This window comes from Flavobacterium zubiriense (assembly GCF_041729725.1).
Classification (GTDB): domain Bacteria; phylum Bacteroidota; class Bacteroidia; order Flavobacteriales; family Flavobacteriaceae; genus Flavobacterium; species Flavobacterium zubiriense.
The window spans coordinates 57672-288357 of the sequence record NZ_JBCFQL010000001.1 but is presented as its reverse complement, the minus strand read 5'-3'; the positions used below and the strand labels follow the sequence as shown (position 1 = coordinate 288357).

Here is a 230686-nt window from a genome sequence, read left to right as displayed (position 1 = left end):
AATTAAACCACTGGTTTGTGCCACACTGTAACTCCAAATACCAAAGGCCAAGGCTCCACTAATGACAACTATCCACTTTAATTTTCTTTTCCCAGAAGAATTACTAAATAAATAAGTGGCTAATAGTAGAAAAACAATCATCACAACCCCTGTAATTACTCCTCCTCTGGAAAAGGTAACAATAGCTCGATAGCTGGTTAAAACAAAGAGGAAACCGTTTATGGCCATCATCATTTTTGATTTTGATATGAAAACCAATTGACAAAAAAAGACAAACATTCCTAATCCTAAAACGGTAGATACCTGATTAGGACCAAAGCCTCCTGAGGTAGCAAAATTAGATTGGGTTCCCGTTATTACGTCTTTTACACTTGGATTGTATAAAATCAAATAAACTAAAATAGTAATTATTGGTAAACCAAAAAAGACTAGAATGTTTTGCAACTGGCTCAAAGTAACTTGCCTTTTATAACAATACAAGGCACACAACCCCAAACATACGGGGCCCGAAATATTAAAAACAACGGCTTTCTTGATTTCTAGGCTCATATCCTGATTACTCATCGTAATTAGCACAGCGGGGAGTAAGAATAAAAAATACACCCAATATACTATACTACTTTTCGAAAAACCACTGAACACAAACCCTATCAACATCAACATCGAAACTACAGTTTTGACATACTCGTTGTTCAAATTGCCTCCAGTCATTCTCAAAAAAACCTCAAATCCTACAAGATAAGCCGAGACATACAAGACTTCGTTATTCTTATTTTTCTTGTTGATAATATAAGCAACACCAAAAACAACAATTAATAAGGCGTAAATTTTAGACAAAAAAGGAATATAAAAAACTGTAAGCGCTACACCAACATGAATTAGCGCTAAGTTGATATAATTGATTTCAGATTTATTCATTTATAATTGTTGTTCGTATCCAATGAATGTATTTTTCTATAATTGAAGTCGCCAAAAAATGAGTAACCACCTTTTGATGCAATTTTTTTGCAAAATTTTCCTGTAGCAATTTATTATCAATTAATTCGACTAATCGATTGTAAAATACATCTCTATTATTTGACGGCACTAAAAAACCATTCTCATTATTCTCAATAACAGAACTTACCTGACCTACATCCGTTAATACTACTGCTATTTTATGTAAGCCGTATTCTAATAACGATACAGGTAAACCCTCTGAATTAGAAGTCAAAATTCCAATTTCGACTTGTGACAGAACCCCAGAAACATCCGAACAAGAATCATATAAAAAAACATGATTTTCTAATTGTTGTTTTTTAAGTTTCCTTTTTAATTCTTGCGAATAACTGTCCTGAAAATCTTTGCCTAGCAAATGAAAACTCCAATCTGGATGGGATTCTTTTAGTTTTGATGCTACGTCTAGCAATAAAAAATGACTCTTTTGCACTCTTAAATTTGCTAAACATACAATTCGTTTCCCCATCTTCCCTTTTAGATATGTATGCGGGATTACTTCATTTTCAACTGTTGCAAAATTAGACAAATAAATTCCATTTTTATGATGTAAAATTGCTAATGACCAAGTTCTCAGCTTTTCATTAACAGCAATTATTCCGCTGAAAAAAAAACTTACTATTTGCAATAAATATTTTGGTCTTTTTTCTAAAAAATTACTATTTCCGTAATGATCGTGCCAAATTATTTTAACACTCGGTAAAGTCACTTTGACTAAAACCGCTAAAAAGAAAGAGGAACTGTGTGCCTGAATAATTTGTACTTGGTTGATAACAAGGTGTTTTCGGAGTTTCAAAACGGCTTTAATATCCAACCTAGTCTTCTTATCTAAAAATAAATAGTTGACTTTCTCACCTATTTGTTTTTTTAAAGCTCCCTCTTTACGCGTAGCCACTAATCCTGAAAATTCAATTTCGTCCACAAGCGCATTGGCATAATTTACTGCCATTCGCTCCGCTCCACCTGCATCTAAAGAATCTATGATTTGGACAATTCTCATACTTGTACTAATTTTTGAATTTCAGTTTCAAAACATTCTACAGTATAATTTCTCGACCAATTCAGTGCTGCAGTACTTTTCAATTCAAAATCCGCTGAATTATTAATTAACTTATGGATTCTAGTGGCGTCTTTTTCTAAATCCATTTGTAACAAAATTCCTCGATTGCCTTGGTCTAACATATCAGGTAAGCAGGAAACGGCAGTTACTAATGGAACACAACCCCAAAACATGCCCTCGGCAATGGCTTTTGGCCAGCCTTCACTTTTAGAAGGCAAAACTACAAAATGGCTGTCTTGATAGGCTTTTTTTAATACTTGCTGATTTTGATTCCCGTGCAAAATTACAAATGCTTCCAAATGATTAGTTTCTATATACTTTTCTAAAGAGGCTCTCAATATCCCCTCTCCAAAGATATCTAAAACGACATTTTCATTTGTTAGCCGTAATTGTTCGAATAGTTGAATAGCATACATTGGATTTTTTCCCTCCACCAAATTCCCCACAAAAATTAGTTTTATTGTTATGCTTGCGTTTATCGTCTTTTGCATGGGAACTTTTTCTGCTTCTGAATAAGTCGCTGTGAAAAATGGTTTTATGTTTTTGGATTGGTTTTCCCAACTGCCATATACCAAAACCTGCATGTTCCGAGTCAAAAAAGTATTACTCAAAATCCATTTTTGTAACCGATAAGTCCAAGGCTGCTTCGCTTTTGGATCCCAATTCCCTGCGTACTTAGCTGTTTTGGGTTTAAAGGGAAAAAATATTTGTGCAACACAAGCCAGTAAACCCATGTTCCCTGGACAACGCAGATGAATGTGATCGGCTTGTTGCATGGCTACAACTATTTGCAAAAGAATTTTAGGTACTTTAAAAATGGACGAACCGGTGTGTTTAAAAGTAGTTAAATTAAAGGGAGAAACTCTTCTAAAATTAATGGTTTTGTGTTCATAAAAATCATCAATTGCTGTTGGTTTTTTATTTTCTAATGGTGCAACTACAATTAACTCATCGAGCTGTTTTATCCAAATGTTCATTTCCCGAACATAAGGAGCATAGCCATAGTATTGGTTTTGCTCAACTGTGTGAGGCACATGAGTAACAATTAAAAATTTCATCCACTTAGTTTATTTACTAGTCTTTTTCTAGCCTAGCAAATATAGTTATAAAATGGTTATGAGTTTTGGCTTATCTCAGGGCAAACGCAGCAGTTCCAAAAATAAAAAAAGTAGCCACAAATTACACGAAATAACACTAATTTGGATGTTATAATATTCCACAAATCTGGCAAAGGCAGATAAAAATTTGTGTAATTTATTTTAGAATCAACTCGTTGGGTGAAATTGTTTTTGGATATTAAATTTTCGTCAGTTCGAGTGAATTTTCAGAAAACGCGACAGCTTTTTCGAAAAATTTGTATCGAGAACAAGAAAATATTGAATGAAAAACGGTTCTCGATACATCTTTCGCTTCATTTCATTAAGCAAAAAACACTACCATTGACGTTTTTGATAATTTCACCCAACGGGTTTAGAATCAATACTATTTGTGCTAATTCGTGTACTTCGTGGCAAAAATATAACTCGTGCGTTTGTCCTGTGGCTTATCTGTAATGAAACATACTTTCAAAAACACCCTAAGATTTACTAAGTTTCTCTTATTAGAGCCCACGGATTTTACTGATGTAACGGATTTTTTACTTCGGTTTATTAAAAATCAAACTCCACCAACCTATAAAACGACCTATGGATTCGGTGAAAGCTGCTTTTTTATTTGTAGTTGTAAAGGTATTTGAAAATTTAATAATTGTTAACAGTATCGTTATCAAATGCCATTTTAATTTGTCTTTCAAATCAGGTTTTGGGTTTTTAACTCTCCAAACATACCAACCATTACGCACAACCATTTTCCCGTATTGGTACTGATTGGGTCTGCCAGAATCGGCATGATGATGACTCAATTTTGCTGCAGTATTCAGATACAATTGTCCCACTTTGGAAACTCTCAAACAAAAATCGGCATCTTCATACAAGCCGTAGCCTTCAAAATAAGTTGAAAATTGAATGGAATCAAATACTTCTTTTCTAAAAGAAGAAACACCTCCCATAATCATTTCTACTTTATACACCTTCCCAGTTGGAGGTAAAAAGCCCACACTGCGACCGTGAGAAAACAACGAAGCATACCCCGGAGGGCAATCACTATCTAATCCTGATTTTTTCCTTAGTACAAAACGGCTTCCGTCTTTGCGCTTCCAGCCATCAAAATAAAATTCACTTAATTTTGGTTCAAAATGATCTCCAACATACTTCCATTGGGTTTCATTCACAATGTAGCCCCCAACTCCCAATGCTTGTGGATAAATGCTATAGGTTTTGAGCAATTTTTCAAAATAATCTATTTCTAAAACCGTATCATCGTCTAGGAAACATACTACTTCTGAAGTCATATCAACTTTTGAAATCCCAAAATTTCTTTGCCTCGTCAGTCCGCGATTCGTATTATCAACCAAAAAGTATTTTAGATTTTGGAACTGATTTTGAGTTAAAACTTTTGCTGTTTCATTATTAGTAGAACCATCAATTATTAGAATCTCATCAGGATATAGCGATTGTTTTTGAACCGATTGCAATAATTTAAGCAAAGGTTCAGGGCGCATGTAAGTGCAGATGATTAGGGTAAATTTCATGATTGCTTTTTTAATTGATTAGCCCAATACAGACTCTGATTCCATTGTTTCTTATAAGAAATCAAATACTTCAATGGATTTTTAATTGTTTGCTTGCTGTAAAATTTAAAGAACAAAGTCGTTTTATAGGCAGAACGTTGTTCTTGCGTTTGATGTAGCAACCGATACAACATTACAGTAGGTGAAGGTTTGGGTTGAATTGTCTCTTTTTGCCATTGCAGAACGGGTTTGGTCCTAAAACCTCCCATTGGCGCTTTGAGATGTAAAATTTGAGGCTCGGGTATATATAAAACATCAATGCCTTGATTTCGTAATTGCATTCCAAAATCACTGTCTTCGCCATAACCAAATTCATACCCCCTATTAAATGAGCATTTTTCAATAGCCTTTCGCGCAACAAAACTACAACCAGAACCAAAACTCCCCCATTGAAAAATTGTTTTGAATCTTGGTTTCTCCCCTTTTTGAATACAACATATAGAAACTGCTTCAGCTCCCATTCTATTTATTGTTTCTAATATTTTAAAATTAAAATCTTTTTCAATTCTAATATCATCATCTGCTAAAAACACCCATTCACTTGTTACTTCGTCTATTGCCAAATTTCTAGCATTACAGGCTCCTGCCTGATGTGTAAAGATTGCTTTGATTTCGAAAGGCCAAGACTCCGTTGTTAGATAATCCAATTCAGATGCACTTTCTAGAATCGGATTTTGTTCGACGATAATTACTTTTTTAGGCAAATGAGTTTGAATGCGTAAATCACACAACACATCATATAAATACTGTTTACGACCTATAGTAGGAATAATGACATCTATAGTAGCCTTATCAACAACTTGCTTCGAAGACTGAACTGATCTTAAATTGAAGGGAAAAGCAGTCGTTTTTCTTCTTTTAAAAAATAACGCATAAAAGTAAGGTAAAATCATCCATTGACTTTCATATAATGCCAAATTCAACCCCAATAAAAACACCCATCGGGTTTTATAATGTTGTTTGACAAACTTGAAAAGAGTAAAACTATTGGCTTTTGGAGAAATCCAATCCATTGATCCAGACAATAATCGAGGTTCCGAATAACAAAACAAACCCAATGGCATAGCCAATTTAGCAACGGAATTCAAATAATAATCAAAATCAACATCTAAGGGAATTTGATCTTTTAAAGCTATTACTACCGAAGCATGAATCACTCCTACCGCACTACTCATTTGCCAGGTAGGATAGCTAACTTTTTTATTGACTGAAACACAAAGCGATTCTTCGACATAGCCAATCTTTCTTCCCAGAAAAGAATGAACACCAGGGTTAAAAGAAAGCATTAATTGATTATGGTGAAAAAGAGAGATAATTGCTTCTAAATTCAAATTTGCTTTGCAATCCCAATGGCACCAAACTATTTTTTCATTCGGAAAACGCTGTGCTATATTATGCAAAAATTTTGCAAGACTTGACTGAGAATCAAAATCAATTTTTTGATTTCCTTCTTTTAGTACTTCTCTAATTTTAGCAAAGGAATGATAGATTACAATCACAATTTATTTTTGTATTTGTTTATAAAAAACTAAACTTTGTTCTGCCACTGTGGCTATAGAAAACTTCTCCATCACTTTTTTCCGGGCTGCTTTACCCATTTCTTGTCTTAAACTTTCATTGGCAAGCAACTTCAAAATAGCATCGGCATATTCTTTATGCTTTTCTGGATGGACTAAAAAACCATTGATACCATCATCGATAACATCCGTTGCCCAACCAATGTTTGAAGCGACAACAGCTTTTTGCATTGCCATTGCCTCAATCCAGGAAACAGGTAAGGCTTCGGCAAAAGAAGGAAACACGCAAACTGTTGCTTCTTTTATATAATTTTGAATCTCAGTGTAGGGCACACTGCCTAAATATTTCACATTCGACAATGCCTGTTCAGAAAACAAAGGTTTCATCATTTCCCAAGTTGAACTTGAACCCGAGACAATATCAGCTACATCCTTACCTACCAATAACAATTGTGCCAATGGATTTTCTTTTACCACTTGATTAAAGACAAAAGGCAACTCAAGTAGTCCTTTCTTACGAATTAAACTTCCAAAATACAAAATTGTATTTAACTGAGGAATCGTATTATTCGTTACAAAGGTAGTTGTGTCTATAGAATTAGGAATAATGGTAAATTTTTTATTTAATCGAAAAACTTCGTTGGTTTTGTCGGCAGTAAATTGACTAACAGCCAATAATCCGTCTGCTTTTTGTAACGCTCGTTTTTCATGAAATTTGTTTTTCCATTTCACTGGGCGTTGGTCTAAATGACAAAAGTAGGTATCCGAACCGTTGAGTCTAATTACTACAGGGCATTTTTCAGGTTGTATAAAAGATGTAATACCCGTCCAATCTGGAGCTTCTACCAAATCAATTTCTTTCTCGCGATACAATCGATTAATCATTCGTTCTATTTTCTTTCGAGTAAAAAACCAGGATAATCCTTTTATTTTCACATTCTTAATTTGCTGAACAGTAATACCCTCATCGTCAAAAAAACAATCTTCTTGTTGACCGTAAACCAAAATCCGCACGGAACATCCCGTTTCCAAAAGTCCTTTGGCCAGGTTTTTTATACTTGTTCCAATTCCTCCTGAATTCCCTGTTTTGGCATGAGGATATTCTGGTGTAAGGAAAGCTATTTTCCACACCCTAACACTCTCCAAAGTTGCTTCATTCTTCGCAATGACAGAGGGAGCAGAAACTGAATCTATAATTATCATACTTTACTACTATTTGTGTTTTTATCATATCCTCTGCTTACTTAGAGCCTGTTTAAAATTCATCAAAATTACACCCTTTAGGGTCTGGGGAAATTAATTTTGATGAATTTTAAACAGGCTCTTACTGCAACAATTTACTTTTATTTATTTATTAAAAAAATCGTTAATAATTCTAGCTGTAAACATTTTTGCCCCAGCATCATTCATGTGACCGCAGGAAGAAAAATATTTGTCCTCAAGTACTGCGTTTTCATAATTATAAATTTCGGGATAAACTTTTTTTACTTTGTCGAAGTAATCAATTCCTTTTGTATTTGCACACATCGGAGTCATTATTGAAATCATCTTGATATTATTAGCTATACACAACTGTTTGATTTCTTCGTAATATTTATTTCTCTTCAAGGGCTTTAAATAAGTTAGATCATTTTTCATCTTTCCTTTCTTATTCATTTTTAAAGCATGGAAGCCTCCTTTATCTAAAACTTTTGTCTTTTGTTGACTTACTGTTTTATAAAATTCTCGAAAGCCTATTAATCCGTCAAAATTAATGTAACGGTAAAATGGAATATAATAGATGTATTTAAAATCGGCTTGATTTGAAAAATGATTTTTTATGATTTCAGAATCGTGAATGTATGGCAAGAATTTAGCCGCTACGGTTTCAGAACGGTTCTCGCTAGACAAATTCAAGTCTGCTTCGAGAATTACATTCTTGATTTTATAATTGCGCTCTAACATTAACTTGAGTAATAATGAAGATTCAAACAAATGACCGCCACTTATACCATAATTGAACGTTTTTAATCCTTTTTGTTCAAACATTTCAGTTACAAAATGGTTATTGGCTCGGGAAGAACCTAAAATAACCACATCGTAATTCCTAGCTTGGGAATTATAGACGTATTCTATTTTGTTCCGATTATTATTTTTTAGATAAAAGGCGGTATAGCCGTAATCTAATAGAACAGCCAATACTGCTATTGTAATTATTGTTTTTATAGTGAAAAGTAAAAATTGTTTCATTGTGTTTTTATTACTACAAACTTAAAATTTATATTTTCTTGTCCTGTTTCTAAAGGAAAAGAAATGGTACGTTCTTTTTATTTCTTTTTCTTACCCCTGCCCCTAAAGGGGAAAAAGAAATAGGACTTCATTCCTTATTTTTTCAGCCCTAACCCTGATAATTTCTTTTTTCTTTCCCCTCCCTAAAGGGTGGAAAAAAGAAATTAGAACGTTTTGATTAATCATAAACTTCCCGATTTTCGGCTCCCTTTAGGGCTGGGGTAAACGAAAATTCACGATATATTTTTAATAAAAGCTTTTATTTTATCTATAACTTCTGGTAATCTATACATTACTTCTTCATTGGTGAATCGGATTACATTTAATCCTTGGAATTCAAGATCAGCAGTTCTTTTTTTATCTAAAAGTTGTTGCTCTTCGTCCAAATGATATCCACCATCTATTTCGATTACTAATTTAAGAGCATGGCAATAAAAATCAGCGACATAAATACTGAGAGGATGTTGTCTTCTAAATTTATATCCTTCTATCTGATTGTCTTTTACAGCTAACCAAAACTTTTCTTCTGCTTCTGTTTGATTTTCTCTTAACTTTTTAGCATTTAAAAAAATATGTGGAGACGCTCCTTTCCACATATTCTCAGAATGATTTTTGTTTTTGTCCATAATTCTAAAAGTTTTGATTGGATAAAAAATGAACTACTGGTTTTCTTTTTTACTTTTTAATCCTAAAATTTCTTTTTCTTGCCCCTGCCACTAAAAGTAGAACTTGTATTTCTTTTTCCTTTCCCCAACCCTAAAGGGGAAAAAGAAATTAGAACGTTTTGATTAATCATAAACTTCCCGATTTTCGGCTCCCTTTAGGGCTGGGGTAAAACGAAAATTTATATTCTTTTTTCTTTCCCCTCCCTAAAGGGTGGAAAAAAGAAATTAGAACGTTTTGATTAATCATAAACTTCCCGGTTTTCGGCTCCCTTTAGGGCTGGGGTAAAACGAAAATTTATATTCTGTTTCTTGCCCCGCCCTAAAGGGTGGATTTCTTTTTTTACCCCTAACCCTAAAGGGGAAAAAGAAATCAGGACGTTATTGTTAATTCTGTACTTTTAAATTTTCGTCTTCCTTTAGGCCTGGGGTAAAACGAAAATTTATATTCTTTTTTCTTTCCCCTCCCTAAAGGGAAAAAAGAAATTAGAACGTTTTGATTAATCATAAACTTCCCGGTTTTCGGCTCCCTTTACGGCTGGGGTAAAACGAAAATTTATATGCTGTTTCTTGCCCCTCCCTAAAGGGTGGATTTCTTTTTTTACCCCTGCCCCTAAAGGGGAAAAGAAATCAGGACGTTATTGTTAATTCTGTACTTTTAAATTTTCGTCTTCCTTTAGGGCTTGGAAAAACGAAAATTCAGTACTAAAACTGAAAATAAATAAATTCTTTATAATCTGAATAAGTGCCTAATGCCAATATTGCTGCTAAACACAAAGCTAGTTTAATGGTTTGGTATTTACCTGAAATGGGTTCGACTTTAGTGCGATTGTTCCATTCGACAAAAACAAATAAAAATAATAGAATAACCAACTCATAATTATACCTCTCATTGCTTAAATATTGCGATGTAAAATGTCCGTTGCTAAACATATTCCTGAGGTACAAAATGGCATCTGTAATCGATTTTGCTCTAAAAAACACCCAAGCCAAACACGTTAATGCAAACGTAAGCAGAATATTTGCTAACACTTTTATAGAATCCCAACTCTTGTCTACTACAATATCATCTAAATTATTTCTGTTTGATTTTCTTAAAAGCAATGGTAAAAAGTACAAAGCATTGATGAATCCCCAAGCGACATAAGTCCAATTGGCTCCGTGCCAAAAACCACTGACTAAAAAGATAATAAAAGTGTTTCGGATTTTCATCCAAAGTCCGCCTTTGCTTCCTCCTAAAGGAATGTACAAATAATCACGAAACCAAGAAGATAAAGAAATATGCCAGCGACGCCAAAACTCAGCAATATCTCTAGAGAAATAAGGATAGTTGAAATTCTTTAGCAAATCGATTCCGAAGAGTTTTGACATTCCCAAAGCCATATCCGAATAGCCTGAGAAATCGCCATAAATTTGGAACGCAAAATAAATCGCTCCTAGAATTAACGACAAGGAATTCATTGTAGAGTAATTATCGAAAATAGCATTGGCATAAGTGGCACAAGTATCAGCTATAACTACTTTCTTGAATAATCCCCAAAGCATTTGATGGATTCCTTCTTTGGCTTTTTGAAAATCGAACTCTCGTTTTACTTTGACTTGAGGTAATAAATGGGTGGCTCTCTCAATTGGTCCTGCTACCAAAAGCGGAAAATAACTCACAAACAACGAATAATCGACAAAATTGTATTCGGCTTTGATTCTTTTGTAATAAATATCAATAACATAGGATAAACCATGAAACGTATAGAACGAAATTCCCACAGGCAAAACCACATCCAAAAGAAACGGAGAGGTCTTTAAACCAAAGCCTTGCATCATTTCGGCAAAAGAACTGGCGAAAAAGTTATAGTATTTGAACATAGCCAGAAAACCCAAATTGATTCCGATACTCAACCAAAACCAAAATTTCCGACTACTTTCTTTTTTGCTTTTTTCAATTCGGATACCTGTATAATAATCCAGAAAAGTGGAGAAAACCAACAAAAATAAAAAACGCCAATCCCAACAAGAATAAAAATAATAACTGGCTAGGATTAATAGGGTATTTTGTGTGGTTTTGTTTTTATTAAACACAAACCAATACAATACAAATACAAGGGGTAAAAAAATCGCAAAGGCGAAGGAATTGAAAAACATATTGGAGTTAGAGGTTAGAAGTTAGAAATTAGAGGTTATCCCCCGAGATTTCGGAATGAATTTCCCTCACATTTTAAACTTTAGAAAAGCTATTCTCTTTTTAGAACTGATAATGTCCAATAAGATAATTTTATCCGAATAAAATCATTAATACTAAATAGATTTGATGAGTAACAGCTTAACTAAAAAATTTATAACTATCTTATTTTTTCACAAAGGTAGATTCTGAATTATACAAATTTACTTGTAAAGGTTTTGAATTTTTAATATCCTTAAGAACCTGATAAGGTACATTTACACACCAAGAATAAAAAGCAATACTAACTAAGATAATTTTAAATATTTTAAAATATCGAGGCAACAAATTATTTTCAAAATAATTAATTAATGCTATAAAAATTAAAAAGCTACCAGGCGCTAATAATCTGTAATTTAACTCTTCTACATAAGCAGCACAACTTAATAAAGCGATTGAAATCAAATACAAAAGCCCAATTATAAAGAATACAAATGAAAAAAAAAGCTTACTGTTATCACCATCATTTTTTAAAATTTTTTTTCTGTATTTAACAACTAAAATAAATATAATTAAAACTTGAAATAAAGGAAATGCAACATCCTTCCATATAACATGATTTGAATATACTATAATAATTGAAACAATAGATTTAACCAACATTATAAATAATTCCATACTTGAATGACTTTGAAAGTTTCTAGCTATTCCTGTATAATACCCAGTTTCTAAATAATTATTATACAAATAAGCAAACATAAACAAGGTATTAAAAACTGCTATCATTAACAAAAAAAATGACTTTTCTCTTTCTTTTTTAAAAAACAGATAATACAATCCTAATAAACCAATTATACCAAAACTAAAACTTCCAATATATCTAAATAGAAACATCAAGAGTGAAGAAAACAAAATACTAATGTAAATCCTGACACCAGAATGAAAATTTATTATTATTGAATATATTGATTTAGTAAACCAAAAAATACAAAATATAAAAAATGATTCACTCCAACTATATGAATATATTTGAATAAATGACGCAAAGAAAAAAACCAAAACATACAAGTAAGTATTCTCTTTAAACTCCTTTTTAAAAAGGTTTATAAACAAAAAGATTACAGCTATATTAATAAATTTGGACGCTAAAAACACAGAAAATCCTGTTAGTTTAGCAATTAAAAAAATCAACACAGAATATCCAATTGGCCATATTGTAAAAGGTTTAATTTTAACATCAGGATTCGAAATATAAAAACTATTATTGTCCAAAAGATTTTGTGCTAATAAAAGATAATTCGTAGAATCAGGAGATAAATAACCACTAGAATTAAAATAAAATTTCACACTTATTGAAATTAATAGTAAAATAAACATTAAAATTAAGTAATAATCTGCTTTAGTTATTTTATTAAACAAATTTTCAAACCCCATTTTTATAATTTTTTAATTTAATCTCTATCTATATATCATTTCAGATTGATATGAAAAATTAAGATGCTTCTTTATTTACTTTTTTCTATTTAACGAACAATAGCATCGATAGCTTCCCAAATTTTCTCTGAAGCTTTGGTTGGTGTTTTACCAGCTACAATGCTATACCATTTTTTTCCTTCGCTAACGTTGGATAAATTGCCTTTGAATATGACTTCAAGCTGGTTTTCAAGCTGGTTTTTAGCGGTACAAAAAATAGCTGCTTTAAGACTTGGCATGCTTCTAAAATGAACGTAGTTGTAATTTTGTCCAATGTCTCGAATGCCTTTTTTCAATTGGGGCTGTTCGTAATTGTAATATAGACATGGCTTGTTGTGTGCTACAAAGTCAAAAACAGTTGAAGAACAAACATTAGTTACCAACTCAGAATGCGCGCACACATTGTGCAGTAATTGTAAGTCGGCTTTTGTTGGAAAAACTTCATTCCAATTCTTTCCTATTGCTTGCCACAAAGGATCAATTATTGCAATGATATCTTTATTAGTTTCAATCACCGCATCGTATCTTGAGGTAGTATCTACTGGACATTTTCGATATATAATTCCGAGATTATAGCCTTTAGTATTCAAGCTTCTAACCGCATTGGCTAAATCCTCCAGATAATATTGGTCTAAGGGTGAAGTGGTTTCATCATCCCCAGAAAAACAAATGTATTTTTTAGCTGAATCCAAATTGTATTGCGCAAAAAAATCTTCTCGTGTATGCAATAAAGAAGTATCATAATGTGGCTCAAATTGAGGGGTTCCAGTTACAAAAATTTGTGATGCATTTACAAAAGGGTAGTATTGCAGTACTTCTTTTTTCATCAAATCACTCCACACACAATAATAATCGGTTTCTACTACCTGCATGGCTTTAGGTACATTATCCCATGAATACACAAATGCCACTGTTTTAATTCCTAAATCCTGCGCTGCTAACAAAGCACTGATGGATTGGGTAGCGCGCTGGGTGGTACAGAAAACCAAATCGGGTTTGATTTCCTGTAATTGGGCTTTGCAATAGTTGTATTTTTCAGTTGAGCGTTCCAGACTATTGATACGTTTTCGGATACGAAGAATTCCTTTTTCGGATGAATTTAAAGCTATTAACATTCTGACAAAAAGTGTAATCAAAGTGTTTTTTATACCGCTATAATTAAACGGGAACTTATAGGTTTGATATACGGAATCAGAAAACTTTTTGGTTGCTACATTCAGCTCAATGTGTTTCCTGATTCGGCAATAAAATGGGGTTAAAGGGTGAATCTTTTGAGTTTTAATTTTAACCTCCTCATATCCTAATTCTTCTTGTAACGGAAAGGCCGTATTATTCCAATAGATAATTTGGTTGCCTCTTTGTTCACCAATTTCCTTGAATTGGGTAAAGGCAAAATTGCGTAATCCTACACCGTCAGGAAAAAAAATAAGGATTTTTTTGTTCATCGATTTGATTTCTTATGCGAGTACAAACCTACTGCTTTTTTTTATTTTTCCCCAAGTTAATAGTATTGTAAAAACTCTCTAAATTAGATAATTTGATTCATTCTCTCATACCCTTCGACAGACCCAGGGTGACAATGGTGGAATTATTCTTTCTTAAGACCTCGGTTGTCAGTCTGAGCCTGTCGAAGACCTTAGTCCCAATGTTTCTTCTATAAACTTAATTTGATTTTGTCTTATTAATTTAGCCCTTCTTGTTCTTCAACTTCTCTCTCTGGACTTGTTCGATGGGTAAAATATCTGTCGATTTGAATGTTAAAGCCGAATAAACGGCGTTCAAATCACGGCCTAATTTACGTAAGCCCATCGGTTCTAAAGAAGCGGCATGATCAGTTCCTTTCCAAGTTCGGTCTAGAGTGTAATGTCTTTCGATGATATTTGCTCCCAAAGTGTAGGCTGCAACATCAACTGCAATCCCTAAATGATGTCCTGAAAAACCAATGTGTTTTACTTTATCCCCGTATTTTTGTTTTAATAGATTAATATCCAGCAAACAAACATCTTCAAAAGGAACCGGATAGCCCGAAGTACAGTTATACAATACCAAATCTTGGTTTCTTCTTTTTTCAACAAAAAAATTCACTAAATCTTCTGTTTCATCTTTAGTGGTCATTCCTGTTGAAATGTGGATTTCTCCATGATAATTATCACATAACCAAGACAACATCGTATAATTATTATTACAAGCCGAAGGAATTTTAATAAATTTAGGATTTAGTGAAGTTATTTCTTTGGCAGATGTAGTATCCCAAACTGAGGTTGAATACACTATATCAATTGATTCACAATAGTTTTTTAATTCGGCGTGTTGGTGAACGTCAAATTCTAAATACTCTCTGTGAGCGCCATAGGTTATACCATAAGCATTGGAACTATTGGGATGGGGCGCATTGTATTGTGCTTCGGTTAATAGTTCTTTGTTGTTTCTTTTCTGGAATTTAACGGCATCAGCATTGCAAAATATTTTAGCAATCTTGATGAGTTCTTTGGCAATTTCCATTTCTCCTTTGTGATTGCAACCAATTTCGGCAATGACATAAGGCTTTCTATAGTGGTTCATTTTTTTTCTTTTCGTAAAACAAATAAAATTAAATTTATTTAACCCGTTGGGTGAAATTATCAAAAACGTCAGTTCGAGTGTTTTTTGCGTAATGAAATGAAGCGAAAAATGTATCGAGAACCGTTTTCTATTCAATATTTTCTTGTTCTCGATACAAATTTTCCGAAAAAGCTGTCGCGTTTTCTGAAAATTCACTCGAACTGACGAAAATTTAATATCCAAAAACAATTTCACCCAACGAGTTAAATATATTTAATAATTCTGCACTAACTTATATTTATTCTCGATTTATCTTACTGTTAGTCTAAGCTTTTTAGAATACTAGTAGCACACTTGTTTTATAAACTAAGACTTCGACAGGAATTCGACAAGCTAAGTCTGACAAGAGTAGAATCTCAACTCGAAAATCATTAGTAATCTTTTTTTAACTACACTTGAACTGGACTTCGACAGGAGTTCGACAGGACTTCGACAGGACTTCGACAGGACTTCGACAGGACTTCGACAGGACTTCGACAGGACTTCGACAGGACTTCGACAGGACTTCGACAGGACTTCGACAGGACTTCGACAGGCTCAGTCTGACCATAGTGGAATTATGTTTCTTTCAACTGTCAGTCTGAGCCTGTCGAAGACTCCTCTTTTCCGTACTCTGTATGATTTTTTGAATACCGTACTAGTTTATCCCAATCTTCATCTATTAATGCTTGTTTTTTTCTTCTACTCCATCCCTTTATTTTCTTTTCAATGATAATAGCTTGAGTAGGCTCGGTAAATATTTCAAACCAGACTAATTCTACTGGTCTTCTTTTAAAAGTATATGACTCTTTATCAATACCTACATTGTGTTCGAATAATCTCCGCTCTAAATTGTTTGTCATTCCTGTATAAAAGGAATCATCAGTACATTTTAAAATATAGACAAAATAGGTTTTCATTCACAAATCTATAAAAATTATTTTAAAAAGTTTTAGATAGGACTTCGACAGGCTCAGTCTGACAAGAGTAGAATCTCAACTCGAAGGCCATTAGTAATCTTTTTTAACTGCACTTGAACTGGACTTCGACAGGACTTCGACAAGCTCAGTCTGACAAGAATAAAATCTCAACTCGAAAATCATTAATAATCTTTTTTTTTACTGCACTTGAACTGGACTTCGACAGGACTTCGAAAAGCTCAGTCTGACCATAGTGGAATTATGTTTCTTTCAACTGTCAGTCACAGCTTTTCGAAGTCCTATCAAAGTCTTGCCGAGCCCCTTAATATCGTTTATTATACTTTAATATCGTTTCACAAGCTTCTCTAATAGCACCCTCTGACGATGCATTAGTTAACAAATAATCGGCGTTTTGTTTTACTATTTCAGTGGCATTGGCTGGTGCAAAAGACCAACCTACACTACATATATTTGTCAGATCGTTTACATCATCGCCAATATATGCCAGAGCCGAAAAACTAGTATCTCTTGTCTTAACAAAATGTTGTAAAAAAGCGTATTTGTCTTTTACCCCTAAAAAGGTATTATCTATTTGGAGTTTTTTCATCCGTTGGGCTACTAAAGGTGAATTTTCTGAAGTTATAACAACTACTTCCACTTGATGTTGACGAAGAATTTCCAATCCCATACCATCACGCATATCAAAAGCTTTGGCTAGCTCTCCGTCTGCGGAATAGAATACTTGCCCATTGGTAAACACACCATCGACATCTAGAACTAAAAAATCGATGCGTTGGTGTTTTTTGGATTTTTTCATACGGCTTGCTAATAGTTCTTCTACAATTTTCCAATCGGTCATCGAGTCAATTTCAACCAAGTTGGTTTCATCCATTTGAATCAACCCAACTGTTCCGCTCAGGCGATTTTTAGAAACTTCAAAAGCAGTCTTTGTTGTAGCATAGACGGCACCATTTTCAATCAATAATCCTTCAAAATCCTGTCGTCTTGGACGATGAAACACATCGTAATTTTGTGGTGTCCCGTCCGTATTCCATGTGAAACGATGGGTATTGACTACGGTAAGTGCCGAATCGTATTTCTCCTTTTCTATTTTAGCTAACACCACATTGATATCCACAGCCGTGGTCATCGGCGAAGTAGCTTGAAGCAAACACAAAACATCGAAATCATACTTTATTTTCTCCGAAAACTCCAGTAAAACACTTTCGGTAGAAGCGGTATCAGTAGCATTTTCACTTGAACGCAATAGTGCTTTAACCTTTGATGACCAATGGTACTCTTTTTCTACAAATTGAATTATTTCTATATCATCAGTAAAGACCACTACCTCATCTAAATTAGAGAAAATAGCTTCAGTCAATACCCAAGAAAAAAGGGGACGTCCCAACATTTTCTTTTTATTCTTAGCTGGTATTCCTTTGGAGCCTTTCCGTAGAGGTATTATTGCCGTTTTTTTCATATTTAAATTGCACTAACCAAGGTGATTTTTCTTACTGAAACAACCTTTTGTTTAAAAAGTTCATTAGTTTATACATTCCGATATCTTTTTTATTATTAAGTTTTAATTTATAAATTATTGCATACACTTTAAACAAAAAATTTTCTTTGGACGAAATATAATTATAAGTTTTGAGATAGTTTAACAATTTTTTCTTTTCCATAGATGTTTTATTACTTTTAATAATAATTAAATAAATTATCTTCACAAAACGTCTAAATTTTTTTTCTAAAAAGCTATCTTCACTTATCTGTTCATTGTAGTTTTTTAGCAAAAAACTTACGCTATCAAATATTTTACTAACACCTTCTGAATTATTATTCTTTCCCCAATTAGAAATTCTATAATAATTATCGATCTCATCTATTCTCTTGAATTTTATATCAGTATTAAATAAAATTTCAATATGAAAAATCACATCTTCTAACAAATATAACTCATTTCTGAATTTATATTTCAACAATATACTTCTTTTCCAAATTGGACTCATCGTTTGCCAAGAGAATTCATGATTTAAAAATAATGACAAATAATTTTCTCTATTTTTAACAGGTGGATCAATATTGAACACCCCTAGCTTGTTAGAAATCTTACCCTCAAAATATTGAGTAGTAAAAACCAGAAAATCATTATTAGGAAATTGTTTAAAATGTTTTATTCTACTAGACAATGCATAACTAGCTAATACATCATCTGAATCTAAAAAAATAATAAAATCTCCTTTGGAAACAGTTATACCGTAATTTCTACAAGAACTAACCCCTTTTATTAAATTAGATGGTCTTTTAAAATATTTAAAACGATCCGTCGTAACAATATAATTTTTAATTAAACCAAATGTATCATCATTCCCCCCATCATCTATTATTACACACTCCCAATTAGTATAAGTTTGATCTAAAACACTATTTAATGTTTCCTTAATTATATAGCCTCTATTATAAGTTGGAATTATAATAGATATGAGTGAATCGTCTTGCATTTGAAATTTTATAATTTTAGTTCTTTTAATAAATATATCATACAAATTTATTATCAATATTTTATAGCCGTAAAATGTTTCATCTCATCAATAATAAATTTATCTATCGGTCTTCTATATTTTAAAAGTCTAGGGATATCCAAAAAAACTTCCAAAATAACTTTAAAAAATAGCTTAAAATAGCGCATATCTTTCAAGGCATATTTTCTAAAGTTATGCCAATACAATTTCATAATTTTAAATATCGGACTTTGATAATATACAATATAATAAGCTGTCGAATTCTTTAATTGCTTTTCAAATCTGAAATAGTTTCTCCTTGAATATTTTCTGGCTTCTTTATCTACACGATGATTCACTTTAATCGCATTTGAGTACAGAATATCATAACCTTTGGAGATAACTTCTATTGCAACACAAGATTCTTCACCATAAATATCCATCCAAACTGGAAAACCATTAGTTTTCTCATAGGCTTCTTTTCTAATAGCAAAACCACAACCAATAAAATCATTAGTTATATATTCTTCTTTTTTATCATCAACACTATTCAAAGCAATTTCATCAGATACAAAAACTCCTTTTATCTCCTGAAAAGTAAGGATTCCTACATTCGGAAAATCCTTAAAAAGTCGTTCAACAACTATAACAAAATCTGAACTCAAAGGATGGGCATCATCATCTAAGCCAATTAACATTGTTCCCATTGCATTGGGATAAAGTATTGCTCTAGCTCGAGAAGCTCCTATAGATTTATCCGAAGTAAACCATTTTACCCATTTGAATTCTTCTTTTAAAAATTCAGAATCGTCTGTACAGCCATCTAAAAAAACTAAAACTTCCTGACTAGAAAAAATCAACATTTTTTCCAGTATAAGTAAAGTTTTTTTAAGCTCTGATTTTCTATCTTTAGAAACAATTAAAACGGAAGCCTGCATCAAATATTTATTTTATTAGTTAACTTATATTTTTCAAAAGTTTATTCTACGCTATCAAATACTTGATTATAAATTTGACTGATCCTTTTTTTTAACTCTTCTCTATTACATCTCGTCCTAGCTTTACTAACGGATGAATAAAAGCTCTTTTCGATTAAATTATGATCAGTTAACGCTAAATTAATCCAATTATTTATCTCATTTGAATCTAAAGGATTATTAATCAAAAATCCGTTCTCACCATGTTCAATAATTTCTGCCATTACATTTCCAGGGTTTGATTGAATTGGAAAGCACCCCATTCCTATAGCTTCTAATAGAGCATTAGGCATACCATCGGATAAACTATTTGCTATATATAAATAACCATTATTCATTATCTGCAATAATTCATTATTAGGAATTGAATTTTCTTTAGTAAAAACAGCTATACTAAGCTTTTCAAATTGATTATTTTTTTTAATAAAGTCAATAACTTCTTGATTTGCACCAAATAAAACAATCTTAAACTTCATTAATAACTCAATCAGCTCTCCATTTAAAGACTTTAATATTTCAATTCCTTTTCCAACTCCGTCATTGTATGCTTTTATTACTATTGTGTCCCTCATTTCAGGCTTCAATAACTTTGATTGTTCAACAGGAAAATCAATTCCTCCATTCCCAGGTAAAACTCCCAAAAAATGATTATTGAAACCATTTTTTTTTGCTATTTCAAAATCTCTAGAACAATCAGAAATCAAGAAATCGATACGTTGCATAATTTCTCTAAATATTTTTTCTTTAATATTTAAATTTTTAAAGTAATACACATCACTTCCCCATGATGAATAAATCCATTTTATATTTTTATACTTACTCATAACAGAGAATATAGGTATACAGGAAATTTTAAGCTCAAAACTATGAACTATATCTGGCTGTATTTCTAATATTTTTTGTTCAAAAACCTTTGCACAGTCTCTTTCATTAAATTTTTGGATAAATGTATATAATTTAGGTATTGTTTTTTTTAAAAAATACCTCCATGGATAATCCAATCTATGTTTCCATCCTACCGTTTGTTTAACCCAATGAATTCTATCTACATATTGACCTCCATCTGTAACATCAAACCAATAAACTTCATGTCCAATACCTTCAAGCTGTTCGACCCATCTAAAAAAATGCAAACAAGGCATAGAAACCATTAAAATCTTCATAATTATTTAATTTATTAAACATTTCTCAACATTCTAACTAGGTTTTTTTTATAAACTAAATTATGGTTATTCAATTAAAAAATATTAAAACTTTTTTCTAAAGACTATGCTTTTAGCTTAATAAATATTTCTCTTAAATAATCAGATGATAGATATTGCATCAAATCATTCCTATCCATAATTATATTTTTATTCACTAACCAACTATTATACAAGCTAGTAATCTGTTCAGCTATTTTTTCCAGATTATTTAATTCACTCCAGTAAGGATAATTTTCCCCTAATAATCTTTTAGATTCACTATAATTGGGTCCCAATAAAAGTATCGGTCGTTTAGCATAAATACAATGAGGGAATTTTCCAGGTAAAAATGGACTGATTGGACCACCTGCTTCCAAAATAACATTCACCATTACTACTTTTTGCATGACTTTTACGTTCTGGAAAGGTAAATATTCTTCACTTATATAAATTTGAGGAATCGTCAATTGCTTCTCTTTAATAAATACATCAAAACAAGATTTTTTACCTATAAACAATAGTTTTGAATGATTTTTAGCTTCAGGATTTTGATGCAAAAAAACTTCATACGCTTCAATTAGTGTTTTGGGATTTCTAGCTTCCATCATACTTCCGGCATGTAAAACATTAAAAAAATCAGGATTAATAAAATCAGGTAATAAAGTTATATCTTCTTTTTTTATATTCTTTTCAAAAATTTGGTGAGGAATTATGATTGAATCATTCTTTTGTCCATGATAATAACTTTTCATCCAATCATCTAATAGCTGACTAGGATATAATAAATATTGTGATTTATTGACTATTTTCAAAAAGAAATCTCTCTTAAATTGATACCCCGGCTCTACCCAATCATAAGGTCTGGGATAGCAATGCATAGGATAAGGATCATGAACATAGGCTAGCCATTTGTTATGCAAGCGAGGCAAAGCTAAAAGAGCTCTATGCGGGCGAAAACTAGAACCATAACTAAGTGTAAGTACCCAATCGGGCTGAAAATTAGTGTTTTTTTTCAATGCTTTTTTAATACTATTCACATCATTAAAAAAAGTAAATGAAAATCCTATTAACCTTTCAACTATTGGATTGATATTTATTTTAAAAAACTTAGATATTTTACGCTGGGATCTACTTAAAAAATAAGCGGCTGAAAGTTTAATTTCTTTGATAGACTCACATTTTATTCCCTCTAAGTGTATTTCTTTTCTAGAATAATGATATACTAACACATCAAAACCGGATTTCCAAAGATTTTGGATTAATGCCACATTGGCTTTAGCACCACTGTTATCATCTTCATTAATCGAATCAACAACTATTAATATTTTCATTTATATTTTACTTGCTAAAAAATTAACAATCTGTTTTGAAGCATCACCCGTTCCATAAGGATTTTTAATATCTTCAAAAGCTGAAAAATTATCTAAAACAGAATGAATTGTCTCTATAATTTTATTTTTATCTGTGCCAACCAAAGTAGAAAAACCAGCTACAATTCCTTCTAGTCTTTCCGAAATTGTCCGAGTTACCAAAACAGGCTTCCCTAAAGAAGGTGCTTCTTCCTGTATTCCTCCTGAATCGGTGAGAATCAGAAAAGAGTGTTGCATCAACCAGACAAAGGCAGGATAAGATACCGGTGCAATAAGATAAATATTTTCCTGATGAGCTAATTTTTGATATACAACGTCTTGTACATTCGGATTCAAATGAACAGGATAAACGATACTTACATCATCTCGCTTTGCAATTGATGATAGGGCATTACATACATTTTCAAAGCCATCCCCATAATTTTCCCTGCGATGCCCTGTAACCAAAACTATTTTTTTACCTAATGGAATCGTCTTTTTTAAGATTTCAATTTCTGGAAGCTCATATCCCTCTTTTGAAATTTTAGTCAGTGTCCACAACAAAGCATCAACAACCGTATTGCCTGTTTGTACAATATTTTCCTGAAGAACCCCCTCATTTAATAAATTTTGAGTGGCTACGGCTGTGGGACTAAAATGGATATCGGCTAACTTAGTTGTCAATTGCCTGTTGATTTCTTCCGGAAAAGGGGCTTGTTTATTAAAACTACGTAATCCTGCTTCGACATGTCCTACTTTTATCCCTAAATGAAAGGCTGCAAGAGCAACTATAGATGAGGTTGTAGTATCGCCATGTACTAAAACCAAATCAGGTTTTACTTCTTTAAATACTATATCAATATTAGACAAAATAAGAGCACTGAGACTATTTAAGGTTTGATTTGGTTGCATTACATCCAGATCATAATCGGGAACGATATTAAAAAAATCCAATACCTGATCTAACATTTCCCTGTGTTGGGCGGTTACACAAAGCTTTACCTCAACATTAACTTGTTTTTTTAATTGATGGTAAACAGGAGCCATTTTAATTGCTTCCGGACGGGTACCAAAACACAACAGTATTTTCATTAAATTTTTATTATTTGTTTTTTAAAACGATAAATTAATAACCGTAGTGGTAGGACATTGTAAAAAAAAATCCATCTTTTTTTTTCAAAAAAAGACAATTGCATTACATCTATAATTTGATTAAACATATTATACTCTTTAAAACCTAATGATAGACATACAAAATATCTTTTAATAGAATAATTTAGTAATTTTTTATTTGCTAAATTTTGTACAATTAACAAAGCTGCTTCTTTCTTTGCCTCAACTCTTATTCTACTGTTACAATTAAACTCATACGTTTGTGAATCAGGATGTTTCCTTGCATATAAAAAAATTTTATTTATAGAAATTCCTTTTAAACCAATAGAAATTAATCTAGTAAAATACTCCCATTCTTCTGCATATAGTAATCGATCATTAAATTTTTCTCCCTTTAAAGACTCTTTTTTCCAAATAACACTACAAGTATTTATTGGTAATTCATTATTTATAATTTTTTCAATTTTATATTGGTCAATAAAAAAAGACTCATCGTTTATATAGAATTCGTCAAATAATTTCAAATCAAAATCATCATAAAAAACAGTTCTTTCAAATTTACAAAAATCAATAGACCTCGTAAAAAATTTACTAATACAGGTTTCAAAAGTCAAAGGATGTATAATATCATCACTATCAAACCAATAGACATAATCTCCTGTACTAATCTCTAATCCATAATTACGACTTGCATTTGCACCTTTTAAGTAGCCTTCTGGTTTGGTAGTAAATACAAATCGTTTATCTTCTAAAAAAGGTTTTATTACTTCAATAGTATTATCTGTTGATTCATCATCAACAATAATGCATTCCCATGATTTAAAAGTCTGATTTAAAACCGATTCTAATGTTTCGCTAATTAAATGAGCACGATTATACGTTGGCATTATAATCGATATTTTTGGACTTTTCATAAAATTAAATTAAACTCGTCATAGATTCTTTTTTAATACTCACTAGTAATTTCAAACAATATTTACTACTTAAAAAAAGAATATCCTTTATTAAAAAAAAGAAAAAATATATAACCAATACTTGCTTTAAACATTCCGATAAAATCATATAGTTTTATTTGTTTAATTAAAAGCTTTTTAAAAAAAAAGAACTTTGATTCATTATTCTGAACTAAAGCTTCTCTTAGGAGAAACTTACATCTGTTTTTATAAAATGTATTCAAAATTAATAAATTAGCACTCTTATTCTTCTTAATTAATTTTAAATGTTTCTCAATAGCATAAAATTTAGACTTAACTTCTTCTAAATTAAATTTATATATTTCCCTAGATAAAGAGCCTTCATGTAATCGATATTTGATTAAGGGCTTATCTATGTAGATTATTTTAGGATATTGGTATAACATCGATAAATTAAAATCCCAATCATCTAAATTTCTAATATTCTCATCAAATAACTTTGGTTGTTGCTCCAAAAAACTACGACTCCATAAAGGTCCACAAACATAAAAAGATATTTTTTCTGTAAAATAATCTTCAATAGTATTTTGAGAAATAATATTACTTTCATTTCGTTTGATTCCTGTTTTAAAATCAATTTTTTCTAACTTAGCAACTACAGCATCAATATTTTTTGAAATATGATTGATATAAATTTGTAAAGAATCAAAAATATATAAATCATCACTATCAAACCATTGTATATAATCACCTTTACTTTTTTCAAATCCAAAATTCCTACAAGATGAAGGTCCACTTAATCTATCTTTAGGCCGATTATAATACTTAAATCTATAATCTGTTTTACAATAACTATAAATTATATCTTTAGTGTTATCTGTACTATCATCATCTACAATAATACATTCCCAATTACTATATGTTTGTACTAAAATACTATCAAGCGTTTCATTAATTAAATGTGCTCTATTATATGTTGGGATTATGATGGAAACCAATGGTCTTTGAAATGTTAAATTTTCTACATTCATTTTCTAGCATAATTTAAAAATCTATAACCTTTACCTAAAAATCTAACACTGACTAGAGAAAAAAGAAACGAACATCCTTTGAAAAAGGAAAAATAATAACAAATTAATCTAAAAGACGGTTTTAAAAAAGGAACTAGAGTTTTTTTATCAGCCAATGTATGCATATAACCAAATAAAAACCATTTTATAAGTTTTGAATTATCATATTTTACTAAGTCATTGACAGCATGAAATTTTATTACTGCTTTAATTAAATATTGCATTTCATTTTGCCTATTCAGCATAATATCATCCCTATCAAACCATTTAACATATTTTCCTTTTATCTTAGAAAAATCATAATTCCGACAAGTATTAGCTCCTTTTTTAAATTCTTTTAGTCTTAAGATTTAAATCTTGAATCTTTTTTTGATATTCTTGCATTAAAAAAAAAGTCCCATCAGTGCTACAATCATCTACAAGAATACACTCCTACATTATTATAAGTTTAATCAATTATACTTTGCACATCCGTATTTATTTCTAAATAATTAGCTTTACTTTCTCTATTCAATTTTACACTATGAGAAATTTTATCAATATCTATTCTTTTGAATTTTTCAACATAAACTTTCGATTTCACCCAATCAAAAACCAACAAACTTTGAATACTTCTTTTAAGTAGATACATTTTAAATTTTAATAGTTGTTTATAATCATCTGTGTTAACATTTCCATATTTCACATAAATATTATTAATAAACTGTCTAAAATATTTCTCAGTTCCTACAGTTCCTAATTGACTATTATTATTATTACTATCATGATACACTGTAGAATTAGGAGTTATACCTATTTTAAAACCGTGAAATAAAATTCTTTGACAATAGTTGTCATCTTCCCCATATAGAAAAAAAATAGGATCAAAACCTCCAACTTTATAAAAAACTTTTTTAGGAATAAACCAAGCAGCAGCATTTATAAATTTGGTAAAATATATTTCATCTAAAGATTTAGAAACTATTAAATCAGAAATTAAAATAGACGCATTTGCATGTGTAAAAGCTAAAAAGCTCCTATCAACTTTACTTCCGTCACCATTTAAATGGATTGGGGATATAATACCATAATCAGGATTCTTTTGGTATGCTGTAATTAAATTTTTCATACAGGCTGCTTGTGCAAATGCATCTTGATTTAATAAAAAAACGGCATCAGCACCGTTTTGTAAAGCATAACTTATACCAATATTATTAGCAATACCAAAACCACGATTAACGGATTGCACTAGAACTTTTACACATGAAAAATTTGTTTTTATATATCCGACAGTTTCATCCGAAGAATTGTTATCAACCACCACCACTTCACATTGATTAATAATGCTATTTAAGCATTTATCAATCCATTTCATTCCATTATAAGTAATTATTATCGTAAATACTTTCATCTCTTTTAATCAAGTACATTTAAAATATCTTTAAAATTCTCAGTTGCCCTGTTAAATCAATCCAAAGCCTTGTATCACCATTTTGGCAGATTACCAAAATTGAATATATAAGTATCAAACCTATTGTCTTTTGACTGTCTAACGATTGTAGAGTTGCTTCAAAAAAGTCATTTCATAATATGGCGTAAACTACGACCAACATTATCTCAAAACTTCTTTTGTAACTTCTAAATAAGCTGTCCCCCATTTTTGGCATGGCTCCAAATGATTTCCCTCTGCCCATTCGTTCCATGCATTTATGAATAAAAATTTCTCTGGAATGGCATACCACGGATAACTCTCTTTGATATGATTTAACCAGCTTTTATACTTCTCAGGAGTCGAATTATGTAATACAAAAGGATTTTCTTTCCGTCTAGCCGAATTATCCCACATTGGGGTAATTCCCGGATAAACATCCTTTTTAAAACCTAAGCTTATTTGAACATTACTATAATTACTATAATCCTGATAACTTTCAAATCTGTTAAGCTTAATACCTAATCTTTTTTTTATCCTATATCCTAATAATACTTTAAGCCTATGTTTTATTCTTTCCATTCTAGTGACACCATAAGATATTTTTTCAGATTGAGCTCCAAAATTGGGCTGAAACTCAAAAGCAAAATCGAACCCCATACCTTCTGGAGGAAATTGATTTTCTACATTTTGAGAATAACCTAAATACAAGTCTGGAAAACCAGCATTTTGTACTGCTTTTCTCCAAATTTTAATTGTTTTTTGTACATCAGGAAAAAGATTAGGTCTGTAAATTATAAAAACAGGCTTACCTTGAACCTTTATGTACCTATCATCCTTAAAAAAAGAAATTAAATATCGTATATGATTATAATCATCATCAAAACTATACTCTTGCTTAAGCAATATTTCTTTATCTAAACCATCCCAAGTTCTTGTCCAATTTTCATTTGCCCAGCACATCATAAATGGCAAATCTTCTTTTGGATTTTGCATCTTCCTATCTAATGGTTCATGCAGTAATCTTTTACTATTAAACCAATAGTGATAATAACAAAAACCGTGTATACCATACTCTTTGGCCATGGCTTCCTGAGCCAAACGTGTTTCCTCCAAGCGTAAATCATAGAACCCTAAATCAGTTGGTAAATGTGGTTGATAATGTCCCTCAAAACGCGGTTTTGCTTTAGTTACATTAGTCCACTCTGTAAATCCCTTTCCCCACCACAAATCATTTTCAGGAATAGGGTGAAATTGAGGAAGGTATATTGCGATAGGTTTAATTTTCTGATTCATTACTTATAAATTAAAATATCTCTTAACTTTTAATAAAACGATCTTAAATCCATTTTTTTTCATTTGGTAAGGAATGTATTTTTTTAAATGAGGATACATTATTCTCAATTTAAGAAAATACTTTTGTTTATCTATAAATTTTTTATTTGCATTAAGTATAATCTTTTCTAAACCTACATTTGAAATTCCAACTTGTTGGTCAATGTGTAATCTATATTTAATTAAAGATTTTTCTATAAAAAACAACCCTTGTTGCGCAGCTGCATTTGTTCCTAGCCAACTGTCATGCCAATAACCTAAAGGCAATTCTATTGGAAAAATTGTATTTTTTAAACTCTTTTTAAAACAAACCGTTGCACCAGTAATTTTATTATCTCCTTTTATCAAACTATTAAAAGCTAAAGTATTATTGTTCCAAATCGATTTCGTTTGATCATCAAACTTCCATTTATCCCAAAGTGTTTCATTAATAAATCTTTCATTATCATCAATTAAATCTCCATTAGAAAATACTAAAATACAATTTTGATTTTTTTCAAAAAATTGACAATTTATTTCTACTTTTTTAGGATACCAAATATCATCTTGATCTGAAAGGAAAATTAAATCTCCAGTTGTTAATGAAATTGCTCTTTCAAAATTTTTAATTGTACCTAAGTTTTGGCTATTCTGAAACAAACTGATTAATTCTGGATAGTTATTTTTATAAGAATTTATAATTTTGATAGTTTCATCAGAAGAATTATCATCGCAAATTATAATTTCGTCAACAGCAATAGTTTGCTCCAAAATACTATTGAGTTGTTTTTCTAAAAAACGACTCCCATTATATGTACACAAAGCTACTGATAATTTCATTATAATAATTTAAGTTCTTTTTTAAATTACATCATCTTTAAAAAAGACAAAACCTAAAAACATGTTAGTAAAAAGGTTAATTACAATCTTTTTACTTTTTAGTTTTTTACGAAAATATTCTTCATTTTTCTGGATGAGCAAGATAGCTTTACAATATTGTAAATGATATTCTAAATTATACTTCTTAACAATATATTCCTGATTTGACATAAGCATATTTTCAGAAAAAGATCTAATCATAGAAGAACTAGAAACATAATATTTAAATGTAATTTTTTTTAAATGATAAAATTTAACTCCATGAATGCCTAAAGCGATCCAAAAGTCCCAGTCTTCGTGACCTTGATGTGGCATATTTTGATCATAACCACCTACTTTTTTCCATAACTCTTTTTTATAAATTGCACAAGCATCAATATAATTATGAACTAAGATTTTTTCTAGTTGATAATCATCGACTTTCCAAATACCGGTTTGTTCTCCAAAATACTCGGCATGACCATGTACAACCCCAATTTCTGGATTATTTTCAAAAACGTTTATCGCATCCTGAATAAAATCCCTTTCAATGAGATTGTCTGAATCTAAGGGTAATATATAAGTTCCTGTTGCTTTATTGATTCCAAAATTCCGGGTTTTACCTAGTCCTTCATTCTGTTTAGAGAAGTATTTAAATCTATTATCTTTATTTACCCATTCTAAAGCAATTTTCTCGGTATCATCTGTTGAGCCGTCATTAATTATTAATGCTTCCCAGTTCTGAAACTCTTGTTCTATGACTGAATTAAAAGTTTTATTCAAAGTTGCTTCAGAATTGTAACACGGAATAATTATACTTATTATTGGATTCATGGATACAATTTTTAAAATCTATACAACTTTTTATTTATTGCAATTGTTAATTCACCTGATTCAATTAATAGGAAATTATTATTTTTTAAAACTTGGTAAATATCTTGCCTAATGTTAAATTCATCATGTATTTCAACAACAATTACTTTTGTTTTATCAAGAAAAGCCAAATTTTCTGATTCATCAAAAATAAATCGTTCCGCTCCCTCAATATCGATTTTTAACAACGTGATTTCCTCTAACTGATGTTTTTTTATAATTTCATTTATTGTTATCCCTTTAACTTCTCCATTTTCTCTTTGAGTTGTTGTTAATGACCAGTCTTTTCCGTCTCTAAAATGATTTTCGATATAAAAACTTTCATTTTCCTTAGCCGAAAGTGCATTTTCTAGAAGTGTCAAATTTATTGTAGTGTCTAATGAGGAAACGTTTTTCTTTAAAATCTCAAAATTAGATTTTGAAGGTTCTATACAGAAAATCTTATCGAATATTTTTTTTTGAGATAGATAAATAGTCGCAAATCCAACATTTGCACCAGCATCAATTAAAACGCTTTCTTTGAAATCGAACTCTTTATTTAAATTTAAAACAGAAGAAACTGTCGAATATTCTTCGAAACTAAACACTTGATTAAAAACCGAATAATCACTATGATTTTGATCCCTGCAATAGATTTTTTGATTATTTTGTAAAATAAAAGTATAAAGCTTTCCTTCTTTTTCGAAACTTTTAATATGATTATTGACCTTTAGATTATTTATAAAAATTTGACACGGAGAAAACTTTATTGGAAATAAAACACGATAAATTTTTCTAAGTTTTTTTAATTTCATTTTATGATGATTGAAATCTATCTTTTATTTTTTTTGCAGGAACTCCTCCAACAATTGTATTTGGTTCTACATCTTTTGAAACTACAGCTCCAGCCGCAACAATTGCACCAGAACCAATAGTTACTCCATCCAGAATTTTGACTCCCGAACCAAGCCATACATTATCTTTTATAACAATTCCTTTTCGAGTTTCGCCTTGTTGGTTAATTGGTATATCTGGATTGCTAAACTTATGATTTGCAGGAATTATTAAACATTGACCGGCAATCAATACATTATCGCCAATAGTTAAACCGCCATGACCATATAAAATAGTGTAAGGATTAATGGAACAATTTTTACCTATTTTAATAAATCCCCCATATGTCATAAGAATAACACCATATAGAATTTCCGTTTTCTCATCAACTTCAATATTTCCACCATAAATTGTATCAAAAATTACATTCGGATACACTTTAGTTGAGTTATGTAAAAAAACATTTTTCTTTATGTCTTTTTTTAAATGAAAAAATTTGAGAAATCTATCTTTCAACTTCATTCCATTCACATTTAATTTTTAAATCTCCAATTTTACCGTTATAAATTTTGTAGTCATTTATTAAATCGACAATTTGAAATGGACATACATCTTCGATATAATCATAAACTACATTATCACTAAAAGTCGCAACATCTAAACTATAAGTGCCTTTAAGCAGTAAAAATCCGGGGATTTTACAACCTATTTCTTTATTCTGTTTATTAATTTTACATACATCTGTAAAAACTTTAGTTTTATCTGCATTTAATAATGCAATACCAACTCTACAATCGGTATTAATTTCAGAAAAAGTTATGTTTATTAAAATATCATCTTCGTGTCTGTGAATACCGTCAATTCCCTGAATTTGGATTTTTTTAATTCCATTTGACCCCTTTTTAATGTTAGTGAAGATTCTGGAGTCTTCCGATTTATTTTCACTCATTAAATAATATTGAACACTATCATCAATCCCCCCCTCAAAAACCACCTTCCCATGCTCCAAAACAATCCCTCTAGTGCACAAACTCTTCACCGCCGCCATATTATGACTCACAAACAAAACCGTCCTGCCTTCGCCTTTAGAAATATCCTGCATTTTGCCAATGGCTTTTTTCTGGAATTCGGCATCGCCTACCGCGAGAACCTCATCAATTACTAAAATTTCTGGTTCAAGAAATGCGGCAACTGCAAAAGCCAAACGAACCGTCATCCCGGAACTATATCTTTTAACAGGAGTATCAATATAACGCTCGCAACCCGAGAAATCAATAATTTCGTCCAGTTTAGCAGTAATTTCTTTTTTAGTCATTCCGAGGATAGCGCCATTAAGGTACACATTTTCTCGACCTGTTAATTCGCCATTAAATCCTGTTCCTACTTCTAATAAAGATGCTATACGCCCCCGTGACTTTATGGTTCCTGTAGTAGGTGCAGTAACTTTAGATAAAATCTTCAAAAGAGTAGATTTTCCTGCTCCATTTTTTCCTATAATGCCTAAAACCTCTCCACGTTCTACCTCAAAATTAATATCCTGCAAAGCCCAAACATAGTCAGATGTTCCTTTAGTAGCACGATCATTAGTTTCTCCAATTTTTAAATACGGATCTTCTTTCCCTCGGATGCGATGCCACCAGCGGTTTAAGTCGTGAGATAAGGTACCGGTTCCTACCACACCCAATCGGTATTGTTTAGAAATATTTTCGGCTTTTAAGATGACGTCTTTCATAGTGGGTTTAGGTTATAAAATAAATTTCAGATTTCTTTTTACTCCCTGCCCTTAAAAGTAAACAGAAATAAGAACGTTTTTATTATTTCTTTTTTATTTCGCCAGCCCTAAAGGGTGGAAAAAAGAAATGGAATGTCTTTATCTATCAAAAATATAGTAATTTCTTGAAATTTTCGGCTCCCTTTAGGGCTGGGGAAAAACGAAAATTTACGAAATCTTACACCGTATCTATAAAATTCTTTTCCGTCTTATTGAAAATTAAAAGTCCCATAAAAAATACTGCTACTGTGACTAACAAGGTATAACTTAATCCTAAAACTGAAACTTGACCCATATCTAATAATAAATATCGAGTAGTTTCGACAATATAAGCTAAAGGATTGTAGTGTATCAACCAGGCATATTGGGGCATTTTCTCTTGAATCAATGCCATTGGATACACCACGGCTGACAGATACATTAGCAACTGAACTCCAAAACTAATTAAATAACTAAAATCACGGTATTTTGTCACTAAAGAGGATATAATCATCCCTAAACCCAAGCCTAAAATCCCCATCATAACTACTAAAACTGGAAAGAAAACCACATAAGGATTTAGACTTACAACTGCTCCACTACAATAAAAATAAAGGTAAAAAGCAAGAAATATAAAAAACTGGATTCCAAACTTCAACAAATTAGAAATCACAACCGAGAGCGGCATAATGAGTCTTGGAAAATACACTTTGCCAAAAATTCCAGCATTAGACGCAAAGGTATTAGATGTCCCGTTTAGACAAGCCGTGAAATAATTCCACACTGTAATTCCTGCCAAATTAAACAAAAAAGGAGGAACAGTTCCTGTTGCTATACCCGCCACAGTATTAAAAATAATGGTAAAAGTAATTGAAGTAAACAAAGGCTGAATTAAATACCAAAGTGGCCCTAAAACTGTTTGCTTATAGACTGTTACTACGTCTCGTTTCACGAAAAGCAGCAACAAATCACGGTACTGCCAGACTTCCTTAAGGTTGAAAGAAAAAAATTTGTTTTTAGGTGTTATTTCAAACAACCAATTTTCATCCTGTTTATCTGTTTGCTTCATTTTTTATTATACAAGCCTTTATCTAATTTTAAAGGTAAATATACTACCCAATTTTTAGTCTCACCAAAAAAACTGACTACTGTTATAAAAAAAGGTTAAAAAAACGGTTTCAATAGTAAAATTCTGCTTTATTAAATGTTGTGGGTTAGGAGTTGTGGGTTATGGGTTATGAGTTGTCAGTTCTAACTTCTTCACTCTTCCATCTTCCAACTTCCATCTTCCAACTTCCATCTTCACACTTCCATCTTCACATTTCACATTTCACTCTTTACTCTTTACTCTTTACTCTTTACTCTTTACTCTTTACTCTTTACTCTTTACTCTTTACTCTTTACTCTTTACTCTTTACTCTTCCATCTCCCATCTTCCAACTTCTTTCCCTATCTTTGCAGCATGTTTACAATTTTCAAATCCAAACCGATTCTTAAGGATCTCATTCCCGACAATCATATTGATATACACTCTCATCTACTACCTGCAATTGATGATGGGGCAAAAACCTTTGAAGATGCTTTGCGTTTAACCCGGGCGTTGCAAAATATTGGAATCTCACAGATAATTACCACTCCGCACATTATTCAGCATGTATGGGAAAATACGCATGAACAGATTATTGCCAATAAAAACAATACTGTTGAGAAACTCCATGAAAACAACATTAGAATTCCGTTTCAGGCTGCTGCCGAATACTTGATGGATGACCAATTTGTTCGTTTATTTCAATCGAACCATTTATTGACCTTGAAGGATAATTATGTATTGGTGGAGATGTCGTACATCAATGCTCCTATCCAACTGTATTCTATTTTATTTGATTTACAAGTTGCAGGCTACATCCCGGTTTTAGCACATCCCGAACGTTATTTGTTTTATCATGAAAATCTAAATGAATACGAGAAGCTCAAAAAAGCAGGTTGTTTGTTTCAACTTAATTTGCTGGCTGTAACCGGTTATTATGGCGAGAGTATTGCTAAAATTGCAGAACAATTACTTCAAAAAGGAATGTATAATTATGTGGGCTCTGATGTGCATCATGATAATCATATTGCTGCCTTTGATCAAAAAATAAAATTAAAGGATAGTACTCCGCTTAAAGAAATCATTGTAAATAATCAGTTTTTTAAGTTTTAGTCTTTTTATCAAAACTTACACAAATTATTTTTTACAATCTTTGCGTTGCCTTGCGGTTGAATGTTTTTACCACATAAGTCATATACGTTTTTGACTTAGTATTTACTAACATTCTTTAAATTATTTCCTTCAAGTTCATATAAGATAGAGAACTATTCTTTTTACTCCTTTTTAGAAGCACAGACTACTTTCTAATAAAAAGACTTAGTGAAACTTTCCGAAAAAACTTAGTGGACTTTGTGTTGAAAAAATACCGCAGATTCGCAGATTATTTTATAATTCTATGGGCAAAACTGCATCAGCTTTACGTTTAAAATTTAACACATAAATCATCTCCGCTTTTTTTATGTGCTGATGGATAATGAATTTAATTCTTAATTCTTAATTCTTAATTCTTTTAAACTTATTTATCTAATACTTCATAAGTGGAATTCATGCTTTTAAACTCAGGAACTATTTTTTTCATCTTACTAACAATTACATCTTTTTTATGGAAATTAGCAACGCTTATCAATTCTTCAATTTCATGATGTAGAACTTCAAACTCTTCTTGAATTTCTTCGGCAATCATGATTTTATGATGGTGAGTTGCAATTGTTTTTGCAGTATCATTCAATAATTCTTCATATAACTTTTCCCCAGGTCGTAAACCTACAATCTTTATTTTAATATCTTGATCAGGAATAAAACCAGCTAGCTTAATCATTTTTCGAGCCAAATCAATAATTTTTACGGGTTTACCCATATCAAAAATATAAATCTCGCCTCCTTTGCCCATAGCTCCCGCTTCTAAAACGAGCTGGCAAGCCTCGGGAATAGTCATAAAATACCTAATGATATCAGGATGGGTAATGGTTATTGGGCCTCCAGCGGCAATTTGTTTGGTAAACAATGGCACTACTGAACCATTTGAACCTAAAACATTTCCAAAACGGGTTGTTATAAACTTCGTGCTTTTACTATTTTTATCTGCATTGGATTTTAATTGTAAAGATTGTACGTATTTCTCCGCAATACGCTTACTTGCCCCCATTACATTGCTGGGATTAACCGCTTTATCTGTAGAAACCATCACAAAGTTCTTTACTTTAAATAAAGAGGCTAAATCGGCTATATTTTTAGTCCCTTCCACATTGGTCAAAATGGCTTGCGAAGGATTCTCTTCCATTAAAGGCACATGTTTATAAGCAGCAGCATGATAGACTACTTCAGGTTTAAAATCACTAAAAAGAATACGCATAGCATCTTTATTTCTAATATCGGCAACAATGGTTGTAATATCAACTGAAGATTGAAGAGCCCCTAATTCCAAACATAAGTTATGCAAAGGGGTTTCGGCCTGATCTACGGCTATAATTTTTTTAGGCTTAAAAAGCATAACCTGCCGTACTATTTCACTACCGATAGAACCCGCAGCTCCAGTTATCAAAATGGTTTTGTCTTTTAACTGTTTCGAAATTGCCTTTCCGTCTAAGACAATAGGTTTTCTATCTAATAAATCTTCAATTTGTAAACTCTTAACTTTTTGAGAAATCTCTTTTTGATTTTCCCAATCCGAAATTAAAGGAACTATATATACTTTGAAATTGAATTCTAAACATTGTTCCACAATAACTAATCGCTCTTCTTTAGACAAGCTTTTATCGGCAATAATTACCCCTTCGGCACCTATTGAGCGCATTAAGGTAGGTAGTTTTTTCTTTTGTGTTAAAATAGGGAGATCCATCATTCTCTTAGAAGAATTTTGGCTGTTTTTATCAACAAATCCTACAATTTTAAATCGGGTAGGCATTTCTAATTTTAAAGCATTGGCAACAGCAAGAGCATTGGCATCAGTTCCATAAATTATGGTACGAGGTAGTTTGATATCGTTCCTTTCCGAAAAAAAGTGTTCAAAAACTTGTTTAACTACTACCCGATATAAAAACAAACTACAAAAAGACAGCACCATATTGATAAAAAGTGCCGTATTTAAGTAAATTTTGCTTCCATAAAAAAACTGAAATACCGAATTTAAAACAACAAAAAAAACTAAAACGGAAACTTGAGAAAACAACAACTTAATGGCATCGGTATACGAAGAATGCCTAATAATCCCAGCATAAGTTCTGAAAATCCAAAATGAAATAACATTAACTCCTAGTAAAAGAAAAATAAAAGGTGTTTTATTTTCATTGATGATATAATATAAACCTACACCATCAGTAATCAATTTTGTAAAGAAAAAACTAACAATTAAAACCATTAAATCTATACCTACCACAATCCATCTAGGCAAATACCTTAAGTTGCGAATAGTAAGCGCCCAATCTTTCCTTGAAAGAAAACTGGCAAGCATTCCTAAACTATTTATTTTTCTATTCGTACTCAAAATATTCTTGTATAATTTTAAACATCAAAAATATAACATATAAATGTTAAAAAAAAATATCCAATAATATTACAACTTATGCTTCAACAATCCCAATAAATATTCTCCATAACCTGACTTCCTCAATGGTTCAGCAAGATTTTTCAATTGTTGATTTGTGATAAAACCCTGTCTCCAAGCCACTTCTTCAATACAGCCTACTTTTAATCCCTGACGCTCTTCAAGTACCTGAACAAATTGCCCTGCTTGCATTAAACTATTAAAAGTTCCAGTATCTAACCAGGCTGTACCTCGGCTCAAAATCCCAACTTTCAAATTTCCTTTTTCTAAATAGACTTTATTCACGTCGGTAATTTCATACTCCCCTCTAGTACTCGGTTTGATATTCTTAGCGATTTCTACAACCGAATTATCATAAAAATACAAACCTGGCACTGCATAATTGGACTTAGGTTCCAGAGGTTTTTCCTCTATTGAAAGTGCTTTGAAATTAGCATCAAAATCGACTACACCATAGCGTTCTGGATCGGATACATGATACGCAAATACCACGCCACCCTCTGGATTCGTATTGGATTGCAACAATTCATCCATATTAGAACCAAAGAAAATATTATCTCCTAAAACCAAGGCAACGCTATCGGTTCCAATAAATTTTTCGCCAATAACAAAAGCCTGAGCCAATCCATTAGGAATAGCCTGCTCAGCATAACTAAACTGGCAACCTAAATTAGAACCGTCTCCTAATAATTTTTTAAAATGAGGCAAATCGTGAGGAGTAGAAATAATTAATATCTCATTGATTCCTGCCGTCATTAAAGTTGATAAAGGATAATAAATCATCGGTTTATCATACACAGGCATCATTTGTTTACTCATGGCTAAGGTCAGGGGATGCAAACGAGTACCGGAACCTCCGGCTAATATAATTCCTTTCATATTTTTACAGTTGTGAATTGTGAGTTGTGAGTTGTGAGTTAAAAAACACAAACAAATAACTTACAACATTATTACAAAGCTATTGTTTTATACAAATCACGAATATTGTTTCTCATAATAAGAAGCATAAGCACCCGAAGTAACATGGTCTAACCATGTTTGATTTTGCATATACCAATGTACGGTTTTCTCTAATCCTTCTTCAAAAGTTACCGAAGGTTTCCATCCTAACTCTTGACTAATTTTGGTGGCATCAATGGCGTAGCGCAAATCATGTCCAGGACGATCTTTTACATAGGCAATTAATTGCTCAGATGTTCCGATAGCTCTTCCCAGTTTTTCATCCATGATTTTGCAAAGTAGTTTTACCAAATCAATATTCTGCCATTCATTAAAACCTCCAATATTATAAGTATCATGATTTTTACCTTCGTGAAAAACCAAATCAATCGCCACGGCATGATCTTCTACAAACAACCAATCGCGGGTGTATTTCCCATCACCATAGACAGGTAAAGGTTTATTTTGGATAATGTTATTGATAAATAATGGAATTAATTTTTCAGGAAAATGAAACGGACCGTAATTATTAGAACAATTGGTCAAAACATAAGGCAAATTATAGGTCTCCCCATAAGCCCGTACAAAATGATCGGAGCTGGCTTTGGATGCCGAATAAGGAGAATTTGGATCGTAAGCGGTGGTTTCGGTAAACAATCCCTCAGCCCCTAAACTTCCATAAACCTCATCGGTGCTAATATGATAAAAACGCTTTCCTTCTGAATTATCCTTCCAAATGGTTTTAGCTGCATGTAATAAATTAACCGTTCCTATTACATTTGTTTTTACAAATGCCATAGGATCAGTAATAGAACGATCAACATGCGATTCGGCCGCTAGATGCAACACTCCATCAAATTGATGTTCTTGAAACAGATTATGAATAAAATCAGCATCAACAATATCACCTTTTACAAAAGTATAATTGGGTTGTTTTTCGATATCGGCAATATTCTCTAAATTACCTGCATAGGTCAACGCATCCAAATTAAAAATTTGATACTCTGGATATTTATTTACAAAACGCCTCACCACATGCGAACCTATGAATCCAGCACCTCCAGTAATTAGTATTTTTTTCATTTTTTTTATTAGTCCTTAGTTGTTAGTTGTTAGTCCTTAGTAATTAGTCCTTAGTAATTAGTGATTAGTACTAAGTGTTTAATGATTAGTCTTTTCTCTTTTCTCTTTTCTCTTTTCTCTTTTCTCTTTTCTCCTTAGTACCTAGTCATTAGTAAAAAGCAATTGCATACAGAGCCTAAGACTTTCTTTGTAATGAGGAACGACAACCCCAAAAGTAGCCTTAATTTTATTTTTATCCAACAAAGAAAAAGCAGGGCGTTTGGCGGGTGTAGGATAGGCTGAGGATGGGATTCCACTAATTTCGCAATCAAAGCCCCCAATTTCTTGAATCGCTAAGGCAAATTCAAACCAACTGATCTCGCCTTCATTCGAAAAATTATAAATCCCAGCTTGCCAGGTATTGTGTGTCAATATCGTTATAATGGCTTGCGCCAAATCTGCTGCATAAGTGGGACTTCCTATTTGATCGTTGACCACATTCAAACTATCGCGTTCTTGCATTAATCGGGACATGGTTTTCACAAAATTATTCCCAAAACTTGAATACACCCATGAAGTTCTGATGATAATGGCATCGGGGTTATTTTGCATACAGGCTTTTTCTCCTGCTAATTTAGTAATTCCATACACATTTATCGGATTTGTTGGAGCATCTTCAGTCAAAGCAACAGCCGAATTTCCGTCAAATACATAATCCGTCGAAACATGAACCAATTGACAATCGTTCGCTTGACTCCATTGAGCCATAATCGCCACCGACTGATGATTCAACACATCCGAAAGTTCAAATTCAGATTCTGCCTTATCCACTCCGGTATGTGCTGCACAGTTAATTATGATTTGGGGATGAATTGCTGCAATTGAAGCCTCTAAATTTTTCAAATCACACAAGTCTAATTCTTGGTAGTCTGTAAATACCCATTCGAAATTAGAACCTTTAGATAAGACTCTTAATTCTGAACCTAATTGCCCATTAGCGCCTGTTACAAGTATTTTTTTCATTTATTTCTTCTCTAATAAATTTTTAGAATTAAAACGAATTAATCCAAATTATAAACTTTCTTTAAGCATTCATAACTCATTTCAAAAACCTTCTCTATCAAAAACTTACAACTTCATCATCAGCTCGATCGTGTCATCCTGAACTGAGCCTGTCCTGAGCTTTTGTCGAAGGGTAGAAGGACTTTGCAAACTTTGCGATTAAAATAAGCGAAGCGCCTTTGTGCTCTCTGCGGTTAGACCATTTTTCAATATCATAACTCATAACTCATGACAGATAACTCACAACAGTAAACCGTAAACTGACAACACACAACTCACAACCAACAAACCAACAAACCAACAAACCAACAAACCCACAACCAACAACCAACAACTCACAACTCACAACTCCCAATCCATAGCCGCAAAACCTGGCAATACCAAATCCTTTTCCGAGACAATCACCTCATCTGAACTCAGTTGCCAATCAATATTTAAAGTAGGATCATCATAACGAATGCCTCTTTCGCTTTCTTTATGATACAACTGATCCACCTTATACAAAACCGAAGCCGTTTCACTCAATACTGAAAATCCATGAGCAAAACCATGCGGAATCATCAATTGTTTTTTATTTTCGGCACTTAAAACTACAGAAAAATGTTGACCAAAAGTGGGCGAATTTTTCCTTACATCCACTGCTACATCGAGAATTTCTCCTTCTAAAACCCGAACCAATTTAGCTTGAGCAAAAGGATTATTTTGTAAATGCAAACCACGTATTACACCTCTTTTAGAAAAGGATTGATTATCTTGAATGAAATTATAATTTATTCCATTTTCTTTAAACTTAGCCTGGTTGTAGGCTTCAAAAAAATACCCTCGTTCATCAATAAAAATGGAGGGATTAATAATGATTAAATCTTGAATAGGTGTTTTTTCTATTGTCATTTATAAGATTGTATAAATTGTAAAGCACCAAAAACTTATAAAACATAGCTTTATAAACTTTTGATGCTTTATTACGTGTTTGATAATAAAATTATGAATTAAATATTTTCTTGTACCAAGGTTCTTTTTCAACCTTTACACCATAACCATAACCGTAGCCGTAGCCTTTAGTAGTATCCGTATCATTCAATAAAATACACATGTTAGGTAGTTTTTGATCTTTATACAGTCCGTTAGGAATATCCAGCATGCGTTTTTCTAAGAAATTAGCACGAGCTACATAAATAAAAGTATCTGCATGTTTAGCTATCAACAAGGTATCTGTAACTAAACTAACAGGAGCGGTATCAACTATAATATAATCGTATTGTTTTTTTATAGTTTCAAAAAAAGTATCGACTTTTTTACTCATCAATAGTTCGGCAGGATTGGGTGGAATGACTCCAGCTGGTAATACATGGAAATCTTCAAAGCCTTGTTGTTTTATAATTAAATCCTCTAAAACTAATTCTTTTGAAGACAAATAATTGGTAAAACCTCTATCAGGCAGTGTTAAGTAATCATCCAACCTAGGATTACGAATATCCATACCAATCAACAAAACTTTTTTTCCAGACAACGCAAAGGTGGCCGCTAAATTCACCGATACGAAAGTTTTTCCTTCCTTTGGAAAAGTCGAAGTTAAGAAAATAGTTTTGGCCAATCCTTCTGGTACCTTGCTGACCATGAACTCTAGATTGGTTCGAATAATACGCAAGGCCTCGGCAGAACTCGTCCTACTTTCGGCTTGCATAATTGTTGACGCATCTTCAGAAGTAGGCACATCGCCAATAAAAGGGATTAGTGTTCGTCCTTCTAAGTCTAAACGGCTTTTTATTTTTGTATCTAAGAAATCCATCAAAAATATAACCCCAATAGGAAGTAACAAACCTAACAATAATGCTCCTAAATAGATTATTCTAGGATTGGTCGAGACCGCACCCGTTGACAATGCTGCATCAATAACTTTAGCATTGGGTTCAGTGGAAGACAATGCCAGAGCAGTTTCTTCTCTTTTTTGCAACAAATACAAATACAATTCTTCCTTCACTTTTTGTTGGCGTTCAATTGCTCGAAACTGCCGCTCCTGAGAAGGTATTTTTTGGATTTTGCTATTGTATAGATTTTCGTTTTGTTCTATATTCCTTTTTTGGATTTCCAGTATTGACTTACTTTTTGCTAAACTGGATAATAAGGTCGATTTTAAACTGACTAGCTGCTGGTCTAAACTAACTAAAGTAGGATTAGAAACCGTAGCCGTTTTTAGCATTCTATTTCTGTCTAATATCAATTCATTGTAAGACGAAATTAAAGACGAAGCCCCACCATCTAAATCAGAAAAAAGATTGGCTGGTAACAAATTGTCATTAGTGCTTTTTTTAACATATTCAAGTACGGAGCCTAATACATTCAATTGCACCTGTACATCAATAGCTTTCTTATTAAACTCCTTAGAACCAGCTGCATAAAGTTCTGATTCCGATTCTAAATCAGTAAGTTTATTACTGACCTTAAAACTTTCTACATCTTGTTCTACCCCTTCTAGCTCCTTACTAATTAAAGCCAATCTATTCGCTACAAATACAGAGGTATTCTTTGAGATAAACTCTTTATCAGCCACTGCATTTTCATTGTATGTTTTTACAAGAGTATTCAAAAATAGCTCTGCTTTTTCCTCAACACCATCAACAATACTTAATACAACAACATTACTCCCTTTTACTAATGGTTCAATAGACAAACGGCTTCTATAACTTGCTGCAACATTTTTCAAAGGGCTTACTACAATGGATAATGGAGTGCTAGTAAGCTGCTTTATGCTATTTACTTTAGTAATAATCAAATCGCCATATTGAGTCTTTATAGGTTGTCCATACGTAAATTGTTGCTTTCCGTTTATTAAATTACCATCGCTTGACAAACTAAAAGTTCCCGACTCATTCTCGACAAAATCAAATAGCATGTATTTTTCATAAAAATCGGGACTTTGATTCATGAAATGAATTGCTATAGGAGCTTCATCAAAAAGTTCGATATCCAATACATTACCATGAGAAATAATTGAGATATTGTAATTTAATTTCTTAACAACAGCTTCTGACAATGTTCTTGATTTCATAATCTCAATCTCATCATCTACATTTCTAGACCCATTATTAATTCCTAAATCAGAAAAGGCGGCTGCTTCTGAAAGCCTACCTCCTTTTTTAGTGTCTTTCATTAAAATTTTAGTCGAAGCATTATAAACGGGCTGTGTGTATCTTATTTTAAAAAAAGCGATACACAGGAGTATAGCAACACTAACTACAAGCCATTTCCAATGAATTAAATACTTATTAAGCTCTGCTTTTAGATCAAAATCTTGTCCGAAATCTTCATTTGATATATTATTCTCCATTAAATTATCTTGTAAGTATTAAAGCAACTGAAATTAAACTAAACACAAAAGACGTTAAGGTTGTCACTAAAGCCACATCTGGACTTAATGTTCGGTATCTTGGTTCGACATAAATAACATCATTCTGTGCCAAGTAATAATGTGGTGAATTGATAAAATCAGACTGTGTAACATCCACTCTGAAATACGATTTCACACCATCGATTTCTCTTATTACCAAAATATTTTTTCTGTTTGCTGTTGGTTTTAAATCTCCTGCTATCGTCAAGGCCTCTATTAATGTTAGCCTATCGGTAGCAGAAGGAATTATACCTGGGCCATTTACCTCTCCATGAACGGCTACTTTAAAATTTTCAATTCGAATAGTAATAATTGGATTTTTAATGTATGTGGCTAGTTTACTTTTAAAAACGTGCAAAGCTTCAGATCTAGTTAATCCAGCTAATTTTATTTTGCCTAACTCCGGAAAATCCACAAACCCATTGGCATCAACTAGATAATTACTGACAATCGATTTACTTCCGCCTGCTTGTCCACCACCACCGATAACATTGATAGGATTCAAATTAAAGGGTGCTGTAATGGTAGGATCTGCTGCCGAAATATTAATCGTTAGTAAGTCATCTGGTTGAATTCGTATCTCATACGAATTCAATTTGGCAGTTGCCATATCATCAATATTTTGATAATATAAGATACTTTTTTTAGGAGTACAAGAAAAAAATAGGATCATCAAAAAGAAGAAAACTGTACCTTTTGAAAAACAAAAATATTTCATAGAATTATAATTTGGATGCAAATATAAGAAATTAGCCGTCTAAGCTTTATAATACGCTAACAATTCTTTTGTAGAATTATATCTACAACTGCATAAGCTCTAAAAACACCTTTTTAATTCTCGCTCTGTCTTCGTTCACCAAATTAGATCCAGAAGGCAAACACAAGCCGTTTACAAAAAGAGTTTCAGCTACTTGAGTTCCATAATAGGCATACTTTTCAAAAATAGGCTGTAAGTGCATCGGTTTCCACAAAGGCCTGCATTCTATATTTTCTTGTTCTAAAACCAATCGGATTTGCTCCGCAGTTATTCCATTCGTTTTATCCGAATCAACCACAATAGCGGTCAACCAATGATTGGAGACATAATCAGCATTTGGACTTTCAAAAACCGTGATTCCTGCAACATTCTGAAACAATTCTTGATAAAAATCATGCATCTTTCTACGCAAAGAAACATGCTTATCCAGTACTTCCATTTGTCCACGACCAATTCCTGCACAAATATTACTCATGCGGTAATTGTATCCTATTTGGGAATGTTGGTAATGAGGTGCATTATCTCTAGCTTGTGTCGCTAAAAAAATAGCCTTCTCTTTTACCTCTTTATTAGTACTAACAATGGCACCACCTCCAGAGGTAGTAATGATTTTATTTCCATTAAAAGATAAGATTCCAATAGCTCCAAAAGTGCCGCATTTTTGTCCTTTATATAAACTACCTAAAGCCTCTGCACTATCTTCTAAAATAGGGATTTGATATTTATCTGCTACCGTTTTTATTTCGGTAACTTTAAAAGGCATTCCGTATAAATGCACCGCTATTATAGCTTTGGGCTTTTTGCCTTTAGCAATACTATCCACAATAGCTGCTTCCATGGCAATAGGACATAAATTCCAGGTTTCTCTTTCGCTATCCACAAAAACCGGAGTAGCGCCAAGGTACAAAATAGGATTCGCTGAAGCGGAAAAAGTCATACTCTGACAAATTACAACATCACCAGCCTGAACTCCTAACAAAATTAATCCCAAATGAATGGCAGCTGTACCTGAACTCAATGCTCCTACATGAGAATCATTTCCTAAATAATTTTCTAAATCTTTCTCAAATCCATTTACATTTGGTCCCAATGGAGCAACCCAGTTGGTATCAAAAGCTTCTTGTACAAAGTTGCGCTCATTTCCTCCCATGTGGGGAGATGAAAGCCATATTTTTGAATTATTCATATATTATGTATTATATCTATTTTAACTAAAATCAAATTTTATTTTAATTGATTCCCACCGTAGAAACCATTCCTCTCGACAACACTACCGTCAGTTCGAGTTGAGAACTAATTTGCGATAGAAAATGAGTTCGAAGTATCGAGAACCATAGTGCAATCTAAACTTCTCGATTATCTTCGCTCCGTTCAGCTTCGCCTCGGGTCATTTTGGCTTATTCAAAACACCAATCAAATAAAATCTATCAAGCCAAAACACTCGAAGTGACGAAACGAAAACCGTCAGTTCGAGGTAGAATTTTTTACCAAAAAAAGCAATATAAAATGACGTTGATACTTTGTTAATTCTCGATTAAATTATTTTTTTTGGTTGTCCTTAGCTTTCGCAGTCGAGTGTCAAATGTTTGAAGAATGCGTAAAAAGAAAAGTTGTTTGATCCGCCGCGGCGGAGAGTTCTTTTCTTTTAGCATTCGAAAACTAATTTGACCGACGAGAAAGCGCAAGACTTGATTTTTTTGTTTCTTTTTTGATCAAGCAAAAAAGAAAATTAATAAATCTAATTTTTCTCTTTTAATAAAAACGTAAATGGTAGTTGAGAACTAATTTGCGATAGAAAATTAGTTCGAAGTATCGAGAACCATCGTACAATCTAAACTTCTCGACAACACCACCGTCAGTTCGAGTTGAGAACTAATTTACGACAGAAAATGAGTTCGAAATATCGAGAACCATTGTGTATCCAAACTTCTCGATACATTTTGGCTTATTCAAAACACCACTCCAATCAAATCTATCAAGCCAAAACACTCGAAGTGACGAACCAGAATTCGTCAGTTCGAGTGAATTTTTAGAAAACGCGAATAGCTTTTGCTGAAAATTAGTATCGAGAACCATCGTACAACTTATACTTCTCGATACATTATAACTAGCAAAATTATTTTTTGCTTTTTATAATCCTACCCGGATTACCTACTACAACAGCATAATCAGGAACGTCTTTTAGGATTACCGAACCCGCTCCAATAGTTACCCACTTCCCTAGGCTAACACCTTGAATTACACAAGCACCGATACCCACATGAGTACCTTCACCCACTTTAACTCCACCCGCTAATGACACATGAGGCGAAAGGTGTACATAATCTTCAAGCACACAATCATGTTCCACTACAGCAGCTGTATTAATAATACAATGTGCTCCTACTATAGCATCGGGATTTACAATGGCACCCGCCATTAACACTGTTCCTATTCCAATTGTAGAGAAGCTCGAAACAATGGCTTGGGGATGAATCGCCCGATAAAAATTCCCTCCCACTCTTTGAACGATTTTTTTTCGAATAGCATTATCGCCAATGGAAACAATTACCCTCTGTTCTCCATCCTGAAGAAAGCCATCCGAATGTAGCACCGGAATCCCTAACAATGTTGTAGTTTTGGGATTATCATCAACGACAGTGCTAATATTTATATGGTTGCATTTTAAAATATCAATAACCACTTTGCAATGACCACTTGCTCCAAATAAAATGATTTTATTTTCCATCGAATGGCTCTATTGTTGCAACATCAGCTGCATTAATACCTTCACTTTGTACCACTTTCAAAATAGTTTTGAATAGAATTTTAACATCTAAAACAAAGGAAATATGATCGACATAACAAACATCTAGTTCAAATTTTTTTTTCCAGGAAATGGCATTGCGACCATTCACCTGCGCCCAACCTGTAATACCCGGCTTTACTTCATGCCGTCTATTCTGAAACTCAGAATACAAATCCAAATAATGAACCAACAAAGGTCTTGGTCCTATCAAACTCATATCCCCTTTAAGCACATTCAACAATTGTGGAATCTCATCCAAAGAAGTTTTACGAACAAAACTGCCTATTTTAGTCAATCTTTGAGCATCGGATAATAAATTCCCATCAGCATCTTTTTTATCGTTCATCGTTTTGAATTTGATAATCTTAAAAATCACACCGTGCTGCCCCGGACGCAATTGAAAAAAAAATGGCTTTCCAGCATTAGCAAAATACAATCCAACAGTAACAATTATAAATATAGGACTCAAAATGATGAATCCTATTAAAGCGGTTACAAAATCAAATATTCTTTTAAAAAAAAACTTATACATTAGAATTAGTCGAATGAATTATTGAGAACTTGGACTTTAATCTCAAAAAACGATTTTCAAAATAAAAATAACTGAAATGGGATATTACTACTGTAAATGTTATAATTAGACTAAAAACTAAAATAGTATATATCAATTCATTGAAATAGTTTTTATTTATGAAGAAATGTGACACTAACAATATCAATAAAGGATGATATACATAAATCCCAAAAGACAATCTTCCAAGATATGACATAATTGTATTTTCTAAATTCACAACTCTATTTTTAACATTTATCTGACCAATAATAATACAAAGAGTCACAAAAGCAATTAAAAAAATCTCGATAATTGAATTAAAAAAATTAAGTTGATTTGTAATTAATAATAACATAATAAACCAAGAAAAATATTGAACAAATTTTAGATTTAAAAAATCTATTATTTTACTTTTTTCAAGATATAAAATTGCACCAAGAGCCCCAAGTAACATACAGTCAAATCTATTCACAACTGAATACAATGCTATCAAACTAAAGGGCATTTTATACCAAATAAAGATTCTAAACAAAGCCAAAACTGTAATTAAAAATAGAATTACTTTTTTTAACTTTAAATTACAAAAAACAAATAAAAAAGGCCAAAATAAATAAAATTGTTCTTCAACTCCAATTGACCAAAAATGATCCAAAGCTGGTAATGCCTTCTCCGTTACAAATGGTACATTTGCTAAAAAAAAAGAATAATAAAGAAAAGTTGAAATTGACGGTAAATTTCCATACAAAACAAATAGTGTTATAATAACAATAAAAAAATAAAGATAATATAACGGCCAAATCCTTAATATTCGCCGAATATAAAAAGCCTTAATATTTACATTTCCTGTTTTTTCAAACTCTTTGTGCAATAAAAATGTTATAAGAAATCCACTTAAAACAAAAAACATGGTTACTCCATGTTCTCCTAAAAGCCAACCTCCTGGTTTATGTTCCTCATTAAAACCAAACAAGGAGGTACAAGTAATATTAAATTTATTTAAAGCTAAATTTATATGAGACATCATAACACCAATAGCTGCAATAGTTCTGATACCATTTAAACCTGGTAAAAATATTGGTTTATCTTCCATCAATCATTTATTTAAATCTGTATATTCTTCCAAAATTGCCTCCCAAACCACTTTCTGCTCATATCGGGAAACAATCATTTTACGAGCATTTTGCTGCAATTCATTATAAAACGCTTTTTCTATCATCATTTTCAACATAGCTTCCCGAAGTGCTATTGTGTTTTGAGATGGAATAATAATTCCGTTTTTTCCATGCACAATTATCTCATTAGAACCATTAATATCCGTTACAATTGCAGGCAATCCCATAGCTCCAGCCTGTAAAACTACATTAGGAAAACCTTCACGATAAGATGGAAAAACCAAGCAATCCGAAATACCATAATACAAACGTACATCATTTTTAAATCCAACTGAAATGATATTTGTGTTGTTCTTGATTTCTTTTAAGGTTTCGGAATGTAAGGGGTCGAGATCCGATTCTAAAGGGCCTACCAAAAGTAGTTGTGAGTTGTGAGTTGTGAGTTGTGAAAAGGCTACTACCAATTCATTAATCCCTTTGTCTCCAACTAAGCGACCAACGAAAACAAATACAAAATCATTTTCGCCAATACCCAACTCTTTTTTTAAACATGCCTGTTCTTGAAAAGCTACTTTCTCTTTAGCAAAATAAGTGGTATCAATTCCGTTTACATTACCATTAGCAATCACTTTCAAAGGTTTTGATGTAATTTTATAGTGTAACAAATCTTTCTTAACTCCTTGTCCTTCGGGGTAGATATGCGTGGCACAAGCACATAACAAGCGATCCATGAAAATTAAAAGCTGCTGCAAAAACCCTGTTTTACTCGGGAAAATTAATCCTGTAAAGGTATGGATTCGAATAGGTACCCCCGCTAGTTTACCCGCTAACATAGACAACAATCCTGCTTTGGGCGTAATCGAATGTACAATTTCAGGTTTTTCTCTTTTAAACAACCAATACAATCTCCATAAAGAAACCAAATCTTTTAGCGGACTGATATTTCTTTGCATTGGAACGGATGCTGTTTTTACTTTTTCTCTTTTGGCAACAGTCTTAAGATGTTTATCCTCACCAGAAACAGCAATTACCTCAAAATATTGATTTAAAAACTCCAACTGTCCTTTGAGTAAAAAATCCAAAGACATCGCTACGGTGGAAGTGCGGATTATTTTATATTGACGCATATACTTCTTGGTATAAATCAATATGTTTTTGAATCATATTCTCTATATTGTATTGAGTGGCTCTAAGTTGACAAGCCTGAGCTATACGATTATATAAGCTTTCATCTCCCAGAAGTTCCTGAATGCGTTCAGCTAATTCCTTAGCATTCCCTAATTCAAATAAAACACCTGCTCCTTTCACTACTTCAGATAATCCAGGAACATCTGATGCAATGACAGGTTTTTTTGCTGCCATACCTTCTACAGCTGCTAAACCAAACCCCTCTTGATGTGATGATACAATTACAACATCAATATTTTTTAAAATTGAAAAAACATCTTTTCTAACCCCCATAAAATGTACTCTATCCTCTAGTTTGAGTTGTATAACTAAATTTTTTAATTGCTTTTCTCTTTCTCCTACTCCTACTAATAATAAATGAAAATTAGAGGGCAAATATTGTAGAGAACGAATAGTTGTATCCTGATCTTTTTGTTTTCTAAATCCCCCCACCTGAATTAATAACTTATTATTATGATGAAAAAACAAAGAATCTTTTGTTAATTTTTTTTTTGCAAGATTTACCTTAATCAAATTGATGCCGTTAAGAATAACGATATTTTTTTTACCACTTCTTAAATGCTTTATCAATGAGTCATTTACTCCTTCTGAAATAGTAATTATTTTTCTATAACTACTATAAAAAACACGATCCAATATAGAGAATAGAGGTAATTCCATTCTTCTGTTTGAAGTACTATGCTCAGTAAAAAAAAGTTTGATTTTTGAAAAAGATATTGTTTTTGCCAAAACCACCCAATATTGGGCTGGAAACAAATGTACATGAGCTATATCATATTCATATAAATAACGAATTAGCTTAAATATATTAACTGGATTATAAACAGAATGAGAACCTAGTGAATAAATTTTACAACAATTTAACGCTTTCAATTCCTCCATAAATGGATAATTTGTGCCATTTAAAACTAACAAATCAACTATAATCCCTTTTTCTTTGTATAGAGGTAAAGTCTCTAATAATAACTTTTCAGCTCCTCCTGTTCCTAAAGAATTGATAATTTGAAGAACTTTCATGATTTAGTTTTATATCGAATATACACATTTAATAAAATTCCAAAAGGTACAGCCGTAAAAACCAACAATGGTTTATCTGATTTAAACAACCACGAAAGTTTATTGGCAAAAAATGATGAGGACACTAAATGAATAGCATTTTTAAAACGCTCCTCAAAAGTTTTTGCATATTTAATCCGGCTAACACGGGAAAATGCAAATCCATTAGGATGATTGCGGTATTGTTTGAAAATATTCATGGAAGAACCATCTGCCTGATATTCTACAATACATAATATTTTATTGACTGGTTTTAGATGATAATCCTGATCAATTAATAAATAGAGGTAGTCCAAAGGGACAAATCGCTCTTTTTCATAAAGAGGATATTTAGGATACTTTTTTACAATTTCGGTGCGATATACTATTTTTTTGTCTCCTTTTATCTTATGCAAAGAATATAATTCATTCAATTTAACCGCAGTTAAACTCTCTGGAATTCCAGTACCTATAATCTCTCCATTTTTATTAGCATCAAGTCCTAAAATTCCAGCATATTTTTCATCAAGATTTTCACATTCTCTTAAAATAATTTCAACTGCATTATCCGGCATAAAATCATCTGAGTCAATACATACATTAAACTCGGATTTAATATTTGCGTACGCTGCATTATGAGCTCCATGCATCCCCTGATTCTCCTGATAAACATACTGAATCTGTATTTTATCTTCAGTCATCCATCCCTTTATCAATTCCTGAGAATTATCGGTTGAACCATCATCTACAATCAACCATATAAAATCCTGACTGGACTGATTACATAGACTACTATATAATTGAGGCAACAGATAGGCTCTATTATAAGATGGGGTAAAAACAGTTAAACTTTTCATTTATACAAGTATGACATTCATTAAAAAAGTAAATCCAAAATAAGCTAACAGAACCAATCCTAAAACCTGATGCTGCTTTTTGATTTGAATTTTAGTTAAAAAAGGATACACAATAACAATCCCCATCATAAACCAAGATAAATAGGCAAAACGATTCGAAAAATTAGCCCGGATAACCAATACCCAAAAAGCGTTGGCTGCTAAATACACACAAACTAATCGATTATATCTTTGATCAGTAAAATTCTTTTTAAAGATAAAAAAGTAGGCTGTATATACTGCCGAAGCACTGTATAACAAAAAATCCCATCGAAACCCACTGCTGCTAAAAGAGTCATTATTAATATTTCCATCTGTTAAATAACTACTTCTCTCATCGGCCATAAAACCAGCAAACAAACCTTCCCAAAAACCACCAGAGACTAAGGATAATGGAATACACAGCAACCAACCATAAAAATATTTTTTGGGATTAGAATAAAAATAAGTAAGTATTAAAGCAGCTACCGGTATAGCTATAGATTTATGAAAACCAAAAGCAATAATTATAAATAAAATTTTAATACTTAATTTATCTCTGGATAAGGCATATAAAAAAATAGAAGTCGCAATACCATTTCTAATCCCATTAGTACCAAAAGACCAAAATGAAAAAGAAGTTATCAATGCGAGAAAAGCATAAAAAGCATAGTCCTTAAACCACTTTTTACAGGCCACCCATAAAGGTAATACATACAATATTGCGCAAAGTAGGAAAAATACCTCTACGCTCATCGTCTGAGCACAAGTTCTTATAAAGAATTCAAATAGATAATCTTCTTTAAAATAAGAATTATCAATCCCTAATTGATATTTATTAAATATTTCCGCATATGTCCCCATATCACCAAAAACAAAACTCAACGGTCTAAAACCAATATAAAAAATTGTAAAAATCACTAAAAAAGTTGTCAAATTTCGGTTCGATTTAATATTTTTGGAATCTGTTATTGGTACCGACTTAGATCTAAAAAAAAATACTAACATTACGACTAACAAAAAGTAATAATAGATTTTGGTATAAAAAAATACAGGAATAAAATCAAACATAATTTAAGAATTCAATACATCAATCCAATGTTGCATCACAACTGGAGTCGAAAATTTAAAACTATTTCTTTTGGCTTGTATTCCAAAAGCAACTCTGTTGTTTTCATTTTCTATTAAAAATAAAATTTTTTCAGTCAAATCTTCTATACTTTGATTTTCGACCAACACCCCATCTTCATTGTTTGTGATAATATTGCGAGGACCGTGAGGACAGTCAAAAGAAACAACAGGTAAACCAACCGACAAAGCTTCTAATAAAACCATAGGAAAACATTCGGTTACGGAACTCATGACATACAAACTATAATCTGTAAAAGTTTGAACCATATTAGAAGAAGTTCCTTTAAAAAAAATTACTTTTTCTAAATTATACTCCTTGATTAAAATTTCTAATTGCTTTTGAGTTTCCAAATAATCCTCCCCAAAAAAATGCAATTCCCATTCTGGAACAACTGCGTGTACTTTTTTCCAAGCTTGGATTAATTTATCAAAACCTTTTACTGGGGCAATTCTGCCCGCTGCAATTACTTTTTTATTCGTCAGGCTTGCTGTTCCTTTTGGAATGCTTACAGGATTAGGAATAACAACAACGTTATCACTATTGTAATAGGAGACCTCGTCTTGATTTAAAACTATCAAATAATGGTACTTTGATTCAATCCAATCATTAAACTGATTATAACTCTTTTTAAGAAAAGATACATTTTGTTTTCTTAATTGTGATTCGAAATAACGGGAAGAATGAAATTCTTTAATTTTTTTTGCCTTTTTATACAAAAAAGGAATCAAATAAGTTTCATATCCAAAATTAGATACAATAACCACATCAGGTTGAAGCTCATGTAGAATATTATTTAATTGATAAATATGATTGGGTAATTTCTGCAAATTAGCCCATGAAAAATAACTCTTTTTTCTATTATAATTAATCGCTAAATCTAACAATTGTATTTTAGCACTTATAGCATAACAGGGAGCTTGTTTTTTCTGTTCATTTGTCAAAACAATAACCTCATAACCACAAATATCAGCAAAATAATTAGCCTTTTCAGCCAATACTTTTTCTATTCCTCCATGAAGATAAATTTGATCCGTACTAAAGATTATTTTCATACACAATTGTTTTAAAGAGCGAATCCCATTTCTCAATAATTTTTTCAGGTAGAAAACGGCTCACGTTTTCATAAGCTGTAGTTCCCATTTTCAACCTTAAGTCTTCATCTTCAATCAAGGCTTTTATCTTAGCCACCATTATTGAAACATCTTGAGCAGGAATCAAAAAACCATCTTCCCCATCACTAATAATATCCCTCGGCCCTGATGGACAATCAAAACTTACACAGGGAATCCCACAAGCCATCGCTTCTATCAAAACCATTCCAAATCCTTCAGATCGGGAAGGCAAAACCATAATAGAAGATTCTAAATATTTTTGCTGTATAGCAACAACAGGTTCAAAAAAAAACACCTTATCCTTTAAGTTTAATTTTTCTGCTAATCTAACAAATTCTTTTTCAGCATCTATTTTACCGTAAATTGACAACTTCCAATCTGGATATTGAATTATTACTTCTTTCCATGCTTTCAACAATAAATCGTAGCCTTTATTGTAAGAATGAGAACCTACAGCTATCACTTTTTTTTGATCTAATGAATTACCTGAATGGGGGGCAAAACTCAGAGGATTGGCAATGGCAACAATGTTTCTTCCTTTCCACTCCTTTATATTAGAATCAGTTAAGACTACAAATCTTGAAAAGCACTTCAATTGGGATTGCATTAAACTACGAATTAATTTCCCTGTGATGGAATTATTCGTGTTTAAATTTACGGAAGCATGACGCTCGTAAATAATTGGTATTTGAGTTCCAATTATTCTAGGAACAAAAAAGCCTTTTAAACCGTCGTCACATACTGAAATCACATCTGGTTTGACTTGCTTAACTATTTGCTTTATTCCTTTTTTATAATCTAATAAATATTGAATAGGACTATCTCTTACTGCAATACTATATATTTTTATTTTATTCGAAAAAGTATAAAATGGATTTTCAGCACTATTATTCAAACAAAGAATACTAACATCATAACTATAGAGTTCAACTAAATAAGAAGCTTTAATAGAAAGTACTCTTTCTAATCCACCTGCACCATTAATACCATTTGTTATATATAAAAGTTTCATTATATTTTTACAATTTGCAAAACCATACTATTTACTTTGTTTACAACAATAGAACTACAAACACAACAAAAAACTAACAACAAGAATATTGGTAATACATAATGAGCACTATAAATAAATGATTTAAAAAAAATCATATAAAAAAACATGTGAATTAGCCAAATATTGGTAGCATGAGGTGTAAAAAAATCAAGTAATTTACTCAAAAAAGAATTCAATTTAATTTGTGTAAACAAAAATACAAACACCAAAGCGGTAAAAGGAGCGATAATAAAATTGGGCACTAGTGCATGTACTAAAATCAACAAAATGGTAACTAATACAAATAAGCCATTCTTATTTTTTATGTCTATTAAAAGGTTAGTCACCTTAGTATTCCATTTGAAACGCAATGCAAAAACACCTAACATAAATTGAAACAAGGTACAGCCATATAGTACTACTTGTGTAAGAAACTGATTTACTATAACATTCGTATAATTAGCTGGCTGATAAACTCTGAAATAAAAACAACAAATATATACCCCAAAAAGTAGTATTAAAAAAAGATAAGGATTGATCTTATCCAAAAGTTGAAACCAGAAATAAGAGGTTAAAACAAACAAAACATAAATGGTAAAAAACCACCAAGCACCATTATATGAAGTAGCTATACCCAATAAATTTCCAATAAAAGTTAGTATTGAACCAGGGTAGCCTTCTTTTTGAAATAAAAGTCCTAAGCCTACTGGAAATAGTATAATAATTATCCAATAATTTAAATAGAGTTTTTTTAAACGTTTCAAATTACCTTTCCAATAAACTTTTGAGTTTTGTTTGTATTTAAAATACAATCCGTAACCGCTTACAAAAGCAAAAATGGGTACACATGCGTCGCAAAACAATGAGATATAATAAATTAAAGGTTTTGAACCAATGTATAGCACGGTTTTAAACAATCCTTGATAATCCAAAGTATTGAATAAATGAAGGCACAGCATCATTAAAACAGCTATGGATTTTAAATGATTGGATTGTTGCATCGAAATCATTACTTTTTAATTTTTAACTTCAATTCTGAAAATTTATTTTTAATCATAAAATAAAAAAAAGAACAGTAATAAAATCTATTCATTAAAAACCATAATGGAATTTCTTTTTCATTTTTAAACTGTTTGATGTATTTTTTAGGTAAATTCACTTCTAAAAAAAATCTGATTTGTTCAATACGTTTAAAAACAGCTGTATTTTTGTTAGTAGCAATATTACCGCAAACTGTAACAATAAATACACGAAGTCTTTGATTGATATAATTAATCAGTTTTAAATCCTCTAATTTAATTTTCCTCCACAATAGTATCATTAATTCATTACTTATTTCATAAGAAGATAAATAATCCGGATTTACTTTTGAAGAGACTGAAGTACTATGCAACCTATTGTAATTATATCCATGGTACTTGTTAATTATAATATTTTCGCAACAAGAAACATATTCTAAATTAAAAACCAAATCTTCCGACATCTTAACTTGATTATTAAAACGAATACCAAACTTGTCGATTATAGCTTTTCTATACAATTTAGCCCAAGGAACTCCCGCTGTTCCATTCAGCAAAGCATACATCATTTCATCAGTTTTTAAAACTGTAGTCTTTCCTTTGAAATCATTTATTGGCAAACGTGTAGCATAAATAGAATAATCATAATAACCACAACATACTAAATCAGCTTCATTATCTGTCATCGTATTGAGTAAGGTAGATAAGTATTCTGCTTCCAACCAATCATCCGCATCTACAAATACTATAAAATCACCACTTGCTTTTGACAAAGCATTATTTCTGGCTGCAGAAACCCCTTGATTTAATTGTTCATGAACTACAAACCGACTATCTTTTTCAACATAGTGCTGCACTATTGTAAGAGATGAATCTGTTGAACCATCATTCACTATCAGTACTTCAAAATCTTTAAAATCTTGTTGATGTATAGAATTCAAACAATGACTTAAATATATTTCTGCGTTAAAAACAGGAATAATAACACTGATTAAAATTTCTCTAAACACTACTATTAGTATTAAACACGAATAATCTAAAAATTAATTCATTTTCTGTTTGCTTCTCTTCCTGTTATAAAAGAAAAAATTTGGAAAAAAACGTAAAACCAATTTATATACTTTTAAGCCTTTGGGATCATTTTTCAACAATGGGACATGATAACTAATGTTACCCCAAATTTGTTTTTCATAATCAGTATCTTTTAATTCAATCAAAAAATCAATTAAAAGAACAATATAATCGTATTTTTTCTTTACTTGAAGTACAGACTTTTTCAGTCCGTTTTTTTCAATTAAGGAATCACACGTAGTAATTATTTTTACTACAGATTCAACTTTATTCTTATCAACAGCTGATCTCAATGCTGAATTTTCTCGGGCTCTATATCTATACAAAACATGATCGACAACTTGGAAACGACTTGGAAAACTATATGCTTCTAAATTAAAGCATACATCCTCACATATGGTAATTTTATAAAAATTCAACTTATTTTCCTTTAAAAAAACTCGATTATATATTCCAGCCCATGGTTGAATAAGCAATTCTTCTTTTTTAAAATAATCAATAGGAGACAGAATCTTTGTTGGAGCGTAAGAATAAATTTGTAAAAGTTTATTCGATTTATCTTCAAATAATTCAAAACCAAATCTTAAAATGTCTAAGGCATCTCTTTTCAGAATATCCTCAATTATTTTTAAGGCATCTTGCATTAAATAATCATCGCTATCAACAAACCAAATATATTCACCAACAGCTTCTGCTAATCCTTTATTGCGTGCAGCACTAACTCCGGAATTTACTTGATTCAATAACTTTATATAAGAATATTTTGAGGCAAATTCTTTACATAAATTTAAAGATTCATCGGTAGATCCATCATTTACCAAAATTACCTCTATACCTTCTTGCCATTGCTTGACAATACTATTTAAACACTCTTCAATATACAATTCAACATTATATACTGGAATAATTATAGATAAAAACATTAGTTTCCCTGTATTAATTCTTTAAACAAATGCTCCCATTTAGGCATAACATGCTCTGGATAAAAACTTAAACTTCGTTTTTTTGCTTGCTTTGCCATTTCAGTTCTTAAATCATCATTATTAATCAATAACTTTATTTTCTCTGCTATTTGATCAATATTCCCTACTTCAATTAAAAAGCCAGACTTCCCATCTTGTATAATTTCACTGGCACCACAAGGATAATCATAACTAACGCAGGGTAATCCTGCCGACATGGCTTCAATTAACACCATTCCGAAACCTTCCGCTTTGGGTGTAAATAAAAAAATGGAACTATTGAGATATTCATCCATAATACTACTAGAAGCACCCTCTAAAAAAACCCGGTTCTCTAAATTCAATTCTTTGATAAAGGCTGTTAATTCATTTTTTAGAATTCCCTCGCCATAAATATGTAAGTTCCAATCTGTTTTAGATGCTACTTGTTTCCAAACCCTGATTTGATCTTTATGATTTTTCAAATCATCTAATCGACCAACACTAATTACTCTTTTTGATTTATTTAAAGTATTTAATTCTTGTGGAACCTCTAACAGCATATTAGGTATTACAACTACTTTAGTTGCATAATGAGCATACTCACTATCTTTTTTTGTCAATAAAACTACAGCATCAAATTTATTAAATTGTTTGAAACTTTTTTGATTTACTATTTTCGTTTTAAGCTTCGAAATCCCATTTTTGGCTTTAATCATATAATTTACTGCTATATGTGAAGAATGAAATTCTCTGATTATTTTAGCTCTTGACCTAATACGAGGAATTACCTCATCATCATATCCTAATTCGTTGACAATAATAATATCCGGAAGAATTGTATCAATTATACTCTGATAGTGCTTAATGATTTTAGGGAGAGCCCTTTTTTTAGAGACATAAGGAATTATCTTTTTTGGAAAAAACTGATGAATATTTGCATCAATCAATTTTACTTTTACATCTATTGCATAACAATAATCTTTATCCAATTGTGCCGCTGTAATAATAAAAACTTCATATCCTGATTGATTAGCCAAATAATTGGCCTTATTTATCAAAACTCGTTCTGCTCCCCCTGGATTATATAAAGCTCCTGTGCAATAAACTATTTTCATTCATTTATATTTTGAAATGACTAAAATATTAAAAAACTTTACCCTATAAAACTATTTATAAAAGGCACTTTTTTCAATAAAACAATAAAAGACAAAGATAAAATCATGCACAAAATACTTGTTAGAGGAATAGCTATGAATGGATTTATAAATGAATAAGTTATTCCTAATTTATACAATATTGTTAGCATTAACACATGCGATAAATAAATCCCATAGCTATGCTTGCTTACAATATCAATTAATGATTCTAATTTAGTATTTTGAAAAGAAAAACTCTTAAAAAACAAAAACACCCCAATTGCTTCAATGATAACATTAGGAGATAAATAATCATAAAATATAGTATATACATTTCCTTGATGAATTGTTTTAAAAGCAGTACCTAAAAATGTAAATCCAAATCCAACAACATATATCAAAACGGACAATAGCTTTATTTTCTTATAATTAAATTTAAATGCTAAATAATAACCCAATACTAAATAATCTATATATCCCGAAAAATAAGTCAAATCTATAGCGGGGATAAACTTACACAAGTAGGGTTGTTTTACAAGCATCACGAAAAACCAAAAAATTATAAAATACCTAATTTCTTTTTCTTCAGAATTTAATACCCATTTATTTAAAATTGGAAAAAACAAATACAAGCCAATAAGCATATATATATACCATAAATGATAGGATGCTCCATCCTTGAATTGTAAATACACAAATTTAAACGACTCCAAAAAGTTCAAAATTTCTCCTTTATCATACTTTAAATTTAAACCATATACCACATATATAGAACTCCAAAACAAAAAGGGTAATAATATTTTAAGAAATCGCTTTTTAAAAAAACTTTCTATCTCTATAGGCTTCGCTAACAATAGAGCCCCTGTAAGCATCAAAAATATAGGCACACAAAAACGAACTGCACTGTCAAAAAAATTTCCAATCTGCCAGTCATTATTTTTTGTAACTCCGTATTCACATAATAAAGGAAAGGATACATGCAAAACAACAACAGAAAATGTAGCTAAAGCTCTTAGATTATTCATCCATACGATTTCAGAAGAGTTGCTATTCATAGTCTATTAATAACTTTTATCCATTTGTTATTTCTCAAAAATCTTATGAATTTCAGCTGTTGTATCTACAGCTAATAAAGCTTTGGAACATTTATCTCTTAATTCCCTATCCAATAACATTTGTTTAATACCAGCATACAAACCATTAACAGAAATGGGAACAATCAAACCATCCTCATTGTTCTTGATTAAATTAGATGCACTGGCAACATGAGTAGTCACTACGGGTCTGTCAAACATTTTAGCTTCATGAATAGTCAGGCAATAGCCCTCATGTAAAGAGGTTTGCACATATAAATCACAATCTCTTAAATAAGCATAAGGATTTAATTGTGAACCTAAAAGAACCAAATTATTTCCTATATTCAACAATTCAATTTGGGGTTCCAAAACAGACTTTAAATCACCGTCCCCTATAAGATACCATCTAAAATCAAAACCGTCTTTATCCAACCGCCTCACTACTTCAGGAATCATATCCTGACCTTTTTCTTTAGAAAGTCGTCCTAAAGTAACTATACGCAAGCCCATAAAATCGTCTGTAAAAGAATTTCCTTGAAACGCCCTACTCACTAAATCCTGTTTGCTAACTATATTTCGGAAAACATTTGACTTGTTTTTTAATCGAGGAAAAACTTGATCAAATATTTTTTTCGCATTATCAGAAACACAAAATATTTTGTCAAAACCAGAATAATATTTATTGCCAAAATTTGTATTTAATAATACCTCACGAACATCAAAGTGAATCCATTGGTATTTTTTTGGAGCTTCAATATGCTTTAAAACAAAGTAAGAAATAAAATCAGAAGGTCCTGCAAAAGCAATTGCCACATCAGCATTATAATTAGATTTATAATCCTTTAGTGCAGTTATATAATTATAATACCAAGATTTTGAAATTTTCACTTTTACATACCTTAAAATAGTATTCAAAGCATTCCAAAACTGTCCTTGTTTTAATTGTATTTTGGTTAAAGCTAATGGAGGTTCAAAAATAACTGGCTTTATGTTCTCAAAAACATTTAAGATTTCAACATGAACCCAGGTTGGTATTTCATTTCTTAAAATACCTCCATCTTCTAACAATAGTAAAGTTACTTTTATATTATTATCAGCTAAGGCATTAATAAAAGACAATAGTGCTTTTTCAGTACCACCCAAATTCATTTTATGTGACATTAAGAGTATGTGCTGCACTATTCTTTGTTTTTAAAAAAATTCATCTTTCAAATTATTAATTATCTCAACAGATATCTTAAATTCAAAAGTATAATTGTTTTGAAATTATTTAAGCTAAAAAAATGATTTGGGTTGGAGCTTAATAATAGAGTATTGTATCTGAAAATATGATTCAAAGCTGACGTTTTGTATCCTGCTTCACTCAAAGATTTACTTCTCATTAAAAATTGTTCAGCCTTCCATTTTTTTATTTCTTTGATAGCTCCTTTATTGGCTAAAAAACTATAATATTCAATCATATTATCTAAAGAGCTAATGCTCATTTCAAACCTCTTATCATCACTGACTTTACTCCAAACCCCAACATCACTAACCCGGTAACAGGCTCCATTAAAATCAAAATAATGAGTGGCTCCTAATTGATGCAAACGATATATTAAAAAAGTATCACCATTCTTAGCTTTTTCGAAATAATGGTAAAATGTATCATCAAAGGATATATTTCTATACAACAAGGTTTGAACAAATGTATCTTTATCTGCTTTAGTAGTTTGTTGATTTTGAATTAATACTTCATCATTTTCATTTACTACATTCCTATCATGGCAACACATTATATAGTTTGAATGCTGCTCCATAAAATCAACTTGTCGTTGCAGTTTAGTAGGCTCTGTCCAATAATCATCCCCTTCGCATAAGGCAATGTATTTTCCTTTAGCTTGCTTTAATGCCCAAATAAAATTAGGCATCATTCCTATATTCTTTTTGTGTTCTTTGTTTACAATATTTATGTTCGAAGGAATTGTTTCGGTTTGTAAAATAGCATCAATTTCTTCAGCTGTTTTGTCTGGAGAGCAATCATTAGCAATAATAAGTTCTACTTGAAAATTTACTTTTTGTTCTAAAACTCCCTTTATGGCTTGCTTAATAAATTTTTCATGTCCATAAGTTATCATTACCACTGTAACCATCGTATTGCTCATTATAAATTTCTTTTAATAACAGCCGGAACTCCGGCAACCATAACATTTTCAGGAATATTTTCACGAACTACTGCTCCAGCCGCAATAATGCTATTTGATCCAATTTCTACATCCGGAAATATTATAGAACCTGCTCCTACTTGTACAAAATCACCCAACTTGCATCTTCCTAATAAAGTTACTCCGGGAGACAATTCGCAAAAATTGCCAATTTGTACGTCATGGGCTATTATTGAATTATAATATATCATTGTACCTATTCCTATTGTTACATCATTACTGATTCTAACACCTGACAATATATTGCATCCTGGGTCAATTTCAACTCCAAAACTTCCTATTTCTGCCTGTTTGCTTATTGTAGATTCAAAGTAACCTCCCAATGCTTCAAATTTTTCAAATAATTTAAATCTAAGCTTCGGATTACCTATTCCTAAAGTGAATTGACTACCACTTTCTTTAAAGTATATTTTTGCTTCCAACTCACTTTTCAATACTCGAAATTTGCTGTAAAGCATTGTTGGACTATCATGACTTACATCATCATAAAAACAAATTTTTTCATTTGCTCCATTTTGATATATGATTTCCAAAACTTCTTTTGCAAAGCCTTTAGCACCTACAATAAGCATTTCACTATTTATTTTGAGCGTTAAGTAATAAATTACAGATCAAATCGACTTCTTCAATTGACAAATCATAATACAAAGGCAAACACAAAACCCTACTCGAAATATTTTCTGTTTCGGGTAATGATTGCTCTTCAACATAAGGAAGGGATTTAGACAAGGAAGGGTAAAAATACCTTCTTGTAAACACCTCATGTGTTTGCAAGAAATTGTAGCACTTTAACATAAGTGCTTCTGATTCAAAAACAAGTGGATAATAAGCATAATTATTCCTTGAGTTTTGATGCCATTTTGGCTGAACAGCTTTTAAAGCTTTTAATTTTTCATTATAACGCTCCGAAAGTAATTTTCGCTTTTCACTAATACTATCAATAAAAGTAAGATTTGTCAAGCCCATAGCAGCATGAAACTCTGAATTTTTACCATTTATACCTAAGGTAGCAAAGGCTTCAGGACCATCAAAACCAAAATTACGAATATAAGCTAATTGCTTTAAAAGCGTTTCATCTTTCGTAATAATTAGACCTCCTTCAATTGAATGATATAACTTAGTAGCATGTAAGCTACAAGTAGAGATATCGCCATATTCAAATATGGACTTTCCTGCAACCTCTACCCCAAAAGCATGAGCAGCATCATAAATAACCTTAAGATTATGTTTCTTAGCAATTTTGTCAATAGCTTCTACATCACAAGGATTTCCATAAACATGAGTTGCCAGAATTGCAGATGTATTAGGAGTTATTGCTGCTTCGATTTTAGATGGGTCCATATTTAAACTCAATGGATCTATATCTACAAAAACGGGCTTACAAGCTTCCCATACAATAGAACTAGTAGTGGCTACAAATGAAAATGGAGTTGTAAGTATTTCACCTTTCAAACCCAAAGCTTTAATCGCCATTTGAATTGCTATGGTTCCATTGGTAACAAACAGCAAATTCTTGACTTTCAAAAAATCTTTCAATTTGAGTTCTAAATCATTTGATAGAGGTCCCATATTAGTAAGCCAATTGCGCTGCCAAATGCCTTCAACATATTGGTGGTAATCTGAAATTGGTGGTAAAAATGGTTTAGTAACTAAAATCATAAGTTTAAAATAAATTATCAGAAAGATTATTAACTTTTTTTGGGGAAATAATAGTTTTTAATGGTTGCCAATAAAGGAATAAAGTATTGAAAACTTAATTTTGTTTTACTCAAAATTGTAGGCAGTTCCTGAATCAATACTTTTTGTTTAGATACAGTAATCAAATAATAAATATACACCATATATCTTGTATATTCCACTGCGCTAATGCCTTCCTTTCCAAGATCTTTATAAACTTCTGCTAATTCGACTACAGCTTCAAAACGTTTTAAATATTCTTTAGGAGTAACTGTATGGGTTTCCTGAGCTTCATGAATTCGCCAATGATAAACAGGCTCATTATTCACAATTATATCGCCAGTAGAAATACATTTAAGAAAGGAAAAATAATCGATATCTAATAAATTTCGATTGTATACGTTGACACTTTTGGCTTTTTCAGTATTATACAATTGGGAACCATGAGTAAATCCAAAATCATGCTGAAGATGAGCTAAATAGTCTTTATTATGAATCAAATAGGTATGCTCATTCAGCATTGTTTTTGCTATTCCAGATTCTTCTAATTTTTGAAGCGAGGTATTGCCTTTATAAAAGGCAATTTGATCCTTATTAAATTGCTTAATGATGGTTATTGCATTTTCTACGAACTTGTTATTTACCAAATAATCATCTCCATCTAAATTCATAAACCACTCCCCTTTTACTAGATTAAAAAGCGTAGCACTATAATTAGCAACTCTTCCTAAATTAGTTTCATTCCTATGAATAAGGACTTTCGGATTATTTTTGTAATCAGTCAAAAAATCAAATATATTATAGTCTGGAGAACAATCATCAGCTATAATAATTTGCAAATTATCATAAGTTTGAGCTAAAGCTGAATCTAAAGCTTCCTTTATAAATTGCTTTTGATTATAGGTAGGTATTTGAATGGTAACAAGTGGGAACATTAGATAGTTTAATTAAATTATTTTGCAGATTATACTTTTTTCATATTCATCATCTAACAACTCTGCTGTGGGTTCAAAAGAATCATCACCAAAATATTTATACTTTAATGGTTGTTTATATGTTGCATTAGATATACACCATTCGTATTCTACATCAATATGTCCAAAATCCAATGCTCTAATTCCAAGCTTTGCTAAATCATAAGCAAGAATCGTAGCTGTTGGACCTAATGCAATAATGACAATTTCGTCTTGATTCCAAGACTTTTTTGCTATATCTAAAATTTCTTCGTATTTGTTAAAAGCATTGAAAGAAGGAGCTATTATTCTTCGTATTGATGAGGTTTTGGAAAAAAAATCACTCCCAATGCCTAGTCGACTTTTTTCACCTTCAATTATCAATATACTTTTATTCACCCAAATTTGTTTGATTTTTTCAAATTGACTTCTAGCTTTTGATCTATCCTCTATATCCGCATATAAACGGGTTACACATGAATCGTAATATATCTTACTTCTATTAATACATTTATATATGATATGGCTCTTCTTCAATAAAAATTTTCTAACATAACGTTTAGCATCCTCTCTAAAAATTGAATTATTTACATAAACATAAGGTAATCCCGTAATATGATTTGGCAAATCATTATCATTTAGAACTTGTTGAAGTTTTAATGTTAATTCTTTAGAGTTTTCTTGAAATATGATACTCCCACCATTGAGCATACCAATTTCTCCATCTCCAAATCTACTAAGCGAAAAATTTCCAGATAACAACATATCAATTGTCTCATCTGCATTCTTTACATTTAATTGCTTTCTAAAGAAGGACATTATAAAATTGTAAACTTTAATTAGAAATTCTAAAACATCTAATACAATATAATATAATTTAAGAATATTTTTTTTCATTTATAGAAATTTTATATGTCAAGTAAAAAAATACTGATATTTATATACCTATCGAAACTGAAAATCGATTGGAAAAATCTTATTTATATTTTAAATTTTTAAAAACACTTTAAGTTTAATTTGTATGTAATTTTTTTATCAAAGTGATTTAATTTTTTTAAACAAAAATTTTATAAAATGTATAAATTTTACACAACTCCTTAGCGTTATGTTTAAAATTATGATAAAAATTTAAAATCGAAAAGACTTTATTTTCTTGTGATATTAAAACGTGTGTATTTCATATAACTTTCATACGTTATAAAATGAAAATCTAACTTTAAATCAAATCATTGTGAAGGATTAAAAAACTTTCAATACCTAAATCTTTAATCTTTATTTACCAAAATCTACACTATTTTTACTTTACTATTTTTGGCTTTCATCTATTATTACTTTTATCATTTTAGATGTTTTAACAGCCCCAATTGTAGATACATGATCTCCATCTGGAGTAAAACAATTATCTTTTAACTGTAATTTTGAAAAATCAATATAGTTTAAATGATTCTTTGCCACTATTTCAAATAATTCATCTTTATATTTTTTCGGGATTTTTTTATAATAATATTCATGTAAAGGTGTATTAACCATAACTAAATGAACACCCTGTTTTTTACAAAGACTAATAATTTTATTTAAATAATAAATATTAAATTGCGAAAATGAATTCAATTTACCGTTATTAAAATATTGAAATTTCAATCTTTTATTCATCGAAGAATCAACAGCAAAGGTTTCGCTAAATTGCTCTAAATAACCTCCAATAAAAGGGTAAACTTGTCCATTAAAAACCTGATAAAAACCAATATTCAGAACTTCCCTTAAAAAAGACACAAAATTAGCCTTATTCCAATAAATCAATCTCAATTGCTCTTTCCAAGGTAAAATAAAGAAATATTTAGGTGCAACTGAAGCAGAATAATCTCCACTTATAAATCTTTCATAATAATTAGACAAACTATGAAAACTCAAACCCAAATAAACATTTTTAATAGAAGGATTCTCGTCTAATAAATATTTCAATTTAAAGTATGAAAAATAAAACGATTCAGAAGCAATACCACAATTTAAACTTTGAGGTATTAAATTATCATTAAAAGTTTGTTGAATATGTGAATCTCCAATAAAAAGAGAATTAATATCCGGTTTTATCTTATAATCCGTTTTTACTAAAAAATTTAAACCTATAAGAACTACCAGAATAAATATTACAGGGATTGTTAGAAATACTACTACTTTTCTTAAGAATTGAGACATGGTTTTATTAAAAACTGAAAATAACTTAATTATTGTTTTCTCCATTATTATATGTAGTTTAGTTGCAAAATAACCGAGAACAATGTATTTAATCTCAAAAAGTCGAACTAATGAATAAATTTTGAAACTTACGCAAATGTCAAATTAAAGCCTTTCAACAACTTTTTCGGTAATATCTTGTTGTACAATTTCACTTTGTTTTTCTAACATTATTGCTTCTTTTATTTTTTTTGCTACTAGTTCTGATGCTACCGGAGACCAATGAGAATCATCAAAATAATACAAATCTTTTTTTGTATTTAATTGCTCTGACAATACTTCTTTTGAATCTATATAGAGGTATTTTTTATTTAATTTTTTGAAATTATCAAAAAAAACAGGTTTTAGTAGACTTTTCTTATCAAGTATATAGTCATAATACAGGCTGTATTTGTCAGGACAAGGTAAAAATATAAGTTTTATGTTTTTCTCTTTAAGTTTATCTGATAAATTGTTTAAAATATCATTGAGTTTTGTTGCGTTTTCAGCCACATTATTTTGCTTAGTTTTATCAAAATCTAAGTTATAAAAAAGTAACTCATTTGAATTGTTACTAAACAATAATCTTGTATTTAATTCAAAAACAAAAACTTGTTTATTAGATATGTAATTCTTATCAGTATAATATTTCAAAGCCGAATAAGGGAATTTAAAAATTGTAGATGAAAAAAAGTTGTCTTCTTCTTTATCTTTTGGAGTTGTATGATTAATGATTAATGAATCAATTTGCTTAATATCAATTTTACCCTTATTGTTTATATTTTTAATGTTATCAATTAAATGTCGCTCTACACCTTCTAAAACAACATACTGAATCTTATAAGTATCAAAAAAATCACCCTGACACAATTCAATTAATTTTTGAATTTGATTAAAGTTTGATATAAAGCGATTAATGTGCAAAACACTGAAATCATTGACCAAAAAATTTTGATAACCATCCTTACCTTGTTCTGAAAATGAATCACCAATAGTCAATATTTTATAGGTTTTATCCTTTGATGTTGACAACTCATCAAACATCATTTTATTTCCAGATGAAATAATTTTTTGTCGATATTCTTTATCTATCCCAGGAAGTAATCCTATACGCAATAAGTCCCCTGTATTTTCGGAGAGAAACAAAAACTTAATTATATATAGAAGGAAGAAAGGTACAATGAAAAATGCCGTTTTTGAAATAAACTTTATCATAGTTTAAAACTGGAAATAAATAAATTGTTCTCCTTTAGCTGCAAACCAAAAAATTGCAAAAATTAGCGTATAATACATGACATATCTTAGAGGAGCCTTCCAGGTAAAACCTAATTTTGAAATTGCATATTGTTCTTCCCTACCCAACCATTCTATAACTACAAAACCAACTATAAGCAGAAAAAGAAAAAGTGGTTTAATTGTAGGTACAGTAAAAAGTGTTTTAGAAAATATCCCTGAAATATAAGTTAAGGCATGACTAATATTTTCAGCTCTAAAAAAAATCCAAGCAAATACGGTTAGGGTAAATGTAAGTGTCATTTGAAATAACTCTTTCATAGTTGGCAACAATTTTCCCTGTGCGACGGTTTCCATATTATTACGGTTGGTCTTCATTATAATAGATGGCAAAATAAAAAAAGCGTTTAAAGCTCCCCAAACTATAAATGTCCAATTAGCACCATGCCAAAAACCACTGACAATGAAAATGATAAATGTGTTACGAATACGCATCCAATTGCCACCTATACTTCCTCCAAGAGGAATGTATAAATAATCCTTAAACCAAGAAGATAGTGAAATATGCCAACGTCTCCAAAATTCAGCAATATCTCTTGAAAAATAAGGAAATGCAAAATTTCTCAATAAATCGATCCCAAAAAGACGCGCTGTTCCTAAAGCAATATCTGAATAACCTGAAAAATCGCCATAAATCTGAAAAGTAAAAAATATTGCTCCTACTATTAAATTACTTCCTGATTGCTCTGCGGAATTATTGAAAATTTGATTAGCAAATTCAGCACAGTTATCAGCAATTACGATTTTCTTAAATAAACCCCATAATATTTGTCTCAATCCATCAGTAGCTTTTAAATAATCAAAAGTTCTTTCTTTTTTAATTTGAGGCAGTAAATGTGTTGCTCTTTCAATTGGTCCGGCAACAAGTAACGGAAAAAAGCTTACAAAAACCGCATAATCAACGAAATCTGTTTCTGCTTTAATTCTGTTTTTATAAATATCTATAACATAAGAAAGTCCGTGAAATGTATAAAATGAAATACCAACCGGAAGTATAACGCTAATTAATCCAGGATTTATTTTTAAACCAAAAAAAGAAATTGATTCCGTAAATGTTTCAATGAAAAAATTATAATATTTAAAAACACCTAAAAAACCTAAATTTATAATTATACTCAACCAAAACCAAAAACGTTTTCTTCGTTGATTTTCGGAATTCTGCATTTTCAATCCTGCATAATAATCCAACAGCGTTGAGAATAGTAATAAAAATAAAAAATGCCAATCCCAGCAAGCATAAAAAAAGTAGCTTGATACAAGTAATAATAAGTTTTGAAGTCTAAGGTTTTTCTTTGTTACGAACCAGTAAAGTAGAAATACTATAGGTAAAAATATCGCAAAATCTATTGAATTAAAAAGCATTATAGTTTATTATCTTTTAATATTAAACACTTAGTCTTAATTTTATATTATAAAAATTGTATTGAACTTCCAAATACTATACTTAAAATGTTTTACATCCCTTGCAAAACGGTCAAATTCTTAAAATAATCTGACTTTGTCTTTAAACTTTCAAAATCACCTGAAGCAATTATTTTCCCCTCTTCTAATAGGTAAATTACATCCGCATTTTTAACCGTTGATAAGCGATGGGCTATAGAAATTATGGTTACTTTACCCTGAAGGTATTCAATACTATCCTTGATTTCTTTCTCTGTTTGTGAATCTAATGCAGAAGTAGCCTCATCCATAATCAAAATATCAATATCACGATAAAGCTCCCGGGCAATGGAGATGCGTTGTTTTTGACCACCACTTAAATTCAAACCATTATTTCCTAAAACTTCATTATAACCATTGGGCAATCCGCTGATAAATTTTTCGATACTACTCAATTTTACGGCATTGTAAAATCGCTCTAGATTTTCTGCGGTTCTTTCTGCCCAAAAAGTTACATTATCAAAAATATCAGCATTAAAAATAGTAGTATCCTGAGAAATGTAACCTATACGGGAGCGATAGGACTGTAAGCTAATCTCATTTAAAGGTGTAGAGTTAATCAAAATAGCTCCTTGATCTACTTTTAACAAAGCGGCTATAATATTAACTAATGTTGTTTTACCCGAACCTGTTTCGCCTATAAAAGCTATCGACTTGTTCTTAACAATTTTCAAATCGACGCCTCTTATTACCTGTATATCTCCATAGGCCAAATGAATATCTAAAAGTTCAATTTCGTCTATTTTTTCTACATTTACGATACCTGTATCAATCTCTTTATGCTGAATTAAATATTTCTCAAAATCACGCATGTTTTCCATCGAACCAATGCTTCCCAAGTAAGTATTCCAAGAAATTTGTAATGACATGATGTATGCCATTGCACGATAAAACAGTACTAATATTATTAAGATAGCCGATAATGATGATTTGAATACCAATAATTGTACACCAATAACCGCACATACCACCAAAATCATAATTGGTTCTCGTATGGAAGTAATTAAACTCGTTAACTTACCCCCGCGAATCGAATTATCTATAGCAGAATTTAAAACGCTAAGCATACGGCGATTAAACAATGCATTGCGTTGTGTAGCTTTTAGGTATTTAAAATTATTCACTGATTGAATGACCAAACTAGAATATTCATGGGCGTACTTAGTATTTTCCCGAGATAAATTTTCGATATGTTTGTAAAATAAGCGATAAATCAAATTAGAGAGTAACCCACCAATAACGACTAATAGAGAAAATTTCCAATCCATAAAAAAAGCAAAACCCATATAAACAAACACAATCATAGCATTTTTAATGGTTTCTATATAGGTTCTGCAAGCACCAACTACATTATTTACTTCACCCGTTAGTGTATTTTGCAAACGACCAATATCAGAAGATACAAATTCACTAAAGTTTAGTTCACTCAGGCCTAGAGTGTTTTTTATACGCAATTTTTTAATAAAAATTTCGAGATTTACAGCCTGATAAGCCATTGTAAAATAAGTGAACAATGCTTTTAAACCAAATAGCAGCATAATTAACAATAACATCGTAATAACGTTCATTGGAAGATGCAAAAACTGAAATAAAGCACTAGTATATTCAATTAATCTGCCATTAGCACCTTCTGTATTAGTATTCCCATCTGCAATTTGTAATAATGGAATAAACATGGTTAATCCAAAACCATCCATCAATACATACAGAAAATTAAACAGAAGTAATACAAAAATTTTATTTCCTATGTATTTATAGAAATAATACAAGGTGTCCAATTTTTTAGCAATGAATGTTTTAATTTCGTCTAACATTTTCATTGTATATTATGGTTTATTTGTGTCTTCTGCTGTTCTGTATTCATTATAATTCTTCTTTCTTTCTTTTTATTTATTTATTACTCCAACAACTCTGGTTTCTCCTCTTCTAGTTCATTGTACAAATCCTTAACGTCCTGAGAAAATTCCTTTTGCAAAACCAAATTAGCATTCTCGGTAGCAATCAAAATGGTATTTTTCAAACCAATAAATGCAGTGTAATTTTGAGTACCAATAGTCATATTGCCATTGGCGTCAACAGCATGCCCTTTAGAAACTAAATAATCATAAACCGATTCAAAAGAACCCAAATCAGACCATAAAAATTGAGAGGGAACTACCTTTATTTTTTTGCTTCGCTCCATTACGGCATAATCCACACTTATAGATGGAATATCGAGAGACAAATTGAAATCTAACTTCCCTTCTACATTATTTTCCCAAGCAATTTTTGCTTTTTTGTATACTTTAGGTTTAAAAGCTTTTAATTCCTCTAACAATACACTCGCTTTAAAACAAAACATCCCGCTATTCCACAAAAAATTCTTTTTAGCAATAAAGCCTTTGGCAGTAACCAAATTGGGTTTTTCTCTAAAGGAAAGTACATTCTCTCCTTTGTATTCGATATAGCCATAGCCTGTTTCAGGCTTGGTAGGAACAATCCCAAAAGTCACAATATAACCATTAGCGGCTTTTTCAATAGCTTCACTTACGGCTTCATCATAGAGTTCTTTCTTTTCGATAATATGATCCATTGGAGTCACAATCAAAATGTCATCGGGATCAGCGGCAAAAGCGGCAAAGGCTATTGCAGCTGCTGTATTTCTAGGTGTAGATTCAACAATATCAAGATAAGGGGTATTTCTCTTTTCTAATATCTTCCTGCTCAAATGACAATTATCTACATTCCCCACTACAATTACCTTATCTGCAATAGTACTGTTACGTTCTACCGTTAATTCAAACAAAGATTTCCCTTCAAATATTTCGAGATATTGCTTGGGTTGGCTTTTCCTTGAAAGTGGCCACAACCTACTTCCAACTCCTCCAGTGAGGATTACGTGTATAGTGGTATGTTTTTTGTTCATTTTTTTCAATATTCGTTGTCCGTTGACCGATTTTCGTTGACCGATTTTCGTTGACCGTTGACCGCTGTTCGTTGACCGTTTATCGTTGACCGTTTATCGTTGACCGTTGACCGCTGTTCGTTGACCGATTTCGTTAAACGATCGACGACAGACGATCGACGAAAAACGATGGACGAAAAACAAAAATCACAACTTCCCATCCACAAAATCTCCCAAAACCCCTTTTACATCATAGATGACACTAGTTGTGTTTTGAAGTTTTGACAAATCCATAGTCAAAAACGGTGTATGTGCTACTCCTAATACAATGGCATCAAATTTTTGTCCTTCAACATCCCGAAACTTCGGGACAGGGTGACAAATCAATCCATATTCTCGCTGCACCTCTTCAGGATTAGCCAATGGATCATAAATTGTTACCGTAATTCCATATTCTTGTAATGCTTTGATAACATCTACAATTTTAGTATTACGCACATCAGGGCAGTTTTCTTTAAATGTGATACCCAACATCAACAATGTAGCTCCATTAACTGAAATTCCTTTTTTAATCATTAATTTCACCACTTGGGCCGCTACATACTCCCCCATACTGTCATTCAAACGTCGCCCAGCTAATATAATTTCAGGATGATAACCTAATTCCTGTGCTTTTTGAGCCAAATAATACGGATCAACACCTATACAATGACCACCAACTAATCCTGGTTTGAAAGCTAAGAAATTCCATTTGGTTCCTGCAGCTTCTAAAACGGCCTGGGTATCAATATCCATCAAATTGAATATTTTAGCCAATTCGTTTACAAAAGCAATATTGATATCGCGTTGGGAGTTTTCAATTACTTTGGCAGCCTCAGCCACTTTTATAGATGGAGCCAAATGTGTTCCTGCTGTAATTACCGATTGGTACAACGCATTTACTTTTTGTCCAATTTCTGGAGTAGAACCCGCGGTAACTTTGAGGATTTTATCTACAGTATGTTCTTTATCGCCCGGATTGATTCGTTCCGGAGAATAGCCCGCAAAAAAATCGACATTAAATTGCAAACCAGAAATTCGTTCTAAAACGGGTACACATTCATCCTCAGTCACACCTGGATAAACCGTAGACTCGTAGATAACAATAGCTCCTTTTTTCAAAACTTTCCCTACTGTTTCACTGGCTTTGTATAATGGCGTCAAATCAGGACGATTGTTTTTATCAACAGGAGTTGGAACCGTTACAATATAATAATCACAATCGGCTATGTCTTGTAATTCATTGGTACAATAGAGCCCTTTTTTGGTCTCTACTCCATTCAACATAAACTCTTTAGAAACTAAAACCGAATTCAAAACACTTTCTTCTACTTCAAAAGTGCTGTCTATTCCTGAATGTAACTCTTCTATTCGTTTTTGATTGATATCAAATCCTACAACAGCGTACTTTGTGGCAAATAATCGAGCCAAAGGCAAGCCTACATAACCAAGACCGATAACAGCTATTTTAGAATAATAATCCATTGATTTTATATCATTTAGCTCCTCCACGTTGATTCAATCCCAACGCTTCGCGGTTCCAACTCACATAAAATGGGTTAGAATCCAGCTCTTTTTTTGTTCGCAAATATAAGTACTAAAAGCTAAATTCCTATCAATACTTTTTAATTTGAAAGAAAAATAACAAATCAAAAACTGTAACAAATTAGAAAACAATAGACTATATCCAATAAAAGCTTAAAAAAAAAGCACCGCTTTTTTATTGTAGTCGTTTAATCTTTTTTTGAAGGAAAGGAAAATTATAATTTTTGTTTTAAATAGCCTTACATCATATTAAATAGATGACGTAAGGCTATTGAGACTTTTGACTTTTCAACTTTATATTTTTTTCATCCTCAAGACACAGCCCATAGATTCCAAAACCAAAACACAACTTGTTTTATTGATCTCCTGAACAATAGCTTGCTGAGATTGAAAAGGACCTGACTCCAAAACCACTTTATCTCCAACCTGTAAAGAAGAAACCGAAATTTCATATTGATCAGGAGTAATCAGCCATTTTTTTATAGTATTAATTTCTTCATCACGCACAATAGCAGGCTTTCCTAACCAAAAAAGATAACGCACCGCACCTGTGGACTGAAAAACTAAATTTCGATCAGCATCTGACAAACGAACAAAAACATAGGAATTAAAAAGAGGAACTTCAACCTTTTTTTTTCTATCAGACCATTGCCGAACTTGCGTAATCAAAGGACAATAACACTCAATCCCTTTTTGAACTAACTGTTCTGCTACTTTCTTTTCCCATTTCGGTTTTGTATAAATTACATACCAATTCATTAGCATACTTTTGATGTAATTGCTTTATTTTTTTTTGACTCCTGTACTAACAACTAAGATAAATAAACTCTAAATTAACACAGAAGAGACTTCGACAACTCACAACTCACAACCAACAACCCTAAGACCCTACCGCTTGATACACAAAACCAATCTTTTGTAAAACCGTTTTATCCAATATATTTCTTCCATCGAAAACAAAGGCTGGTTTTTGCATCGAATCGTAAATTTTTTGCCAATCATAAGCAACAAATTCGTCCCATTCGGTAAGAATAGCAATAGCATGAGCACCTTCACAAGCTTCGTAGGGAGTTTCAAAAGACAAAATGCTATTGGAATTGGCCTCTGTAGTACGGGTTTCTAGATAATCCAAATCAGCTAAAACTTTTTTTCTAACTACTTTGGGGTCATAAACGGCTATTGTTGCATTTTCGCTAATCAAATCATCAGCTACATAAATCGCGGCAGATTCACGGGTATCATTCGTATCTTTTTTGAAAGCCCATCCTAAAAACGCAATTTTTTTACCCGAAACAGTATTGTATAATGTTTTTACAATATTATCTGAAAAACGCCTCTTTTGATGATCGTTCATGATGATTACTTGTTCCCAATAATCGGCAACCTCATTTAAACCATAGGATTTAGCAATATAAACCAAATTCAAAATATCTTTTTGAAAGCAAGAACCTCCAAAACCTACAGAAGCTTTTAAAAATTTTGATCCAATTCGACTATCCATTCCAATGGCTTTTGCTACTTCATTCACATCAGCTCCTGTTTTTTCACAAAGCTCTGACATCGCATTAATAGACGATATTCGTTGCGCTAAAAAAGCATTTGCAGTCAATTTAGACAATTCAGAGGACCAAACATTAGTAGTTAAAATCCTTTCAAGAGGCACCCAATTCGCATACACATCCACCAAGGCCTGAATTGCTTTTTGTCCTTCTTCAGTTATATCTCCTCCTATCAAAATACGATCTGGATGTAGTAAATCCTGAACCGCTGTCCCTTCTGCTAAAAATTCAGGGTTAGACAGGATTTGGAATTTCACTCCATTCCCTGTATTATCCAAGATACTTTTTATAGCCTCAGCTGTTCGAACTGGCAAGGTTGATTTTTCTACTACTATTTTATTGTCTTTTGCTACTTTAGCGATCTGTCTGGCACACAACTCAATAAACTTCAAGTCAGCAGCCATTCCTTTGCCTTTACCGTAAGTTTTAGTTGGCGTATTAACCGATATGAAAATCATTTGCGCCTCATCGATTGCCTTTTCAACATTTGTAGAAAAAAACAAGTTGCACCCTCTGGCTTCGGCTACAATTTCCGAAAGACCTGGTTCATAAATTGGAATCTGACTAACATCCGTATGATTCCAAGCTGCAATACGCTCTTCGTTCAAATCCACAACAGTTACTTGTATCTGTGGACATTTTTGTGCTATAATTGCCATGGTAGGCCCACCTACGTAACCCGCTCCAATGCAACAAATTTTTGTAATTTTCATTTATTTTTTATTCGTTTCTCGTTATCCATTGTTCGATTTTCGTTGTTCGTTACTCGTTATTCGTTATTCGATGTTCGATGTTCGTTGTTCGATGTTCGTTATCCGTTATCCGATGTTCGTTATTCGTTATTCGTTGTTCGTTATCCGTTGTTCGTTATCTGATAGACGATAGACGAAAGACGATAGACGATAGACGACAAACGATAAACGACAAACGATAAACGATAGACGAAAATCGATAAACGATAGACGACAAACGATAAAGACAGCCTACCACACTACTTCAAATTCTCCCAATACCAATCTACAGCAATCTTAAGTCCTTCTTGCAAAGAATACTGAGGATCGTAACCCAACAATGCTTTAGCCTTATCGATACTGGCTAAGGAATGCGGAATATCTCCTGCTCGATTCGGCCCATGAATGACAGCCACATCGGCAATTTTCGCATCATAAGCACTTAAATATTCCTTTAGATAATGCACCAAATCATTCAATGTATTTCTATCTCCATAAGCAGTATTATACACTGTATTGACAGCCTCTATTTTATCAGTCGAAATAGCCAATTCATTCATTTGGATAACATTATCAATATAGGTAAAATCACGGGAATAATTACCATCGCCATTGATAGTAATACTTTCGTGATTCATGAATTGCATCACAAATTTCGGAATTACCGCTGCATAAGCTCCGTTGGGATCTTGTTTTCTACCAAAAACATTGAAATATCGTAAACCTATCGTTTCTATTCCGTACGTTTTACTAAAAATCTCAGCATACAATTCGTTCACATATTTAGTAATCGCATAAGGCGAAAGCGGCTTTCCAATAACGGCTTCTACCTTGGGCAATCCCTCTGAATCACCATAGGTGGAAGAACTCGCCGCATACACAAAACGTTTTACCTTAGCTTCGGTTGATGCCTGAAGCATATTCAAAAATCCGGAAACATTAACATCATTGGTTGTAATGGGGTCATTAATAGAACGGGGAACCGAACCTAAAGCCGCCTGATGCAACACAAAATCAACTCCTTTTACTGCATTTTTACAATCTTCAAAGTTTCGAATATCACCTTCAATTAAAAGAAAATTAGGATGCGCCATACAATCTTTCAAATTATGTCGGTGTCCTGTAGCAAAATTATCCACACAGATTACTTTATTGCCTTTCGACAAAAAATATTCGCATAAATTAGACCCAATAAAACCAGCTCCTCCTGTGATTAACAATGTATGTGCTTTTGTTTCTTTCATTTTAAATTTATCTTAAAAGAGAAATTTTCTTTTTCTCCCATTCATTAAGTTAAGGATTCCTCGTCACAACATTACTCCTTAAAATTAGAACACTCATCATAATCCTCTACGTTCTAATTTTCGGCTCCCTTTAGGGCTGGGGGAAAACGAAAATTCATTCCCTTCTAATTCCCAACCAACAACTGACAACAGGCTCTACCCTTTTCTAATCTTTTTCATTATTTTTTCTAATATCCCTTTGGGCTGCTCCTCTTCATGGTATCCATTAGAATACGCTCCATAACCATAGCCATAGCCATAAGCTCCTCCATATTTAGCTTTGTTTTCAAAACCATTCAAAACAATACTAACATTTGCCATTTCTCCCCTTTTAACCCTGTTGTTTAACAAAGGAATCATTTCTTTTTTAGTTACATTTTGCCTTACAATATACAAAGTCACATCGGCATACTGTCCCAATTCTAAGGAATCGGAAACCAAACCAACGGGAGGCGTGTCCAAAATAATATAATCGTATTCTTTTTTCAATTCTGCAATCAAATCAGCCATTGCTTCGCCTATTATTAACTCGGAAGGATTGGGCGGAATAGGTCCTGAAAGAATAATGTCTAAGTAAGGAATCTCTGTTGCATTGACTATTTCTTTTAGGCTTTTTTGTCTAATTAAATAATTCACAACACCAGTTTCATTAGACAAATTAAATTCTTGAGCTAATTTTGGCTTTCTCAAGTCCAAACCTACAATCACGGTTTTCTTTTCGCTTAACGCAAAAACAGTGGCAATATTTATCGAACTAAAAGTCTTTCCCTCTCCACTGATTGATGAAGTAATCATTACCGTTTTCCCTCCTTCTACATGTTGTTTTTTATACAAAAACTGCAAAGAGGAACGAATGGCTCTAAAAGATTCTGACAAAGCAGATTTGGGTTTATCAAAAACAGCTAATTCTCCTTTCTCTCTATACAGCCCCACAATACCTATTAGAGGGATTTGTGTTTGCTTACTAACATCATCAGCATTTTGAATCGAATTATTAATAAAAAAGAGGACTAGTACAAACAACAACGGAATCAGAATTCCTAAAAAAAGTGCCATAACGTAATTGACAGAAGTTTTAGGGCCTATCAACCCACCTCCCACATCCTTAGCAGGATCTATAAAATGAATATCCGATAAATTGGCTGCTTTTACAATATCAGCTTCACTTCTTTTTTGCAAAAATGTACTGTAAATATTATCGCTTAGATCATATTTTCTCTTGATTTTCACCAATTCCTGTTGGTCATCTGGCAATTGTTTTATATTTCCTTCCGCCTGATTGATTTTACTATTTACCAATCCTAAATCAAATTGTAATGCCGATTTTGCGGTAGTGATATTTTCAATCAAAACACTTTTAATTGCTTCCATTTGATTATCAAAATCCCGAAATAACTTATCACTTTTTACCGCATAAGCCATTTCCGAACGCTGGGTAGAAAGTGCAATAAGCTTAGAAATATTAGCAACAATATTAGGATCTTCAATCCCAGCTACGGATGGAGCTGGTAGTTTAGAATAATCAACACTATTTTTTAAATAAGCTTTAAGCGAATTATAATAGGCAATCTTTCGAGCGATAGCATCTTTTTCAACATCATATTCAAGAATTTTGTCCGAAAATCGAGCGCCACCATCTTCTAGATTAAAAACGTCTTTGCCCTTCTTGAAAGATTTCAATTCTTCTCCAGCTGTTTTTAATTGCGATTCCATGGCAATTAGCGTACTATCAATAAAAGAAATCGTATTGGTTGCAAATCGGTTTTTATTATCCAGTTGCCTTTTGATAAGCATTTTTACTGTAGCATTAAGATATTCGACCATTCGAGCCTTATTTGTTCCTTGCATTCTTAATGTTAAAATGGAAGCACCTTTTTCGTCAGAAATCACATTGACACCTCTATAACGAGATACCGCGCCATTAAAATCATTAAATCGAATAAAATACTCTTTGCCTTTATAAAAACCGGGATTATCTTTTATTTGTAATTTCCAATTCAAAAAGGGCAACGAAACCGGTTCTCCAACTTTATATTTCTTAATAAAATCACCTACAGCTACGTTAGTATTGCTATACGAATTATCAGAATAAGTAATAAGTGATGTAGAATTATTTTGAAAAGGGATTTTTATTTGATATTCGGACTCGCTTAAAAAAGTAATGCTAATCAAACTACCTGCTAATTGTCCTTTGTTCTTATCAATGCTTACGTAAAAAGGAACAGCGCCATAAGCGTCAACCATATTGTACTCTTCTTGCTGTAAATAATCGATATAAAACTGTAATTGATCAACCACAAGTTCATTATGTGATCGAGACTGCAATGTGGTTGAAACAGTCTGCATCTGATCAGAAACGCCTCCCCAATTAAACGTCAAACTTGTATTTGAAGTAAACAACGGATTACTCTCTTCTTTTATAGAAATCAAAGTATGCATCTCATAAATTCGCTCTTTACGAATATTTACCTGATAGGCAATGGTAAAAGCAATTATCAAACTAACCAAAAACCACTTCCAATAACTTATTATTTTTATAAGCAAACCTTTAAAGTCAAAACTAACTTGGTTTTCAAAAAGGGAAAAGTCTTTTATATCTAACATTTTTTCGAAATGTGTTTTATCTTTTTAATAATAAAAAAGCAGTTGTGGCTAAAGATATCAACGTCAATATCGTTCCTAAAGATTCTATCCCTGTTTTTCCTGTACCCCAGGTTTTTTGTTTTAGAGGTTTTACATAAATATAATCATTAGGTTGCAAATAAAAATAAGGCGAATGTACTACGTTACGATCCGTAAGATCAATATCGTGCATTTCACTCCCAGTTGGGGTTTTCCTGATAATAGTAACTTCCTTTCTATTTCCCGTAAGTGTAATATCGCCAGCATTAGCAATTGCTTCCATAATATTTACATTTTCCTGAAATAAGGTTTTAGTTCCTGTACTTCCAATTTCACCATTTATAGTATAACGAAAACCAGCCAATTTTACTGTAACAAAAATATTGGCTTCTTTCTTGAAATATTCCGCTAACAATTGTTTCTCGATGCGTTGTCTTATTTCATCAAGGGTATAGCCTATTACATTCAACTCACCTAAAATTGGCATTCTAATATTTCCATGATCGTCAACCGTAAAACCATTAAAATACAAAGCCGACTCAGACTTACCTGCTTCTGCTTGACTAGTAGTACTAAAAATCTCCACTAGTTTAGGGTCATTTGCCTTGATGGTAATGCTTAAAACATCACTCGTTTGTAGACGGTACGGTTTAGAAACAACAGCCGAAATAGTAGTTTCAACATTTGTTTCGTTTTTATTTTGCAAATAAACCAAATCCCGTGTAGATATACAGGAGGAAAAGAGCATAGCAACACTTAACAATAAACAAAATAGATACTTAGTCATTTTATTATTTTAGACAACAAATATAGCTTTTCATTCATTAATATTAAAAGCCAAGGCATTCACTTTTAAAATTTTCGCCACGAATTACTCAAAAAACACATTTTTACTACTTATTTTATATTGGTACGAATCATTAAAACGGGTAGAATTAGTAAAATTCGATTCCAATGCTGATAAAGATGAATGACAATTGGTGTAATTCGTGGCTAACTTTTTTTAAAAACAAATACCGTTATTAAAAGCCTCGTTATTTACAAACCAAATTAATTATTTTTTATAGCCTTTTCAAATGGTAGACGCTGCAAAATACTTCTACCTAGAGTAACTTCATCAGCATATTCTAATTCGTCACCTACAGCAATTCCTCTGGCAATAGTAGAAATTACAATATCCGAATCGGAAATTTGCTTATAAATATAAAAATTAGTAGTATCTCCTTCCATGGTAGAGCTTAGTGCAAAAATAACCTCTATCAAATTTCCTGATTTTACTTTTTCTACCAAAGTCGAAATCTTCAATTGACTGGGACCTACTCCATCTATTGGCGAAATTTTCCCCCCTAAAACATGATAAATCCCCTTAAACTGCCCCGTATTTTCAATTGCCATAACATCCCGAATGTCTTCAACAACACATACTACTTGATGATTTCTATTTTTATTACTGCATATTTCACAAATTGACGTGTCTGAAATATTGTGACAGCTTTCGCAAAACTTAATTTCCTCGCGCATAGCAACCAAAGCCTGAGTTAAAAAACCAGTTTGCTCCTTTGGCTGTTTTAACAAATGCAAAACCAGCCGCAAAGCCGTTCTCTTTCCTATTCCTGGCAATTGCGAAATTTCATTTACCGCTTTTTCTAATAATTTTGAAGAAAATTCCATAGTTGCAAATGTAACAATTTGTTTATTGAAATAATTAATTATTCTAATACCGTTTAGAAATATAAATTGGTCTTATTGTCAGTTCGAGGCATAATTTTTAGTTTAAAAAAAGTAATATAAAATGACGTTGATACTTTGTCAATTGTCAATTATTATTATTTTTTAGTTGTCCTTAGCTTTCGTAGTCGAGTGTCAAATGTTTGAAGAATGCGTAAAAAGAAAAGTTGTTTGAGCGATAGCGAGTTCTTTTCTTTTAGCATTCGAAAACTAATTTGACCGACGAGAAAGCGCAAGACTTGATTTTTTTGTTTCTTTTTTGGTCAAGCAAAAAAGAAAATTAATAAATCTAATTTTTTTCTTTTAATAAAAACGTCAATGGTAGCGCAGTCGAGAACCATTATTGCATCTAGACTGCGCTCGATGTAACAAAAAAGAATTGGACTTTTTATATGTCTAATTGGTATAAATAAATAATATAAAATGGCTTTTAAAAAATCATCAAAACCAAAAAAGCCATCTTCTTTACGAAAACGGCTTTAGTATTTTGCAACCAAATAATTAATATTGATTGGTAGCTAATAAAACAAGCGTGCAGGCAACTTCAACCTTAATATTATTTAATTCTAGAAGTTGGTACAACTCTGGATTTTCAGTTCCTGGATTAAAAACAACACGTTTAGGCTGTACTTCTACTATATAATTATAATAATTGCGTTGATTTTTAGGATTCAAATACAAAGTAATAGTATCTATATTTTTTAATGGAATCGCTTTAGTCCTAATTTTAATTCCTGACACTTCACCCGTATTTTGACCAATAGCAAGAACCGAATGTCCTTTTTCAACAAGCATATTTATGGCTCTAAAAGCATATCTGTCTGGCTTAGTAGTGGCTCCCAGAACTAAAGTTTTTTTGTTTTTCATTTCATTCATTATTTTTGCAAAGGTACTCAAATAGAACTTAAGTTGCGTAATGCTTTATTTCAATACTTTTCGAAAAGCAATATTCAAATAATTAGTACTAATTCTTAGGCAGGAAAATTTCAGCTATCATACATCGGGCACTTCCTCCTCCACAGGTTTCAATAGTTTTCAAATCAGCACTCAAAATACTTCCATGTTTTTCCAATTGCGCAATTTGATTCTGATTCAGTGCCTCAAAAGCCGTTGTACTCATGACAATAAATCTTTTATCATCAGCCCCCGAAAGTTCCAAGACATTTCCAGCAAAATGCTCCACTTGCTTTTCACTAATTAAAATTAGCTCTTTTTTACTTTCTCTTAGATTATCTAAGACCATTTTGCGTTCTTTCTTATCTGCAATCATATCAGAACAAATGATGGCAAAATGCGCTCCAATACTCATGATAACATTAGTATGGTAAATCAATTCTTTTTTACCATCAACCGTATGAAAAGCTTCAAAAAGAACTGGTGCATAATCAAAATCTTCGCAGAATTCGATAAAAAGCTCTTCATCAGACCTTGGAGACAAAGCGCAATAAGCAATTGCATTGGCTCTATCTAAAACTAAACTTCCTGTGCCTTCCAGAAAAACATCATCCTCCTCTGCCGAAGTAAAATCGACAACATTCTCAATCACAAAACCTTTTTCTTCCAGTATATCTAAAACATCTTCTCGACGTTCGGCTCTTCGATTCTCGGCAAACATGGGATACAGAACCACATCTCCATTATCATGAAATGAAATCCAATTATTTGGAAAAACACTATCTGGTGTGTCGGTTTCTAAAGTATCTTCAACAACTAAAACATTAATCCCAACCGATTCAAGTTGGCTTACAAAAGCGTCAAATTCTTGTTGTGCTTTAGCATTTATTGTTGCTGGTAATATTCCGTTTAATTCTTTTTGAAAATGATTATTTGCTGTCGTTTGCTCATTCATTCGAAAAGCTACCGGACGAATCATCAAAACTGAATTGGTTATTTGTTTCATTTTATAAAACTATTATTTTTTGCTTACGCCAAAGATAAAAAAAAGCCTCACTTTTCAGTGAAGCTTTTGCTTTGATATAATTTATATTATACTGGTTTTTTAAACTCTCTTAATGGAGACCCAGTGTAAATTTGTCTTGGTCTTCCAATTGGCTCTTTGTTTTCACGCATTTCTTTCCATTGTGCAATCCAACCTGGTAATCTACCAATAGCAAACATTACTGTAAACATATCAGTTGGGATTCCTAATGCTCTATAGATGATTCCTGAATAGAAATCTACGTTTGGATATAAATTTCTAGCTTTGAAGTATTCGTCTTCTAAAGCAGCTGCTTCTAGTTTTTTAGCAATTTCTAAAATTGGATCATCCACACCTAAGGTTTCTAAAACCTCTTTAGCGGCTTTTTTGATAATTTTAGCACGTGGATCAAAGTTTTTATAAACTCTGTGTCCGAAACCCATTAATCTAAAAGCATCGTTTTTATCTTTTGCTTTAGCCAAATACTTTTCAGTATCTCCACCGTTTTGGTGAATTTCTTCTAACATTTCAAGAACAGCCTGGTTAGCACCTCCGTGTAAAGGCCCCCATAAAGCAGAAACTCCAGCAGAAATTGAAGCAAATAAACCTGCATGAGAAGAACCAACCATTCTTACTGTAGAAGTAGAACAGTTTTGCTCGTGATCAGCATGTAAGATAAATAATTTATCTAAAGCCTCAATTACAACAGGATTGATTTTATAAGGCTCTGTAGGCAATGCAAACATTAAGTTCATAAAGTTTTCAACATATCCTTTAGTATTATCATAATAATTCAAAGGATAGCCCATTGATTTTCTATAAGTCCATGTTGCAATAACCAAAAATTTACCCATAGTTTTACAAACTGCCTGGTACAATTCTTTTTCATTCTCAACATTCACTGATTTTGGATTGAAAGCTGTCAACGCGCTAGTCAAAGCTGCTAAAACACCCATTGGATGTGCAGTTTTTGGGAAGCCATCAATAATACCTTTCATTTCCTCATTTACTAAGGTATGCTTTCTAATATCTGTTTCAAATTGTTCTAATTGAGCAGCCGTTGGTAATTCACCAAAAATCAAAAGATAAGAAACTTCTAAAAAGTCTGCTTTATCAGCTAAATCTTCGATCGAATATCCTCTATAACGTAAAATTCCCAATTCTCCATCTAGGAAAGTAATTGCACTAGTACAAGAACCTGAATTTTTAAAACCTGGATCAATAGTAATTGTCCCTGTTAAATCTCTTAATTTGTTAATATTGATTGCTTCTTCGTTCTCACTTCCTTTAATAACAGGAAACTCGTACTTCTTACCATCAATTTCTAATATAGCTGTTTTTGACATAATAATTTGAAATAAATCTTTACACTTAATAATTTACCAAATCTAAGGATAATAACACTAATTAAAAAGGGAAAAAACTAATGATATTGTTAAATTTGACAAAAAAAGCCATTCATTTTACATGAATGGCTTTTAAAAGAGAACAAAGTGTTAATCTTATTTTATTTTGAATGCTTTTTTTCCTGGAAAATAAGCTGTATTTCCTAATTCTTCCTCAATTCTAATCAATTGATTGTATTTAGCCATACGATCAGAACGTGAAGCAGAACCTGTTTTAATTTGACCACAGTTTAACGCTACTGCTAAGTCTGCAATTGTATTATCTTCAGTTTCTCCTGAACGATGAGACATTACTGAAGTATATCCTGCATTTTTAGCCATATTAACTGCTGCAATAGTTTCAGTCAAAGTACCAATTTGGTTTACTTTGATAAGGATTGAGTTAGCAATTCCTTTATCAATACCAGTTGATAAACGTTCCACATTAGTAACAAACAAATCATCACCTACTAATTGAACTTTATCTCCAATTTTTTCAGTCAATAATTTCCATCCATCCCAGTCATTTTCATCCATACCGTCTTCGATAGAAATAATTGGGTATTTAGTTGTTAAATCAGCTAAATAATCCGCTTGTTCAGCAGAAGTTCTCACTTTTCCAGTTTCTCCTTCAAATTTAGAGTAATCGTATTTTCCGTTTACATAAAATTCAGCAGCAGCACAGTCAAGAGCAATCATAATTTCGTCTCCAAAAGTATAACCCGCTTTCTCCACCGCTAATTTGATAGTATCTAAAGCATCTTCAGTACCACCAGCTAAGTTTGGTGCAAAACCACCTTCGTCACCTACAGCTGTAGAAAGACCTCTATCGTGTAATACTTTTTTCAAACTGTGGAAAATTTCAGTTCCCATTTGCATTGAATGAGAGAAAGAAGTAGCTTTTACTGGGAAAATCATGAATTCTTGAAAAGCTATCGGAGCATCTGAGTGAGATCCACCGTTGATGATGTTCATCATTGGAACAGGCAATGTATTTGCAGAAACCCCACCTACGTATCTGTACAAAGGCAATCCTAATTCAGCAGCAGCAGCTTTAGCGACAGCCAAAGAAACTCCCAGAATAGCATTAGCACCTAATTTAGATTTGTTTGGAGTACCATCTAAATCAATCATCATTTGATCGATAAGATTTTGTTCGAAAACAGAAGTACCAACAAGTTCTTCAGCAATTACAGTATTAACATTGTTCACTGCATTTAAAACTCCTTTTCCTAAAAAAGCTTTTCCACCATCACGTAATTCTACAGCCTCATGTTCTCCAGTTGAAGCTCCAGATGGTACTGCTGCTCTTCCTAAAACACCGTTTTCTGTAACTACATCTACTTCTACAGTAGGATTACCTCTTGAATCGAAAATTTGTCTTGCGTGAATTTTGATAATAATACTCATATTACTTAGTTTTTAAATTTTAAAATGCAAATATATTCTAAGTTTTTTAAACATCGTATTTATTTTTTTAATCTTATCAACGAAAACGTTATAAATCTATTAATTAAACATAATTTAAAATAAAATTTACAAATTAAAAACAGAACCAAAACATTAGGCAAAAAAAATAGGCTAAACAAAAAATGCTTAGCCTATTAATTATCTTTAAAAAAACATTAATTTTTCAAATTTTCCACAAATTGATCAAACAAATAGGAAGAATCATGTGGCCCAGGACTTGCTTCAGGATGGTATTGAACTGAAAAACAATTTTTGTTTTTCATTCTCATTCCAGCTACAGTTCCGTCATTTAAGTGAAGATGCGTAATCTCCATTTCTGGATTCGCTTCTAATTCTTCTCTATTAACTGCAAAACCGTGATTTTGAGAAGTAATTTCCCCTTTTCCAGTAATCAAATTACTTACAGGATGATTAATTCCTCGGTGACCATTAAACATTTTATAAGTAGAAATTCCGTTAGCCAAACCAATTACCTGGTGCCCCAAACAAATACCAAATAATGGTTTATTGTTTGCCAAAATTTCTTTAGCAACTTCAATTGCACCTTCTAAAGGTTCTGGATCTCCAGGTCCATTTGAAAGAAAGAAACCATCTGGGTTAAATGAAGCCAAATCAGCATAAGAAGCGTCAAAAGGAAAAACCTTGATATAACAATCTCTTTTAGCCAGATTACGAAGAATGTTTGTTTTTATTCCTAGATCTAAAGCCGAAACTTTGTATTTAGCATTTTTATCTCCGTAAAAATAAGGTTCTTTAGTTGAAACTTTTGAAGCTAACTCCAAACCTTTCATGTCCGGAACGCTAGCTAAAGTGGCTTTTAACTCTTCAAGAGGAGTATCATCTGTACAAATTACAGCATTCATAGCTCCATTTTCTCTAATATAACTTACTAAAGCACGAGTATCTACATCAGAAATACAGATTAAATTTTGCTTTGCAAAATAATCTTCTAAACTTCCTGAAGCATCTTCTCTAGAATAGTTAAAACTGAAATTTTTACAAACCAAACCTGAAATTTTAATTCCGTTTGATTCTACTTCATTTTCATTAACGCCATAATTTCCAATATGTGCGTTAGTTGCCACCATTATTTGTCCAAAATAAGATGGATCAGTGAAGATTTCTTGATAACCGGTCATCCCAGTATTAAAACATACTTCACCAAAAGTGGTTCCGCTGATTCCGATAGATTTTCCGTGGAATATAGTACCGTCACTTAATAAAAGGATGGCGCTTTTTCGTGTTGTGTATTTCATTTGTTGTTAAATATGATGCAAATTTAATTCATTAAAGGAGCGAAAGCAACAATTTTAAAAATTATTTTAGAATTCTAATTCGTCTTTCCATTTCTAATGAGCTCCTGTTCTTTGTAATAAAAAAATCAAAAAAAAAGGATAAACTAAAAAAATAGTTTATCCTTGATTTTATTGAATGATTATTTTCATAATTATTCAGCAGCGTCTTTTGGCGTTTCAGGTTCAGCAGCAGGAGCTTCTGTTTCAGCTACTGGAGCTTCAACAACATCATCTGCCTTTTTTGCTTTTCCACCACGACGGCTTTTTGCTTTTTTAACTTCTTTTTTACCTCCGTTGTAAAGTTCATTGAAATCTACTAATTCGATCATTGCCATATCAGCATTATCTCCTAAACGATTTCCAACTTTAATGATACGAGTGTATCCACCTGGACGGTCACCAACTTTAGCAGCTACATCTCTGAATAAATCAGTTACAGCATATTTGCTACGTAAGTTAGCAAAAACGATACGACGGTTGTGAGTTGTATCATTTTTAGATTTTGTTATAAGCGGCTCAACAAATTGTTTAAGCGCTTTAGCTTTAGCAACAGTAGTATTAATACGTTTGTGCTCAATAAGAGAACAAGCCATATTAGCTAACATAGATTTTCTATGTGCAGTCTGTCTGCTTAAGTGATTGAATTTTTTTCCGTGTCTCATGACGTGTTTTTTTAAACCCTCATCTTGCTACTATCCTCTATGGAGAGCAAAATATGAGTAATTTATTCTTTATCTAGTTTGTATTTTGCTAAATCCATTCCGAAAGTCAAATTCTTAACTGCTACAAGTTCATCTAGCTCTGTTAAAGATTTTTTACCGAAATTACGGAATTTCATTAGGTCATTTTTATTGAACGATACTAAATCACCAAGTGTATCAACTTCAGCCGCTTTCAAACAATTTAAGGCTCTCACAGACAGATCCATATCAACAAGCTTAGTTTTAAGCAATTGTCTCATGTGTAATGATTCCTCATCATATGATTCTGTTTGTGCAATCTCATCAGCCTCAAGTGTAATTCTTTCGTCAGAGAACAACATGAAATGGTGAATTAGAACTTTAGCAGCTTCTGTAAGTGCATCTTTTGGATTAATAGATCCATCAGTTTTAATTTCGAAAACTAATTTTTCATAATCTGTTTTTTGCTCTACACGGAAGTTTTCAATAGCGTATTTTACATTTTTTACAGGTGTAAAAATAGAATCTGTAAAAATGGTTCCAATTGCAGCATTCTGTTTTTTATTCTCCTCAGCAGGAACATATCCTCTACCTTTCTCGATTGTTAAATCAAGATTCAATTTGATTTTAGAATCTAAATTACAGATAACAAGTTCTGGGTTCAAAACTTGGAAACCTGAAATAAATTTCTGAAAATCACCAGCTGTTAATTGATCTTTACCTGAAACAGAAATAGAAACTGATTCATTATCGATATCTTCAATTTGACGTTTGAAACGTACTTGTTTTAGATTAAGGATAATTTCGGTAACATCTTCAACAACTCCTGAAATAGTAGAAAACTCATGATCTACACCTTCTATGCGAACAGATGTAATTGCATACCCTTCCAATGCTGAAAGCAAAACTCTTCTAAGTGCATTACCAACAGTCAATCCATAACCAGGTTCTAAAGGTCTAAATTCGAATTTACCTTCAAAATCGGTTGAATCGATCATGATAACTTTATCGGGCTTTTGAAAATTAAATATTGCCATAAATTTCGACTAAGTCAATTATTATTTGTTGTACAACTCTACGATTAATTGTTCTTTAATGTTTTCTGGAATTTGAAGTCTAGCCGGTACAGCTACGAAAGTACCTTCTTTAACGTCATTGTTCCAAGTAATCCATTCATAAACTTGACTTGAATTAGATAAAGAACGTTCGATAGCATCTAAAGATTTAGATTTTTCACGAACTGCAACTTTGTCACCAGGTTTAAGGTGGTAAGAAGGAATGTTTACAACTTCACCGTTAACAGTGATATGTCTGTGAGAAACTAATTGTCTAGCACCTCTTCTAGAAGGAGCAACGCCCATTCTAAAAACTACGTTATCCAATCTTGCTTCACATAATTGTAAAAGAACTTCACCAGTAACACCTTTAGTAGCTGATGCTTTTTTGAATAAACCTCTGAATTGTTTTTCTAAAATTCCATAAGAATATTTAGCTTTTTGCTTTTCCATTAATTGGATTGCATATTCAGATTTTTTACCTCTTTTTTTAGCCATCCCGTGTTGCCCAGGAGGGTAATTTCTTTTCTCGAAAGATTTATCATCTCCGAAGATTGCTTCGCCAAATTTACGAGCAATTCTAGTTTTAGGACCAGTATATCTTGCCATTTCAATGAATTAATTAAGGTAGAGATTATGAATTCAGGTCATATCCTTCGATAATCGTGATTCTACCTAGTTATACTTAAATTTATTATTAAACTCTACGTCTCTTTGGAGGACGACAACCGTTGTGTGGCATTGGAGTAACGTCGATAATTTCAGTTACTTCGATTCCACCGTTATGCAAAGAACGAATAGCAGACTCACGTCCGTTTCCTGGTCCTTTTACATAAACCTTAACTTTTTTCAATCCAGCTTCAAGAGCTACTTTACTACAATCTTCTGCGGCCATTTGAGCTGCGTATGGAGTGTTCTTTTTAGAACCTCTAAAACCCATTTTACCAGCTGAAGACCAAGAAATAACTTCACCTTTTTTGTTAGTCAAAGAAATAATGATGTTATTGAAGGTAGCAGAAATATGAGCTTCTCCCGTTGATTCAACGATAACTTTACGTTTTTTTGTAGTTGCTTTAGCCATATTACTTATTATTTAGTTGCTTTTTTCTTGTTAGCAACAGTTTTTCTTTTACCTTTTCTAGTTCTAGAGTTATTCTTAGTTCTTTGTCCTCTTAATGGAAGACCAGTTCTATGACGAATTCCTCTATAACAACCAATATCCATTAAACGTTTGATGTTCAAAGAAACTTCTGAACGCAATTCACCTTCAATTTTGAAAGTTCCAACAGCTTCACGAATTGCTCCGATTTCGTCATCATTCCAATCTTGAACTTTCTTGTCTTGGCTAACCTGAGCTTTCTCTAAAATCTCTATAGCTCTACTTTTTCCTAATCCGAAGATGTAGGTAAGTGCAATAACACCTCTCTTGTTTTTTGGGATATCTACCCCTGCTATTCTTGCCATAATTATCCTTGTCTTTGTTTAAATCTAGGATTCTTTTTGTTTATTACGTATAATCTTCCTTTTCTACGTACGATGATGCACTCGGCACTTCTCTTTTTTACTGATGCTCTTACTTTCATTGTGAATATCTTTAATATCTATAAGTAATTCTTGCTTTAGACAAATCATAAGGGCTCATTTCTAATTTCACTTTATCACCAGGTAATAATTTGATGTAATGCATACGCATTTTTCCAGAAATATGAGCAATTACAACATGTCCATTCTCTAATTCTACACGGAACATCGCATTTGATAATGCTTCAATGATTGATCCGTCTTGTTCTATTGCTGATTGTTTTGCCATAAAATTAAGCTACTGCTTTTCTATTTTTTCCGCTTTTCATTAAACCATCATAATGTTTGTTTAACAAGTATGAATTGATTTGTTGAATTGTATCAATTGCAACACCTACCATAATTATTAATGAGGTACCTCCAAAAAACATTGCCCAAGATTGTTGAACATCCATAAGACTTACAACTATTGCTGGGAACACAGCTATTAGAGCAAGAAATAAAGAACCTGGAAAAGTTATTAAAGACATCACTTTGTCTAAAAAATCAGAAGTTTCAGCTCCAGGTCTAACCCCAGGAATAAAACCACCACTTCTTTTTAAATCATCAGACATTTTATTAGTAGGAACTGTGATTGCGGTGTAAAAGTATGTAAATACAACAATTAATGTTGCAAAAACTAAATTATACCAAAAACCGAACATATTACTAAAAGCACCTACAATAGATTGTGAAGTATCGGAGGTTGACAATCCTGCTAAAGCAGCAGGTATAAACATAATTGCTTGCGCAAAAATGATTGGCATAACCCCAGAAGCATTAAGCTTTAAAGGAATCCATTGTCTATTTCCACCTAACATATCTTGTTCAAAATCACCAGAAGCAGTACGACGTGCGTACTGAACTGGTATTTTTCGAATAGCCATAGTTAACAATACACATGCAATGATAACTAGAAGCCAAATAATTATTTCAATAACTAACAACATAGGTCCTCCATTGTTATTAGTAACTCTAGTTGTAAATTCTTGAATAAATGCTTGGGGAAATCTTGCAAGAATACCAACCATAATTAATAGTGATATACCGTTACCAATTCCCTTATCAGTTATCTTTTCTCCTAACCACATGGCAAAAATTGTACCTGTAACTAAGATAATTACTGAAGAAAATAAAAATTCAAAAGAATCAAACCCTAATAAAAATGCACTACCAGGTAATGTTCTATAAAGATTGTAGATATACGTAGGTCCTTGAACCAAAGTAATTACAATAGTCAACCAACGTGTAATCTGATTAATCTTTTTTCTACCACTTTCACCATCACTTTGTAATTTTTGCAAATAAGGAATAGCAATTCCCATAAGCTGAACAACAATAGATGCTGAAATGTAAGGCATAATTCCTAAAGCAAAAACGGACGCTTGAGAAAAAGCTCCTCCAGTAAACATATCTAAAATAGAACCAATACCACTTTTGGTTTGGCCTTCTAAATTAGCTAACTGTGTAGCATCAATCCCAGGAAGCGTTACGTGAGCTCCAAAACGATAAACTAAAAGCAGTCCTAAAGTAATTAGGATTCTGTTTTTTAGTTCCTCGATTTTCCAAACATTACTTATTGATTCAATAAATTTCTTCATATTAATTGAAAAATTATATTGTTACAGCTTCTCCTCCAGCAGCTTCAATAGCAGCTTTTGCAGTAGCAGTAAATTTGTGAGCAGTTACTTTTAATTTAGCTTTCAATTCTCCTCTTCCTAAAATCTTTACAATTTCATTCTTAGTAGCCAAACGGTTTGCAACATAAACTGTCATATCAACAGTATCTGTAATGGCACCATTATCTACTAATAATTGAAGTGTATCAAGATTCACACCTTCGTATTCTTTACGATTGATGTTTGTAAAACCAAACTTAGGTACACGTCTTTGAAGTGGCATTTGCCCACCTTCAAAACCAATCTTTTTAGAATATCCAGAACGAGATTTTGCTCCTTTGTGTCCACGTGCAGCGGTACCACCTTTTCCAGAACCTTCTCCTCTACCTAATCTTTTATTTTGATTGTGTGTTGACCCTTCAGCTGGTTGTAAGTTACTTAAATTCATAACAGTATTTGTTATTTAGCTTCTTCTACAGAAACTAAGTGTTTAACTTTGTTTATCATCCCAAGGATTGCAGGGTTTGAGTCATGCTCTACAACTTGACCCATTTTACGTAGACCTAAAGCCTCTAATCCTCTTTTTTGATCAAGTGGACAGTTGATTTTACTTCTAACTTGTTTTACTAATAATTTAGCCATAATTTCCTTGATTAACCTTTAAAAACTTTTTCTAAAGATACTCCTCTTTGTTTTGCAACAGTGTGAGCACTTCTCATTTGTAATAAAGCATCAAAAGTTGCTTTTACTACGTTGTGAGGATTTGATGATCCTTGAGATTTAGATAATACATCATGAATACCTACTGATTCAAGAACTGAACGAACAGCTCCACCAGCAATAACTCCTGTACCATGAGAGGCAGGAATTAAGAATACACGTGCACCACCAAATTTACCTTTTTGTTCGTGAGGAACTGATTGACCATTCAAAGGAATTTTTACTAGATTTTTCTTAGCATCTTCTACTGCTTTCGCAATTGCTTCAGAAACGTCTTTAGATTTTCCTAATCCGTGCCCAACTACTCCGTTTTCATCACCTACAACTACAATAGCAGAAAAACCAAAAGCTCTACCACCCTTTGTAACCTTAGTAACACGATTAACACTTACCAGACGATCTTTAAGTTCAAGACCACTTGGTTTTACCAATTCTACATTTTTGTATTTAGACATAATATATTAGAATTTAAGTCCAGCCGCTCTTGCGCCTTCTGCTAATGATTTAATACGACCGTGGTATAAGTATCCTCCTCTATCGAATTTTACTGTTTCAACCCCAGCTTTTAACGCTTTTTCTGCAACAAGTTTTCCAACTGCTGTAGCAATTTCTACGTTAGTACCTTTTCCTATTTCTTTTTCTCTTGAAGAAGCAGACAACAATGTAACTCCGTTTACGTCGTCAATAAGTTGAGCGTAAATTTCTTTGTTACTTCTAAATACAGATAATCTTGGATTAACAGCAGTACCGCTTATCGTTTTTCTGATTCTGAATCTGATTCTCTGTCTTCTTTCAGGTTTTGTTAATGACATAATCTTATTTTTTAAGCTGATTTACCTGCTTTTCTTCTTAATACTTCACCTACAAATTTAACACCTTTTCCTTTGTACGGCTCTGGCTTACGGAAACCTCTGATTTTCGCAGCAACAGCTCCTAAAAGTTGTTTGTCAAATGATGTTAATTTTACAATTGGGTTCTTACCTTTTTCAGATATAGTTTCAACAATTACTTCTGGAGCAACTTCTAAAACAATATTGTGAGAAAATCCAAGTGCTAAATCTAATTTTTGCCCTTGGTTAGAAGCTCTATAACCTACTCCTACCAATTCTAAAGATTTAGTAAAACCTTCAGTTACACCAACAATCATATTGCTGATTAAAGATCTATATAAACCGTGTTTTGCTCTTTGATCTTTGTGATCAGATGATCTTTCAACTTGAACTTGATCACCTTCAACTGTTACAGTTACATCCGAAAACTCCTGTGTTAGTTGACCATTTTTTCCTTTTACTGTAATAATACCGTCTTTAACTTCAACAGTAACTCCAGCAGGAATTACAACTGGACTCTTTCCTATTCTTGACATCTTATAAGTCTTTATTAATTAGTATACGTAGCAAATTACTTCACCACCTACATTTAATTGCTTAGCTTTCTTTCCAGTCATCAAACCTTTTGAAGTAGAAACAATAGCAATACCTAATCCGTTAAGGATTCTAGGAATGTTTGAAGAACTAGAATATTTACGTAAACCTGGTTTACTAATTCTTTGGATATCTTTAATAACCGGCTCTTTAGTATCTTTATCATACTTCAAAGCAATTTTAATAGAACCCTGAACAGAGTTGTCTTCAAATTTGTAACTTAAGATATAACCTTGATCAAATAAAATCTTAGTAATTTCTTTTTTTAGATTAGATGCCGGAATTTCAACAACTTTGTGGTTTGCAGCCACAGCGTTTCTAACTCGCGTTAAATAATCTGCAATAGGATCTGTATTCATATTTATTAATTTGCGATTATGGTTTTCTTTGAGACTTTCTCATTGAACCTTTAACCAATTAAAATTCGTTTTTTACCAGCTGGCTTTTTTAACTCCTGGTATCAATCCATTATTAGCCATTTCACGAAAAGTTACACGTGAAATACCGAATTGACGCATGTACCCTCTTGGTCTACCTGTTAATTTACAACGATTGTGTAAACGAACTGGTGAAGCATTTTTAGGTAATTTTTGCAAACCTACGAAATCTCCAGCCTCTATCAAAGCTTTTCTTTTCTCAGCATACTTAGCTACCGTTTTTTCTCTCTTAACCTCACGGGCTTTCATTGATTCTTTAGCCATATCTTAATTCTTTTTAAAAGGTAAACCTAATTCAGCCAATAATGACTTTGCTTCTTTGTCTGTTTGAGCAGTAGTAACAAAAGTAATATCCATTCCTGAAATTTTGTTTACTTTATCAATATCAATTTCTGGGAAAATGATTTGCTCTAAAACTCCAAGGTTATAGTTACCTCTACCATCGAATCCAGTAGCTTTGATACCACTAAAATCTCTTACACGTGGTAAAGCTGAAGTAATAAGTCTATCTAAAAACTCATACATTCTTTCTCCACGCAAAGTAACTTTTGCTCCAATAGGCATTCCCTTTCTCAATTTGAAAGACGCAACGTCTTTCTTAGAGATTGTAGAAACTGCTTTTTGTCCAGTGATCTTAGTTAATTCATCAACTGCATAGTCAATTAATTTTTTATCAGATACAGCTGCACCTACTCCACGGCTCAAAACGATTTTCTCCAATTTAGGAACTTGCATTACGTTTGTGTATCCGAACTCTTCTTTAAGAGCAGAGATTACTCTACTCTTATATTCTTCTTTTAATCTAGGTATATACGCCATTACTATAGTACTTGATTAGATTTTTTTGAAAATCTTACTTTCTTATCTCCTTCAACTCTTACACCTACTCTAGTTGTTTCCTTAGTTTTAGGATCAATTAAAGAGATATTAGAAATTTGAATAGGAGCTTCCTTCTTAACGATTCCTCCTTGAGGGTTTTTAGCACTTGGTTTTGTATGTTTCGAAACCATGTTTACACCTTCAACAATCGCTTTGTTTTTCTCACGGTCAACACGCAATATTTTACCTTCAGCACCTTTATGGTCTCCAGCAATTACTCTTACAATGTCACCTGATTTTATTTTTAGCTTTATCATCTTATAGCGAATTAAAGCACTTCTGGTGCTAATGATACAATTTTCATGAATTGTTTTTCACGAAGTTCTCTTGCTACCGGACCAAATACACGAGTTCCTCTCATTTCTCCTGCAGCGTTCAAAAGAACACATGCATTGTCATCGAAACGGATATAAGAACCATCAGCTCTTCTCACTTCTTTTTTGGTACGTACAACAACTGCAGTTGAAACAGCTCCTTTTTTAACGCTTCCGTTAGGAGATGTATCTTTAATAGATACTACAATCTTGTCACCAACAGAGGCATACCTTCTTTTGGTACCTCCTAAAACACGGATAGTTAAAACTTCTTTAGCTCCTGTGTTATCTGCTACTTTTAGTCTTGATTCTTGTTGTACCATAATTATTTAGCTCTTTCTAGGATTTCAACCAATCTCCAACATTTTGACTTACTTAAAGGACGCGTTTCGCTAATTCTTACAGTATCTCCAATGTTACAGTCGTTTGTTTCGTCATGTGCAACAAATTTCTTTGTTTTCAATACGAACTTACCATATAATGGGTGTTTTACTTTAGTAACTTGTGCAACAACAATAGATTTATCCATTTTGTTTGACGTTACAACACCAATTCTTTCTTTTCTTAAATTTCTTTTTTCTTCCATCTTTCGCAGATTACAATTATTGCACCTCTCTTTTAGTAAGCTCTGTAGCCAATCTCGCAACTGTTCTTCTTAAACTTCTAATTTGAAGTGGATTTTCAATTGGAGATATTGCATGAGCCATTTTTAGGTCAGCATATGTTTTCTTAGCTTGGCTAAGATTTTCTTGCAACTGTGCTGCAGAAAGATCTTTTATTTCTGATTGTTTCATAATAATATAAGATTATGCTTCGAAATCTCTAGCAACAACGAATTTAGTTTTTACTGGTAGTTTTTGAGCTGCAAGACGCAAAGCCTCTTTTGCAACAGATAATGGAACCCCACCAACTTCAAACATGATTCTTCCGGGTTTAACAACAGCTGCCCAATATTCAACGGCACCTTTACCTTTACCCATACGTACCTCAAGAGGTTTCTTAGTGATTGGTTTGTCTGGAAATATTTTGATCCATAATTGTCCCTCTCTTTTCATGAAACGAGTTGCAGCGATACGCGCAGCCTCGATTTGACGTGAAGTAAGAAACATACCATCTTCATGAACAGATTTAATACCAAACATTCCATTAGAAAGTTCATGCCCTCTTTGAGAGTTCCCTTTCATTCTACCTTTTTGTACCTTACGGTATTTTGTTCTTTTAGGCTGTAACATTTTTCTTTAATTTAAAAATTACTTTCTTTTACGAGCGTCTGGTTTTCCACCTTTTGAGAAGTTAGATTTACCACGAGGAGCATCTCCACCTTTTCCACCAGATTGTTTTTTGTCCATTCCAGCAAGCGGAGAAAGATCTCTCTTTCCGTAAACTTCACCTTTCATGATCCACACTTTGATACCCATTCTACCGTAAGTAGTATGTGCTTCAGCAAGTGCATAATCAATATCGGCTCTGAAAGTTGATAAAGGAATTCTTCCTTCTTTGAAACCTTCTGAACGCGCCATCTCTGCACCATTCAAACGACCAGAAATCAAAACTTTGATACCTTCAGCGTTCATACGCATAGAAGCAGCAATAGCCATTTTGATTGCACGTCTGTAAGAAATACGGCTTTCGATTTGACGAGCGATACTTGTTGCAACTAAATAAGCATCTAACTCAGGTCTTTTAATTTCAAAGATGTTGATTTGAACCTCTTTGTCTGTAATTTTCTTAAGTTCTTCTTTCAACTTGTCTACCTCTTGGCCACCTTTTCCGATAATAATACCAGGTCTAGCAGTAGTGATAGTAACGGTTACAAGTTTCAAAGTTCTCTCGATGATTACTTTTGATACACTAGCTTTTGATAAACGAGCATGGATATACTTTCTGATTTTGTGATCTTCAGCTAATTTATCGCCGTAATCATTTCCACCATACCAGTTAGAGTCCCATCCTCTGATGATACCAAGTCTATTTCCAATTGGATTTGTCTTTTGTCCCATCTTGTATTAATTTGCTTGTGTGTTATTAATAGCTCCTAACACGATTGTTACGTGATTTGAACGTTTTCTAATTCTATGTGCGCGACCTTGTGGAGCTGGACGAAGTCTTTTCAACATCATTCCACCATCTACTCTAATCTCTTTAACAAATAATCCAGCTTCTTCTAAATTACCTTCACTATTTTTTTGCTCCCAGTTGTTGATTGCAGATAATAATAGTTTCTCTAATTTTCTTGATGCTTCTTTAGAACTGAATCTTAAAATGTTAAGTGCTCTTTCTACCTTCTGACCTCTTACCAAGTCCGCTACTAAGCGCATTTTTCTAGGTGAAGTAGGGCAGTTATTCAATTTTGCGAAAGCAATAGACTTATTAGCCTCTTTTCTCGCATCTGCTGTTTCTCTTTTACGAACTCCCATTGCTTCTTATTTTTTACCTTTATTTTTTGCTCCAGCATGACCTCTAAAAGATCTAGTTGGTGAAAATTCTCCTAATTTGTGACCTACCATGTTTTCTGTTACGTAAACTGGTACAAACTGACGACCGTTATGAACTGCGATTGTTTGTCCAACAAAGTCAGGAGTAATCATAGAAGCTCTAGACCAAGTCTTTACTACTCCTTTATTCCCACCTGCAATGTTTTCTTCAACTTTCTTTTCTAACTTATAATGAACGAAAGGTCCTTTTTTTAATGAACGTGCCATATCTTAATTATTTCTTTCTACGTTCTACGATATACTTACTACTCGGATTTTTCTTAGAACGAGTTCTATAACCTTTAGCTGGTACTCCATTTCTTGAACGTGGATGTCCACCAGAAGAACGACCTTCTCCACCACCCATCGGGTGATCAACAGGGTTCATTGCAACAGGTCTTGTTCTAGGTCTTCTTCCTAACCATCTAGTTCTACCTGCTTTACCAGATACTACTAATTGGTGGTCTGAATTAGATACTGCTCCAATTGTAGCCGAACAAGTCAACAAGATTAATCTTGTTTCTCCTGATGGCATTTTAATTGTTGCATATTTTCCATCTCTTGCCATTAATTGAGCAAATGTTCCTGCAGAACGAGCAATAACAGCTCCTTGTCCAGGTCTCAATTCGATACAAGAAATAACAGTTCCTAATGGAACTTTACTTAAAGGCAATGTGTTACCAATTTCTGGTTGAGCTTCAGCACCAGAAACTAATTTCTGACCTACTTTCAAACCATTTTGAGCAATTACATAAGTTTTCTCTCCATCAGCATAAGCTAATAAAGCAATAAATGCAGTTCTGTTTGGATCGTACTCAATTGATTTCACTGTAGCTGGAATTCCATCTTTAGTTCTTTTGAAATCAATAATACGATATCTCTGCTTGTGACCACCACCCGTATAACGCATGGTCATCTTTCCTTGACTATTTCTACCTCCAGAGTTTTTTATCGGCGCTATCAAAGAGCGTTCCGGCTTATCAGTTGTAATGGCGTCATAACCATTCACAACTCTAAATCGCTGACCTGCGGTAATAGGTTTTAATTTTCTTACTGACATTGTTATATCTTAGATATTGTTGTAAAAATCAATTGTTTCTCCTTCTTGTACTTGTACAATTGCTTTTTTATAAGCATTTGTCTTTCCACTGATTAAACCACTTTTAGTGTATTTTGTAGTTCTGTCCGGTCTTACGTTAATGGTATTAACACTCAAAACAGTTACTCCATAAGCAGCTTCAACAGCTTTCTTAATCTCAACTTTATTTGCTTTTTTGTTAACAACAAATCCGAAGCGGTTTAAAACTTCACTTTCTTTGGTTACTTTTTCCGTTACTATAGGTTTAATTATGATACTCATATCCTATTATTTACTTAAATTTTCTTCAATTATCTCCAAAGAACTCTCCAAAAGCACTAAATTATTAGCGTTTAATATAGCGTAAGTGCTTAATTCTAAACTACTTACAACACTAGAAGCTTTTAAATTGCGTGACGACAAATATACATTTTTATTGGTATCACCCAACACAAATAATGATTTTTTATTTTCTAACTCTAAAGCTTTCAAAACGTTAATGAAATTTTTAGTGTTTGGTGTTTCAAAATTAAAGTCTTCAAGAACGATAATGTTCGACTCTTTTGCTTTAATTGAGAAAGCAGATTTTCTCGCCAATCTTTTCAAGTTTTTATTCAATTTGAATGAATAACTTCTTGGTCTTGGTCCAAAAACTGTTCCACCACCTTTAAACAATGGATTCTTTGCACTACCCGCACGAGCAGTACCAGTTCCTTTTTGTTTTTTTATCTTACGAGTACTTCCCGCTACTTCAGCTCTTTCTTTAGCTTTGTGCGTTCCTTGTCTTTGATTAGCAAGATATTGCTTTACATCAAGGTATACTGCGTGATTGTTTGGCTCTATACCAAATACTGAATCAGAAAGTTGAACTTTTCTTCCAGTATCTTTTCCGTTGAAATCTAATACTTTTGCTTCCATTACTTCTGAATGATTACATAAGAGTTGTTATGACCAGGAACACATCCTTTAATAACAAGTAGGTTCTTTTCAGCCACTACTTTTAAAACTCTAAGGTTTTGAACTTTTACATTGTCTCCTCCCATTCTTCCAGCCATACGCATTCCTTTGAATACTCTAGATGGATAAGAAGAAGCTCCCACAGAACCTGGCGCTCTTAAACGGTTATGTTGACCATGAGTTGCTTGACCAACACCACCAAAACCGTGACGTTTTACAACCCCTTGAAAACCTTTACCTTTAGATACACCTTGTACATCTACAAATTCTCCTTCAGCAAAAATAGAAACATCAATAAGATCTCCTAATTTTTGTTCAGTTGCAAATTCCTTGAATTCAACGACTTTTTTCTTAGCAACAGTTCCCGCTTTTTTAAAGTGACCTAAAGCCGCTTTTGTGGAATGTTTCTCGTTTTTGTCATCGAAACCAAGTTGCAACGCTTCGTACCCGTCAACACCTTTGGTTCTGACTTGGGTAACAACACATGGACCTGCCTCAATAACAGTACAAGGAACATTCTTCCCGTTCTCATCAAAAAGACTAGTCATGCCGATTTTTCTACCAATTAACCCAGACATAAATATTAATTATTAATTATTAAATATAAAAACAGAACACATTCGTTTAAGTGAAGCTGTTTTTTAAAGTGGTGCAAAAGTATAACTTATTTACACACAATCCAAAAAAACTTTTCACTTAAACAAAGTGCTCTAATTTACTCTTGAAAAAAAAACTTAAACTTTGATTTCTACTTCAACTCCACTAGGTAATTCTAATTTCATTAAAGCATCGATAGTTTTAGATGAAGATGAATAAATATCAATTAATCTCTTATATGACATTACTTCAAATTGCTCTCTTGCTTTTTTGTTTACGTGCGGAGAACGCAATACTGTAAACAATTTTTTGTGAGTTGGCAAAGGAATTGGCCCTGTTACCACTGCTCCGGTAGTCTTAACCGTTTTTACAATCTTTTCAGCAGACTTGTCTACCAACATGTGATCGTAAGATTTTAATTTTATTCTGATTTTTTGACTCATTTTCTTAAAGATTAAGCGTTTCCTTTTGCTTTTTTGATTACTGCTTCTGAAATATTAGAAGGTGTCTCTGCGTAATGTGAGAATTCCATTGTAGAAGTTGCTCTACCAGAAGACAATGTTCTTAATGTTGTAACATAACCAAACATCTCTGATAAAGGCACATCAGCCTTAATAGTTTTAGCACCATTTCTGTCTCCCATATCACTCACCTGACCTCTACGACGGTTAATATCACCTACGATATCTCCCATGTTTTCTTCTGGTGTAATAACTTCCATTTTCATGATTGGTTCAAGAATTACAGCTCCAGCAGCCTTAGCCACTTCTCTATAACCCATTCTTGCTGCAAGTTCAAAAGAAAGCGCATCAGAATCCACAGGGTGAAAAGATCCATCTAACAAAGTTACTTTCAAACTATCCACTTGGTATCCTGCTAAAGGACCAGTTTTCATAGCCTCACGGAAACCTTTCTCTACAGAAGGAATATATTCTTTAGGAACGTTACCCCCTTTTACAGCATTAACAAATTGTAATCCAACTGGAGTTTTACCGTCAACTTCATCAGCAGGCTCAAGAATAAATACGATATCACCGAATTTACCACGACCTCCAGATTGTTTTTTATAAGTCTCTCTATGTTGTGCTTTTTTAGTAAACGCTTCTTTATATTCCACTTGAGGCTCACCTTGGTTAACTTCAACTTTAAATTCACGTTTCATTCTATCCACTAAGATATCTAAGTGAAGCTCACCCATACCAGAGATAATAGTTTGCCCAGAAGCTTCATCAGTTCTAACAGTAAACGTTGGATCCTCTTCAGCTAATTTAGCTAATGCCATACCCATTTTATCTACGTCAGCTTTTGTCTTAGGCTCAATAGCAATACCAATTACTGGCGCAGGAAATTTCATTGACTCAAGAATAATTGGGTGTTTTTCATCACACAATGTATCTCCAGTTTTAATATCTTTAAATCCAACTGCCGCTCCAATATCTCCAGCTTCGATAAATTCGATTGGATTTTGTTTGTTAGCGTGCATTTGGTAAATACGAGAAATTCTTTCTTTGTTCCCAGAACGCGTGTTCAAAACATAAGAACCTGCATCTAAACGACCAGAATAAGCACGGAAGAAAGCTAAACGACCTACGAATGGGTCAGTTGCGATCTTAAACGCTAAAGCTGCAAATGGCTCTTTAACATCTGGCTTACGCAAGATTTTAGTTTGATCTTCTTCTAATAATTCAGCATCATCAGGATGAATCCCTTCAATACCTTCTTTATCCATTGGAGATGGTAAGTATTTACATACTGCATCTAACATAAACTGAACTCCTTTATTTTTGAAAGATGAACCAGCAATCATAGGGATAATTGCCATATCCATTACAGCCGCTCTTAAAGCGATATTGATTTCTTCTTCTGTGATAGAATCCGGATCTTCCATATACTTATCAAGCAAGTTCTCATCATAATCAGCAACTGCTTCAATAAGAATATCTCTGTATTCTTTAACCTCATCTACCATATCAGCAGGAATTTCAACAACTTCATAAGTCGCTCCCATTCCAGCATCATCCCAAACAATAGCTTGGTTTCTAACTAAATCCACAACACCTTTGAAATCATTTTCCTCACCAATTGGCAAAGTGATTGCAACAGCATTAGATTTCAACATATCTCTTACTTGCTGACAAACCGCCAAAAAGTTAGAACCCTGTCTGTCCATTTTATTAACGAAACCAATACGTGGTACTCTGTATTGATCTGCTAATCTCCAGTTAGTTTCTGATTGTGGCTCAACACCATCAACAGCACTAAATAAGAAAACCAAACCATCAAGCACACGCAAAGAACGATTTACCTCAACAGTAAAATCAACGTGTCCCGGGGTATCGATAATATTAAAGTGATAAGGTAATGTTTCTGGTAAAATTTTACCTTGTGTAGTTGGAAAATTCCATTCACAAGTTGTAGCTGCAGAAGTAATTGTAATACCTCTTTCTTGCTCTTGCGCCATCCAGTCCATTGTTGCAGCACCATCGTGTACTTCACCAATTTTGTGTGATTTTCCAGTATAGAATAATATACGCTCAGTTGTTGTTGTTTTACCAGCATCAATATGAGCAGCAATTCCTATGTTTCTTGTATATTTAAGTTCTCTTGCCATTTCTTAAGATTAAAATCTAAAGTGAGAGAAAGCTTTGTTAGCTTCTGCCATTTTGTGAGTATCCATTCTTTTCTTAACAGCCGCTCCTTCTTCTTTAGCCGCAGCTAAACATTCTGAAGCTAATCTTTGAGCCATTGATTTTTCGTTTCTTCTTCTAGAATAAAGTATCAACCACTTCATTGCCATAGAAATTTTTCTATCTGGACGAATTTGCATTGGAATTTGAAATGTTGCTCCACCCACTCTACGACTACGTACTTCTACGTGAGGCATAACATTTGTTAAAGCATCTTTCCAAATTTCTAACGAAGTTTTCTCGTCATTTTGCTTTTTAGATTCAATGATGTCAATTGCATCATAGAAAACTTTAAAAGCTGTAGATTTTTTACCATCCCACATTAAGTTATTCACAAAACGTGTTACCAGTTGATCATTAAATCTTGGATCTGGTAAAAGTGGTCTCTTTTTTGCCGCTCTTTTTCTCATGTCTTTTTTTTAATAAAAAGTTATGGGTTATCCGTTAAATGTTATGTGTTACAGATTTTTACTTACGTTTCAATCCCAACCCTTAACTCCTAACCTCCAACTCTTAACGTTTTAAATTACTTTTTTGCTTCTTTTGGGCGTTTAGCACCATACTTAGATCTTCTTTGCGTTCTTCCTGCTACTCCTGACGTATCAAGTGCACCACGAACGATGTGGTATCTAACTCCTGGTAAATCTTTTACCCTTCCACCCCTAACTAATACTATCGAGTGCTCTTGTAAATTGTGTCCTTCTCCAGGGATGTAAGCATTCACTTCATTACCGTTTGTCAAACGTACACGCGCTACTTTACGCATTGCAGAGTTTGGTTTTTTTGGTGTAGTAGTGTAAACACGCGTACAAACCCCTCTTCTTTGAGGACAAGAATCTAAAGCAACCGATTTACTCTTCTTAGTTATCTGAGTTCTTCCTGTTCTTACTAATTGTTGAATTGTTGGCATAATTAATACTAAAAATTATTATGTAAATTTAATTCCCGCTTTTTACGGGGTTGCAAATGTATAAATTATTTTTTACTCTACAAATGTTAATTCATTAATTTTCAACAACATCATCTACAATCCACATTTATTAAAAAAAAGATAACATTTTTATAACATTAATCATTAAAACCCAAAAATAATACAACATCCTCAAAAACACTCGTGACAGAAAAAAGCATTGAGGATAATTAGGTTAATTAACAATTATTTAAGAAATTTGCAGAAACAATCCTAATTAAAAATTTAATGAATACGAAACTAAAACTTCTGCTATCTTTATTATTAGTGATAACAGTCCAACTTTCTTACTCACAAGAAAGAACAGTAACAGGTACCGTGATTGATAACACTGGCATTCCGCTACCCGGAGCAAGTATATTAGTGAAAGGAACACAAATTGGTACTCAAACTGATTTTGATGGAAAATATTCCATTAAGGTCTCTTCCGATCAAATCTTGATTTTTAGTTTTATTGGGATGAAAACTCAAGAATTTAAAGCAATTTCAACAAAAATTAATGTTGAAATGCTGGAAAGCGCTCGAAGTTTAGACGAAGTCTTAGTTGTAGCGTATGGCACTCAGAAAAAAGAGGCAATTACAGGGTCAATTAGCGTTATAAAATCGGATAAGATAGAAAACGCAACTTTCTCTAATGTTGCTCAAAGTTTAGAGGGCTTAGTTTCTGGTTTAAGAATAACACAAGCTGACGCTAACCCAGGATCAGATCCAATTATCAGAATTAGAGGATTTGGATCAATAAATGCCGATAGCTCACCTCTAATTGTTTTAGATGGAGTACCTTATTCAGGAAGCTTAAGTAGTATAAATCCGCAGGATATTGAGTCAACTACTGTTTTGAAAGACGCATCTTCTACCTCATTGTATGGTAATAAGGCATCAAATGGCGTATTATTAATCACAACAAAAAAAGGAAAAAGAAATAACAAGCCGCAAATAAACTTTGATACTAGGTATGGTATAACACAAAGAGGTTCAAAAGAATATAACATCATTAAGAATCCTAAAGATTTTTATGAAGCCTATCATAGTGTATTAACCAACTCAGAATATTACAGACAAAACGCTGATGGAAATCCAATTTCTTTACAACAAGCGAGACAATTTGCTAGTGATAACTTAATTGATAGACTAGGCTATAATGTTTACAATGTAGCAGACAATGTTTTAGTAGATCCAAATACTGGTAAGCTTAATAGCTCTGCTCGTTTATTGGTAAACGATAGTTGGGAAGATGTATTATTTAGAGATTCAGCAAACTTTACTTCAACAAACTTAAATATATCTGGTGGTAATCAAGATATAGATTATTACTTCTCTTTAGGAAATGAAGAAAATAATGGCTACACGGTAAGAAGTAATTTTAAAAGAAGTACCGCAAGATTAAAAGTAAATGCTACTAATATTGTAAAAGTAATTTCTTTGAGCGGGGATATGTCGTATGCTAAATCTAATAGCCAGGCAATACCGGCTTCTTTTGATCCAACAAATGGCACTCCATCAACAAATTTCTCTAATGCATTCGGATGGACAAGAAGAATTGCTCCCATATTTCCAGTTTATCAATACGATGCCAATTGGAATCCAATAGTTAACACCAATAATCCTGGTGGATACGCATATGATTTTGGGTTCGCACAAGATTTTGGTGGCGGCATAGTAAGAGGCCCTAGGAATTATGCTCCAGGTGAACACCCACTCGCTGTCATAGAAAATACTCAACAAACAAATGCTAAAGATAATTTTAATGCTGCATTTAGAACTAAGGTAGATTTGCCTCTTGGTTTAAAATTTGAATATGTAATGAATTACCTTGTAGAAGTTGATCAAAATACCGACTTTACCAAACCAGGTGCAGGAGCATTTGCATTAGCCCAAAATGGACTTTTAACAAACACAAAAGATAATTATTCCGCGTTTACAAATCAACAATTGCTAACATGGAAAAAAGATTTTGGAGTACATGAATTTGACTTTCTTCTTGGCCATGAAACTTACGAAGAAAATTTCAACAGATTGGGCTTGACTAAATATAATATCATAGGAAATTTTAACCCTGTTTTAGACAACACTTCTGTTTATATCGGTGCGAGTAATTATAATACAAAATATGTTACCGAAGGATACTTCTCAAGATTTGTTTACGGATTAGATAACAAATACTATCTGAATTTATCAGGGAGATATGATGCGTCATCTGTGTTCCATCCTGATGCGAGATGGGGAGCTTTCTGGTCAGCAGGTGGTTCTTGGATAATGAGCAAAGAAAAATTCATGAATGAATCTAAAGCTATCAATTATGCTAAATTATCAGTAAACTATGGAACTACTGGTAATGACCGAATTTTATATCCAGACGGGTTTCAAACAAGAAACTTTACTGTATATGAAAACCAATATGAGATAGCTGAAAACAATGGTCAATTAACCCAAACTTTAAAATATTTAGGAAATAAAGATATCACTTGGGAAAAAGCAGCAAGTTTTGACATCGCATATAATATGAGTTTATTTAATAGGTTAAACATTAATGTAGGATATTTTAGAAAAACTTCAAAAGATCTTTTGTTTAACAACCCTATACCTCTTTCAACAGGACAAGAGACCAGTCCTCGAAACTTTGGAACAATGGTAAATAGTGGCATTGAAACCGAAATATCTTGGCATGCAATAAAAAGAGAGAAAATTAATTTAACGTTTAATGCCAATTTATCCACACTCAATAATATAATTAAAGAACTCCCAAGAGATAATATACAAGTTGGAAATTTCAGAAGAACTGTTGGAAGAAGCATTTTTGATTATTACATGGTAAGGTCTGCAGGTGTTAATCCTGAAAATGGGAATGCACAATACTTCACAAAAGATGATACTACAGGCGAAGAAATCATAACCGAAGATTATGCAAGTGCTGTTACATCCGGAAGGGAGTTTCTGAACAAACAAGCAATTCCCGAAATTACTGGTGGTTTTGGAGCAGACTTACAGCTAGGGAATTTTTCTGTAGGTCTTCAATTCGCCTATCAATTAGGCGGTTATGGATTGGATAATGAGTATTTCACATTACTAGGTGCTACCCAAAACATTACTAATTTCCCAGATTATCATAAAACATGGACTTTAGAAAATACAACAGGAAGCTTACCTAGAGTAGATCCATTATCTCCTAATCAATATAGAATTTCTGACATGTATCTTATAGATCTAAGCTATTTAAGTTTATCAAATATCAATCTAGGGTATCTGTTAAAAAATGATGCTTTAAAAAGAAACCATATAGAAAGTGTTAAGATTTACGGAATTGTAAATAATGGATTTTTATTATACAGTGCGAGACAAGGATACGATCCACGTCTAAGTTTGGTTGGTTCGTCTTCAAGTGAATATGGAGCAAATAGAACAATTGCATTTGGAGTCAATGTTAAATTAAATTAAAAAAACACCATGAAAAAAACTGAAAAATATCCATATAAGAGAATACTCAATTATATGTTCTTGCTGCTGATTATATCGAATTTAGCATCATGTACCGATTTAGATCAAGAATTTGACAAACAGGAGTTATATACAGATTCACACGCTACAGCAGTTATAAATTCTGGCAGCACACAAGGATTAAAAGCGCTAGACGGTGCTATTTTAGCTTATTTTAGAGATGGTGAATCCAGTGAAGATGAATTTGGAATTAAAGCTGTTGATCTTGGAATGGATTTAAGAAGTAATGATATAGATATGAGTCGCAATACATGGTTTGGCTTCTATAATAATTATGATAATGTTATCTTAACTTCTAATGACAATGCATTTATTTGGAAATTCTTCTATAAAATTATTAACAATTCAAATGCCATAATTAATTTAGTTCCACCTACCGCACCAGAAGAAAGTTTGGCTTTCAAATATAAATCACACGCTTATAGAGCCATAGCCTATTTTTATTTATTAAGAATGTATCAGCACACACTGGCAGATGACGCAACTTTAGCTATCCCTATAGACAAAGGGGATTTTGTAGGACAGCCTAAATCCAGTATCAGCGAGGTTAAAAAGTTGATACTTGATGATTTAAATTTAGCATATGAAGGCTTAGAATCCTACCAAAGAACATCAAAAGAAGAAGTCGATGCAAATGTGGTAGCCGCATATTTGGCAAGATATCATTTAACATACAAAAATTGGGCTGAAGCCGAAAAATATGCTGATATCGCTATGCAAGTTGGAAGTATCAGTAATGATGTCCTTCACGGTTTCGACGACATTTCGCTTTCTGAAGTTTTATGGGGAGCAGATGTAACCCCAGCCACATCGGAAACATATGCTTCTTTTTTTGCTCACTCCAGTCAAATAAATGACGGTTACAGTGGTTGGGATCATGTTAAATCGATTAATTCTAATTTATATGACTTTATACCAGAAACGGACAAAAGAAAAAAATGGTTTGCAGATCAACGTTATCCAGCCAATACCGTTATAATTCCTGGCACATGGGCTCATTACGCTGCCACTCCTAAATATACAAGTTTAAAGTTTATAGCAGAGCCAGGGCCAGGTGAGTTTATTGGCGATTACATTTATTTAAGAAATACAGAGTTTTATCTAACAAAAGCTGAAGCTTTAGCTAGACAAAATAAAAATGCTGAAGCTCAGCAGGTATTATTTGATTTAAATTCTATTAGAGATGATAGCTATGTTAAATCTAGTAAAACTGAACAAGCCCTTATAGATGAAATTTTGATGTATAGAAGGGTTGAATTATGGGGAGACGGGGTAGCTTCTTTTGATATGGCAAGAAATGGTATTGGTTTGAATAGAAAAGATGGCAGATTAAACACAATTATGCCTGGTGCTGATTTAGTGATTCCTGCATTGGATCCAAGAATGATTTATGCTATACCTTTATCGGAAATTGATGCTAATCCGAACATAAATAATTAAACAAATAAAATGGAAAAATAGTTCTTTAGGACTTTGTACATCCATATTACTTAAATAAAATCAAAACAGTCAAAATACCGCTCAAGATTTGAGCGGTTTTTTTTTATATATTTGCGCCATGGAAAAAGAACATCAAATATTCGGGATTAGAGCCATTATTGAAGCAATTCAAGCGGGTTCAACAATAGACAAAGTGTACATTCAAAAAGAAGCCTCTGGCGAATTGATGAAAGACTTAATGAAGGTCATGAAACGCGCTAATGTCAATTTCTCGTATGTTCCTGTAGAAAAACTAAACAAACTTACCCCCAACAATCACCAAGGCGCTGTAGCGACAATCTCTCCTATTTCATTTTTTGACTTAGAAAACTTGATCGAAACCGTACTCGAAAATGGGAAAAAACCATTATTTTTAGTCCTAGATCAAATTTCTGACGCTCGCAACTTTGGTGCTATTATTAGAACTGCTGAATGTACTGGAGTAAATGGAATCATTATCCAGAAATCTGGTGCGGCACCTGTAAATGGAGACACGGTTAAAACATCTGCTGGTGCGGTTTTTAATATTCCAATTTGCAAAGTAGAGCACATTAAAGATGCTATTTTTCTTTTACAGGGAAGTGGAATTAAAACTGTTGCGGCAACTGAAAAAACAGAAGATACAATTTACAATATCGACCTGAAGGAAGGACTAGCTATAATTATGGGTTCTGAAGATCGTGGAGTAAACCCATCCGTTTTAAAAATTGTAGACGAAAAAGCTAAACTTCCAATGTTTGGAACAATTGGTTCTTTGAATGTATCTGTAGCTTGTGGTGCTTTTTTATATGAAGTGGTAAGACAAAGAAGTTAACAATCCCATCCCCAGCCCTTCCCAAAGGAAAGGGAGTTAAAATAATATAAACGAATTAAGACTCTGGTTTTGATTCGTTTTTTTCGTTTGACACAAAATCATAATTCACATATACATTAGACGAATAATAGGACTGCATTTCATCTTCAGGATCAATTATGGGTAGATTTACAAAATTGCCATTTTCATCAAATCGCTGCATGAATTTATCATCCGCTGGATTATAATCAGGCATTTCCCATTCGTATTTTGGTACTTTTTTAAACTCAGGCGTTTGATACAAAAAAGCCAAAACAAAACCAGTAATAAAACCTGCCAAATGTCCTTCCCAAGAGATTTTGTCATCTACTTTTGGAAAAACATACCAAATCATTCCGCCGTAAACTGTAATTATTGCCAAAGACAAAGCCACTAAACGGTAATATTGTGTCAAAATTCCTTTAAAGAAAATAAACGCAAACAGTACATAAATCAATCCGCTTGCGCCAATGTGATAACTTTCTCTTCCAATCAACCAAGTTAAAATTCCTGAAAACAAAATACCGTATCCAACAACTTGGAGAGCTAATTTCGAATAAAAAAACTGTAAAGCAGCCAGCAAAACCAAAAGAGGAATGGAATTATTATAAAGATGGTTCAAGTTAGAATGAATAAAAGGACCAAAAATAACACCTTGCAATCCTGAAAAAGTGCGAGGATAAATCCCGTTTCCCACAAAGTCTAAATGAAAACGAATTTCTATCCAATATACAAACCACAGGAACAACACAAAAAAAAGTGGGAGCCCTACAACTGCATTTGTAAATTTGAAATCTTTGTCCATTTTATTACTTTAAAACAATACAATCAATTATGTAACCAAATACAATATAATGCTATTTTGTCATAAAGTTAATTCGGTAATTGGGATATTTGTTGATTTGATAGTTATAAAATCCTAAATTTGATTTCAGATTTAAAAAAATGGAAGCACCACTAGCAGAACGCATACGCCCACAAAAATTAGACGAATACATCAGTCAATCACATTTGGTTGGCACAAACGGCTCTTTGACACAACAAATTGCCAAAGGAATTATTCCGTCATTAATTTTCTGGGGACCACCTGGAACAGGAAAAACCACTTTGGCACAAATTATTGCGCAGGAATCGCAACGTCCTTTTTTTATCTTAAGCGCCATCAATTCGGGCGTGAAAGACATTCGAGATGTAATTGAAAAAGCCAAACAAAGCGGCGGACTTTTCACTGCTAAAAACCCCATTTTGTTTATTGATGAGATTCATCGTTTTAGCAAATCTCAGCAAGACTCCTTATTGGCTGCTGTCGAAAAAGGGTGGATTACACTCATTGGTGCTACAACCGAAAACCCTAGTTTTGAAGTTATTCCCGCATTACTTTCGCGTTGTCAGGTCTATACTTTGAATGCGTTTACCAAAACAGATTTAGAATCTCTTTTGGCTCGTGCTATGAAAACGGATTCGTATTTGCAAACTAAGAATATCCAATTAAAAGAAACAGAAGCACTGTTGCGACTTTCTGGTGGTGATGGACGCAAACTATTGAATATTTTCGAATTGGTCGTAAATGCTTCGGCTGGAGACGAAGTTATCATTACAAACCATCGTGTGCTTGAATTGATCCAACAAAATACGGTTTTGTATGACAAAAGCGGCGAACAACATTATGACATTATTTCGGCTTTTATCAAATCCATTCGCGGAAGCGATCCTAATGGCGCTGTTTATTGGCTAGCCCGAATGATTGAAGGTGGTGAAGATGTAAAATTTATTGCCCGAAGATTACTTATTTCGGCTAGTGAAGATATTGGAAATGCTAATCCTACTGCACTGATTATGGCTAACAATACGTTTCAGGCAGTAACCACTATTGGTTATCCTGAAAGTAGAATTTTACTAAGTCAATGTGCTATTTACTTAGCGACATCGCCAAAAAGCAACGCTTCCTATATGGCGATTAATACAGCACAGCAAATTGTAAAACAAACTGGAGATTTATCCGTTCCAATCCATTTACGGAATGCACCAACTAAGTTGATGAAAGAATTAGGCTATGGAGAAGATTATAAATATTCGCATGAATATGCTAATAATTTTGCCGAACAAGAATATTTGCCTGACGAAATCAAAAACACTCCAATTTACGTTCCTGGAAATAATTCTCGTGAAAATTCGACTCGTGAATTTCTTAAAAACCGTTGGAAAGACAAATATGGTTATTGAAAAGGTTAGAAGTTAGAAATCAGAAGTTAGAAGTAAAAAAAACAGATTCCAGATTAGATGATTAACATTCTTAATCTGAAATCTGAACTAAAACTTAACGTTTATTTTTTCGGAAACTAATTGACCATTTAGATAATATTCAAAAAACCACTGATTGTCTTTTTTTACTAAAACACCTTGTTGACTTCCTTTTTGAGCTAAAAATGAATTTGCATCTGATGTTTTAAAAACTTTCATTATCACAGTTGGTTTACTATCAATAAGCTGATAATTTCCTCCTGCAAGAGGCTGCGCAAAAAGCAATTCATTTGGATCAATAGCCTTATTTACCAAAACTTCATTGGTAACGATAGCTGTAACAGGTACTGATTGTTTTACTTCATCAACTTTTGCAGGTTTTTCTACAACTGCAACATTTGCTCCGCCGTTGTACTGGTATTCTAATTCATAAATAGGGGCAAATACTTTATTCAATGCATCAGTATAAGCTAGCTGAAATTCTTTTTCTCTACTCATTCCCACTTCTGACTGGTATATAATTTTACCATAACAGTCTTTAAAAGTAACATATAATTTGGTTGTTAAAAATGCGTTTTCTTTAACAATGTCATAATTCAAAACAGCGCATCTGTCAATGGTATTTGGAACAACCTGATTAGAATAATACACGTCAAAACCAATTTTGTTCAAATTAAATTTAGAAAGTGTAGCTAATCTATATTGATTTTCAGATTTTAAAAATTCATATTTTAAAGGCACAACTACTGTTTTATAGTCGTTCAACGATTGCGCAATTCCTAAACTGGAAACGAGCATTAAAAAAAATAAAAATAGTTTTTTCATGGTTATAAATAGTTTTTAAGTTCTAATAAATGATTGATTTGTTTAATATTATTATTGGCTACAGCCAATTTACTTTCGTTAAAATAAATAGCGTCAATACCTGCATCTAACGCGCCTAAGACATCCGCTTCAATCGAATCGCCAATCATGATACTGCTTTTTTTTTGGGCTTGAGCCAAATCTAAAGCGAATTCAAAAATCATCGGATTCGGTTTTTTAACTCCCGCCATTTCCGAATTGGTAATCGTCGAAAAATAAGCGTTTAATTTAGAATTATTTAATTTTTTAAACTGAACAGGAGCAAATCCATTGGTTATAATATGCAACTTATATTTCCCTCTTAAATAGTCTAAAATTTCAAAAGTGCCATCAAAAAGATGATTGTTTTCGGTCAATAAATCAATATATTCTTGTGAAATAAGATCAATCTCTGTATCAGAAATTTCAAAATTGATAGCGTCAAAAGACAATTTCAATCTATCATAACGCAATTGCTGATGTGTTATTTTATCATATTGATACAGTTTCCAGCAAGCTTGATTTATAGGAATATACTTTTCAATAAACGAATCAATATTAACTGACGGATGCTTCCGAGCAAAAATACTTTCAAAAGTAATTTTAGAATTTTTATCAAAATCCCAAAGGGTGTGATCTAGATCAAAAAAAACATCTTTTATAGTATCAATTCTCATTTTTGCTTTTAAAAAATTCCTTCATCCACAAAACTAAAATATTTTGTCTCTGTTACAATCAAATGATCTAAAACTTTAACATCTAAACTATCCCCTGCAACTTTTAATTTCTTTGTAATTTGTTTGTCGGCATCACTTGGAACCAAAGTACCCGACGGATGATTGTGACATAGTATTAAAGCGGTTGCTCCTTTTTCGAGTGCCATTTTAAAAACCAAACGCACATCTACAATTGTTCCCGTTATTCCACCAATACTCATTTGTACTTTCGAAATGACTTTGTTGGAATTATTCAAATACAAAATCCAAAATTCCTCATGCGGCAATTCGCCAATAATGGGCTGCATGATTTCAAAAACAGTTTTACTTGATGTGATTTTAGTTAATTCGACCGCTTCCTCTGCTCTTCTTCGCCTTCCCAGCTCCATTGCTGCAATTATCGAAATAGCCTTTGCCTCTCCTATTCCCTTAAAATCCATCAACTGTGCCATAGACATTTTGCCTAGGCTATTCAAATTATGAGCTACACTGGCTAAAATCCTTTTACCTAAATCAACCGCCGATTCGTTCCTGCTTCCGGAACCAATCAAAATGGCAATCAACTCGGCATCACTTAAAGCACTTTTGCCTTTGAGCATTAACTTTTCTCTCGGCTTGTCGTCTTCGGACCAATTAGTAATAGGGAAATGATGGTTTTCCATAGCTAAAGATTGTATTAACAGCAACTTGCTTTAGGTAAATATAGCACTAAATCTTTTATGGACAAACACGACAGACCATCTTGTTATTCTAAAGTAACAGTTAAACTTTACTATCGCTGAGCTGAGATTCCTACGGAATGACAAAATTTGGGATTTGAAAACTTAAAAACATAAACAATGTACACCATCTTGTCATTCCGTAAGAATCTATAATTTAAAATGAGAATTCCAAAAATCTAAATTAGGATTCATTTCTTTTATCAAATTTAATTTCTTTTCTCTTGAAAGATTTTTAATTTCTTTTTCCCGCTCAATTGCTAATTGAATCCAACCAAATTTTTCAAAATAGATCAAAAAATGTGCGTTGTATTTAGCAGTAAAACTTTTTGGATTCATTTTACTTTCATGCTGCTGCAATCTTATTTTCAAATTATTAGTAACGCCTGTATATAATACAGTTCTGTTTTTATTAGTTAAGATATAAACATAAAAAGTGTAAATGCCTTCTGTGTATTCAATCATAATAATTCCTTATTATAGTTAAAAAACTTAAAAAAAAATCAAACACAAACTTATCACACCCTCTTGTCATTCCGGAGGAATCTCTACGCTTTACAATCGCTGAGTTGAGATTTCTACGGAATGACAAACTTTGGGTTTTGAAAACTTAAAAAGTAAAACAGCTTACACAAAATTACTTCAATATATTATCAATCCTTTTTATCACACCCTCTTGTCATTCCGAAAGAATCTCTACGCTTTACAATCACTGAGCTGAGATTCCTACGGAATGACAAACTTTGGGTTTTAAAAACTTAAAAAGTAAAACAGCTTACACAAAATTACTTCAATATATTATCAATCCTTTTATCACACCCTCTTGTCATTCCGGAGGAATCTAATACTTATCCCTATACTGAGCTGAGATTCCTACGGAATGACAAACTTTGGGTTTTGAAAACTTAAAAAGTAAAACAGCTTACACAAAATTACTTCAATATATTATCAATCCTTTTTATCACACCCTCTTGTCATTCCGAAAGAATCTCTACGCTTTACAATCGCTGAGCTGAGATTCCTACGGAATGACAAACTTTGAGATTAATTTTACTCAATCAAACCTTTTACCTCATTAAAATTCAATCCGCCGTAATTTCCTGAACTCATCAATAATAAAGCGGTATTATCCAGATTTAAATTAAACAGATATTCCTTGAACTCAACAGGATTAGTATAAATAATCAAATCTTCCCGATTGAAGGCTTTGGCAATTTGCTCATAACTTACGGCTTCTAATTGTTTAATTTTTACCGCATCAGGCGAATAAAAAACCACTGCTGTATCAGCATAAGCTAATGCGCCTTCGTATTCTTTTAAAAATTCGGCATTCAAACTGCTGTACGTATGCAATTCTAAACAAGCTACTACGGTTCTATCAGGATATTGTTCTTTAACCGCTTTTGTGGTTGCCGAAACCTTAGATGGCGAATGTGCAAAATCTTTGTAAGCTACTTTTGTCTTGCTTTCCGCAATTTTTTCCAAACGCTTTGAAGCTCCTTTAAAACTAGCAATAGCTTCGTAAAAATCAGCTTCGTCCACACCCATGTTTTGGCAAATCCATTTGGCACCAGCCAAATTATTCAAATTATGCGCTCCAAAGACTTCAATAGGCATATCGCCCTCGGGAGTTTCTAGTAAAGTTGTTCCGTTTTCTACTTTGTAATTGGGCGTATGATAGGCTATTTTTCGAATAGGATTGGTGGCTGCTTCGGCAACACGTTTTACTTCTGGATCATTTTCATTGTAAACTAAAATTCCGCCATTGGTAATTTTATCAATAAAAATTTCAAACTGCTCCACATAATTCTCATACGTTGGAAACACATTAATATGATCCCAGGCAATTCCAGAAATTAAGGCAATATTAGGTTGGTACAAATGAAATTTAGGTCGTCTGTCAATTGGCGAAGACAAATATTCATCGCCTTCCAAAACCATAAAATCATTGGCTTCGGTAAGATGCACCATGGTATCAAAACCTTCTAATTGTGCGCCCACCATATAATCTACTTCAATATCATGGTAATGCATAACGTGCAAAATCATCGAAGTAATGGTTGTTTTTCCATGAGAACCACCTATAACCACACGGGTTTTGTTTTTGGATTGTTCGTACAAAAACTCAGGATAGGAATAAATTTTCAAACCTAATTCCTGTGCCTTTAACAATTCAGGATTGTCAGCTTTGGCGTGCATTCCTAAAATGACTGCCTCGATATCGGCAGTGATTTTTTCGGGAAACCAACCTAATTCTGCTGGTAAAATTCCTTTTTTATCCAATCGGGATTTGGAAGGTTCAAAAATAGCATCATCGCTTCCTGATACCTGATATCCTTTATTATGTAGCGCTAAAGCCAAATTGTGCATGGCACTTCCGCCAATAGCTATAAAATGTGTTTTCATATAAATACTTGCTTGTACGTAAATTGTATGTTCCTTTAATTTATGGTGCTTTTTCTTCTAAATTCTTCTAAAACGGCTTGCGCCTTCTCTGGCGATTTCATTTTATTAGCGTACAAATTAGCCAATTTTTGATACGTTTTTTTCGAATTCCCCACCGTAATTGCTTTTTTATACCATTGTTCTGCCTTTGTGTATCTTTTAAAATATTCTTCAATATGCCCTCGGGACAAATAGGCATCAACAGCTGAAATTTGTAACAGCTCATTAGAATACTGAATCGCTTTTTTTTCACTTCCACCTAAAATTCCCGGTAGTTGCAGGTTCAATTCAATTAAAGCCCATCTGGCTTCAATGTGTTTGGGGTTTAACTCAATGGCTTTCTCAAAATTGCTTCGCACTTCATCAATCATCCCTAAGGCTTTAAATCTATTGACTTCTAAAGCTTTCATCCCTAAAACACCACCGTATTTAAAATAAAAATCAGCTTCCTGAGGTTTAATTTTTTTTAATTTTCCGTAATACAACAAGGCTTCATCCCAGTCTTTAGTCCGCCCTGCAATGTCCCCTAAATATTCCATGATTTTTATATTGGAAGGATTTTTTTTCAAGAGCGCTTCAAACAGAGGCTTGGCTTGTTCGAATTTTCCATCATCAAATAATTGCTGGGCTTTCTCAAGATTTACCTGAGAAAAAATCAATAATGGAAATAAAAAAAAGAGAAGTAGGAAGTGTTTCATGCCTCAAAAATAGCGAAATAAAAAAGGAATCTGAAAATTTTATCTCTTATAAAACTATAAATAATAACCTAATAGCAATCTTAAAAAAACTATATAATAACATCTTGCTTTTACTTTCGCAAATGAAAATATTGGAAACATGAAAATATTCTATGCCATTCAGGCAACAGGAAACGGACACATTAGTAGAGCAACACAATTGTATCCTTATCTACAAAAATTTGGTGAAGTCGATTTTTTTTTAAGCGGTAGCAACGCTAGTTTAGACATCAAACTACCTATCAAATACAAAAGCAAAGGCTGTAGTTTGCATTACAGCAAATGTGGGGGATTGAATTATTGGGAAATTGCTAAAAACATCAAGCCGCGCCAGATCTACAAAGATGCTGATGCGCTTCCATTAAAAAATTATGATGTTGTTATCAATGATTTTGATTCCATTACGGCATTGGCCTGTAAGATGCAAAAAGTACATTCGGTTCAATTAGGACATCAGGCGAGTTTTATTTCTACTAATACTCCAAGACCCGAAAAAAAGAGTTTAATGGGCGAAATGATTCTAAAACATTATGCTCCCTCTCCTAAAAACATTGGCTTACATTTTGAAAAATACGATTCTTTTATTCTTCCTCCTATCATCAAAGACGAGATTGTTCAGGCCGAACCTACTAACCTGAAACACATCACGGTTTATTTGCCTTCTTTTGATAAAGATTGTCTAGAAAAAGCGTTTAACAAAGTAAAAGACGTACAATTTCACTGGTTTTTACAAGGAATTGAGTTCAAACATACCATTGGAAATATTACTTATTTTCCAGTAAACCAGAAAAAATTCAACGAGAGTTTGATTTCTTGCGAAGGGATTATCACAGGCGGTGGTTTTGAAACGCCAGCCGAAGCTTTGCACCTAGGAAAAAAGATTCTTTCTATTCCTATCATGAACCATTATGAACAAGAATGTAATGCAGCTGCATTAAAAAAATTAGGCGTTCCTGTAGTGTATGAAGTTGGAAAAAACTTTGAAACCATTATAGAAAATTGGCTTAACCAAGATATTATCTATCCAAAAATGCAAGCCAATGACATTCCTGAAACTTTACAATTTTTGTTTGATACGTATAGGGAATAAGAGAAATTTTCGATTATTTTTATAAAAAAAACCACTAACGAATTCAACTTCATTAGTGGTTTTTATATTTTGTAAAAATATTATTTAGTCATTCAACATTTTCCAAAGTTTATCTTTCAATTCGGTTAAACCTTGTTGGGCAACAGAAGAAATAAACATATAAGGAATATCTTTGAACGACACATCCAGCTCCTTTTTCAATTCGGCTTTCAATTCATCATCCAGCATATCGCATTTAGAGATTACTAAAAGACGCTCTTTGTCTAACATCTCCGGATTGTATTTGGTCAATTCGTTAACCAAAATATCGTATTCCCCTTTAATGTTTGGGGTGTCTACAGGAACAAGAAATAACAAAGTCGAATTTCGTTCAATATGACGTAAGAAATAATGTCCTAGACCTTTTCCTTCCGCTGCTCCTTCAATAATTCCAGGAATATCGGCAATTACAAACGATTGAAAATCTCTATAAGCTACAATTCCAAGATTTGGTTTTAAAGTGGTAAATGGATAATCGGCGATTTTTGGCTTAGCCGAAGTCAAAACCGATAATAAAGTAGATTTTCCTGCATTTGGAAAACCAACTAAACCAACATCTGCCAAAACTTTTAATTCTAAAATCACATCCATTTCTACACCCTCTAAACCTGGTTGGGCGTATCTGGGCGTTTGATTAGTCGAACTTCTAAAATGCCAGTTTCCTAAACCACCTTTACCTCCCAGGCAAAGTATTCTTTTCTCACCGTGATCCGTAATTTCAAATAAAACTTCACCTGTTTCTTTGTCTTTCACGACAGTTCCTAATGGTACTTCGATATATTTATCATCTCCATCTGCTCCTGTACTTCTATCTCCACTACCGTCTCCACCGTGACCCGCTTTAATATGACGTGCAAATTTCAAGTGAAACAAAGTCCATAATGCTTTATTTCCAACTAAATAAACGTGTCCTCCACGACCACCATCACCACCATCTGGCCCTCCATACTGGATAAACTTTTCTCTATGTAAATGCGTAGAACCTTTTCCACCTTTTCCGGATGAAACAAATATTTTTACGTAATCTACAAAATTTCCTTCTGTCATAATTTAGGTTTTGAGTTATGAGTTATGGGTTATGAGTAACACTGCTTACTCATAACCCATAACTCATAACCTATTTTTATTTATTACCAATGTTCAATATTTTAATCGCAAAAACTGCCAACTAAAAACGGGAACACTGAATACTTTTATTTTATGGCTTTCACCATTACTTTATCAATTTTCACACCATCCATGTCTATCACTTCCAATTCAAATTTATGCCAATGCAATTTTTCTCCTTGCTTTGGAATACGCGACAATTCGGTCATGATTAATCCGCTAACTGTAGTCACATCATAATCGCTTAACAAATCATCCAATTCAAAATAGGTTAAGAAATCGTGTAAGGAATAATGTCCGTCAACTAACCAACTTCCGTCTTCTCTTTCGATTAATTGGAAATCTTCTTTATAAAAATCAGAAGCATTTCCAACCAATGCTTCTAAAATATCATTCAACGTAATAATACCTTGAAAAACCCCATATTCATCAGCCACAATTGCATAATGAATCCCTGTCTTTTTAAAATTTTCCAAAGCAGTATAAGCCGTAGTATGTTCCATTAAATAGGGCGCCTCTGTCATAATACTTTGTAAATTGAAATTTTCTTTCTCAATGGTAGCAAAAATATTTTTCAGACTTACAACACCTACAATATCATCAAAATTATCCTTATACACTGGATAAAAAGAATGCAATTCTTGAAGCATAAATTCTTTCACCTGACTTTTATTCGAATTCAACGGCAATAACACCACCGATTTTCTATGCGTCATCAACGAATTTACTTTACGGTCTCCAATATGAAAAACGCGCTCTACAATATCTTGTTCTATTTCTTGGACTTCTCCTCCTTCGGTTCCTTCTTTAATAATTGCCTTAATTTCTTCTTCAGTTACTTTTCCATCTGCCGAAGGCTTAATTTGCAGTACTCTTAATAAAAATTCTGTAGAATGGGTTAACATCCAAATAAATGGAGCCGTAACAATCGAAACAATTTTCATGGGTACAGCAACTGCTTTCGCTATGGTTTCTGGATAATTTAACCCGATTCTTTTCGGCAATAATTCACCTAATACCAATGAGAAAAAAGTCAATACCACTACCACAATTCCTACTGCAATAGAATGTGCTTGAGGTTTTAAAAGATCAAAACCCGAAATAAAAACTTCTACATCCGATGTGATTTTATCACCACTAAAAATACCTGTTAAGATACCTATTAATGTTATTCCGATTTGTACGGTTGACAAAAATTTATTTGGCGAATTAGCCAAATCCAATGCTATTTGTGCACTAGTATTTCCTTTTTTGGCTGAACTTTCAAGTCTTGATTTTCTAGCCGAAATTAAAGCAATCTCAGACATTGAAAAAACTCCGTTGAGTAGAATCAAAAAAAGAATAATTAATAGTTCCATTTGTTTGTTTATGGTTTGTTGCTTATGATTTGTTGTTCAAATTGGGACTACCAACTATAAACTACAAACTACAAACTTTTATAAATTGTCAATTACGTTACTTAAACGTTCCGTAATTTCAGCAATAGATCCAATACCGTTAACGGCATGGAATTTATTTTGCTCTTTATAAAATCCAATAAGAGGTGCTGTTTTCTCATTGTATTCCTGGTATCTGTTACGGATTTTTTCTTCGTCCTGATCATCTGCTCTTCCAGAAGTTTTTCCTCTTTCTAATAATCTTGCTACAAGAATTTCATCATCCGCTTCTAATGCTACCGTAGCGGTAATTTTTTCGTTTTTAGTTGCCAAAAAAGCATCTAAAGCTTCTGCTTGTGCAATCGTTCTTGGAAAACCATCAAATAAGAAACCTGCCGAATCTGGATTATTTTCCACTTCACTTTGCAACATTTTTATCGTTACTTCATCAGGAACTAATCCGCCGTTATTGATGTAGGTTTGCGCTAGTTTTCCTAGTTCAGTTTCATTTTTGATATTAAATCTAAAAATATCACCTGTTGAAAGATGAGTCAAATTGTATTTTCCTTTTAAAAACTCAGCTTGAGTTCCTTTTCCTGCTCCTGGTTTCCCGAATAAAACAATGTTAGTCATAAAATTTAATTTAAAAATTTAAAAATTGAATGATTTCAAGATTACTAATCTCCTTCCATCAATTTTTATAAGTGTTATTTTTTTTTAATCTTTTAATTCTAGAATATTTCAATCTTTCAACTGATATACTTCTGGTAAATTTCTGCCTAAACCATCATAGTCTAAACCAAAACCTACTATAAATTTATTTGGAATCTGAATTCCGATGTAATCAATTTTTACCTCTTTTTTATAAGCTTCTGGCTTAAAAAAAAGAGTCGCTATTTTAAAATGTTTCAAGTTTTGTTTCTTGAACAAAGCTTTCAATTCCACAATGGTGTGTCCTGTATCAATAATATCTTCAATTACCACAACCGAACGTCCAGCCAAATTCTGATTCAAACCGATTAATTCTTTCACCTCATTGGTAGAAGCCATTCCGTCATAAGAAGCCATTTTTACAAAACTTACTTCACATGGTTTTGTATAACTTTTCACAAAATCCGAAACCACCATAAAAGAACCGTTCAAAACACCAATAAAAACTGGAATTTCATCAACAAAATCAGCTTCAATTTGAGCTACCATTTTCTGGATAGCAAAGTCAATTTCTTTGGCAGAAATAAACGGAACAAATTGTTTATCGTGAAGTTGAATCATTATTTTTTATTTTAAAATAATGCGCAAAGATAGGGATTTCGAAATTGAGTTTTGCAATTGATTCTTAATTTGTATTTTTAATGCCAATCCTTATAAAACTATGAGCGAATTAGCAGCAATTATTGCACAAACAACCGGATACAAAAGCAGCCGACAAGCCACCGCTAATTATGTGATGGCGAATGCTGAACTGATGGACGATTTTATGCAAATTTGTTTCGAAAATAAAAATCCTGACCATTATAAAGGGTGCTGGACAATGGAATTGATAGCTTACGAAAAGCTAAATTGGTTTCAAGAATATCTAGTTTTAATTTGTTCCAAGAGCAAAATGATTATCCATGAAAGTGCCATTCGACCGCTTTCGAAAGTGATTTTTCTACTGATAGAAGCTCATTATAAAGCATCAAAAAATGAAATTCATTTCACCGAAGATCAACGTCAAGAACTCATTGAAATTAATTTTGACTGGCTCATTACAGATACAAAAGTAGCATCAAAAGTCTACGCCATGCGTAGTTTAGAGCTTTTAGGAAAAGAATACGACTGGATTCATCCCGAATTACAAACTATTTTAGCTAAAGATTTCAGCACTCATACCGCAGCTTACAAAGCCGTATCAAAGCATATTTTGAAGAAAATAAACCATCAAAAATAATTATTACGTACATTTGTAAAAAATATACGTATCATGAACACTAAGCTCACTTTATCGTTAGAAAAAGAAGTTATAGAACAGGCAAAATCCTATGCTAAAAAAACGGGCAGAAGTTTATCTGAACTAGTGGAAAGTTATTTTAAAAATTTGACTGAAAAAACAGAAAAAGAAGACGAAATAGACCCAAAAATTAAAAAACTGATTGGGATTATAACACTTCCTGATGATTTTGATGAAAACAAAGCAAGAGATGAGTATTACAAAGAAAAATACGGTTTATGAAAAACATTTTTCTGGACAGTAATATCTTGATGGACATTTTTGCAAACAGACAACCTTTTGTAAAAGCATCATTAGAAATTTACAAACTTGGAGTCAACAACAAAATCAATCTTTATACCTCTTCAAATACCATTACAACTTTACATTATCTTCTAAAAAAGTTTATTTCAGAAGATAAGATAAGAATGGCTTTGGAAGAAATTTTAGAAAACATTCATATAATTGCTGTTGATATCAATATCATTAGAAAAAGTCTAAAATCGAGTCATAAAGATTTTGAAGACGCTATTCAAATTACCGCTGCACAATCCATTCATAACATGGACTGCATTGTTACAAGAGACTTAAAAGATTATAAAAATTCAGAAATTAAGGTTTTCACACCTGATGAATTTTTAACTAAAACAACAATAATATAATTATTTTACGAGATGAATTATTTTTCTTCTGATTTTAAATTAGGAATTCTAGGAGGCGGACAATTGGGAAAAATGCTCTTATTTGACACTAGAAAATTTGACATACAAACTTATGTTTTGGATCCAAGCGAAGAAGCTCCCAGCCGAATGGGTTGCAACCAATTTTTCAAAGGCGATTTAATGGACTTTGACACGGTTTACAACTTTGGTAAAAAAGTAGATGTCCTTACTTTCGAAATCGAATTGGTCAATTTAGAAGCTTTAGAGAAACTAGAAAACGAAGGTTTAAAAGTCTATCCTTGTCCTAAAACTTTGAGAAAAATTCAAAACAAAGGAATTCAAAAAGATTTTTATACTCAAAATAATATTCCTACCGCTCCTTACATGCGTTTTCCTGATTTAAAAAGTCTTGTGGTAGCACTTTTGGACGCTAAAGTAGAATTACCATTTGTATGGAAATGCACTGAGTTTGGATACGATGGAAATGGAGTAAAAATCATTCGCGAAATGTCTGATTTAGACAATCTTCCTAATGTAGAATGTATTGCAGAAGAAATGATTCCGTTCAAAAATGAATTAGCGGTTATTGTTTGTCGCAATCCTTCGGGCGAAATCAAAACCTATCCTGTGGTCGAAATGGAATTTCATCCCGAAGCCAATCAAGTAGAATATGTAATTTGTCCTGCTCGAATCGATGATAAAGTTGCCGAAAAAGCAAGAGCAATTGCTTTAAACGTTTCTCAAAATTTCAATCACGTGGGACTTTTAGCTGTGGAAATGTTCCAAACCGAAGATGACGAAATCATAGTTAACGAAGTGGCTCCTCGCCCACACAATTCTGGTCATTATTCTATTGAAGCGAGTTATACGTCTCAATTCGAAAACCATTTGCGTGCTATTTTGGATTTACCTCTAGGAAATACCGACAGCAAAGTGGCCGGAATTATGGTGAATTTAGTAGGCGAAGAAGGTTTTTCTGGAAATGTAGTTTATCAAAATATTGAAAAAATATTAGCTTGGAACGGCGTTACACCACACATTTATGGTAAAAAAGAAACCCGCCCGTTTAGAAAAATGGGACACGTAACTATTGTAAACGAAAACATGTCCGAAGCCAGAAAAATTGCTGAGGATGTTAAGAATACTATTAGAGTAATTTCAAAATAATTAAAAAATTTAAAGATTGAAAAATTTAAAGATTGTGATATAATAATTTTTAAATCTTTCAATCATTTAATCTTTAAATAAAAAACAAATGAGCAAAGTAGCCGTAATCATGGGAAGTATCTCTGACATGCCAGTCATGCAAGATGCAATTGATATATTAAAAGAATTTGGAATCGAAACAGAAGTAGATATTGTTTCGGCTCATAGAACTCCAGAAAAATTATTTGATTTTAGTAACAATGCGCACAAAAGAGGTATTTCGGTAATTATTGCTGGTGCTGGTGGAGCGGCTCATTTACCTGGAATGGTTGCTTCTATGTCGCCACTTCCAGTAATTGGAGTTCCTGTAAAATCAAGCAATTCTATTGATGGCTGGGATTCGGTTTTATCCATTTTGCAAATGCCAGGTGGCGTTCCTGTAGCTACTGTAGCTTTAAACGGAGCAAAAAATGCCGGAATCTTAGCGGCACAAATCATTGGAAGCGCTAATGCAGACGTATTAAACAAAATCATCGCTTACAAACTAAGTTTGAAAGAAGCGGTTATTAAAGCTTCTGAAAGTTTGAAATAATATATTTAGACACGAATTTCACAAATTACCACTATTAAAAAAAGCTTTGGTTAAATTTCACTAATCTATGATCTGTCTATGACAGATTCGTAAAATTTAACCAAAGCTGTTTTTCGTGTAAATTCGAGAAATTCGTGTCTGTTTTTTTATACCTCTTCTTCTATTTCTTCTAGAACCGATTCAAATTCAAAATGTGTTAAGTCTTCCTTATTCAACCAATTCTCAGAAGTTACTAAAGTATAATTTTTATGATCTGCTGTAGTCAACTCCCAAACAATACCTTCAGCTTCTGGAAAAGGAATATTTTGAGACATTTGATTCTCAAATAATCGTTTAATTAAATTCCTGTCAGACAAACCGTTATTCAATAATTTCAATACATTTTCCTTAGTCAATGGTTTTACCACATCTTCATCAATTGGTACCACCGAAAAATGAACTACAGATGCTTTTGCATTGGGAAACGTCCCATTATAAGCCTTAAAAAGCAATTGATTGATATGATACATCGTTCCTTGTAAATGTATTTCAGGATATTCCTCACAAACCTTATCTATCAACATATTGTTTGATATTTGCTCTATTTGCCCTACATTCAATTGATCTTCCAATTTATATTTTAAAACTATCTGTGCAGCTTCATTAGGCTCATAATCCGAAATAGCCATTTCTAACAGTTCTGGTAAATTCTTCTTTTCGGCAGTTGAACCATCTGGATAGTTGAATTTTTCTAACAATTGGATCAAATCGTTATCTGACCAATATCCTTCTACTTCATTAACGGTATCAATATTTTTAATTGTAATTTGGTAATTCATCTTAATTTGTTTTATAACTGTTATAGTTCACTATTTTTGGTGTGAACCGTATTTTTACAATTTAGGCATTTTAAAACGGTTAAACGCATAAATAACATTAATATAACAGAATATGAAGCTGTTTTCATGAAGAGAATCGGTCTAGTTTTAGTCGTTCCCTTTTTATAAATTGCTACATTTGTACATTAAAAATTCCAGATTCAATTAATGTAAATAATTATATTATAATGACAATTTTAACTTCAAAATTCAAAACTAAATACGATACTGCCCCGTTTTCGCAAATACAATTAGAAGATTACAAACCTGCTTTTATCGAAAACATCGCTGCTGCAAAAGCAGAAATTGATGCTATAATCCATAATCCCGAAGCTCCAACTTTCGAAAACACTATCGAAGCTTTAGATTTTTCCGGGAATGCCTTGGATCGGTTATCGTCGATTTTCTTCAATTTGAATTCAGCGGAAACTTGCGAAGAAATGCAAAAAATCGCTCAGGAAGTTTCTCCTTTATTAACGGAATTTAGCAATGACGTCACGCTGAACGAGGATTTATTCAAAAGAATAAAAGCCGTTTACGAACAAAAAGACAGCCTGAATTTATCTCCGGAACAAGCCACTTTATTGGACAAGAAATTCAAAAGTTTTTCTAGAAATGGTGCTTTGCTTTCTGATGAAGACAAATTAAAGTTGCGTGAAATTGACACGGAATTAGCGAAGTTAAAACTGACGTACGGCGAAAATGTTTTGGCAGAAACCAATAACTACCAATTGCATATTACCAATGAAAGCGACCTGAAAGGACTTCCGGAAGGAACCATTGAAGCGGCGAAATCATTGGCAAAAAGTAAAGAACTGGAAGGTTGGATTTTTACTCTGGATTTCCCAAGTTATATTCCGTTTGTGACTTATGCCGACAACCGTGAACTACGGAAAGAAATCGCCATTGCAGCTGGTAAAAAAGCATTTCAGAACAACGAATTCGACAATCAAGAAATCACTTTGAAGATTGCCAAATTACGTTTCGAAAGAGCCAATTTATTAGGATACGAAACCCATTCTTATTTTGTTTTGGAAGAAAGAATGGCTCAAAATCCGGATAAAGTAAAATCGTTTTTGAATGATTTGTTAGCCAAAGCCAAACCGGCTGCTCAAAGAGAATTTGCAGAACTTACTGCTTTCGCTAAAAAACTGGACGGAATTGACCAATTAGAAAAATGGGACGGTGCTTATTATTCGGAGAAATTAAAACAAGAATTATTCAATTTGGATGACGAAAAACTCAAACCTTATTTTCAATTAGAAAACGTTTTGAATGGTGCTTTTACTATAGCCAATAAATTATTCGGATTGACTTTTACTGAAATTTTCGACATCGATAAATACCACGAAGAAGTAACCACTTACGAAGTCAAAGACGAATTTGGCGAACTCGTTGCGATTTTCTACGCTGATTTTTTCCCAAGAAAAGGGAAACGAAATGGCGCTTGGATGACTTCTTTCAAATCACAATACATTAAAGACGGCAAAAACGAAAGACCGCACATTTCGAACGTTTGCAACTTTACAAAACCTACCGAAACCAAACCATCATTATTAACTTTCAACGAAGTAACGACTTTGTTTCACGAATTTGGTCACGGATTACACGGAATGTTAGCCAACACCACCTACCCTAGTTTGTCAGGAACATCGGTTTATTGGGATTTTGTAGAATTGCCAAGCCAAGTTATGGAAAACTGGTGTTACGAGTCTGAAGCATTGGCATTGTTCGCTACACATTATCAAACAGGCAAAATTATTCCGCAAGAATATGTAGAAAAAATTAAAGAAAGTGCAAGTTTCCAAGAAGGAATGGCAACCTTGCGTCAAATTAGCTTTGGATTATTAGATATGGCTTTCCATAGCAATAATCCAACGGAAATTACTGATATAAAAGCCTTTGAAAAAACTGTTTTTGAAGACACTACTTTATACCCAGATGTTGCCGAAAACTGTATGAGTGTTGCGTTTTCACACATCTTTCAAGGCGGTTATTCTTCAGGATATTACAGTTATAAATGGGCCGAAGTATTGGATGCTGATGCTTTTGCTTATTTTCAGGAAAAAGGAATTTTTGACAAAGAAGTGGCGAAGAAATTTAAAGACAATATTCTTTCTAAAGGAGGAACCGAATTGCCAATGGAATTATACAAACGTTTTAGAGGTCAGGAACCAAAACCGGATGCGCTTTTGAAAAGAGCGGGATTATTATAGATTTCAGATTGTTGACTAACGATTTTTGATTTCAGATTTAAACCGAAGTAGTGATGCTTCGGTTTTTTATTTTAAAACTTCTTAAAATCATTTCTATTCAACAATATTGCTTTAAACCAAAACCAGTAACAACCACCACAAAATAGGCACACTTTCGACCCAAAAAGAAGTATAATATTTAGAGCGTTTTTCATTGGCAAAAGCCAAAAATAAAGCTACTACAATTGCAATTGCAAAAATCAATAACAATGATAATAACGAATATTGTATATCGCCATTGAAAGTGAAATTGCTATTTAAAAGCTCCAAAGCACAAAAAATCAGCAATAAAATATATCCCAAAATTTTAGTTCGCTTCACTCCTATTTGTTGCGGAACGGTTTTCAAATGCGGATCGTCATTGGCTAAATCAAGGATTTCGAAAACAAGAATCAAAGTAAAAACGAGAATAAAACGCTGGATACTTTTGAGATAAAAATCAGCTGTTATTGCAATTCCTGAATCTAGAATTGGCAATATCAAAGTCACTCCCACCCAACACAGTGAAACAATATAAATTTTCACTCCTGCCCAATTTCTTGCATTTTTTCGATTCGGAAAAAAGGGCAAAGTATATAACAACGTCAGCAACAAAAAGCCTATGGAAACCATTTGGGTTAACCCTTGCAATTGAAAAAAATAAAATCCCGTAGCTAAAAACGAGAATGCACTAAACAAAACAATCAACTTTAAACTCAAACGGATTCGGATTGTATTTGTTCTTGCTAAACTATCATATTTAACAAAATTATATCCTACAATAGTTCCAAAAAAAGCAAAATTAGCTAAGGGTTTATCTTCTGGAATGTGAAACATAAAATAAGTTATTTGTACCAAAAAATAGACCGACAAAGCCACGTGAATGCTGCCTTGAATATAAAAATCGAATAGCTGTTTTAAAACTTTCATCACACAAAAATAAGGATCGTTGTTAACAACTAGCGCTTTTGGTTGAAAGATTACTAAAAATCAATTCCTTGAAGCCGATTTCTTTTGAATATTCTCCGTAAATTTGCACCACGAAAAATAGAACCTTTTTTACAGCTACATGAAAACAGATGCTTTTGCTTTAAGACACATAGGTCCAGAGGAATCCGACCTACAACAGATGTTGAAAACAATAGGAGTTGAATCAATAGAACAACTCATCTACGAGACACTTCCAGATGATATTCGTCTAAAAGCACCTCTAAATTTAGATCCTGAAATGACGGAATATGAATATTTAAAACATATTACGCTATTAGGAAATGAGAATAAAATGTTCAAAACCTACATTGGTTTAGGGTACAACCAAGCCATTGTTCCTGCGGTTATTCAACGAAATGTATTCGAAAACCCGGGTTGGTACACCGCTTATACACCTTATCAGGCAGAAATTGCGCAAGGGCGTCTGGAAGCCATTTTGAATTTCCAAACTATGGTTATCGAATTGACCGGAATGGAAATTGCCAATGCTTCTTTACTTGACGAAGGTACTGCTGCAGCTGAAGCTATGGCATTATTGTTTGACGTAAGAACCAGAGAGCAAAAGAAAGCTAATGTTTGTAAATTCTTCGTTTCTGAAGAAATTTTACCACAAACCTTATCTGTTTTACAAACCCGTTCTACGCCTATTGGAGTAGAATTAGTAATAGGAAATCACGAAACTTTCGACTTTTCTGAAGAATTCTACGGCGCTATTTTGCAATATCCTGGGAAATTTGGACAAGTAAACGATTATACTGCTTTTATTGCAAAAGCTGCCGAAAACAACATCAAAGTAGCTGTTGCGGCTGATATTTTAAGTTTAGCCAAATTAACGCCTCCGGGAGAAATGGGTGCTGCAGTTGCATTAGGAACTACACAACGTTTCGGAATTCCGTTAGGCTACGGTGGGCCTCATGCGGCTTATTTTGCAACTAAAGAAGAATACAAACGCTCGATGCCGGGGAGAATCATCGGAGTAACTGTTGATACTGATGGAAATCGTGCGTTACGTATGGCATTACAAACCCGCGAGCAGCACATTAAACGTGACAAAGCCACTTCAAACATTTGTACAGCACAGGTTTTATTATCTGTAATGGCAAGTATGTATGCGGTGTATCACGGCCCAAGAGGATTAAAATATATCGCGAATAAAGTACATGCTTCGGCGGTGACTTTAGCCAATACTTTAGCAAAATTAGGTTTCGAACAAACCAATACTGCTTTCTTCGACACTATTGTAATACAAGCAGATGCCAAAAAAATAAGAGAAATTGCTGAGGCTAACGAAGTTAATTTCTTTTATCCAAACGAAAATTCTGTTTCTATTTCATTAAACGAAACCATCGGTTTTGCCGATCTGAATAAAATAGTCTCTATTTTTGCTGCTGCAAAAGGATTAGCAACAATCATAATTAACGAATTATCAGAAACGAATCATTTTCCAGAAAGTTTAGTTCGAACTTCAACATTTTTACAACACGAAGTTTTCAACAAATACCATTCAGAAACTGCTTTGATGCGTTACATCAAAATGTTAGAGCGTAAAGATTTGGCTTTAAATCATTCGATGATTTCGTTAGGTTCTTGTACCATGAAATTGAATGCTGCTGCCGAAATGTTGCCATTAAGTGCGCCAAGTTGGAACAGCATTCACCCATTTGCACCTTTAAATCAAGCGCAAGGATACCAGGAAATGCTTTCTAAACTGGAAGAATACTTAAACGAAATTACTGGTTTTGCCGCAACTACTTTACAACCAAACTCTGGTGCACAAGGAGAATACGCAGGATTGATGGTCATTCAGGCCTATCACCAATCCAGAGGCGATCATCATAGAAATATTGCTTTAATTCCAGCTTCGGCTCACGGAACCAATCCGGCTTCGGCAGCTATGGCGGGAATGAAAGTGGTGGTTACCAAAACCTTAGAAAACGGAAATATTGACGTTGAAGATTTACGTGAAAAAGCCATTTTGCACGCAGCCAATTTATCTTGTGTAATGATTACGTATCCGTCCACTCACGGGGTTTACGAAAGTGCCATCAAAGAAATTACTAAAATCATTCACGATAATGGCGGTCAGGTTTATATGGATGGTGCCAATATGAATGCACAAGTTGGATTGACCAATCCGGCCACTATTGGTGCTGACGTTTGCCATTTGAACTTACACAAAACCTTCGCTATTCCTCACGGTGGTGGTGGACCTGGTGTTGGTCCTATTTGTGTTGCTCCACAATTAGCTCCATTTTTACCAACAAATCCAGTAGTACCAACAGGAGGCGAAAGCGCCATTACGGCAATTTCTGCAGCCCCTTGGGGTTCGGCTTTAGTTTGCTTGATTTCTTATGGATACATCAAAATGTTAGGTGCCGAAGGTTTAAAATCATCAACAGAACATGCTATTTTGAATGCAAACTACATCAAAGAAAAATTGAGCGGGCATTACGACACTTTGTATTCTGGAGAAATGGGACGTGCGGCTCACGAAATGATTTTAGAATGCCGTCCGTTCAAACAAAAAGGAATCGAAGTAACTGATATTGCGAAACGTTTGATGGATTATGGTTTCCACGCTCCAACAGTTTCTTTTCCAGTGGCTGGAACTTTAATGATTGAACCTACAGAAAGTGAAAACTTAGAGGAATTAGATCGTTTTTGCGAGGCTATGATTTCGATTCGTAAAGAAATTGAAGCATCATCTATCGAAGACAAAAACAATGTATTAAAAAATGCACCACATACTTTAGCGATGTTAACGGCTGAAACTTGGAATTTTCCATACACCAGAGCACAAGCCGCTTTCCCGCTAGAATACATTGCTGAAAATAAATTTTGGCCTACAGTGCGTAGAGCAGATGACGCTTTTGGAGATAGAAACTTAATTTGTACCTGTGCGCCAATTGAGGCATATATGGAAAGTTAATATTAAAAACATAATTCTGAATGCCTCGTTTGTTTCGGGGCATTTTATTAACTAACAGAAAATTACGGTACTAAATGTTTTTTATTCAAACAACATTCGGAAATCAAAAATTAAAAGCAGTTGATTTTGAATATTCTTTAAAAAATATCAGTAGTTTTGCCAATTGTATAGCAAATATTATTTTCTTGTTAACTTGAAAACAGAATAATATCGCTATTTTTTTAACAGAAAAAGTCTAATGAAAATAAAAATAACTGGAACAGGAAGTTACATTCCCGAAAGAGTAATTTCTGATAAACACTTTGAACTTCATCAATTTTTAAATGAAGATGGAACTCCCATCAAGCAATCGAATGAAGTTATTATTAAAAAATTCAAAGCGATAACTGGAATCGAAGAAAGGCGTTATTCTGAAAGTCATTATAACACTTCTGATTTGGCTTTTTTTGCCTCCCAAAAAGCGATAGAAAATGCAGGAATAGATCCTGAAACAATTGATTATATCATTTTCGCACACAATTTTGGAGACGTAAAATTTGGAACTATCCAATCGGATATGATACCAAGTTTAGCCAGTCGTGTAAAACATAAATTGCAGATTAAAAACCCTAAATGTGTGGCTTATGACCTTATTTTTGGTTGTCCTGGTTGGGTTGAAGGTGTATTGCAGGCCAATGCTTTTATCAAATCTGGAATGGCAAAACGTTGTTTGGTTATTGGTGCTGAAACGCTTTCGAGAGTCGTAGACGACCACGACCGAGATTCGATGATTTATTCGGATGGTGCTGGGGCAACTATTGTAGAAGCTTCTGATAACGATAGCGGCATGCTTTCTTATGAAACAGCTTCCTATACTGAAGAAGAAGCTGGATTTTTATATTATGGAAAATCCTATCATCCAGGTGAAGACAGCGATACCAAATACATCAAAATGTATGGTAGAAAAATTTACGAATTTGCGTTGAGCAATGTTCCTACTGCCATGAAAAGTTGTTTGGATAAAAGCGGAATTGCAATAGAGGATGTCAAAAAAATCCTGATTCACCAAGCCAATGAAAAAATGGACGAAGCCATCATAGACCGTTTTTACAAACTATATGACAAAACTGCTCCGGCTAACATTATGCCAATGAGTATTCACGATTTAGGAAATAGCAGTGTAGCTACCGTTCCTACTCTATACGATTTGATATTACAAGGACAAATTGAAAATCACGAAATCAACAAAGGTGACATTCTTATTTTTGCTTCTGTTGGAGCAGGAATGAACATTAATGCTTTTGTATATCGTTATTAATTTTTAAAAATTCGAAATAATAAATCCGCAGCCTAAAAGTTATTTTTAGTTGCGGATTTTTCTTTTAAGTAAAACCATAGCCACTAATTCACGAATCTTTATTTACATCAAAACTCACTTTAAGAAATACTCTAACTTGTTACAAATTCTAAGTAGATAAAAATAAGTGAAATTAAACCAAACAGAATGCAGTATTTAAGAGAATAAATTAGTGAATTAGTTGCAAAAAACAAGAAATCAACATTATAATATGCATTAAAATTCTACCTAACAAGAAATATATCTTTGTACATTTACACACAAAATTTTTGAACAAATCTTAAACTAATAATGAACGAAAGATTCATTCGTTCCTCGAAATAACTATGTACGAAAAAACGTTTCCTAATAAAAGATTCAAACACACTTTAGATTTTTTAAAAAAACATGTTTCAACTTCTGAAACTATTTTTGACTTAGGAGTACCCAATCCATTTTCAAAAATAATGGAAGAAAATGGATATAAGGTAAAAAACACCAAAGGAGAAGATTTAGATAAAGACCAAACCGCTTTGCAAACTGAATCCTATACTGTTTTTACTGCTTTCGAAATCTTCGAACATTTATTAAATCCTTACACTGTTTTAGAAAATGTAAAATGCGATAAATTGGTGATTTCAATTCCGTTGCGTCTTTGGTTTTCTCCAGCTTACAGAAGCAAAACGGATATGTGGGACAGACATTACCACGAATTTGAAGACTGGCAATTAGACTGGCTTTTAGAAAAAACAGGCTGGAAAATAACTGCTAGAGAAAAATTCACTCATCCTGTAAAAAAACTAGGTTTTAGACCTCTATTGCGTTATTTCACACCAAGATATTATATTGTTTTTGCAGAAAAATTGAAAAATTAAATGATTGAATGATTTAAAAACAATTGTTACAAATTATGATTGGGAACTTACAATTCATAATTTATAATTCATAATTATTACAATGAACTACTACATAGTTATTCCTGCTCATAACGAAGAAGAATTTATTTCTTTGACATTAGAATCCTTGATTTCGCAAACACATTTACCTAAAAAAATAGTGATTGTGAATGACAATTCTACTGATAACACCGCCGAAATTGTGCTGGCTTTCGCCAAAGACAATCCGTTTATTACATTGGTAGAAAAAAAATCAAGCGCGATTCATTTGCCAGGAAGCAAAGTAATTCAGGCATTCCAAAAAGGTTTTGAATCCTTAGACGAAGATTATGATGTGATTGTTAAACTCGACGCCGACTTAATTTTTCCAAATAATTATTTCGAAACAATTACCAAACATTTCAACTCCGATCCAACTATCGGAATGGTAGGTGGATTTTGCTACATCGAAAAAAATGGCGAATGGATTTTAGAAAACCTAACCGATAAAGATCATATTCGCGGTGCGCTAAAAGCCTATAGAAAAAAAGCTTTCGAACAAATGGGTGGATTAAAACCGCAAATGGGTTGGGATACCGTGGACGAATTATTGTGTAAATTCTACAATTGGAAAGTAGTAACCGACGAAAGTTTACATGTAAAACACCTAAAACCAACTGGCGCCAATTACAATAAAACAGCACGTTATAAACAAGGAGAAGCTTTCTATACCTTAGGTTACGGATTTTGGATTACTTCAATCGCTTCGGCTAAATTGTCGTTTATGAAAAAGAAACCTTTGCTGTTTTTTGATTACATCCAAGGTTTTCTGAAAGCAAAATCCGAAAAAAAACCACTTATGGTAACTCAGGAACAAGCCAAATTTATTCGTAGCTATCGTTTAAAGAAGATGAAAGAAAAACTTTTCTAAAGAAAAACTCATAATTCATAACCTATAACTCATAACTAATTTCGTAAATTAGCCCATATTCAAAAAACTATGATGCTCATTCGATATATATCGCAGGTAGGGAAATATTTCCTGATGCTCAAAGAGATTTTCAACAAACAAACCAAATGGTCTGTAATGCGTAATCTCATCTTTAAAGAAATAGACGATTTAATCATTGATTCCCTTGGTATTGTTGCGTTTATTTCATTCTTCGTAGGTGGAGTTGTTGCCATCCAAACGGCTTTAAACTTAACCAATCCATTAATCCCAAAATACCTCATTGGTTTTGCTACACGTCAGTCGGTGATTTTAGAATTTGCTCCAACGTTTATTTCGGTAATTATGGCTGGAAAAATGGGTTCGTTCATTACATCCAGTATTGGAACTATGCGTGTAACCGAGCAAATTGATGCTTTGGAAGTAATGGGAGTAAATTCTCTAAACTATTTGGTCTTCCCAAAAATTATTGCTTTACTATTTTATCCATTTGTTATTGGAATTAGTATGTTTTTAGGCATCCTGGGTGGTTGGATGGCGGGTGTTTACGGCGGTTTTACTTCAAGTGCTGAATTCATCAATGGATCACAAATGGATTTTATTCCTTTTCATATTATTTATGCTTTCATTAAAACTTTTATTTTTGCAATGTTATTAGCAACAATTCCCTCTTTTCACGGTTATTACATGAAAGGTGGCGCACTAGAAGTGGGAAAAGCAAGTACTGTGTCATTTGTTTGGACCTCGGTTTCCATCATACTATTCAATTATATACTAACTCAGTTATTACTAGGATCATGATAGAAATAAAAGACGTTGAGAAATCATTTGGAGACAGTAAAATTCTTAAAGGAATTAGCACCATTTTCGAAACTGGAAAAACCAATCTTATTATTGGTCAAAGTGGTTCTGGAAAAACAGTACTATTAAAGAGTTTGCTTGGAATCCATAGTCCTGAAGTAGGCACGATTTCTTTTGATGGTCGGATTTATTCTGAATTGAATGATGATGAAAAAAGAGAATTACGCACCGAAATTGGTATGGTTTTTCAAGGAAGTGCTTTATTCGACTCGATGACAGTAGCCGAAAACGTTGCTTTTCCTCTAAAAATGTTTACCAGAGACAATAAAGCCAAGATTAAAGAACGTGTCGATTTTGTCCTCGAAAGGGTTGATTTAAAAGAAGCTCATAATAAACTGCCATCTGAAATTTCAGGCGGTATGCAAAAACGTGTAGCCATAGCAAGAGCTATTGTAAACCGACCAAAGTATTTATTTTGTGATGAACCTAACTCAGGTTTGGATCCCAATACAGCCATATTAATTGATAATCTTATCAAAGAAATTACTGAAGAATACGATATTACCACCGTAGTTAACACCCACGATATGAACTCAGTAATGGAAATAGGCGATAATATTGTTTTCTTAAAAAACGGACTAAAAGAATGGCAAGGCACAAAGGAAGAAATTTTTGAAACCGATAATGATGCTGTGGTAGCCTTTGTATATTCTTCTAATTTGTTCAAAAAAGTACGAGAAGCACATTTAAAAAAATAATACTTTTAATTTCAAAAACTCAAAATCCCAAATTCGAATTTTTTAATAATTTGAATTTGGGATTTTTTAATTCGTGTTTTTAATCAATTCCACCTCAGCATTAGGATTGAACAAATACAAGCGTCCGGAACTGATTTCCAAACATTCATAACGTTTGGTTCTAACGGCTATTTTTTTGAAAATCTTGCCATTTTTAATTCGGAATACACTACCATAAGGAATTTCGAAAACATAATTTTTATCGTTTTGGATATCAAATTGTTTTAATGCCAATGACAAAGTAGTATCGGTATCACTACTCGCGCTTGGATTTCTAAAATGTCGGGCTAGTAATGGTAACAATTGGTTTGGGAAAATTTCAGGACGGATATAGGGAACCATTAATTGCTGAAAAGTATGTTTCCATTCATTTCCATGAGGTTTGATGTTGCGTCCAAATTTTTCGAAAGCTACTAAATGAGCAATTTCGTGAATAAGCGTAATTAAAAAACGGTATTTATTTAAACTTCCATTTACAGTGATTTCATGTTTTCCACTGATACCTTTTCGATAATCTCCATGACGAGTCGCACGCTCGTTAACGATTTTTAAATGCACTCTATGCTCTACAATCAACTCAAAAACGGGTTTGACTGCATGATCTGGAAGATATTTTGCTAAAGTATCGCTCAATTTTTTTTAGTTATGGGTTATGAGTTTTCAGTTATGAGTTTTTCAGTGAAATTAAAATAATAAATGCTTTTTTAAATTTATTATGTCCACCTAACTCTTAACTTATAACTTTCATTTTTTTTAAGGATTAGTCGTTGAAACCTGCAATACTTTTCCATTAAAATATTTATTCCCGTTGAGTGTGAAGTCAAAAATATAAGTCGCCATACCTTCTGCCGAAATTGGTGCTTGATAACCCGGAAAAGCTTCTTCAAGCATTTCAGTTTGTACTGATCCAAGAGCTAAAACATTAAAAGCAATTCCGCGTTCTTTGTATTCCTCGGCTAATAATTCCGAAAGCGTAATTACCGCTCCTTTACTAGAACTGTAAGCCGCAAGACCTGCAAATTTCAAACTGCCTTGAATGCCTCCCATCGAACTGATGGTCACTACGTGGCTTCCTTTTTGTAAAAACGGAATACAAATTCGAGTCAAATTAGCAACAGCAAAAACATTTACTTTGTATACATTCTCAAAATCAGTTTGCGTTAAAGTTTCAAATGGTTTACAAATTAAACTTCCGGCATTGTGAATCACAGCATCGACTTGTTTCCAAGTTTCAGCAAGAAAATTTGCTACTTTTTCTAATTCAGATTCATTGGCCAAATCAACTGAAAGACAGCTAATGTTTGCGTGAACAATTAATTCTTGAGGTGTTTTTCTCGAAATGGCTAAAACTTGGTGTCCTGCATTGGCAAATTTTAGAGCCAATTCAAATCCGATTCCTCTACTGGTTCCTGTGATAATAATATTCTTCATGCAACAAAAATAAACAAAAGCTTTAAAATAGTCATTGGCTTGAACAAAAACAATATTGGGCTTATACTCACAACTACAAAGTTCTGGAAATTACTATTTTTTGAATTTCTGAAGTTCCCTCATAAATTTGGGTAATCTTAGCATCTCGCATCATGCGCTCTACATGATATTCGGCTACATAGCCATTTCCACCATGAATTTGTACCGCTTCAATAGTAACATCCATTGCTGTTTGAGAAGCAAATAATTTAGCCATTGCTCCCGATTGTGTAATATCCATTCCTGCATCTTTTTCAGATGCAGCTTTCAAGCATAACATTTTAGCTGCCATAATTTGAGTAGCCATATCTACTAATTTAAAAGCAATGGCTTGGTGCTGAAAAATTTCTTTACCAAAAGAGTGACGCACATGAGAATATTTTAATGCTAGTTCATAAGCACCAGTTGCAATTCCCAGAGCTTGAGATGCAATTCCAATTCTTCCGCCATTTAAAACCGCCATAGCAAAATGAAAACCAAAACCGTCTTCGCCAATTCTATTTTCTTTGGGGATTTTAACATCAGTAAAAAGTAAAGAATGCGTATCCGAACCACGAATTCCCATTTTCTTTTCTTTAGGACCAATCTCAAAACCAGCCCAGCCTTTTTCTACAATAAACGCATTGATGCCTTTATGTCCTTTTTCGGGATGCGTTTGCGCCATAACAATATAAGTCGAAGCCGTAGAACCATTAGTAATCCAGTTTTTTGTTCCGTTCAACAAATAATAATCACCCTTATCAATGGCGGTTGTTTGCTGCGAAGTAGCATCAGACCCAGCATTGGGTTCCGAAAGACAAAAAGCACCAATCACATCGCCTTTAGCCAGTGGAACTAAATATTTTTGTTTTTGTTCTTCGTTGCAATATTTTTCTAAGCCCGCACAAACTAAAGAATTGTTTACTGACATAATCACTGCTGCCGAAGCATCTACTTTTGCAATTTCATTGAGTACTAAAACATAAGAAACATTGTCCATTCCTGAACCTCCATATTTAGGATCGACTATCATCCCTAGAAAACCCAGCTCTGCCATTTTTTTGACCTGTTCTGTTGGGAATTTAGAAAACTCATCTCTTTCTATAACACCTGGCAACAATTCGTTTTGAGCAAAATCTCTAGCGGCTTGTTGAATCATTTTTTGTTCCTCAGTCAAATTGAAATCCATAACAACACTTTTTATAAATTAATTCCTCGATTGAGTTTAAAAACTCATTTTCGAGATAAAAATATTTTAATATTCGGCACCTAATCTTCGTTAATTGATTTTGTGTTTTCTAAATTTACTTACTTTTATTCTAACAAACACAACTTAAGCTTTTAATATTTTAATCCTTTGCTATTTTCCATCCATGAAAAAAGAATTTTACAACGTAATTGGCGTTATGTCAGGAACTTCACTTGACGGGGTTGATTTAGCTCATATTGAATTCGAAATAAAACAAAACCAATGGTCTTTTAAAATTCTGGAGAGCGAAACCGTTCCTTATAATTCAAATTGGGTAAACCAATTAAAAACAGCAGTGGATTTTTCGAAAGAAAATCTCGAAATTTTAAATCGAAATTACACGCAACTACTTTCTAAAATCATTGTAGATTTTATCGAAAAACATCAGATAATTAATTTGGATGCCGTTTGTTCTCATGGGCATACTATTTTGCACCAACCACAAAATGGATTTACACTTCAAATAGGAAATCTTCCAGAAATTGCGACTTTGACTCAACAAAAAGTAGTCTGCGATTTTAGAGTTCAGGATGTGCAACTGGGCGGACAAGGCGCTCCATTAGTTCCTATTGGTGACCGAATTTTATTTAGCAAATACGATTATTGCATGAATCTGGGCGGTTTTTCCAATGTTTCTTTCGAAGAAAACAATCAAAGAATTGCTTTTGACATTTCGCCCGTAAATACCGTTTTGAACTTTTATGCCAATCAGTTGGGATTGAATTATGACGACAAAGGTCAAATCTCAAAAACTGGAAAAATCAATACTGAATTATTAAACGAATTAAACGCTTTCGAATTTTATCAAAAGAAACACCCGAAATCACTCGGTTTTGAATTTGTAAAAGAAAGTGTTTTACCGCTTATTGAACAATTTAACATTCCAATTGAAGATAAATTACACACTTTTACTGAACACATTGCTGGGCAAACGGCTTTGGCTTTGCCTACAAAAAAAGGAAGTCTTTTGATAACAGGTGGTGGCGCTTACAATGATTTTCTCCTTTCCAGAATCCAACATTTTTTGCCCGAAATGAAGCTAATTATTCCTGAAAGCAAAATTCTGGAATTCAAAGAAGCCTTAATTTTTGCTTTACTCGGCGTGTTAAAATTACGAGATGAAATTAATGTACTCCGTTCAGTTACCGGCGCAAAAGAAGACCATAGTTCGGGATACATCTATCCTTAAAACACAAAAGAGGCACTATTTTTGTTTCGAATTTTATCCAATAGAATCGCAATTTTTATAATATCTTAGCGTTTCAATAACAAAGAAAAAATTTATGAGTATATTGTTACAAGCAGATACCTTATCTGTTGCAGGCGAAAACTTAGCCGAAGCGGTTCCAGTTGAAAAAACCTTATCTATTATCGAGCTCCTCACCAGCGGAGGTCTAGCGGGACAAATCATAATGGCAGCATTATTTGTAATGCTTTTTGTAGCCTTGTATCTTTATTTTGAACGTTTGATGGCTATTAATGCAGCGTCAAAAATTGACACAAACTTCATGAGTCTAGTTAAAGATAACATCAAAAACGGACGTATTGACAACGCTAAAATGGCTTGTGCACATTCTCATTCACCGGTGGCAAGATTAATAGAAAAAGGAATTTCAAGAATTGGAAAACCACTCAACGATATCAATACAGCAATTGAAAACGCTGGAAAATTAGAAATAAATAAATTAGAAAAAAATGTAAGCATGCTCGCAACAATTTCCGGAGCTGGCCCAATGACTGGTTTCTTAGGAACGGTTGTAGGGATGATTCAGGCTTTCCACAAAATGGCTACTGCTGGTGGTCAAATTGAAGTAGGGGCACTTTCCGAAGGAATTTATACCGCCATGACCACTACCGTTGTTGGATTAGTAATTGGAATTATTGCTTATGTGGGTTACAACCACTTAGTAGTAAAAACCGATAAAATTGTACACCAAATGGAAGCCAATGCCGTTGACTTTTTAGACTTATTAAACGACCCTGCCTAATTATGAATTTAAGAGGACGAAATAAAGTGAGTGCTGAATTTAATATGTCATCCATGACAGACATTGTCTTTCTGTTGTTGATATTTTTCATGCTAACCTCAACTATGGTAACTACTAACGCACTGGATTTAGTATTACCAAAAGCAAAAGGAAAAACAGATAGCAACAAAAATATTGCTGTAAGTATCAATAAAAAATTAGAGTTTTTTATTGATAAGGAGCCTGTTTTAGAAGCCGAATTGGAATCAAAATTACTATCACTAGTTGCCGCTGATGAAAACAAAGCCATAATTCTAAGAGCCGAAGAAGGTGTTCCAATTGAAAAAGCAGTTAACGTTTTAGACATTGCGAACAGAAACCAAATTAAAGTGGTTTTAGCTGTAAGACCTAAATAATTTGGCACTGACTTTCAAAAAACAGATTTATTCTACATGAAATATTTAGAAACAGAAGAAGAAAAAAAATCATTTGTTATCACATCTATCATTTTTGTGATACTATTTGTTTTGTTCTTATATCTAGGACTTACTTCTTTAGATCCTCCCCCTGAAAACGGAATTGCTATTAATTTTGGCACAACTGAATTTGGAAATGGAGACATTCAGCCTACCGAAGCCATTCAATCGGCACCAAAAGCTACTGCCGCAAAACAAGCCACAGCAAGCAACGACGATGTTTTATCACAAGATATTGAAGAAGCTGTTGTAATGAAAGAAGCTAAAAAAATCCAACCAACAAAAGAAGTTGCTAAAGAAGAAGTAAAAGAAAAACCCAAAGAAAATCCGAAACCTTCTAAAAGCACCACTGATGCTTTGTCTAGTTTAATTAATGGTCCAAAATCTACTGGAACAGCCAAAGGTGGCGAAGGCAATGACAATCAGGCTGGAGATAAAGGAAGTTTAAACGGAAATCCTTATGCTAATACTTATTACGGTTCTGGAAGCGGAAGCGGTACAGGAAGTGGCTGGGGATTGAATGGTAGAAAAATTAGTAGCCGAGGAAAAGAAGTCCAAAAGTGTAACGAATTTGGTACTGTTGTCGTTCAAATTACGGTAAATAGAAACGGAAACGTTATTGCTGCCAAATATACCAAAGGTACTACCAACACCAATCCTTGTTTAATAGAACCCGCTTTGGCCACAGCCAGAAAATACAAATGGCAACCGGATTCAAATGCGCCCGAAACTCAAATAGGATTCATTACAGTGAATTTCAAACTCGGGGAATAACATTATTAACAATAAAAAATGAATTATCAAGAAACTACAGCCTGGATGTTTAACCAACTTCCGATGTACCAATTGCAGGGTGCTTCTGCTTATAAAAAAGACTTAACCAACACCCATTTACTGATTAATCATCTTGATAATCCACATCAAAATTTAAAATGTATTCACGTTGCCGGAACCAACGGAAAAGGTTCTACCTCACACATGCTGTCGTCCATTCTTCAAGAAGCGGGCTACAAAGTAGGACTTTACACTTCGCCACATCTAAAAGATTTTAGAGAGCGCATTAAAATCAACGGTCCCGATACTTCGGGAGAAATTACCGAAGATTTTGTTTGTGATTTCATCCATTCGAACAAAACTTTTTTTGAAGCCAATGATATTAGCTTTTTCGAAATGAGCGTTGGATTGGCTTTTGATTATTTTGCAAAAGAAGAAGTAGATATTGCTATCATCGAAGTCGGAATGGGCGGCAGACTGGACGCTACTAATATCATCACTCCCTTAGTTTCAGTGATTACCAATATCGGATTAGACCACACGCAATTTCTTGGTAATACACTCGAATTGATTGCTGCCGAAAAAGCAGGCATTATCAAAACTGATATTCCAGTTGTTATTGGTGAATACCTTCCTGAAACTAAAGCCGTTTTCTTGGCAAAAGCCAAAGAAAATCATGCTGAAATTTATTTTGCTTCCGATTTAATTTCGGATAACTATCCTTCTGATTTAATAGGTGATTATCAAATACACAATAAAAAAACAGTTTTACAAACCATCAAAATTTTAAACACGCAAACTGATTATACTATAAACCAAAACAATATTGAAGCAGGTTTGCTAAATGTGGTAAAAAACACAGGACTTTTAGGAAGATGGCAACAATTGGGCGAATCTCCAAAAGTAATTTGCGACACCGCTCACAACAAAAATGGTTTGGAAATTGTGTTGAATCAAATTCAAAAAGAAAAATTCAATCAATTGCATATTGTTTTAGGTGTTGTCAACGACAAAGACTTGGATGAAGTTCTGCCTTTATTTCCTAAAAATGCCATTTATTATTTCTGCAAACCTAATATTCCACGAGGACTTGAAGCTTCGATATTAAAAGAAAAAGCGAATCAATTTGGATTAATCGGAAGAACATATCATTCTGTTTCAGAAGCTTACCGTTCAGCTCAAGAATCTGCCACAACAAATGATTTCATTTATATAGGTGGAAGCACTTTTGTAGTTGCAGAAATTTTATAATTTTTTTCGTTTTTTGTTTGCAAATCAAGAAAAGTGGTGTATATTTGCACTCGCAATCACAAACGATAGCAACCTAGTAAAATAGGGCGATTAGCTCAGCTGGTTCAGAGCACCTCGTTTACACCGAGGGGGTCGGGGGTTCGAACCCCTCATCGCCCACCAAGAACTCCTTAAGCAATTAAGGAGTTTTTTTATGCTCTATTTTACCAAATATCCCCGAGCTAATTTTTGAAAAGTAATAATTTGCTCTTGTTCCCAATCTGAATTCTTATCCAATAAAGAAGCCATTATATTCGCAACAATTGATGCCGATTCCATCGCTGCTTTCGCGTCCAGAAAGAGCAATCTGATTCTTCTTGCTAAAACATCTTCAACCGTTAGTGCCATTTCGTTTTGAACCGCCCAGATTACTTCTGCTTTTGTGTACGGATAATCAGTGTGTATTTTTTCAGCTAAAACATTATCAGCAGCAATCATCTTTTGTATCAAAACCGCATCTGATCCATAAATAGCCAAATGAGAATTAGTTTCCTCTTTAGTATAACCATAAATCTTTAAATGCCTGGTTTTACATCTAACAGAATTTAAATTCGAAACCTGTATTGCCTTATTAATGGTTTGTTCTGCCATTTTTCGATACGTAGTCCATTTACCTCCTGTCACGTTTAGCAAACCCGATGGAAGTACCTGAATAAGATGTTCTCTAGACAAAATAGCGGTGTTTTTGGCAGCTCCTTCTTTTACCAAAGGGCGTAAGCCCACAAAAACGCTATTTACATCGCTATAATTTATTTTTTGCTTGGCATATTTATTAAAATGCTCTACAATAAACCGAATCTCCTCGTCTAAAGGTTTCGGTTCTAAAGTTACTTCTTTCACAGGAGTATCCGTAGTTCCTAAAAGTAACTTATCATGCCAAGGAATCAAAAACAGAACTCTTCCATCAGCGGTTTTTGGAATTAACATTGCTTTCGAACCTTGGAAAAAAGATGGGTTCAACACCAAATGAATTCCCTGCGAAGGCGCAATAGTCTCTTCGGAATGACCTTCGGATTTTTGCAAAATTGTATCCGCAAAAACTCCTGTTGCATTAATCACCACTTTGGATTTTACAATAAATTCTTCATTCGATAATTCGTCTTTTGCTTTTAAACCAATTATCTTATCCTCGCTTTTTATAAAATCAGTAACGGAACAATAATTCAATATTACAGCTCCGTGTTCAGCTGCGGTTTGTGCTAAATTAATAGCCAAACGACTGTCGTCAAATTGCCCATCATAGTACAAAACGCCTCCTTTTAAATCAGTCGAATCTAAGTCAGGTAAATGATGTAAAGTTTCTTTTTTAGAAAGCATTTTTGTTTTCCCTAAACTAAATTTAGCCGATAAAAATTCGTAAATCCACAAACCAAAACCGTAATAATATTTGTCCCACCAATTATAAACTGGAACTACAAAACCTAAGGTATGACAAACATGCGGTGCGTTTCTTAACATTCGACCGCGCTCCAGCAAAGCTTCGCGAACCAAATGAATATTTCCCTGAGCCAGATAACGAACGCCACCATGAACTAATTTTGTGGATCTGCTAGAAGTTCCTTTAGCAAAATCATATTTTTCTAAAAGCAAGGTTTTATATCCCCGACTTGCAGCATCAACAGCACAACCCAAGCCAGTTGCACCTCCGCCAATTATTACAATATCAAATTCGTTATTCTCACGAAGTTGTTTTATATTTTCTTCTCTATTCATTAAAAAAGTTTAAAATCAAAATAATAAATGTTAGTAATTATTTCTATTAGTAATTTGCTTCAAAGCAAAATACAACAAATTTTAAAACTATTTTTATTGATTTACAATATGAATTGATTTAAACTTTATTATTTATTAAAATACCCCATTTACTAAAAAAACTACAGTATTAAAAAAATCTTTTAATACTGTAGTTTTAAAACAAAAAATATGTTACAAATAAATTTTTAAGGTTTAAGCTCAGTAAACTTTGAATCTGAAACAAAAGCCTTTTTTACTTTTTCAACTGTGATTTCATTTTCTACTAAAAACTCATCTGATTTTTTAATATTTAAAGAAGAAGCTCCAACTAAAACTTTATAGGTTCCAGCTTCGGCAATCCAAGCGCTTTTATTTTCCATAAACGAAGCTAAGTCTTTTGGATGCAAAGTCAATTCTAACGTTTGGCTTTCACCCGGTTTCAATTCTTTAGTTTTTGCAAAAGCTTTTAATTCTTCTTTTGGTTTATCAATTGTTTTTGATGGAGCCGAAAGATAAACTTGAACCACCTCTTTTCCATTAACTTTTCCTGTGTTTTTCACCGTAACTGAAACAGTCAATTTATCACTGAAAGTTGGTGAACTTAATTTCACATCAGTATAATCAAATGAAGTATAAGACGTTCCAAAACCAAATTCGTAAGACGGTTTCACACTAAAAGTATTAAAATAACGGTATCCTACATAAACTCCTTCTTCATAAATTACTTCTTTGGGATTCTCAACAGGAATTCCTGGAAAATTTTTCGCCGAAGGAGTATCAGAATATTTCATAGGAAAAGTCATTGTTAGTTTTCCTGAAGGATTTATTTTTCCAGAAACAACGTCTGCAACAGAATGTCCGCCTTCCTGACCTGGCTGCCAAGCTAATAAAATAGCATCTACTTTATCTTTCCATGATGCTGTTTCGATTACACCGCCGATATTTAGAATAACTACTACTTTTTTTCCTTTTGCATGAAAAGCTTTTGAAATTTTATCTAGCATTTCAATCTCTTCATCCGCCATATTGAAATCATTATCAACAACTCTATCGCCGCCTTCTCCGGAATTTCTTCCTAATGTCACAAATGCGATTTCAGAAGATGCTGCTTTTTTAGCAATAAAAGCATCGTCCATTTTAATTTCCGCAAGTCTTTCCGGCAAAGCCAAAATCCCGTTTGCTTCCCTGTTCTCTTTTTCAATTGCAACTTCTTTTTCAGCGTGCGGTTTATACAAATTGACCAATTCTTGGTCTAATTTATAGCCTGCAGCAGTCAAGCCTTCTAAAAGTGAAACTGTGTGTTTATTATTCACGCTTCCGCTTCCAGTTCCGCCCGTAATCCATGCGTAAGAAGTAACTCCAAATAGTGAAACTTCTTTCTTCTTTTTAGTAAAAGGCAGTGCGTTATTGGTGTTTTTAAGCAAGATCATTCCTTCAGCTGCAGCGTTTCTTGTTACTTCAGCATTCTGAGTTAAATTTGGTTTATCGCTATACTTATATTTTGCGAAAGTTGGTGTAAGGAAAATATATTCTAATATTCTTTTCGCATTCAAATTAACAACTTCCTGAGATAATTTACCAGAATCTAAAGCTTCTAACAATGCCTTTTTTTGAATGGGAATTCCCGGCATCAAAAGATCGTTTCCAGCAATCATCTGTTGTACTACATCAGAATTTGAACCGTCTCTTATGGATTCAAATCCCGGAAAACCACCAAACCAGTCGGTCATTACGATTCCTTTGTATCCCCATTCATTTCTTAAAACTTCTGTCAACAAATCTTTACTGGCAGAAGTATAAACACCGTTTAGTTTATTGTATGAGGACATTACCGTCCAAGGTTGAGATTCTTTAACTGTGATTTCAAAACCTTTTAAATACAATTCTCTAATGGCTCTTTCAGAAACTTGTGCATTAATTGTTAAACGATTTGTTTCAACGTTGTTCACTGCAAAGTGTTTGATGGAAGTTCCAACTCCTTGCGACTGAATTCCATTTACTATAGCTGCTGCTGTTTTTCCTGAAACCAAAGGATCCTCAGAATAATATTCAAAGTTGCGTCCGTTTAGAGGATTTCTGTGAATATTTAAAGCCGGAGCTAATAAAACATCAACACCATATTCTTTTACTTCATTACCCATTGCTCTTCCAACTTCTTCTAAAAGTACATTATTCCAGGTTGAAGCCAATGCTGTTCCCACCGGAAATGCTGTTGCATAATAGGTTTTTGAGTCATTTTCTCTGGTTGGTGCAATTCTTAAACCAGCAGGGCCATCAGCAACAGTTGTTGCAGGAATTCCAAAACGTTCAAATGCGGCTGTACCTCCAGCAGCTCCTGGAACTAATCCTTTCTTTGAGTCTCCTACAGGCCCTGTCAGCATTTCAATTCCTGGCATACCTGTCCCAACTAGCAATTCTACTTTCTCTGCATTAGTCATTTCATTGATAATCGCATCAATTCTTTGATTATTAGAAAGACGTGTATCTTCCCAAAGATCTAATTTCCCGTTTCTGTTGTAATCGGTAAAAGTAAATCCGTTTATAGTTATAATTGGATTTTTCTCTACCATGCTATTTTCAGTTTTATGATTCCAGGAAATTCCTGAAACTACTAATGTAGAAACTAGCGATACTTTTGCTATTTTCTTGATATTGCTACAATTCATATTTTACTTTGTTTAATTTTATTACTAACTCTAATTTTACTCAACTAAAAAATTAATTTTCTTCAATTATTAGCATTCCCCATGGAGCAAGATTGATTTCTGAATTTTTAGCCACTTTTTCTGAGGTAAGTAAATCCGTTCCGTTTTTACCTTGTGTGTAAATAAAAGTTTTAGCTTGTGCTGAATAATTAAAAAAGTATCGGATTGTTTTTCCTTGATTATTAATACCTGATTTTGTTATCAACGGGAAATATATTTTTTGATCTTCATTCCACAAACCAGCTTGTTTCAAACTCCCTTCCAGAATTTTCTCCATAACGCTATCTCCAGGCATACAACCTATATAGGTTACCATTCCTTTACCGTAACTGTTTTGAGTAACTGCTGCATAGTTATTCCATTGTGGATGATCATATTTAGCCAGTACTTTTGCTGTCGTAGGAGTTAACAGCTCCATCCAATATTTTATTTTATTTTTGTCATTCCCTACCTGAAATGGATCGTCTTTTAAAGATACATTTTCGGGAATCACAAATTGACTATAGTTTACCCCAGCAGCCTCATTTATAATTCCAGGCTGAATTGTATTTCGAACTGTTACATTCTCATTACTAAAACCGCTTTTGAAAGTATAAATAATGTGTCCACCATTTTTTACATACGCATTCAGTTTTTGCAACAATGAATCTGGTGCTGCATATAAAGCTGGGACAATAATTAATTTATATTTTTCAATATTTAATGAAGACGGATCTATAAAATCAACCCCTACGTTCATTTTGTACAAGGCATCATACATGGGACGTAAAACATCATTGTATTGCTCTTTAGCCCCCCACCCAAAACTAAAAATATTAAATGCAGTTTGAGCTTCATTACTGAAAAAAACCGCCACCTCATTCGTTTTTTTAAGACTGGCTATTTTTGAACCTATTTTTTTAAAATCAACACCAATTGTAACAGCCTCATTATAAGTAGGATTAGACTGAAAATCATGACTCAACAAACCTTTCCAATACGTCTCGGCAGAATTGTGAATTGAATGCCAATGCCAATAGGTTAACATATTAGCTCCAGAAGCAACATGACTAAATGCCTGTAACCGCAACTGTCCTGAATAAGGTACCCATTGCGGAAATCCTTGTGCTTGTGTTTCAACAACCAAATAGTTTTGACCATTTTTCATAGAACGTGCCATATCTCCTCCAAAAGAAATTTCAGTGCCCGTTAAATAATCTTGTGTGGGATGATAAATATCTACTCCAGCTATATCCATGGCTTTTGCAGCAGCAAAATGATCTACATCTCCCTGTATTCCATAAGAATAGCCTCTCCAATCAAAATCGAAATTTTGAGTAACAAACTGCTCGGGTTTTTTATATTCTCGAACAATAGCTGCTTGCCAGGAAAGGAAATCAGTAACTAAACTGCGTTGAAACTTAGAGAATTCAGATTTCAATCCGGCATTAATTGTGCCCACCATAGAAGGGAATTCATCCCAAGAATTAATGCGATTACTCCAGTAGTCCAATCCAAAAGCTTTATTAATAGCTTCAGTAGTTTTAAATTTTTTTTTCATATACTGGACAAACTGAGCTTGAACATTTTTACCAGCCGTGCCATAATGCTTGGTTTCATTGTCTACTTGATAACCAATAATGGCAGGATGCTCTTTTACATGCTCCATGATTTTACGGATAATCCTTTCGGCATGAAACAAATAGTCCTGGTTCGTTATGTCCATATTTTGCCTAGCACCATATTGATTTTTACCCATTTGGGTGGTAGCTAATATCTCTGGATATTTTTTTACTAACCAGGCAGGGACAGCATAAGTAGGCGTTCCAATAATTACTTTAATTTCTGCTTTATGCATAGCATCAAGAACCCTGTCTATATGACTAAAATCGAATACGTTATCCTGTGGCTCTTCGGTACTCCATGTGCTTTCGGCAATGCGAACAACGTTAATCCCCGCATCCTTCATCATTTTTATGTCTTTGTCCAGTCTATCATAGGGCATATACTCATCATAATAAGCAACACCATAAAGTAATTCATTCTTGGGAACCTGAGCATTAACAGAAGATATTGCCAGAGTCACCGCTATAAATCCTATGAGTTTTTTATATAAATCCATCCGTTTTTAATTTAGGAAATTGGTGTTAAATAAAATTTTACTTCAACAAAAAAGTGTTGTACGAATCGGCTTTTAATATTGGCGTTAGTGTTTTTTTGCCAACTTTTATTTTAAACAATTTTTCTTTGTCACTATCATTTTGAACCACTATAACCACACTCTTATCTTGGTTTATAAATGCTAATAAATTATCATAATCCCCTGAAGTTTCCAAACGTTTTGCTCCTGGTTTCACAAAATGACTCAGATGTTTCATCAAATAATATTCAAAATTGTATTTGAAAGTTTTATTAATGGTATCAACACTTACCAATGAATTTTGTCTCCAACCCCAAGTGCTTATACCTCCTTCTTTTAGGGAAGCATTCCAGTACATGTATGCATTAGCACCATTAGTTAAATATTGTTTCATTAAACCCCAAGTATATCCGCAATATTTCCAATCATTTTTTCCATTACCACATTCTTGTTCTGTTTGGTATAGTTTAAGATTGGGGTAATTTTTATGAATAGTTGGAATAGCATCTTTTCCAGCCCATTGAAAACCGACACCTTTAATAGATTTATTAATCGTTGCATCACTCAAAATTGAATCCACTAATTTATAATTTGAGCGTTCCATCGTGCCAAAGAAAACATCTACTTTTTCGTCATTCATTGCTGGGATTAAATAACTTAAAAAACGAGACAAGCCTTTTGAAGTCCATGTACAGCTAGGGAAAAACTGTGGCGAATTGTATTCATTTTGTGGCATTACCATACTGATATTAATATTTTGTGCGCGGTAATCCTGAATGAATTTTGAAAAATACAGACTATAAGCTTTGTAATATTTATCTTCTTGAATAAACATATCTTTCCCTTCAAAACCCTCTTGTTCTGGTTTTAATCCATTGTCAAAACCTTTAAAATCCATCCCCCATTTTTCTCTTATTTCTTCTACAACATCTTGGGGTAGGTCTTTAGGAAATGCTTTTAAAGCATAATGTTTATTATACTTCATCCAAGTAGGAGGAGACCATGGTGAGGCCCATAATTTCATATTTGGATTGTATTTTAATGCGTTTTTGATAAATGGAATTAGCGTTTGAGAATCATTTGCAATGCTAAAATCTTTCATTTCAAAATCGCCTGCTGTTTCATTATAAGAATACCAATTATTAGAAAAATCATTGGCACCAATAGGCATACGGCAAATCGTGAAATTGGCTCCTACATTGGGCGAAAAGAATTCTTTTAGTATTTTTTCTCTGTCATTTGCATTCAAAATACTTAACGAAGTCCATCCTAATTCATTGAAGCATGTGCCAAAACCGTCAATTTGTTGCAAAGGTTTATTTATATGTACTTCTACATCCGTTTTTCCGGTTGTTGAACTCGCTTTTAGATTCTTATTATTTTGCCATTGTTTGGCTTCCGTGCTCGATATCCAAGTTATTTTACTTTGTGAAAAAGAACAAAAAGTTGTTAATAACAGCAGCAGAATTAAATGTTTATTTTTCATTGATTTTTTATTGTTTTATACCCTTACAAAACCATCTTCAATATTCTTCTTCTACTCATTAAATTGAGTATGTTTTTCTTTAGAAAAATATTCTAATTTTTATTATGTTATTGAGAATTTGAATAGGGGAATTTGAAACTGCGTTTGGGTAAAATTGAATTTAAAAATAATTATAGAGAGCAATAAGCCAAAGGCTTATTAATAGTCTAAACTTTAATTTTATGACATTATTTTCCTTACGGACTTGCTTTGTAGTACAGCAAGTCCGCTCAGAAATAACAAAGCCAATAGGCTTCGAGTAAAAAAACTGAATTTAATTTATTAACCAACTCAACAAATTAACATTTCCAGTAATCTAAACACCTTATTTAATATCCCGTATTATTAGGGAGAAGATTTTTATTTATTTGAATATCTCCTTGAGGAATTGGTAACAATTTATGAAACTCCTGCATTCCATAATTAAGTGGTTGAAGACTTGAATTTACTTGACTGTTCATCAAGTTTACCATATTAACCGTTCCATTTGCATCTGCTCGTTTCAAATCATTCCATCTGGTACGTTCGTAAACTAATTCTAATCGTCTTTCATTCAATATAGCTAAAGCTAATTCGCTCTTTGTCTCGGCGTCAGTATCACCTAATCCTGCTCTTGTTCTAATTAAATTTAGCTGATTTATAGCCGCATCTAGATTTGCTTGAGTTCCAGTTTCTATTTGCACATTTGCTTCAGCTGCTAATAAGATAATATCAGCAAGTCTTATCATAATTAAATTGTCGCCATTTGTCCAAGTATCACTATATGAAAACTTTCCACAGAACGGAATTGCCTGAGTTGGATTCCATGCGTTGAAAGGCATATTGAAAGAAGCTCCTGTAACTTGCCAATTGAAAGTAGATTGATATCTTGGTCCATTATCTCCAGCATCATTAAATGCTTTTACTAAATCATAAGAACCTATTAGTCGTTTAGGCCAGCTATCAAATGCACCGTACGTAAGTATATTGATCCTCCAAACACTGTAAGGTGTGCCTGATGAAGGAACTTGTAATTCAAAAATGGCCTCCGAAGAATTCTTGTTTGAAATTCCCCATAGATTAGAGTAATCAGGTACTAAAGAATAAGGCCCCTCGTCGATAACTTTATTACAATAAATTAAACAATTTTGATAATCTCCCATTTGGGCATAGGTTTTAGCTAATAATGCTCTTGCGGCTCCTTTTGTCGCTCTACCATATTCTCCATTATATGGATTACTATCTAATACTGCTTCTGCCTCTTTCAAATCTTTAACAATTTGTTCATATACTAAATTCGCACTAGTCCTTAAAGGATAATTATTTCCAGTATTATTAGACGAAAGAACAAGCGGTACATTTCCCCATGAAGTAACTAACCAATAATAAGCAAAAGCTCTCAAGAAAGTGGCTTCGGCTATTATTTGTGCTTTTCTATTGGTTCCTTCCCACTTAGGATCATTAATAAGAGTTACATTATCAATAGCAGTATTTGCTGCAGCTATATGTTTGTATAACTCTTGCCAATTCAATTGAATTTCGCCGTTAGCAGCTGTAAAAGTAAAATTCTCTAGCGGTTGTTCAATATTATTATCCCCATTTATATATGTATTATCAGACATACCCTCAGATGTAATAAGGTTGCTGTATGAATAATAATCAGGCATTACATTATAAGCACCATTTAATATACTTTCAGCATCAGAAGCTGTAGTTAAAGAACCTGCTGCTAATTGAGACTCAGGAGATTTGTCTAAAAAATCTTGAGAACATGACGTTAATAGTATAGCTAATACGAAGAAATGAGCGTATTTTAATATATTTATTTTCATAATATTTATTTTAAAGTTGAATATTAATACCAGCGGTAAAAATTTTAGCTGCTGGATAAGTTCCTCTATCAATACCAAGTGACATTAATGATGAACCAGAACCTGCACTTTCAGCCTGATTATTTGTTCCTTGTCCAAAACCATTAACCTCAGGATAATATCCTTTGTAATTATGAACGGTAAATAAGTTTTGCGCAGTTCCGTAAATTTTTAGTCCTGCCAAACCTATTCTTTCAACAAACTTTTTCTCGATTTGATAGCTAATGGTAATATTTCGTAATCGAAAGAAAGATCCATCTTCAATGAAATGTGAAGACACTGTGTTTTTTAACAATGCTGCTGCCCCAGTATTCGTGGTAGCGTTTCCTAACGCTCTAGGAACACTTGTTATATCACCCGGTTGTTTCCATCTTTTTAAAACTTCTGTACTTTCATTTGCAAAGCCTGACATCGCCTCAATTTCCATTCTTGTTGCATTGTAAACCTTATTTCCTTGAACCGCATCAAATAAAAATGATAAAGAAAGTCCTTTATATGAAAATTCATTTGAAAAACCAACTGTGAATTTAGGTAAAGCCGAACCTAAATCAACTAATTCGTCACCATAGACTAAATTACCAGTTTGTGGATCTACACCTTCAGATTTATATCCCCAGAATGTTCCTAATGAATAACCATTTTTAATAATTTGAGTATAAATAGGTACTTGACTTCCACCAATCAAGACAGGCCCCGTTTGAAAAGAGGTATTTTCATCAATTCCTTCAATACTATTTATATTTCTGGAAAAATTTAAATTAGATGACCAATTAAAATCGTCTCCTTGAATGATATCTGCATCTAATGATAATTCTACTCCTTTATTAATATTATTTCCTGCTAAATTCATTGCAGTAACAGAACTTCCTGTGGTTAAAGGCAGCTGTACAGTGAAAATCATATCTTCCACTTTCTTATGATAGTAATCAGCTGTTAAATTTAAACGATTATTAAAAAAACCTACTTCTAAACCAATGTTTGTTTGTGTTGCTGCTTCCCATTTTAAATCAGGATTCCCTAACTGAGGAGCTGGTTTAATACCTGGAGCAACATTCGAAGCATTGAAAGCATAAGGGGCACCTACATTTAACAAGCTATAACTAGGAAAAAGCATAGTATAAGGAGGTAAATTACCTGTTTTTCCCCAACCTAAACGTACCTTAAGATTTTGCATCCAATTTACATTTTCCATGAATTTCTCATTAGAAATTTTCCAACCAGCTGAAAGTGCTGGAAAATTTCCATAAACTACATTTGTACCTACTCTAGATGACCCATCACGACGGAAAGTAGCTGTAAAAAGATATTTATTATCATATCCATAATTGAATCTTCCAAAATAAGAATTTGTTGACCACTCATATTCTCCTGTTCCTATTTGAAAATTAGAACTTGCAGCATTCAAAGTCTTTACTGCACTTGTTGCAAAACCAGCTCCAAGTTGATTTGAATTTGAAATTGATTCATTCATTGCCGATGTTCCTACTATGACATCCAAAGAATGTTCGCCAAAGTTTTGTTTATAATTTAATGTGTTATCCCATTGCCATCTAAAAACTTCATTGTAGTTGCTTTCACCTCTCCCTTGAGTAGTACGTCCGCTTAAACTGCTATAAGGATCTAAAAAATAATCATATTTAGAATTTTGAACAACTCCATTTAACTGCGTTTTAAAAGTTAAATTTAGAGGTAATTTAGCCTCAACATAAGTACTTCCTAATAAATTATTAGCAATAGTTTTATTTTCATTGTTAAAAATTAATCCCAATGGATTCTCACCAGAATAAAAATTACTAACACCATAAACACCCGGAAAAGGAGAATTTGACGGCATAAAAACAGGAATAAACTCAGGAGTAACAAGAGCACTAAGAACAACACCTCCAAAATTAGCAGAAGTATTATCTGTAATTGATCTTTGATTAGTCCTATTATAATTAACTGATCCTCCAAATTTTATTTTCTGTGTAATATCTTGATTAACATTTAAATTAAGAGAATAACGTTTAAAATTTGAACCAACAATAATACCTTCTTGATTTAAATATCCAAGACCCAGGTAATAATTTCCAGTATCTGAACCACCTGAAGTACTTAAATTAACACTTGATTGTGCGGCAGTACGATAAATTAAATCTTGCCAGTTGTTGTTTGTTCCTTCTAAATCATAATAACTTGGTATACTAGGTTCAGTACCAAAAATTTCTGTTTTTATATCGAACCATTGCGAATTATTTAGTACTGGTAATTTTCTCATAATTTGTTGTATACCACCATAAAAATTAATTTCCGTCCTAGGTTGTCCTTTCTTACCCTTCTTCGTTGTGATAAGAACCACTCCATTTGTTGAACCCGCAGCTCCATATATACCCGCAGCTGATGCGTCTTTTAAAATATTAATGGACTCAATATTATTTGGATCAATTGCCTTTACATTACTTGTAAGCACACCATCTACTACATAAAGTGGTTCACCACCATTAGGAGATCCAATTCCACGAACACGAACTGAGAGTGATCCTCCAGGTGATCCAGAAGATGATGAAACTTGTACTCCAGAGGATTTACCAGTTATTGCTTCAACAGCATTAACAATTGGTCTATCAGAAACATCTTTAACACCTACAGTAGAAATTGCTGAAGTTACATCCGTTTTCTTTTGAGTTCCGTAACCTATTACAATAACTTCCTCTAATTTTTCAGATTCTGTTTTAAGTTTTATAGTTACATCTTTTCTACCATTAATTGGTTCTTCAATTGTAGCGTAACCTACAAAACTAATTACAAATACTCCATTTAAGGAGGTTTTAATTTCAAAGTTACCATCTAAATCTGTGGTCGTAGATTTAGAAGTTCCTTTAATTAAAATTGATGCTCCTGGAACTGACATTCCAGTTTCGTCAAGTACTTTTCCTTTTACTGACACATCTTGTGCTTGCATGTAAACTGAGAATAATACAGACAAAAAGCAAAAAACAAACATTTTTGTTAATTTCATTTTTTTAGTTTTTTTGATTAGTAAAATAGTTATTTGATACAAACTTATCTATTAATTTATGACATCAATAATTTTAAAGCATTACAAAAACACATCATATTATAAAAAAAGACTATTCAAAAACACATCAAAACTATTTTATATTACTGATTAACAGTTATTTATTTCGATAACTATTAACTGTTATCAAAACGTTAAATAAATAAAAAACACTACATTTATATAAATATTAAAAATATACATTTATGAAACAAATTTTAACACAAATACCTATTGTAATATATCCAGAATTTAAACACTCCAATAGTTACACATTATTAAGATAACACAATTTCAATACTATTATGAGCTTAATTAAATCATATTTTTCTATCCTTTTAGTCATGCTTTCTTTCCATTTACTTGGACAAGAAAAAAAAATTGGCTTACCTGAAATAAAAAACTACAATCGAATAGATTACAAAGGAGATACTCAAATCTGGCAAATTAATCAGGACAAAAGGGGGAACTTATATTTTGCTAACAATAAAGGACTTTTCCAATTTGATGGTTCGTCATGGCGTAAATATGCTTTACCCAATTCAGGGTTTATTAGGGCTTTCAAAATTGATGATTCAGGGAAAATTTTCGTTGGCGGTAACGCTGAATTTGGCTATTTCAAGCCCAATTCAAAGGGAAAAATGAAATACTATTCTTTATCAAAATTAATTAATAAAAATGCTACTAAAATAATTAGTATTATATGGAAGATACATAGCTATAATGATGAAATTATTTTTCAATCTTTCACAAATGCTTATATTTTAAAAAATAATAAATTAAAAATATTAGAAGCACCCTATCGTTTTCAATTTTCATTCAAAGTAGGATCAAAACTATATTTTCAAGACCATAAAAAAGGATTACTTGAATATAAAAATAATAAACTTGTTCCTCTAGAAGGAACTACTATTTTGAATAATAAGGAAATATGGGCTATTTTCAAACTACCTGACAACAAACTTTTAATTGAAACCATAAACAATGGTCTCTTCATATATGATTTTAAAAAAATATTACCATGGAAAACAGAGGCTAATGAATTCATGATAAAAAATGGTGCTTTAGGAGGTACAACTTTAAAAAACAATTTAATTGTACTTAACTCAGCGACTAATGGGATTATTATTTGTGACAAAAAAGGCAATATCATTCAACATTTCAACAAAAAAAAAGGATTACAAAACAATACGGTTTTAACATCATTTGAGGACAACAAAAATAATATATGGTTAGGTCTTGATAGTGGAATAGATTTTATTAATGAAAATTCGCCTATTAAATATTTCGGATCAAATCATGGTATAAGTACTGTTTATGCCTCAGTAGTACACAACAATAACCTTTATATAGCCACTAACCAAGGTTTGTTATATCACTCCATGAAGGATATATTTGATGACAATAATTTTAATTTAGTTAGTGGAACTTCTGGTCAAGCATGGAATATTCAAGTAGTAGGTGGCCAATTAATATGCTCAAGCAACAAAGGAGCTTTAGTAATTGAAGAAGGAAAAACAGTGAACATAATAGACAGCAATGGCTACATTAGTTTTAAGTTAATTCCAAACAAACCTAATTACATGATAGGTTGTAATTATACTGGTTTTGCTTTATTTGAAAAAGTTTCAAATAAATGGAAATATAAAAATAAGCTTGAAGGTTTTTATGGATATCCCTTTTCCTTTCAGATAAAAAATTCGAATTTATGGTTTCAACTTGATAATTTGATTTACAAAGCCACATTATCAGATGATATGAAAAGATTTAAGTCTATTAAAACGTACAAAAATTTATCTCAAAGGGACAAAGGCATTAGAAGTATTCAGCAAATAAAAAACACTATCTATTTCCAAAAGAATAATCATTTTTACAAATATAGCGAAGATCAGGATCTATTTTATGAAGACAAAAAAATCAGTAATTTATTTAAAAACATTCCAGAAATAACCGAAATAAAAGAAGATGACTATGGTAACATTTGGTATACTTTCAAAGAATCTTTAGGAGCGCTTATGAAGAACAAAAATGGAACGTATAACAATATTATAACGCCATTTTCAAATTTAACAGGCAATCTAGTATCCAATTTCTTATCCGTAAACACAATGAATTCAGAAAACACATTCATTGGACTGACAAGCGGAATAGCATATTACAATCTAAAACAAAAAAACAACTTTGAAGTTAAACCAAAAGCATATATCAGAAGTTTTTCATATCCTGGCGATACTTTAATTCTAGGAAATGGACAAAAAGAGCTAGAGAATTATAAAATCCCTTACAAATCGAATCATGTTAAATTTTCCTTTTCTTCTCCCACTTTTGAAAATCTTGAAAATGTAGAATTTTCATATCAACTTGAAGGATTTGATAAAAAATGGAGCTCATGGTCAAACAATAATTCCATAAAAGAATATACTAATTTGAGAGAGGGCAAATATAAAATGAAAATAAAAGTACGTAATAGCTACGGCATTCAATCTGATGAAGCATTATTAACATTTACAATTTCGCCTCCTTGGTATAGACATACATTAGCTTATATAATTTACACACTTATTTTATTTATAATTATTTATCTGATTCGCATTAGAATAAAAATAAAAATTCGAAAAAGCAAATACTATGAAAGATTAGAACAACGAAGATTATATTTAGAAAAGGAAACTAAAATTAGGCAAGAACAATACGAACTTGAAAAAGAAATTGAAAAATTAAAAAATGATAAACTGAAGACAAAGATATTAGCAAAAGACAAAGAACTCGTTAACAACTCGTTACAAGTAGCCAAAAAGAATAAAGTTTTAAACACCATTATTAATAAAATAAAAGATATCAATATAGACAACTTTGATGAAGCAACTAAAACACAATTTACCAAACTAAACAGAAGCATTGTAAAAGAGGTAAATGCAGATAAAAGCTGGCAAGATTTAGAAAAGCACATAAAAAATGTACATTATGATTTTCTAAAAAGACTAAAAGAAAAACATCCCAATGTATCCTCAAGAGAGCTGGATTTAGCTACTTATTTGTTGATGAATATGTCGACCAAAGAAATAGCAGAAATTATGAATATTTCTACAGGAGGTGTAGAATTGGCACGTTATAGATTAAGAAAAAAGCTTGGACTCAATAAAAAAGAAAATCTTACTGGTTTTTTGATGAGTATTTAACTAAAAAAAACGCTCTTTAAAAAGAGCGTTTTTTTAGGTATCCTACTTTATATAATCCAACGTTCGCTCTAAAGCCATGCCACGCGAACCTTTTATCAGTATAGTGTTATTTTTAAAATTTATATCTTTTAAGTCTTTTGAAAAAGATTCAAAACTATCATAAAAACAGAAATTATCTTTTGCTATTTGGCAATCAAAAAAAGCTTTTCCTATAAAAAAACACTGAATGTTTGTTTCGTTTTTTAATGAATCAACCAAGGAATAATGTTCCTTCTTGCTTTCATCACCCAATTCAAACATATCCCCTAAAACCACTATTTTATTTGATTTTTCAAGTTGTAAAAAATTAGTGATGGCAACTGCCATACTACTTGGATTAGCATTATAAGCATCTAATATTATTTCATTTCCAGCCTTAACTAACAACTGCGACCTATTATTTTCCGGAACATAACTCTCCAAGGCTTCTTTGATAGCTATATCCTCTACCTCAAAAAACTTTCCTATTGTAAGTGCTGCATTTACATTATTTGCATTGTACAAACCTATTAAATGCGTTTTAATTTGAAGCGAATCAAAACTAATTTCAACAAAAGGATTTGCCTTAATTTCAGAAATTTTGACATCTGCATTTTCTTTGTCTATACCAAAAGAATAATTTTTTAAAACTGATGATTTTTCAACCTGTATTGAATCTTCAAGATTAATAAAAGCTAATTTATCTTGCTTTAAAAGATACTGATACATTTCGCTCTTTCCTTCAATTACCCCTTCTACACCTCCAAAACCTTCCAAATGCGCTTTTCCAAAATTAGTTATATATCCGTAATCTGGCTGAGCGATTTCACAAAGAAACGCGATTTCTTTTTTATGATTAGCGCCCATTTCCACAATTCCAATTTCGGTGTTCTCATCAAAAGATAACAATGTCAACGGAACTCCAATATGATTATTTAAATTCCCAACTGTTGCTTTGGTTTTGAATTTTTTAGCCAAAACTACATTGATTAATTCTTTAGTGGTAGTTTTTCCATTACTTCCAGTGAGCGCCACAATAGGCAATTTTAAATAATTTCTGTGATATTTAGCCAATTCCTGCAAAGCAACTAAACTATCTTCTACTAAAACTGTTCTCTCATCAATATAATACGATTCATTGTCAATAATTACATAAGAAGCGCCTTTCTCTAATGCTTCGCTAGCAAAAGTATTTGCATCATAACGCTCTCCTTTTATGGCTACAAAAAAAGATTGATTAGCAATTTTTCGAGTATCTATAGAAACTCCTGAGGATTTTAAAAACAAACTATGAATGTAACTGATATCCATATAAATATGATTTAAAAAAATAAAAGCCCTAATCAAAGGGCTTTTTATCTATTCTGTTATAATAATTAATTTCTTGGTGTTTTTCTTTTATCTGATTTTGGACCTACTCTGGACATGGCACATCTAAATCCAATATAATCCGTTGCCATATCTTGTGGAAAATACCTTCTTTGTGCTGGATCTAACCAATACGCTCTGTCTCTCCAAGATCCACCTTTATAAACCCTAATCTTATCGTCTATTAAAGTTGTTCTCTTGCTTGATCTATCATATTTTCTGACCATCAAGCCTAGACTATCTGTAGTTACATTATGCTGAGGCGAATTGTACATTTTTGTAATGTCTTTTTCTTTTTCATTGTCTGATTCTGAGGAACCAAAATTATAATATTTAGAAGATTGTTTATCTCCATCTCTATAATTAATATTATTACTCTTATCAAAATTTTGTCTCAAATACGTTTCTTTTTCATCAACTGGAACTTGAGCTAGTTGACCTGGGAAATTTCTAGCAATTACTTTACCATTACTCAAAGTATCGTATTTCATGTTTTCTTTAGTAACAATTTCCATTTTCCCATCGGCACCAATTTTATTCTTGGTATATGTATTCCCTCTGAAATAATTGAAATCATTGGCTTCATTATCAATAATTGGTCTGTAAACATCGGCTACCCATTCGGCAACGTTACCTGCCATATCATACAAGCCAAAATCATTAGCGGCATAGGATTTTACTGCATTAGTAATATCAGCTCCATCATCAGACCAACCGGCTATCCCACCGTAATCTCCATTTCCTTGCTTGAAATTAGCCAACTGATCTCCTCTAGATTGTCTTTTTCCTGAACGGGTATAATCACCAGACCAAGGGTATTTCTTTTGACCCTTATAAATGTTATACTCTCTTTGTCCTACATCTGCTGCAGCAGCATATTCCCACTCAGCTTCTGTAGGCAATCTATATTCTGGCAAAATAATTCCCGAAGAACGTTGTGCGTACACATTTTTTTGTTCAGTTGCGTTTCCATCTTTCGATTTTACGGATCTTCCTTTGGTTTTTTGTAAAACTATTTCTTCACTTCCGCCTCGAGCAGTTGATGGAGACATTAAATAGGCATCAGTACTAAAAACATTTTCAGCATTTACGTCCTCTGTTTTAGCATTTTTTTTCAAATAACCATTTTTCTCTAAAATAGCCTCATTAACACGATCCGTCCTCCATTTTGCAAAGTCAACCGCTTGAATCCAATTTACACCAACAACTGGATAATTTGCATAAGCGGGATGTCTTAAATAGTTATTAGTCATGGTCTCGTTGTACCCCAATCGATTTCTCCAAACTAAAGTATCTGGAACTACACCATCATAAACACCTTTGTAATCATCTGGTGGAAAAACTAATTTTATATAATCTAAATATTCTAAATACATGAAATTAGTCACCTCCGTTTCGTCCATGTAAAAAGACTGAACGTGCTGTTGCGTTGGTGTATTATTCCAATCATGCATTACGTCATCCTGTACTTTTCCCATTGTAAATGTACCACCCTCAACAAAAACCAAACCCGGACCTGCCTCTTGTTTTTTAGCGTCTTGTACTTTTTTATTATCTACATTCCAACCTGTTGCTCTCGAAGCGCCCTTAGAACTAGATTTTTTACTACAACTAGCAAAACCTAAAGTCACAATCACTGACAACATCAATCGAAAAACTGTAATTTTATCTACTTTCATACTCTTTACTAAGGTAATATTATGCGTTGCAATATAATAATTAACGATTAACCTGCAATATCAATTTAAATAATTATGTACTGTATTCTTAATTCAAAAATAAACGCAAATTTATACTATTTATTATTTATTCACATACTTAATACTTTTTTTTTACTCTTTTGATTTGTTTGTTAACAAAAACAGCTTAAACAAGTATTCATTCTAGGGATTATTATTTTTTTAACACAAATAAATGCGTTTACAAAAACACAAAGTTTTAAAAAAACTCACCCTGTTTTAAGCACAATATTGTTTAAAAATTATAGTTATAAATAATTATAAAATTACATTGAAACCTTAAAAACAAATTCAAAAACAATGAATTTGATTCCATAAAGTAAAAAACAGAAAAACTTGCAACTTTTTAATAAAACACTATATTTGTTCAATCAATTTTCTATTCATCAATGAAAAAAACAATACTTTTAACCATTTCTTTGTTTTCTATTTCGCTGATTCAAGCTCAACAAGAAAGGCGTATTACAGTAGCAGTCCCTTTTCTAACTGTTACTGCAGATGCTAGAGCGGCAGGTATGGCGGACGTTGGCGTTGCTACTTCGGCAGATGCTTTTTCTCAGCAATCGAATCCTGCTAAATATGCTTTTGCTATAAACAAACAAGGTGTTAGTGCGAGTTACACTCCCTATCTAACAGGTCTTGCTAATGATATTTCATTAGGACAATTTACCTATTATAACAAAATTTCAGACCGAAGCGCTTTTGCAGGAAGTCTTCGCTATTTTGGTTTTGGAGATATTGAATTGCGTCAAACAGGGCTAACCGATGAAAATTTTCCAATAGTTTCTCCAAACGAATTTGCTATTGACGGTTCCTATTCGCTAAAACTAAGTGAAAAATTCTCTATGGCTGTTGGGGCTAGGTATATTCATTCTAATTTGAAAGTAGCTACTGGAATTGAAGACGCTACTGCAGCAAGCACATTTGCAATAGACGTAGCTGGATTTTATCAATCCGAAGAAATTGCGTACAATCGATTCAACGGAAGATGGAGAGCAGGTTTTAATATTCAAAACTTAGGTCCTAAAATAAGCTACGACAATGATCAATTTAGCGCAAACTTCCTACCTACCAATTTAAAACTTGGAACTGGTTTTGATTTTATATTAGACGATTATAATAAATTAGGCCTAACCGTCGAGCTCAGCAAACTTCTAGTACCAACTCCGCAATACGGAATCGATTTGAATAACGATGGAGTTGTTGATAACGACGATTTTGATCTTGCCAATGATGATTACCAAAGAACCAGTTGGGCTTCTGGAGTTTTCAAATCTTTAGGAGATGCTCCAGATGGTTTTAAAGAAGAACTAAAAGAAGTTATTTACTCTATTGGCGCGGAATATTCATACCAAGATGCTTTTGCAATGCGCTTAGGGTACCATCACGAAAATATTGATAAAAGCGGATTAAGATACTTCTCTCTTGGAACTGGCTTCAAATACACAACAGTAAAAATAGATGTTTCTTATTTGTTTTCGGCTTCAAAAATCCCAAATCCTTTAGAAAACACACTTCGTTTTTCATTGACATTTAATTTTGGAGACAAGTACGAACAATATTAATTTCAAAAAATAAGACAATCCAAAATCCAAATTTCAACCAAATGAAGTTTGGATTTTTTTTACTCAAAAATACTAATGGAAGAAATCATTATTTCAAGCAAATTCAGTGCTTACAACAGCATCAACGAATTGCCAAATGAAATTCAAAACCTTTTTGAAAGAGCCATGGGTGCACAAAAAAACGCCTATGCTCCTTATTCAAAATTCAGAGTTGGAGTAGCACTTACTTTAGATAATGGCGAAATCATTCTAGGAACAAACCAGGAAAACGCTGCCTATCCGTCAGGGCTTTGCGCAGAAAGAGTCGCTTTATACCAAGCGGCATCCAATTTTCCAGAATCTAAAATTCTAAAAATAGTAATTACCGCTGCGCCAGAAGCAACAGGAATTCCTTCTCCCATTCCTCCCTGCGGCTCTTGCAGACAATCTATTGCCGAATATGAAATCAAACAAGAAACTCCAATTGAAATTTATTTTATGGGCGAAAAGGGCAAAATATACAAATCAGCATCTTTAAAAAACCTGCTCCCTTTACTATTTAACAAAAAACTGCTCTAATAAAACTAAAAATTAGCTTTATAATTTTAGTTCTAAGATGGAATGTCCTATTTTTGCATTTCGCAAATTTGACCATATTAAATAAATTTTGCGAAAAAGTACTAATTGACAACACAATAAAAACTTTAGTAAAAGAACACTTGAAATGAAAGAAGTTACAAAAGAAGTATATTTAAAGTGGTATGAAGACATGCTGCTTTGGAGAAAATTTGAGGACAAACTAGCTGCATTATACATACAACAAAAAGTTAGAGGTTTTCTACATTTATACAATGGTCAAGAAGCTGTACTTGCTGGCGCTTTGCACGCAATGGACTTAACCAAAGACAAAATGATTACTGCTTATAGAAACCACGTTCAGCCAATTGGTATGGGTGTTGACCCTAGACGCGTAATGGCTGAATTGCTTGGAAAAGTTACAGGAACTTCTAAAGGAATGGGTGGTTCTATGCACATTTTCTCAAAAGAGCACCGCTTTTATGGTGGTCACGGGATTGTAGGAGGTCAAATTCCAGTTGGTGCCGGATTAGCTTTTGGAGACAAATATTTCAACACTGGAGGAGTTACAATGACCTATTTTGGTGATGGTGCTGCTCGTCAAGGTTCTTTACACGAAGCTTTCAACATGGCTATGTTATGGAAACTTCCAGTAGTTTTTATTGTTGAAAACAATGGGTACGCTATGGGAACTTCAGTAGAAAGAACAGCAAACCATACGGATATCTGGAAATTAGGTTTAGGCTACGAAATGCCTTGTGGACCAGTTGACGGAATGAATCCAGTAAAAGTAGCTGAAGCTATGACGGAAGCTATCGATAGAGCACGTCGTGGAGACGGACCTACTTTCTTAGAAATGAAAACATACCGTTACAGAGGACACTCTATGTCTGATGCGCAGTTGTACCGTTCTAAAGAAGAAGTGGAAGAATACAGAAAAATAGATCCAATTACTCAGGTTTTGGATATTATCAAAGATAAAAAATACGCTACAGAGGCTGAAATTGAAGCTATCGAACAAAGAGTAAAAGATTTAGTTCAAGAATGTGTAGATTTTGCTGAATCATCTCCATATCCAGAATTAGAACAACTATACGATGTAGTATACGCACAAGAAGATTATCCATTTACACCTCATAAACTATAAAATATTATGGCGATAAAAGTAACAATGCCTCGTTTAAGTGATACTATGACGGAAGGAACGGTAGCAACTTGGCTTAAAAAAGTAGGAGACAAAATTAGCGAAGGAGACATCCTTGCTGAAATTGAAACTGACAAAGCAACGATGGAATTCGAATCTTTCAACGAAGGAACACTTTTACATATTGGAATTCCAGAAGGAGAAACAGCACCAGTTGATGCATTATTAGCGATAATTGGAGACGAAGGTGAAGATATTTCAGCTTTATTAGCTGGAGGTGACGCACCAGAAGCTGAATCTAAAAAGGAAGCTCCTGCTGAAACTGAAACTAAAAAAGAAGAAAAAGAAACTCCCGCTCCTGCAGCCCAAGCTAAACCAGCAGCTGCATTACCAGAAGGAGTTATTGTTGTAACAATGCCTCGTTTGAGTGATACAATGACCGAAGGAACAGTAGCTACCTGGTTGAAAAAAGTAGGTGATAGTGTTGCAGAAGGTGACATTCTTGCTGAAATCGAAACCGATAAAGCAACTATGGAATTTGAATCTTTCAATGAAGGAACTTTATTATACATCGGAATTCAAGAAGGAAACACTGCACCTGTTGATAGTCTTTTAGCTATCATTGGCCCTGCAGGAACTGACATCAGTGGAATTGCTGATAACTACGTTGCTGGAGGATCTACTCAGGCCGCTCCTGCTGCTGAAGAAACTAAATCTGCGCCAGCAGCTGAAGCTTCTGCACCAGTTGCTCAAGAAGTTCCAGCTGACGGAGGCAGAATTATAGCTTCTCCTCTAGCTAAAAAAATTGCTAGCGACAAAGGAATTCAATTAACACAAGTAAAAGGTTCTGGAGAAAACGGACGTATCGTAAAAAGCGATATTGAAAACTTTGTTCCTGCTGCTGCACCAAAAGCAGAAGCAAGATCTGATACTAAGCAGGAAACTGCTGCACCAAAAATATTTGTTCCTGCTGGAGAAGTATTTACCGAAGAAATTAAAAATTCGCAAATGCGTAAAATCATTGCGAAACGTTTGGCTGAATCTTTATTCACTGCACCTCATTACAACTTAGTAATCGAAGTAGCTATGGATGAAGCAATGAAATCCAGAGTTACCATCAATACCGTTCCAGACACAAAAGTATCTTTTAATGATATGGTAATTAAAGCCTGTGCATTAGCATTGAAAAAACATCCAAAAATAAATTCACAATGGAAAGAAGATGCCATTATCATCAACCACCACGTGAACATTGGAGTTGCTGTAGCTGTTGAAGACGGTTTAGTAGTTCCTGTATTGAAATTCACTGACGCCATGAGTTTATCTCAAATTGGTGCTAGCGTAAGAGACCTTGCTGGAAGAGCTAAAAACAAAAAGTTAGGACCTGCGGAGATGGAAGGAAGTACTTTTACTGTTTCTAACCTTGGAATGTTTGGTATTACTGAGTTCAATTCGATTATCAATCAACCAAACTCAGCTATCCTTTCAGTAGGAGCTATCGTTGAAAAACCAGTGGTTAAAAACGGTCAGATTGTTGTTGGGAACACTATGATGTTATCTCTTGCTTGTGACCACCGTACGATCGATGGAGCAACTGGAGCACAGTTCTTACAAACATTAAAACAATTTATTGAAAATCCAGTTACTATGTTAGCTTAATTTTTAATTCATATTACCTAAAAGCCGTTTTGAAAATCTCAAAACGGCTTTTTTTATGGTAACTATTAAACTCTTTTTTACAAAATTTCAACTGATGCAGTTTAGAAATATAAATTTATCTTATTGTAGGTTCGAGCGCAGTCGAGAACCATTATTGCATCTCGACTACGCTCAATATGACAAAAAAACTGGACTTTTTTAAATATCTAATTGATAAAAAGACCGATTTTTTCATGGCAATAAAATGATAAAATGTAGTATTTTAAAACAGAGTAAAATCAGATATACATAATTTTAAAGCTTTTAAGTCTTTAGAATTGACACCTTTAAAACTTTTCACTTACCATAATCCTTATACCTCGGATTTATTAATACTATAGCAGATTAGACAAAGAAAGAGCAAAAAAAAAGTTTATTGAAATAAATTTCAATAAACTTTTTTTTTAAAAATATCTAATTAGATTGTTTTAACTATCTAAATTTCATTAATAAACTATTCTTTAGGTATAGTTGATTTTTTAGCCAATTTAAAAATCACTGGAGACAGCGTTAATAAAACTAATATAATAACAATCACTTCAATATGCTCTTTTAAATCAATTTGGTAATTATCAAGCAAGAAACCATATAAATAATGACCAGCAAAGATTAATGTGAAAGACCAGATAAAAGAACTTATAATATTATAAAACATAAACTTTTTTCTTTCCATCGAAACGATTCCTGCTACAATAGGGGCAAAAGTTCTGAAAATGGGTAAGAAACGTGCAAAAATTATTGCTCTTCCACCATGTCTTTCGAAGAAATCTTTAGATTGAACCAAATATTTTTTCTTAAACCAAAAGCTATCTTCTTTGTTATATAGATAATAACCGCTTTTTGAACCAAACCAATACCCTACTATATTACCGAGAATCCCAGCCACAGCCACCATGGTTGATAACAAAGTTACGTTTACAAAATCATTCTCAATAAACAGTATGTTTTCTACCAATTCTCTATTGTAAATTCCCGCAAGAAAAAGTAAACTATCGCCAGGCAAAAAGAAGCCTGCAAACAATCCAGTCTCAGCAAAAACAATAAACAATACTATATAAATCCCTAATTTTATTCCATTTACATCAAAATGAATATAAAAAAGAGGGTCAATTAAATTCTTCCAATCAAAGCTATTCATTCTTACCTAATTTATTAAATATTTTCGAGCGTGAAAGTAAGAATAAATTAGATGAACTACAATTTATTCATTTCTTTTAAAGTTTAATTAACGATAAAAACGATATTTTTTTAGAAAAAAACCCAATTCCCTTTCTTCTAAAAATCAAATTCCTGTCCCATCAACGGAATTGAACAATTAACACTATACGTTTCTCGAATTTTAATCCGTAATTCATCGGCGGCGGGGTGTTCTCCGTGAACTAAAAAAACTCGGTGCGGTTTGTTTTTTAATTCGGATAACCAAGCCAACAAATCAGCTTGATCGCCATGAGCCGAAAGACTATTTATTTCAACTATTTTTGCTCTAACTTTATAATAATTACCAAATATTTTAATGGACTTAGCACCTTCAATTAACTTCCGCCCTCGTGTTCCCTCTGCCTGATATCCTACTATAATAATTGTGGTTTCGGGAATTCCTATGTAATTTTCTAAATAACTCAAAACACGTCCGCCAGTAATCATACCGCTTGCTGCAATAACTACCTTAGCTCCTTTATTATTTATTGCCGCTAAAGTTTCTTGGTAATCTGAATTAATAACAAACATTTTACTCATTGCCTGACAATCAGCCAAACTTAATTTATGCCATTGTGTATTATTGAAGAAAACTTGAAAAGCACCAACTCCCATTGGAGAATCAACAATATAAGGAATATCAGGAATCCTTCCTTCTTTTTTTAATTCCCACAAAATAAACATGATACTTTGGGCACGTTCTACAGCAAAACTAGGAATGATAACCGTCCCCCCTTTTTTAAATGCTGCATTAATATAGTTTTCTAATTCTAATTTAGGATCTGTATCCGCATGCAAGCGGTCGCCGTAAGTACTTTCGAGAAAAACCAAATCAGCTTTTTTAGGTTTTGTTGGAGGATACAATAACACATCATTATCTCGGCCTAAATCTCCCGAAAAGACTAAGGTTTTGCCTTCTAATTGCAAACTAATACTACAAGCCCCAATAATATGTCCCGCAGGAATAAACACTGCTTCAATTCCTTCATCTAATCCAACTGTAGTTTCAAGCGGAACAACCGTTAAAAGCGGAAACACTTTTTTTGCCTGCTCTACTGTATACAAAGGTTCAGCAATTTCATGTTTAGAAGTATTTTCCTGATTGGCTTTTTTAGCATCTTCTTCTTGAATTTTAGCGCTATCCGTCAAAATTAATTTGGTGATTTCCATCGTAGGACCGGTGCAATAAATTTTTCCTTTAAAACCTTGATGAACGAGCCTTGGCAACCAACCGCAATGGTCTAAATGTCCATGTGTTAATAATACAAAATCTATGGTAGAAGCTAAAACTGGTAATGGTTCCCAATTAAGCTCCCGCAAAGGTTTTATTCCTTGAAACAATCCGCAATCTATTAAAAGACGAATACCATTACTTTCGATTAAAGTTTTAGAACCGGTTACAGTTCCTGCTGCTCCTATAAATTTAATTTTCATACTACTGTCTTTTAAATTAATAACACTTACACAGTTCCGCCACTTCTTTTAAAACATTTTTAATTCTATTAGAACTTATTCCAATTTCTTTTAAATCTACTTTATTATTGACCAATTCTTTGACTAAAATAATATCCAGCAACAATAATTTTTCTTTTTCGGCCTTACTCAAAGTTGTCAAACAAGTTACTGGATACAGGCAATCCTGATTATTACGAGATTTTAAACTTCCTTTTTCTGGATAATCCCAACTTAATAAATTAATCCCCGAACATTCTGCAAAAGCTATCGCATCTGCGGTAAATCGGGTATTGGTAACAATCCAGCAATTGGTTATTTTTTCTTTACTCGAAAAAAGCGAATAACTACTCACTCGTAAATCATTGAATCTAGAAAAAACATACAAAGGAACTTTTACATCAGAAGCAGCTTCACTCCCGCCATGAAACTTACATTCCACCATAGCAATTTCATTATTTTTCCTAATCAAAATATCTACTTCGTGCATTACACAATGTCCTTGCAAAACCACGTTGGTCTTTGTTTCATATTTTTCAGCCTCAAAAAGCCGTGCAATGTACTTTTCGAAATAAAAACCTTCAGGGCCTAACATTTGGATAGCAGCTCTTAAATTGTATCGGGCAGCATGAGAATGAGTATTCTTTTTCAATAAAGCAAACGCTTTTTTGTAGATACTTTTAGTCGAAATTCCCTCATGTATATCACGGACAATTTCTTTAAGAATGGCATCTGCTGTAAATGCATCAGCACCTGATTTCAATAAAGATGTAATGAGTTTATCTGGATTAAAATGGACAATTTCTCCTGAATGCTTTACAACTCTCATATAGTATAAATTACTAATTATAACTGAAATAGATTACTTTAAAGTTACATAAAAAATATTAGGAATTTCGCTTTTGAAAGTAAAATGCAGGAATAAAGAGCAAAACAAAAAGGGGTTGAATTAAAAATCTTCGGATATAAAACAGTAAAAAATTATTCTGAGAACTATAAAAATGGATTACTAAAAAGAAGGTAACAATCAAAACCACGAAAGCAATGAGATATAAAAAAAAGGAAAAATGAACCATCATTCTTTCTTTAAAAATCAAATAAATTAATCCTAAAGAAATTAGCATATTCAATCCATATCGAAATAGCAAATTTAAGAACAACCGAAAAGTTTCAAAATTGGGTAATGGCGTTTGGTTGAAATTGCCTTTGAAATAATTCAAAAAAGGATCATAAAACAAACTGCGTTCATAAAAACGAATAAATACAAAACAAAGTAACAACCCAACTCCAAGTATCAATCTTAAGCGGTGAGTATAAATTTTATTTAGCATACAATGAGAATTTATTAACCCAAACTACCCATAAAATAAAAACCACTCCATAAATAAATAGCGGAAAAACAATTTGATGCAAAAATGATTGTTGTTCTGGAAACCAATATAAAGCCAAACACAACAAAGCAATCCGAATTACATTTAGAATATAAATAAAAACACTTCCGCCAAGTATAAAAAACAGAGTTGTTTTCAGTTTACCCGAAAAAGAAACCACAAACGAAACAAACAAAATAATTACGCTAATGGCATTACAACCTTCAATCATTCTGGCAACAGCCTGTTGATTGTAATAAAACATAATATAAGAAGTATTTGAAATTTCCTTTATATAGAAATCAGCTTCAAACAAAGTAACAAGTTGGGTTGTATTTGTAGCCACAAGTTCCGTAATACCATCAACAGCATGGATATCAAATTGAGACAAATAACCTTGATAAATTAAACTTAGAACCAAATAAGTCAAGAAAAATTTAGCCAGGAAAATCAAAAATGGGCGGTATAGAATAAGGTATTTTTTCAAATTTTGATTTTTTCAAATTTATGAAAATTTCAGCGATGATTTTTTATCAATATAAATTTTATACCGCAGTACAATACTGTAATACATTTCGTTATATTTGAAAAAAAATATATATTAAAAATGAAAACCAACCTATTAACCATCACAATACTTTTAGCATCTATGTCTTTTTATGCTCAGATTATTGAGCCAACACGTTATAATCTAGACTCCTTACATTACCCCACAACTAAAGATGATTATAGATATATTCGAGTTGTAGAAAATTATAAAGGTCAGCCTAACTTATTTCTTTTTACTGAATATTATCGATCAGGAACTGTTAGTATGAAAGCTATTTCAACAAGCAAAGATGAATGGAAATTTGAAGGTCCACGCATCGATTATTACGAAAACGGTAATAAGAAAAGAGAAACACAATACACTAAAAACCGGATAAATGGACAACAAGTAGAATGGTATGAAAACCAGAATAAAAAATCAGAGAAAATAATAAAAACAGACTCAAAAACATTACAAACAGTTACCCAAATACTTCAATATTGGAACGAAAACAATGAGCAAAAAGTAATTGATGGAAATGGATTTTATGAAGACACCAATGGAGGTACAAGTGAAAAAGGAGAAATAAAAAACAGCAGAAAACAAGGGGTTTGGACTGGAAAAAGTAAGATAACAAACTCTACATTTACAGAAACTTACGAAAACGGAGAATTAATTTCCGGAATTAGTATTGACAACAACAATATGGAACATCCTTACCAAGTCCTTTTCATAAAACCTGAATACAAAGAAGGCATGATGGCTTTTTATCAATTCGTAGGCAAAAACTATAGGACTCCTAGAGGTGTACAATCCAAACCAGGCGAAAAACCAAAACTTGTTGCAGCTTTTAATGTTGATACTGATGGAAAACTTGTAGATATTAAAATAATAAAAGACTTAGGCTTGGGTACTGGAGAAGAAGCAGTAAGAGTATTAACAAAATCACCCAATTGGAATTCCGGAATATTCCGAGGCATCCCGGCCAAAACAGCCTATACTTTACCAATTGTAATTCAAGGTGCAGCTAATTAAAATAGAACCATTACCTATTACTGTAAACATGGAAGTTTAAACAATATAAAAAAAAGAATTATTTATAAAAAACATATCTAAAATTTAAACATGAAATTAACAGAAATACAACCACAAATAACTACAATTATAAAAAACAACAGTAAAACAAGAGATGAAAAACTTTTAGCTATTTGTGAGTTATTAAACAGCTCCGTTTCCTATTACAACTGGGTTGGTTTTTATTTTGCTAATCACGAAACACAAACCTTACACCTTGGTCCTTACGTAGGTTCTCCAACAGACCATACCGTAATTCCATTTGGAAAAGGGATTTGCGGTCAAGTAGCTGTTTCAAATTCTAACTTCGTTGTACCGGATGTAAGTGCTCAAGACAATTATATTGCTTGTAGTTTTACTGTGAAATCAGAAATTGTAATTCCTTTATTTGTAAATGGTCAAAACATAGGACAAATAGATATTGACAGTCACATTATTGATCCATTTACAGCAGAAGACGAGCGATTTTTAGAGTTTGTAAATCAAGAAGTTGCGAAGTTATATTAAGAATGTAAAATAATTTACAATTCATAATTAATAATTGGTAATATTTTTTTACTTTTGCAGCCGTCTTACAACAACTGTCTGACATACATAAAAATCATTTAAATAATATTAGCATGTATTTAACTAAAGAAGGAAAAGCGGAAATTTTCGCTCAACACGGAGGAAAAGCAGACAACACTGGATCTGCAGAAGGACAAATCGCTTTGTTCTCATTCAGAATCAACCACTTGACTGAACACTTGAAAAAAAATCGTCACGATTATAATACAGAGCGTTCACTTGTGAAACTAGTAGGTAAAAGAAGATCTTTACTTGACTACTTGAAAAAGACCGAAATCAACAGATATCGTGAAATTATCAAAGTATTGGGTATCAGAAAATAGTCAATATAAGAAAGAGGTGCGCAAGTACCTCTTTTTTTATTTTAGAGTTTAAAAATTTATTTTAAATTCTACCACTGCTATTCATTAGCAACATTAAAAAAAAGTTTGGTTTTTCATTGGGTTTTAGGCATTAACTACGCAACAACAACACAACTAAAACTCCATGTTTAACTTATAAATTAAATTTATGATTCCACAATTATTTGTAGAAAGTATCGATTTAGGTGATGGCAGAAGCATCACAATCGAGACAGGACGTTTAGCTAAACAAGCTGATGGTTCTGTAGTAGTAAGAATTGGAAAAACTGTAATTTTAGGTACAGTTGTTTCCGCAAGAAAAGCAAGTCCAGGTATCGACTTTTTACCGTTAACGGTAGATTATCGTGAAAAATTTGCTGCAGCAGGTCGTTTTCCTGGAGGTTTCTTCAAAAGAGAAGCACGTCCAAGTGATAGCGAAGTGTTAACAATGCGTTTAGTAGACCGTGTTTTACGTCCGCTTTTCCCATCTGATTATCATGCTGAAGTTCAGGTAATGATTCAATTAATGTCTTATGACGAAGACGTAATGCCAGATGCATTAGCAGGTTTAGCAGCATCAGCAGCTTTAGCTTTGTCTGATATTCCTTTTGAAACATTAATCTCTGAAGCTAGAGTTGGTCGTATCGACGGAAAATTCATCATTAATCCAAGTCGTGCACAATTAGCATTATCAGATATTGATATGATGATTGGAGCTTCTATGGATTCTATCGCAATGGTAGAAGGTGAGATGAAAGAAATTTCAGAAGCAGAAATGCTTGAAGCAATTAAATTTGCTCACGAACATATCAAAGTACAAATTGCAGCTCAAGAGAGATTGGCAGCCGCATTTGGAAAAAAAGAAGTTCGCACTTACGAAGGAGAAAGAGAAGATGAAGCTATTTATGCTAAAGTAAAAGCCGCAGCTTACGATAAAATTTATGCTATTGCAAGTAAAGGTTCTTCTAAACAAGAACGTACTGCAGCATTTGCAGAAGTAAAAGAAGAAGTAAAAGCCTTATTTACTGAAGAAGAATTGGCAGAAAATGGCGATTTAGTTTCTAAATATTTTTACAAAACCAATAAAGAAGCAGTTCGTAACGTAACCCTAGATTTAGGAACTCGTTTAGACGGAAGAAAAACTACAGAAATCAGACCTATCTGGTGTGAAGTAGATTACTTACCATCTGTACACGGATCTGCATTGTTTACACGTGGAGAAACTCAAGCATTGGCAACAGCTACTTTAGGAACTTCTAGAGAAGCCAACCAAATTGATTCCCCATCAGAACAAGGAGAAGAAAAATTCTATTTGCACTATAATTTCCCACCATTTTCTACAGGAGAAGCTCGTCCGTTGAGAGGAACTTCAAGAAGAGAAGTTGGTCACGGAAACTTGGCACAACGCGCCTTGAAAAATATGATTCCTGCTGATTGTCCTTATACAATCCGTGTAGTTTCTGAAGTATTGGAATCGAATGGTTCATCTTCTATGGCTACTGTTTGTGCTGGTACATTATCATTAATGGATGCTGGTATTCAAATGATCCGTCCCGTTTCTGGAATTGCAATGGGATTGATTACTGACGGAGAACGTTTTGCGGTATTGTCTGATATTCTAGGTGACGAAGATCACTTAGGTGACATGGACTTTAAAGTGACTGGAACTTCAGTAGGAATCACTGCATGTCAAATGGACATCAAAATAGACGGTTTGAAATACGAGATTATGGAAGCTGCTTTAGCTCAAGCTCGTGACGGTCGTTTGCATATCCTTGGAAAATTAATAGAAACTTTAGCTGAGCCAAAAGCAGATGTTAAAGCGTATGCTCCAAAAATAATTACTAGAACTATTCCTGGTAACTTTATTGGTGCTTTGATTGGACCTGGAGGAAAAGTAATTCAAGAATTACAAAAAGCTACTGGTACCACTATCGTAATCAACGAAGTAGATGAGCAAGGTGTTATTGAAATCTTAGGAACTGATCCTGCTGGAATTGAAGCAGTATTGGCTAAAATTCAATCTATCACTTTCAAACCACAAATGGGAGAAGCTTATGAAGTGAAAGTAATTAAAATGTTAGATTTTGGTGCTGTAGTTGAATATACTTCTGCTCCAGGAAACGAAGTTTTATTACATGTGTCTGAATTGGCTTGGGAGAGAACAGAAAATGTTGCTGATGTTGTAAACATGGGTGATGTATTCGAAGTGAAATACCTTGGACTTGATCCTAAAACTCGCAAAGAGAAAGTGTCAAGAAAAGCACTTATTGCAAGACCTCCACGCGAGGAGAAAAAAGAGTAATCAGATCTTAGTTTACTAAAGGTTTATTTATAGGAAAACCCGTTTCATTTATTTGAAACGGGTTTTTTGATTTTTTCTAAAAACTTTTAACTGTAAAAACAAGTTATACAGACTTTTATTGAAAGAAAAAAAATATCTTTAACACAACAAAAACAATAACCATTTATATCAAAATTAGTATGGCATTTAAAGTTTTACAAAACAGCAAAATCAACACTGGAGATTTTATTTTCTCAAATCCTGAAACCGTTATTTACCCCGTAACACCTTTAATATCCGCAAGTTTTTACAGTCCAAATGGTGTGTTGACACTAAAAATTAGAGCTACATTATACATCAACTCTGAAGATCAAAATAATCCTACTGTAGAAGAGCCTACTGAATTAGACAATACTTTACAAATGTATTTTGACTATGATTTCTCCGAAGAAACACCAGAAAGCTGCAATGTTTGGTACCTAGAAGTAGATTACACTTCAGAAACCGTTGGCGATTTAATTGAAGTAGTGTCTTATTTAAAAGATCTTGATCCTGAAGTATCAAAAGGGACAAAAACCAAACTTTCATAAAATGAGTTCCTCACTATTAGTATATAGCTTTTTAGCATAAATTTATATGATTCAAAAATCAAGTTTATTATACTTTTCAATTCTATTTTTATTCCCTTTTTTTCTGTTTTCACAAGTAACGTCTAATATCGATATTATTTCAAAAAGACTTCAAAAAAAAGCAATTGAATATCAATCTGAAACCAACTTTGTAAAGTCCCAATATTTTTTTTTAAAAAAAGATTGGGACTCTACTCTTATATATACAACAAAACAATTAAGTACTAATTCCAATAGAGAAATAGCTGATTATTGCCATTTTTTTAGGGGAAGAATTTTTCATAACAAAAATCTTTACAAAGAAGCCAAAGAAGAATTATTACTAATTTCAAAAGCATTTGAATTTTCTACATTCACAACAATTAATTTAGGGACTACATCTGTAGAATTAAGAGACTTTAAAACAGCTATTGTTTATTATAAAAAAGCACTCCAATCACCAGAAATAAAAAATCAACCTTATAGTTTTGCCAAAATACATGAAGGTTTAGGTAATTGTTATCTATTTTTAGAACAATACGATAAAGCAGAAGAACACCTATTGATAAATCTTCGCAGTAAAAAAAATGATCAAGTGCATTTGTATGACGCATACAACAGTCTTGCAAACCTATACTATGAACAAGATAAAAATGTAAAAGCTCTCTACTTTTTTGAAAAAGCGTATTTCCTATCAAAAGAGATCAAAGATGTTCAAATTAAAAATTTAGCCTCTTTTAATCTGGCGGTTTATGAAGAAAATAGAGGTGACTACAAAAAAGCATTAATTTATAGGAAAGAAGCTGAACAATGGAATGATTCACTCAACAATCAAAATAAAATCTGGGCGGTTGCTGATTTTGAAAAAAAGTTTGCCGTAGCTCAAAAACAAAAAGAAATTAAAGTACTGGAGGTAGAAAATCAACTCAAAAACACGCAACGAAATTGGTTGTTTTTCTCGGCAATAATTTTATTAATTCTCATTGTTATTGGAGCTTATCTTTATGCGCAAAAAACAAAAAACGCAAAAACCATTCTACGGCAAAAAAACAAACTAGACGAACTCAACACTACCAAAGATCAATTATTCTCGATAGTCAGTCATGATTTACGGTCTTCGGTAAATGCTTTAAAAACCAGTAATTCTAAATTATCTGCCACCTTAGAAACCAAAAATTACGAAGAATTAAACCAACTTATCATTCAAAATAGCAGTATTGCTAATGGAGCTTACAGCTTGTTGGATAATTTATTGCATTGGGCGATGTTGCAAACCAAGCAACTGTATTTTCACAAAGAATCGGTACATTTACATTCTATCGTACAACAAATAGAATACAACTACAAACCCTTATTACTCGATAAATCCATTAGTTTTGAGAATTCAGTTGCCAAAAATTGTTTTATCTTCGTAGATCTTGATTCGCTAAAAATTGTTCTTCGAAATTTATTAGACAATGCTATCAAATTTTCGAATAAAAATGGAACAATTCATTTTTATACGATCGAAAACCATACTAATTTTTGCCAGCTGGTAGCAGAAGACACCGGCATTGGGATGCATCAAAACACCATTGACGAATTGCTTCAAGAAAATGAATTATTAGCCAAGAAAAACAACTCCGAAATTATAGGAACAGGACTCGGAATGCAATTGTGTAAACAAATGATCCAGAAAAATGGAGGTTCACTAAGCATCGAAAGCGAATTGAATAAAGGAACCAAAATAATGCTATCGCTACCCAAAACAGCCCAAAATGGATAATATCAACATATTAATTATCGAAGACACTCCCGAACAAAGCGATGCTCTGATTAAAGTATTGCTCGAAAATAATTATAATGTCGTAGGTGTTGCCCGAAATTTTACCGAAGCGTTGAAACTCTTTTATGCACAACCCATTGACATTATCATAATCGATGTTTTTCTAGATGGAAAACCAGACGGAATTACCTTTGCCGAAAGCATTAATATTATTCCAAATGCCTCAAAACCGTTTGTTTTTTTAACCAGTTCCCAAGACCGACAAATTTTTGAAAGAGCTAAATTGACTAAACCATTCAGTTTTTTGATGAAACCTTTCAATGAATTGGAAATTTTATACGCCATAGAAATGGCAGTCGAAAAATTCTACGAACAAACCAATGTTTTTTTAACCGAAGAACAAGACACCGTCATCAGCAATGATTTTCTCTTTATAAAGAAGAAAAATTCGCTAAAAAAAGTAGCTTTACAAGACATCCTTTACATTGAAGTAGAAGAACGCTATTGCAATATTGTTACCGAAAAAGAAAAATTTGTGATTTTGATTTCACTGACCAAAATTAGTGCTCTATTAGATCCTACAAAATTTGTCCGAACACATCGTAATACAATCATCAACACCGATAAAATTGAAGAAATCATCTTGGCTGACAATCTAATTATTCTGCAAGGCAATCATAAAATAAATTTGAGCGACACCTATAAAGACTTTATTAAAAAAATAAACATTTTGTCTTAATCAGAATTTAAATCCAACTTACTATTCGCTAAATCTTCCTCGAAACGGGAAGATTTTTTTGTTTCATGACAATAAAAACCTGCTTCATGACAATTTAAAAATGAAAGATCAAAAAGCAAACTACTTTTGAAGGAAACATTAATAACCATCAATTATTATGAATCTAAATAACACTATAGAAATGACAAAGCTATTCTCTGTCCTCCAAAAAACAATAACAAATCCTTATTTTGGTGTTCTTCTTTCCTTGTTACTGATTATTCCAAGTTTGTATATTATTATTGAAGATATCAGTATTATGAGAAAAGAATACGTCATACTTGTAATAGGAATAGTACTATACATTAAATCCTTGAACAGCATATTCGATGATGCCTTAAATCAAAAAAATGATTCTTTTTAAACAAAAAAAGCCATGAATTACACCATAGCTTATTGAGTTTTTGTCTAAATTGATTTTGAAATTATTTTTGTAATAACTCTAAAATTTTATTTTCTACTATTTCGCTATTCCACATATTTTCTATGTCATCCGTTTTCAAAACTTCTTCCATAATTGTGTTTTGAAAATCACCAATAGCCAGAGCTTCCACATAAGGACGATCGCTAAAAGTTACTCTACTGTACAAAGGAATCCATTTATCAGGATGTTTTTCTGAAAACCATTTTTCAATTTTCTTTTGTAACAAAAATTGATCGTCTGCCGTTTTAGAACTCATTTCCATAAAGTTTCGGTACGAAAGTTCCGCAATAGCATCTGCATTGGGTTTACGTGAATTTTGGTATTCCGAAAAAATACGCTCCCAATCTTCTCCATACTCTAAAATCATTTCGTAAAGCACCGTTATATCCTCAAAACCAGCATTCATTCCCTGGCCATAAAACGGAACAATGGCGTGACAAGCATCACCTATTAAAGCCACTTTATCTTCATAAGTCCAAGGAAAACATTTCATGGTTACCAAAGTACTGGTAGGATTTTTAAAGAAATCCTCAGCTAAATTCGGAATTACCTCTATAGAATCAGGAAAGTTTTTTTCGAAGAAAACTTCCACTTCTTTTCTATCTTTCAAGGAAGCAAATGAATTTTCACCTTCAAAAGGCATGAATAAAGTACAAGTAAAACTGCCATCTAAATTTGGCAAAGCAATTAACATGTATTCGCCTCGCGGCCAAATGTGAAAAGAGTACTTATCTAATTTATGGGAACCATCTGCATTAGCAGGAATATTCAATTCTTTGTACCCAAGATTCAAAAATTCCTGAGAATAATTAAACATACTCTGGCGTTGCATGCGATGACGAATTCTTGAAAAAGCACCATCAGCACCAAAAACCATATCGTATTCTAACTCATCCCACTCTCCTCTTTCGGTCTCTCCAATATGTAAAGTGGCTGTTGACAAAGTAACATCCCAAATCTTTTGTTCGAAGAAAAATTCGGCACCCGCTTGTTCAGCAAGATCAATCATTTTTCTATTTAAAATTCCTCTGGAAATCGAATAAATAGACTCTCCTTCTTGACCGTAATTTTGAAATTTCAAACTATCCACAAGATGAATAGCGCGTTTATCCATTGGAATTGCAATTTCTCGAACAGCATCACCTATTCCAACTCCATCCAATGCTTTCCAACCACGGTTTGACATTGCTAAATTTATTGAACGACCAGAAAATTGTATTTTCCTAATATCTGGACTTCTATCATAAATATGAACTGTATGACCTGCTTTTTTTAAGTAAATAGCCAATAGTGAACCTACTAATCCAGAACCTACTACCGCTATTTTTTTGGGAGTTTGCATTTTTGTTTTATAAAAAGTTAAGCAAAATTACTGATTTATTATTTGAACAAGGCTCAATACTCTCAGTTTTTACTTGAAATTCAGTGTTTTTTTGTTGAACAATCACTTTTTCCATCACATTTTGAACTTTCGAAAATGCACAAATACTCTAACTCAAAATTTTGTTGCCTATTTTGTTTTGATACTAAAATATCAAAAATAAGTCGAGATCTCAAAACCCGATATGATATTTATCAGTTTTTAAGCCAATGCTTTTTACAAACTTTGCACTAATTATAATGAATGTATAAAAATGACAAAAAATCCAAACTCCTTACATAGCTTCCATATTCCAGTGATGGGATTAGCGTACACTATAGACAGTCCTATTCGTGTGGCGCACTATGGAATTTCATCGGTGATTTCGATTGCCGATGATGAATTGATTGAGAAAATGAATGCTTTTTATCATCAAAAATTCAATCTTCCGTATCAGGAAATATCTCAAAAAGTATCCGACTACAGAGCCAAACGCATTACGTCTTATTTGAATTTGGTGGACAAAATTGTGAAAGATAAATTTGAAAATTTTAAAAACGAATTGGTCGAAAGCAAAGAAGCTGTAGAAAATTATATTGCTATGCTGCCCAACAAATCCGAAATCAAAAAAGGGTTACAATCCTTTATTGACGAAGGATTCCATTGGAAAGAAAACATTAAAAATTACGTTGAAAAACATATATCCACTGGTGCAATTGATGTTAATATCATGACCAAATTAGACAAAGATAATTTCGAAAACAACGAACAATTACCCGTAATTTTTAATGATGCTCATGCCGCCCTTCGAGGTTTTGCAAATAGCACTGTAAATTCGTCTCTTGTACTTTCTGCAGGAATGAATCCGAGATTGTACAGCTATTTTGAAAACTTCGATGCTTTTTTTCCTGATGAAAATAACCATTTAAAAAAGAAAATTACCCTAAAAGTAAGTGACTTTCGATCGGCAATGATACAAGGTAATTTTTTAGCCAAAAAAGGACTTTGGGTTTCAGAATACCGTATCGAGTCAGGATTAAATTGTGGTGGACATGCCTTTGCTACCGAAGGTCTTTTATTAGGCCCCATCATGGAAGAATTCAAGCAAAAGAAAGAACAACTTGTTCAATCGGCTCATGAATTGATGGTAAAAGCTTTAGAACAAAAAGGGAAATTAATTCCAGAACAGCCATTAGATTTAAAAATCACGGTTCAAGGCGGAGTAGGAACTGCTGAAGAGCATGAATTTTTATTGGATTATTACCAAGTCGATTCTGTAGGCTGGGGAACTCCTTTTTTATTGGTTCCTGAAGCCACTTCGGTAGACCAAGTCACTCGAAAATTGTTAATTAATGCCAAAGAAGACGATTTGTATTTAAGTCATATTTCTCCTTTGGGAGTTCCTTTTAATACCTTGAGAGGCACTACAAACGAAATTATCAAACAAAAACGCATTCAAGAAAGCAAGGCTGGAAGTTCTTGTCCTAAAAAATTCTTGGCATTAAGCAAAGATGCTCAAGGCAAGGGAATTTGTACTGCTTCAAAGAAATACCAAGATGGAAAACTGGAAGAATTAGAAGCCAATAAAAATAATCTTTCGATAGAAATTTTTGAAAGAGCAAAACAAAGTATTACCGAAAAATCTTGTCTTTGTGTGGGCTTAGCCAATGCTTCTTATCTTGAAAATAATATTAAAATAAAAGGACAAGATCAAGGGGTGGTTATCTGCCCTGGGCCCAACATGGCTTATTTTGACCAGGAAGTTTCGCTTTCTAAAATGGTTCAGCATATTTATGGAAATACCTCAGTATTGAGAAATACGAATCGTCCTCATTTTTTTATAAAAGAGCTAAAAATGTATATTGATTATTTAAAAAATGACATTCAAACCATTGGTAACGAAATAAATAATGCTAAAACTAAAAAACTAGAATCTTTCAAAACCAATCTTTTAGAAGGAATTGCATATTATCAAAATTTGTTCGCCAGTGTTCCTAATTTTGAAAGTATCAAAAAAGATGTGATTAGCCAATTCGAACAATACAAAAACGAATTAGAATCTATTGAAATCCCCAAATTAGAAACAGTTTAAGCTAAAAAACAGCCACGAATTCACGAATAAAGATTAATCTTAGAACCTAAGCGATTACACAAATCTGTACGGTTAAAACAAAAAAAAACAGCAAATTCGCAAATTAAAAACTTAATAAAAAAATAATTTGCGAATTTGCTGTTACTATTTCTAGACCAATAAAGTGAATTCGTATCCCTTCGTGAATTCGTGGCTAAAATTTTATTTATTTTTCTAAAATTCCTCTTTTTAATATTTGTCCAAAATTGTACATATCTTCAAAAGAACAATATAAAGGAACTGGCGCAAGACGAATTACATTGGGTTCTCTCCAATCGGTAATCACGCCATTTTTCATCAAATAATCAAATAAACTTCGTCCTTCGCCATGCAAAAAAACCGATAATTGACTGGCTCTTTCAGCTGGGTTTAATGGTGTAATAATCTCAAAACTACTATCGACTTCTTTGTCAATTTCTCCTAGAATAAAAGCTAAATAAGCGGTAATTCGGTCTCTTTTTTCAATCAAAACCTCCATTCCTATTTCGGCAAACATTTCTACCGAAGCTAAATATGGCGCTAAAGACAAAACAGGTAAATTACTTATTTGCCAACCGTCAGCACCTTGAATCGGGTCAAAATTGGGTTCCATTTTAAAACGACGCTCTTTGTTGTGTCCCCACCAACCGGCAAATCTTGGCAACTCTGGATTGTTATGATGTTTTTCATGAACAAAACAGCCCGAAGCATTTCCTGGCCCTGAATTCATGTATTTGTAACTGCACCAAGCCGCAAAATCTACATTCCAATTGTGCAATTCTAGTTTGACATTTCCTGCGGCATGAGCCAAATCCCAACCTACATAAGCCCCAACCTTGTGTCCCGCAGCAGTGATGGTTTCCATATCAAATACTTGTCCTGTGTAGTAATTCACTCCGCCAATTAAAACCAAAGCTAATTCGTCTCCCACTTCGTTAATTTTGGCAATAACATCTTCGGTTCGAATGTTGTGTTCGCCATCACGACGTTTGACCTCAACGATTACTTCTTCGGGTTTTAAACCGTGAAAATCGACTTGACTTTGAAACATATATTGATCCGAAGGAAAGGCTTTTTCTTCGCAAATAATTTTGAATCTAGATGTTGTAGGTCGATAAAAAGAAACCATTAACAAATGAAGATTCACCGTAAGCGTATTCATTACCGTAACCTCTGTGGGTTTTGCACCAACAATTGTACTCAACGGATTTGCAAAACGTTCCTGATAATCCCACCAAGGTTTTTCGGCATAAAAATGACCCTCAACCGCCAAATTAGCCCAGTCATCCATGATTTCGTCAATGTATGCTTTGGTTCTCTTTGGCTGTAATCCTAATGAATTTCCAGTAAAATAAATCACCTGTTTATCATTCACTTTAGGGAAATAAAATTCGTCTCTATATTTATGTAAGCTATCCTGCGAATCCAATTGTTGAGCAAAAGCTCTGGTATTTTCGAAAATCATAATGTAGTTTGCATTTGGTTTTGTAAAAGTAACTAAAAAAGAAAAAACTAACTCATAAAGCATTCCTTCAAAAATAAAAAGGCAAGCCAAGCGTTATACATTCGAAACACTTTATTACCTATATTTGATTGAATCTAAAACATATAGTTATGATTAAAAACAACATCAATGTCATTATTATTGCAATTGCAATGGTAACATCGGCTTACTTATTTTCGAATGCGTTTCAAAATCGAAATAAAAGCGCCGATACCATAAGCGTAACGGGTTTAGGAAAAACCGATTTTGTTTCTGATTTAATTGTATGGAATGGTTCTTTTTCTCGAAAAAGCAGCACCTTAAAAGAAGCTTATGCTTCATTAGACGCCGATAGAGATAAAATTAAAAGTTACCTGTCTAGTAAAGGAATTGCTGCTAACGAAATTGTTTTTTCGGCAGTGAATTTCAATAAAGAATACCAAACCACTTATAATGAAAATGGAACGATTCGAGAAAATACTTTTTCAGGTTTTAGTCTTACACAAAGTGTTAGTATTCAATCTAAAGAAGTGAATAAAATTGAGGAAATATCCAGACAATCCAGTGAATTAATTAATTCTGGTATCGAATTTTACTCCAGCGCACCGGAATATTATTACACCAAATTGGCCGAATTAAAAATAAAAATGATTGCCGAAGCCACCAAAGACGCTAGCATCAGAGCCAAAAGCATTGCCGAAAATGCCGATGCTGATCTAGGAAATTTAAAAAAATCAGATATGGGTGTTTTCCAGATTATTGGTCAAAATTCCTCTGAAGATTATTCGTACGGAGGGTCTTTCAATACCCAATCTAAAAATAAAACCGCAACTATTACTGTAAAACTGGTATATCAAGTAGATTAATTTAGTTATGATATTTACAGAAAAAATACGCTCTAATTATTTTTTACCGCAAAGAACGCAAAGATTTTCATCTAAGAATGTACTTCTAAAAGCTAAGGGTAAAAAACTTAGTGTTCTTTACAGTAATTTTTTTTCTATTTTCACCGTTTCTTGTATTAATCCAGATTCACGGTGGTGGACAGACATGCCTCTAAACAAAAAACTCGCCATGACTGACGAGTTTTTTTATGAATTAACCTTTATAATGGTTTAAATAATTAACATGGCATCACCATAAGAATAAAATTTATATTTTTCTTTAATGGCTTCTTCGTATGCTTTTTTCATTAAATCGTGTCCACAAAATGCTGAAATCATCATCAATAAAGTTGATTTTGGTGTATGAAAGTTAGTAATCATACAAGTGGCTACGCTAAAATCATGTGGAGGAAAGATAAACTTATTCGTCCATCCTTCAAATGGATTCAAGGTGTTATGTGAAGAAACTGAACTTTCAATAGCACGCATAGAAGTAGTTCCTACTGCACAAATGCGTTTTCTTTTTACTTTCGCTTCATTAACAATATCACAGGCTTCCTGAGTGATTTTTAATTCCTCAGAATCCATTTTATGCTTAGACAAATCCTCGACCTCAACTGGATTAAAAGTTCCTAAACCTACGTGAAGCGTTACTTCGGCAAAGTTTACCCCTTTTATCTCTAATCTTTTTAATAAATGTCTAGAAAAGTGCAAACCCGCTGTAGGTGCGGCAACAGCTCCTTCTTCTTTAGCATAAATGGTTTGGTAACGATCTGCATCTTCTGGCGTTACTTCTCTGTTGATGTATTTAGGAATAGGAGTTTCTCCTAGTTCAGTCAATTTATTTCTGAATTCTTCGTAAGAACCATCGTAAAGAAAACGCAAGGTTCTACCACGAGAAGTAGTATTGTCGATTACCTCAGCTACTAATGAATCATCATCACCAAAATACAATTTGTTCCCGATTCTGATTTTACGTGCTGGATCTACCAGAACATCCCATAAACGTTGTTCTGCATTTAATTCTCTTAGCAAAAACACTTCGATTCTAGCTCCTGTTTTTTCTTTATTTCCGTACAAACGAGCTGGAAAAACTTTAGTATTGTTCAAAATCATTACATCTCCATCATCAAAATAATCGATAACATCTTTGAACATTTTGTGTTCGATGGTTTGTTTTTGACGATCAATAACCATTAAACGAGCTTCATCTCTGTTCTCTGCAGGATATTCTGCAAGAAGTTCTTTAGGTAAATCAAATTGAAAATGTGATAATTTCATTCTAAAAAGTTATTAGTTATGAGTTATAAGACCTAAGTTTTGATCCTTAGTACTATAACTGAATGCAAATATACGATTGTGAAATAGGCGTTGTCAAGCAAAATAGCTTTTATTTTTACAAATAAACTTATTTTGCTTAACAACGCCCAAAAAACAACAATCTAAAAAAAATTACAACCTACTCAATAATTGTATTTTCCCGTCCATATCTTTTGCAGCTATTAGTAGTAAAGCTGCTTTTTTACCTTTTTCGTAGTAGTGTAATTTATCTCCTTCGTCCATTTTTATGGTAGTGGTTGCTCCTTTTGTCAAAGAATAACTTCCACCACTTCCAGTATTGATTACTTTTACTTCAGCAGCAGTATCATTTTTGATTTTGATATTGATTTTTTCTGAAACAATTTCAATTTTATTAATTACTGAGTTAGTTAAGTTATTAAAAGACAGTAATAAAAATGACATTGTTAGTATTAAAACTATTTTTTTCATGATTTGATTAATTAGTGATTATTTTATTTTCAGTATTATTATCAATATCTTAAAAAAGATCTTACGCACTCCACTTAGAAAAGACATACTGAAATGCTTTAGGTTTGAAGTAAGTCTATTTTGACTTCGAACAATACAACTCTCAAATTATACTATTGATAAATTACAAACAGAATTTCTGTAAATTATCTTCTTCTATAAATAATAGTTACTATTTCACCTCCTTGACTATATAAAAGTTTCAAAGTAGTCTCATCTAATTGAGTCACTTGTGGTTTATCTTGTTCTCCGTTATCGTATTCGATTATTAAACTTTGACCACTTTGTGACCACAAAATTGGATAACTGTCTAATTCACAAGTAGAACTACTATAACTATTATAAAAACCTTCTCCATTACTATTAAAAACAATATGAAGTGGTTTTCCACTACAATTAGGAGTGTAATCTTCTATTATTTCCTCTCCATTAATTTTATTTACATAAACAAACTGAAATTGATCCCAAGTCCCTACAATTGAAGCTGGCTCTTGTGTATCATCCTTGCTACAAGAAGTTAAACCAAGCACTAATACTGACACAAATAACAAAACATTTTTTTTCATAACTATTAATTTATTTAATTTATGTACCAAATTTATTAACTAAACTTTTCCTTTTAAAGACTGAGTTTGTCAAAGCCTGTTTTGGGTTTACGAAAGACCATTTTTAAAATGATATTGTTTTATATCTTTATTCAATAAAAGAAGCCCTAAAATCATGAAGAAATTTTACTAAAAAATTTTCTTGAAATCAATATAAAATCAACAACCCCTATTTTAAATAAATGAAAAACAAATTCTTAATTTTAATTTTCCTGTTGTTATCCAACATTAGTTTTAGTCAAAAACTCTTTAATAATGTTATAGAGGACACATTATCCATTGAAGAATTTGGAAATAAAGTTGAACTTGAAAACGACTTAAATAAAAGTGAAAAATTAAACAATATATTAATTGATGAAATTATAAAAAGGAGAAAAATAAAAACTGTTCCTCTCAAAATTCAACTTTTTTATGAAAATGCTTATTTAGCAACATTAATTAACAAAGCTTATTTTGCAAACAAAAAAGGTGATTTTAAAAAAGAAATAGCCATTTATTACAAAGTTTTAAAAAACATTACTACAAGAACAGACCCTAGATATATAGGTTTTACGTATAGTGCAATTGGAATGTCGTTTGCAGAAATTAAAGAGTATGAAAAAAGTATTTTTTACTGCAAAAAATCACTTTACTACCTCAAAAAAAGCAATAATGCTTCAGCTATTTCGTCAATTTACAACAATCTTGGTCAATTATACTCCAGAATAAACCGATTAGAACAAGCTCTTTTTTATCTAAAACAAAGTGAAATATATGGAAAAGACTGTGAAAACACCAGTATTTTAGGCTCGACTTATAACGATATGGCAAGTGTTTATTATAAAAAAGAGGACTACGTAAAAGCTATAGAATCATACGAAAAAGGAATCCAAATTTCAACCAAAGCAAAAGACAATTTTCAATTAAGCATACTCTATTTTAATAGTGCCGACGCCTTTCAAAAAATTGGGAACACACAAAAATTTGAAGCGTACAAAATCAAATCTTTTCAATTTGCCGATTCTTCTAAGAACCTAACCGTTTTGAAAAATGCTGGGAAGGATTTGTCTCAAATTTTTAAGAACAAAAATGATTTCAAAAAAGCTTTGTTTTATTTTGAAAAATCAAATGCTGCAAAAGACACTTTAGAAAAAGAAGATAACAAAAATGCCATTTTGAAAGCTGAATTCAAATTCGACAACGAAAAAAAAGAAGCGCAAATAAAAGCACTTCATCAAGATAAAAAAATAGCTCGCTTAAATAATGAAAAGCAAAAAAACTTGATGCTAATTCTAAGTTTTTTATTTATCTCTATTTTATCAACTATTTGTATACTATTCAATCGTTTTAAAATAAAAAAACAAAATGAATATTTAAAATCAAAACTAGAAGAAGCCGAGAAAACCATATTAGCCGAAAAAAAAGCATCTCAAAGCGAATTAAAAGCCTTCAAATCGCAAATGAATCCGCATTTTTTTTACAACGCATTAAACACCGTTCAATCGTACATCTTAACCAACGATAAAAAACTAGCAATAAGCTATTTGTCCAAATTCTCGATTCTTACCCGATCGATTTTAGAAATGACCGAAAAAGAGTCTATCTCTATTGCAGACGAGATCAAAACATTAACACTGTATCTTGATATTGAAAAAGCTCGTTTCAACGAAGACTTTGAATACAGCATTCAAATTGAAAATATCGATGATACCGAACTAACCAAGATTCCATCCATGTTTTTACAACCTTATGTAGAAAATGCTATCAAACACGGATTACTTCATAAAGAAGGCAGAAAAGAATTGAAAATTAATTTTACTATTGAAAATCAAGTGATTGTAATTCAAATTGAAGACAACGGCATTGGCCGTGAAAAAAGTATGCAATTAAATGCCATAAAAAACAAAAATCACACTTCATTTGCAACCGAAGCTATTCAAAATCGGATAGACATCTTAAATAAAATGAGAGCTAAACCTATACAACTAACATTTACTGATAAAAAAAACAGTTACCAACATGCTTTGGGCACCGTTGTAAACATCGAAATACCATTATAGAATGAAAGCAATACTAATTGATGATGAAAAAAGAGCTAGAATCTCCTTGTCCATATTACTTGAGGAATATTGTCCTAATATTGAAGTTGTGGCTCAATGCGAAAACTTAGCCGAAGGTGTAAAGGCTATTCGAAAATACAAACCGGATTTAGTGTTGCTAGACATCGAAATGCCTGGTCACAGCGGCCTAGAATTATTAGATTTTTTTGATGAAAACGAAATCCATTTTTCTATAATATTTACCACCGCTTACAACGAGTATGCTTTACAGGCTTTTAAATTTTCGGCTATTGACTATTTGCTTAAACCCATTAATCCAGAACAATTAGTTGAAGCCATCCAACGGTTAGAAAAGCAAAAACAAAAACTAGAAAACTATACCATTCTAAAAGAAAATATTAATAATGGAAGTTTAGATAAAATTGCTGTTCCATCCGGGAACTCTTTAATTTTTTTGGATACCAGCAAAATATCGCACATCAAAGGAGAAGGATCTTATGCCGAAGTTTTTTGCAGCAATGGTACTAAAAATTTAGTGAGTCGAAATTTAAAAAACTTTGAAGATATCTTGTGTAAAGACAAACGATTTATGCGCGTGCATAAATCGTATATCATTAACTTTGAATATGTTGTTGTCTATAACAAATCTGACGGTGGTAGTTTAGAATTAGAATCAGGCATTCATATTCCGGTATCGGCAGAAAAGAGTTTGTCTATTTTAGAAAAAATTCAGATTATTAAACGCTAGAAATCTTCTTATTTCTAACCTACTAAATCAGAAACTTTATAGCCTAATTTTTCCATATCATCCCAAAAATCTGGGTAGGATTTAGAAACTACGTCGGCATTTTCGATAATAATAGGCACTTTTAATGCTAATGGAGCAAAAGCCATCGCCATCCTGTGGTCGTTGTACGTTCCGATTTTGATGTTCGAATTGATTTCTGAAGTAGCCACAAGAGTCAAACTATCATTGGTTACCGAAATATTGGCACCTAGTTTAGTCAATTCAATTCGTAACGCTTCTAGTCGGTCTGTTTCTTTAATTTTTAAGGTATGAAGTCCGGTAAGGTGACAACCTATTCCCAATCCAAGGCAAGTAACCACGATGGTTTGAGCAATATCTGGTGTATGGTTCAAATCGAAAGTAACGTTTTTGTATTTGAATTTTTTAGTTTTGGTCAGGGTGATGCTGTCTCCGTTAAACTGGGTTTCTACTCCCATTTCTTTATAAATAGCAACTAAAGCAGAATCCCCTTGCAAACTAGATTGTTTGTAACTGCTTAAGGCAATAGTGGCTTCATCAGACAAGGCTGCTAAACTAAAAAAGTAAGATGCCGAACTCCAGTCAGACTCTACCGTCATGACTTTTGGTGCTACTTCTTTCTTTGGAAAAACGGTAATTACATTGCCTTCAAAACTAGTTTGGATGTCCAAATCATTCAGCAATGCCAAGGTCATTTGGATATAAGGAATCGAGGTAATTTCGCCTTCTAAGGTCAATTCGATTCCGTTTTCTAATTTTGGAGCTACTAATAATAATGCCGAAATGTACTGACTGCTCACATTGGCAGCCATGGTTACTTTAGCATTAGTAATTTTTTGTCCTTTAATTTTAATTGGCGGATAGCCTTCTTCTTTTAGGAACGAAATCTCGGCTCCTAACTGGCGTAGGGCTTCTACCAAAATCTTAACAGGACGCTCTTGCATGCGGCTAGACCCTGTTAATACCACTTCGCGACCTTCTTTTACTGCAAAATAAGCCGTAAGAAAACGCATGGCAGTACCTGCATGATGAATATCTACTACTTCTTCGTTGCCGCTCAATGCCATTTGCATGACTTCGCTATCGTCTGAATTAGACGTATTAGCTAGGGAAATATTGGGGAACAAGGCTTGTAAGAGCAACAATCTATTGGTTTCACTTTTAGATCCTGTAACTGCTATTTGAGCATTTAGCCTTGCATTAGTAGCTTGTAGTAGTAAATTCATTTTTTAAATTATTAGTTATGAATTGCAAATTAAATAATGTCGGTTTTTTTTAAACCACATAAGTCATATAAGTTTTTATCTGATTTAGTGTCTTACTTAACCGCAAATTAGACCATATAAGGTTTGGCAGTGTTTTATATTACAATAAATTATTCTTACTCCTTATGAGTTCTTGTCGATGCCTTTTAACCGCAATAATTTGAGGGCGCAATTTACCATTCGGAATTCACAATTCATAATTCGGAACTGATAATTATTTCAATTTTTCGTTGTTTTTATGGCGGTCTTTATCACGAACTGATTTTAAATCCATTTTCTTGTCGAAAGCGGCTTGCAAATCAATCCCCGTTTGATTAGCCAAGCATAAAACCACAAAAACTACATCGGCCAGCTCTTCGCCTAGGTCCTTGTTCTTGTCGCTTTCTTTTTCGGATTGCTCGCCGTACCTACGGGCTATTATTCGGGCTACCTCGCCTACTTCTTCGGTAAGCTGAGCCATATTTGTCAATTCATTAAAATAACGTACCCCGTGTTCTTTTATCCAGGTATCTACGTCTAGTTGGGCGTTTTTTAGGTTCATTTTGTTTTGGTTTTATTTAACCCTGTCTTTAACCCTGTCAGGGTTTTGAACCCTGATAGGGCTAGGTTCGTCTAACAACTAATCTACTCTATTTTATGTATTCTTTTCAACAAATTCAGTTCAATTTTCAAATGCTCTAGCTCGGCATTCTTGGCAGCTAAGTCTTCTTTGAGTTGTTTTTCGACCTTCGTTTCAAACGGTATTTTGAGTCGTTCACCCAAATCTATGAGCAAATTATAATCTAAAGCCTGACTTAATCGCCATAAAATAGCTGTTTGTACCGAAGGCTGCTTGAAATATTGTGTAATAGTGTTAGGGATTACATTGAGGCACTGCGCAACATCTTTCTTTTTTATATGCTTTTCCTGTATTATCCACGCAATAAGGTTGCCTACATGTATAACATCATTATTTGATTTTTGCAAATATTTTTTGGAGCGGTCTTTCATCCTTTTTTCTCTTTAACACAACAAATATAGTTTTTTTCTATTTATATAGTATTATACATAATAAACTTATATCTAATATCATTATATACTATGTATTAATGTAAATTTGTATATGTTTTATTATTATATATAATATGTATTTTACTACTATAAAAATAGTTAATTACTTAGCTTTATATTGCTATATATAGATTTATAACTATATAAAACAATATATTATCACATAAAATACCATATAAACCATATAAAACCAAAATATGAATATAAAAAAAACGCCTTCAAATGAATGAAAGCGTTTTTAAAAGATGGATTTAAGCCGTTGGTTGAAATTATCAAAAACGTCAGTTAGAGTGTTTTTTGCGTAATGAAATGAAGCGAAAAATGTATCGAGAACTGTTTTCTATTCAATATTTTCTTGTTCTCGATACAAATTTTCCGAAAAAGCTGTCGCGTTTTCTGAAAATTCACTCGAACTGACGAAAATTTAATTTCCAAAAACAATTTCACCCTACGAGTTGTAGTTATTAAAACCGTACTAGATATTAGGGTTTACGGGAGCTTTAGCCGCACCACCCTGTCCTGCAAAACGGGTTTTGAGCTGCGCCACTATGGTATCTGAACCTGGAACACCAGCTTCGGCAGCAGCACCAAAAAGCCTGTAGAGCGTAAGAGCCGAAACATAAGCCTCACTACCGGCAAGCAACTTGGTGTCTTCGATTTTTTCTAACAGTTGGTTCACAATGCCTGCTATTTCATCCAGTTGGTTGAATAAAGCCATGTCATTTTGCATAGTTGCCACCGAGACATAAGCAGGAATTAGGGAGGCATTATTCAAACCTGCACTAATGGCGTCTTCTGCAAAGGCTTTGTTGTTGACATCAATAGCCGGGAGAGCTATGCGCTCCTCTTTGGTAAGCCCTATCAAAAAAGGTAAATTGGTATTGATGGTTTGTAAGGCTGTTTTTACTGCGGTTATCTGAGCCGCAGTGGCCGTAGTGTTGATACGGTTGTTGGTTAAATTGGACATATTTTTAGGTTTTAAAATAGTCCCTAAAGATACAATAAATACTTACAATAAATTATAAGCTACACTAAAATTCTTAGGTTATTATTTGCTGGATCTGGAGTAATTCATTCTATACTGAGAATGATTTAGATCTAGAAAAACACTAATAACCCTTAAGAAAAGGAAGTGTTACAATATACTTAGTTTCCACTCCCGCTTTATTTTTTATTTGAAAAGTACCCCCCATAACACTAACGGTTTTTTGTACAATAGCTAGCCCTACGCCTGAATCTACAGTATCATTTACCTGAATTAAAGGATTCAAAGCACTGTCTAATTTAGCTCCAAAAATTCCTATTCCCGAATCTATTACACTAAACTTGACAAAATAAAAGTCTTTTTCTTCAACTTGGAATTTAATTTTCAATCTAACTTTACCTTTTTCTGGCGTAGATTTAATTGAATTACTAATTAAATTAAATAAGATTTGGGTAACTCTAATCGAGTCGCCTGTTAAAACAGCAGGAACTTCTTTATCTATAGAAATTTTAAAATCAATTCTTTTTTGTTGGACTTTTGTCAAAAAAGTCTCGTGCACCAAACGAGTTAATTGACTCAAATTAAATGGCTTATTAGAAAACTCAACTTGTCTTGATTCCATTTTGGCTAGATCTAAGATGTCATCAATAATTACTAACAAAATATCTCCTGACATCTTGAGGTATTGCAATTGAGTTTTTTGATCTGGACTTATGGGCGAACTGTTTAATAATAAATTAGTAAATCCTAAAATAGCATTAAGTGGGGTGCGTATTTCATGATTCATATTAGACAAGAATTGATTTCTCGACAAGGCTAATTGTTCTGAGCGTTCTTTTTCCTTGACTAATTTCTTATTTATAGTTTCTAATAATCCTCTAGAAACCATTGCCGATTTAAGCTCTTCTATGTAGGTATTGAATCCCATACAAAAAACATCTAATTCGTCATGAGCTTCAGAAATAGGCAAATAATTAAAAAAATCTCCCGCAAAACAGTTGGATATGTGTTCCACAATTATGGCGGTTCTTCTTTTTTTAGATTCTATTTTCTCGGCTAAAAACAATAATTCTTGATACACATCGTCTAGACTATCTCCATAGGTTAGTTGCTCCTGAAACTCATCTTCGTTAATGGAGCGGACTAAGGCTAAGATTTTTTCTAGTTGAGACATCTAACACTTTTTTTTGATGAAATTGTATATATTGTGGATTGTATTTTCCTTGAAAAGAAAAGTAAAAAAATTATTTCTACCACAAAGAATAAATATAAGAAATATCCATTAAAAGATACAACAATAAATAGTAATAAATTTGAAAACCATTTTGCATTTATTTTATCTTTCTTTAAGTTCTAACAACCAACTCATTGCCTTTTCGGTAGTAGTAAAAACATGGAAAGGCATGATAGGCTTTTTAAATTTCAGATAGGAATTAAAAATAAACTTTGTGACATGAGAGTTAACCAAAACAGCCACTGCATGCAAAAAATCTTGTCCGTATTGATCGGCATAATCACGAGCTTCTTTAGACATATTCGTTGCATTCCTTAAATCATACAACCAATATTGTTTTTGTCCTCCAGAAATTTCTTCTCTTTGCCTTATAATTTCTTTGATATTTACAAGATTTAATTCAGTATTTTTTTTGAATTTCGACATTAAAATATCTTTGTCAAACCAAAATTCAATACATTTTTCCATAATATAATTTTCGCTCATACTTCTATTCGTGCTTATCCAATATCTATGTAACCGTGTAAGTTTTATCTAATTATTTTTTCAAAGTTTGCCTTACCTATCTAAAATAATCTTCAAAAATTCTAATATCTAAAATTTAAACAGTTACTAAACTAGACGAATAAAGATTGTTCGTTTTTTTTCTTTATTTCATTCAGCCAATTCACCGCATCTTTTTTTTGAGTAAAACCTTTTAATGGAACAACAGGTTTTTTCAGTAACATAAACGTATTCAGCGTAAATTTTGCAATATGAGAATGGAATACTGCCGCACAAGCATGTAGATTATCTTGTCCATGTGATTCTGCATAATCGCGTGCTTCCTTATCATAGTATTCGATTCCTTTAAAATCATAACACCAATATTGTTTTTTACCAACTGATATTTCCGTTCGTAAGTCAATTAATGCTTTTATCCTTTCCAGGTTGACAATGATAGGTTTTTTAAATTGAGAATATAGAATACCATCTTCTATCCAAAATTTTACAAAATCATTTTCCAATTCTTTCATTTTCTATTTTTTCTTCATTTTTTGATTTTATTTCCAACAACCATTCTACTGCTTTTTCTCTATTGGTAAATACCTGAAAAGGAAAACCAGGCGATTTTAATTTCACATACATACAAAATATAAACTTTGTAACATGTGAATTTACAATCATTGCATTTGCATATATAAAATCTTGACCATGTATTTCAGCATAATCCCTTGCTTCTTTATTAAGGGAAACTAATTTTGTGCCATCCATACACCAATATTGATTTGTACTATTTGAAATTTTGTGTCTCAGTTCTATTAGATTAGACACAATTTTCACATCAAACTCAATAGGTTCTTTAAGCTCACTAAATAACACTCCATTTTCAAACCAAAATCGCGCATATTCATTTTCTATCGTTTCCATTTTCTTATATATTTGAATAAGAATTAATAATCTTAGAATTGTATGAGTCTCAAATTTTTAAGTATCCTAATGTAGGCAGAGTCTTTGAATCATATTTTTTTTTTATAATCAGTTGTTAATACATGATAACTTTTAGATTTCCCTACATCATTTCCTCTTTTATCACATAATACATAATTAGTTTTTTTATTATATTTCTGGGAAGAAAAAGTATCACATAAAAACTATTCTTTGTTCTTACTATCTATTAAAATAGTTACTGGGCCATCATTAAGCAAACTGACTTTCATATCAGCACCAAATTCTCCCGTTTGAACTTTTTTTCCCATTTCTGATTCTAATTTTCGAACAAAATTTTCATACAGTGGAATGGCAATTTCGGGTTTAGAAGCTTTTATGTACGAAGGTCTATTTCCCTTTTTAGTTCCGGCATGCAGTGTAAACTGACTTACTACAATAATATCGCCATCAATATCTTGAACGGATAGATTCATCACATTATTTTCATCACCAAAAATGCGAATCTTAGCAATTTTAGCAACCAACCAATCGATATCTTCTTGCACATCGGCATCTTCGATACCTACAAGAATCAATAGCCCTTTTTGGATTGAAGCGACAATTTTATTTTCGATAGTAACTGAAGCTTCAGTAACTCTTTGAATTACAACTCTCAAAATAATGGTGAATTATTAATTATAAATGATTCATTAGCTTCTTAGTTCATCACTTTGTTTTCGATCATCATCATAAATATCAGTGCGATAATGTTCGTCATCTCCTTCCAATATTTTTAAATAACTATTGTAGCGTGACCACGCGATTTCATCATTTTCCAAAGCCGTTTTCACAGCACATTTAGGCTCTTCTTTATGCAAACAATTATTGAATTTGCACTGGTCTTTTAATTTGAAAAATTCTGGAAAATAACTACTTATTTCCTCTTTTTCCATATCAACAATTCCAAAACCTTTGATACCTGGAGTATCAATTATTCGGGCACCAAAAGACAAATCATACATTTCGGCAAAAGTAGTGGTATGCTGTCCTTGTTTGCTGGATTCAGAAATTTGTTTTGTTTTAAGGTCTAAAGTGGGCTCTAATGCATTCACTAAAGTGGATTTCCCCACTCCTGAATGTCCAGAAAACATACTTACCTTGCCAATCATTAATTCTCTTAATTCGTCAACCCCTTTTTTCTCAGTTGAAGAAACACGTAGACATTTATATCCAATATTTTGATACACATGTTGCATATACAACTGTTCATCAAGAGTATCTTCATTAAAAGTGTCAATTTTATTAAAAACCAATATCGTTTCAATTCTGTAAGCCTCAGCAGTAACTAAAAATCGGTCAATAAAATTAAAAGTCGTGGGTGGATTATTTACGGTAATCAACAAAAAGACACAGTCAATATTTGCTGCAATAATGTGCATTTGATGTGATAAATTCACTGATTTCCGAACGATATAATTCTTTCTTTCGTGAATAGTATGAATAGTACCCGTAACAATATCTGAGGATTCATCCAATTCATAATCTACCACATCTCCTACAGCAATAGGATTGGTGCTTTTAATTCCTTTGATACGAAACTTCCCTTTCATACGGCATTCCATAAAATCTCCTTGTTCTGATTTTACGGTGTACCAACTCCCTGTAGATTTATAAACGATTCCTGTCATTCAGATTTTAGATTGCAGATTAGGCGATATTAGATTTTTGATTTTGATATAAACTCTACAAAGATAACGGATTTATGATTTTAGAATACCCTAAATAAACAAAAAATCCCAAAACATAAAGTCTTGGGATTTCTTAAATTTAAATTCTACATTACCGAATTCTCAAATCAGAAATCGTTAATCTACAATCATACATCAACTATCCGTTGATAATTTTCTCTTGGTGCTCAATACTTTCTTGGTGAATGTCTTTGAATAATTTTACGATAAACTCTTCTGATAATCCTTTTTTACCACCTTCAGCAATCATTTTCTCTTGGATTTCATTCCAACGAGTATTTTGCAAAACAGCTACATTGTTTTCTTTTTTCACCTGACCAATTTCGTCAGCTACTTTCATTCTTTTCCCTAAAAGATCTAATAAATTAGCGTCTAAAACGTCGATATTAGCTCTTAATTTTGACATTTTTTGAGTAAAATCAGCAGTATCTCCGCTTACTTTTCTAATTTTCAAGTCTTTCAAGATTTGTTTCAACGCATCTGGTGTAACTTGTTGAGCAGCATCAGACCAAGCATTATCTGGATCAATATGCGTTTCGATAATCATACCATCATAGTTCAAATCTAAAGCTTCCTGAGTTACTTCAAGAATCATGTTACGATTTCCAGTAATGTGAGATGGATCGATGATTAATGGTAAATCAGGGAATTTATTTTGCAATTCGATAGCAATTTGCCATTCAGGAATATTTCTGTATTTTGTTTTCTCATAAGTAGAAAAACCTCTGTGGATTACTCCTAAATTCTTGATACCAGCCATGTGTAAGCGCTCTACACCACCTAACCATAAAGCCATATCTGGATTTACAGGGTTTTTAACTAATACAATTTTATCAGTTCCAGCCAATGTATCAGCAATTTCCTGAACTGCAAATGGATTAGCTGTTGTACGAGCTCCAACCCATAATACATCGATATCATATTCTAAAGCTAATTTACAGTGAGCAGCTGTAGCAACCTCAGTTCCCATCAACAATCCTGTTTCTTCTTTCGCTTTTTTCAACCATTTTAATCCTATTTCTCCAATTCCTTCAAATCCTCCTGGACGAGTTCTTGGTTTCCAAATTCCTGCTCTAAATACGCTTACATCAGAATTTTTCAATTCGTGAGCAATTTTCAATACTTGCTCCTCAGTTTCAGCACTACAAGGTCCTGCTATCACAAATGGATGATTCAATTTGAAAGCATCCAACCAATTTCTCATTTCTTTTGTGTTTTCCATCTTTTTAGTTATTTATTCTTTTAATTATGTGTTGTTATTATTGTTCTGTTTTACTTTATTTTTTAACGCCTATTCCGTTTAATATTTCTCTAATTTTATTCACACTTGCCATCTCATCATATATTGCATTATAATCATCCTGTGCTAACAAATCTCTAAATTGTGTTAGATTAGAAATATATTCTTCTAATGATTCTAAAACCTGTGCTTTATTTTGTTCGAAAATAGGCGTCCACATGGCTGGCGAACTTTTAGCTAAACGCACCGTACTTTCAAAACCGGAACCTGCCATATCAAAAATATCTTGCTCGTGCTTTTCTTTTTCAATCACCGTTTTCCCTAACATAAAGGAACTAATGTGCGATAAATGCGAAACATAAGCAATATGTTTATCATGGGATTTTGGATCCATATAACGAATACGCATTCCCATTTTTTTAAAAACTTGCAATGCTTTTTCCTGTAATTTGAAAGCTGTTTTTTCTACTTCGCAAATGATATTTGTTTTATCTCTAAACAAATCTCTCATCGCCGCAGAAGGTCCCGAAAATTCAGTTCCCGCAATAGGATGAGTGGCAATAAAATTTCTTCTTTTAGGATGATCCGCTACCGCTTTACAAATTGGATTCTTAGTCGAACCTACTTCTAAAACAATGGCGTTTTCTCCAACTAAATCCAATACCTGAGGCAATAAACTAATAGCAACATTTACAGGAACCGAAACAATTACAAAATCGGCTTCAGCCAAATCTACCATCGTAGCTGCAACATCAATAACTCCTAACTCTAATGCTTGCTGCACGTGTTTTTCGTTAGTATCAATCCCGTAAATAGTGGCATTTGGATACAGCGCTTTGATGTCTAAAACCATCGAACCACCTATTAAACCAATACCTATTACAAAAATCCTCTCCCCAGCCCTCTCCAAAGGAGAGGGAGCCGAAACTTGAGATGTATTGCTATTACTTTTTGTCATAATTATTCTATTAATTGCTCAAAACCCCCTCCTTTGGAGGTATTGGGAGGAATCTATCTATTGCTTCCTGCACTTTTTCTTCTTTCACACACAATGCAAATCGAATATATCCTTCTCCATTAGAACCAAAAATAGTTCCCGGAGCAATAAAAATATATTTTTCGTGCAAAATCTGATCGATGAACTTTTCGGCTGATGCTATTCCTTCAGGCAATTTTGCCCAAACAAATAACCCTACTCCTTCTTTGTATACTTCACAGCCTAATTTTTCAGCTAACTGCTCTGTTAAAACGCGGCGTCTTTTATATATTTCATTCATGGAATCAAACCATGATTGATCACTCTTTAATGCTTCAATAGCGCCTTTTTGGATTCCAAAAAACATTCCGCTATCCATATTACTTTTTACTTTTAAAACAGCATCGATAAGCTCAGCGTTTCCTAAAACCATTCCTACTCGCCATCCCGCCATATTAAAAGTCTTACTCAATGAGTTCAACTCTAAAGCCACATCTTTAGCTCCTTCCACCTGTAACAAACTCATCGGTTTGTCATTCAAAACAAAACTATATGGATTGTCATTTACTAACAGTATATTGTTTCTTTTAGCAAAAGCTACTAACTTTTCAAACAAGTCTAAACTTCCTCTTGCTCCTGTAGGCATGTGCGGATAGCCTATCCACATTAGCTTCACTTTTGATAAATCTAATTTTTCTAAGGCTTCAAAATCAGGTTCCCAGTTATTGGATTCTGCCAAATCATAATAAACCGCTTCTGCTCCTACTAAATTCGTCACCGAAGTATAGGTTGGATATCCTGGATTAGGAATTAAAACCTGATCTCCTTCGTTCAAAAATGCCAACGAAATGTGCATGATTCCTTCTTTCGAACCCATCAAAGGTAAAATTTCGGTATTTGGATTTAATGCTACCTGAAAATTATTCTTGTAGAAATTAGCCATACTACTTCTCAATTCTGGCAAACCTTGATAACTTTGATACCCATGTGCATTTTCATCTTGTATTGCCAATGCTACGGCATCAAGAACAGCTTGAGACGGTGCCAAATCAGGGCTTCCAATCCCCATATTGATAATTGGTTTTCCTTCTGATGCCAATTGTCTCACTTCTCTCAATTTTGATGAAAAGTAGTATTCCTCAACTGTATTTAATCTATTTGCTGTTGTAATCATGATTTGCATGCTCTTTATAGAGTTTTTCTATCTTTTTCCTTGTCATCCTGAGCGAAGTCCAAGAACTTCTAACCTTTTATAAACTTCTAACTTATCAAAGGTTTGGTATTTCTATATTCCCCCAATACTTTAAAATATTCTGCCATAATGGCTAATAACGATTTTGCTTTGGCGTAATCTTCATATTTTTCGAAAGTAACATCCACGAAAAAAGAATATTTCCAAGGTGTTTCAATTTTTGGTAACGATTGAATTTTAGTCAAATTCATTTTACAATCACTCATTACATTCAAAACTGCTGCTAGACTTCCACGTTTATGATCCAATTCAAATTTTAAAGAAGCTCTATTTATTTCGTTTTCCGGAACAAATGAATTCTCTTTATTAATGATAACAAAACGAGTCATGTTATTTTTTATCGTTTGAATTTCGGGAGCCAAAATTTCTAAACCATACATTTCAGCAGCTACTTTACTGGCAATTGCCGCCACTCCTTTTAGTTGATTTTCCTGAATTCTACGAGCTGTTTCAGCCGTATCTTTATCTTCAACTAATTTGATGTGTGGGTATTGTTTCAAGAAATCCATACATTGCAACAATGCCATTGGATGCGAATAAACTTCTTTTATATCAGCAATACTTTGTCCTTTTAATGCCATCAAATTTTGATGAATTCTCAAATAATGTTCCCCGATAATATGTAAATCATTCTTATCAATTAACGCATAGTTTGGAATAATTGGACCTGCAATAGAATTCTCTATAGCCATTACTGCCTGAGCTGATTTCCCTGACAAAAGGCTATCTACTAATTCGTCAAAAGACAAACACTCATCTACAACCACATCTTGATTATAATATTCCTGAGCCACCTGATGATGAAAAGAACCTACTATACCTTGTATCGCAATTTTTGCTTCCATTTATTCAAAAAAAAATCCTGATTTTCATCAGGATTGTATATTAGTTTTATTTGTTTTCTAAATTTTCAAATTACCATAGCACAATCCTTATCTCTCGCTAAAGAAATAAAAAGAAGTACTAAAATAGAAACGGTTATTTGACATTTGATATAAAATTATCTGTAAATATTTTTTTTACTTTGCAAATGTAGAATTAATTTTCAATTCAGCAAAAAATATTTTGCATTTTGTACAAAAAAAACAAAGCAATGCATTTTCTGTTTATTTTTGCTTTAAATATCAAAGAAACATGTCAATAGAAGTAAAAAATATTTCCAAAAGTTATGGTGACCAAAAGGCATTGGACAACATTTCATTTGCTATAAAAAAAGGAGAAATCGTTGGCTTTTTAGGCCCAAATGGAGCTGGAAAATCAACCTTAATGAAAATATTGACAACCTATCTCACTGCCGATGAAGGAACAGCTTTAGTCAATGAGCAAGACATCATCAATAATCCAAAAGCAGTTCAACTTTCTATTGGTTATTTGCCAGAGCATAATCCTTTGTATTTGGATTTATACGTGAGAGAATATTTGGCTTTTAATGCTGATGTTTACAAAGTAGCTAAATCTAGAATCGACGAAGTAATTCAACTCACAGGATTAAACACCGAAAGCCATAAAAAAATAAGCCAACTATCTAAAGGGTATCGCCAACGTGTAGGATTGGCTAACGCACTTCTTCATAATCCCGATGTATTAATTCTGGATGAACCAACAACAGGATTAGACCCAAATCAATTATTAGAAATACGCAATGTGATTAAAAATGCAGGAAAAGACAAAACTGTTTTTCTTTCTACCCATATTATGCAGGAAGTAGAAGCGATTTGCGATCGTGTAATTATCATTGACAAAGGAAAAATTGTTGCCGACAAAAAATTAGACCATTTAATATCAGAAGATAAACAGCAAATTATCGAAGTCGAATTTGATTATAAAATTGAAGAACAAGCTATCGCTAAAATTGAAAATTTAGTAGCTTACAAAAACACCCACGACATGACCTGGGAACTGACTTTTAAAGCTGAGAAAGATATGCGTCCTGCTGTTTTTGACTTTGCCAACGCGAATGGATTAAAAACACTCCAACTCAATCAAAAGAATAAAAACCTGGAAGCTATTTTTAGAGAGATTACGAAGTAGTTGGCAGTGATCCAGATTTTAGTAATCAGTCTGAACAAAAAAAGCATCATTTCAATTTGAGACGATGCCTTTGCTATATAAAATTGTTTATAGTTCTAAAACAACTGACTTGCTATTTGATGAATATTATCTGATTTCCCCATTGAATAATAATGCAAACAAGGCACTCCAAACTCAATTAATTCCTTAGATTGTTGAACTGCAAATTCTACACCTATCTGACGAACTGCGGCGTTGTCTTTAGCATTTTCAATTTCGCTAATTAAACTTTCTGGCATATCCAACCAAAAAACTTGTGGTAACAATTGCAAATGACGTTTTACAGCTACTGGTTTGATTCCGGGAATAATTGGAACTGTAATCCCAATTGCTCGAGCGGCTTCCACAAATCGAAAATAACGTTGGTTGTCAAAAAACATTTGGGTTACAATATAATCGGCTCCAGCATCTACTTTTTCTTTCAATCGTTTCAAATCAGCATCCAAACTTGGTGCTTCGATGTGTTTTTCGGGATAACCTGCTACACCTACGCAAAAATCAGGAGCATTTGCAATTGGTAATTCACCATGCAAAAATTGCCCTGCATTCATCGCTTTAATTTGTTTCACTAAATCTACTGCATAATGATTTCCTCCAATAGCTGGTTCGAAATATTTTTCGCCTTTCATAGGATCTCCACGCAAAGCCACTAAATTATCAATATTCAAATACTGACAATCTACCAATAAATATTCGGTTTCTTCCTTAGTAAAACCACCACACAACACATGCGGAATAGCATCTACCCCATATTTATGTTGGATAGAAGCACAAATTCCAACTGTTCCTGGACGCATACGTGTAATACGACGATCAAAAAGTCCATCTTTTTCGATATACACATACTCTTCTCTCGAAGTCGTTACATCAATAAATGGCGGTTTAAATTCCATTAATGGATCAATATTTACGTATAAATCATTGATATTACTCCCTTTTTGAGGTGGTACAATTTCAAAAGAGAATAAAGGTTTCCCTTTTGCGTTTTCTATATGCTGCGTTACTTTCATTATTTTAGTTGATGGTTGTAAGTTGATAGTTGTTAGGTTATTTCTAACGACTAAATTCTTTTTTTATAATAATTTATAAATCCATTTAATAGCTTTTTGCATAATTGAATTTGTTCAAATGCAATATTGAAATTATTTTCGTCAATATACTTCTGATCCAATGCTAAATAATATTGAGTTTCTAATTCATATAAAGAACCTCTTGAAATATGCAAAAAGTGCAATGTATCTTTAGATGTTTGTCGACCACAACCTTCTGCAATGTTTGAAGGTATTGAAATCGCGGCTCTTCTCATTTGATTTATTAAGCCAAACAATTCTTCTTTTGGAAATAATTTAGATGAATCATACAACAAATTAACTAGTTTTCTAGCTTCTACCCAAACCTCTAATTTATTGTACTCCATTATTTAGTTGTTAGTTTATTGTTGTTGGTTGTTAGATTTTTTTGTTTCAACATCCCTCTATCAACTAAAAACCATCAACCATCAACTAAATTTTAATCTGCAATATTAGGACTCAACCATCTAGTGGCTTTGTCTGTTGAGATACTTCTTCGTTTAGCGTAATCAATTACCTGGTCTTCTTTTATTTTTCCAAGTCCAAAATACCTACTTTCAGGATTAGCAAAATAATAACCAGAAACTGCCGCCGCTGGCCACATAGCCATACTTTCGGTCAAAGTTACTCCAATTTCTTCTTCCACTTTTAACAATTTCCAAATGGTTGGTTTCTCCAAGTGGTCAGGACAAGCTGGATATCCTGGCGCAGGACGAATTCCGGCATACACCTCTTCAATCATCGCTTCGGTTGTTAAAGTTTCATCTGGAGCATAACCCCAAATTTCTTTACGGATTTGTTCGTGCAAATATTCGGCGAAAGCTTCAGCCAAACGATCTCCTAAAGCCTTAACCATGATCGAGTTGTAATCGTCTAAATTATCTCGGTATTCATCTGCCCATTCATCTACACCAAAACCAGTTGTTACACAAAAAGCACCCATGTAATCGGTCACTCCATTGTCTTTTGGCGCAATAAAATCAGCCAAAGCTATATTTGGAGCTCCTTTCGTTTTTTGTGCCTGCTGACGCAAAGTCAGGAATTTCTCCAATTCTTTTCCGTTTTCGTCATACAACTGAATATCATCATCATTCACTTGGTTCGCAGGGAAGATTCCGTAGATCCCTTTTGCAGTGAATTTCTTTTCTTTCAAAATTACTTCTAACATTTCTTTTGCATCCGCAAAAACTGAAGTTGCTTGTTCCCCCACAACCTCATCGGTCAAAATTGCCGGATATTTTCCAAACAATTCCCATGTTCTAAAAAATGGTGTCCAGTCGATATACGGTACCAAAACATCCAAATCTACTTCGAAACTTTTTGTTCCAATGAAATTTGGTTTCTTAGGCGTATAATTTGCCCAATCCAACTGCAATTTATTTTTACGGGCATCTTCAATCGTTAAGAAATTTTTATCTCTCGAACGATTTAAAAATGTTTCTCTAAAAGCATCGTATTCTTCACGAATACCAGCCATATAAGTTTCCTTATTCTGATCTAATAAATTCCCAGCCACAGTTACCGCTCTCGAAGCATCATTAACATGTATAGCCGTAGCGCGATATTGCGGTGCAATTTTCACAGCAGTATGCGCTCGCGAAGTAGTTGCCCCACCAATCATTACGGGAATTGTTAGATTTCTTCTATCTAATTCTTTAGCCAAAAACACCATTTCGTCTAGCGAAGGCGTAATCAAACCACTCAATCCAATAATATCTACTTCATGTTCTAATGCTGCTGCAATAATTTTTTCTGGAGGAACCATTACTCCAAGGTCAATGATTTCATAATTATTACAAGCCAACACCACCGAAACAATATTTTTTCCAATATCATGAACATCTCCTTTTACGGTTGCCATCAATATTTTTCCGTTCCCTTCCTTATCTCCTACTTGTTTAGCAGCTTCAATAAATGGCAACAAATAAGCGACCGCTTTTTTCATTACACGTGCCGATTTTACCACCTGTGGCAAAAACATTTTTCCTGAACCAAACAAATCCCCAACAACATTCATTCCTGTCATTAAGTTGATTTCGATTACCTCAATTGGTTTGGTAGCCGCTAATCTGGCTTCTTCTACATCTTCTTCAATAAAGGCATCAACTCCTTTTACCAACGAGTGCGTAATTCTTTCCTGTACCGTTCCAAAACGCCATTCTTGTACTTCTTTTTCATTTGTTTTTGGTCCGCCTTTTACATTTTCAGCAAAATCTAACAAACGCTCGGTAGCATCATCACGACGGTTCAAAATCACGTCTTCTACATGCTCCAATAAATCCTTCGGAATATCATCATAAATGGTCAACATTTCAGGATTTACAATCCCCATTGTCATTCCGTTCTTGATAGCATGATACAAGAAAACCGAGTGCATTGCCTCTCTTACCGTATCATTTCCACGGAAAGAAAACGAAACGTTACTCACACCACCACTAATGTGTGCGTGTGGTAAATTTTCTCTCACCCATTTCGTTCCTCTAAAGAAATCCAAAGCATTCAAGCGGTGTTCTTCCATACCGGTTGCCACTGGAAATATATTTAAATCGAAAATAATATCCTGAGGAGGAAAACCAACTTTATCTACCAAAATATCATACGAACGTTGGCAAATTTCAACTCTACGTTCAAAATTATCGGCCTGACCTACTTCGTCAAAAGCCATGATAATCGCCGCAGCTCCGTAACGTTTGATTAATTTAGCATGATGAATAAACTGCTCTTCTCCTTCTTTTAGCGAAATCGAGTTTACCACACATTTCCCTTGTGCTACTTTCAATCCTGCCTCGATAATATGCCATTTCGAACTATCAATCATAATAGGCACACGGGCAATATCGGGTTCGGCAGCAATCAAGTTTAAGAATTTCACCATTGCATATTCACCATCTAGCATTCCCTCATCCATGTTAATATCGATGATTTGCGCTCCTCCTTCTACCTGTTCCTTAGCAATACTGAGTGCTTCATCGTATTTCTCCTCTTTGATCAATCGAAGAAATTTTCTAGACCCTGTAACATTTGTACGCTCTCCAATGTTTACAAAAACACTCTCGGGCGTAATAATCAAAGGTTCTAATCCCGATAAAACTAAATTTCTTCTTGGTTCTACTACTGCCATTTTTTTATTTTATTTTTTTATGCCAATGGAATAAATTCCGTTGCTACAAAATTGATCGTTCCTAAAGAACTTTTATATTTTTATTCGTCCAAGTCATTGCGAGGGACGAAGCAATCTCACTATCTGCCTCCTCATTTTTGTCATTCCGACGAAGGAGGAATCTCATCAAGTTACATCCGTTATGTGATTCCTTTGTACCTCGGAATGACACAAACTAAACTTTTATATTTTTATTCTCTTTGTGTGCACGGATTACAAATCTGCGCTAACTGGTGGTTTAACATCCCTTTGATAATTCCAAATTAAATTATCAAGTTTTTTTGGTGTAATTTTAAAACCAGACTTTTTTAATTCATTTGCCACTTCAACAAGAATAAGTTGACAATCGTTTAAACTTACTTTTTCACCTGAAATATTCTCTAAAAAGCGAACAATCATTCTATCTGGTTTTATCAATTCATCTGAACCAGCAAGCATAAAAAAATAAGTTAAAGAAATTCCACTATTTTGACCTGGTATCTTTTTTATTTCAATTTCAAATTGCTCACTAGTAATGATTTTTTCAACATCACTTAATTTTTCAATTTTAAATTTTTGTAAGACCTCCAAAAATAATATAACCGCCTCTGATTTTAAAATACCACTTCTTGTGGAAGTCCTTTGTCGATTTTGATAAATATTTTCAGTTAATTCTCTGATAGATGGTTCTTTCATTAACTTCAAAAAATCTGATGTTGTGAGTTCTTCAGAATTTGAAAATTTATCAATTTTGTAATACTCACAGAAGCGATTTATTGTATTTTCAACTATTTCATATTTCACCCCAATTGAAAATACAGAATCAATAACACATATTGGCAAGTGTTTATAAGAATACACAGATGGAAGCTCATAGTCTTTTTTATCAGCAAAAATCTCATTACAAAATGCCGTTGTTTTTATGACAATTTCTTTATTCATATAATTTAATATTCTTTAGACCCTAGTCAAAATCACAAACTAATCTACAACCTCGCCTCAGAAACCCTCGGCTTGTATTTTGCCGCAGCTTCTGCAATTAATCGGATATGATCTGGGGTTGTACCACAACAACCACCAATGATGTTTACCAGACTATCCTCTAAATATTCAACAATAAAAGCCTGTGTTTGTGCTGGTGTTTCGTCATATTCTCCAAAGGCATTTGGCAATCCCGCATTGGGGTGTGCAGACACATTGAAAGAGGTATTATGTGACAAAGTCTGTAAATACGGTTTCAACAAATCGGCTCCTAGAGCACAATTGAATCCTACACTCAACAATGGAATATGCGATACTGAAATCAAAAACGCTTCTACCGTTTGTCCAGAAAGTGTTCTTCCTGAAGCATCGGTAATGGTTCCTGAAACCATGATGGGAATATCAATACCGCGTTCGTCTTTTACTTCTTCGATAGCAAAAAGTGCCGCTTTAGCATTTAGCGTATCAAAAATGGTTTCAACCAACAATAAATCAGAACCTCCGTCCATCAACGCTTCTACTTGTTGTTTGTATGCAATGCGTAAATCATCAAAAGTTACTGCTCTGTATCCTGGATCATTCACATCTGGAGACATACTCGCTGTTCTGTTTGTTGGCCCAATAGAACCAGCAACAAAACGAGGTTTTTCTGGATTTTTAGCGGTGAATTCGTCGGCTACTTGACGGGCAATTTTTGCTGATTCGTAGTTCAACTCGTAAACCAAATCTTCCATGTGATAATCGGCCATACCGATAGTGGTACCAGAGAAAGTATTGGTTTCCACAATATCAGCTCCAGCCTCAAAATAAGCGGCATGAACTTCGGCAATGGCTTTAGGCTGCGTTAGTGACAACAAATCGTTGTTTCCTTTAAGAGAATGCGGAAAATCTTTGAAACGTTCACCTCGAAAATCATCTTCCGAAAAATTGTAACGTTGCAACATGGTTCCCATAGCTCCATCGAGAACGAGTATTCTTTTTTTGATTTCTTCTTGAATGCTCCCCCTAAGCCCCAAAGGGGGAACTCCTGTATTGTCTTTTAAATCTTTTGTCATCAATTGTTATTTTTTAACCCCCAAGCATTTAGTAAATTAAATACTAATCTAAAACTTTATAATTCCCCCTTTGGGGGCTAGGGGATTTTGGAAATGCAAAGTAAAGCAATAGCCTTACCACTTGCAAGTGTTTTTTTATAGATTCTGAGAAGCTAAGTCCCTAAGATTCTAAGAAAAAAGCCCAAACCATATTTCAAGTTTGAGCTTTCCTATTTGAAAATCTTAGATTCTCAGAATCTTAGAAACTTAATTTTAGTTAATCGCTTTTACGACTGCTTTTGGTGCTTCTTTACGTGTTCCGTCAAATCCGTCAACACCTGAAACTGTTGTGTATTTCAACACGTAACGTTTTCCTGGATTGATGATTTGGTATGCCGCTTGACACATCAAAGTTGCTTCGTGGAAACCACAAAGAATCAACTTTAATTTCCCTGGATAGGTATTGATATCACCGATAGCAAAAATACCTGGAATATTCGTTTGGTAATCCAAAGCATTGTTTACTACAATAGCATTTTTCTCGATTTCTAATCCCCAGTTTCCAATAGGACCTAATTTAGGCGTTAATCCGAAAAGTGGAATAAAGTAGTCACAATCAATTTTACGGTGTGCTCCGTTTTCATCTAAATCAATAGATTCTACGTGCTCTGCTCCGTTGATACCCACTACCTCAGCAGGAGTAATCATACGAATTTTTCCAGCGTCTTTTAATTCTTGTACTTTTTCCACAGAATCTAAAGCACCACGGAATTCATTACGACGGTGAACCAAAGTTACTTCTGAAGCTACATCAGACAAGAAAATACTCCAGTCTAGTGCAGAATCTCCTCCACCAGCAATAACTACACGCTTGTTTCTGAATTCTTCCGGATCTTTGATAAAGTATTTAACTCCTTTATTTTCATAGAAATTAATTCCGTCGATTAACGGTTTTCTTGGTTCGAAACTTCCTAAACCACCAGCAATAGCAATTACTTTAGCGTGGAACTCTGTTCCTTCGTTTGAAGTTACAATAAATGTACCGTCTTCTTGTTTTTCGATAGTTTCAGCACGTTCACCTAATGTAAAACCTGGCTCAAACTGCTTGATTTGCTCCATCAAATTATCTACTAAATCACCAGCTAATACTTCTGGAAAACCAGGAATATCATAGATTGGTTTTTTTGGATACAATTCTGAAAGTTGACCACCAGGCTGTGGCAACGCGTCAAGAATATGACATTTCAATTTTAATAATCCTGCTTCAAAAACGGCAAATAAACCAGTTGGACCGGCTCCTATGATAAGGATGTCTGTTTCAATCATTGTTTTACTTATTATCCTCCCCCCAGCCCCCTCCGAAGGAGGGGGAGACTATGAGGAGTTTCTTGTGTTATACTTATTCTTACTAATTATTTGTTCAAAGAAACGAAAACTTTACTCTCTTTATAATGATAAAAATCATTTCGTAAATTCTTTGTTCTTTTCTCTTTATTCTATATTCTATTCTCTAAAAACTATTCTTTATTCTTCAACGATGCTGTGATTTCGTTCATTTTTTGTACTTTTTCTTCGAAGTCGCCTTTTAAAGTTTTGCGATAATCATTTAGGTTTTGCACCATTTGATTGATATCCTCTGGAATTACCTCTTCAAAAAACTCTCGCAAACGTTTGGCTGTTGTAGGCGATTTTCCATTGGTAGAAATAGCTATTTTGACATTTCCTTTGGTTACAATTCCTCCCAAATAATAATCACATAAATCAGGTGTATCGGCAATATTACAAATCAAATAACGCTTTCGAGACAACTCATAAACTCGCTTATTGACCTTTAAATCATCCGTACAAGCAATGACCATGTGGCGTTTGCGAAGCATCCAACGATTGAACTTTTTTGGAGTCAATTTTACAGTTGGATGTGCTGCTGCAAGAGTGACTAATTCGTCTAAAAAACGAGGGGCAACTACTTCAACATTCGCATTCGGACTGGATTTGAGTAAAAAAGACAACTTTTCTAAACCTACATTTCCACCACCAACAATAAGTACGCTCAGGTTATGTAATTTCAAAAAAATTGGATACAATTCATTCCTTCCCCCAACCCCCTCCGAAGGAAGGGGAGTAGAGACCTGATTATTGGGATATGATTCGTTTTCTTTCATTTTTATGCTTTAGCTAAATCTGCAGCTCTGTATGCTTCTAATTTTTCGAAAAAAGTAATTGCTTCTTGAATGTATTCTTTAGCAAAAGCTTCTGTTGGTTCATTTTTATTGATTTGGTAAACCAATTCTTTGAAAGAAGTTCCCAGTTCAATTTTGTTCCCTTCAACAAAAACAGTATCGAATGAATCAATGATTCCGGCGTGAGTGTTTGTTTTTTGTTTTTCGGCTAATAATAAAGCTTTCGCTCCATTTACAAATCCGGCATAGGCTTGATAGATAGAATCAGACCATTTTCCTTCTTCGAAAGATTCTTGAGCAACTGTTAATTTATCTTTGGCTTCGAATAATAAAGTAGCCACTAAGTCAATTACAACACCGGCACATTCTCCTACACCAACTGCTTTTACATAATTATCAGCGTTACCCCAATCTACAAAATCTTCTTCGGTAAGATTGGTAACATCTGCTAATGGTTTCAAGAATTCGTAGAAATATTTTTCTCCTTTAGCATCATAATAGTCTAAGAATTTTGCTCCGTTAGCATTTGCTTCAAAATCATTTAAGATTAAACGCAAGGCTTCTGGTCCACGACGGCTTGGGATTTTGATTACTTTATCCGAAAAACGACCGTTTCCGTTTCCTAAAATTCCTCCACCTAATAACACTTGTAATGCTGGCGCTACTAATTTACCTGCATTGATTGACATTCCTTGAAAACCAATTTCAGCCATATTGTGTTGTCCACAAGCATTCATACAACCACTAATTTTGATTGTAATTTCACTGTTATTAAGGTATTGTGGGTATTCTGTTTTAATCACTCTTTCTAGTTCATCAGCAATACCAGTACTACTTGCAATACCTAGATTACAGGTATCAGTTCCTGGACAAGCCGTGATATCGCCAATGGTATTGTATCCTAAATTAACCATATCTAACTTTGCCAATTCTTGGTAGAAGAACGGCAAGTTTTCTTCTTTAATATTACGGATCACAATGTTTTGACGTAAAGAAAAACGCAATTCGTTAGCACCGTAATTCTTAATCAAATCAGCTAATAATCTTGCTTTATCAATATAAAAATCTCCCAAAAGCACTTTTACACCAATACTAACATAACCTGCTTGTTTTTGAGCAATTACATTTGATTTTTTCCAAGCTTCAAAAGCTGCAACATCATCAATAGTAACTGTTGGCACTTCTAATAAAGGTTCTGTAATAGCTCCTTCAAAAGCAGTAGTATCAATTTCGTAAGAATGATACGGCAATGCTTTTTTCTCTGCTTCTACTAATCGCATGAACTCATCACGACCTATGTCCTTGATAAGGAATTTCAAACGGGCTTTTAAACGTTTGGCTCTTTCACCAAATCGGTCAAAAATTCTAATTACACCTTCGGCAGTTGGAATAATTTGATCTACAGGAATAAATTCAGAAAGTAATTCAGCATGACTTGGCTGAGAACCTAAACCACCACCTAACATTACTTTGAATCCTTTTTGTCCATCTACAATTTTAGGAATAAATCCTAAATCATGTAAATAACTCAAAGCTGTATCTTTCTCAGAAGAAGAGAACGAAATTTTAAATTTACGTCCCATTTCCTGATCTATTGGGTTACGCAATAAATATTGGAACAAACCATGTGCGTAAGGAGTCACGTCAAATGGTTCCTCGGTATCTACACCTGCCAATTCACTAGCGGTAATATTACGAACGGTATTCCCACAAGCTTCTCTTAAAGTAATATCGTCTTTGGCCAAATCAGCCCAAAGTTCTGGCGTTTTGTCTAAACTCACATAATGAATTTGAATATCCTGACGGGTTGTAATATGCAAACGACCCGTAGAATATTTTTCTGAAACATCAGTAATTCTTCTTAATTGCTCACTGGTAACTTTACCATACGGTATTTTAATACGAATCATTTGCACGCCTTCTTGACGTTGACCGTAAATACCACGAGCTAAACGAAGACTACGAAAACGTTCGTCATCAATTTTTCCGCCACGGAATGCGTGTATTTTTTTCTCTAAATCGATAATCTCTTTTTGGACAATCGGATTTTCTATTTCTGTTCTAAAACTTTCCATTTCTTATTTTTAGTTTATGGTTGGTGGTTGGTGGTTGTTGGCAGTATTACTATCAACTAAAAACCCGCAACTATCAACTATTTTATAAATCCTACTCCCGCAGTTGTGTTAGTTGTTGGATCAATTAAAATAAAAGCTCCGTTTGATTTGTTCTCATCATAAGCATCAAAATACAAAGCTTTGCTTAATTTGATATTTACTTCACCAATTTCATTAATTGCTAATTGAGTCGCTGGAGTTGTTCCAGAATAATCTGTTGCAATTACGTTCTTGATGCTATCTACTTTTGCCAAAACTCTATTGGTATTGTGTTGGATTAAGTATTTCGTTCCAGCAACTAATTTTTTGCTGTCCATCCAGCAAATTGTTGTAGTAATATCTTTTTCTATCTTAGGCAACTCACCTGATTTTACAATCATGTCTCCTCTAGTAACATTGATATCATTTTCTAACTCAAGAGTAATAGATGATCCCGCAACCGCCTCGTCAAATTGTTGATCAAAAAAGCGAATATTAGTTACCTTAGATTCTGTCAAAGAAGGAAGAACTGTTACTGCATCTCCTACTTTAATGTTGTTTCCGTATAATTTTCCAGCATATCCTCTAAAATCGTGGTATTCTTCCGTTTTTGGACGAATTACAGTTTGAACTGGAAAACGAGCTTTTCCATTATCATAAACATCTTTTGATTCTAAAGCTTCTAAATGCTGTAAAATAGTTTGTCCTGTATACCAAGGCATTTTACCTAAACTTTCTACAACATTATCTCCGGTTAAAGCACTCAATGGAATATAACTTACGTTTTGTTCCTTGTATGAACTCTTAGCATTCAATGCCTGGAAATCAGCTTTGATTTTGTTGTAAACTTCTTCCGAATAATCAACTAAATCCATTTTGTTTACTGCAACAATCACATCTTTTACTCTCAATAAATTATTGATAAAAAAGTGACGGTATGTTTGCTCAATCACGCCTTTACGAGCATCAATCAAAATAATCGATACTTGAGAAGTCGATGCACCTGTAACCATGTTACGCGTATATTCTACGTGACCTGGAGTATCGGCAATAATGTAACTTTTCTTAGCAGTAGAAAAATAAATATGCGCTACATCAATCGTGATTCCTTGCTCACGCTCAGCAACTAATCCATCAGTAGCCAATGAAAAGTCTAAATAATCATATCCTTTTTGTTTACTACTTTTTTCAATTGCTTCTAATTTATCTGTAGTCAATGATTGTGTGTCGTATAATAATCTTCCAATTAAAGTACTCTTCCCGTCATCTACACTTCCTGCTGTTGCTATTTTTAAAACTTCCATTCTTTTTTATGTTGTTGGTTGTTGGTTTATGGTTGTTGGTTTTTCTAAACATCAACTAAAACCATCAAAATATTTAATCTGTTTTTATATACTGTTGTAATCATTGAAATTTTCAGCTATCAACTAAAAACTATCAACCAACAACTTAAAAGTATCCTTGTTGTTTTCTTTTTTCCATTGCTGCTTCCGAACGTTTGTCGTCAATACGAGCTCCACGTTCAGAAATTGTAGATTGTCTAATCTCTCCAACTACTTCTGAAATTGTAGCAGCATAAGAATCTACTGCTGCTGTACAACTCATATCTCCAACAGTTCTAAAACGAACAATTCTTTCTTCAATAACCTCATCTTCATCTTGGAAAACAAAAGGAGAATGAGACCAAATCATACCATCTCTAATAAAAACTTTACGTTTGTGTGAAAAATAAATAGATGGAATTTCAATTTGCTCTTGTTCAATATAACTCCAAACATCTAATTCTGTCCAGTTTGAAATAGGAAACACACGTACGTTTTGTCCCAATTCAATTTTACCATTCAATAAATCAAACAACTCAGGACGTTGATTTTTCTCATCCCATTGACCGAAATCATCACGAACAGAGAAAATACGCTCTTTAGCTCTAGCTTTTTCTTCATCACGACGCGCTCCACCAATACAAGCATCAAATTTAAATTCTTCGATAGCATCTAAAAGTGTTGTAGTTTGCAAACTATTTCTACTTGCATAACGTCCTGTTTCTTCCACTACTTTTCCTTCGTCGATAGCATCTTGTACATTACGAACAATTAACTCCAAACCTAATTCTTTTACTAATCTATCTCTAAATTCGATAGTTTCAGGAAAGTTGTGTCCCGTGTCAACGTGCAACAATGGAAAAGGAATTTTAGCTGGAAAAAAAGCTTTTTGTGCTAATCTCACTAACGTAATTGAATCTTTTCCTCCTGAAAAAAGCAATACTGGCTTTTCAAATTGAGAAATAACTTCTCTGAATATGTAAATCGCTTCGCTTTCTAAAGCATTTGTTTTTAATACTGAACTCATTTTTTTAATTTAAAAATTGAAAGATTTAATGATTATAAAATTCTCCGAATTGTAAAATCTATCCTCTTTATTCTATTATCTTTTCTCTTAATTATTTTCCGTGTAATCCACACTCTTTATGGCTTTGTTCCCAATACCATCTTCCTGCTCTAATATCTTCTCCTTCGGCAATTGCTCTAGTACAAGGCGCACAACCAATACTTACGAATCCTTTTTTGTGTAAACTATTTTCTGGCACATTATTATCATCAATATATTTTTGAACTTCTTCTAAACTCCATTTCAACAATGGATTGAATTTTACGAGGTCAAAATTAGCATCGTATTCAAACAAATGCAAATCACTTCTGTTTTCTGATTGTTCTGCTCTTAATCCTGTTATCCAGATTTTATTTCCTGCCAATGCTTTTCTAAGAGGCACTACTTTACGGATAAAACAACATTCTTTTCTATTTTCCACTGACTCAAAAAAACTATTTGGCCCTTTTTTCTCTAACAATTCTTCAACTGCTTTTGCTTCTGGAAAATATACTTTAATTAGTATTTTGTATTTTTTTTGTGTTCTATGAAACACATCGTAGGTTTCCTGAAACAAACGACCGGTATCAAGGGTAAAAATAGTAATAGGCGCTTCACTCTTAGCAATAATCGCAGTAATCACCTGATCTTCCTGCCCAAAAGATGTCGAAAAAACTACCTTATCTTTATACTCACTAGCCAAAAAAGCAAAAGTTTCCTCCATAGAGAAATCCTTGGTTTTTTCTAATAATGTCTGAACTATAGCTGTACTCATTTTTATTTTTATTTATCACAAATCTATTACCCTATCGGTTTAGTAGATTACTCCGCAAAAGTAATACTTATTTCCAAATTACAAAACAATATATCAGTTTTTTTAACTTTAGAAAACAATAGCTATCAAGTCTTTATGTTTATGAAATAAAATCAATTAATTTTCTAACTCAAATTCCGTTTAGAATAAAGCTAAATGGAAATCTTCGGCAAATATAACTCTAATTTTTAAAATATTTATCTTAAACTCTACCTTGCCTATAGGATTATTATAAAATAATTGTATTTTTGCCAAAAAATGATATTATGGAATTTCAAATAGGATTAGTTATTGCAGGATTAGCAGTAGGTTTTATAGTAGGATTAACAGGTGTAGGAGGAGGCTCTTTAATGACTCCCATCTTATTATGGTTTGGTATTCCCCCAACTACAGCCGTTGGAACTGACTTATTGTATGCCGCTTACACTAAAATGGCTGGGGTATTTGTCCATAATAAAAAAAAGAATATCAATTGGAAAATTACAGGCTGGCTTTCATTAGGAAGCATTCCTGCTGCTCTATTAACCTTATGGATTCTTGACAATATAAAAACAGATATTACAACTATAAATGCTGTTATAAAATACAGTTTAGGATGGGCATTACTTTTTACTTCCATTGCCATTTTATTCAAAACAAAAATTGCTGCATTTTCTAAAAAGCACGCAGGAGATAAATTCCATCGTGAAAGTAAAACTCAAAATGTACTCACAATAGCTATCGGAATTATGCTTGGAGCAACTGTAACATTAACATCAATAGGAGCTGGAGCTTTAGGCACAGTCACTCTATTTTTCCTTTATCCGCTTTTACCAACACCTAAACTTGTGGGTACCGAAATTGCTCATGCTGTTCCTTTAACATTGGTTGCTGGATTAGGACATGCCTCAATGGGAAATCTAGATTATATGCTATTAGGACAATTATTAATGGGGTCTCTTCCAGGGATTTTCGTAGGAAGTATGTTAAGTGGAAAAATTCCTGACTTGTATTTAAGAAACGCCATAGCCATCATGTTATTTTTTGCAGGATACAAATTGATTTTCTAAAACAATAAACTAAACCACTATGGACTTAAAATAGATTTGGTTTGACAGACTAAAAGTCTGCAAGGTTGTAGCGCTTATTTACCACAAATTTGGATGTCATTATAAAAAAATATTTCGTAAAATTTTAAATAGCCTCAAAAGGTCTTTGTAAATAACATTGATGATTGTTCTTAGTTTTTGATTTATAAATTATGTAAATTTGCTTAACTTACCTTTTGAACAATGATTAAATTAAAAATTAAGAATTTTGGACCGATTAAAGATGGCTATCAAGATAATGATGGTTGGTTTGAGGTAAACAAAGTGACAGTATTTATTGGGAATCAAGGCTCAGGAAAAAGTACTCTGGCAAAGTTAATTTCTTCATTTATATGGTTAGAAAAAGCATTGGTGCGAGGCGATGTTAAAGCTAATTATATTTCCTATAATTACTTTATAGAACTTATTGAATTTCATAGAATAGAAAATTATTTATTTGCTGATACAAAGATTGAATATAAGGGCGTTTCGTACCATATTGTTTTTGCCGAAAACGCAGTTAATGCAATAAAACTAAAAAGTAAATCCGTCAAGCAACCTAAAATTATGTATGTTCCTGCAGAACGGAATTTTCTAAGTTCAATTACTAATATCAATAAGGTTTCTGACCTGATTGTGGGAAGTTTAAAAAATTATTCTGTTGAATTTCGTAATGCTCAAATTTCGCACAAAGGAAAACCAATTGAATTGCCTATAAACGACACTAAAGTTGTTTATGATCCAAAGGAAGATGAAAACTATCTCGAATTTGATGGGGGTAAGCGATTAAAACTTTCTGATGCGTCAAGTGGCTTTCACTCAATAGTACCATTATACTGGGTAACTAAATATTTGATTGAATTTGTAAAGCAAGGAGAAAAGAAATTATTGGAATCATTAAGCACAGATCAAACTATTCGTAGAAATAATGAATTAAAGGAGTTGAACAAGTTAGGGCTTGATGAAAAAACAATACGGACAAAAGAAAAAAGAATAAATGAAAAATATGTCAGTAGATACTTTGTCAATATTGTTGAAGAACCTGAACAGAATTTATTTCCAAGTTCACAAAGGTTGTTACTGAATAGTCTGTTAGCATACAACAACGGAAGTAATATGTTGATAATGACTACGCATAGCCCGTATTTGATAAATTATCTAGCATTGGCTGTTGAAGCAGATAAATTAAAAGATAAAGTTAAAAAATCATCTACTGAATTAAAAAATAGACTAGAGGAAATCGTCCCATTAAATTCTACGCTTCATGGAAATAATTTAGTTGTATATCAATTGGAAGAAACAAATGGTACAATTACTAAACTGGAAACTTACAAAGGACTTCCTTCAGACAAAAACTATTTGAACGATGTTCTTGCAGAGTCAAATGAACTTTTTTCTAACCTATTAGATATTGAAGACGAATTATGCCAATAAACTTCTTTTCAGCGCCTTGTAATAATCAAGTTGGTAACTGTCAAACCCAATCTATTCAATGTAATCTCCCTTTTTCTGATGATCGGTTTGGGATAAGTGATGCAAATGCAAATATACGCATCCCTGCAATTGTTTTGGTAGGTAACGAAAATCAATGGGATTTTACGATTGAAAATCCAAAAGGCATTGAAGTAAAATATAAAGCAATTGACTTTTGTGTGGATATTTTTAGGACTGGAACATATGATGTTAACGATGACAATAGCAATATTAATGAATTTTCTTCCGACAATGTAAATACAATTGATAGAGGAATAATAAAAAGGTGTGAAGGTTTTTTATATAAAGATGATGAGTGGATATTGTTTTTTGAAATTAAAAATCGTCCAAAAAGAGATTGGCTGATTGATGCAAGAAGAAAGTTTGAAGAAACCATCTTAAGTTTTAAAGAGCACCATCCAGACCTTTCCGATATAATTATTGAGCCAATTGTTTCAAATAAGTCATTCTTTCGTACCCATCAATCAGAGATGGTACAAAAGAAAATTTTAAAAGATAAAATAGGTGTCGAGTTAAAGATCCAAACTAGTTTTACTATAGATTAAAATAAAATTAAAAAACAATTCATTGCGTCAAAAACAATGAACTGTTTTTTTTTATTATCTGATAAAAATTACAGGGTTTGTGTGGCTAAAGACGATAATTATCTTCCAAACACTCTCATAATATCCGACTATCAAAAAAAGGATTTTCGTTCGAGTTATCAAAAGTTCTTAAAAAGCAATATCAGCCAAGGTATTGTTTTCTAAAATCATCAAGGTATTATCTCGCACTTCCATCATCAATTTGCGTACAGCGCATAGAGATTCATCGGTACAATCATCACAAGGTTCATAAAAATTATGACTCGCACAGGGCAACAAAGCAATAGGCCCTTCGAGAATGCGATACACCTTTGCCATATTAATATCCTTGGGGTCTTTGATTAAATAATAACCGCCGCCTTTTCCTTTTTTGGCACCTAGAAATCCAGAGTGTCGCAAAAGCAGCAAAATACTTTCCAGAAACTTAATCGAAATATTCTCAGACTTCGCAATATCAGCAATAGCCACAGGAGTTTGATCTTCCTGGCGAGCCAAAAAAGTCAAAGCTTTTATTCCGTATTTTGTTTTCTTTGAAAGCATTTTAAAGATATTAGATTTTTGATTGAAGATTAACGATTACTGATTTAACACCGTATTAATCTTTGGATGCAAACAAAAATATGTTTTTTGAACTAATAATCATAAAAAACGATTCTTGATATACCATAAAATTTGCAATCAAAAATCGTTAATCTACAATCTGAAATCCTTAAGAAAGCGCTTGCTCTAAATCCGCAATTACATCTTTTACCGTTTCTAAACCAACAGAAACGCGTACCAAACCTTCGCTAATTCCTACCGCTAATTTTTCCTCAACAGACAATTTACTGTGAGTAGTTGAAGCAGGATGTGTCACAATAGTTTTAGCGTCTCCAATATTGGCTGAAAGCGAACATAATTTTATTTTATCCAAAAATGCTCTACCAGCGTCAATACCTCCTTTGATTTCAAAAGCGATGATATTACCTCCTAAAAGCATTTGTTTTTTAGCAATCTCATATTTAGGATGGGATTTCAAGAAAGGATATTTCACACTATTTACATTAGGATGATTTTCTAAAAACTCTGCTACTTTCATTGCATTTTCACAATGTCTTTCTACACGAAGAGCTAAAGTCTCTATACTCTTAGACAACACCCAAGCATTGAATGGTGACATTGCTGGACCTGTATTTCGTGAAAAAAGATAAATTTGACGAATCAAATCCGCTTGACCAACCGCTACTCCACCTAAAACACGCCCTTGTCCATCCATCAATTTTGTAGCCGAATGAATAACAATGTGTGCTCCAAATTTAATTGGCTGCTGAATATACGGCGTTGCAAAACAGTTATCAATTATCAAAATCAAATTGTGTTTTTTAGCAATTTGACCTAATAATTCTAAATCAACTACGTCAACTCCTGGATTTGTAGGCGTTTCAGCATATAATATTTTAGTATTTGGTTTGATAAAACTCTCAATCGTTTCTGGTTGATTGATATCAAAATACGAAGTTGTGATATTCCATTTTGGGAAATAAGTCATAAACAACGCATGAGTCGAACCAAAAACACTTCCAGCGGATACAATATGATCACCCGAACTCAACAAAGCAGCAAAAGAAGAATAAATCGCAGCCATTCCAGTTGCAAAAGCATAACCTGCCTCAGCACCTTCCATAACACAAACTTTATCTACAAATTCAGTCGTGTTAGGATTAGAAAAACGGCTGTAAATATTACGTTCTTTTTCTTCCGTAAAAGAAGCTCTCATGTCCTCAGCGTCTTCAAAAACAAAGCTTGAAGACAAAAACAAAGGTGTTGAATGTTCTTGATAATGTGTTCTATCTATGTGTGTACGTATCGCTTGGGTTTCAAAACCAAATTCTTGTTCGTCCATTTTTTATTGTTTTCCTCTCCCCGACCCTCTCCAAAGGAGAGGGAGCCGAAACTGGAGAATTGTTATTAATTGTTAATTAAGCAAAAATATTTCTATTATTAAATTTTCGCTAATTCTACTCCATTCAAAATCACTTTATAGTGAATGGTAGCTGTAGGTTCTACTGTTTTAGAAACCGAGCAATATTTTTCGAAAGACAATTGTGCTGCTTTAGCCGCTTTGTCTTCTTTAATATTTCCTTCCAAAGAAAAAACCACATGAATATCTTTAAAAGGTTTTGCTTCACCTACTTGTACACGCTCTCCTTCAACCTCAGCTTTGAATGAAGTTATCTCCTGACGTTGTTTTTTTAGAATCGAAATCATATCAATTCCGCTGCAACCTGCAACACCCATCAAGACTAATTCCATTGGGCTTGGTCCCATATCATTTCCTCCAAAATCTGGACGTGCATCTACATTTACAATATGTCCTCTTTCATTTTTTAATTGAAAGTGAAAGTTTTCGTTTACTCTGTCTAATGTTATTTTCATTTTTTCCCCTCCCCAACCCTTTCGCCGCGGCGAAGAGGGAGTTAAGGCTGGAGGTTTGCCTTTTTTAAATTATTAACTAATTTTATTTTTGTGTCTGAACACTAAAAAACTGAACACTAATACTAAAAACTATCCTTTATCCGATAATCTCAAAATATCCCCAAAAACTCCTCTCGCTGTTACTGCAGATCCTGCTCCTGCTCCTTGAATTACAATTGGTCTGTCTCCGTAAGATTCAGTGTAAATTTCGAAGAAAGAATCCGAACCTTTTAATCCGCCTAAAGCCGTATCCGAAGGTACTGAAACTAATTTTACTTCTAGATTCCCTTTGTCATTTTGTAAATCGCCTGATAATTCACCAATGTATCGCAACACATGATTTGGTTCTTGTTCGCTTTTTATTTTGTCATAAATTGGATCGAATTCTTTCAATTTATTCAAGAAATCGGTAACGTTTCCTTCACGCAAATGCTCCGGAATTAGATTCTGAATTGCAATTTCTTCAAACTCATTTTGCAAATCCAATTCTCTCGCTAAAATCAATAATTTTCTACCTACGTCATTTCCACCTAAATCTTCTCTTGGGTCTGGCTCGGTATATCCGTTATCAATTGCTTCTTTCAAGATATCACTAAAAGGAACATCTTTTGCCGAAAAATTGTTGAATAAATAACTCAACGTTCCTGAGAAAACACCTTTAATCTTGGTAATATTCTCTCCCGAAAGATGTAATAATTTGATAGTATCAATTAATGGTAAACCTGCACCAACATTCGTTTCGTACAAATAACTCTTTTGGTTGTCAGTCAATACTTTTCTCAATTCTTTATAGAAACCATAACTCAATGTATTAGCCACTTTATTCGAAGAAATCAAATCGAACCCATTTTCAACCAAAGAGATATAATTTTCAACAAATGCAGTACTTGCCGTATTATCTACCGCAATTAAATTTTCTAAATGATGCTCATTTGCGTAAGCAATAATATCATCAATAGTATAAGAGAAACCGTTAGTCTGAATTTCATTAATCCAATTTGGTGTTACTCCATCTTTATTCAGTAAAACGCTTTTAGAATTTGCAATTGCAAAAACATTCAATTTAATATCTTTTCTTTTCTCGATAGCAATCGCCGATTCTAAAATTTGATTAATCAACGTTCCGCCTACTAATCCATGACCGAAAACAGCAATGTTGATTTTTTTAGCCACTCCAAAAATCTCTCCGTGAATAACATTTAATGCCTTATTCAATTCGGATTTTTTAAATACCAAACTCACATTTTTTCCTGTCACGGTGTTGTTGAACAAAATAGGCACAATTTTGTTGCGAATCAAAGCCGTATAGGGCTTATGAAACGTACTCAAATCTTGTCCAATAATCGAAATTACCGCAACATCATCAGTCACCGAAATTTTATTAACGTCTTTAGAATAGAAATCATTTTCGAATTCTTTTTCTAATTCAATCATGGCTTTTGTAGCCTGAGATTCGGCAACAACTAAACCAATTCCTCTTTCAGAAGAACCCTGAGAAATGATACTTACACTAATATCATTATCACCCATTACTTTAAAAATACGGGCATCTACTCCCGTTTTTCCTAATAAACCTCTACCTTCAAGATTTACTAAAGCTAAATTTTCTAAAACCGAAAGCGTTTTAATTCCTCCTGTTGTTGAAGTTGAAGTTATTAAAGTCCCTTCGTTTTCATGATTAAAAGTATTCAATATTCGTAATGGAATATTTTTTTCTAACAAAGGAATAATCGTTTTAGCATGCAAAATAGTTGCTCCAAAATTAGCCAACTCGTTCGCTTCGGTAAAAGTCAAATGGTCAATTTTCTTAGCATCAGCAACTAAATCTGGGTTGGCAGTATAAATTCCATCCACATGCGTGTAATTCTGAAGTTCCTCAGCATTTAGATAATTTGCTAATAAAGAAGCTGTATAATTACTTCCGTTTCGACCTAAAGTAGTGGTTACATTATTAGTATTAGAACCAATAAAACCGGTTACAACATTAACGGAAGCGCCATTTTCTTTAAAATACTGAATGACGTTTTTCTTCGAAATTTGCTCTAGCGGTTGTGCATCACCAAATTTGGAATCCGTTTTTAGGAAAATCCTGGAATCAGCAAATTGGGCATTAATCCCTTTATCGATTAAAATTGCTGTCAATAATTTTGCTGAAAGCAGCTCTCCAACAGAAAGAATTTGATCTTTAATTTTAGCACTATAATCGCCAATTAAGCTTACTCCTTCGAATAATTTATCCAAAATAGAGAATTCTTCAGATAAATCTACTGTCGAATAAATATCTTGCTGGTATTTCTTAAATTCTTCAAGTAAGGTTTTGTAATCTGCATTTTTAGCGGCTACGCTAAGAATTTCTTCTAATTCATCGGTTGCTTTTCCACGTGCCGAAACCACAATAGCAATTTCTTCTCCATTGTTTACTTTATCAGCTACTATAGAAACAACTTTATTGATTCCTTCACCATTCGACAAAGATTTTCCTCCAAATTTTAATATTTTCATCTCAATTATATTTTTGTATTGCAACTAAAAATAGGAGCAAGTAAGTTGTTTAATTGTTCGTACTCCATCAAGAAAGCATCGTGTCCATGGATGGATTCTATTTCTTTATAAAAAACATTCACATTATGCTTTTTTAATTCTTGAAAAGTATCTTTATTTTCTTTTGCGGTAAAAAACAAATCTGAATTTATACCAATGATGTGAATCGAGGCTTCAATTTTAGAAGCAAATACCTCAAACGAATCGCTATTTCTGGTTACATCAATTGTTTTAAGCAATTGATTCATCATTTTATAAGAAGCCAACTGAAAGCGTTTTTGTAATTTTTTACCGTGGTGAAGCAACCAACTTTCGATATTAAATATAGCTAATTCTTCATTAATGGTTCGGTCAAATTTTAATTTGAAAGATTCCGGAGTTCTGTAACACAGCATCGCATGAATTCTTGCATCTTCAATTGGATTACAGGAATTTTTCAAAATTTGCTCTTGCAAAAAACAATTCGCAATCAACCAATCGGTCGATTTCCAATCGGTTGCAATAGGAATTACGTTTAAAGCTAATTTTGGTTCCAAGGCAATCATTTCCCATGCAATTCCTCCGCCTACTGATCCGCCGATAATAGCATATAGTTGTCGAATTTTAAGTTGTTTTACTCCCGCAATAAATAGTTTTGCAACGTCTCTGGCAGTAAAATCAAAATAGTTTTCTACAACAGTACCGTCATATCCGTTTCCTGGAATATTAAAGGCTAAAATACTGTATTTATTAGTGTCAATAGTTTTGTTATCTCCAATTAAATCATTCCACCATCCAGTTGCACCAATAACCTGAGAGTTTCCGGTCAACGCATGATTAACTAAAACAATAGGAGCTGTATGCAACGTTAAACCAAAAAGTTGATAACTTAAATTGATAACAGGATAATGTACACCACTTTCGGTAGTGAAATTTTGTATTATAATGGGATTGGGATTCTTTTCCAATTTCAAATCTTTAAATAGGATTGATGATGGAAATATTAGAAAGAAAGCTAGAAGAAGTAAAGCTTTATTGTTGTTATCTTTTCCGCTATAGCGGATAGAATGTAGCACCTTCTTCGTTTGCAAAGGGTTGCTAAGCTTTCAATGGGTCTATTCCCTCGAGCTTTCTTTATAACATTTCAATACGTTTATGAACTTAAAGGCACAAAGTAACTACTATTTTTTCAAACAAACAAATTTTGCTGATTTAGTTTTAAACCAACAAGTATATAATAAACAAACGCAAGTCATCACTGAACACAAAATCCAGAAATCACCTGCGTTTGAAACCTATATTTACAAAACTATATTTAGATAAACAGTGTTTCATTTTCTTTAGAATACATCAAAAACGTTAATGAATCAGATGCTTTCTTTTGATCTTTAAGATCCACATCTGCGTTGATACCAAATCTATTATTTGTCAACTCTTCCCTATTCTCTTTCTCTGTACCGTTATTAGCCCTTATATCTCTTATAAAGTCTAATGCTCTTGTAATCAATCTT

General features: G+C 33.0%; 214 protein-coding genes, 1 tRNA gene and 1 riboswitch (2 of these 216 only partly in view). Of the genes, 44 read left to right on the top strand and 171 right to left on the bottom strand.

Going from position 1 to position 230686, the window contains the following annotated elements; genetic code table 11:
* The 29 genes from AAGV28_RS01320 to AAGV28_RS01180 all read right to left on the bottom strand — a co-directional run.
* Positions 1-918 carry the 5' portion of an O-antigen ligase family protein gene (locus tag AAGV28_RS01320; protein WP_373405026.1) on the bottom strand. 423 nt of this gene lie to the left of the window's left edge, so 918 of the gene's 1341 nt are visible here — the first part of the coding sequence; it begins with the start codon at positions 916-918; its stop codon lies off the left edge, out of view.
* Positions 911-1996, bottom strand: a complete 1086-nt coding sequence (locus AAGV28_RS01315) for a glycosyltransferase (protein ID WP_373405025.1) — start codon at positions 1994-1996, stop codon at positions 911-913. The genes AAGV28_RS01320 and AAGV28_RS01315 overlap by 8 nt, the downstream gene beginning before the upstream one ends.
* Entirely contained in the window at positions 1993-3114 is a 1122-nt protein-coding gene (locus AAGV28_RS01310) for a glycosyltransferase (protein ID WP_373405024.1), read from the bottom strand. Before AAGV28_RS01310 ends, AAGV28_RS01315 begins: the two co-directional genes overlap by 4 nt.
* A gap of 578 nt (positions 3115-3692) precedes the next feature.
* Positions 3693-4685 carry a glycosyltransferase family 2 protein gene (locus tag AAGV28_RS01305; RefSeq protein WP_373405023.1) on the bottom strand — a complete coding sequence of 331 codons (993 nt, stop codon included), beginning with the start codon at positions 4683-4685 and terminating at the stop codon, positions 3693-3695.
* Positions 4682-6223, bottom strand: a complete 1542-nt coding sequence (locus AAGV28_RS01300) for a glycosyltransferase family 2 protein (RefSeq protein ID WP_373405022.1) — start codon at positions 6221-6223, stop codon at positions 4682-4684. The genes AAGV28_RS01305 and AAGV28_RS01300 overlap by 4 nt, the downstream gene beginning before the upstream one ends.
* A gap of 3 nt (positions 6224-6226) precedes the next feature.
* On the bottom strand, positions 6227-7444 hold the full coding sequence (locus AAGV28_RS01295; protein ID WP_373405021.1) for a glycosyltransferase family 4 protein: 1218 nt from the start codon (positions 7442-7444) through the stop codon (positions 6227-6229).
* A gap of 144 nt (positions 7445-7588) precedes the next feature.
* Positions 7589-8470, bottom strand: a complete 882-nt coding sequence (locus AAGV28_RS01290) for a hypothetical protein (RefSeq protein WP_373405020.1) — start codon at positions 8468-8470, stop codon at positions 7589-7591.
* Between the two features lie 272 nt (positions 8471-8742).
* Complete coding sequence (locus AAGV28_RS01285; protein WP_373405019.1) at positions 8743-9135, bottom strand: endonuclease domain-containing protein; 393 nt, start codon at positions 9133-9135, stop codon at positions 8743-8745.
* Positions 9136-9876: 741 nt separating this feature from the next.
* Positions 9877-11310: an MBOAT family O-acyltransferase gene (locus AAGV28_RS01280; RefSeq protein WP_373405018.1), complete on the bottom strand. Its 1434-nt coding sequence runs from the start codon at positions 11308-11310 to the stop codon at positions 9877-9879.
* Between the two features lie 202 nt (positions 11311-11512).
* Positions 11513-12760 (bottom strand): hypothetical protein, encoded by a 1248-nt coding sequence (locus tag AAGV28_RS01275; RefSeq protein ID WP_373405017.1) that lies wholly within the window; start codon positions 12758-12760, stop codon positions 11513-11515.
* Between the two features lie 89 nt (positions 12761-12849).
* Complete coding sequence (locus AAGV28_RS01270; protein ID WP_373405016.1) at positions 12850-14244, bottom strand: glycosyltransferase family protein; 1395 nt, start codon at positions 14242-14244, stop codon at positions 12850-12852.
* A 241-nt stretch (positions 14245-14485) separates the two neighbouring features.
* Entirely contained in the window at positions 14486-15361 is an 876-nt protein-coding gene (locus AAGV28_RS01265) for an N-acetylneuraminate synthase family protein (protein WP_373405015.1), read from the bottom strand.
* Positions 15362-15975: 614 nt separating this feature from the next.
* Positions 15976-16299: a GIY-YIG nuclease family protein gene (locus AAGV28_RS01260; RefSeq protein WP_373405014.1), complete on the bottom strand. Its 324-nt coding sequence runs from the start codon at positions 16297-16299 to the stop codon at positions 15976-15978.
* A 322-nt stretch (positions 16300-16621) separates the two neighbouring features.
* Positions 16622-17779, bottom strand: coding sequence for a cytidylyltransferase domain-containing protein (locus tag AAGV28_RS01255; protein WP_373405013.1), 1158 nt, complete (start codon positions 17777-17779; stop codon positions 16622-16624).
* A gap of 31 nt (positions 17780-17810) precedes the next feature.
* A complete protein-coding gene (locus AAGV28_RS01250; RefSeq protein WP_373405012.1) occupies positions 17811-18800 on the bottom strand; it encodes a glycosyltransferase family 2 protein in 990 nt (329 codons plus the stop codon).
* Positions 18801-18853: 53 nt separating this feature from the next.
* Positions 18854-19738 carry a glycosyltransferase family 2 protein gene (locus AAGV28_RS01245; protein ID WP_373405011.1) on the bottom strand — a complete coding sequence of 295 codons (885 nt, stop codon included), beginning with the start codon at positions 19736-19738 and terminating at the stop codon, positions 18854-18856.
* A gap of 41 nt (positions 19739-19779) precedes the next feature.
* Positions 19780-20940 carry a glycosyltransferase gene (locus AAGV28_RS01240; protein ID WP_373405010.1) on the bottom strand — a complete coding sequence of 387 codons (1161 nt, stop codon included), beginning with the start codon at positions 20938-20940 and terminating at the stop codon, positions 19780-19782.
* A 104-nt stretch (positions 20941-21044) separates the two neighbouring features.
* Positions 21045-22292 carry a glycosyltransferase family protein gene (locus AAGV28_RS01235; RefSeq protein ID WP_373405009.1) on the bottom strand — a complete coding sequence of 416 codons (1248 nt, stop codon included), beginning with the start codon at positions 22290-22292 and terminating at the stop codon, positions 21045-21047.
* Entirely contained in the window at positions 22293-23402 is a 1110-nt protein-coding gene (gene wecB / locus AAGV28_RS01230) for a non-hydrolyzing UDP-N-acetylglucosamine 2-epimerase (protein WP_373405008.1), read from the bottom strand. It abuts the gene before it with no gap.
* Entirely contained in the window at positions 23402-24337 is a 936-nt protein-coding gene (locus AAGV28_RS01225) for a glycosyltransferase family 2 protein (RefSeq protein WP_373405007.1), read from the bottom strand. The genes wecB and AAGV28_RS01225 overlap by 1 nt, the downstream gene beginning before the upstream one ends.
* A gap of 65 nt (positions 24338-24402) precedes the next feature.
* Positions 24403-25368 carry a glycosyltransferase family 2 protein gene (locus AAGV28_RS01220; RefSeq protein WP_373405006.1) on the bottom strand — a complete coding sequence of 322 codons (966 nt, stop codon included), beginning with the start codon at positions 25366-25368 and terminating at the stop codon, positions 24403-24405.
* Between the two features lie 487 nt (positions 25369-25855).
* Positions 25856-26797: a glycosyltransferase family 2 protein gene (locus AAGV28_RS01215; RefSeq protein ID WP_373405005.1), complete on the bottom strand. Its 942-nt coding sequence runs from the start codon at positions 26795-26797 to the stop codon at positions 25856-25858.
* A gap of 201 nt (positions 26798-26998) precedes the next feature.
* Positions 26999-28111, bottom strand: coding sequence for a glycosyltransferase WbsX family protein (locus AAGV28_RS01210; protein WP_373405004.1), 1113 nt, complete (start codon positions 28109-28111; stop codon positions 26999-27001).
* A gap of 3 nt (positions 28112-28114) precedes the next feature.
* The gene (locus tag AAGV28_RS01205) at positions 28115-28969 is read right to left on the bottom strand and encodes a glycosyltransferase family 2 protein (protein WP_373405003.1); all 855 of its coding nucleotides are present in this window, start codon (positions 28967-28969) and stop codon (positions 28115-28117) included.
* A gap of 21 nt (positions 28970-28990) precedes the next feature.
* A complete protein-coding gene (locus tag AAGV28_RS01200) occupies positions 28991-29821 on the bottom strand; it encodes a glycosyltransferase family 2 protein (RefSeq protein ID WP_373405002.1) in 831 nt (276 codons plus the stop codon).
* Between the two features lie 11 nt (positions 29822-29832).
* Positions 29833-30654, bottom strand: coding sequence for an FkbM family methyltransferase (locus tag AAGV28_RS01195; protein WP_373405001.1), 822 nt, complete (start codon positions 30652-30654; stop codon positions 29833-29835).
* Position 30655: 1 nt separating this feature from the next.
* Positions 30656-31195 (bottom strand): acyltransferase, encoded by a 540-nt coding sequence (locus AAGV28_RS01190; RefSeq protein WP_461782279.1) that lies wholly within the window; start codon positions 31193-31195, stop codon positions 30656-30658.
* Positions 31179-32405 (bottom strand): ABC transporter ATP-binding protein, encoded by a 1227-nt coding sequence (locus AAGV28_RS01185; protein WP_373405000.1) that lies wholly within the window; start codon positions 32403-32405, stop codon positions 31179-31181. Before AAGV28_RS01185 ends, AAGV28_RS01190 begins: the two co-directional genes overlap by 17 nt.
* 217 nt (positions 32406-32622) lie before the next feature.
* Entirely contained in the window at positions 32623-33492 is an 870-nt protein-coding gene (locus AAGV28_RS01180; RefSeq protein ID WP_373404999.1) for an ABC transporter permease, read from the bottom strand.
* A 393-nt stretch (positions 33493-33885) separates the two neighbouring features.
* On the opposite strand from AAGV28_RS01180, the gene AAGV28_RS01175 reads away from it, so the two are divergent.
* A complete protein-coding gene (locus tag AAGV28_RS01175) occupies positions 33886-34623 on the top strand; it encodes a tyrosine-protein phosphatase (RefSeq protein ID WP_373404998.1) in 738 nt (245 codons plus the stop codon).
* A 403-nt stretch (positions 34624-35026) separates the two neighbouring features.
* Here the strand turns inward: AAGV28_RS01175 and AAGV28_RS01170 are convergent, their stop codons facing one another.
* The 77 genes from AAGV28_RS01170 to rpsL all read right to left on the bottom strand — a co-directional run bounded on the left by AAGV28_RS01170 (position 35027) and on the right by rpsL (position 105967).
* Positions 35027-36961, bottom strand: coding sequence for a polysaccharide biosynthesis protein (locus AAGV28_RS01170; protein WP_373405149.1), 1935 nt, complete (start codon positions 36959-36961; stop codon positions 35027-35029).
* A 102-nt stretch (positions 36962-37063) separates the two neighbouring features.
* A complete protein-coding gene (rfbA, locus tag AAGV28_RS01165; protein WP_373404997.1) occupies positions 37064-37933 on the bottom strand; it encodes a glucose-1-phosphate thymidylyltransferase RfbA in 870 nt (289 codons plus the stop codon).
* Between the two features lie 96 nt (positions 37934-38029).
* Positions 38030-39076 (bottom strand): dTDP-glucose 4,6-dehydratase, encoded by a 1047-nt coding sequence (gene rfbB / locus AAGV28_RS01160; protein WP_373404996.1) that lies wholly within the window; start codon positions 39074-39076, stop codon positions 38030-38032.
* Between the two features lie 141 nt (positions 39077-39217).
* Positions 39218-40078 (bottom strand): dTDP-4-dehydrorhamnose reductase, encoded by an 861-nt coding sequence (rfbD, locus tag AAGV28_RS01155; RefSeq protein ID WP_373404995.1) that lies wholly within the window; start codon positions 40076-40078, stop codon positions 39218-39220.
* A gap of 381 nt (positions 40079-40459) precedes the next feature.
* Entirely contained in the window at positions 40460-41008 is a 549-nt protein-coding gene (gene rfbC / locus AAGV28_RS01150; protein WP_373404994.1) for a dTDP-4-dehydrorhamnose 3,5-epimerase, read from the bottom strand.
* Positions 41009-41099: 91 nt separating this feature from the next.
* Positions 41100-43445, bottom strand: a complete 2346-nt coding sequence (locus AAGV28_RS01145; protein WP_373404993.1) for a GumC family protein — start codon at positions 43443-43445, stop codon at positions 41100-41102.
* 4 nt (positions 43446-43449) lie between these two features.
* Positions 43450-44223, bottom strand: coding sequence for a polysaccharide biosynthesis/export family protein (locus AAGV28_RS01140; protein WP_373404992.1), 774 nt, complete (start codon positions 44221-44223; stop codon positions 43450-43452).
* A gap of 82 nt (positions 44224-44305) precedes the next feature.
* Positions 44306-45448, bottom strand: coding sequence for a DegT/DnrJ/EryC1/StrS family aminotransferase (locus tag AAGV28_RS01135; RefSeq protein ID WP_373404991.1), 1143 nt, complete (start codon positions 45446-45448; stop codon positions 44306-44308).
* 930 nt (positions 45449-46378) lie between these two features.
* On the bottom strand, positions 46379-46990 hold the full coding sequence (locus AAGV28_RS01130) for an acetyltransferase (protein ID WP_373404990.1): 612 nt from the start codon (positions 46988-46990) through the stop codon (positions 46379-46381).
* Positions 46980-47582, bottom strand: a complete 603-nt coding sequence (locus AAGV28_RS01125) for a sugar transferase (RefSeq protein ID WP_373404989.1) — start codon at positions 47580-47582, stop codon at positions 46980-46982. Before AAGV28_RS01125 ends, AAGV28_RS01130 begins: the two co-directional genes overlap by 11 nt.
* Positions 47575-48693 (bottom strand): acyltransferase family protein, encoded by a 1119-nt coding sequence (locus AAGV28_RS01120; protein WP_373404988.1) that lies wholly within the window; start codon positions 48691-48693, stop codon positions 47575-47577. The genes AAGV28_RS01125 and AAGV28_RS01120 overlap by 8 nt, the downstream gene beginning before the upstream one ends.
* Positions 48694-48696: 3 nt before the next feature.
* Positions 48697-49842 carry a glycosyltransferase family 4 protein gene (locus AAGV28_RS01115; RefSeq protein ID WP_373404987.1) on the bottom strand — a complete coding sequence of 382 codons (1146 nt, stop codon included), beginning with the start codon at positions 49840-49842 and terminating at the stop codon, positions 48697-48699.
* Positions 49829-50920, bottom strand: a complete 1092-nt coding sequence (locus AAGV28_RS01110; RefSeq protein ID WP_373404986.1) for a glycosyltransferase — start codon at positions 50918-50920, stop codon at positions 49829-49831. Before AAGV28_RS01110 ends, AAGV28_RS01115 begins: the two co-directional genes overlap by 14 nt.
* Positions 50917-51795 (bottom strand): glycosyltransferase family 2 protein, encoded by an 879-nt coding sequence (locus AAGV28_RS01105; RefSeq protein ID WP_373404985.1) that lies wholly within the window; start codon positions 51793-51795, stop codon positions 50917-50919. The genes AAGV28_RS01110 and AAGV28_RS01105 overlap by 4 nt, the downstream gene beginning before the upstream one ends.
* Positions 51796-52749, bottom strand: coding sequence for an EpsG family protein (locus AAGV28_RS01100; protein ID WP_373404984.1), 954 nt, complete (start codon positions 52747-52749; stop codon positions 51796-51798).
* A gap of 138 nt (positions 52750-52887) precedes the next feature.
* The gene (locus AAGV28_RS01095; RefSeq protein WP_373404983.1) at positions 52888-53997 is read right to left on the bottom strand and encodes a glycosyltransferase family 4 protein; all 1110 of its coding nucleotides are present in this window, start codon (positions 53995-53997) and stop codon (positions 52888-52890) included.
* A complete protein-coding gene (locus AAGV28_RS01090; protein WP_373404982.1) occupies positions 53981-55069 on the bottom strand; it encodes a glycosyltransferase family 4 protein in 1089 nt (362 codons plus the stop codon). The genes AAGV28_RS01095 and AAGV28_RS01090 overlap by 17 nt, the downstream gene beginning before the upstream one ends.
* Complete coding sequence (locus AAGV28_RS01085; protein WP_373404981.1) at positions 55069-56100, bottom strand: acyltransferase family protein; 1032 nt, start codon at positions 56098-56100, stop codon at positions 55069-55071. The genes AAGV28_RS01090 and AAGV28_RS01085 overlap by 1 nt, the downstream gene beginning before the upstream one ends.
* A complete protein-coding gene (locus AAGV28_RS01080; protein ID WP_373404980.1) occupies positions 56100-57119 on the bottom strand; it encodes a glycosyltransferase family 2 protein in 1020 nt (339 codons plus the stop codon). The genes AAGV28_RS01085 and AAGV28_RS01080 overlap by 1 nt, the downstream gene beginning before the upstream one ends.
* A 33-nt stretch (positions 57120-57152) precedes the next feature.
* A complete protein-coding gene (locus AAGV28_RS01075) occupies positions 57153-58103 on the bottom strand; it encodes a glycosyltransferase (protein ID WP_373404979.1) in 951 nt (316 codons plus the stop codon).
* The gene (locus tag AAGV28_RS01070; RefSeq protein WP_373404978.1) at positions 58103-59239 is read right to left on the bottom strand and encodes a glycosyltransferase family 4 protein; all 1137 of its coding nucleotides are present in this window, start codon (positions 59237-59239) and stop codon (positions 58103-58105) included. Before AAGV28_RS01070 ends, AAGV28_RS01075 begins: the two co-directional genes overlap by 1 nt.
* Positions 59240-59277: 38 nt before the next feature.
* On the bottom strand, positions 59278-60285 hold the full coding sequence (locus AAGV28_RS01065; protein ID WP_373404977.1) for an acyltransferase: 1008 nt from the start codon (positions 60283-60285) through the stop codon (positions 59278-59280).
* A gap of 57 nt (positions 60286-60342) precedes the next feature.
* Positions 60343-61515 carry a glycosyltransferase gene (locus AAGV28_RS01060; RefSeq protein ID WP_373404976.1) on the bottom strand — a complete coding sequence of 391 codons (1173 nt, stop codon included), beginning with the start codon at positions 61513-61515 and terminating at the stop codon, positions 60343-60345.
* 41 nt (positions 61516-61556) lie between these two features.
* On the bottom strand, positions 61557-62480 hold the full coding sequence (locus AAGV28_RS01055; protein WP_373404975.1) for a glycosyltransferase family 2 protein: 924 nt from the start codon (positions 62478-62480) through the stop codon (positions 61557-61559).
* Complete coding sequence (locus AAGV28_RS01050; protein ID WP_373404974.1) at positions 62480-63112, bottom strand: acetyltransferase; 633 nt, start codon at positions 63110-63112, stop codon at positions 62480-62482. Before AAGV28_RS01050 ends, AAGV28_RS01055 begins: the two co-directional genes overlap by 1 nt.
* Before the next feature lie 4 nt (positions 63113-63116).
* Positions 63117-64199, bottom strand: coding sequence for a DegT/DnrJ/EryC1/StrS family aminotransferase (locus tag AAGV28_RS01045; RefSeq protein ID WP_373404973.1), 1083 nt, complete (start codon positions 64197-64199; stop codon positions 63117-63119).
* A 29-nt stretch (positions 64200-64228) separates the two neighbouring features.
* Positions 64229-65152 carry a glycosyltransferase family 2 protein gene (locus AAGV28_RS01040; protein WP_373404972.1) on the bottom strand — a complete coding sequence of 308 codons (924 nt, stop codon included), beginning with the start codon at positions 65150-65152 and terminating at the stop codon, positions 64229-64231.
* A 12-nt stretch (positions 65153-65164) separates the two neighbouring features.
* Entirely contained in the window at positions 65165-66067 is a 903-nt protein-coding gene (locus tag AAGV28_RS01035) for a GT-D fold domain-containing glycosyltransferase (RefSeq protein WP_373404971.1), read from the bottom strand.
* A gap of 408 nt (positions 66068-66475) precedes the next feature.
* Positions 66476-67411 (bottom strand): hypothetical protein, encoded by a 936-nt coding sequence (locus AAGV28_RS01030; protein WP_373404970.1) that lies wholly within the window; start codon positions 67409-67411, stop codon positions 66476-66478.
* 99 nt (positions 67412-67510) lie between these two features.
* The gene (locus AAGV28_RS01025) at positions 67511-68599 is read right to left on the bottom strand and encodes an alginate O-acetyltransferase AlgX-related protein (RefSeq protein WP_373404969.1); all 1089 of its coding nucleotides are present in this window, start codon (positions 68597-68599) and stop codon (positions 67511-67513) included.
* Between the two features lie 3 nt (positions 68600-68602).
* Entirely contained in the window at positions 68603-70039 is a 1437-nt protein-coding gene (locus tag AAGV28_RS01020; RefSeq protein WP_373404968.1) for an MBOAT family O-acyltransferase, read from the bottom strand.
* Positions 70040-70131: 92 nt separating this feature from the next.
* Entirely contained in the window at positions 70132-71937 is a 1806-nt protein-coding gene (locus AAGV28_RS01015) for an ABC transporter ATP-binding protein (RefSeq protein ID WP_373404967.1), read from the bottom strand.
* 77 nt (positions 71938-72014) lie between these two features.
* Positions 72015-73022 carry a mannose-1-phosphate guanylyltransferase gene (locus tag AAGV28_RS01010; protein WP_373404966.1) on the bottom strand — a complete coding sequence of 336 codons (1008 nt, stop codon included), beginning with the start codon at positions 73020-73022 and terminating at the stop codon, positions 72015-72017.
* 186 nt (positions 73023-73208) lie between these two features.
* Positions 73209-74525, bottom strand: a complete 1317-nt coding sequence (locus AAGV28_RS01005) for a nucleotide sugar dehydrogenase (RefSeq protein ID WP_373404965.1) — start codon at positions 74523-74525, stop codon at positions 73209-73211.
* Between the two features lie 354 nt (positions 74526-74879).
* On the bottom strand, positions 74880-75344 hold the full coding sequence (locus AAGV28_RS01000; RefSeq protein ID WP_373404964.1) for a UpxY family transcription antiterminator: 465 nt from the start codon (positions 75342-75344) through the stop codon (positions 74880-74882).
* 121 nt (positions 75345-75465) lie between these two features.
* The gene (locus AAGV28_RS00995) at positions 75466-76857 is read right to left on the bottom strand and encodes a UDP-glucose 6-dehydrogenase (protein WP_373404963.1); all 1392 of its coding nucleotides are present in this window, start codon (positions 76855-76857) and stop codon (positions 75466-75468) included.
* Between the two features lie 278 nt (positions 76858-77135).
* Positions 77136-78119 carry an SDR family oxidoreductase gene (locus AAGV28_RS00990; protein WP_373404962.1) on the bottom strand — a complete coding sequence of 328 codons (984 nt, stop codon included), beginning with the start codon at positions 78117-78119 and terminating at the stop codon, positions 77136-77138.
* 195 nt (positions 78120-78314) lie between these two features.
* On the bottom strand, positions 78315-80762 hold the full coding sequence (locus AAGV28_RS00985) for a polysaccharide biosynthesis tyrosine autokinase (protein ID WP_373404961.1): 2448 nt from the start codon (positions 80760-80762) through the stop codon (positions 78315-78317).
* 16 nt (positions 80763-80778) lie between these two features.
* Complete coding sequence (locus AAGV28_RS00980; protein WP_373404960.1) at positions 80779-81567, bottom strand: polysaccharide biosynthesis/export family protein; 789 nt, start codon at positions 81565-81567, stop codon at positions 80779-80781.
* A 263-nt stretch (positions 81568-81830) separates the two neighbouring features.
* Positions 81831-82451, bottom strand: coding sequence for a recombination mediator RecR (gene recR, locus AAGV28_RS00975; RefSeq protein ID WP_373404959.1), 621 nt, complete (start codon positions 82449-82451; stop codon positions 81831-81833).
* Positions 82452-83009: 558 nt separating this feature from the next.
* Positions 83010-83375 (bottom strand): CoA-binding protein, encoded by a 366-nt coding sequence (locus AAGV28_RS00970; protein ID WP_373404958.1) that lies wholly within the window; start codon positions 83373-83375, stop codon positions 83010-83012.
* A gap of 97 nt (positions 83376-83472) precedes the next feature.
* On the bottom strand, positions 83473-84408 hold the full coding sequence (gene ctlX, locus AAGV28_RS00965; RefSeq protein WP_373404957.1) for a citrulline utilization hydrolase CtlX: 936 nt from the start codon (positions 84406-84408) through the stop codon (positions 83473-83475).
* A gap of 86 nt (positions 84409-84494) precedes the next feature.
* Positions 84495-85772: a citrate synthase gene (locus AAGV28_RS00960; protein WP_373404956.1), complete on the bottom strand. Its 1278-nt coding sequence runs from the start codon at positions 85770-85772 to the stop codon at positions 84495-84497.
* A 156-nt stretch (positions 85773-85928) separates the two neighbouring features.
* On the bottom strand, positions 85929-87221 hold the full coding sequence (eno, locus tag AAGV28_RS00955) for a phosphopyruvate hydratase (RefSeq protein ID WP_373404955.1): 1293 nt from the start codon (positions 87219-87221) through the stop codon (positions 85929-85931).
* Positions 87222-87436: 215 nt separating this feature from the next.
* On the bottom strand, positions 87437-88537 hold the full coding sequence (gene carA / locus AAGV28_RS00950; RefSeq protein WP_373404954.1) for a glutamine-hydrolyzing carbamoyl-phosphate synthase small subunit: 1101 nt from the start codon (positions 88535-88537) through the stop codon (positions 87437-87439).
* A 191-nt stretch (positions 88538-88728) separates the two neighbouring features.
* Positions 88729-89238, bottom strand: coding sequence for a 50S ribosomal protein L17 (gene rplQ, locus AAGV28_RS00945; protein WP_373389903.1), 510 nt, complete (start codon positions 89236-89238; stop codon positions 88729-88731).
* Between the two features lie 62 nt (positions 89239-89300).
* Positions 89301-90293 carry a DNA-directed RNA polymerase subunit alpha gene (locus tag AAGV28_RS00940; protein WP_071183834.1) on the bottom strand — a complete coding sequence of 331 codons (993 nt, stop codon included), beginning with the start codon at positions 90291-90293 and terminating at the stop codon, positions 89301-89303.
* A 21-nt stretch (positions 90294-90314) separates the two neighbouring features.
* The gene (gene rpsD, locus AAGV28_RS00935; protein ID WP_161644168.1) at positions 90315-90920 is read right to left on the bottom strand and encodes a 30S ribosomal protein S4; all 606 of its coding nucleotides are present in this window, start codon (positions 90918-90920) and stop codon (positions 90315-90317) included.
* Positions 90921-91008: 88 nt separating this feature from the next.
* Positions 91009-91392: a 30S ribosomal protein S11 gene (gene rpsK, locus AAGV28_RS00930; RefSeq protein ID WP_035637333.1), complete on the bottom strand. Its 384-nt coding sequence runs from the start codon at positions 91390-91392 to the stop codon at positions 91009-91011.
* Positions 91393-91400: 8 nt separating this feature from the next.
* Positions 91401-91775, bottom strand: coding sequence for a 30S ribosomal protein S13 (gene rpsM, locus AAGV28_RS00925; protein WP_373389904.1), 375 nt, complete (start codon positions 91773-91775; stop codon positions 91401-91403).
* Between the two features lie 2 nt (positions 91776-91777).
* Positions 91778-91894, bottom strand: coding sequence for a type B 50S ribosomal protein L36 (gene ykgO / locus AAGV28_RS00920; protein ID WP_002987490.1), 117 nt, complete (start codon positions 91892-91894; stop codon positions 91778-91780).
* A gap of 11 nt (positions 91895-91905) precedes the next feature.
* Complete coding sequence (infA, locus tag AAGV28_RS00915; RefSeq protein ID WP_026714631.1) at positions 91906-92121, bottom strand: translation initiation factor IF-1; 216 nt, start codon at positions 92119-92121, stop codon at positions 91906-91908.
* A gap of 4 nt (positions 92122-92125) precedes the next feature.
* A complete protein-coding gene (secY, locus tag AAGV28_RS00910) occupies positions 92126-93472 on the bottom strand; it encodes a preprotein translocase subunit SecY (protein WP_373404953.1) in 1347 nt (448 codons plus the stop codon).
* 13 nt (positions 93473-93485) lie between these two features.
* Positions 93486-93938 (bottom strand): 50S ribosomal protein L15, encoded by a 453-nt coding sequence (gene rplO, locus AAGV28_RS00905; RefSeq protein ID WP_373404952.1) that lies wholly within the window; start codon positions 93936-93938, stop codon positions 93486-93488.
* A gap of 11 nt (positions 93939-93949) precedes the next feature.
* Positions 93950-94132, bottom strand: coding sequence for a 50S ribosomal protein L30 (gene rpmD / locus AAGV28_RS00900; protein ID WP_026707002.1), 183 nt, complete (start codon positions 94130-94132; stop codon positions 93950-93952).
* An 11-nt stretch (positions 94133-94143) separates the two neighbouring features.
* Positions 94144-94668 (bottom strand): 30S ribosomal protein S5, encoded by a 525-nt coding sequence (gene rpsE, locus AAGV28_RS00895; protein ID WP_085950926.1) that lies wholly within the window; start codon positions 94666-94668, stop codon positions 94144-94146.
* A gap of 3 nt (positions 94669-94671) precedes the next feature.
* Positions 94672-95022: a 50S ribosomal protein L18 gene (gene rplR / locus AAGV28_RS00890; RefSeq protein WP_373404951.1), complete on the bottom strand. Its 351-nt coding sequence runs from the start codon at positions 95020-95022 to the stop codon at positions 94672-94674.
* Positions 95023-95033: 11 nt separating this feature from the next.
* Positions 95034-95576, bottom strand: a complete 543-nt coding sequence (gene rplF, locus AAGV28_RS00885; RefSeq protein ID WP_373404950.1) for a 50S ribosomal protein L6 — start codon at positions 95574-95576, stop codon at positions 95034-95036.
* 18 nt (positions 95577-95594) lie between these two features.
* Complete coding sequence (gene rpsH, locus AAGV28_RS00880) at positions 95595-95993, bottom strand: 30S ribosomal protein S8 (protein ID WP_373404949.1); 399 nt, start codon at positions 95991-95993, stop codon at positions 95595-95597.
* Positions 95994-96065: 72 nt separating this feature from the next.
* Positions 96066-96335 carry a 30S ribosomal protein S14 gene (gene rpsN, locus AAGV28_RS00875; protein ID WP_024981518.1) on the bottom strand — a complete coding sequence of 90 codons (270 nt, stop codon included), beginning with the start codon at positions 96333-96335 and terminating at the stop codon, positions 96066-96068.
* Between the two features lie 3 nt (positions 96336-96338).
* Entirely contained in the window at positions 96339-96890 is a 552-nt protein-coding gene (gene rplE / locus AAGV28_RS00870) for a 50S ribosomal protein L5 (protein ID WP_073245937.1), read from the bottom strand.
* Positions 96891-96892: 2 nt separating this feature from the next.
* Positions 96893-97207 (bottom strand): 50S ribosomal protein L24, encoded by a 315-nt coding sequence (gene rplX, locus AAGV28_RS00865; protein ID WP_373404948.1) that lies wholly within the window; start codon positions 97205-97207, stop codon positions 96893-96895.
* Positions 97208-97218: 11 nt separating this feature from the next.
* Complete coding sequence (gene rplN, locus AAGV28_RS00860) at positions 97219-97587, bottom strand: 50S ribosomal protein L14 (protein WP_022828366.1); 369 nt, start codon at positions 97585-97587, stop codon at positions 97219-97221.
* Positions 97588-97589: 2 nt separating this feature from the next.
* Positions 97590-97850 (bottom strand): 30S ribosomal protein S17, encoded by a 261-nt coding sequence (gene rpsQ / locus AAGV28_RS00855; protein ID WP_026706247.1) that lies wholly within the window; start codon positions 97848-97850, stop codon positions 97590-97592.
* 16 nt (positions 97851-97866) lie between these two features.
* Positions 97867-98058: a 50S ribosomal protein L29 gene (gene rpmC, locus AAGV28_RS00850; protein ID WP_373389909.1), complete on the bottom strand. Its 192-nt coding sequence runs from the start codon at positions 98056-98058 to the stop codon at positions 97867-97869.
* A gap of 12 nt (positions 98059-98070) precedes the next feature.
* Complete coding sequence (gene rplP / locus AAGV28_RS00845; RefSeq protein WP_373389910.1) at positions 98071-98496, bottom strand: 50S ribosomal protein L16; 426 nt, start codon at positions 98494-98496, stop codon at positions 98071-98073.
* An 18-nt stretch (positions 98497-98514) separates the two neighbouring features.
* On the bottom strand, positions 98515-99264 hold the full coding sequence (gene rpsC / locus AAGV28_RS00840) for a 30S ribosomal protein S3 (RefSeq protein ID WP_373389911.1): 750 nt from the start codon (positions 99262-99264) through the stop codon (positions 98515-98517).
* A gap of 6 nt (positions 99265-99270) precedes the next feature.
* The gene (gene rplV, locus AAGV28_RS00835) at positions 99271-99681 is read right to left on the bottom strand and encodes a 50S ribosomal protein L22 (protein WP_071183843.1); all 411 of its coding nucleotides are present in this window, start codon (positions 99679-99681) and stop codon (positions 99271-99273) included.
* A 6-nt stretch (positions 99682-99687) separates the two neighbouring features.
* The gene (gene rpsS / locus AAGV28_RS00830; RefSeq protein ID WP_024981511.1) at positions 99688-99966 is read right to left on the bottom strand and encodes a 30S ribosomal protein S19; all 279 of its coding nucleotides are present in this window, start codon (positions 99964-99966) and stop codon (positions 99688-99690) included.
* 7 nt (positions 99967-99973) lie between these two features.
* Positions 99974-100798, bottom strand: coding sequence for a 50S ribosomal protein L2 (gene rplB, locus AAGV28_RS00825; protein ID WP_373389913.1), 825 nt, complete (start codon positions 100796-100798; stop codon positions 99974-99976).
* Between the two features lie 9 nt (positions 100799-100807).
* Positions 100808-101098, bottom strand: coding sequence for a 50S ribosomal protein L23 (gene rplW / locus AAGV28_RS00820; protein WP_161644179.1), 291 nt, complete (start codon positions 101096-101098; stop codon positions 100808-100810).
* A 6-nt stretch (positions 101099-101104) separates the two neighbouring features.
* Positions 101105-101734 carry a 50S ribosomal protein L4 gene (gene rplD, locus AAGV28_RS00815; protein ID WP_373404947.1) on the bottom strand — a complete coding sequence of 210 codons (630 nt, stop codon included), beginning with the start codon at positions 101732-101734 and terminating at the stop codon, positions 101105-101107.
* On the bottom strand, positions 101734-102351 hold the full coding sequence (rplC, locus tag AAGV28_RS00810; protein ID WP_373404946.1) for a 50S ribosomal protein L3: 618 nt from the start codon (positions 102349-102351) through the stop codon (positions 101734-101736). Before rplC ends, rplD begins: the two co-directional genes overlap by 1 nt.
* 156 nt (positions 102352-102507) lie before the next feature.
* Entirely contained in the window at positions 102508-102813 is a 306-nt protein-coding gene (gene rpsJ / locus AAGV28_RS00805; RefSeq protein ID WP_007803605.1) for a 30S ribosomal protein S10, read from the bottom strand.
* Positions 102814-102824: 11 nt separating this feature from the next.
* A complete protein-coding gene (fusA, locus tag AAGV28_RS00800) occupies positions 102825-104981 on the bottom strand; it encodes an elongation factor G (protein ID WP_373404945.1) in 2157 nt (718 codons plus the stop codon).
* 9 nt (positions 104982-104990) lie between these two features.
* Positions 104991-105467 (bottom strand): 30S ribosomal protein S7, encoded by a 477-nt coding sequence (gene rpsG, locus AAGV28_RS00795; protein ID WP_017495022.1) that lies wholly within the window; start codon positions 105465-105467, stop codon positions 104991-104993.
* Between the two features lie 116 nt (positions 105468-105583).
* Positions 105584-105967: a 30S ribosomal protein S12 gene (gene rpsL, locus AAGV28_RS00790; protein WP_007136570.1), complete on the bottom strand. Its 384-nt coding sequence runs from the start codon at positions 105965-105967 to the stop codon at positions 105584-105586.
* A gap of 327 nt (positions 105968-106294) precedes the next feature.
* Between rpsL and AAGV28_RS00785 the strand changes: the two genes are divergently transcribed.
* The 3 genes from AAGV28_RS00785 to rlmB all read left to right on the top strand — a co-directional run bounded on the left by AAGV28_RS00785 (position 106295) and on the right by rlmB (position 111815).
* A complete protein-coding gene (locus tag AAGV28_RS00785) occupies positions 106295-109462 on the top strand; it encodes a SusC/RagA family TonB-linked outer membrane protein (protein WP_373404944.1) in 3168 nt (1055 codons plus the stop codon).
* A gap of 9 nt (positions 109463-109471) precedes the next feature.
* Entirely contained in the window at positions 109472-110962 is a 1491-nt protein-coding gene (locus tag AAGV28_RS00780) for a RagB/SusD family nutrient uptake outer membrane protein (protein WP_373404943.1), read from the top strand.
* 118 nt (positions 110963-111080) lie between these two features.
* Positions 111081-111815 (top strand): 23S rRNA (guanosine(2251)-2'-O)-methyltransferase RlmB, encoded by a 735-nt coding sequence (rlmB, locus tag AAGV28_RS00775; RefSeq protein ID WP_373404942.1) that lies wholly within the window; start codon positions 111081-111083, stop codon positions 111813-111815.
* Positions 111816-111870: 55 nt separating this feature from the next.
* Here rlmB and AAGV28_RS00770 read toward each other — a convergent pair whose 3' ends face one another.
* Positions 111871-112638 carry a rhomboid family intramembrane serine protease gene (locus AAGV28_RS00770; RefSeq protein ID WP_373404941.1) on the bottom strand — a complete coding sequence of 256 codons (768 nt, stop codon included), beginning with the start codon at positions 112636-112638 and terminating at the stop codon, positions 111871-111873.
* A gap of 140 nt (positions 112639-112778) precedes the next feature.
* On the opposite strand from AAGV28_RS00770, the gene AAGV28_RS00765 reads away from it, so the two are divergent.
* A complete protein-coding gene (locus tag AAGV28_RS00765) occupies positions 112779-114056 on the top strand; it encodes a replication-associated recombination protein A (RefSeq protein WP_373404940.1) in 1278 nt (425 codons plus the stop codon).
* Positions 114057-114143: 87 nt separating this feature from the next.
* Here AAGV28_RS00765 and AAGV28_RS00760 read toward each other — a convergent pair whose 3' ends face one another.
* From AAGV28_RS00760 to AAGV28_RS00735, 6 genes are all read right to left on the bottom strand, one after another.
* A complete protein-coding gene (locus tag AAGV28_RS00760; protein WP_373404939.1) occupies positions 114144-114899 on the bottom strand; it encodes a hypothetical protein in 756 nt (251 codons plus the stop codon).
* 2 nt (positions 114900-114901) lie between these two features.
* Positions 114902-115594 (bottom strand): YjjG family noncanonical pyrimidine nucleotidase, encoded by a 693-nt coding sequence (locus tag AAGV28_RS00755; protein WP_373404938.1) that lies wholly within the window; start codon positions 115592-115594, stop codon positions 114902-114904.
* 8 nt (positions 115595-115602) lie between these two features.
* Positions 115603-116295, bottom strand: coding sequence for a RadC family protein (gene radC, locus AAGV28_RS00750; RefSeq protein WP_373404937.1), 693 nt, complete (start codon positions 116293-116295; stop codon positions 115603-115605).
* A 207-nt stretch (positions 116296-116502) separates the two neighbouring features.
* The gene (locus AAGV28_RS00745; protein ID WP_373404936.1) at positions 116503-116817 is read right to left on the bottom strand and encodes a GIY-YIG nuclease family protein; all 315 of its coding nucleotides are present in this window, start codon (positions 116815-116817) and stop codon (positions 116503-116505) included.
* Between the two features lie 585 nt (positions 116818-117402).
* Positions 117403-118758: a UDP-N-acetylmuramate--L-alanine ligase gene (locus AAGV28_RS00740; RefSeq protein WP_373404935.1), complete on the bottom strand. Its 1356-nt coding sequence runs from the start codon at positions 118756-118758 to the stop codon at positions 117403-117405.
* 35 nt (positions 118759-118793) lie between these two features.
* Positions 118794-119495: a tetratricopeptide repeat protein gene (locus tag AAGV28_RS00735; protein WP_373404934.1), complete on the bottom strand. Its 702-nt coding sequence runs from the start codon at positions 119493-119495 to the stop codon at positions 118794-118796.
* 139 nt (positions 119496-119634) lie between these two features.
* Between AAGV28_RS00735 and AAGV28_RS00730 the strand changes: the two genes are divergently transcribed.
* Positions 119635-120624 (top strand): glycosyltransferase family protein, encoded by a 990-nt coding sequence (locus AAGV28_RS00730; RefSeq protein ID WP_373404933.1) that lies wholly within the window; start codon positions 119635-119637, stop codon positions 120622-120624.
* Positions 120625-120708: 84 nt separating this feature from the next.
* On the opposite strand, the gene obgE is transcribed toward AAGV28_RS00730, so the two are convergent.
* The 4 genes from obgE to AAGV28_RS00710 form a co-directional block, all read right to left on the bottom strand.
* The gene (gene obgE / locus AAGV28_RS00725; protein ID WP_373404932.1) at positions 120709-121710 is read right to left on the bottom strand and encodes a GTPase ObgE; all 1002 of its coding nucleotides are present in this window, start codon (positions 121708-121710) and stop codon (positions 120709-120711) included.
* Positions 121711-121856: 146 nt separating this feature from the next.
* Positions 121857-123128 (bottom strand): hemolysin family protein, encoded by a 1272-nt coding sequence (locus AAGV28_RS00720; RefSeq protein WP_373404931.1) that lies wholly within the window; start codon positions 123126-123128, stop codon positions 121857-121859.
* 78 nt (positions 123129-123206) lie between these two features.
* Positions 123207-123779: an adenylate kinase gene (locus tag AAGV28_RS00715; protein WP_373404930.1), complete on the bottom strand. Its 573-nt coding sequence runs from the start codon at positions 123777-123779 to the stop codon at positions 123207-123209.
* A gap of 108 nt (positions 123780-123887) precedes the next feature.
* Positions 123888-124418 carry a phosphoribosyltransferase gene (locus AAGV28_RS00710; RefSeq protein ID WP_373404929.1) on the bottom strand — a complete coding sequence of 177 codons (531 nt, stop codon included), beginning with the start codon at positions 124416-124418 and terminating at the stop codon, positions 123888-123890.
* A 100-nt stretch (positions 124419-124518) separates the two neighbouring features.
* Between AAGV28_RS00710 and AAGV28_RS00705 the strand changes: the two genes are divergently transcribed.
* The 5 genes from AAGV28_RS00705 (at position 124519) to purE (ending at position 127515) form a co-directional block, all read left to right on the top strand.
* Positions 124519-125076, top strand: a complete 558-nt coding sequence (locus AAGV28_RS00705) for a hypothetical protein (RefSeq protein WP_373404928.1) — start codon at positions 124519-124521, stop codon at positions 125074-125076.
* A gap of 33 nt (positions 125077-125109) precedes the next feature.
* On the top strand, positions 125110-125358 hold the full coding sequence (locus tag AAGV28_RS00700; protein WP_073245893.1) for a DUF6364 family protein: 249 nt from the start codon (positions 125110-125112) through the stop codon (positions 125356-125358).
* Positions 125355-125777 (top strand): type II toxin-antitoxin system VapC family toxin, encoded by a 423-nt coding sequence (locus AAGV28_RS00695; RefSeq protein WP_373404927.1) that lies wholly within the window; start codon positions 125355-125357, stop codon positions 125775-125777. The genes AAGV28_RS00700 and AAGV28_RS00695 overlap by 4 nt, the downstream gene beginning before the upstream one ends.
* 12 nt (positions 125778-125789) lie before the next feature.
* Positions 125790-126944, top strand: a complete 1155-nt coding sequence (locus AAGV28_RS00690; RefSeq protein WP_373404926.1) for a 5-(carboxyamino)imidazole ribonucleotide synthase — start codon at positions 125790-125792, stop codon at positions 126942-126944.
* 88 nt (positions 126945-127032) lie between these two features.
* Entirely contained in the window at positions 127033-127515 is a 483-nt protein-coding gene (gene purE / locus AAGV28_RS00685; protein WP_373404925.1) for a 5-(carboxyamino)imidazole ribonucleotide mutase, read from the top strand.
* Positions 127516-127661: 146 nt separating this feature from the next.
* Here the strand turns inward: purE and AAGV28_RS00680 are convergent, their stop codons facing one another.
* Positions 127662-128333, bottom strand: a complete 672-nt coding sequence (locus AAGV28_RS00680) for a hypothetical protein (protein ID WP_373404924.1) — start codon at positions 128331-128333, stop codon at positions 127662-127664.
* 227 nt (positions 128334-128560) lie between these two features.
* Between AAGV28_RS00680 and AAGV28_RS00675 the strand changes: the two genes are divergently transcribed.
* Positions 128561-130588 (top strand): M3 family metallopeptidase, encoded by a 2028-nt coding sequence (locus AAGV28_RS00675; RefSeq protein WP_373404923.1) that lies wholly within the window; start codon positions 128561-128563, stop codon positions 130586-130588.
* Between the two features lie 111 nt (positions 130589-130699).
* Here AAGV28_RS00675 and AAGV28_RS00670 read toward each other — a convergent pair whose 3' ends face one another.
* Complete coding sequence (locus AAGV28_RS00670) at positions 130700-131536, bottom strand: UbiA prenyltransferase family protein (protein WP_373404922.1); 837 nt, start codon at positions 131534-131536, stop codon at positions 130700-130702.
* 139 nt (positions 131537-131675) lie between these two features.
* On the opposite strand from AAGV28_RS00670, the gene gcvP reads away from it, so the two are divergent.
* The 6 genes from gcvP (at position 131676) to AAGV28_RS00640 (ending at position 139223) form a co-directional block, all read left to right on the top strand.
* Positions 131676-134525 carry an aminomethyl-transferring glycine dehydrogenase gene (gene gcvP / locus AAGV28_RS00665; protein ID WP_373404921.1) on the top strand — a complete coding sequence of 950 codons (2850 nt, stop codon included), beginning with the start codon at positions 131676-131678 and terminating at the stop codon, positions 134523-134525.
* 238 nt (positions 134526-134763) lie between these two features.
* On the top strand, positions 134764-135822 hold the full coding sequence (locus tag AAGV28_RS00660) for a 3-oxoacyl-ACP synthase III family protein (RefSeq protein ID WP_373404920.1): 1059 nt from the start codon (positions 134764-134766) through the stop codon (positions 135820-135822).
* A gap of 365 nt (positions 135823-136187) precedes the next feature.
* On the top strand, positions 136188-136715 hold the full coding sequence (locus AAGV28_RS00655) for a methyltransferase (RefSeq protein ID WP_373404919.1): 528 nt from the start codon (positions 136188-136190) through the stop codon (positions 136713-136715).
* Between the two features lie 82 nt (positions 136716-136797).
* A complete protein-coding gene (locus tag AAGV28_RS00650; protein ID WP_373404918.1) occupies positions 136798-137646 on the top strand; it encodes a glycosyltransferase family 2 protein in 849 nt (282 codons plus the stop codon).
* A gap of 69 nt (positions 137647-137715) precedes the next feature.
* Complete coding sequence (locus tag AAGV28_RS00645) at positions 137716-138465, top strand: MlaE family ABC transporter permease (RefSeq protein WP_373404917.1); 750 nt, start codon at positions 137716-137718, stop codon at positions 138463-138465.
* The gene (locus AAGV28_RS00640; protein ID WP_373404916.1) at positions 138462-139223 is read left to right on the top strand and encodes an ABC transporter ATP-binding protein; all 762 of its coding nucleotides are present in this window, start codon (positions 138462-138464) and stop codon (positions 139221-139223) included. The genes AAGV28_RS00645 and AAGV28_RS00640 overlap by 4 nt, the downstream gene beginning before the upstream one ends.
* 66 nt (positions 139224-139289) lie before the next feature.
* On the opposite strand, the gene AAGV28_RS00635 is transcribed toward AAGV28_RS00640, so the two are convergent.
* From AAGV28_RS00635 to AAGV28_RS00625, 3 genes are all read right to left on the bottom strand, one after another.
* Positions 139290-139895: a SprT-like domain-containing protein gene (locus AAGV28_RS00635; RefSeq protein WP_373404915.1), complete on the bottom strand. Its 606-nt coding sequence runs from the start codon at positions 139893-139895 to the stop codon at positions 139290-139292.
* Between the two features lie 120 nt (positions 139896-140015).
* The gene (locus AAGV28_RS00630) at positions 140016-140693 is read right to left on the bottom strand and encodes an SDR family NAD(P)-dependent oxidoreductase (protein ID WP_373404914.1); all 678 of its coding nucleotides are present in this window, start codon (positions 140691-140693) and stop codon (positions 140016-140018) included.
* Between the two features lie 73 nt (positions 140694-140766).
* Positions 140767-141900: an acyl-CoA dehydrogenase family protein gene (locus AAGV28_RS00625; RefSeq protein ID WP_373404913.1), complete on the bottom strand. Its 1134-nt coding sequence runs from the start codon at positions 141898-141900 to the stop codon at positions 140767-140769.
* Positions 141901-142084: 184 nt separating this feature from the next.
* Here AAGV28_RS00625 and AAGV28_RS00620 point away from each other — a divergent pair, with 184 nt between their 5' ends.
* The 6 genes from AAGV28_RS00620 (at position 142085) to AAGV28_RS00595 (ending at position 146590) form a co-directional block, all read left to right on the top strand.
* Positions 142085-143149 carry an anhydro-N-acetylmuramic acid kinase gene (locus tag AAGV28_RS00620; protein ID WP_373404912.1) on the top strand — a complete coding sequence of 355 codons (1065 nt, stop codon included), beginning with the start codon at positions 142085-142087 and terminating at the stop codon, positions 143147-143149.
* 94 nt (positions 143150-143243) lie between these two features.
* A complete protein-coding gene (locus AAGV28_RS00615) occupies positions 143244-143948 on the top strand; it encodes a MotA/TolQ/ExbB proton channel family protein (protein ID WP_373404911.1) in 705 nt (234 codons plus the stop codon).
* Positions 143949-143950: 2 nt separating this feature from the next.
* A complete protein-coding gene (locus tag AAGV28_RS00610) occupies positions 143951-144343 on the top strand; it encodes an ExbD/TolR family protein (protein ID WP_373389965.1) in 393 nt (130 codons plus the stop codon).
* Between the two features lie 36 nt (positions 144344-144379).
* Positions 144380-145177 (top strand): energy transducer TonB, encoded by a 798-nt coding sequence (locus AAGV28_RS00605; RefSeq protein ID WP_373404910.1) that lies wholly within the window; start codon positions 144380-144382, stop codon positions 145175-145177.
* 18 nt (positions 145178-145195) lie between these two features.
* Entirely contained in the window at positions 145196-146428 is a 1233-nt protein-coding gene (locus AAGV28_RS00600) for a bifunctional folylpolyglutamate synthase/dihydrofolate synthase (protein WP_373404909.1), read from the top strand.
* Positions 146429-146512: 84 nt separating this feature from the next.
* Positions 146513-146590, top strand: a tRNA-Val gene (locus tag AAGV28_RS00595).
* A gap of 36 nt (positions 146591-146626) precedes the next feature.
* On the opposite strand, the gene AAGV28_RS00590 is transcribed toward AAGV28_RS00595, so the two are convergent.
* From AAGV28_RS00590 to AAGV28_RS00565, 6 genes are all read right to left on the bottom strand, one after another.
* Positions 146627-148180 carry a glycerol-3-phosphate dehydrogenase/oxidase gene (locus tag AAGV28_RS00590; protein WP_373404908.1) on the bottom strand — a complete coding sequence of 518 codons (1554 nt, stop codon included), beginning with the start codon at positions 148178-148180 and terminating at the stop codon, positions 146627-146629.
* A gap of 227 nt (positions 148181-148407) precedes the next feature.
* The gene (locus tag AAGV28_RS00585) at positions 148408-150867 is read right to left on the bottom strand and encodes a beta-glucosidase (protein WP_373404907.1); all 2460 of its coding nucleotides are present in this window, start codon (positions 150865-150867) and stop codon (positions 148408-148410) included.
* A 52-nt stretch (positions 150868-150919) separates the two neighbouring features.
* A complete protein-coding gene (locus AAGV28_RS00580; protein WP_373404906.1) occupies positions 150920-153007 on the bottom strand; it encodes a beta-galactosidase in 2088 nt (695 codons plus the stop codon).
* Positions 153008-153044: 37 nt separating this feature from the next.
* Positions 153045-154511 (bottom strand): glycoside hydrolase family 30 protein, encoded by a 1467-nt coding sequence (locus tag AAGV28_RS00575; protein ID WP_373404905.1) that lies wholly within the window; start codon positions 154509-154511, stop codon positions 153045-153047.
* A 368-nt stretch (positions 154512-154879) separates the two neighbouring features.
* Positions 154880-156361 (bottom strand): RagB/SusD family nutrient uptake outer membrane protein, encoded by a 1482-nt coding sequence (locus tag AAGV28_RS00570; protein WP_373404904.1) that lies wholly within the window; start codon positions 156359-156361, stop codon positions 154880-154882.
* Positions 156362-156371: 10 nt separating this feature from the next.
* Positions 156372-159398, bottom strand: a complete 3027-nt coding sequence (locus AAGV28_RS00565) for a SusC/RagA family TonB-linked outer membrane protein (protein ID WP_373404903.1) — start codon at positions 159396-159398, stop codon at positions 156372-156374.
* 344 nt (positions 159399-159742) lie between these two features.
* Here AAGV28_RS00565 and AAGV28_RS00560 point away from each other — a divergent pair, with 344 nt between their 5' ends.
* Positions 159743-162616, top strand: coding sequence for a helix-turn-helix and ligand-binding sensor domain-containing protein (locus AAGV28_RS00560; RefSeq protein WP_373404902.1), 2874 nt, complete (start codon positions 159743-159745; stop codon positions 162614-162616).
* 42 nt (positions 162617-162658) lie between these two features.
* On the opposite strand, the gene AAGV28_RS00555 is transcribed toward AAGV28_RS00560, so the two are convergent.
* The gene (locus AAGV28_RS00555) at positions 162659-163945 is read right to left on the bottom strand and encodes a UDP-N-acetylmuramoyl-tripeptide--D-alanyl-D-alanine ligase (RefSeq protein WP_373404901.1); all 1287 of its coding nucleotides are present in this window, start codon (positions 163943-163945) and stop codon (positions 162659-162661) included.
* A 65-nt stretch (positions 163946-164010) separates the two neighbouring features.
* The gene (gene gldJ, locus AAGV28_RS00550) at positions 164011-165681 is read right to left on the bottom strand and encodes a gliding motility lipoprotein GldJ (protein WP_373404900.1); all 1671 of its coding nucleotides are present in this window, start codon (positions 165679-165681) and stop codon (positions 164011-164013) included.
* Between the two features lie 449 nt (positions 165682-166130).
* Here gldJ and porV point away from each other — a divergent pair, with 449 nt between their 5' ends.
* The 4 genes from porV (at position 166131) to AAGV28_RS00530 (ending at position 170664) form a co-directional block, all read left to right on the top strand.
* The gene (porV, locus tag AAGV28_RS00545) at positions 166131-167306 is read left to right on the top strand and encodes a type IX secretion system outer membrane channel protein PorV (protein ID WP_373404899.1); all 1176 of its coding nucleotides are present in this window, start codon (positions 166131-166133) and stop codon (positions 167304-167306) included.
* A 75-nt stretch (positions 167307-167381) separates the two neighbouring features.
* Complete coding sequence (gene cdd, locus AAGV28_RS00540) at positions 167382-167864, top strand: cytidine deaminase (RefSeq protein ID WP_373404898.1); 483 nt, start codon at positions 167382-167384, stop codon at positions 167862-167864.
* Positions 167865-168009: 145 nt separating this feature from the next.
* Positions 168010-169008 carry a pyruvate dehydrogenase (acetyl-transferring) E1 component subunit alpha gene (gene pdhA, locus AAGV28_RS00535; protein ID WP_373389989.1) on the top strand — a complete coding sequence of 333 codons (999 nt, stop codon included), beginning with the start codon at positions 168010-168012 and terminating at the stop codon, positions 169006-169008.
* A gap of 6 nt (positions 169009-169014) precedes the next feature.
* On the top strand, positions 169015-170664 hold the full coding sequence (locus tag AAGV28_RS00530) for a pyruvate dehydrogenase complex dihydrolipoamide acetyltransferase (protein WP_373404897.1): 1650 nt from the start codon (positions 169015-169017) through the stop codon (positions 170662-170664).
* 493 nt (positions 170665-171157) lie between these two features.
* Here AAGV28_RS00530 and AAGV28_RS00525 read toward each other — a convergent pair whose 3' ends face one another.
* From AAGV28_RS00525 to xrtF, 5 genes are all read right to left on the bottom strand, one after another.
* Complete coding sequence (locus AAGV28_RS00525) at positions 171158-171841, bottom strand: DedA family protein (RefSeq protein ID WP_373404896.1); 684 nt, start codon at positions 171839-171841, stop codon at positions 171158-171160.
* Positions 171842-171978: 137 nt separating this feature from the next.
* Positions 171979-173334 (bottom strand): MBL fold metallo-hydrolase, encoded by a 1356-nt coding sequence (locus tag AAGV28_RS00520; RefSeq protein WP_373404895.1) that lies wholly within the window; start codon positions 173332-173334, stop codon positions 171979-171981.
* Between the two features lie 16 nt (positions 173335-173350).
* Complete coding sequence (locus AAGV28_RS00515; RefSeq protein WP_373404894.1) at positions 173351-174181, bottom strand: restriction endonuclease; 831 nt, start codon at positions 174179-174181, stop codon at positions 173351-173353.
* Between the two features lie 58 nt (positions 174182-174239).
* Positions 174240-174683 (bottom strand): exosortase F system-associated membrane protein, encoded by a 444-nt coding sequence (locus AAGV28_RS00510; RefSeq protein ID WP_373404893.1) that lies wholly within the window; start codon positions 174681-174683, stop codon positions 174240-174242.
* Positions 174673-175209, bottom strand: coding sequence for an exosortase family protein XrtF (xrtF, locus tag AAGV28_RS00505; RefSeq protein ID WP_373404892.1), 537 nt, complete (start codon positions 175207-175209; stop codon positions 174673-174675). Before xrtF ends, AAGV28_RS00510 begins: the two co-directional genes overlap by 11 nt.
* 120 nt (positions 175210-175329) lie before the next feature.
* Here xrtF and AAGV28_RS00500 point away from each other — a divergent pair, with 120 nt between their 5' ends.
* From AAGV28_RS00500 to AAGV28_RS00470, 7 genes are all read left to right on the top strand, one after another.
* Complete coding sequence (locus tag AAGV28_RS00500) at positions 175330-176286, top strand: energy transducer TonB (protein WP_373404891.1); 957 nt, start codon at positions 175330-175332, stop codon at positions 176284-176286.
* 90 nt (positions 176287-176376) lie between these two features.
* Entirely contained in the window at positions 176377-176832 is a 456-nt protein-coding gene (locus AAGV28_RS00495) for a GAF domain-containing protein (RefSeq protein ID WP_373404890.1), read from the top strand.
* Positions 176833-176945: 113 nt separating this feature from the next.
* Complete coding sequence (gene rpsO, locus AAGV28_RS00490) at positions 176946-177215, top strand: 30S ribosomal protein S15 (RefSeq protein WP_373404889.1); 270 nt, start codon at positions 176946-176948, stop codon at positions 177213-177215.
* A gap of 187 nt (positions 177216-177402) precedes the next feature.
* Entirely contained in the window at positions 177403-179538 is a 2136-nt protein-coding gene (locus AAGV28_RS00485; protein ID WP_373404888.1) for a polyribonucleotide nucleotidyltransferase, read from the top strand.
* Between the two features lie 179 nt (positions 179539-179717).
* A complete protein-coding gene (locus tag AAGV28_RS00480) occupies positions 179718-180107 on the top strand; it encodes a hypothetical protein (protein ID WP_373404887.1) in 390 nt (129 codons plus the stop codon).
* 46 nt (positions 180108-180153) lie between these two features.
* Entirely contained in the window at positions 180154-181890 is a 1737-nt protein-coding gene (locus AAGV28_RS00475; protein ID WP_373404886.1) for a tetratricopeptide repeat-containing sensor histidine kinase, read from the top strand.
* Positions 181883-182629 (top strand): LytR/AlgR family response regulator transcription factor, encoded by a 747-nt coding sequence (locus tag AAGV28_RS00470; RefSeq protein ID WP_373404885.1) that lies wholly within the window; start codon positions 181883-181885, stop codon positions 182627-182629. Before AAGV28_RS00475 ends, AAGV28_RS00470 begins: the two co-directional genes overlap by 8 nt.
* A gap of 464 nt (positions 182630-183093) precedes the next feature.
* Here the strand turns inward: AAGV28_RS00470 and AAGV28_RS00465 are convergent, their stop codons facing one another.
* Complete coding sequence (locus AAGV28_RS00465) at positions 183094-184434, bottom strand: FAD-dependent oxidoreductase (protein ID WP_373404884.1); 1341 nt, start codon at positions 184432-184434, stop codon at positions 183094-183096.
* Positions 184435-184726: 292 nt separating this feature from the next.
* Between AAGV28_RS00465 and AAGV28_RS00460 the strand changes: the two genes are divergently transcribed.
* Positions 184727-186544, top strand: coding sequence for a hypothetical protein (locus AAGV28_RS00460; RefSeq protein ID WP_373404883.1), 1818 nt, complete (start codon positions 184727-184729; stop codon positions 186542-186544).
* Positions 186545-186749: 205 nt separating this feature from the next.
* On the opposite strand, the gene kynU is transcribed toward AAGV28_RS00460, so the two are convergent.
* A complete protein-coding gene (gene kynU, locus AAGV28_RS00455; RefSeq protein ID WP_373405148.1) occupies positions 186750-188027 on the bottom strand; it encodes a kynureninase in 1278 nt (425 codons plus the stop codon).
* 149 nt (positions 188028-188176) lie between these two features.
* Between kynU and AAGV28_RS00450 the strand changes: the two genes are divergently transcribed.
* Positions 188177-188911, top strand: a complete 735-nt coding sequence (locus AAGV28_RS00450; RefSeq protein ID WP_373404882.1) for an SIMPL domain-containing protein — start codon at positions 188177-188179, stop codon at positions 188909-188911.
* A 249-nt stretch (positions 188912-189160) separates the two neighbouring features.
* Here the strand turns inward: AAGV28_RS00450 and queA are convergent, their stop codons facing one another.
* The 3 genes from queA to AAGV28_RS00435 form a co-directional block, all read right to left on the bottom strand.
* Positions 189161-190210 carry a tRNA preQ1(34) S-adenosylmethionine ribosyltransferase-isomerase QueA gene (gene queA, locus AAGV28_RS00445; RefSeq protein WP_373404881.1) on the bottom strand — a complete coding sequence of 350 codons (1050 nt, stop codon included), beginning with the start codon at positions 190208-190210 and terminating at the stop codon, positions 189161-189163.
* 171 nt (positions 190211-190381) lie between these two features.
* A complete protein-coding gene (locus AAGV28_RS00440; protein ID WP_373404880.1) occupies positions 190382-190699 on the bottom strand; it encodes a hypothetical protein in 318 nt (105 codons plus the stop codon).
* Positions 190700-190884: 185 nt separating this feature from the next.
* Positions 190885-191280: a lipocalin-like domain-containing protein gene (locus tag AAGV28_RS00435; RefSeq protein ID WP_373404879.1), complete on the bottom strand. Its 396-nt coding sequence runs from the start codon at positions 191278-191280 to the stop codon at positions 190885-190887.
* Positions 191281-191525: 245 nt separating this feature from the next.
* Between AAGV28_RS00435 and AAGV28_RS00430 the strand changes: the two genes are divergently transcribed.
* Together AAGV28_RS00430 and AAGV28_RS00425 are read left to right on the top strand one after the other, a co-directional pair.
* Complete coding sequence (locus tag AAGV28_RS00430) at positions 191526-193382, top strand: tetratricopeptide repeat-containing sensor histidine kinase (protein ID WP_373404878.1); 1857 nt, start codon at positions 191526-191528, stop codon at positions 193380-193382.
* 1 nt (position 193383) lies between these two features.
* Positions 193384-194130, top strand: a complete 747-nt coding sequence (locus tag AAGV28_RS00425) for a LytR/AlgR family response regulator transcription factor (RefSeq protein WP_373404877.1) — start codon at positions 193384-193386, stop codon at positions 194128-194130.
* A gap of 14 nt (positions 194131-194144) precedes the next feature.
* On the opposite strand, the gene aroA is transcribed toward AAGV28_RS00425, so the two are convergent.
* From aroA to AAGV28_RS00355, 14 genes are all read right to left on the bottom strand, one after another.
* Complete coding sequence (gene aroA, locus AAGV28_RS00420) at positions 194145-195374, bottom strand: 3-phosphoshikimate 1-carboxyvinyltransferase (RefSeq protein ID WP_373404876.1); 1230 nt, start codon at positions 195372-195374, stop codon at positions 194145-194147.
* A gap of 253 nt (positions 195375-195627) precedes the next feature.
* Entirely contained in the window at positions 195628-195954 is a 327-nt protein-coding gene (locus tag AAGV28_RS00415) for a nucleotide pyrophosphohydrolase (RefSeq protein ID WP_035661076.1), read from the bottom strand.
* A gap of 83 nt (positions 195955-196037) precedes the next feature.
* Positions 196038-196403, bottom strand: a complete 366-nt coding sequence (locus AAGV28_RS00410; protein WP_373404875.1) for a hypothetical protein — start codon at positions 196401-196403, stop codon at positions 196038-196040.
* A gap of 535 nt (positions 196404-196938) precedes the next feature.
* Positions 196939-197430, bottom strand: coding sequence for a hypothetical protein (locus AAGV28_RS00405; protein ID WP_373404874.1), 492 nt, complete (start codon positions 197428-197430; stop codon positions 196939-196941).
* A 142-nt stretch (positions 197431-197572) separates the two neighbouring features.
* Positions 197573-198622, bottom strand: coding sequence for a sensor histidine kinase (locus tag AAGV28_RS00400; protein WP_373404873.1), 1050 nt, complete (start codon positions 198620-198622; stop codon positions 197573-197575).
* Positions 198623-198784: 162 nt separating this feature from the next.
* The gene (locus AAGV28_RS00395) at positions 198785-199168 is read right to left on the bottom strand and encodes a DUF7793 family protein (RefSeq protein ID WP_373404872.1); all 384 of its coding nucleotides are present in this window, start codon (positions 199166-199168) and stop codon (positions 198785-198787) included.
* Positions 199169-199299: 131 nt separating this feature from the next.
* A complete protein-coding gene (locus tag AAGV28_RS00390) occupies positions 199300-199698 on the bottom strand; it encodes a DUF7793 family protein (RefSeq protein WP_373404871.1) in 399 nt (132 codons plus the stop codon).
* A complete protein-coding gene (locus tag AAGV28_RS00385) occupies positions 199679-200092 on the bottom strand; it encodes a DUF7793 family protein (protein ID WP_373404870.1) in 414 nt (137 codons plus the stop codon). The genes AAGV28_RS00390 and AAGV28_RS00385 overlap by 20 nt, the downstream gene beginning before the upstream one ends.
* A 224-nt stretch (positions 200093-200316) precedes the next feature.
* Positions 200317-200769 carry a D-aminoacyl-tRNA deacylase gene (dtd, locus tag AAGV28_RS00380; RefSeq protein WP_373404869.1) on the bottom strand — a complete coding sequence of 151 codons (453 nt, stop codon included), beginning with the start codon at positions 200767-200769 and terminating at the stop codon, positions 200317-200319.
* A 33-nt stretch (positions 200770-200802) separates the two neighbouring features.
* Positions 200803-201780, bottom strand: a complete 978-nt coding sequence (rsgA, locus tag AAGV28_RS00375) for a ribosome small subunit-dependent GTPase A (RefSeq protein ID WP_373404868.1) — start codon at positions 201778-201780, stop codon at positions 200803-200805.
* Positions 201781-201979: 199 nt separating this feature from the next.
* Positions 201980-203062, bottom strand: coding sequence for a chorismate mutase (locus AAGV28_RS00370; RefSeq protein WP_373404867.1), 1083 nt, complete (start codon positions 203060-203062; stop codon positions 201980-201982).
* Between the two features lie 55 nt (positions 203063-203117).
* Positions 203118-204038 carry a prephenate dehydrogenase gene (locus AAGV28_RS00365; RefSeq protein ID WP_373404866.1) on the bottom strand — a complete coding sequence of 307 codons (921 nt, stop codon included), beginning with the start codon at positions 204036-204038 and terminating at the stop codon, positions 203118-203120.
* Between the two features lie 10 nt (positions 204039-204048).
* Positions 204049-205230 carry a pyridoxal phosphate-dependent aminotransferase gene (locus tag AAGV28_RS00360; protein ID WP_373404865.1) on the bottom strand — a complete coding sequence of 394 codons (1182 nt, stop codon included), beginning with the start codon at positions 205228-205230 and terminating at the stop codon, positions 204049-204051.
* An 86-nt stretch (positions 205231-205316) separates the two neighbouring features.
* Positions 205317-206153 carry a prephenate dehydratase gene (locus AAGV28_RS00355; RefSeq protein WP_373404864.1) on the bottom strand — a complete coding sequence of 279 codons (837 nt, stop codon included), beginning with the start codon at positions 206151-206153 and terminating at the stop codon, positions 205317-205319.
* Positions 206154-206442: 289 nt separating this feature from the next.
* Here AAGV28_RS00355 and gldA point away from each other — a divergent pair, with 289 nt between their 5' ends.
* Positions 206443-207339 (top strand): gliding motility-associated ABC transporter ATP-binding subunit GldA, encoded by an 897-nt coding sequence (gldA, locus tag AAGV28_RS00350; protein ID WP_373404863.1) that lies wholly within the window; start codon positions 206443-206445, stop codon positions 207337-207339.
* Between the two features lie 95 nt (positions 207340-207434).
* Here gldA and metF read toward each other — a convergent pair whose 3' ends face one another.
* The 11 genes from metF to AAGV28_RS00295 all read right to left on the bottom strand — a co-directional run bounded on the left by metF (position 207435) and on the right by AAGV28_RS00295 (position 221017).
* Positions 207435-208388, bottom strand: coding sequence for a methylenetetrahydrofolate reductase [NAD(P)H] (gene metF, locus AAGV28_RS00345; RefSeq protein ID WP_373404862.1), 954 nt, complete (start codon positions 208386-208388; stop codon positions 207435-207437).
* A gap of 50 nt (positions 208389-208438) precedes the next feature.
* Positions 208439-208795, bottom strand: a complete 357-nt coding sequence (locus tag AAGV28_RS00340; RefSeq protein ID WP_373404861.1) for a four helix bundle protein — start codon at positions 208793-208795, stop codon at positions 208439-208441.
* A gap of 92 nt (positions 208796-208887) precedes the next feature.
* Entirely contained in the window at positions 208888-211569 is a 2682-nt protein-coding gene (gene metH, locus AAGV28_RS00335) for a methionine synthase (RefSeq protein ID WP_373404860.1), read from the bottom strand.
* Positions 211570-211821: 252 nt separating this feature from the next.
* Positions 211822-212529: a hypothetical protein gene (locus AAGV28_RS00330; RefSeq protein WP_373404859.1), complete on the bottom strand. Its 708-nt coding sequence runs from the start codon at positions 212527-212529 to the stop codon at positions 211822-211824.
* 44 nt (positions 212530-212573) lie between these two features.
* The gene (locus AAGV28_RS00325; RefSeq protein WP_373404858.1) at positions 212574-213623 is read right to left on the bottom strand and encodes a homocysteine S-methyltransferase family protein; all 1050 of its coding nucleotides are present in this window, start codon (positions 213621-213623) and stop codon (positions 212574-212576) included.
* A gap of 252 nt (positions 213624-213875) precedes the next feature.
* On the bottom strand, positions 213876-214928 hold the full coding sequence (locus AAGV28_RS00320; protein ID WP_373404857.1) for an NAD(P)/FAD-dependent oxidoreductase: 1053 nt from the start codon (positions 214926-214928) through the stop codon (positions 213876-213878).
* 191 nt (positions 214929-215119) lie between these two features.
* Positions 215120-215764: a precorrin-2 dehydrogenase/sirohydrochlorin ferrochelatase family protein gene (locus AAGV28_RS00315; RefSeq protein WP_373404856.1), complete on the bottom strand. Its 645-nt coding sequence runs from the start codon at positions 215762-215764 to the stop codon at positions 215120-215122.
* Positions 215765-215766: 2 nt separating this feature from the next.
* Complete coding sequence (locus AAGV28_RS00310; RefSeq protein ID WP_373404855.1) at positions 215767-217857, bottom strand: nitrite reductase; 2091 nt, start codon at positions 217855-217857, stop codon at positions 215767-215769.
* A gap of 77 nt (positions 217858-217934) precedes the next feature.
* Positions 217935-219179: a sulfate adenylyltransferase subunit 1 gene (locus tag AAGV28_RS00305; protein ID WP_373404854.1), complete on the bottom strand. Its 1245-nt coding sequence runs from the start codon at positions 219177-219179 to the stop codon at positions 217935-217937.
* Between the two features lie 145 nt (positions 219180-219324).
* Complete coding sequence (cysD, locus tag AAGV28_RS00300) at positions 219325-220224, bottom strand: sulfate adenylyltransferase subunit CysD (protein WP_373404853.1); 900 nt, start codon at positions 220222-220224, stop codon at positions 219325-219327.
* A 91-nt stretch (positions 220225-220315) separates the two neighbouring features.
* Positions 220316-221017, bottom strand: coding sequence for a phosphoadenylyl-sulfate reductase (locus AAGV28_RS00295; protein ID WP_373404852.1), 702 nt, complete (start codon positions 221015-221017; stop codon positions 220316-220318).
* Positions 221018-221322: 305 nt separating this feature from the next.
* Between AAGV28_RS00295 and AAGV28_RS00290 the strand changes: the two genes are divergently transcribed.
* The 3 genes from AAGV28_RS00290 (at position 221323) to AAGV28_RS00280 (ending at position 224162) form a co-directional block, all read left to right on the top strand.
* Positions 221323-222105, top strand: coding sequence for a sulfite exporter TauE/SafE family protein (locus AAGV28_RS00290; RefSeq protein ID WP_373404851.1), 783 nt, complete (start codon positions 221323-221325; stop codon positions 222103-222105).
* Between the two features lie 222 nt (positions 222106-222327).
* Complete coding sequence (locus tag AAGV28_RS00285) at positions 222328-223557, top strand: ATP-binding protein (protein ID WP_373404850.1); 1230 nt, start codon at positions 222328-222330, stop codon at positions 223555-223557.
* Complete coding sequence (locus tag AAGV28_RS00280) at positions 223548-224162, top strand: hypothetical protein (RefSeq protein ID WP_373404849.1); 615 nt, start codon at positions 223548-223550, stop codon at positions 224160-224162. Before AAGV28_RS00285 ends, AAGV28_RS00280 begins: the two co-directional genes overlap by 10 nt.
* Positions 224163-224330: 168 nt before the next feature.
* On the opposite strand, the gene AAGV28_RS00275 is transcribed toward AAGV28_RS00280, so the two are convergent.
* The 6 genes from AAGV28_RS00275 to AAGV28_RS00250 all read right to left on the bottom strand — a co-directional run.
* Positions 224331-224741, bottom strand: coding sequence for an RrF2 family transcriptional regulator (locus tag AAGV28_RS00275; RefSeq protein WP_373404848.1), 411 nt, complete (start codon positions 224739-224741; stop codon positions 224331-224333).
* A 169-nt stretch (positions 224742-224910) separates the two neighbouring features.
* Positions 224911-226083 (bottom strand): trans-sulfuration enzyme family protein, encoded by a 1173-nt coding sequence (locus AAGV28_RS00270; RefSeq protein ID WP_373404847.1) that lies wholly within the window; start codon positions 226081-226083, stop codon positions 224911-224913.
* A gap of 98 nt (positions 226084-226181) precedes the next feature.
* Complete coding sequence (locus tag AAGV28_RS00265; RefSeq protein ID WP_035662433.1) at positions 226182-226616, bottom strand: OsmC family protein; 435 nt, start codon at positions 226614-226616, stop codon at positions 226182-226184.
* A 129-nt stretch (positions 226617-226745) separates the two neighbouring features.
* Positions 226746-229157 carry a bifunctional aspartate kinase/homoserine dehydrogenase I gene (gene thrA / locus AAGV28_RS00260; protein WP_373404846.1) on the bottom strand — a complete coding sequence of 804 codons (2412 nt, stop codon included), beginning with the start codon at positions 229155-229157 and terminating at the stop codon, positions 226746-226748.
* Between the two features lie 5 nt (positions 229158-229162).
* Positions 229163-230143 (bottom strand): alpha/beta fold hydrolase, encoded by a 981-nt coding sequence (locus tag AAGV28_RS00255; RefSeq protein ID WP_373404845.1) that lies wholly within the window; start codon positions 230141-230143, stop codon positions 229163-229165.
* Between the two features lie 70 nt (positions 230144-230213).
* A riboswitch (SAM riboswitch) is annotated at positions 230214-230318 on the bottom strand.
* A 172-nt stretch (positions 230319-230490) separates the two neighbouring features.
* Positions 230491-230686: the 3' portion of a hypothetical protein gene (locus AAGV28_RS00250; RefSeq protein WP_373404844.1), read on the bottom strand. The gene runs 11 nt beyond the window's last position; only the last 196 of its 207 coding nucleotides appear in the window; its start codon lies beyond the right edge, outside the window; it ends in the stop codon at positions 230491-230493.

Excerpts from the sequence above, each read along its gene's own strand:
- rfbA (WP_373404997.1), bottom strand. The coding sequence starts at position 37,933 with ATGAAAGGAATTATATTAGCCGGAGGTTCCGGTACTCGTTTGCATCCC.
- AAGV28_RS00265 (WP_035662433.1), bottom strand. The coding sequence starts at position 226,616 with ATGAAAATAACATTAGACAGAGTAAACGAAAACTTTCACTTTCAATTA.
- carA (WP_373404954.1), bottom strand. The coding sequence starts at position 88,537 with ATGAAATACACAACACGAAAAAGCGCCATCCTTTTATTAAGTGACGGT.
- AAGV28_RS01190 (WP_461782279.1), bottom strand. The coding sequence starts at position 31,195 with ATGAAGTTGAAAGATAGATTTCTCAAATTTTTTCATTTAAAAAAAGAC.
- AAGV28_RS00410 (WP_373404875.1), bottom strand. The coding sequence starts at position 196,403 with ATGAAAGACCGCTCCAAAAAATATTTGCAAAAATCAAATAATGATGTT.
- AAGV28_RS01050 (WP_373404974.1), bottom strand. The coding sequence starts at position 63,112 with ATGCTTATTGTAGGTGCTAAAGGCTTTGCAAAAGAAGTTTTGGAAATC.
- AAGV28_RS00645 (WP_373404917.1), top strand. The coding sequence starts at position 137,716 with ATGATGCTCATTCGATATATATCGCAGGTAGGGAAATATTTCCTGATG.
- cdd (WP_373404898.1), top strand. The coding sequence starts at position 167,382 with ATGGAAGAAATCATTATTTCAAGCAAATTCAGTGCTTACAACAGCATC.
- AAGV28_RS00765 (WP_373404940.1), top strand. The coding sequence starts at position 112,779 with ATGGAAGCACCACTAGCAGAACGCATACGCCCACAAAAATTAGACGAA.
- aroA (WP_373404876.1), bottom strand. The coding sequence starts at position 195,374 with ATGAATTTACTACTACAAGCTACTAATGCAAGGCTAAATGCTCAAATA.
- AAGV28_RS00315 (WP_373404856.1), bottom strand. The coding sequence starts at position 215,764 with ATGAAAGAAAACGAATCATATCCCAATAATCAGGTCTCTACTCCCCTT.
- AAGV28_RS00730 (WP_373404933.1), top strand. The coding sequence starts at position 119,635 with ATGAAAATATTCTATGCCATTCAGGCAACAGGAAACGGACACATTAGT.
- AAGV28_RS00370 (WP_373404867.1), bottom strand. The coding sequence starts at position 203,062 with ATGGAAAACACAAAAGAAATGAGAAATTGGTTGGATGCTTTCAAATTG.
- AAGV28_RS00460 (WP_373404883.1), top strand. The coding sequence starts at position 184,727 with ATGACAAAAAATCCAAACTCCTTACATAGCTTCCATATTCCAGTGATG.
- AAGV28_RS00560 (WP_373404902.1), top strand. The coding sequence starts at position 159,743 with ATGAGCTTAATTAAATCATATTTTTCTATCCTTTTAGTCATGCTTTCT.
- AAGV28_RS00610 (WP_373389965.1), top strand. The coding sequence starts at position 143,951 with ATGAATTTAAGAGGACGAAATAAAGTGAGTGCTGAATTTAATATGTCA.
- AAGV28_RS01185 (WP_373405000.1), bottom strand. The coding sequence starts at position 32,405 with ATGAAAGACGTCATCTTAAAAGCCGAAAATATTTCTAAACAATACCGA.
- AAGV28_RS01250 (WP_373405012.1), bottom strand. The coding sequence starts at position 18,800 with ATGCAAGACGATTCACTCATATCTATTATAATTCCAACTTATAATAGA.
- rlmB (WP_373404942.1), top strand. The coding sequence starts at position 111,081 with ATGGAAAAAGAACATCAAATATTCGGGATTAGAGCCATTATTGAAGCA.
- AAGV28_RS01225 (WP_373405007.1), bottom strand. The coding sequence starts at position 24,337 with ATGAAAAGTCCAAAAATATCGATTATAATGCCAACGTATAATCGTGCT.
- queA (WP_373404881.1), bottom strand. The coding sequence starts at position 190,210 with ATGAAATTATCACATTTTCAATTTGATTTACCTAAAGAACTTCTTGCA.
- AAGV28_RS00605 (WP_373404910.1), top strand. The coding sequence starts at position 144,380 with ATGAAATATTTAGAAACAGAAGAAGAAAAAAAATCATTTGTTATCACA.
- radC (WP_373404937.1), bottom strand. The coding sequence starts at position 116,295 with ATGGAAAACCATCATTTCCCTATTACTAATTGGTCCGAAGACGACAAG.
- rpsS (WP_024981511.1), bottom strand. The coding sequence starts at position 99,966 with ATGGCACGTTCATTAAAAAAAGGACCTTTCGTTCATTATAAGTTAGAA.
- rpmC (WP_373389909.1), bottom strand. The coding sequence starts at position 98,058 with ATGAAACAATCAGAAATAAAAGATCTTTCTGCAGCACAGTTGCAAGAA.
- AAGV28_RS00320 (WP_373404857.1), bottom strand. The coding sequence starts at position 214,928 with ATGATTGAAACAGACATCCTTATCATAGGAGCCGGTCCAACTGGTTTA.
- rsgA (WP_373404868.1), bottom strand. The coding sequence starts at position 201,780 with ATGACAGGAATCGTTTATAAATCTACAGGGAGTTGGTACACCGTAAAA.
- AAGV28_RS01270 (WP_373405016.1), bottom strand. The coding sequence starts at position 14,244 with ATGAACAAAAAAATCCTTATTTTTTTTCCTGACGGTGTAGGATTACGC.
- rpsC (WP_373389911.1), bottom strand. The coding sequence starts at position 99,264 with ATGGGACAAAAGACAAATCCAATTGGAAATAGACTTGGTATCATCAGA.
- AAGV28_RS01085 (WP_373404981.1), bottom strand. The coding sequence starts at position 56,100 with ATGATTTCGATGCAACAATCCAATCATTTAAAATCCATAGCTGTTTTA.
- AAGV28_RS00340 (WP_373404861.1), bottom strand. The coding sequence starts at position 208,795 with ATGGAGTACAATAAATTAGAGGTTTGGGTAGAAGCTAGAAAACTAGTT.
- AAGV28_RS01245 (WP_373405011.1), bottom strand. The coding sequence starts at position 19,738 with ATGCAGGCTTCCGTTTTAATTGTTTCTAAAGATAGAAAATCAGAGCTT.
- AAGV28_RS01215 (WP_373405005.1), bottom strand. The coding sequence starts at position 26,797 with ATGAAAGTATTTACGATAATAATTACTTATAATGGAATGAAATGGATT.
- AAGV28_RS01285 (WP_373405019.1), bottom strand. The coding sequence starts at position 9,135 with ATGGACAAAAACAAAAATCATTCTGAGAATATGTGGAAAGGAGCGTCT.
- AAGV28_RS01295 (WP_373405021.1), bottom strand. The coding sequence starts at position 7,444 with ATGATAATTATAGATTCAGTTTCTGCTCCCTCTGTCATTGCGAAGAAT.
- AAGV28_RS00960 (WP_373404956.1), bottom strand. The coding sequence starts at position 85,772 with ATGTCAAAAACAGCTATATTAGAAATTGATGGTAAGAAGTACGAGTTT.
- AAGV28_RS00290 (WP_373404851.1), top strand. The coding sequence starts at position 221,323 with ATGGAATTTCAAATAGGATTAGTTATTGCAGGATTAGCAGTAGGTTTT.
- AAGV28_RS00395 (WP_373404872.1), bottom strand. The coding sequence starts at position 199,168 with ATGAGCGAAAATTATATTATGGAAAAATGTATTGAATTTTGGTTTGAC.
- AAGV28_RS00680 (WP_373404924.1), bottom strand. The coding sequence starts at position 128,333 with ATGAATTACCAAATTACAATTAAAAATATTGATACCGTTAATGAAGTA.
- AAGV28_RS01110 (WP_373404986.1), bottom strand. The coding sequence starts at position 50,920 with ATGAAAGTTCTTCAAATTATCAATTCTTTAGGAACAGGAGGAGCTGAA.
- AAGV28_RS00770 (WP_373404941.1), bottom strand. The coding sequence starts at position 112,638 with ATGGACAAAGATTTCAAATTTACAAATGCAGTTGTAGGGCTCCCACTT.
- AAGV28_RS01210 (WP_373405004.1), bottom strand. The coding sequence starts at position 28,111 with ATGAATCAGAAAATTAAACCTATCGCAATATACCTTCCTCAATTTCAC.
- AAGV28_RS01120 (WP_373404988.1), bottom strand. The coding sequence starts at position 48,693 with ATGGAAGATAAACCAATATTTTTACCAGGTTTAAATGGTATCAGAACT.
- AAGV28_RS00990 (WP_373404962.1), bottom strand. The coding sequence starts at position 78,119 with ATGAAAGAAACAAAAGCACATACATTGTTAATCACAGGAGGAGCTGGT.
- AAGV28_RS01065 (WP_373404977.1), bottom strand. The coding sequence starts at position 60,285 with ATGAATAATCTAAGAGCTTTAGCTACATTTTCTGTTGTTGTTTTGCAT.
- AAGV28_RS00575 (WP_373404905.1), bottom strand. The coding sequence starts at position 154,511 with ATGAAAAATAAACATTTAATTCTGCTGCTGTTATTAACAACTTTTTGT.
- AAGV28_RS01265 (WP_373405015.1), bottom strand. The coding sequence starts at position 15,361 with ATGAACCACTATAGAAAGCCTTATGTCATTGCCGAAATTGGTTGCAAT.
- rplC (WP_373404946.1), bottom strand. The coding sequence starts at position 102,351 with ATGTCTGGGTTAATTGGTAGAAAAATCGGCATGACTAGTCTTTTTGAT.
- rpsN (WP_024981518.1), bottom strand. The coding sequence starts at position 96,335 with ATGGCTAAAGAATCAATGAAAGCCCGTGAGGTTAAGAGAGAAAAAACG.
- AAGV28_RS00970 (WP_373404958.1), bottom strand. The coding sequence starts at position 83,375 with ATGAAAAACAAAAAAACTTTAGTTCTGGGAGCCACTACTAAGCCAGAC.
- AAGV28_RS01290 (WP_373405020.1), bottom strand. The coding sequence starts at position 8,470 with ATGAAACAATTTTTACTTTTCACTATAAAAACAATAATTACAATAGCA.
- wecB (WP_373405008.1), bottom strand. The coding sequence starts at position 23,402 with ATGAAAATACTGTTGTGTTTTGGTACCCGTCCGGAAGCAATTAAAATG.
- rfbD (WP_373404995.1), bottom strand. The coding sequence starts at position 40,078 with ATGAAAAAAATACTTGTAACAGGCGCTAATGGGCAATTAGGTTCAGAA.
- AAGV28_RS00700 (WP_073245893.1), top strand. The coding sequence starts at position 125,110 with ATGAACACTAAGCTCACTTTATCGTTAGAAAAAGAAGTTATAGAACAG.
- rpsK (WP_035637333.1), bottom strand. The coding sequence starts at position 91,392 with ATGGCTAAAGCAACTACAAAAAAACGTAAAGTTATCGTTGAATCAACG.
- AAGV28_RS01025 (WP_373404969.1), bottom strand. The coding sequence starts at position 68,599 with ATGATAAAGTTTATTTCAAAAACGGCATTTTTCATTGTACCTTTCTTC.
- AAGV28_RS01135 (WP_373404991.1), bottom strand. The coding sequence starts at position 45,448 with ATGAATAATTCAAAAATATGGCTTTCATCTCCCCACATGGGAGGAAAT.
- AAGV28_RS01310 (WP_373405024.1), bottom strand. The coding sequence starts at position 3,114 with ATGAAATTTTTAATTGTTACTCATGTGCCTCACACAGTTGAGCAAAAC.
- secY (WP_373404953.1), bottom strand. The coding sequence starts at position 93,472 with ATGAAGAAATTTATTGAATCAATAAGTAATGTTTGGAAAATCGAGGAA.
- rplE (WP_073245937.1), bottom strand. The coding sequence starts at position 96,890 with ATGGCGTATATACCTAGATTAAAAGAAGAATATAAGAGTAGAGTAATC.
- AAGV28_RS01040 (WP_373404972.1), bottom strand. The coding sequence starts at position 65,152 with ATGTTCCCACTTGTTACCATTCAAATACCTACCTATAATCAAAAGCAA.
- AAGV28_RS00640 (WP_373404916.1), top strand. The coding sequence starts at position 138,462 with ATGATAGAAATAAAAGACGTTGAGAAATCATTTGGAGACAGTAAAATT.
- AAGV28_RS00295 (WP_373404852.1), bottom strand. The coding sequence starts at position 221,017 with ATGAGTACAGCTATAGTTCAGACATTATTAGAAAAAACCAAGGATTTC.
- AAGV28_RS00675 (WP_373404923.1), top strand. The coding sequence starts at position 128,561 with ATGACAATTTTAACTTCAAAATTCAAAACTAAATACGATACTGCCCCG.
- AAGV28_RS01170 (WP_373405149.1), bottom strand. The coding sequence starts at position 36,961 with ATGCTTGCCAGTTTTCTTTCAAGGAAAGATTGGGCGCTTACTATTCGC.
- AAGV28_RS00530 (WP_373404897.1), top strand. The coding sequence starts at position 169,015 with ATGGCGATAAAAGTAACAATGCCTCGTTTAAGTGATACTATGACGGAA.
- AAGV28_RS00745 (WP_373404936.1), bottom strand. The coding sequence starts at position 116,817 with ATGATTGAATACACAGAAGGCATTTACACTTTTTATGTTTATATCTTA.
- rplB (WP_373389913.1), bottom strand. The coding sequence starts at position 100,798 with ATGTCAGTAAGAAAATTAAAACCTATTACCGCAGGTCAGCGATTTAGA.
- AAGV28_RS00555 (WP_373404901.1), bottom strand. The coding sequence starts at position 163,945 with ATGGATATCAGTTACATTCATAGTTTGTTTTTAAAATCCTCAGGAGTT.
- AAGV28_RS00655 (WP_373404919.1), top strand. The coding sequence starts at position 136,188 with ATGTACGAAAAAACGTTTCCTAATAAAAGATTCAAACACACTTTAGAT.
- AAGV28_RS01105 (WP_373404985.1), bottom strand. The coding sequence starts at position 51,795 with ATGAAAAGTTTAACTGTTTTTACCCCATCTTATAATAGAGCCTATCTG.
- AAGV28_RS00475 (WP_373404886.1), top strand. The coding sequence starts at position 180,154 with ATGATTCAAAAATCAAGTTTATTATACTTTTCAATTCTATTTTTATTC.
- AAGV28_RS00470 (WP_373404885.1), top strand. The coding sequence starts at position 181,883 with ATGGATAATATCAACATATTAATTATCGAAGACACTCCCGAACAAAGC.
- AAGV28_RS01030 (WP_373404970.1), bottom strand. The coding sequence starts at position 67,411 with ATGGAGAAAACAATAATTAAGTTATTTTCAGTTTTTAATAAAACCATG.
- AAGV28_RS01075 (WP_373404979.1), bottom strand. The coding sequence starts at position 58,103 with ATGTTTTTATCTATAATTATTCCAGTATATAATGTTGAATTGTATATT.
- rfbC (WP_373404994.1), bottom strand. The coding sequence starts at position 41,008 with ATGACAATAGAAAAAACACCTATTCAAGATTTAATCATTATTAATCCC.
- pdhA (WP_373389989.1), top strand. The coding sequence starts at position 168,010 with ATGAAAGAAGTTACAAAAGAAGTATATTTAAAGTGGTATGAAGACATG.
- infA (WP_026714631.1), bottom strand. The coding sequence starts at position 92,121 with ATGGCAAAACAATCAGCAATAGAACAAGACGGATCAATCATTGAAGCA.
- AAGV28_RS00440 (WP_373404880.1), bottom strand. The coding sequence starts at position 190,699 with ATGAAAAAAATAGTTTTAATACTAACAATGTCATTTTTATTACTGTCT.
- rplR (WP_373404951.1), bottom strand. The coding sequence starts at position 95,022 with ATGTCATTAACAAAACCTGAAAGAAGACAGAGAATCAGATTCAGAATC.
- AAGV28_RS00365 (WP_373404866.1), bottom strand. The coding sequence starts at position 204,038 with ATGACAAAAAGTAATAGCAATACATCTCAAGTTTCGGCTCCCTCTCCT.
- AAGV28_RS01175 (WP_373404998.1), top strand. The coding sequence starts at position 33,886 with ATGTTTACAATTTTCAAATCCAAACCGATTCTTAAGGATCTCATTCCC.
- AAGV28_RS01280 (WP_373405018.1), bottom strand. The coding sequence starts at position 11,310 with ATGTTTTTCAATTCCTTCGCCTTTGCGATTTTTTTACCCCTTGTATTT.
- AAGV28_RS01090 (WP_373404982.1), bottom strand. The coding sequence starts at position 55,069 with ATGAAACTTTTATATATAACAAATGGTATTAATGGTGCAGGTGGATTA.
- AAGV28_RS00310 (WP_373404855.1), bottom strand. The coding sequence starts at position 217,857 with ATGGAAAGTTTTAGAACAGAAATAGAAAATCCGATTGTCCAAAAAGAG.
- AAGV28_RS00695 (WP_373404927.1), top strand. The coding sequence starts at position 125,355 with ATGAAAAACATTTTTCTGGACAGTAATATCTTGATGGACATTTTTGCA.
- AAGV28_RS01000 (WP_373404964.1), bottom strand. The coding sequence starts at position 75,344 with ATGAATTGGTATGTAATTTATACAAAACCGAAATGGGAAAAGAAAGTA.
- AAGV28_RS01200 (WP_373405002.1), bottom strand. The coding sequence starts at position 29,821 with ATGAATCCAATAATAAGTATAATTATTCCGTGTTACAATTCTGAAGCA.
- AAGV28_RS00590 (WP_373404908.1), bottom strand. The coding sequence starts at position 148,180 with ATGAATAGAGAAGAAAATATAAAACAACTTCGTGAGAATAACGAATTT.
- AAGV28_RS00280 (WP_373404849.1), top strand. The coding sequence starts at position 223,548 with ATGCCAATAAACTTCTTTTCAGCGCCTTGTAATAATCAAGTTGGTAAC.
- AAGV28_RS01180 (WP_373404999.1), bottom strand. The coding sequence starts at position 33,492 with ATGAAGCAAACAGATAAACAGGATGAAAATTGGTTGTTTGAAATAACA.
- AAGV28_RS00425 (WP_373404877.1), top strand. The coding sequence starts at position 193,384 with ATGAAAGCAATACTAATTGATGATGAAAAAAGAGCTAGAATCTCCTTG.
- AAGV28_RS00705 (WP_373404928.1), top strand. The coding sequence starts at position 124,519 with ATGAGCGAATTAGCAGCAATTATTGCACAAACAACCGGATACAAAAGC.
- rplN (WP_022828366.1), bottom strand. The coding sequence starts at position 97,587 with ATGGTACAACAAGAATCAAGACTAAAAGTAGCAGATAACACAGGAGCT.
- cysD (WP_373404853.1), bottom strand. The coding sequence starts at position 220,224 with ATGAGTTCAGTATTAAAAACAAATGCTTTAGAAAGCGAAGCGATTTAC.
- AAGV28_RS01070 (WP_373404978.1), bottom strand. The coding sequence starts at position 59,239 with ATGAAAATAGTTTATTGCACAGGAGCTTTATATAATCCAGGGGGAGCA.
- AAGV28_RS00285 (WP_373404850.1), top strand. The coding sequence starts at position 222,328 with ATGATTAAATTAAAAATTAAGAATTTTGGACCGATTAAAGATGGCTAT.
- AAGV28_RS01315 (WP_373405025.1), bottom strand. The coding sequence starts at position 1,996 with ATGAGAATTGTCCAAATCATAGATTCTTTAGATGCAGGTGGAGCGGAG.
- AAGV28_RS00570 (WP_373404904.1), bottom strand. The coding sequence starts at position 156,361 with ATGAAAATAAATATATTAAAATACGCTCATTTCTTCGTATTAGCTATA.
- AAGV28_RS01235 (WP_373405009.1), bottom strand. The coding sequence starts at position 22,292 with ATGAAAATATTAATAGTTGTTGATTCGATTAATGAAGATGATAACAGT.
- AAGV28_RS01305 (WP_373405023.1), bottom strand. The coding sequence starts at position 4,685 with ATGAAATTTACCCTAATCATCTGCACTTACATGCGCCCTGAACCTTTG.
- rpmD (WP_026707002.1), bottom strand. The coding sequence starts at position 94,132 with ATGGCTAAATTATTAGTAAAACAAGTTAGAAGTAAAATCAACTGTCCA.
- rpsO (WP_373404889.1), top strand. The coding sequence starts at position 176,946 with ATGTATTTAACTAAAGAAGGAAAAGCGGAAATTTTCGCTCAACACGGA.
- thrA (WP_373404846.1), bottom strand. The coding sequence starts at position 229,157 with ATGAAAATATTAAAATTTGGAGGAAAATCTTTGTCGAATGGTGAAGGA.
- AAGV28_RS00720 (WP_373404931.1), bottom strand. The coding sequence starts at position 123,128 with ATGGAACTATTAATTATTCTTTTTTTGATTCTACTCAACGGAGTTTTT.
- AAGV28_RS00400 (WP_373404873.1), bottom strand. The coding sequence starts at position 198,622 with ATGTCTCAACTAGAAAAAATCTTAGCCTTAGTCCGCTCCATTAACGAA.
- AAGV28_RS00670 (WP_373404922.1), bottom strand. The coding sequence starts at position 131,536 with ATGAAAGTTTTAAAACAGCTATTCGATTTTTATATTCAAGGCAGCATT.
- AAGV28_RS01140 (WP_373404992.1), bottom strand. The coding sequence starts at position 44,223 with ATGAAATATTTTTGTTTTTCAAAAGGTACAGTTTTCTTCTTTTTGATG.
- AAGV28_RS00735 (WP_373404934.1), bottom strand. The coding sequence starts at position 119,495 with ATGAAACACTTCCTACTTCTCTTTTTTTTATTTCCATTATTGATTTTT.
- AAGV28_RS00690 (WP_373404926.1), top strand. The coding sequence starts at position 125,790 with ATGAATTATTTTTCTTCTGATTTTAAATTAGGAATTCTAGGAGGCGGA.
- AAGV28_RS01220 (WP_373405006.1), bottom strand. The coding sequence starts at position 25,368 with ATGAATGTAGAAAATTTAACATTTCAAAGACCATTGGTTTCCATCATA.
- AAGV28_RS00405 (WP_373404874.1), bottom strand. The coding sequence starts at position 197,430 with ATGTCCAATTTAACCAACAACCGTATCAACACTACGGCCACTGCGGCT.
- kynU (WP_373405148.1), bottom strand. The coding sequence starts at position 188,027 with ATGATTTTCGAAAATACCAGAGCTTTTGCTCAACAATTGGATTCGCAG.
- AAGV28_RS00465 (WP_373404884.1), bottom strand. The coding sequence starts at position 184,434 with ATGCAAACTCCCAAAAAAATAGCGGTAGTAGGTTCTGGATTAGTAGGT.
- AAGV28_RS01055 (WP_373404975.1), bottom strand. The coding sequence starts at position 62,480 with ATGAGCAATACGATGGTTACAGTGGTAATGATAACTTATGGACATGAA.
- AAGV28_RS00385 (WP_373404870.1), bottom strand. The coding sequence starts at position 200,092 with ATGGAAACGATAGAAAATGAATATGCGCGATTTTGGTTTGAAAATGGA.
- AAGV28_RS01045 (WP_373404973.1), bottom strand. The coding sequence starts at position 64,199 with ATGATTTTAGTTACTAAACCATTTTTACCACCAATTTCAGATTACCAC.
- rpsL (WP_007136570.1), bottom strand. The coding sequence starts at position 105,967 with ATGCCAACAATTCAACAATTAGTAAGAACAGGAAGAACTCAGATAACT.
- gldJ (WP_373404900.1), bottom strand. The coding sequence starts at position 165,681 with ATGAAAGTAGATAAAATTACAGTTTTTCGATTGATGTTGTCAGTGATT.
- AAGV28_RS00625 (WP_373404913.1), bottom strand. The coding sequence starts at position 141,900 with ATGGATTTCAATTTGACTGAGGAACAAAAAATGATTCAACAAGCCGCT.
- AAGV28_RS00630 (WP_373404914.1), bottom strand. The coding sequence starts at position 140,693 with ATGAAGAATATTATTATCACAGGAACCAGTAGAGGAATCGGATTTGAA.
- AAGV28_RS01035 (WP_373404971.1), bottom strand. The coding sequence starts at position 66,067 with ATGAAAAAAAATATTCTTAAATTATATTATATTGTATTAGATGTTTTA.
- AAGV28_RS01260 (WP_373405014.1), bottom strand. The coding sequence starts at position 16,299 with ATGAAAACCTATTTTGTCTATATTTTAAAATGTACTGATGATTCCTTT.
- AAGV28_RS00515 (WP_373404894.1), bottom strand. The coding sequence starts at position 174,181 with ATGAGAGTTGTAAAGCATTCAGGAGAAATTGTCCATTTTAATCCAGAT.
- AAGV28_RS01255 (WP_373405013.1), bottom strand. The coding sequence starts at position 17,779 with ATGAAAAAAACGGCAATAATACCTCTACGGAAAGGCTCCAAAGGAATA.
- rplO (WP_373404952.1), bottom strand. The coding sequence starts at position 93,938 with ATGAATTTAAGTAACTTACAACCAGCTGAAGGGTCAACACACAATCAA.
- AAGV28_RS00995 (WP_373404963.1), bottom strand. The coding sequence starts at position 76,857 with ATGAAAATTACAAAAATTTGTTGCATTGGAGCGGGTTACGTAGGTGGG.
- eno (WP_373404955.1), bottom strand. The coding sequence starts at position 87,221 with ATGAGTATTATTATCAAAATTCACGCAAGACAAATTTTCGATTCAAGA.
- AAGV28_RS00565 (WP_373404903.1), bottom strand. The coding sequence starts at position 159,398 with ATGAAATTAACAAAAATGTTTGTTTTTTGCTTTTTGTCTGTATTATTC.
- AAGV28_RS00600 (WP_373404909.1), top strand. The coding sequence starts at position 145,196 with ATGAATTATCAAGAAACTACAGCCTGGATGTTTAACCAACTTCCGATG.
- AAGV28_RS00390 (WP_373404871.1), bottom strand. The coding sequence starts at position 199,698 with ATGAAAGAATTGGAAAATGATTTTGTAAAATTTTGGATAGAAGATGGT.
- rpsH (WP_373404949.1), bottom strand. The coding sequence starts at position 95,993 with ATGAATACAGATCCTATTGCAGATTATTTAACGCGAGTTAGAAACGCT.
- rpsJ (WP_007803605.1), bottom strand. The coding sequence starts at position 102,813 with ATGAGTCAAAAAATCAGAATAAAATTAAAATCTTACGATCACATGTTG.
- AAGV28_RS00710 (WP_373404929.1), bottom strand. The coding sequence starts at position 124,418 with ATGATTCAACTTCACGATAAACAATTTGTTCCGTTTATTTCTGCCAAA.
- AAGV28_RS01015 (WP_373404967.1), bottom strand. The coding sequence starts at position 71,937 with ATGAAAATGTTAGACGAAATTAAAACATTCATTGCTAAAAAATTGGAC.
- rplV (WP_071183843.1), bottom strand. The coding sequence starts at position 99,681 with ATGGGAGTTCGTAAAAGAGAAACAGCAGATGCGAGAAAAGAGGCTAAT.
- gldA (WP_373404863.1), top strand. The coding sequence starts at position 206,443 with ATGTCAATAGAAGTAAAAAATATTTCCAAAAGTTATGGTGACCAAAAG.
- AAGV28_RS01130 (WP_373404990.1), bottom strand. The coding sequence starts at position 46,990 with ATGGAAAATAAAATCATTTTATTTGGAGCAAGTGGTCATTGCAAAGTG.
- rpsQ (WP_026706247.1), bottom strand. The coding sequence starts at position 97,850 with ATGGAAGAAAAAAGAAATTTAAGAAAAGAAAGAATTGGTGTTGTAACG.
- AAGV28_RS00305 (WP_373404854.1), bottom strand. The coding sequence starts at position 219,179 with ATGGAAGTTTTAAAAATAGCAACAGCAGGAAGTGTAGATGACGGGAAG.
- rplQ (WP_373389903.1), bottom strand. The coding sequence starts at position 89,238 with ATGAGACACGGAAAAAAATTCAATCACTTAAGCAGACAGACTGCACAT.
- AAGV28_RS00480 (WP_373404887.1), top strand. The coding sequence starts at position 179,718 with ATGGCATTTAAAGTTTTACAAAACAGCAAAATCAACACTGGAGATTTT.
- AAGV28_RS00585 (WP_373404907.1), bottom strand. The coding sequence starts at position 150,867 with ATGAATTGTAGCAATATCAAGAAAATAGCAAAAGTATCGCTAGTTTCT.
- AAGV28_RS00275 (WP_373404848.1), bottom strand. The coding sequence starts at position 224,741 with ATGCTTTCAAAGAAAACAAAATACGGAATAAAAGCTTTGACTTTTTTG.
- AAGV28_RS00620 (WP_373404912.1), top strand. The coding sequence starts at position 142,085 with ATGAAAAAAGAATTTTACAACGTAATTGGCGTTATGTCAGGAACTTCA.
- AAGV28_RS00760 (WP_373404939.1), bottom strand. The coding sequence starts at position 114,899 with ATGAAAAAACTATTTTTATTTTTTTTAATGCTCGTTTCCAGTTTAGGA.
- AAGV28_RS00525 (WP_373404896.1), bottom strand. The coding sequence starts at position 171,841 with ATGAATAGCTTTGATTGGAAGAATTTAATTGACCCTCTTTTTTATATT.
- AAGV28_RS00330 (WP_373404859.1), bottom strand. The coding sequence starts at position 212,529 with ATGAATAAAGAAATTGTCATAAAAACAACGGCATTTTGTAATGAGATT.
- AAGV28_RS01240 (WP_373405010.1), bottom strand. The coding sequence starts at position 20,940 with ATGAAGATTTTAATGGTTTCTATGCCTTGTTTGCATTTTTTTAGATGG.
- obgE (WP_373404932.1), bottom strand. The coding sequence starts at position 121,710 with ATGACAGAAGGAAATTTTGTAGATTACGTAAAAATATTTGTTTCATCC.
- AAGV28_RS00715 (WP_373404930.1), bottom strand. The coding sequence starts at position 123,779 with ATGACTAACATTGTTTTATTCGGGAAACCAGGAGCAGGAAAAGGAACT.
- AAGV28_RS01275 (WP_373405017.1), bottom strand. The coding sequence starts at position 12,760 with ATGGGGTTTGAAAATTTGTTTAATAAAATAACTAAAGCAGATTATTAC.
- AAGV28_RS00450 (WP_373404882.1), top strand. The coding sequence starts at position 188,177 with ATGATTAAAAACAACATCAATGTCATTATTATTGCAATTGCAATGGTA.
- AAGV28_RS00740 (WP_373404935.1), bottom strand. The coding sequence starts at position 118,758 with ATGAAAACACATTTTATAGCTATTGGCGGAAGTGCCATGCACAATTTG.
- AAGV28_RS00325 (WP_373404858.1), bottom strand. The coding sequence starts at position 213,623 with ATGACAAAAGATTTAAAAGACAATACAGGAGTTCCCCCTTTGGGGCTT.
- AAGV28_RS00980 (WP_373404960.1), bottom strand. The coding sequence starts at position 81,567 with ATGACTAAGTATCTATTTTGTTTATTGTTAAGTGTTGCTATGCTCTTT.
- rplD (WP_373404947.1), bottom strand. The coding sequence starts at position 101,734 with ATGGAAGCAAAAGTATTAGATTTCAACGGAAAAGATACTGGAAGAAAA.
- AAGV28_RS00520 (WP_373404895.1), bottom strand. The coding sequence starts at position 173,334 with ATGAAAATTAAATTTATAGGAGCAGCAGGAACTGTAACCGGTTCTAAA.
- AAGV28_RS00780 (WP_373404943.1), top strand. The coding sequence starts at position 109,472 with ATGAAAAAAACTGAAAAATATCCATATAAGAGAATACTCAATTATATG.
- AAGV28_RS01010 (WP_373404966.1), bottom strand. The coding sequence starts at position 73,022 with ATGAACAAAAAACATACCACTATACACGTAATCCTCACTGGAGGAGTT.
- AAGV28_RS00985 (WP_373404961.1), bottom strand. The coding sequence starts at position 80,762 with ATGTTAGATATAAAAGACTTTTCCCTTTTTGAAAACCAAGTTAGTTTT.
- purE (WP_373404925.1), top strand. The coding sequence starts at position 127,033 with ATGAGCAAAGTAGCCGTAATCATGGGAAGTATCTCTGACATGCCAGTC.
- rplX (WP_373404948.1), bottom strand. The coding sequence starts at position 97,207 with ATGATAAAGCTAAAAATAAAATCAGGTGACATTGTAAGAGTAATTGCT.
- AAGV28_RS00355 (WP_373404864.1), bottom strand. The coding sequence starts at position 206,153 with ATGGAAGCAAAAATTGCGATACAAGGTATAGTAGGTTCTTTTCATCAT.
- ctlX (WP_373404957.1), bottom strand. The coding sequence starts at position 84,408 with ATGAAACAAATAACCAATTCAGTTTTGATGATTCGTCCGGTAGCTTTT.
- ykgO (WP_002987490.1), bottom strand. The coding sequence starts at position 91,894 with ATGAAAGTAAGAGCATCAGTAAAAAAGAGAAGTGCCGAGTGCATCATC.
- AAGV28_RS00580 (WP_373404906.1), bottom strand. The coding sequence starts at position 153,007 with ATGGATTTATATAAAAAACTCATAGGATTTATAGCGGTGACTCTGGCA.
- recR (WP_373404959.1), bottom strand. The coding sequence starts at position 82,451 with ATGGAATTTTCTTCAAAATTATTAGAAAAAGCGGTAAATGAAATTTCG.
- AAGV28_RS01095 (WP_373404983.1), bottom strand. The coding sequence starts at position 53,997 with ATGAAAATAATCTTTAGTACGGATCAAATTTATCTTCATGGAGGAATA.
- fusA (WP_373404945.1), bottom strand. The coding sequence starts at position 104,981 with ATGGCAAGAGAACTTAAATATACAAGAAACATAGGAATTGCTGCTCAT.
- AAGV28_RS01005 (WP_373404965.1), bottom strand. The coding sequence starts at position 74,525 with ATGGATTATTATTCTAAAATAGCTGTTATCGGTCTTGGTTATGTAGGC.
- AAGV28_RS01115 (WP_373404987.1), bottom strand. The coding sequence starts at position 49,842 with ATGCGTCAATATAAAATAATCCGCACTTCCACCGTAGCGATGTCTTTG.
- AAGV28_RS00430 (WP_373404878.1), top strand. The coding sequence starts at position 191,526 with ATGAAAAACAAATTCTTAATTTTAATTTTCCTGTTGTTATCCAACATT.
- rpsG (WP_017495022.1), bottom strand. The coding sequence starts at position 105,467 with ATGAGAAAAAGAGCGGCAAAAAAGAGACCACTTTTACCAGATCCAAGA.
- gcvP (WP_373404921.1), top strand. The coding sequence starts at position 131,676 with ATGAAAACAGATGCTTTTGCTTTAAGACACATAGGTCCAGAGGAATCC.
- AAGV28_RS00615 (WP_373404911.1), top strand. The coding sequence starts at position 143,244 with ATGAGTATATTGTTACAAGCAGATACCTTATCTGTTGCAGGCGAAAAC.
- AAGV28_RS01195 (WP_373405001.1), bottom strand. The coding sequence starts at position 30,654 with ATGAAATTAAAAAAACTTAGAAAAATTTATCGTGTTTTATTTCCAATA.
- AAGV28_RS00360 (WP_373404865.1), bottom strand. The coding sequence starts at position 205,230 with ATGATTACAACAGCAAATAGATTAAATACAGTTGAGGAATACTACTTT.
- AAGV28_RS00510 (WP_373404893.1), bottom strand. The coding sequence starts at position 174,683 with ATGCTAAATAAAATTTATACTCACCGCTTAAGATTGATACTTGGAGTT.
- AAGV28_RS01125 (WP_373404989.1), bottom strand. The coding sequence starts at position 47,582 with ATGTATAAGTTTTTTTTTAAAAGAATATTTGATTTTGTAACCGCTTTA.
- AAGV28_RS01020 (WP_373404968.1), bottom strand. The coding sequence starts at position 70,039 with ATGCTTTTTAATTCAATAGATTTTGCGATATTTTTACCTATAGTATTT.
- AAGV28_RS00940 (WP_071183834.1), bottom strand. The coding sequence starts at position 90,293 with ATGGCAATATTTAATTTTCAAAAGCCCGATAAAGTTATCATGATCGAT.
- porV (WP_373404899.1), top strand. The coding sequence starts at position 166,131 with ATGAAAAAAACAATACTTTTAACCATTTCTTTGTTTTCTATTTCGCTG.
- AAGV28_RS01145 (WP_373404993.1), bottom strand. The coding sequence starts at position 43,445 with ATGGAGAATAATATATCAAATGAAGATTTCGGACAAGATTTTGATCTA.
- rpsM (WP_373389904.1), bottom strand. The coding sequence starts at position 91,775 with ATGGCAAGAATAGCAGGGGTAGATATCCCAAAAAACAAGAGAGGTGTT.
- rplF (WP_373404950.1), bottom strand. The coding sequence starts at position 95,576 with ATGTCAAGAATAGGAAAGAGTCCAGTTGTAATTCCTGCTGGAGTTACT.
- AAGV28_RS00415 (WP_035661076.1), bottom strand. The coding sequence starts at position 195,954 with ATGAACCTAAAAAACGCCCAACTAGACGTAGATACCTGGATAAAAGAA.
- rfbB (WP_373404996.1), bottom strand. The coding sequence starts at position 39,076 with ATGAAAAAAATACTAATTACTGGAGGTGCTGGATTCATAGGTTCGCAT.
- rpsD (WP_161644168.1), bottom strand. The coding sequence starts at position 90,920 with ATGGCAAGATATACTGGTCCTAAAACTAGAATTGCTCGTAAATTTGGC.
- AAGV28_RS01205 (WP_373405003.1), bottom strand. The coding sequence starts at position 28,969 with ATGAAATTATCAGTAGCTTTGTGTACATATAATGGGAGTCGTTTTTTA.
- rplP (WP_373389910.1), bottom strand. The coding sequence starts at position 98,496 with ATGTTACAGCCTAAAAGAACAAAATACCGTAAGGTACAAAAAGGTAGA.
- rplW (WP_161644179.1), bottom strand. The coding sequence starts at position 101,098 with ATGAGTATCATAATTAAACCTATAGTAACGGAAAAAGTAACCAAAGAA.
- AAGV28_RS00485 (WP_373404888.1), top strand. The coding sequence starts at position 177,403 with ATGATTCCACAATTATTTGTAGAAAGTATCGATTTAGGTGATGGCAGA.
- AAGV28_RS00755 (WP_373404938.1), bottom strand. The coding sequence starts at position 115,594 with ATGAGAATTGATACTATAAAAGATGTTTTTTTTGATCTAGATCACACC.
- AAGV28_RS00500 (WP_373404891.1), top strand. The coding sequence starts at position 175,330 with ATGAAAACCAACCTATTAACCATCACAATACTTTTAGCATCTATGTCT.
- AAGV28_RS00660 (WP_373404920.1), top strand. The coding sequence starts at position 134,764 with ATGAAAATAAAAATAACTGGAACAGGAAGTTACATTCCCGAAAGAGTA.
- AAGV28_RS00495 (WP_373404890.1), top strand. The coding sequence starts at position 176,377 with ATGAAATTAACAGAAATACAACCACAAATAACTACAATTATAAAAAAC.
- AAGV28_RS00650 (WP_373404918.1), top strand. The coding sequence starts at position 136,798 with ATGAACTACTACATAGTTATTCCTGCTCATAACGAAGAAGAATTTATT.
- metH (WP_373404860.1), bottom strand. The coding sequence starts at position 211,569 with ATGGCAGTAGTAGAACCAAGAAGAAATTTAGTTTTATCGGGATTAGAA.
- AAGV28_RS00270 (WP_373404847.1), bottom strand. The coding sequence starts at position 226,083 with ATGGACGAACAAGAATTTGGTTTTGAAACCCAAGCGATACGTACACAC.
- metF (WP_373404862.1), bottom strand. The coding sequence starts at position 208,388 with ATGAAAGTAACGCAGCATATAGAAAACGCAAAAGGGAAACCTTTATTC.